The following is a 230,686-nucleotide window of genomic DNA, read 5'->3' as shown; positions in this document are numbered from 1 at the left end:
ACCTGCGGCTCAACTCCCGCACCGGATCGGTCGACGTGGACCAGCGCACCGGCCTGGTCACCCTCGACGGCGAGCCGCTGCACTCCGAGCCCGCCGAGTCGGTCTCCCTCAACCGCCTGTACTTCCTCTGAGGAGCCGCCCCATGACCACGCCCACCGCCACGGCCACACCCGCCGCCGACGGTTTCCGTATGCCGCCCGAGTGGGCTCCGCACGAGCGCACCTGGATGGCGTGGCCCGGACCGAACCCGACCTTCGAGGACCCGGCGGACCTCGCCGAGGCCCGTCGCGCCTGGGCGACGGTCGCCCGTGCCGTCCGCCGCTTCGAACCCGTGACCGTGGTGTGCGGGCCGGGGCAGTCGCGGCAGGCGCGCGCACTGCTCGGCGAGGACGTCGACACCGTCGAGCGCCCGCTGGACGACGCCTGGATGCGGGACATCGGCCCGACCTTCCTCACGAACGGCAGTGAACTCGCCGCCGTCGACTGGACGTTCAACGGCTGGGGAGCCCAGCCCTGGGCCCGCTGGGAGCACGACGCCGAGATCGCCGGGCAGGTCGCGGACCTCGCGGGCGCGCGGACGTACCCCTCGAAGCTCGTCAACGAGGGCGGGGCGATCCATGTCGACGGCGAGGGCACCGTGCTGCTCACCGAGACCGTGCAGCTCGGCCCGGAGCGCAACCCCGGCTGGACCCGCGAGGAGGCCGAGGCGGAGATCCACGCCCATCTCGGCACCAGCAGGGCGATCTGGCTGCCGCGCGGCCTCACCGGCGACTATCCCCCGGACGGCTTCGGCACGCTCGGCCATGTCGACATCGTGGCGGCCTTCGCGCGCCCCGGCGTGGTCGTCGCCCACTCCCAGCCGGACCCCGCCCACCCCGACCACGAGATCACCCGGGAGATCATCGGGCTGCTGCGGGCCGCGACCGACGCGCGCGGGCGGCGCCTGGAGGTGGTGGAGGTCCCGGCCCCGACCGTGCTGGAGGCCGACGGCCGCTGGGCGGACTACTCCTACATCAACCACTACCTCTGCAACGGCGGAGTCGTCCTGTGCGGTTTCGACGATCCGCGCGACGCGACCGCCGCCGGCATCTTCCGCCGGCTGTTCCCGGACCGGACGGTCACGCTCGTCGACGCCCGCACGCTCTTCGCGGGCGGCGGAGGCATCCACTGCGTCACCCAGCAGCAGCCGAGGACGGCCATCGGGTAGAAACGTCACGATGACCACGCCACCACCGCCCCCGCCCCGGCATCCGTCGCCGGACGCGATCCCGGAGACCGCTCCGGCCGCGTCCGAACACCCGTCACCGGACGTGCCGCAGGCTCCGCCGGACCGCCGGGGCGGCGCCCGTCGACGCGGCAGCGCCCCGCCCCGCGAGGACGTGCTCGAAGCGGCCATGGGAATGATCGCCGAGCGGGGGCTGGAGAAGCTCACCATGGCGGCGCTCGGCCGGGAGGTCGGGATGAGCAGCGGCCATCTCCTCTACTACTTCCGCTCCAAGGACGAGCTGCTGCTGCGCACCCTGGAGTGGAGCGAGGGCCGGCTCGGCGCGGAGCGCGCCCGACTGCTCACCCGTCCGGGCACCGCCCGCGAGCGGCTGGCGGCGTACGTCGACCTGTACGTGCCCGACGGCCACCGCGATCCGCACTGGACCCTCTGGCTGGAGGTCTGGAACCGCTCGCAGAACGCCGACGACGACGCCCGCGACCGCCAGGCCGCCATCGAGGGCGCCTGGCACCGCGACCTGGTGGCCCTGCTCGCGGAAGGCGTGTCGAAGGGGGAGTTCCGCGCGGTCGACCCGGACCGGTTCGCCGCCCGGCTGCGGGCCCTGCTCGACGGCTTCTCCATCCATGTGGCCATCGGACTGCGCGGGACGGACCGCGCCCGGATCCTGGCGCACGTGCGGGAGTTCCTCGACGAGTCCCTGGGCTGAGCCGGGCCCGCGCCCCGGGCGCACCCCGGGTCCGGCGCCACGGCCCGGTCCCGGCGGATGATCAGCACGCTGTTCGCATCCTGAGACGGACGGTGAGCACGGGACCGGTGTGTGCCACACTGCCCCCGTGCTCTCGTTCGCCATGATTATTGGCAGCAGGCGCGCCGGTCCGCAGTGACCGCCACGTACGACCAGGTACGGGCGGACACCGTCGTCTCGACCCGCGCGCAGACCTCTCGCACCCGCGAGAGGTTTTTCGCTTTTCTGGCCCATCTTCAGCCGGGAGCGCAGCGCGAGGGATCATTGGGGACGGTGGAGCCGGTCATTCCGGTACAGACCGAGATCCAGCGGGATCCAACAGCAGGAGCCTTGACACCATGACGGAAACCAGCGAGCTCGACGACTCGTTCCACGTCTTCGACACCACCCTGCGCGACGGCGCCCAGCGTGAGGGCATCAACCTCACGGTCGCGGACAAGCTGGCCATCGCACGGCACCTGGACGACTTCGGCGTCGGCTTCATCGAGGGCGGCTGGCCCGGTGCGAACCCGCGCGACACCGAGTTCTTCGCCCGCGCCCTGAAGGAGATCGACTTCAGGCACGCCCAGCTCGTCGCGTTCGGCGCCACCCGCCGCGCGAACGGCAAGGCGAGCGAGGACCCGCAGGTCAAGGCCCTGCTCGACTCCGGCGCCCCCGTGATCACCCTCGTCGCCAAGTCCCACGACCGTCATGTGGAACTCGCCCTGCGCACCACCCTCGACGAGAACCTGGAGATGGTCCGCGACACCGTCTCCCACCTGCGCGCGCAGGGCCGCCGGGTCTTCGTCGACTGCGAGCACTTCTTCGACGGCTACCGCGCCAACCCCGAGTACGCCAAGGCCGTCGTCCGCACCGCCTCCGAAGCCGGCGCCGACGTCGTGATCCTCTGCGACACCAACGGCGGCATGCTCCCCGCGCAGGTCCAGGCCGTCGTCGCCACTGTCCTCGCGGACACCGGCGCCCGCCTCGGCATCCACGCCCAGGACGACACCGGCTGCGCGGTCGCCAACACCCTGGCCGCCGTCGACGCGGGCGCGACGCACGTCCAGTGCACCGCCAACGGCTACGGCGAGCGGGTCGGCAACTCCAACCTCTTCCCGGTCGTCGCCGCGCTGGAGCTGAAGTACGGCAAGAAGGTCCTCCCCGAGGGCGCGCTGCGCGAGATGACCCGGATCTCCCACGCGATCGCCGAGGTCGTCAACCTCACCCCCTCCACCCACCAGCCGTACGTCGGTGTCTCCGCCTTCGCGCACAAGGCCGGCCTGCACGCCTCCGCGATCAAGGTCGACCCGGACCTGTACCAGCACATCGACCCCGAGCAGGTCGGCAACACCATGCGGATGCTCGTCTCCGACATGGCGGGCCGCGCCTCCATCGAGCTCAAGGGCAAGGAACTGGGCGTCGACCTCGGCGACGACCGCGAGCTGGTGGGCCGGGTCGTCGAGCGGGTCAAGGAACGCGAGCTCAAGGGCTACACGTACGAGGCCGCCGACGCGAGCTTCGAGATCCTGCTGCGCGACGAGGTCGCGGGCAAGCCGCAGCGGTACTTCCGCACCGAGTCCTGGCGGGCCATCGTCGAGGACCGCCCCGACGGCAGCCACGCCAACGAGGCCACCGTCAAGCTGTGGTCCAAGAGCGAGCGCATCGTCGCCACGGCCGAGGGCAACGGCCCCGTCAACGCCCTCGACCGCGCCCTGCGGGTCGCCCTGGAGAAGATCTACCCCCAGCTCGCCAAGCTGGAGCTGGTCGACTACAAGGTGCGCATCCTGGAGGGCAAGCACGGCACCAACTCCACGACCCGCGTCCTCATCTCCACGACGGACGGCACGGGCGAGTGGTCCACGGTCGGGGTCGCCGACAACGTGATCGCCGCGTCGTGGCAGGCGCTGGAGGACGCCTACACGTACGGGCTGCTGCGGGCGGGTGTGGAACCGGCGGAGTGACCGACCGGCGGCACCCCGGACGGACGCGGCGAAGGTCCGTCCGGGGTACCACCCGGGGTGCCGCCCGGGAAGGTCGCCGGGGTCGTCGCCGGGGCCGTCGCTAGGGAGCGCCAGGGTCGTCGCCGGGAAGGCGCCCGGGGCCCGGAGCCGTCAGCAGGCCCGCTCGGTGCGCTCCTCGAACTCCTTCGCGCTCATGACCCGGTCGTCGGCCCACACGCGTCCCGGCTTCAGCCTCGCGAGGTCGGAGCCGGTGAAGGTCACGGCACCGTTCACCTGGTCGTCGGTGTGGGCGTAGAACGTGAACGCGTAGGTGTGGCCCGGGAGCAGCCGCTGCTCGCCCCGGGTCTCGGCGTCCCACGCGGCCGGCGGTGAGAAGAGCGGGAAATCCGCGTCCCCCGACCACTCGCCGTCCGTTTCCCAGACCGTCGTGTCCGTCTCGTCCTCGCCGGGCTCGTCCTCCCAGGAGCCGGCCCAGCCCGTGAGCGCCGGCGCCGTGTAGCCGGCGTCCCCGCACGGCCGGACCAGGACCCGGGGCGATCCGGCGTCGTCCACCGTCACGCCGGCCAGCGGCAGGACCTCGGGTCCGCAGCCGCTCAACAGCACAGCCCCGGCCGCCGCGCCCACGACCGCGAGAACTCTCCGCAGCATTCCGCCCGCCCCCGTGCTCCGTCGTCCCGAGCGCGTACGCCGCACCCGTCTCGAACGGTTGTACAGCTGTCCGGGCACCCGCCCAAGTCGACGGACGGCTCCCATCGGGTCACGGACCGGGATCGTCCGTTTGTGCGCCGATCGAGGTAGCTTCGAAAGTATGAAAGGCGCACCGGTTCGACGTCTGTTCCGCCTCCTCATGATGCCGTTCGCCGCCATGGCGCTCGCCGCCCTCGCGGTGCTGACCGTCGCCGCGCCGGGCGCGCACGCGGCCACCGATCTCTCCACCGTGGCCGAGGCCCTGCGCGAGAGCCCCGTCTACGTCGACCCGGCCGCCTCCGGCCTGCTCTCCGAGGCGGACGCCGACGCCCTCGCCGACACGATCCAGGACGCCGACGAGCCGGTCCTCGTGGCGGTGCTCCCGGCCGGCTACCCGACCCAGGACCTCTTCCGCAACCTCCGCACCGAGACCGGCGTGACAGGTCTGTACGCCGTCCGCCTCGGCGACCGCTTCGACGCCCGCGCCGACAGCAGTGTGCTGAGCCGGCAGACCGTGGCGAACCTGGTCTCCGCGGTCCAGGGCGTCGACGAACCGAAGGCCCAGCTCGACGACTTCGTGGACGACGCCCTGCGCAGCAACCCCGGCGGCACGGCCCCGTCGAGCTGGAGCGGCGGCGACCAGGGCGTGGACACGGGCGCGCTGGTGGTGGGGGGCGTGGTCGTCGCGGCGGGCGGCGTGGGCGCGTACGCGCTGGTGCGCCGGAACCGCCGTCGCAGGGAGGAGGAACGCCGTGAGGCGCTGGCCCGGCTCGCCGTCGTGGTGGACGAGGACATCACGGCCTTCGGCGAGGAACTGGACCGCCTGGACTTCCATCCGGCCGAACGGGGCGCGGACGACGCGATGCGCGCCGACTACGAACGGGCCCTGGACGCGTACGAGCAGGCCAAGTCCCTGATGGCGGCGGCAGCCCGGCCCGAGGACGTCCGCGCCGTCACCAAGGCCCTGGAGGACGGCCGCTTCTGTCTCGCCCAGCTCGCCGCCCGCCGGGAGGGCCGCCCCCTCCCCGAACGCCGGCCCCCCTGCTTCTTCGACCCCCGCCACGGCCCGTCCGTCGCGGACGTCCCGTGGACCCCCGGCCTCGGCGCCGAACGCGAGGTCCCGGTGTGCGCCGCCGATCAGGCTCGTCTCTCCGACGGCCGGAACCCCGTGATCCGCGAGGTGGACACGGACTCCGGCGGGCGCCGCCCCTACTGGGACGCGGGCCCGGCCTACGGTCCCTGGGCGGGCGGCTACTACGGCGGCGGTCTTCTCCCCGGCCTCCTCGTCGGCACGATGCTCGGCAGCATGATGGCCACCCCGTCCTACGCGGCCATGTACGGCTCCGGCTACGGCGACTTCGGCGCGGCCTCCGGCTACGGCGGCGGCGACGTCTCGGGCGCCGACTTCGACACGAACGACTTCGGCGGCGGCTTCGGCGGCGGCGACTTCGGCGGCGGCGGGGACTTCGGGGGAGGCGGGGACTTCGGCGGCGGCTTCTGAGAACCCGCCCCCGACGGACGCGGGTCCGGACCCGTCCCAGGGCCCGGTTCCGGACCCGGACACACGGGCACGGGCCCGGCGCTGGGGAGCAGCCGGACCCGTGGACGTCGTGGATGAGCTGGTGCGGGACTCCGCTCAGAGCGTGGCCGCACCCGCCGCGATCTGGGACGCGAAGGTGGACACCTCGGTGTAGACACCGGGGGCGTTGCGCTGGGCGCAGCCGTCGCCCCAGCTGACGATGCCGACCTGGATCCAGGCACCGGCGTTGTCCCGGCGGAACATCGGGCCGCCGGAGTCGCCCTGGCAGGTGTCGACGCCGCCCGCGGCGTAACCGGCGCAGATCTCCTCGCTCGGGACGAGACCGCTGTACAGGCCGCCGAAGGCGCGGCAGGTGGAGTCACTGATGAACGGCACCGTGGCCTTCAGCATGTACCGCTGCTGGGCACCGCCCTCAACGGCCGCGCCCCAGCCGGCGACGGTGAAGTCACCGGTGTTGTACTGCGTGGTGGTCGCGATCTTCAGCGTCGGCAGGTTGATCGGCTGGGCGAGCTTGATGAGGGCCCAGTCCTTGCCCGTGCCGTTGTAGCCGGGGGCCCGGTACACCTTGGTCGAGCGGACCTGGACCCGGCCGCTGGTGCTCTGCAGGTCCACGACGCCCGCCGTGGCCGTGATGCTGGTGTTGTTGCCGGTCGCGCCCACGCAGTGCGCGGCGGTGAGCACGATCTGCTGGGTGTAGAGCGCGCCGCCACAGCCCATGGACAGGCGGACCATGAAGGGGAACTCGCCCTGCGCGGCACGCGTTCCGCCGACGACCGGCGCCGGGGCGGCGGTCGCCGCGGACACGGGCTGCAGGCTGGCGATGGCGAGCGCGGCGGCACCGACGACCGCACATCTCTTCAGGACGGTGATGAGTCGCTTCAACGTGATGCCTTCCGTGGGGGGTGACAGGCGATGACTCGTACGACTGCAAGCGCAGATATGGCGTGAGCATGCCAATAGAGCGACAGGAACGCGCCCTGACTGGCATGCCCAGGTCAATTTCTGTTGCAGGATTATGAGAACGCCGAAAGCCCTCGCACAAGAGTCGTGAACCAGTCAGTCACCACCGGCGGTTTTCCGCCGCGAGGGCGGAAAACCGCGTGCGCGTGCGCCACGGGGGCGCGCAGACTGACCCGGTGATCGACATCACCCCCCACCTCGTACGCGCCCTGATCTCGACGCAGTTCCCGGCCTGGAGCGAGCTGCCGGTCCGGCCCGTGGACCGGCAGGGCTGGGACAACCGCACCTTCAGACTGGGCGAGGAACTGACCGTCCGGCTGCCGAGCGCGCAGGGCTACGCCGCCGCCGTGGCGAAGGAGGACCGCTGCCTGCCCGAACTGGCCCGGCACGTGCCCCTGCCCGTGCCGGAACCGGTGGCCCTCGGCGCGCCGGGGGAGGGGTACCCGTACGCGTGGTCGGTGCGCCGGTGGCTCCCGGGGGACACGGTGGAGGTCGCGCCGGACGTCGACCGGACGCGTCTGGCCCGTGACCTCGGGGACTTCCTGCGCGATCTGCGCGGGGCCCCGCCGGGCCGGGGTCCGGCGGCCGGACGGCACTCGTACTTCCGCGGGTGCCACCCCGGCGTGTACGGCGACGAGGTCGAGCAGGCCCTGGACCGGCTGGCGGACACGGTCGACGTCGCCGCCTGCCGGGCCGTCTGGGCGCAGGCGCTGACGTCCGCCTGGCCGTCGGCGCCGACGTGGTTCCACGGCGACGTCGCCGTGGGGAACCTCCTCGCCCGGAACGGCACCCTCTCGGCCGTCATCGACTTCGGTTCCTCCGGCGTCGGCGACCCCGCGTGCGACCTCGTCATGGCCTGGACGTACTTCACCGGCGAGGAACGGAAGATCTTCCGTGAGGCGGCCGGTCTCCCCGACGACACCTGGCGCCGGGCCCGTGGCTGGGCGCTGTGGAAGGCCCTGGTGACCACGGCGGGCCTCTCCGGCCCCGACCCGGAGGGACGGCAGCGCCGGGTGATCGACCAGGTGCTGGACGACCCGGTCGTCTAGGTCGGTTTCTGTCCTACTGCGCACCTACCGTGCGGTGCATGACCACTCCCGCGGACACCGAAGCCCTGGCGTTCCCCGACGCCGACCGCCTCGACGCCTGGCTGACCGCCCATCCCGCCCCCGGCACGCGCCGGCTCTGGGTCAAGGTCGCGAAGAAGGGGTCCGGCATCCCTTCAGTCGGCGCGGGGGACGTCAATGACGTGGCCCTCTGCCACGGCTGGATCACCGGCGTCCGGCGCCGCGTGGACGAGGCGTACTTCCTGCAGCGGATCACCCCGCGGCGGCCGGGCGGAGACTGGTCGATGGTGAACGTCCGACGGGTGGCCGAACTGACCGCCGCCGGCCGTATGCGCGTCGGCGGCCTCGCGGAGGTCGCCGCGGCCCGGGCGGACGGGCGCTGGGCGGCGGCGTACGCGTCGCAGAAGGAGGCGACCGTCCCCGACGATCTGGCGGCCGCCCTCGCCGGGCGTCCCGCCGCCCGCGACGCCTTCGCACGCCTGGGCAGGACGGACCGGTACCTCATGGTGCTGACGCTCCTCAGGGCGCGCACTCCCCGTACCCGGGAGACCCGGTTGCGGTCGGCACTCGCCGCCCTGGAGACGCAGGGCCCGGACGGGATCTGACGGGGAGCGGGCGGGACCCGACGGGGAGCGGGCGGCGAGGACGGCGGCGGTCTCCACGGCGACGGCGTCCCGGTCCGCCGCGTCCTCACGCTTCGTCGAGCCCGAGTCCTCGACAGGTCTCAGCCCGCGGCGCGGATCGCCGAGATGTCGAAGGTCAGCTTGATCTTGTCGGACACCAGCACACCACCCGTCTCCAGGGCCGCGTTCCAGGTGAGGCCCCACTCGGAGCGCAGGATCTCCGCCTTGCCCTCGAAGCCGACGCGCTCGTTGCCGAAGGGGTCCTTGGCGGCGCCGTTGAACTCCAGGTCGATGGTGAGCGGCTTGGTCGTGCCGAGGATCGAGAGGTCACCGGTGATGCGGTAGTCGTCGCCCCCGAGAGCGACCGCCTCGGTGGAGCGGAAGGTCATCGTCGGGAACTCGTCCGTCCTGAAGAAGTCCGCGCTCTTCAGGTGACCGTCGCGGTCGGCGTTGCCGGTGTCGATGCTGTCCATCTTGACGTCGATGGAGGCGGTGGACCGGGACGGGTCCGAGCCGTCCAGGTGCAGGCTGCCGGAGAAGTCCAGGAAGCCGCCCTTGACGTTGGTGACCATGGCGTGGCGGGCCGTGAAGCCGATCGTGGTGTGCGACGCGTCGATCGTGTAGTCACCGGTCAGCGCGGCGAGGTCGGGGTTCACCGCGGAGGTGGTCGCCGTGGCGGTGGCGGTCTCGGTGGTCGTGTTGTTGCGGCCGAAGATGCCCATGACGTGACTCCTTGAGGGATGTCGTTCAATGTTCAACGAACTGAACAAGCCCCACCGTAGACCTATTCCGTTCAAGTTTCAACCTTATCGCCACGGTGATCGACTTGTCACTCACTGTTGATCCTCGCCGGGCGAGATGGTAGACGGCACGGGCATGACCCCCACGCGCCGTACCGTCCTGCTCCTCACCGCCGCCCTGGCGGCCGCGCCACCGCCCCCCGCGCACGCCGCCGGCCGGACCGCCGCGGGTGACGACGCGTACGACACCCTCCGCCGGCGCTGGCTCACGCTCGCCCTCGGCGAGGGCTACGACCCCGCCGCCGAGCCCTACGCCACCCGGCTGCGCGAGACCGGCGACCTCGCCCACGCCTTCCGCGCGGCCATGGAGCCGACCGCGGACTCCCTCTGGCCCGGCCACCGCTTCGACCCGCCCGCGGGCATCACCCAGAGCTACAGCCGCCTGTGGACGATGGCCCAGGCGTACGCACAGCCCGGCACCGGCCGCACGGGCGACCCCGGTCTCCTCGCCGACGTCCTGCGCGGTCTCGACCACCTCACCGCGACGGTGTACCACCCCGCCACCACCCGCTACGGCAACTGGTGGGAGTGGCAGATCGGCAGCCCCCGCCTCCTGATGGACATCGTGGCCGCCCTGTACGACGAACTGACCCCCGCCCGACGGGCCGCGGCCTGCGCGGCGGTCGACCACTTCGTCCCCGACGCCCTGCTCCACGACTACGGCGGCATCTCCACCGGGGCCAACCGCGTCGACCTCTGCCGCTCCGTGGCCCTGCGCGGCATCCTCGGCCGCGCCCCCGAGAAGATCGCCCTGGCCCGGGACGCCCTCTCGCCGGTCTTCCCGTACGTCACCCGCGGGGACGGGATGTACGCCGACGGTTCGTTCGTGCAGCACACCTGGGTGGCCTACTCGGGGACGTACGGACAGGTGATGCTCGACGGACTGGGCAGGCTCTTCGCCCTGCTGGCCGGGTCCGCGTGGGAGGTGACCGATCCGAACCGCCAGGTCGTCCTCGACGGCGTCGAACGGGCCTACGCGCCGCTGATCCATGACGGGCTGGTGATGGACAGCGTCAACGGCCGTGCCATCAGCCGCGGCTACCTCAAGGGCGACGACCGCCACATCCTGCGGAGCGACCACTTCCACGGTCAGGGGATCATCGCCGCCCTCGCGCTGCTCGCGCTCGGCGCCACCCCCGCCGAGCGCGAGCGGTGGCACGGGCTGATCAAGGGATGGATCGCCCGGGACACGGTCACCCCCCTCCTCACCGCGCGGCAGTTCGGCGTCGCGGACCTGTCCCGCCTGCACGCCGTCGCCGCCTCCCCGGTCGCCGCCGCGCCCGCACCCGTCGGTCACCGTCTCTTCCCCGCCATGGACCGGGCCGTCCACCGTCGTCCGGGCTTCGTGGTGAACATCGCCATGGCCTCCGACCGCATCGCCCACTACGAGTGCGGCAACGGCGAGAACCCGCGCGGCTGGCACACGGGCGCGGGAGCCACCCTCTGGTGGGCCGCCGGGCACGGCGGCCAGTACACCGACTGGTTCTGGCCCACCGTCGACTGGTACCGCCTCCCCGGCACCACCGTCTCCACCAAGCGGCTCGCCGACCGGGAGGGCGGCGAATGGGGCGCTCCGAAACCCGCCGTGCGCTGGGTCGGCGGCACCACGGACGGCGAGTACGCGGCGATCGGCCAGCACCTCAAGGGGCTCGGCTCCACGCTGGAGGCCCGCAAGTCGTGGTTCTGCCTCGCGGACGCCGTGCTCTGCCTCGGAGCGGGCATCACCTGCGCGGACGGGGTGCCCGTGGAGACGGTGGTCGACAACCGGAACCTGGGGGCGAGCGACGGCATCGCGCACCCCCCGCTCGTACGCGGCCGGCTCTGGGCGCACCTGGAGGGCCACGGCGGCTGGGTCTTCTCCGACCCCCCGGCGGGCACCCCGGGCGGCCTGTCCCCCGCGCCCGCCCTGCGCACCCTCCGCGAGGACCGCACGGGCGCCTGGTCCGACATCAACACCGGCGGCACGACCGAGCGCCGTACCCGGCGCTGGCAGACCCTCTGGCTGGACCACGGCACCGATCCGGTGAACGCCGGCTACGCCTATCTGCTCATGCCCGGAGCGTCCCGCCACGCCGTCGAGGCCCGTGCCGCCGATCGGCGCTGGTTGTCGATCCTCGCCAACGACAGCGCCTGCCAGGCCGTCCACGTCCCCTCGCTCGGGCTGCTCGGCGCGGTCTTCTGGCAGCCCGGTACGGTGGGCCCGCTGACGGCCTCCGCCGGGGCCTGTGTGCTGGTACGCCGGCGGGGGAGGGCCGCCACCCTCCGCGTGAGCGAACCGCCGCGCACGGGCGAGCCGGTGGAGATCATCTGGAACGGCCCGTTCCGCGAGGTGGTCCGGGCCGACGCGTCCGTCGAGGTGCTGGAGTCGGCGCGCGGTCGGCTACGGCTGCGGGTCACCCCCGGCACGGCGTGCGCCACCCACACCTGTGACCTGACTCTCCCCTGAGCCGCCCGACGGGCCTTTGTGTGACCCCTACAAGCCCCACACCCCCTGAGCAGTCGGTTCGCCTGCATGCCGACGACGTTCTGTTCAGGGGTACCAGGAAAACACGCCGGAGACTGTACGGAGTCGACGGACCGCTTTGCTCGCTCGGCTTCGTATGGTCGCTACATGACCGTTTTGGATGAGGCACCGGGTGAGCCGACGGACGCACGCGGGCGAGTGGCCGAACTGCACGAGATCCGTGCCCAGGCTCTGGCCGGCCCGAGCGAGAAGGCGACCGAGGCGCAGCACGCCAAGGGCAAGCTGACCTCCCGGGAGCGCATCGAGCTGCTGCTGGACCCGGGCTCCTTCAACGAGGTCGAGCAGCTGCGCCGGCACCGGGCCACCGGCTTCGGTCTGGAGGCCAAGAAGCCGTACACCGACGGTGTCGTCACCGGCTGGGGCACGGTGGAGGGCCGCACGGTCTTCGTCTACGCCCACGACTTCCGTATCTTCGGCGGCGCGCTGGGCGAGGCCCACGCCACGAAGATCCACAAGATCATGGACATGGCCATCGCGGCCGGTGCCCCGCTGGTCTCGCTCAACGACGGCGCGGGCGCCCGTATCCAGGAGGGCGTCTCCGCGCTCGCCGGCTACGGCGGCATCTTCCAGCGCAACACCCGCGCGTCGGGCGTCATCCCGCAGATCTCGGTCATGCTGGGCCCCTGCGCGGGCGGCGCGGCCTACTCGCCCGCCCTCACGGACTTCGTCTTCATGGTCCGCGAGACGTCCCAGATGTTCATCACCGGCCCGGACGTCGTCAAGGCGGTCACCGGCGAGGAGATCACCCAGAACGGCCTCGGCGGCGCGGACGTGCACGCCGAGACCTCCGGCGTGGCCCACTTCGCCTACGACGACGAGGAGACGTGCATCGCCGAGGTGCGCTACCTCCTGTCGATGCTCCCGCAGAACAACCGCGAGAACCCGCCGCGCGTCGAGCCCTCCGACCCGGTCGACCGCCGCAGCGACGTCCTGCTCGACCTGGTCCCGGCCGACGGCAACCGGCCGTACGACATGACCAAGGTCATCGAGGAGATCGTCGACGACGGCGACTACCTGGAGGTCCACGAGCGCTGGGCCCGCAACATCATCTGCGCGCTGGGCCGGCTCGACGGCCAGGTGGTCGGCATCGTCGCCAACCAGCCGCAGTCCCTCGCGGGTGTCCTGGACATCGAGGCATCGGAAAAAGCTGCGCGCTTTGTCCAGATGTGCGACGCTTTTAACATCCCGATCATCACGCTGCTGGATGTCCCCGGGTTCCTCCCGGGCGTCGACCAGGAGCACGGCGGAATCATCCGCCACGGCGCCAAGCTGTTGTACGCGTACTGCAACGCGACCGTGCCCCGGATCTCCCTGATCCTGCGCAAGGCGTACGGAGGTGCCTACATCGTCATGGACAGCCAGTCCATCGGCGCCGACCTCACGTACGCGTGGCCGACCAACGAGATCGCCGTCATGGGCGCCGAAGGTGCCGCCAACGTCATCTTCCGGCGGCAGATCGCCGAGGCCGAGGACCCCGAGGCGATGCGGGTCCGGATGGTCAAGGAGTACAAGGCCGAGCTGATGCACCCGTACTACGCGGCCGAGCGTGGCCTCGTCGACGACGTGATCGACCCCGCGGACACCCGCGCGGTCCTCATCCGCTCCCTCGCGATGCTCCACAGCAAGCACGCGGACCTGCCGTCCCGCAAGCACGGCAACCCGCCGCAGTAACCCGTCGGTTCCCTCCCGGTACCCCAGCGGAAACCTCATCCACGGAGACTGACTTCCATGAAGCTGCCTGATATTCGCGTCGAGAAGGGTCACGCCGAGCCCGAGGAAGTGGCCGCGATCACCGCGCTGCTCCTGGCCCGTGCCGCCGCCCAGCCCGCCGAGACCCTCCCGGCCCACCGAGGCCGCCTGCGCGCGGGGTGGCGCCGCCTGGAGCGCGAGCCGGGGTTCCGGGCGCCGCACAGCTGGCGCTGAGCCTTGTTCGACGAAGGGGCCCTCTCCGAATGGAGGGGGCCCCTTCGCGTGTGGGTCGGGTGCGGGTGGGTGGGGCTTCTCGCGCAGTTCCCCGCGCCCCTGAAAAGCAAGGGCTGCGCCCCGCGCTTTTCAGGCCCGCAGGGCCTGGGTTTTTAGGGGCGCGGGGAACTGCGCGAGCAACCCCCACCCACCCGCACCCGACCCATGACGAAGGGGACCCCTCCCGGAAACAGGAAGGGGTCCCCTTTCGTACTCGGCCGAGCGCCGCGGGCCTACCGCAGGCGAGCCATGAGCGCGTGCTCGACCAGCGTGATCAGCGCCGACTTCGCGTCGGACCGGTGCCGCGCGTCCGTCGTGATGATCGGCGTGTCCGGACCGATCTGCAGCGCCTCCCGGACCTCGTCCGGGTTGTACGGCTGCTGTCCGTCGAAGCCGTTGAGGGCGATGACGAAGGGGAGTCCGCTGTTCTCGAAGTAGTCGACGGCGGGGAAGCAGTCGGCGAGGCGGCGGGTGTCGACGAGGACGATGGCGCCGATGGCGCCGCGGACGAGGTCGTCCCACATGAACCAGAAGCGGTCCTGTCCGGGGGTGCCGAACAGGTACAGGATGAGGTCCTGGTCGAGGGTGATGCGGCCGAAGTCCATGGCGACCGTGGTGGTCGTCTTGTCTCCGGTGTGGGTGAGGTCGTCGATGCCCGCGGACGCGGACGTCATCACGGCCTCGGTACGCAGCGGGTTGATCTCCGAGACGGCCCCGACGAACGTGGTCTTGCCCACGCCGAAGCCACCCGCCACCACGATCTTCGCCGAGGTGGTGGAGCGGGAAGGACCGCCGCTAGAGCTTGCGAAGTCCACTGAGCACCCTTTCGAGCAGTGTCACGTCTGGCTGGCCGCCGGCGCTCTCGTCGCCGCCGGGCTGATGAATGGCGACCAGACCCGCCTCCGCCAAGTCGGCGACGAGGATTCTGGCCACGCCGAGAGGGATCGTCAGCAGGGCCGAGATCTCGGCCACCGACTTGATCTCCCGGCAGAGGTTGCAGATCCGCTGATGCTCGGGCAGCTGGCCCTGCATCTGGTGCGGCTGTGCGGTGGTGTGCACCAGCGCCTCGATGGCGAGCTGGTAGCGGGGCCTGGTGCGGCCGCCCGTCATGGCGTACGGACGCACCAGAGGGTTGGTCGCCGCCCCTGCGGGCGACGGCTCGGGGGTGCGGCGCTGCGGCTGCACGGGCTGGATACGCGGTGCCGGCGGCTGGTCGTACGGAGAAGGGCCGGGGCCCTGCGGTACGTACGGCTGCTGGCGGCTCGGTGCGGAGGGGAAGTTGTACCGGTTCTGGTCACCCTGGCCCGGCCCCTGGCCAGGGTAGGACCAGTTGCCCGACGATGAACCGCCTGGGGGTGTTGCCACGTTCTCTCCTCCTCCGACTGTGCTGGCATCCATGGCTCATTGGAAGCCGCGTCCCGAAACCTTACGGCCCCGGGACGCCAAAACGCACCGTCTGACTGTTAGTTGAGCAGGCTGCCCTGGAGCTCCGCACGCAGATCGGGCGTCAGAACCGTGCCGGCACGGTCCACCAGAAGGGCCATCTCGTACCCGATGAGACCGATGTCGGCCTCCGGATGTGCGAGAACGGCGAGGGAAGAACCGTCGGAAACGGACATGATGAAGAGGAATCCCCGCTCCATCTCCACAACCGTCTGATTGACGCTGCCACCCTCGAAGATGCGGGAGGCACCCGCGGTCAGAGAGGTCAGACCCGACGCGACGGCCGCCAGCTGGTCGGCACGGTCGCGGGGAAACCCTTCGGACATCGCCAGAAGGAGTCCGTCGGCGGAGACCACCACCGTGTGCGACACCCCGGGGGTGTTGTCCACGAAATTGGTGATCAACCAGTTCAGGTTCTGCGCCGCCTGGCTCATCGGGCTCACACTAACGCTCCTGGTTGTAGGTGCTGTCAGGACCACTGTGGTGATTCCTAGTGGCCTGGCCGTTCGTTTCACTGCTTGCGTTGCGCCCCCGCTGGACACCCCGGCGCAGGTTGCTCAGCCTGCCCCGGACGTCCTCGGGAGCGCGGGAGATCTGTGGACCTCCCTGCGGGGTCGTCTGGGCGGCGCCCTCGACCAGGTTGGCCTTGGGCACCCGCCGCGGCAGGCCGGAGGAGGTGACCCCGCCCGCCTTGGGCTTCTTCAGCTGGGAGGCCTGCTGCCAGCGCGCGTCGTTGTCCGAGCGCCAGTCGCCGTTCGGTCCCCCGGCCGTCGGCTGGTCCTGGGTCACTTCCTGCCGTCCGTTCACGGCGCCCGCGCTCGTGCCGCCCACGCTCGCGGTGGATCCGCGGCGGGGGAGGCCGGCGTCGGTCAGCGCGTGGCCGGCGGAAGGGGTGGGACCCGGACGGTCGAAGCCTACGCGTTCCGGCTCCTTCACGTCAGCGGCCTGCGAAGATTCCGGTTCCGGAGCGTACTCGGAGCGGTAGGAACTCTGGTAGTCCGGCTGCTGCGGCTGCTGCTGCGGCCAGTCGTCCTGATAGGGCTGCTCGTCGAAGCCGGCGTACGTCTCCGGGGCGCTCGCGGCGGTCGCCGTGTGCTCCTCCTGGACGGCCTCCGCGTACGCGGGCTCGGGGTAGCCGCCGGTGGCGGTGAACGTGTCGTTCCCGCCCGGCAGATGCCCGTTGCCGTTCACCACGCCGTTGGTGCCCTGACCGTAGTACGCCTCGTCGTACGACGGCTGCTGCGGCTCCTCGTACGCCGTCTGCTGGTCGAACGACTGCTGCGGGTCCACGTAGGCCGTCGCGCCGTTGTCGTAGGACGGCTCGGGCGACTGGAAGTCGTCGCCGTAGCGCGGCGTCTGGCCCGGGGGCAGCTGCGGGCTCTGGTGCGCCTGGGACTCCAGGGCCGCACGGCGCTCCTCGCGCATCAGCGAGCGGCCCACGGGGTCCAGGTCGCGGATGTCGTCCGGCACCTCGTAGCGGCTGTCGTCGAAGCCCAGCTCCGCGGCGGTCCGCATCGGGGCCAGGCCCGGCTGCTGGAACGAGTGCTGCTCCGGGATGATCTGGGAGACCGTGAACTGGTCGGCCGCCGGCTGCTGCTCGCCACCGCCACCGTGGGTGATGACGTCGGGGAGCATGACCAGCGAGGTGGTGCCGGCCTGCTCGCCCGAGGGGCGGAGCTGGACACGGATGCCGTGCCGGTCGGACAGCCGGCCGACCACGAACAGACCCATGCGCTGCGAGATCGCGGCGTCCACGGTCGGCGGGTTGGCCAGCTTGTGGTTGATGTCCGCGAAGTCCTCGGCGGTGAGGCCGATGCCCTTGTCGTGGATCTCGATCATCACGCGGCCGTCGGGCAGACGGGTGGCGGTGACGCGGACCTTGGTCTGGGGCGAGGAGAACGTGGTGGCGTTCTCCAGCAGCTCGGCCAGCAGGTGCACGAGGTCGGTCACGGCACGGCCGTGGATCTCGGCCTCCGGGACGCCGGACAGCTCGATGCGCTCGTACTGCTCCACCTCGGAGGAGGCGGCGCGCAGCACGTCGATCAGCGGGACCGGCTGGTCCCAGCGGCGGCCGGGCTCCTCGCCGGCGAGGACCAGGAGGTTCTCGCCGTTGCGGCGCATACGGGTCGCCAGGTGGTCCAGCTTGAAGAGGTTCTCCAGCTGGTCCGGGTCGGCCTCGTTGTTCTCCAGGTCGGTGATCAGGGTCAGCTGGCCCTCGATCAGCGACTGGTTGCGGCGCGAGAGGTTGGTGAAGATCGCGTTGATGTTGCCCCGCAGCAGGGCCTGCTCGGCGGCGAGCCGGACGGCCTCGCGGTGGACCTGGTCGAAGGCACGGGCGACTTCGCCGATCTCGTCCGTGGTGCTGATGGGGATCGGCGCGACCCGGGTGTCGACGCGGCCGGGGTCGGTGCGCGAGAGCTGGTCGACCAGCATCGGCAGACGCTGCTCGGCGATGCCGAAGGCGGCGTTGCGCAGCTGGCGCATCGAGCGGCTCATCTGGCGGGCCATGATCCCGGCGATGATGAAGGCGGCGAGCAGGGCCACGATGACGATCGCGCCGTTGACGTAGGCGTCGCGCTGGGCGTCGGAGGCGATCTGGCCGGCCTCGGACACCGCGCGGTTGATCAGGTCGGTCTCGACCTCGCTGTAGCCCTCGAACTTCAGCGTCGAGGCCGCCATCCAGTTCTGGTAGGTGACGCCCTGCTTGGCCAGGTCCTCGGGCGAGGCACCGCTGCCGATCGCCTGGACCATCTTGAGCATGGTGTCCGGCGGCGGGACGTAGTTCTTGTCCTTGGCCGCGGCCTCGGCGGCCTGCTTCTTGCCCTCTTCGGTCTTCTGCGTCATGACCGACTGCAGACGCGCGGCGTCGGCCTCGGTACCGCCGGAGATGTACTCCTGTACGGCGATGTTCTCCAGGTAGGCGTACGAGGTGAACGCGGTGACCTGCTGACGGAAGATCTTCGGGTCCTCGCTGGGCCTGACCAGCAGGTGGGTGCCGATCGAACGCTGCAGGGAGGCGGCGCCCTTGGCGAGCGTGACCGCGTAGACCGTGCGGCCGTAGGCGGTGATGTTGCCGGTGCCGAGGCCGAGCTCGTTGGAGAACTCCGCCAGGAGGTGCTCGACGGTGACGTAGCCCTCTTCGGTCTGCACCGGGTCGGCGGCGCGCGTGAAGGCCGTCTGCCGGAGCTTCTCCAGCTGGGGCTCGGCCTCCTCGACCAGACGCAGCCGGCGCTCCAGGCCCTGCCCGGACGGCATTCCGACGACCTCCGCGTGGAAGGCGTCGGCCTTCTCGTCGGTGAAGGCGCGGGCGTCCTTGACGACCTCGCTGTCCCGGTCGCCGTCCAGCAGCGGCTGGGCCGAGATGTCCCGCTCGTTGAGCAGCGCCTCGGCGTAGACACCGGCGGCGGATACGATCTTGGCGACCTTCTCGGCGTCCCGTGCTTCCTGCCAGGTGTCGATCGAGCTCTTCACCTGGAACCCGCCCATGATCAGGCCGACCAGCACGGGTATGAGGAGGATCGCGTTCAGGCGAGTGGGTACCCGCCAGTTACGGGGGGAGAGACGGCTTCCGCTGGGCGCGGGAGCTGCCGTCGGCTCCGGTCCGGTCACTTGTGCGGGTGCCGCTCCGCGCGGCGGCGGGGTGAAGTTGCCCCGCGCCGACGGCTCGGGACCTTTCTTGCTTCGCCTCACTCGACCAACAACCTCTCGGCGCCGGCACCTACGTCGTGCCGCGGGTGACTCCACGCCCTAGTACGTCTTTGACTAATGGGCAGTTCAGGCATTCCAGCACGTCATGTTGAGGACTTCCAAACACTGGGAGGCAACGATTCCGCGTGATGTAAGTCCCAGATAAAACGGTCATAAAGAGCGAGCCCCGCCAAAAAGCGGGGACAAAGTGAGCGCAGCGGTACTGATCGACCGCGACGCGTGGTCGTACCACCCTATTTCTCTGTCGAAACGTTATGAACACCGAGGCCGACCGTGTCAAAGGACACAGCCGGCTCCGGTGTAACTACGACAACTGGCGTATGCGGTTATGGACTTGGGTCCTGTTTTGGGCCCAGCCGTGGTGCTTCGGCTGTGCGGAACTACCGCAGCCGTGCCATGAGCGCGTGCTCGACCAGGGTGATCAGCGCCGACTTCGCGTCCGCGCGGTGGCGGGCGTCCGTGGTGATGATCGGGGTGTCGGGTCCGATCTGGAGCGCCTCGCGGACCTCGTCGGGCGTGTAGGGCTGGTGCCCCTCGAAGCCGTTGAGGGCGATGACGAAGGGGAGTCCGCTGTTCTCGAAGTAGTCGACGGCGGGGAAGCAGTCGGCGAGGCGGCGGGTGTCGACGAGGACGATGGCGCCGATGGCGCCGCGGACGAGGTCGTCCCACATGAACCAGAAGCGGTCCTGTCCGGGGGTGCCGAACAGGTACAGGATGAGGTCCTGGTCGAGGGTGATGCGGCCGAAGTCCATGGCGACCGTGGTGGTCGTCTTGTCTCCGGTGTGGGTGAGGTCGTCGATGCCCGCGGACGCGGACGTCATGACGGCCTCGGTACGCAGCGGGTTGATCTCCGAGACGGCCCCGACGAACGTGGTCTTGCCCACGCCGAAGCCACCCGCCACCACGATCTTCGCCGAGGTGGTGGCCCGCCCCGATTCAGAGCTTCCGAAGTCCACTGAGAACCCTTTCCAGCAGAGTCACGTCCGGGGCGCCACCGGCGTTCTCGTCGCCACCGGGCTGGTGGATCGCGACGAGTCCGGCCTCGGCGAGGTCCGCCACGAGGATCCGTGCCACACCGAGCGGCATGGACAGCAGGGCCGACACCTCGGCCACCGACTTCACCTCGCGGCACAGGTGGCAGATCCGCTGGTGCTCGGGGAGCAGGCCCGTCAGGTGCGCGGGGTCTGCCGTCGTGCTGATCAGCGCCTCGAGGGCGAGCTGGTAACGCGGCCGCGTCCGGCCACCGGTCATGGCGTACGGCCGAACCAGAGGCTGGTCGCCCTCGTCTCCGTACGGCTCTGCGTACGGATCGTGAGGAGCGGTGGGCGGGGTCATTGATCCTCCGAGCGGGACAGCAGGTCGGTCAGTCGTGCCGTCTGACGGGGGCCGGTGGGGGGATTGTGTCGGCCGGACGGTGATGTGGTGAGGTCTGTGGATCCGCAGGCGTCAGTGGAGCAGACTGCCTTGGAGTTCGGCGCGCAGATCGGGCGTGAGCACGGCGCCCGCGCGGTCGACCAGCAGTGCCATCTCGTAACCGACCAGGCCGATGTCGCACTCGGGGTGGGCGAGCACGGCCAGGGACGATCCGTCGGAGACGGACATCAGGAACAGGAAGCCGCGTTCCATCTCGACCACGGTCTGGGCCACGTCCCCGCCCTCGAAGATCCGGGACGCCCCGGCCGTGAGCGAGGTGAGACCGGAGGCGACGGCCGCGAGCTGATCGGCACGGTCGCGCGGAAAGCCTTCCGACATCGCCAGAAGAAGGCCGTCGGCGGACACGACGACGGTGTGGGACACCCCGGGGGTGTTGTCCACGAAGTTGGTGATCAACCAGTTGAGGTTCTGTGCCGCTTGGCTCATCTGGCTCAACTAACGCTCCTGCTGGTGAGTGGGGCTCGGGAAGCTGCCGGTCTGGCCGTTGCCGGCCTGTCGACCCTGCGCGATGCCCCGACGGAGATTGGTCAGTCGGCCGCGTACGTCGTCAGGCGAACGCGAGACCTGCGGACCGGTTTGGTGCTGTTGCTGCTGAGCCGTGCCCGGCACGAGGTTCGCGCGCGGGACCCGGCGCGGCAGGCCGGAGGTGGTGACCCCGCCCGCCGAAGGCTGCCGGGCACGTTCGGCCTGGCGGACCAGGTCGTCGTTGGGCGTGCTGCGCCACGCGGTGGACGCGGGCGCGGCGGGTGCCGCCGGACGCTGAGGAGCGGCCGGAGTCTGGGGAGCGGGCGCGGCGGCCTGCTGGGGCGCGGAACCGTTGCCCGGCCGGCCCTGCTGGTTGCCGTTCTGGCCGTTGTGCCCGCTCTGGCCACCCTGACCGTGGAACCAGTTGGTCTCCAGCGTGTCGTAGAGCGGCGTACGGCCGTCCATCGGACCCGTCGCCGGGGGCAGGGCCTCCGGCTCCTGCGGGCGCGCGGGACGCTGCGGGGGCACCGGCGGACGCTGCGGCGGAACCGGCGGACGAGGAGCGTCGTAGCCCCCGTTCACCTGCGGCCGCTCGAACTGACCGGTGTCCTGGGAGTTCTGCCGGCCCGGCGTGTCGTACCGCCCGGGACCCTGGCCGTTCTGCCCGCCGTACTGTCCCGGGTCCTGCGGACCGGGGCGGCCGGGAGCACCGTACTGACCGGCGCCCTGCTGGTTCGGCCGGCCCGGCGCCGGGAACTGGCCCGTGCCGGAGGCGTCGTAGCCGGTCGCGGCGAACTGGCCGGTGGACGAGGGGTCCTGCGAGGCGCCGCGGGACGGACCGGTGGGCGCCGGCGGAGCACCGGCCCCGCCGAACACGTCGGAGCGGACGTAGGAGCCGGTGCCGTCCTGTGCGGGCGTGCCCGCGCCGGGGCGACGGCTGTCGAAGTCGGCGCCCGGGGTGGGCGGGAAGTCCGGAGCCCGGCCGGGCTCGACGCGCGGCATGGGCGCGGTGACGTCCGGCTGCTCCTCGTGGCCGCGCGGGGCGTCCAGGGAGGCACGCGGCACCGGGGGCTGCGCGTTGTCGTCGCTCCAGCTGGGCGTCCGCGACGAGGTGTTGCCACCGGGCAGCTCGGCGCGCGGACCACCGCGGCCGGGCAGCTGCGGACGGCGCCTGCCGGAACGTTCCTTGCCCTGCTTGGGCGGGACGGCACCGGGGCCGTTGTCGGCCCCGCCGGGCCGGGACGCGCCCGCGTCACCGGGACCGCCGGCCGGGCGCAGGCCCGAGCCGGTCGGGAAGCCGCCCTGGCGACCGGAGTCGTCGAAGCTCTCGAAGCTGTTCGGGCCACCGGTCCCGGCGGCCTGCAGGCCCTGCGGGGCACCGGGCGCCTGACCGCCGCCGAACGCACCGCCGTTGCCGAACCCGCCGGCACCGGCGCCGGCCGGAGGCCGACCGCCCTGCGGGGGCACCGGCGGACCGCCCTGCGGGCCACGCGGGCCGCCGGGGTTGCCGAGACCGCCCGGACCACTGGGGTTGCCGGGCAGCGCGGCCCGCGGACCCTGGCCCGCGCCGACCTGTCCGCGCTGCGGAGGACCGCCGAGCAGACCGCCGCCGGCGGAGGGGCCGCCGAGCGGAGGAGCCGACGGGCTGCCGGTCTGGCGGCGCGCGGCGGCGGCACCGGCCGAGGCCTGCGCGGCGGCCGGACCACCGGTGGAGGGGCCGCCCTGGCCGGGCTTGCCCGGGGCGGGCTTCTTGTTGCCCTGGGCCACGTCGACGGGAAGCATGACGAGCGCGGTCGTACCGCCCGAGTCGGACGGGCGCAGCTGGATACGGATGCCGTGGCGCTGCGACAGCCGGCCGACCACGAACAGACCCATGCGGCGGGAGACCGAGACGTCCACGGTGGGCGGCGAGGCGAGCCGCTCGTTGATCGCCGCGAGGTCCTCGGGGGAGAGGCCGATACCGGTGTCGTGGATCTCGATCAGCACCCGGCCGTCGGGCAGGGCGTGACCGGTGACCTTGACCTTGGTCTGCGGCGAGGAGAAGGAGGTGGCGTTCTCCAGCAGCTCGGCGAGGAGGTGCACGAGGTCGTTGACCACGCGGCCGGCGACCTCGGTCGTCGGCACGGAGGCGAGTTCGATGCGCTCGTACTGCTCCACCTCGGACGCGGCGGCGCGGAGCACGTCGACCAGCGGGACCGGACGGGTCCAGCGGCGGCCGGGCTCCTCACCGGCGAGGACGAGGAGGTTCTCACCGTTACGGCGCATGCGGGTGGCGAGGTGGTCGAGCTTGAACAGCGAGGACAGCTGGTCCGGGTCGGCCTCGCGCGACTCCAGTTCGGAGATGAGCGACAGCTGACGCTGGATGAGGCCCTGGGAGCGGCGCGAGAGGTTGGTGAACATCGCGTTGACGTTGCCCCGCAGAAGGGCCTGCTCGGCGGCGAGGCGGACGGCCTCGCGGTGCACGTCGTCGAAGGCCGCGGCCACCTGGCCGATCTCGTCCCGGGAGTGCACACCGACCGACTCGACGGAGGTGTCGACGTCCTGCGGGTCCGACTCCGACAGCTGCTTGACCAGCTCGGGCAGCCGGTCCTGGGCGACCTTGGTCGCGGTGTCCTGCAGTCGGCGCAGCGAGCGGATCATGGACCGGGCCACGACGAACGCGCCGACGAGGGAGACACCGAGGACGAGCAGGATCAGCGCACCGGAGATGATCGCCTCTTGCTCCGCGTCGGCGCGGAGGTTGCGGGCGGTCTGTTCCATCTCCTCGAGGAGCGAGCCCTCGATCTTCTTCATCCGCTCGATCTTGGCACCGGAGTCGTCGATCCAGTCCCTGTACGAGCGCTTGTCCTGTCCGCCCAGACCGCTGGCGCTGCCGAGAACCCGGTCCGCGTAGACGTCGGAGGCCTCGACGGTGGGACTCGCGTCGTCGATCGGCTTGGTCACGTCCTCGGCACCGGCACCGTAGATGTCGGAGAAGGTGCTGCGGTCCGACTCCTCGTTCGCCAGGGCCGCGTTCGCGTACAGCCGGTCGTTCTCGGAGAGCTTGCCGGCCTTGTCGTCGGAGTCGGGCAGGGCCGCGGCGATGACCGCGCGCTGCACGGAGGCGTACTCCTTGGCGGAGGAGAACGCCGCCAGGGCACGGGTCCGCTTGATCATGTCCGGGTTGCTGGTGGCCTCGGCCATGTCCGTGGACAGCTCCAGCAGCTGGTCGATCAGGCGGTGGTACGCCTCGACCGTCTGCGTGGAGTTCTTGGGGTCCACGTAGGCGTTCTTGCGGATGCTGCTCAGGTTGTAGAGCTCGCGCACGACCCGGACGAGGCTGTCGCGCACACCGGGCATCTTCTCGGTGGTGGTCGCGGTCTCGGCGGCCTGGGTCGCGTCGGTGAACTGGGTCCGCGCCAGGTCCGTCTTCTCGCGGGCGCCCTTGATCGTGTAATCGCCGGCGTTCACGCCGTGCGCGAGGGGACCGGCGGACTCGTCGCGCTCGTTCTGGAGCGCGGTGGCCAGCTCGGTCGCCTGCTTGGTCATGTCGGTGAGCAGCCGCATGTTGTCGAGCTGCTGGATGTCGTCCACGTTGTCGCCGATGCGCAGGGCACCGAGCGAGGTCGCCGCCACCACGGGGAGCGCGAGCAGCGAGACCAGACGGGTCGAGATGCGCCAGTTGCGCAGGGCTACGCGGGAGCCGCTCGTGCCTCCGCCGGTGGTACCGCCCTTGGGCTTCCCGGGCTGCTGGGGAGCAGCTGACGCGCCGGGGCGCCCGGAGCGCTCACCGCCGTCGCCGATCTCCGCCGGACCCGGGTTCTGGGCGTGCTGGGGGGAGGAACCGTTACCGGTTCCGTTGTGTGGCTCCGGCTCCGCCGAAGCGCTGCCATCCCTCTTGAAACGTCCCTGCACTAGCGTCGCAACCTCTGGACCAGGCGCCCCACCGTGTGAACGGCGGGACGGTGTCGGCGTCTTCGGGGGCGCCCTGAATACGTCCCCAATTGGGTGGTCGTGAGTGACCGGCGCTGGCTCCCCCTCCCACCGCCGCCAGGCGCTGTTTCTTCTGCGCCTCTGCGCGCCGGCACGATCCTGCGGCGGTCCGTGGAATTCCAGCACAGTGCCGGATCTGCAACAAGGCCAACGGATAACGGTCTGTTCACTGTGACAGCATGTGAGGACGACGTCACCGGGTGTGGAAGGTGTTTCCGTTTATTACGGACATACCCGTGCGATCCCTTGGCGCGAGCCGGGTGTCCCAGTCGCCATGATCAGGAGCGGAATGGGAGGTTCAGGTGCTTTATGTCTGTTTCGTGAAGGTGCAAGGTTGGCCTGGATTGCCCGTTTTGCCCATGACTGAGTGAGCAAACTCACACGCCGATCATGCCTTCTTCACGACTTGACCCGGGAATCGGATGTTTAGCCTGACGCTTTACAGGGATGGCGAATCCGACAACCCGCGCTTGTGGGACGGCCCTTGCGGTCCGCCCGGCGCCCGCACACGACGAGGTCCAGGACAACAGTGAAGACGACGACGATGTTCCGCAACATAGCCAACCCCCGGCGCACGACGCTGGCCCACCTCGCCGACGCCGAGGACCTGCGCACGCCGGAGCAGGAGCATTCCGTCGACCTCCCCTCCCAGACCGCCAACCCCCGCCGGACGGTCCTGATGACGGTCCCGGTCCAGGCGGCGGAGTAGTTGCACGCTCAAGTACGCGCACGAGCCGCCCGGCATTCAACGTGGATCCGGTGAAGTTCCCCGAGATCCGGCGGGCTCCCGCGTAGGTGTGCGAAGGGCGCCCGGCACCTGCCGGGCGCCCTTCGCACACCTGCCCGGTTGTTCGGCATGCCTGCGCGGTTCAAATACGCGAAGCGGCCGCCCCGCCCCGCGTTAGCCTGGACCGTCAGACTCCAGCCAGCTCAGTTAAGGGGCGCAAGCATCCCGTGCGCATCGCCAGGTTCTCCATCGACGGGAACGTAGCCTTCGGCGCGGTCGAGGGCGACAAGCCGGACGAGCTCGTCCTCGACATCATCAAGGGCATCCCGTTCGCGGACTTCCAGCTCTCCGGTACGAAGGTCCCGCTCAGCAAGGTCAGGCTGCTGCCGCCGGTGCTCCCCAACAAGGTCGTGGCCTTCGGCCGCAACTACGCCGAACACGCCCGCGAGCTGGGCAACGAGGTCCCCGACACCCCGTTCGCCTTCTTCAAGCCGGCCACCTCCGTGATCGGCTCCGGCGACGACATCCAGTACCCGGCGTTCTCGCAGGAGGTGCACCACGAGGCCGAGCTGGCCGTGGTGATCGGCCGGCTGTGCCGCGAGGTCCCCCGCGAACGCGTCAAGGACGTGATCTTCGGCTACACCTGCGCCAACGACGTCACCGCCCGGGACGTCCAGAAGCGCGAGAAGCAGTGGGCCAGGGCCAAGGGCTTCGACACCTCCTGCCCGCTGGGCCCCTGGGTGGAGACCGACCTCGACCCGGCCGACCTGACCATCCAGCTCACCGTCAACGGCGGGCAGCGCCAGCTCGGCCGCACCAGCGAGATGATCCACTCCATCGAGGACCTGATCGTCAACATCACCGAGGCCATGACGCTGCTCCCCGGCGACGTGGTCCTCACGGGCACCCCGGCAGGGGTCGGCCCCCTCAACGTCGGCGACGAGGTCGCCGTCACCATCGAAGGCATCGGCACTCTCACCAACAAGGTGATCAAGCGTGGCTAACGGCTCCGTCCGCGTACGTTTCTGTCCGTCCCCGACCGGCAACCCCCATGTGGGCCTGGTCCGCACGGCCCTGTTCAACTGGGCGTTCGCCCGCCACACCGGCGGCACGTTCGTCTTCCGCATCGAGGACACCGACGCGGCCCGCGACTCCGAGGAGTCCTACGAGCAGCTCCTGGACTCCCTGCGCTGGCTGGGCTTCACCTGGGACGAGGGCCCCGAGGTCGGCGGCCCGCACGCGCCGTACCGCCAGTCGCAGCGCATGGAGACGTACCTGGAGGTGGCCGAGCGGCTCAAGGAGGCCGGCCACGCCTACTCCTGCTACTGCACCGCCTCCGAGCTGGAGGAGCGCCGCGACGCCGCCCGCGCCGCCGGCCGGCCCTCCGGCTACGACGGCAAGTGCCGCGAGGTGACGCCCGAGCAGAAGGCCCGGTACGAGGCGGAGGGCCGTGAGCCGATCGTCCGCTTCCGGATGCCGGACGAGACGATCACCTTCACGGACCTGGTCCGCGGCGAGCTGACCTTCACCCCCGAGAACGTCCCGGACTACGGCATCGTCCGCGCCAACGGCGCCCCGCTCTACACCCTCGTCAACCCCGTCGACGACGCCCTGATGGAGATCACCCACGTCCTGCGCGGCGAGGACCTGCTCTCCTCCACCCCCCGCCAGGTCGCCCTGTACAAGGCCCTGATCGAGCTGGGCATCGCCAAGGAGGTCCCGTCCTTCGGGCACCTGCCGTACGTGATGGGCGAGGGCAACAAGAAGCTCTCCAAGCGCGACCCGCAGGCGAGCCTCAACCTCTACCGGGAGCGCGGCTTCCTCCCCGAGGGCCTGCTCAACTACCTCTCCCTGCTCGGCTGGTCGCTCTCCGCCGACCAGGACATCTTCACGATCGACGAGATGGTCGCCGCCTTCGACATCGCCGACGTGAACCCCAACCCGGCCCGCTTCGACCTGAAGAAGGCCGAGGCGATCAACGCCGACCACATCCGGCTGCTGGACGTGGCGGACTTCACCGCGCGCTGCGCCCCCTGGCTGAAGGCCCCGTTCGCCCCCTGGGCGCCGGAGGACTTCGACGAGGCCAGGTGGGAGGCGATCGCCCCGCACGCGCAGACCCGCCTGAAGGTCCTGTCCGAGATCACGGAGAACGTCGACTTCCTGTTCCTGCCGGAGCCGGTGGAGGACGAGGCGAGCTGGGCGAAGGCCATGAAGGAGGGCTCCGACGACCTGCTGCGCACGGCCCGCGGGAAGCTGGAGGCGGCCGACTGGACCTCGGCCGAGTCCCTGAAGGAGGCCGTCCTGGCCGCCGGCGAGGCCCACGGTCTCAAGCTCGGCAAGGCCCAGGCCCCCGTCCGTGTCGCCGTCACCGGCCGCACGGTCGGCCTCCCGCTCTTCGAGTCCCTGGAGATCCTGGGCCGGGAGAAGACCCTGGCACGGATCGACGCGGCCCTGGCGAAGCTGGCCGCGTAACGGCGTGGGGAAGGGGCGGCACCCGGGGCCCGGGTGCCGCCCCTTCGTCGTCCCGTCCCGGGGACAGGACGGCCGGCCTCCGGCTACCGTCGGATCATGGACATCAAGGCGGTGCTCTGGGACGTCGACGACACCCTTTTCGACTACACCGCGGCCGACCGGGCCGGTATGCGGGACCATCTCGCCGCCGAGGGCCTGATGCTCGGCCACGGCTCCGTCGAGGAGGCCCTGACCCGCTGGCGCGAGCTGACCAGCCTGCACTGGCGGCGGTACGCGGCGGGCGAGGGCGACTGGGAGTCGACCCGCCGTGACCGGGTACGGGACTTCCACGGGCAGCCGCTGAGCGACGCCGAGGCCGACGCCTGGTTCGAGCGCTACATCGCCCACTACGAGCGGGCCTGGTCGCTCTTCCCGGACGTCCTGCCGGTCCTGGACGCGCTCGCCGCCAGCCACCGGCACGCGGTCCTGTCCAACTCCAGCCTCCCCGTCCAGGAGCGCAAGCTGCGCGCACTCGGGGTGTGGGACCGCTTCGAGACGGTGCTCTGCGCCGAGCAGCTGGGCGTCCACAAACCGGCCGCCGAGGCGTTCCACGTGGCCTGCGAGGCCCTGGAGCTGCCGCCGCACGAGGTCGCCTACGTCGGCGACCACCCCGAGATCGACGGCCGGGGCGCGGCCGACGCCGGTCTGCTGTCGGTCTGGATCGACCGCGGCGGTCTGTACGCGACCGTCGACCCGCCCGTCGGGCCCCACCGGATCGCCACCCTCGCCGAACTGCCCGCGATCCTCGGCTCGGATACCCGTTTTGGAGCGCCGTCCACCTTCGGGTAATGTTCTTCCTGCGCCGCCGGGGAGCGGGCCGAAAGGCCGGAACCGACGGAGCAGTACTAGAACAAGATCCCCACAGGGGCTTGCGTTCCAGTGGCCTATGGTGTAATTGGCAGCACGACTGATTCTGGTTCAGTTAGTCTTGGTTCGAGTCCAGGTAGGCCAGCTCGCAGAGCTCATCTGCGCATGCGGAGATCAGATCCGCGAAGCCCCCGTTGTGTAGCGGCCTAGCACGCTGCCCTCTCAAGGCAGTAGCGCCGGTTCGAATCCGGTCGGGGGTACAGATCCTTCCCGCGAAGGTGGTCAGGGTAGCTCCCGCCACTGTCGATGCAGGATCGCTAGGGCCCCCGTTGTGTAGCGGCCTAGCACGCCGCCCTCTCAAGGCGGTAGCGCCGGTTCGAATCCGGTCGGGGGTACGCAAAAGGTCTCAACCTTATTGGTCTATGGTGTAATTGGCAACACTACGGTTTCTGGTACCGTCATTCTTGGTTCGAGTCCAGGTAGACCAGCTCGGACCTGCGGCGTTTGTACATCAAACGCATGCAGGATCGCTAGGGCCCCCGTTGTGTAGCGGCCTAGCACGCCGCCCTCTCAAGGCGGTAGCGCCGGTTCGAATCCGGTCGGGGGTACGTTTCACGAAGGCCCTCCACCTCGGTGGGGGGCCTTCGTCATGCGCCCGGCTATTCGAAGCCGTACCGCCGGGCCGACTCCTCCTCCTGGGCGAGGCGGTGCAGGAAGCGCAGCACCGGCTCGAAGAGCACCGCCGACGACACCGCCACCTCCGCCATCTCGGTGTCGGACGCGTAGCTCTCCATGTGATCCAGGTCCCTGACGGCCGCCTGATGCATCAACTCCGCGTACGGGGCCATCTGTTCGGCGCCGCAGGGGAAGCCGAGCCGCAGCAGTGTCGCCACCAGTGCCACCAGTGAACGGTGGGCGGGGGAGAGGGAGCCGGTCTCCCGCGCCGACTCCCAGCCCAGCGTCCGCAGCAGCCGGTCCACCTCGGCCCTCGCGGCGACGGTGACCGGGTCCTCCTCGTCCGGGCCGGGGGTCTGCGGCAGCGCCCACAGGGCCGCGCCGAGACGGATCGTGCGGCCCAGCGACTCGTCGTCCACGTGCCGCAGCACCTCCCGGGCGTTGGCCACCGGCACCTTGCCCACCTGGATCAGCGCCCGCACCAGCCGCAGCCGGCGCAGATGCTCCTCGTCGTACTCCGCCGTCGTCGCGTTGACCTGGCGGCCCGGCGGCAACAGCCCCTCACGCAGGTAGTACTTGATCGTCGCCGGGGACACCCCGCTGCGCTCGCTCAGCTCCGCCAGCCGCATCTCTCTTGCGCCTCTCCTTGGGAAGTGTCACTATCCAAGCACGAGAGTTCGGATAGTGCCGCTCACCAACCAGGGGGAGTCATGTTCGGAAAGCGGGTCGTGGCCGGCCGTACCACCGCGGCGGCCGAGGGCGAGGTGGTGGTTCTGCTGATCGGCACGCGGATCAACCACCTCTGGGCCGTGCACCACTGGATGCCCGTGCTGACCGCGATGCCGCGGATGCTGCGCGAGCTGCGGAAGGACCCCGAGCGGGGGCTGCTGAACGCCGTGCTGCTGACGGCCTCGCCGCGGACGTACTACGTCGTCCAGTACTGGGAGTCCAAGGAGAAGCTCTACGCCTACGCGCACGCGCCCGACGCGTTCCACCGGGTGGCGTGGGCGGCGCTGAACCGCAAGGAGCGCAAGGGGAAGGCCCGGCAGCACGTGGGCCTGTGGCACGAGACCTACGTGGTGCCGGCGGGCTCGTACGAGTCGATCTACGCCGACATGCCCGCGTTCGGCCTGGCGGCGGCCACGGGGGTACTGCCGGTCGAGGCGCGGGGGCGGTCGGCGAAGGAGAGGTTCGCCCACCGGCGGGGAGTCAGCGCCTAGGGGCCCGGCTGCTGTCGCCCATGAGAAAAGGCCTGCCGCGGCGTTGAGGCAGGCCATTTCCCGTGGTCGGGCGGGCGGGTGGATCAGCCGGTGCGGCGCAGGGCCTCCGAGAGGCGGCCCGCGGCGTCGATCACCGCCTGGGCGTGCATACGGCCGGGGTGGCGGGTGAGGCGCTCGATGGGGCCGGAGACGGAGACGGCCGCCACCACGCGGTTCGACGGGCCCCGCACGGGCGCGGAGACCGAGGCGACGCCCGGCTCGCGCTCGCCGATGGACTGGGCCCAGCCCCGGCGCCGTACGCCCGAGAGGGCCGTGGCCGTGAAACGGGCGCCCTGCAGTCCGCGGTGCAGCCGCTCCGGCTCCTCCCAGGCCATCAGGATCTGCGCCGACGAACCGGCCTTCATCGTGAGGGTCGAGCCCACCGGGACCGTGTCCCGCAGGCCGGAGAGCCGCTCCGCGGCGGCGACACAGATCCGCATGTCGCCCTGCCGGCGGTAGAGCTGCGCGCTCTCGCCCGTGATGTCGCGCAGATGTGTGAGCACCGGGCCCGCCGTCGCGAGGAGGCGGTCCTCGCCGGCGGCCGCGGCCAGCTCGGCCAGCCGGGGGCCGAGGATGAAACGGCCCTGCATGTCGCGTGCCACCATGCGGTGGTGTTCCAGAGCCACGGCCAGGCGGTGGGCCGTGGGCCGTGCGAGTCCCGTGGCGCCGACCAGACCCGCGAGGGTGGCCGGACCGGACTCCAGAGCGCTCAGGACCAGGGCCGCCTTGTCCAGAACGCCGACGCCGCTACTGTTGTCCATGCAACGATACTCGCGTCTCACTCTGTGAAACGCAAGTTCAATTTCGCGTGGACCTTGCCACTCTGGAAGCAGAACAACAACGGCTCGCGGACCGACGAGCCCGGCGGCCGGCGCGCGCCACGAGGGGATTCGCGCGCTCGCCACCTCCGATATCTCTAGTTGGGCCGACGCGCTGCCGCGCCGGCCGGAGGGAAAGCGATGGGTAGGACACTCGCGGAGAAGGTCTGGGACGACCACGTCGTCCGGCGCGCCGAGGGCGAGCCCGACCTCCTCTTCATCGACTTGCACCTGCTGCACGAGGTGACCAGCCCCCAGGCCTTCGACGGTCTCCGCAAGAGCGGGCGGAAGGTTCGCCGGCTCGACCTGACCATCGCGACCGAGGACCACAACACCCCCACCCTCGACATCGACAAGCCCATCGCGGACCCGGTCTCCCGCGTCCAGCTGGAGACGCTGCGCGCGAACGCCGCCGAGTTCGGTGTGCGTCTGCACCCGCTGGGCGACGTCGAGCAGGGTGTCGTGCATGTCGTCGGCCCGCAGCTGGGTCTGACCCAGCCCGGCATGACCGTCGTCTGCGGCGACTCCCACACCTCCACGCACGGCGCCTTCGGCGGTCTGGCGTTCGGTATCGGCACCTCCCAGGTGGAGCACGTGCTGGCCACGCAGACGCTGCCGCTGGTCCGGCCCAGGACCATGGCGATCACGGTCGAGGGCGAGCTGGCCGAGGGCGTCACCGCCAAGGACCTCATCCTGGCGATCATCGCCAAGATCGGTACGGGCGGCGGCCAGGGCTACGTCCTGGAGTACCGGGGCCCCGCCATCGAGAAGCTCTCGATGGAGGCCCGCATGACCATCTGCAACATGTCGATCGAGGCCGGCGCCCGCGCGGGCATGATCGCCCCCGACCAGACCACCTTCGACTACCTCAAGGGCCGTCCGCACGCCCCCGAGGGCGAGGACTGGGACGCGGCCGTCGCGTACTGGAAGACGCTGAGGACGGACGAGGACGCCGAGTTCGACGCCGAGGTGATCATCGACGGCGCCTCCCTGTCGCCGTTCGTCACCTGGGGCACCAACCCCGGCCAGGGCGCGCCGCTTTCGGCGTCGGTCCCCGACCCGGCCTCGTACGAGGACGCATCGGAGCGCCTCGCCGCCGAAAAGGCCCTGGAGTACATGGGGTTGGAGGCCGGCCAGCCGCTGAAGTCCATCAACGTGGACACCGTCTTCGTAGGTTCGTGCACCAACGGCCGCATCGAGGACCTGCGCGCCGCCGCCGAGCTGATCAAGGGCCGCAAAGTCGCCGACGGCGTACGGATGCTGGTCGTCCCCGGCTCCGCGCGGGTCGGTCTGCAGGCCGTCTCCGAGGGTCTGGACGTGGTCTTCAAGGAGGCCGGCGCCGAGTGGCGGCACGCGGGCTGCTCCATGTGTCTGGGCATGAACCCCGACCAGCTGGCCCCCGGTGAGCGCTCGGCGTCCACCTCCAACCGCAACTTCGAGGGCCGGCAGGGCAAGGGCGGCCGTACGCACCTGGTGTCGCCGCAGGTCGCGGCCGCCACCGCCGTACTGGGCCACCTGGCCTCGCCCGCCGACCTGACCGACGCCCCCGCGCCCGCTGGAGTCTGAACAGCCATGGAAGCATTCACCACCCACACCGGCCGGGCCGTCCCGCTGCGCCGCAGCAACGTCGACACCGACCAGATCATCCCCGCCCACTGGCTCAAGAAGGTCACCAGGGACGGTTTCGAGGACGGACTGTTCGAGGCGTGGCGCAAGGACGAGAACTTCGTCCTCAACCGCCCCGAGCGCAAGGGGGCGACCGTCCTGGTCGCCGGCCCCGACTTCGGCACCGGCTCCTCCCGTGAGCACGCCGTCTGGGCGCTGCAGAACTACGGCTTCAAGGCCGTGATCTCCTCCCGCTTCGCCGACATCTTCCGCGGCAACTCGCTCAAGAACGGCCTGCTCACGGTGGTTCTCGACCAGAAGATCGTGGAAGCGCTGCAGGAGCTGAGCGAGAACGACCCCGAGGCCGAGATCACGGTCGACCTGGAGGCCCGCGAGGTGCGCGCCGAAGGGATCACCGCCGCCTTCGAGCTGGACGAGAACTCCCGCTGGCGGCTGCTGAACGGGCTGGACGACATCTCCATCACCCTCCAGAACGAGGCCGACATCGCCGCCTACGAGGCCAAGCGGCCGTCGTACAAGCCGAGGACGCTGAAGGTCTGATCCACCGGCGCGGGCCGCCCCCCGAGGGCGCCCGCGCACGGCTGATTCCAGCCACCGCGACACCCCCAGGTACCCCCAATCGGGCACGGTTGGGGGTACCTGCATGTCCGGGTTCGGAGACCTTCGAAGTCATGTGCAGAAAGGTTTCAACTCCCCTAGTTACAAAGGTGATTGCCGGGGTAGGCGCACCATCGTGTGGCATCGGCCGGAGGTGCTCCCTGGGCCTCCGGGAGACGGCAGTTGCCCCCTGCGCAGGCGACAACTCGCCCCAGATGGCACAATCTGTGCATGGAACACGACGGCCAACTCGAGCTCTATACGGCGGTCGCGGGCCAACTCAAGGAAGCGCACGCAAGAGTGCGCGCACTGCAAGTCCCGGAGGGCGTACGCATGGCGCTGACCCGGAAGCTGCTGGTCATTACGGCCGTGGCCAAGCACGATCTCGCCGACGCGGCAAGGCGGCTGGAGGGCTTCACGACGGACCTCGACGAGGGGCGAATGCCCGCAGAGGAACGCTGAGAGAAGTCCGTGGCTGCCGAGTTCGTTGCGGCACAAGGGTGATAAGCCCGTTTCGTGTTTGATTTGCGGTATATATCTGCCTAACGTGCGAAAAGGCTTGAACACTTTCGTTCTGGCGATGTCTCCGAAGGGGAAGACGTGAACAAGGCGCAGCTCGTAGAAGCGATTGCGGACAAGGTCGGCGGGCGTCAGCAGGCCGCCGACGCGGTCGACGCCGTTCTGGACGCCATCGTCCGCGCGGTCGTCGCCGGGGACCGGGTCTCGGTCACCGGCTTCGGTTCGTTCGAGAAGGTGGACCGGCCGGCCCGTTACGCCCGCAACCCGCAGACGGGTGAGCGGGTTCGGGTCAAGAAGACCTCCGTGCCGCGTTTCCGCGCGGGCCAGGGCTTCAAGGACCTGGTCAGCGGCTCGAAGAAGCTGCCCCGCGGTGGCGAGGTCGCGGTCAAGAAGGCGCCCAAGGGCAGCCTGAGCGGTGGGGCCTCGGCGACGGTCAAGAAGGCGGCGGCGAAGAAGACCGCGGCCAAGAAGACGACCGCCCGCAAGACCACCACGGCCGCCGCCAAGAAGACGACGGCCGCCGCGAAGAAGACCACGGCGAAGAAGACGACCGCGAAGAAGACCACCGCGAAGTCGGCCGCCGCGAAGAAGACCACGGCGTCGAAGACGACGGCCGCCAAGAAGACCGCCGCGAAGAAGGCGCCGGCGAAGAAGGCCACGGCCAAGAAGGCGCCGGCCAAGAAGTCGACGGCTCGCAAGACGACCGCCAAGAAGACCGCCGCACGCCAGGCATAGGGCGCCTGGTACTCACACGCGCCGGGCCGGGCTCCTGACCGATGGAGCCCGGCCCGCGGCGTGTTCCGGGGCGGACTCCGCGGGGGCTCAGAACGTTTGCAGGGTGATCAGGGTGATGCGCAGGGTCTCCCCCTCGCCCTCCGTCTCGATCCTGACCCGCTGCCCCGGCCGCAGCAGCCGCAGCGCGCCCGCGTCGAAGGCCGGGGCGCCGAACGGGACCGGGGTGCCGTCGTCCAGGAGCACCTGGCCGGTGCGGGTGGCGGGGTCGTAGGTGTACGCGGTGGCCTGCATGGCCGCAGCCTACTGGCCGGGGATCAGCAGCCGCGCGGCCGCCGCGGCCGTACGGGGGCCCACGCCGAGGCCGAGCGCGGCGCGCAGGTCGTCGCCGGTGTCGACGTCCTGGCGTACGGAGTCCACGGCGGTGAGGTCGAGTTCCACGGCGCCGGAGCGGCGGTGGCGCGTGCGGGAGCCCGGGCCGAAGGCGGGGGAGAGGCCGTGACCCGGAGCCGCGGCGAGCAGGGTGGTGCCGGTGCCGGCCGCGTCGGCGAGGAAGGCGCGGGGGAACGCGGCGGCCGCGTCCAGGACGCGGGTCAGCTCCCCGGGGCGCAGGGCGGGCAGATCGGCGTTCAGGGCTGCCACCGGGCTTTGCGGGCGTACATCGCGCACGAGGGCCGCTCCATGCCGCAGAGCGGCGTTCAGGCCGTCCTCGGGACCGCCGCCGGAATCCTCCGGCACAGTGCGGGCGCCGAGGGCCGTGAGTTCGCGCGCGGCGAGGGGATCGTCCGTGACCACCACCACACCGCGCACGGCCGTGGCGGCCAGGGCCGCGGCCACGGTGTCCTGGGCGAAGGCGAGGGCCAGCCCGGGGCGCACCGCGTCGGCGGCGGTGTCCGAGAGCCTGCTCTTGGCCCGTGCCAGGGGCTTCACGGGCACGACCAGGGTCCACTGCACGGGCGTTCCGTCCCTCTCTTGTCGCCGCCATTGTCACCTGGGCGCAATGGGCGGCCACAGGGCGGGGCGTACGGTGTTCTCGACAGACCGGCAGCCCGGGGCGACACTTGTGCGGCTCCGGGCCCCCGGAAGCAGGCCCTGGGAAGTCCTAGAGGAAGGTGTCCGCGTGCCCCGCCGGAGAATCGGCTTCTGGTACCGCCTCGCCGCGGTGATCGCCAAACCACCCCTGGTGGTGCTGATCAAGCGGGACTGGCGTGGAATGGAGAACATTCCGGCCGAGGGTGGATTTATCACCGCCGTGAACCACAATTCGCATGTCGATCCCTTTGCGTACGCCCATTATCAGTACAACACCGGCCGGGTTCCGCGCTTTCTCGCGAAGAGCGGCCTCTTCGGCAAGGGATTCATCGGTGCCGTGATGCGCGGCACCGGTCAGATTCCCGTGTACCGCGAGAGCACCGACGCGCTGAGCGCCTTCCGGGCCGCCATCGACGCCGTGGAGCGCGGCGAGTGCGTCGCCTTCTACCCCGAGGGCACCCTCACCCGCGACCCGGACGGCTGGCCCATGACCGGCAAGACCGGTGCCGCGCGGGTCGCGCTGCAGACGCGGTGCCCGGTGATCCCGGTCGCGCAGTGGGGGGCCAACGAACTGCTGCCGCCGTACGCGAAGAAGCCCCACATCCTGCCGCGCAAGACGCACCACGTGCTCGCGGGCCCGCCCGTCGACCTCACGCGCTTCTACGGCCGGGAGATGAGCCCGGACCTGCTGAAGGACGCCACCGCGGTCATCATGGCCGCCGTCACCCGCCAGCTGGAGGAGATCCGCGGCGAGCGGGCGCCGCAGACGCCGTACGACCCCAAGGTGGAGCGGATCGAGCAGCGGCGCAGGAGCGCCGCCGCGGTCGAGCACCGGCGGCCCGAGCAGCACAATGGGGCCTTGCGGGGACAGCAACGTCAGGAAGAGGGGCAGGGCAAGTGAGCAAGCCGGTCAAGGCGGCGGTGTTCGGCACCGGTTCGTGGGGCACGGCCTTCGGCATGGTGCTCGCCGACGCGGGATGCGACACCGTCCTGTGGGGACGGCGTCCGGACCTCGCGGAGGCGGTCAACTCCACCCGAACCAACCCGGACTACCTCCCCGGAGTGCGGCTCCCGGAGAACCTGCGGGCCACCACCGACGCCGCCGAGGCCGCCGCGGGCGCCGACTTCACCGTCCTCGCGGTCCCCTCCCAGACGCTGCGGGCCAACCTCGCCGCCTGGACCGGGCTGCTGGCGCCCGACACGGTCCTCGTCTCGCTCATGAAAGGCGTCGAACTCGGTTCCGCCATGCGGATGAGCGAGGTGATCGAGGACGTCGCCAAGGTCGGACAGAACCGCGTCGCCGTCGTCACCGGACCCAACCTGGCGCGGGAGATCGCCTCCCGGATGCCGGCCGCCTCCGTGGTCGCCTGCACCGACGAGGGCGTCGCCCAGCGGCTCCAGGCCGCCTGCCACACCCCGTACTTCCGCCCCTACACCAACACCGACGTCGTCGGCTGCGAGCTGGGCGGCGCGGTGAAGAACGTCATCGGTCTCGCCGTCGGCATCGCGGACGGCATGGGCCTCGGCGACAACGCCAAGGGTTCGCTCATCACCCGCGGTCTCGCGGAGACGACCCGGCTCGGCCTCGCCATGGGCGCCGACCCGCTCACCTTCGCCGGACTCGCGGGACTCGGCGACCTGGTGGCGACCTGTTCCTCGCCGCTCTCCCGCAACCACACCTTCGGCATCAACCTCGGCAGGGGCATGACCCTCCAGGAGACCATCGCGGTCACCAAGCAGACCGCCGAGGGCGTCAAGTCCTGCGAGTCCGTACTGGACTTGGGGCGCCGGCACGGCGTCGACATGCCCATCACGGAGACGGTCGTCGACATCGTCCACGACGGCAAGCCGCCGGTCGTCGCCCTCAAGGAGATGATGTCGCGCAGCGCCAAGCCGGAGCGGCGCTGAGCGAAAGCGGCCGTAGGGGCACTGACTGGCCCACTACCACCGGGTACTCTCGACGCGATATGAGCACCGAGAACCTCCCCCAGAGCCCTCAGCAGCCGTCCCGCAAGCCGCGCGTGGCCGTCGTCTTCGGCGGCCGCAGCTCGGAACACGGGATCTCCGTGGTCACGGCCGGCGCCGTCCTGCGGGCCATCGACCGGACCAAGTACGACGTCCTGCCGATCGGCATCACCCGGGAGGGCCGCTGGTTCCTCACCGCCGACGAGCCGGAACGCATGGCGATCGCCGACCGCCGTACGCCGAGCGTCGAGGAACTCGCCGAGTCGCGGGAGGGCGGCGTGGTGCTGTCCGTCGACCCCGCCAACCGGGAGGTCGTCTACAGCGAGCCCGGGTCGGTGCCCAAGGCGCTCGGCGAGGTCGACGTGGTCTTCCCCGTCCTGCACGGCCCCTACGGCGAGGACGGCACCCTCCAGGGCATGCTGGAGCTCTCCGGGGTCCCCTACGTCGGCTCGGGCGTGCTCGCCTCGGCGGTCGGCCAGGACAAGGAGTACATGAAGCGGGTGTTCACCTCCTTCGGGCTGAAGGTCGGCCCGTACGTGGTGATCCGGCCCCGCGAGTGGCAGCTCGACGAGGCCGCCGCCCGCAAGAAGATCATCGACCTCGCCGGTGAGCACGGTTGGCCCCTCTTCGTGAAGCCCGCCCGCGCGGGGTCCTCCATCGGCATCACCAAGGTCGACGACCTCGCCGGTCTCGACGAGGCGATCGCCGAGGCCCAGCGGCACGACCCGAAGATCCTGGTCGAGGCGGCCCTGCGCGGCCGGGAGATCGAGTGCGGCGTCCTGGAGTTCGAGGACGGCCCCCGCGCGTCCGTGCCCGCCGAGATCCCGCCGCCCGAGGCCCACGCGTACTACGACTTCGACGCCAAGTACATCGACTCCACGCCCGGCATCGTTCCGGCCCCGCTGACGCCCGAGGAGACGGCAGAGGTCCGGCGGCTCGCCGTCGACGCCTTCGACGCGGCCTCCTGCGAGGGGCTGGTCCGCGCGGACTTCTTCCTCACGGAGGACGGCGAGTTCGTCATCAACGAGATCAACACGCTGCCCGGCTTCACGCCGATCTCGATGTACCCGGCGATGTGGCAGGCGACCGGCGTCGCGTACCCGGAGCTGGTGGACCGTCTGATCCAGGCGGCGCTGCACCGCTCGACGGGTCTGAGGTAGACCCGACGGGTCCGAGGCAGAGGGGCACCCCGTGGGAGCGACCGGCCACGGTCCGGCCCTCAGCCTCACCACGGCCTCCTGAGGCACACCTCAGGAGGCGACCCCCTCGGGAACCGCCTTCTTGATGGCAGGCGCCAGCCCCACCAGGATCGGCGAGGTGTCCTCGGCGGCCCGCTCGGCCGCCACCGACACCTCCACGTACACGGAGCGATTGGCCGTGGTGAAGCGGTAGGCGCCTCCGTCCCGCTTCTCCATCAGCCAGTCCACCCCGTCGACGGCCCCGGCCACCGCGTCGTCGTCCCGCCCCTCCGCCACCGCGGGATCGGCCATCTTGGGCGGCCGCGGCACACCACAGCGCAGTATGATCACCGCGTCGCCCCAGCCCGCCGTCAGCGCGGAGGCGGGCCGAGGATCCCGGCGACCGAGACCGTCCACCGTCCGCGGCAGCACCCCGTCCAGCTTCCGGCACAGCGTCGTGGCGGCGGTCCCCGGGCTGGGAACCGCCGCCGTGCCGCCGTCGTCTGCTGAGGAGCAGCCCGCGACGGCGATCAACGACACGGCGAGGACGGGCAGCCCGAGGCGAGCGGTCGGCCGGTGACGAGGCGAGTTCACCGGCCCAGGGTAGACGGGGGCTACAGGTGCACGACCGGGCAGGTCAGGGTGCGGGTGATCCCGTCCACTTGCTGGACTTTGGCGACCACCAGCCGACCGAGGTCGTCGACGGTGTCGGCCTGGGCGCGCACGATGACGTCATAGGGACCCGTCACGTCCTCGGCCTGGACCACGCCAGGGATCTTGCTGATCGTCTCGGCGACGGTCGACGCCTTGCCGACCTCCGTCTGGATCAGGATGTACGCCTGTACCACGGAACCTCCAGGGCGGCCACGAGGATCATGTGGATCATGTCGGGAAAAGGAACGCCACGGTATCGCGTCGTCAGGCGCCGGGGGGAGACCCCTGGAGGCCGCGCCGCACGCACCGGGGGACGGGGACGACGCGAGTTGACGGTCCACTCGACCGTACCGAGGACGACAACGGCCCGCGACCGGGCGGGAGCGACACTGGAAACGGCACGAGAAGGGGCGATACGACGATGAAGGGCACCGTGGGAGAGCTGGGGGAGTTCGGGCTCATCAGGGAGCTCACCTCCCGGCTCACCACCACCCCGGCGGTCCGGGTCGGCCCCGGCGACGACGCCGCCGTGGTGGCGGCGCCGGACCGCAGGGTCGTGGCGAGCACCGACCTGCTCCTGGAGGGGCGGCACTTCCGGCGCGACTGGTCCACGGCCTACGACGTGGGGCGCAAGGCCGCCGCGCAGAACCTGGCGGACATCGCCGCCATGGGCGCGGTGCCCACCGCCCTGCTGCTCGGTCTGGTCGCGCCCGCCGATCTCCCGGTGACCTGGGCCACCGAGCTGATGGACGGCCTGCGCGACGAGTGCCAGGTAGCCGGCGCGGCCGTGGTGGGCGGGGACGTCGTCCGCGGCGACACCATCATGATCTCCATCACCGCCCTCGGTGACCTGCGCAACCACGAGCCCGTGACCAGGGGCGGAGCCCGGCCCGGCGACGTCGTCGCCGTCACCGGCTGGCTCGGCTGGTCCGCCGCCGGGCACACGGTGCTCTCCCGCGGCTTCCGTTCGCCGCGCGCCTTCGTGGAGGCCCATCGGCGCCCCGAACCGCCGTACCACGCGGGCCCGGCCGCCGCCTCGCTCGGCGCGACCGCGATGTGCGACGTCAGCGACGGGCTGATCGCGGACCTGGGGCACATCGCGGAGGCCAGCAAGTGCCGGATCGACATCCGCTCCGGCGCGATCGACATCCCGACCCAGATGCACGACATCGGCCAGGCCGTGGGCGTCGACCCCCTCCAGTGGGTGCTCACCGGCGGCGAGGACCACGCGATCGTGGCCACCTTCCCGCAGGACGTGAAGCTGCCCGCGCGCTGGAAGGTGATCGGCGAGGTCCTCAACCCCTCGGCGCTGCCCCAGGTGACCGTGGACGGGGCGCCGTGGACCAGCAAGGGCGGCTGGGACCACTTCGGGGACATCGAGTCATGACCGCCGCCCCGAGCCCCGCGCCCCCGAGGGTCCTCACCGTGGCCGGGTCCGACTCCGGCGGCGGGGCCGGGATCCAGGCCGACCTGAAGACCATGCTGGCGCTCGGGGTGCACGGGATGAGCGTCGTCACGGCCGTCACCGCGCAGAACTCCCTGGGCGTCCAGGGCGCCTGGGAGCTTCCCGTCGAGGCCGTGCGCGCCCAGTACCGCAGTGTCGTGGACGACATCGGGGTCCAGGCCGTCAAGACCGGCATGCTCGCCTCCGCCGAACTCGTCGAGGCCGTCGCCGCGTTGCTCGCGGCCACGGACGCGCCGGTCGTCGTCGACCCGGTCGGCGTCTCCAAGCACGGCGACCCGCTCCTCGCCGCCTCCGCCCTGGACTCCGTACGGACGCGGCTGCTGCCGGTGGCCACCGTCGCGACCCCGAACCTCGACGAGGTGACCCAGCTCACCGGCGTACGGGTCGGGTCGGAGGCCGGGATGCGGGAGGCGGCCGAGGCCCTGCTGGCCCACGGGCCCCGGTGGGCGCTCATCAAGGGCGGTCATCTCCCGGGGGACGCCGTCGACCTGCTGACCGACGGCGACGAGGAGCACTGGCTGCGGGCCCCCCGGTACGACAACCGGCACACGCACGGCACGGGCTGCACGCTCGCCTCCGCGATCGCCGCGCACCTCGCGCGCGGGCGGACCGTGCCGGAGGCCGTGACGGCGGCCAAGGCGTATGTGACCGGGGCGATCTCCGGCGGGTTCGCCCTCGGCGGCGGGATCGGGCCCGTGGACCACGGCTGGGCCCTCACACGGGGTGCTCCGACCGTCTGACGCCCCGCGCGGGCGGACCGTGGCGGCGTACCGGCTCGGCCGCCGTCCACGGATCCGCGTACGGGTACGGCAGAACGCCTGGCGCGTACGGGCACGGCAAAAAGCCGGCCCACCTCACGGTGGACCGGCTCTGAGCAGCGAACCAGCAGTGGCCGCGCGCTGCGTCAGCGCGAGACCTTGCCGGCCTTGATGCACGAGGTGCAGGCGTTCACGCGCTTCGGCGTCCCGCCGACCACGGTACGGACGCGCTGGATGTTCGGGTTCCAGCGACGGGACGTACGGCGGTGCGAGTGCGAGATGTTGTTGCCGAAGCTCGGCCCCTTGCCACAGACGTCGCAGTTGGCAGCCACGGGTCACTCCAAAGACTTCAGATGCACTTACGGTTGATCCCGGCATGCCGGGATCACGATCCCATCGACTGGGACCCGAGTGGCGTTGCCAGGGGGAGAGTCCGGTCTGGATCATGGATCCGAATCGGACAACCGGAGCAGCATACAACGACTGCGTCCGCACAACGAAACTACCATGGCTGGTCGGGGCCTCGTCCCGGCCCCCTTACCGGCGGTCACCACCGCGGGTCTACGCTGCCTGCGGCGTGCGGCGTCCCCCGCCCCCACGTCCAGCAGCCACGCAGCTCAAGGAGGCGCAGGTGCCGCAGGTGCCGCAGACATTCTTCGATGCTCTCGCGGTACGCACCTGGTGCGGACTCGCGCTGGCCGCGCTGGGACGCGCACGCGAGGAGATCGACGCCATCAACGTGTACCCGGTGGCCGACGGCGACACCGGCACCAACCTCTACCTGACGATGGAGTCGGCGGCGGCGGCCGTGGAGGCCGTCTTCGCGGGCCACGAGACCGGCGCCGCGGCGGGCCGGCCCACCCTCGCCGAGGCGGCGCGGGCCATGGCGCACGGGGCCCTGATCGGGGCCCGGGGCAACTCCGGGACGATCCTCGCCCAGCTCCTGCGGGGCATGGCCCAGGTGCTCTCCGGCGACAGTGACGCGGTTCACACCGACGGCCGGGGGCTGCGGCTCGCGCTGCGGCACGCCGCCGACTCCGCCCGGGACGCGGTCGCCCACCCCGTCGAGGGCACCGTTCTCACGGTCGCCTCCGCGGCGGCCGACGCGGCCACCGCCGTCGAGGGCGACTGCGGCACGGTCGCCCGCGCCGCCTACGAGGGCGCCGGGACGGCCCTGGCGGGGACGCCGGGCCAGCTGGCGGCCCTGGCCCGCGCCGGGGTCGTGGACGCGGGCGGGCGGGGCCTGGTGGCGGTGTTGGCGGCGCTGGTGGAGACGTTCACGGGTGAGGCGCCGAGGGCGGTGGCCGGCACCGGCGGGCGGACGCCCGTGGCCCGGGACGCGCGGACCGCGGAGGTGTGCGCGGACGACAAGCCCGGCGCGGGCGGCCCCGCTTTCGAGGTGATCTACCTCCTGGAGGCGCAGGACGCGGCCGTGGCCCGTCTGCGGAGCCGGCTGGACGCCCTCGGCGACTCGCTGGTGGTGGTCGGCGGCGACGGGCTGTGGAACGTGCACGTGCACGTCGACGACGCCGGAGCCGCCGTGGAGGCGGGCGTCGAGGCCGGGCGCCCGTACCGCATCCGGATCACGCACTTCGGGGCCGGGGACGCCCATGTGACCGGTGAGTCCGGGCGGCCGCCGCGCGAGCGCGCCCAGCGGGCCGTCGTGGCCGTCGTCCCCGGCGAGGGGCTGGCCGGCCTCTACGCCGAGGCGGGCGCGACCACGGTGCTGGCCCGCCCCGGGGAGCCGCCCGCCAGCGGGGAGCTGGTGGAGGCCGTACGGCGCGCGCACGCGCGGGAGGTGGTGCTGCTGCCCAACGACGCGGACCTGCGGCACACGGCGGCGGCCGCCGCCGAGCAGGCCCGCACGGAAGGCGTCCGCGTCGCCCTCATCCCCACCCGCTCGGCGGTGCAGGGCATCGCCGCCCTCGCCGTCCACGAACCCGGCCGCCGCTTCGACGAGGACGTCGTGTCCATGACGTCCGCGGCCGGCGCCACCCGCTACGCCGAGGTCGTCATCGCCGAACGCCAGTCCTGGACCATGGCCGGCATCTGCCAGGCCGGCGACGTCCTCGGCCTGATCGACGGCGATGTCGCCGTCATCGGCTCCGACGTCACCCTGACCGCGGCCGCGGTGGTCGACCGGATGCTGGCCGCGGGCGGCGAGATGGTCACCCTGGTCCTGGGCGACGAGGCCCCCGCCGAGGTCGTCGAGCACGTGGAGACCCGGGTACGGGAGTACCTGGCGGTGGACACGGTGGTGTACCGGGGCGGCCGGCAGGGCGCCCTGCTGCTGATCGGCGTCGAGTAGCCCGGCACCTTCGGGGCCGGCGGGGGCCCGGAGTCCCGGGGCACCCCGCCCGCCCCGCCCGCCCCGCTCAGTCCAGCGCCTGCGCCGACGCGGCCAACCGCTCCGCCTCCGCCCGCCGTTCGGCCGCCGTCTCGTCCGCACGGTCACCGACCGCCGCCAGGACCCTCCGCGCCCGGTCCCCGGCCGCCCCCGCCCGCCGCAGGTCGACCTCCAGCCACCCCGCGGCCAGCTCGGCCGCGGTCCGCGCGTCGAGGAACTCCTCGCCCAGGGACGCGTACACGGCCACCGCACGCTCGACGAACCCCAGCGCCTCCTCGAACACCGGCCCGCGGGAGACGGGTTCGGCGTCCTCGGCCACGGACCGGGCCAGCAGATCACCGAACTGCCCGTAGGTCTCACCCAGTTCCGCGACGATCCGCCGCCGGTTCTCCTCACCGCTCACGTCCGACAGAGCCGCCTCGCAGCCCGCCACCGCGTCGTCCATCAGCTCCCGCGCCTCGTCCGGGGCGGCGGCGCCCTCGCGGGCCTCCCGTGCCGCGTACCAGGCACGCGCGCGCAGCGCCCGCACGTACCCGTGGACGTTCCCCAGCTCGCCCCAGAGGTCGACGGCACGGGCGTACGCCCGGTCGGCCTCGGCGGACAGCCCCGCGCGGGCGAGCGCCTCCGCGGTGAGATGGGCGAGCACGGCGTGGTCGTGCTGCTCGGGCCAGTGCCGGGCGATGTCGGCGGCCCGCAGCCACCGCTCGGCGGCCTCGCGGTGCTCACCCAGCTCGGTGTGGCAGTCGCCCAGCCACCACAGGGTCTGGGCGAGGGCCCCGTCCCCGTGCGTCTCGGCGGTGAGATCGGCGAGGGCGGACTCCAGCACCTCGGCCGCCTCCGCCCACCGCCCCAGCCGCAGCAGGAACCCGCCGAGCAGGTGCCGGGCCCAGGCGCCGAGCGTCGGCCCCTCGCCCGCCTCGTCCGCCCAGTGCGCCGCCTCCAGGGCGTGCGCGAGGGCCGCCTCCACCCGGTCGCCGGCGCCGAGGAGTTCGGCCAGCTGCAGACGCAGCTGGGCGTGGCCCACCGGCTCCAGCTCCGGCCCGCCGTGCTCCAGCGCGGCCAGCGCCGCCCGCTCGGCCCTCGCCAGGTCCCCGAGGTGCTGGGCGACCCCGGCGAGCCGCGCCTCGTACTGCACGGCGAACCACGGCAGCCCGGCCGTCACGTACCGCTCGGCGGCCTCCGCGAACAGGTCGGCGGCGGCCGCCGCGTCCCCGCCCCGCGCGGCCAGCTCCCCGAGCATCGCCCGCGCCTCCGCGGCCCGCGAGGCCAGCCGTACGTCCTCCTCGCGGCGCGGCTCGACGAAGGCCGCCAGCTCGCGCACGGCGGCCTCGGCGGCCAGGACCGCGTCGGCGTCCTCGGTCTCCTGCATCCGCTGCACGAGTATCCGGGCCCGCCCCACCAGCACGGACGCCGTCTGCCGCGGACCCGTCCCGCCGTCCGCCCAGAGGGCGAGGATCCTCTCGTACGGCTCGGACACCAGGTCCAGGGCCCGGTCCGACTCGCCCGCCAGGGCATGCACGTGCGCCCCTCGCGCGCGTGCCGCCAGCGCCTCGCCCGGGTCCCCGGCCTCCTCGTACAGCTCGGCCGCCCGCTCGAAGCGCGTGCGGCCCTCCGGGCCGAGGCCGATCGCCTCGTGGTCGACCAGGTCCGCGCGGTCCCGGGCGTCCAGTTCCGCGCCCTCGGCCTCGGCGGCCCGCGCCACGGCCGCCCAGGCCGCGACGGAACCGGGACGCAGGCCCGCGGAGAGCCGCCGCGCCTCCGCCAGGAGAGCGGGCAGGCCCGCCGGCTCGGCGGGGTCCTCCGTCCGCTCCCCGGCGGCCGGCGGCCGGGGCGCCGGCACCGCGACCGCGGGCCGGGCCGCGCGCACGCCCAGCGGCAGCCGGTCCAGCAGCGGCGCCCGGTCCATCCGCTCCCGGACGAGATCGCCGACGTACGAGGTGCCGTTGCGCTCGTCGAAGCGGGCGGCCAGCGCCAGGGCCTCCTCGCGCGCGTGGGCGGCCAGTTCGCGGGCGGTCCAGGCGCGCCCGGCGGGGCCGGGGACCGTCCGGTCGGCGAACCCGCGTGCGGTGAGCCGGTCCATCAGCAGCGCCACCACGCTCAGGTAGTGCAGCTTGCTGCGCGGGTCGCCGGAGTCCGTGAAGTACGCCGGACGCTCCGCCAGCAGCTCCAGACCGCGTGCCTCGTTGCCGGTCAGGGCGCAGAACTCCAGATGGTCCGCGTACGCGCCCCGCATGCTCTCCATCGCCCGCACCAGCCGGAAACCGCGCAGATGGTGGGCCCGGGCCTCCTCGGGACGCCCCAGCCGCAGCAGCGGCAGCAGGGAGGACGCCAGGACGGTGTGCGGCTCATGGGCGCACGTGTAGGCGCCCTCCAGCACCGGCGCCCACAGCTCCAGCGCCTCGGCGTCCTCGCGCCGCAGGGCCCGCCACCAGCCCTGGCCGTGCAGCTCGCACGCGTGGCAGTCGGCCATCGCGTCCCGGTCCGCGGCCAGCCACGCGTCGTACGCCCGCTCCGCCCGCGCCAGGTCTCCCACGTGCGCGGCCACGCTGAACTCGGCGTCGCGCACGGCCCGTTCCGAGTGCCCGGCGAGCCGGTAGCGGTGCTCCATCTCGGCGAGCCACTTCTCGATGGAGGCGAGCGGGACGTGCGGCTGGTTCAGCATGCCGGCCGACACCCACTTGAACACCCAGTGCAGGGAGTGGATCTCGTACTCGTCGAAGTCCTCCGGGTGCTCGTCCCACATGCGCAGCAGGCGCGCGAAGGGGACGAACATCTTGTCCTTCTCGGAGCTGTAGTTGTAGACCTTCAGCTGGTGCCCGAGCGCCTCGATCACGGCGAGCGGCTCGTTCAGCCGCTCCGCCTCCGCGAGCAGCAGCTCCGCGCGCGCGTTGCGCGCGGGCCCCTCCGGCTGCCCGTGGTTCTCCGCCATCGCCCGGCGCAGCTCGTCGAAGTCCATGACGTCTCTCACGGGCGGCCGTCCCCCTCGGCGTGCGTGGCCCACTCCAGCAGGCCGATGAAGGCGCGGTTCAGCAGCGCCGAGTCCGCGGCTCCGAGCGGCCGCTGCGCCCTCAGCAGGGCCTGCCCGTACAGGGCCTCCGTGGCCGTGCCGATCAGCTCCCGGTCGGACAGCGAACCGATCCGCCGGACCAGCGGGTTGAGGTGGTTGAGCACGAGCTTCGCGCGCGGGGCACTGCTCCGCAGCGAGCCGAGGATGCCCGCCCACAGGTCGTCCGCCCGCTCCTCCGCCTCCGCGCGCGCCTGCTCGTGCCGGGCGGAGCGGTCGTCCAGGTGCAGCGCGGGCACCGACAGCGGATGGAAGGCCCGCAGCACCACATCGCAGCCCAGGGGTTCGAGCCCGGCCCGCGCCGCCGACAGGAAGTCCGCCAGTGCCAGTTCCTCGTTCGGGTCGAGCGTGTCCAGGTGCGCCGTCACCGTCTCGGCGTCCAGCTCGGCGACCACCGTCCCCGGCCGCACCGACGGCAGCGCCTCGACCAGCTCGCTGTCGTACGTGTAGCCGCCGTTGACGACCCCGACGCCCTGCGCGGACGCGATCGGCGCCACCTGGCGGTACTCCTCGACCGTCCGCGTGAAGTGCACCACCGGGTGCCGCCGGGCGAACTCCTCCAGGGACAGCCGCCCGTCGGTCGTCTCGAACGGGAGCCACGGCAGCATCGTGCGCAGCATCTCCCGGTCGTGCCGCGCCAGCGACTTCACGCCCAGGTGGTGCACCGACAGGAAGGCCGCCAGCCGCTCCGGATCACCGGCGGCGAGTCCCGTGAGCCAGCCGCGTATCCGCTCGCCCAGCGCCTCCCGCACGGCCGCCAGGGTCTCGTCCTCGTACAGCGACTCCCGCGACGCCGTCGGCCGCAGACTGTCCGTGTCGAGCACGCACCGCACGAAGAACGCCCAGTCGGGCAGGAGCTGTTCGGCCCGCTCGGTGAGCAGCATGCCCTTCAGGTGCACCCGGTGACCGGCCCGCTGGGCCGGGCTGACGGCGGCCGGCAGCACGTACGCCACGCCCCGGATCCCGGCCAGCGGCACGTTCAGCTCGACGGAGTCCAGCGGGGTGAACCCGAACAGGTCGTGGCAGTGCCGGGCCAGGGCCACCCGCCGGCCGGCGGGGGAGGAGTACGCGCGGTCCCAGGGGGCCGGCAGGTCGGTGACCGCCTCGTCGCCCACCCGGACGTCGTACGGCAGCAGCGACCCGAAGTCCCGCGCCAGGGTCAGCACGCGCGCGGGGGCGAGCCATTCGGCCGCTCCGGGCCGCGCGACCAGGTGCACGGTCGTGCCCGGCTCGGGCCGTGCCTCCCCGGGCAGCGTCCGTACGGTGTACGAGCCGTCGTCGGCGGCCGTCCACTCCACCGGCGGGGCGTCCGGCGTCCGGGCGCTGCGGCTGACCACGCGGATGCGCTCGGCGACCACGAAACAGGCCAGCAGCCCGATGCCGAACTGCCCCAGGAAGTCCGAGCGGACCTCCTGGATGCCGCCGTCGCCGCGTTTGGAGCTGCGCCCGATCGTGGCGAGCAGGTCGTGCACGTCGGCCTCGGTGAGCCCGATGCCCGAGTCCTCCACCCGCAGCGCGCCGCCCTCGGCGAACAGCCGCACCCGGGCGGGCGCGTCGGGCTGCTCGGCGCGGCGGGCGGTGATCGCGTCCACGGCGTTCTGCAGCAGTTCGCGCAGGTAGACCTTGGGACTGGAATAGAGGTGGTGCGAGAGCAGATCCACCAGGCCACGCAGATCGACCTGGAACGTACGAGGAGACGGGGACGCCTCGGGAGTCTGGGGTGCCTGGGATGACGGTGAGGTCATTGAATCCATCGTCGCAGCGCCGGTGGAGGGGATTCTGGCGACGGCGGCGGGGTCGGGCGGTCCCGGAGACGGTGACCGCGGACGGGAGGCGGTACGGGCCCTGACACGGCGGGGTCCAAGAGAGCGCCATCCTAGGCGCGAACGACCCGCCTGACCAGCGGATTTCAAGGACGTCTACGGGATTGTCAGTGCCGTGGTGTGCAATGGATCTCGTGCCCGCGCTCGAAGAACCGCTCAAGAACTCGCTCGGCGCCGCCACCGCCAAGGTGATGGCCGAGCACCTCGGCCTGCACACCGTCGGGGACCTGCTGCACCACTACCCCCGCAGGTACGAGGAGCGCGGCCGGCTCACCCGTCTCGCCGACCTGCCCATGGACGAGCACGTCACGGTGGTCGCCCAGGTCGCCGACGCCCGCTTGCACACCTTCGCCTCCGCCAAGGCCCCCCGGGGCAAGGGCCAGCGCCTCGAAGTGACCATCACGGACGGCAGTGGCCGCCTCCAGCTCGTCTTCTTCGGTCACGGCGTCCACAAGCCCCACAAGGACCTCCTCCCCGGCACCCGCGCGCTGTTCGCCGGCAAGGTCTCCGTCTTCAACCGCCGCCTCCAGCTCGCCCACCCGGCCTACGAGCTGCTCCGCGGGGAGGGCGACGGCGACGACACCGAGACCGTCGACACCTGGGCCGGCTCCCTCATCCCGATCTACCCGGCCACCGCCAAACTGGAGTCCTGGAAGATCGCCAAGGCCGTCCAGACGGTCCTGCCGAGCGCCCAGGAGGCCGTGGACCCGCTGCCCGGGTCCCTGCGGGAGGGCCGGGGCCTGGTCTCGCTGCCCGAGGCCCTCCTGAAGATCCACCGCCCCCAGACCAAGGCGGACCGGGACAGCGCCCGCGACCGCCTCAAGTGGGACGAGGCCTTCGTCCTCCAGGTCGCCCTCGCCCGCCGCCGCCACGCCGACTCCCAGCTCCCCGCCGTCGCCCGCCGCCCCGCCTCCGACGGCCTCCTCACCGCCTTCGACGCCCGCCTCCCCTTCACCCTCACCGACGGGCAGCAGAAGGTCTCCCGGGAGATCTTCGACGACCTGGCCACCGAGCACCCGATGCACCGGCTGCTCCAGGGCGAGGTCGGCTCCGGCAAGACGCTGGTGGCCCTGCGCGCCATGCTCGCCGTCGTCGACGCGGGCGGCCAGGCGGCCATGCTCGCGCCCACCGAGGTGCTCGCCCAGCAGCACCACCGGTCGGTGACCGAGATGATGGGCGAGCTGGCCGAGGGCGGCATGCTCGGCGGATCGGAGCACGCCACCAAGGTGGTGCTCCTCACCGGCTCGATGGGCGCCGCGGGCCGCCGGCAGGCCCTGCTGGACCTGGTCACCGGCGAGGCCGGGATCGTCATCGGCACCCACGCGCTGATCGAGGACAAGGTGCAGTTCCACGACCTGGGCCTGGTCGTCGTGGACGAGCAGCACCGCTTCGGGGTCGAACAGCGCGACGCCCTGCGCGGCAAGGGGAAACAGCCGCCCCACCTGCTGGTCATGACGGCCACCCCCATCCCGCGTACGGTCGCGATGACCGTCTTCGGCGACCTGGACACCTCGGTCCTCGACCAGCTCCCGGCCGGCCGCTCGCCCATCGCCAGCCATGTCGTCCCGGCCGCCGACAAACCACACTTCCTCGCCCGCGCCTGGGAGCGCGTGCGCGAGGAGGTGGAGAACGGCCACCAGGCGTACGTCGTCTGCCCCCGCATCGGGGACGACGTCGACGAACCCGCCGACCCGGGCAGGACCGGCGCGAAGAAGACCGGTGGGAAGTCCCCCGAGGACGAGGCCGAGAAGCGTCCGCCCCTCGCCGTCCTCGACGTCGCGGACCAGCTCGCCAAGGGCCCCCTCCGGGGTCTGCGGGTCGAGGTCCTGCACGGCAGGATGCACCCCGACGACAAGGACGCGGTCATGCGCCGCTTCGCCGCCGGCGAGACGCATGTCCTGGTCGCCACCACGGTCATCGAGGTCGGGGTGAACGTCCCGAACGCCACCGCCATGGTGATCATGGACGCCGACCGCTTCGGCGTCTCCCAGCTCCACCAGCTGCGCGGCCGGGTGGGCCGCGGATCCGCCGCCGGACTCTGTCTCCTGGTCACCGAGATGCCCGAGGCGAGCCCGGCCCGCGGGCGCCTCGGCGCCGTCGCCGCCACCCTCGACGGCTTCGAACTCTCCCGTATCGACCTCGAACAGCGCCGCGAGGGCGACGTCCTCGGCCAGGCCCAGTCCGGCGCCCGCACCAGCCTGCGCATGCTGACCGTCATCGACGACGAGGAGATCATCGCGGAGGCGAGGCAGGAGGCGGCCGCGGTGGTGGCGGCCGACCCGGACCTGGACCACCTCCCGGCGCTGCGGACGGCCCTGGACGCCCTGCTGGACGAGGAGCGGGAGCAGTACCTGGACAAGGGCTGAGGACCACCGGCCCCCGAAGGGGCGCGGGGAACCGCGTGGGCGACCACGATGGACCCGCGGTCGCCCACGTCGGCCGAGAGGCACCCCACCACGCGATCCCGCCGTCGCTCCGGGCCGCCCACGGCAGAACGCGCCCCGCACCTCCGACTGCCAGACTGGACCCACAGTCGCCTCCTCCTCCCCAAGGACCCAAGATGACCCGCGTGATCGCCGGCGCGGCCGGCGGACGCCGCCTCGCCGTCCCGCCGGGCAACGGCACCCGCCCCACCTCCGACCGCGCGCGCGAGGGCCTCTTCTCCACCTGGGAATCCCTCCTCGGCGGCCCCCTCGACGGCGAACGGGTCCTGGACCTGTACGCCGGCTCGGGCGCCGTCGGCCTGGAGGCCCTCTCCCGGGGCGCCGGCCACACCCTCCTCGTCGAGGCCGACGCGCGAGCGGCCCGCACGATCCGGGACAACGTCCGCTCGCTCGGACTCCCCGGCGCGGAGGTGAGACCGGGCAGAGCCGAGCAGATCATCCAGGCCCCGGCGCCGGACGAACCGTACGACCTCGTCTTCCTGGACCCCCCGTACGCCGTCCCGGACGACGATCTTCGCGAGATCCTGCTCACACTCCGCACGGAGGGCTGGCTAGCCGACGAAGCCCTCGTCACCGTGGAGCGCAGCACCAGAGGCGGTGCGTTCGCCTGGCCGACCGGCTTCGACGCCCTCAGGGCCCGTCGCTACGGCGAGGGAACGTTTTGGTACGGTCGCGCCGCCGCTACGTGCGAAGACGCACCATGACCGGACCGGAGAGCGAGGAATCCCAAGTGCGCCGTGCCGTCTGTCCGGGGTCGTTCGACCCCATCACCAACGGACACCTCGACATCATTGGCCGCGCCTCCAAGTTGTACGACGAGGTCTATGTCGCGGTGATGATCAACAAGTCCAAGAAGGGCCTCTTCGAGGTCGAGGAGCGGATGGAACTCATCCGCGAGGTCACCGCCGAGTACGCGAACGTCCGGGTGGAGGCCTTCCACGGCCTGCTCGTGGACTTCTGCAAGCAGCGTGACATCCCGGCCATCGTCAAGGGCCTGCGCGCGGTCAGCGACTTCGACTACGAGTTGCAGATGGCCCAGATGAACATCGGCCTGTCGGGCGTGGAGACCCTCTTCGTCCCCACCAACCCCACCTACAGCTTCCTGTCGTCCTCCCTGGTCAAGGAGGTCGCGACCTGGGGCGGCGACGTCTCCCACCTGGTCCCCCCGCTCGTCCTCGAAGCGCTCGCCGAACGCCTGAAGCGGGACTGAGCGGACGCACCTCCCCCGCTGGCCGTACAGTCGACCCGACCGTCTCCAACACAGTCGTAGAGAGTGGCGAGCACACGGTGGACCACACGGTGGACGTGCAGAAGAAGCTCGACGAGATCGTCTCGGTGGTCTCCGGCGCCCGATCCATGCCCATGTCGGCCTCGTGCGTGGTCAACCGCGCCGAACTGCTCGCCCTGCTCGACGACCTGCGCGCGGCCCTGCCCGACTCCCTCGCCCAGGCGCGCGAGCTGATCGGCGACCGTGACCACATGGTCGAGCGGGCCCGCCAGGAGGCCGAGCGGATCGTGGCGAACGCGCACGCCGAGCGCGGCTCCCTGATCTCCGACACCGAGGTCGCCCGCCGCTCCCAGAACGAGGCCGACCGCATCCTGGGCGAGGCCCGCCAGGAGGCCGAGGACGTCCGCGCCGAGGCCGACGACTACGTCGACTCCAAGCTCGCCAACTTCGAGGTCGTCCTCACCAAGACCCTCGGCTCCGTCGGCCGCGGCCGCGAGAAGCTGCTCGGCACGGGCCCCGGCCTCGACGAGCAGGGCTACGCGGACGAGGACGCCCCCGAGCGCAGCCAGGACCCCGAGACCCTGCGCAAGGACGCCGACGCCTACGTGGACGCCAAGCTCGGCGCCTTCGAGGCGGTGCTCGCCAAGACCCTGGAGGCCGTGGGCCGGGGCCGGCAGAAACTCCACGGCCGGATCGCCACCGACGACCTCGGGGCTCTCGCCCTGGGCGACGACGGCACCTCTCCGCGCCCCACCAGCGACGCCGACTACCTGGCCGAACTCGCCGCCCTCTCCGACACCCCCGCCCAGCAGTCCGCGCAGCTGCCGTACGGCAGCCCGCAGGACGCGTACCAGGCGACGGCGTACCAGCAGGATCCGTACGGCGGTTACCAGCAGCAGTACGCCGAGCCCCAGCAGGCCGCGGACCCCTACGGCTACCAGCAGGCCGACCCGTACGCGGCCGGTTACGCGCAGCAGCCCGCGTACGACCCGCACCAGGGGCACCAGGAGCCGCTGCCGCAGGACCAGCAGGGGTACGCGCCGCAGCAGGCGAACGTGCTCGACGAGACCAGCCTCTTCGACACGACCATGATCACGGCGGAGCAGTTGCGCCGGTACGAGCAGGGCCGCTGACCGCGGATTGGGCCGAGAGCGAAAGGTCCAGTATCCTGTCTCTTCGGTCGCGCGTGCGTTCATGCTGTCCGCAACTGACGCCCGCGATCGAGCGCTGCCCGGAACACCAGGGGCGGCGCCCTCCTCCGAAGTTCCCCGAAGACCGAAAGCAGAAATGGCTCTGAACGCCCGCCTCGACCACCGCAACCCCCTCGTGTTCGACACACACGAGCTGGGCCGGCGGCCCGGTGCGCAACAGCGTCTGACGCGCTCGGTCGACGCTCCCAGGGACCTCGGGATCAAGGGGGTCGTCGGAGTGCCGGAAGGCGCCCCGGTGGAGCTCGGACTCCGTCTGGAGTCGGTCATGGAAGGGGTGCTCGTCACAGGCACCGCCCGTGCCGACGCCAAGGGGGAGTGCGTAAGGTGTCTGGAGCCGGTCGAGCTGGAGCTCGAAGCGGACTTCCAGGAGATGTTCTCGTACCCCGACGCCGATGAGCGGGGCCGCGTGATCGCGGAACCCGACAGCGACGCCGAGGACGACGAGGACAGGCTCTTCCTCGAGGACGGCCTGTTCGACCTCGAACCCGTGCTGCGCGACGCGGTGGTGCTCGCACTGCCGATGCAGCCGGTGTGCCAGGACGGCTGCCCCGGCCTGTGCTCCGAGTGCGGAGCCCGGCTGGCGGACGACCCGGACCACCACCATGACGCCGTCGACATCCGTTGGGCGGCACTGCAGGGACTCGCCGGTTCACTCGAAGACGGCGAGAAGGACGAGATGAGCGGCGCCGAACCCGGTGTCGACGAGAAGCAGGAGAAGTAGCCGTGGCTGTTCCGAAGCGGAAGATGTCGCGCAGCAACACGCGCCACCGCCGGTCGCAGTGGAAGGCTGCGGTCCCCACCCTGGTTGCGTGCGAGCGCTGCCACGAGCCCAAGCTGCAGCACATCGCGTGCCCGTCTTGCGGCACCTACAACAAGCGCCAGGTCCTCGAGGTCTGAGCGGCTGGTGAGAGGCTCCATGTCTGACGCCAAGAAGCATGCTCTCCGCGCAAGCGGAGGTGGCCCGGCGGAGAACACAGCCTCGTCCCACACGCTTCTGGAAGGGCGGCTCGGCTACAAGCTCGAGTCCGCCCTTCTGGTGCGTGCGCTGACCCACCGTTCGTACGCGTACGAGAACGGCGGTCTGCCCACCAACGAGCGCCTGGAGTTCCTCGGGGACTCCGTGCTCGGCCTGGTGGTCACGGACACGCTGTACCGCACCCACCCCGACCTGCCCGAAGGCCAACTGGCCAAGCTGCGGGCCGCGGTGGTCAACTCTCGTGCGCTGGCGGAGGTGGGCCGCGGGCTCGATCTCGGCTCCTTCATCCGGCTCGGCCGCGGTGAAGAGGGCACGGGCGGCCGGGACAAGGCATCCATCCTCGCCGACACCCTCGAAGCGGTGATCGGCGCGGTCTATCTCGACCAGGGGCTCGACTCGGCGGCGGAGCTGGTGCATCGCCTGTTCGACCCGCTGATCGAGAAGTCTTCGAACCTCGGAGCCGGCCTGGACTGGAAGACCAGTCTCCAGGAGCTCACCGCGACCGAAGGGCTCGGTGTGCCCGAGTACCTGGTCACGGAGACCGGCCCCGACCACGAGAAGACCTTCACAGCTGCCGCCCGCGTCGGAGGCGTCTCGTACGGCACCGGCACCGGCCGCAGCAAGAAGGAAGCGGAGCAGCAGGCGGCCGAGTCCGCCTGGCGTGCGATCCGCTCCGCGGCGGACGAGCGGGCGAAGGCGGCGGCCGAGGCCGCGGCGCTCGTCCCCGACGACTCCGCCGAGACTCCTTCGGACGCCGCCCCGGCGTAGAGCCAGGGTTACCGCCCCTGTGCCCCCGCGAGGGGGTGCGGGGGCGGTTTCGGTGCGCTGTCGGGTGCGGGTGAGTGGGGCCCCGCGGGCCTGAAGGCGGCCGGTGTCGGGCCTGAAAAGCACGGGGCGCAGCCCCTGCTTTTCAGGGGCGCGGGGAACTGCGCGACCAGCCCCCACGCACCCGCACCCGATCCCCGACCTCACCCACCCCCACCCCCCCGCCCAACCTCCGGAGGACCCCGTGCCAGAACTCCCCGAGGTCGAGGTCGTCCGGCGCGGTCTGGAGCGATGGGTGGCCCATCGGACCGTCGCCGACGTCGAGGTCCTCCACCCCCGGGCGATCCGTCGGCACCTGGCCGGTCCGGAGGACTTCGCGCACCGGCTGAAGGGCCACCGCATCGGTGAGCCCAGCCGACGCGGCAAGTACCTGTGGCTGCCCGTCGAGGACACCGGCACCGCCGTCCTCGCGCACCTCGGCATGAGCGGCCAACTGCTCGTGCAGCCCCACGAGGCGGCCGACGAGAAGCACCTCAGGATCCGCGTCCGCTTCGCGGACGACCTGCTCACCGAACTCCGCTTCGTCGACCAACGCACCTTCGGCGGGCTGTCGTTGCACGACACCACCCCCGACGGCCTGCCGGACGTCATCGCGCACATCGCCCGCGACCCGCTCGACCCGCTGTTCGACGCGGAGGCGTTCCACCAGGCGCTGCGCAGGAAGCGGACGACCATCAAACGGGCCCTGCTGGACCAGTCGTTGATCAGCGGGGTCGGCAACATCTACGCCGACGAGGCGCTGTGGCGGTCCAGGCTGCACTACGAACGCCCCACCGCGGGCTTCACCCGCCCCCGCACCACCGAACTCCTGGGCCACGTACGGGACGTCATGAACGCGGCGCTGGCGGTGGGCGGCACCAGCTTCGACAGCCTCTACGTCAACGTGAACGGTCAGTCCGGGTACTTCGACCGGTCCCTGGACGCGTACGGCCGCGAGGGACTGCCCTGCCGGCGCTGTGCCACGCCGATGCGGCGACGGCCGTGGATGAACCGGTCCAGCTACTTCTGCCCGACGTGTCAGCGGGCCCCGCGCGTCTCGTCGTAACGCGCCCTGGCCCTGAGCACGTCCTCCATACGGCCCTCCACGAACGTGATGAGGGCCAGCAGCCGCTCGGAGACCTCACGGCCGAGCGGGGTGAGGGTGTAGTCGACGCGCGGTGGGTTGGTGGGCTGGGCCTCGCGGTGCACCAGACCGTCGCGCTCCAGGGCGTGCAGGGTCTGGGAGAGCATCTTCTCGCTGACGCCGTCGACCCGGCGCCGCAGCTCGTTGAAGCGGAGCGAGCTGTCGTGCAGGGCGCCCAGCGTGAGCCCGCCCCAGCGGCCCGTGACGTGCTCCAGGGTGCCCCGCGAGGGGCAGTTCCTGGCGAACACGTCGAAGGCCAGCTCGTCGAGGTTCCAGGCGTCCGGGCCCGCGGCGGCCTGCGCGGGCGTGGCGGCGCTCTGCGCGGCTGATTCCATACACCGAGCATACTCCGGCGCAGCGCTCACCAGAAGAATGCACTAACTCGCGGTTAGCGGATGCTGTCCGGATGGCGCTTCAGGCGTCCCGCACATCCCACACGTCTCGGACGTCCCACACATCCGGACGTCTCAGGCGTCCCGCACACCCCGGACGTCTCGGGCGTCCCGGACGGCTCAGTAGCCGAAGTCCTGGGTCCACCACGGTCCGCCGTCGCCCAGGTGGACGCCGACGCCGAGGGTCTTGAAGTCGCAGTTCAGGATGTTCGCCCGGTGACCGGGGCTGTTCATCCATGCCTCCATGACCGCCTCGGCGGTGGCCTGGCCGCGGGCGATGTTCTCGCCCCCCAGTCCGGTGATCCCGAGGGAGGCCGCACGGTCCCAGGGGTCGGCGCCGTCGGGGTCCGTGTGGTCGAAGAAGCTGCGCAGCGCCATGTCCTCGCTGAACGCCTCGGCCAGTCGGGACAGGTCGCTGTCGGCCGCGACCGGGCTGCAGCCGGCCTTGGCCCGCTCCTCGTTGACGAGCAGGAGGACCGCCGCCTCGGCCTGGGTCTCGGTGGAGATCTCCCCGGGCGAGGTCTTGTCCTTGCCGTTGTCGCCCTTGTCCTTGTCCTTCTCCTTGCCCTGCTCCTTGGTGGGCTTGCCGGACGGCTTCTCGGTCTTCTGGGAACCCGAGCCCTTGTCCGCCTCGTCGGACGGCTTCTCCTCGGAGGGGGTCGTCGAGGGCGCCGGGGCGTCGGAGGGGGAGGCATCACGCTCGGCGTCGCGGCTGGTGGACTCGTCCTCGCGCTGTCCCGACGCGGCGCCGTCCAGGCCGCCCTGCTGGGTCGCCGCGCCCGTCGGCGAACCGGCGGGCACCACGGTCGCGTTGCCGGCGCCCTCGCTGACCGCGTACTTGTCGCCACCCGGGAGCACGCCGGTGGCGACCGCGACGGTACCGATGGCCACGGCGGCGGACACACCGAGCAGGCTGGACTTCACGGGGGTCACGGTCCGCTTCTTGCGGCGGCGCGAGCCACCGGAGCGCGAGGCGGCCTGGGCGTCGGCCTCCAGGACCGCGGCGAACCCGTACAGGTTCTCCGGACCGTAGTGGGGCTCTTCGGAAGCGAAGCCCATGTCGGTGACCCCGGCGGCGCGGCCCCCCGTGGCGGCGCGGCCGGCGGCGGAGCGTCGGTGGCGTCCCATGTCTTGGCCTTCCTCGTCCTTGCTGTGTCCTGCGTCAACGTTGGGGGTGTTGTCAACGTTGTGTTCGTCGCCTTCACGAATCTCACACGAAGGAGTGAGTTTCATATGAGATTCATTGGGTGGGGACGGTACAGCATGGCGCCGGGGGAGGGAGAGACCCGTGGGACATTGGCCCGTTAGCGTGCAGGCATGAGCGAGGATGTACGGCTGGTCGCCTGGGTGCGTGGACGGGTGCAAGGGGTGGGTTTCCGCTGGTTCACGCGGGCTCGGGCGCTGGAGATCGGCGGCCTGAGTGGTTTTGCTCTCAATTTGGCCGACGGGCGGGTCCAGGTGGTCGCGGAGGGGCCCCGCGAGGCGTGCGAGGGGCTTCTGGGATGGCTTACGGGTGACGACACGCCCGGGCGCGTGGACGGCGTCACCGAGATCTGGGACACACCGCGCGGGGGCTACGACGGCTTCGCCATCCGCTGACCCTCTCGCGTGCGGCCGGTGGGGCGCGGGTGGGATGCGCGCCAACGGCATATGCCAGGAGCATGCACAAAACAGAAATGTGCAGGTGATTGCCAAGGCGACATTGTCATGGCAGTCTCCGAAGAGACGATGATCCCCTCGCTCCGCCGGCCAGGAGAGGTCCCCGAACCGCCGCAGCGTCGCCCGGTCAGGGCCGCGCGGCGCAGGGATGCCCGCCAATGCGGGGCGTGATCGTGTTGACCGTCAAACTTTTTGGTGAGACGCTAAAAGCAACCCCGCGCACCTTAGCTGTTTGGCATGAAGACGGCAGCAAAAACTCAACAGTGCCAAGCATCGCGGGTGCGATTCCCTCACGACCCACACCGCTTCGGTCGGTCACTCAGTGTGGAGGACCATCCATCATGGCAAAGGCGCTTCTCGGTTACGTCGGCGGCTCCGACCCGCGACTCCTCGCCGAGATGCGACGGCTCCAGCAGCGTGTCCAGGACCTGGAATCCGAGCTCGGACGCATCCAGGCGGAGAACGACGCGCTGACGGCTGCCGCTTCTCACGATTCGCTCATGGAGCTCGACGCACGCCAGGCGGAGCCTGCGCTCACCTGATCACTGCATCGCACCACGACAGACAGCAGTGGTTGGGCTGCCCGTATCAACCGCTAAGTTGTCAGATCTGCAAGGGACGCCTTCTTTCGAGGCGTCCCTTCTTTCTGTCCCCCGTCTCCCCGACGACGTCTCTCCGAAGTCCTCTCGACGTCTCCCCGAACCCCCGAGAACCCCCGTACTTCCTCATACTCCTTAACGTCTGATGTGCCCTGCACGTTCATGTGTGAAACCGCGCGTTCATGGAGTGGGACAAGGGCGGAAGGTAGAGTCCGGCGGCGTGCACCTCAAGGCCCTGACCCTCCGCGGGTTCAAGTCGTTCGCCTCGGCGACCACGCTCCGGTTCGAGCCGGGCATCACGTGCGTCGTCGGACCGAACGGCTCGGGCAAGTCCAACGTCGTCGACGCGCTCAGCTGGGTCATGGGCGAACAGGGCGCCAAGTCCCTGCGCGGCGGCAAGATGGAGGACGTCATCTTCGCCGGCACCACCGGGCGCCCTCCGCTCGGCCGCGCCGAGGTCTCGCTGACCATCGACAACTCCGACGGGGCCCTCCCCATCGAGTACTCCGAGGTCACGATCACGCGGATCATGTTCCGCAACGGCGGCAGCGAGTACCAGATCAACGGTGACACCTGTCGCCTCCTCGACATCCAGGACCTGCTCTCCGACTCCGGCATCGGCCGGGAGATGCACGTCATCGTCGGCCAGGGCCGGCTGGACGGTGTCCTGCATGCCGACCCCATGGGCCGCCGGGCCTTCATCGAGGAGGCCGCCGGTGTCCTCAAGCACCGCAAGCGCAAGGAGAAGGCGCTGCGGAAACTGGACGCCATGCAGGCCAACCTGGCCCGCGTCCAGGACCTCACCGACGAACTCCGCCGCCAGCTCAAGCCCCTCGGCCGCCAGGCCGCCGTCGCCCGCCGGGCCGCCGTCATCCAGGCGGACCTGCGCGACGCACGGCTGCGGCTGCTGGCCGACGACCTCGTACGGCTCCGGGCGGCGCTGCGCACCGAGGTCGCCGACGAGGCCGCGCTCAAGCAGCGCAAGGAGGCCGCCGAGACCGAGCTGAAGAAGGCGCTCCAGCGGGAGGCGCACCTGGAGGGCGAGGTGCGCCGGCTGGCCCCGCGCCTCCAACGGGCCCAGGAGACCTGGTACGAGCTGTCGCAGCTCGCCGAACGGGTGCGCGGCACGGTCTCCCTGGCCGACGCCCGGGTCAAGAGCGCCACCTCCGTGCCCGTCGAGGAGCGGCGCGGCCGCGACCCCGAGGACATGGAACGCGAGGCCGCCCGCGTCCGTGAACAGGAGGCCGAACTCGAGGCGGCCCTGGAGGCCGCCGAACGCGCCCTGGAGGACACGGTCGAGCACCGCGCAGAGCTGGAGCGTGAACTGACGGTCGAGGAACGCCGGCTGAAGGACGTCGCCCGGTCCATCGCCGACCGCCGCGAGAGCCTCGCCCGGCTCAACGGCCAGGTCAACGCGGCCCGTTCCCGCGCGGCCTCCGCCCAGGCCGAGATCGACCGGCTCGCCGCGGCCCGTGACGAGGCACAGGAGCGGGCCGTCACCGCCCAGGAGGAGTACGAGGCGTTGAAGGCCGAGGTCGACGGCCTCGACGCCGACGACTCCGAACTGGCCGGGCGGCACGAGGCCGCGAAGCGCGCCCTGGCCGAGTCCGAGTCCGCCCTCACCGCCGCCCGGGAGGCCGCCACCGCCGCCGAACGACGCCGCGCCGCCACCCAGGCCCGTCACGAGGCCCTCGCGCTCGGCCTGCGCCGCAAGGACGGCACGGGCGCGCTGCTCGCCGCGAAGGACCGGTTGACAGGGGTGCTGGGTCCGGCGGCCGAACTGCTGACGGTCGCCACCGGCCACGAGGTCGCCCTGGCGGCGGCCTTCGGCGCGGCGGCCGACGCGATCGCCGTGACCAGTCCGGCCTCGGCCGCCGAGGCGATCCGCCTGCTGCGCAAACAGGACGCGGGCCGCGCGGCCCTGCTGCTGGCGGGAGCGCCCGACGACCCGGCCGCGACGCCCCGAAGCCAGGACGCGGGGGACGACGCGACCGGCCACGACGGATCCGCGGACGAACGACGGCCCCTGCCGGTGTCCCCTCCCGCGCGCTTCGCCGCCGACCTGGTCCGCACCCCCTCCGACCTCACCCCCGCCGTCCGCCGGCTCCTCCACCGCATCGTCGTCGTGGACACCCTCGACGACGCCGAGACCCTCGTCTACGCGCGCCCGGACCTCACCGCGGTCACCGCCGAAGGCGACCTGCTCGGGGCCCACCTCGCCCACGGCGGCTCGGCCGGGGCGCCGAGCCTGCTGGAGGTGCAGGCCGCCGTCGACGAGGCGGCGGCCGAGCTGGAGGAACTGGCCGTGCGGTGCGAGGAACTGGCCGAGGTCCAGCGCGGCGCGGTCGAGGCGCGGCGGGACCGGGCCGCGCTCGTGGAGGAGTTGGGCGAGCGCCGCCGGGCCGCCGAGCGGGAGAAGTCCGCGGTCGCCCAGCAGCTCGGACGGCTGGCCGGGCAGGCGAGGGGCGCCGCCGGGGAGGCCGAGCGGTCGGCGGCCGCCGCCGCACGCGCCCAGGACGCGCTCGACCGGGCCGTGGAGGACGCGGAGGAGCTGGCCGAACGGCTCGCGGTGGCCGAGGAGATGCCCGTCGAGGAGGAGCCGGACACCTCCGTACGGGACCGGCTCGCGGCGGACGGGGCCAACGCCCGGCAGACGGAGATGGAGGCCCGGCTCCAGGTGCGTACGCACGAGGAGCGGGTCAAGGGACTCGCGGGGCGCGCGGACTCGCTGGACCGGGCCGCGCGCGCCGAGCGCGAGGCACGGGCGCGCGCCGAACAGCGCAGGGCGCGGCTGCGGCACGAGGCGGCCGTCGCCGAGGCCGTCGCGTCCGGTGCCCGCCAACTGCTGGGCCATGTCGAGGTCTCCCAGGCCCGGGCGGAGGAGGAACGCACCGCCGCCGACGCCGCCAAGGCACGCCGGGAGCAGGAGCTCGCGCAGGCCCGTGCCGAGGGGCGCGACCTCAAGGCCGAGATGGACAAGCTGACCGACTCCGTCCACCGGGGCGAGGTGCTCGGCGCCGAGAAGCGGATGCGGATCGAGCAGCTGGAGACCAAGGCGCTGGAGGAGCTGGGCGTCGAACCGGAGGGGCTGATCGCGGAGTACGGGCCCGACCAGCTCGTACCGCCGTCGCCACCCGCCGAGGGGGAGGAGCTGCCGGAGGACCCGGAGCACCCCCGCAACCAGCCGAAGACGTTCCACCGCGCCGAGCAGGAGAAGCGGCTCAGGGCGGCCGAGCGCGCGTACCAGCAGCTGGGCAAGGTCAATCCGCTGGCGCTGGAGGAGTTCGCGGCGCTGGAGGAGCGGCACAAGTTCCTCAGCGAGCAGCTGGAGGACCTCAAGAAGACCCGGGCCGATCTGCTCCAGGTGGTGAAGGACGTCGACGAACGGGTCGAGCAGGTCTTCACCGAAGCGTTCTGGGACACCGCAAGGGAGTTCGAGGGCGTGTTCTCCCGGCTCTTCCCCGGCGGGGAGGGGCGGCTGATCCTCACCGACCCGGACAACATGCTCACCACCGGGGTGGACGTCGAGGCCAGGCCGCCCGGCAAGAAGGTCAAGCGGCTGTCGCTGCTCTCCGGCGGGGAGCGGTCGCTGACCGCCGTCGCGATGCTCGTGTCGATCTTCAAGGCCCGCCCCAGCCCGTTCTACGTGATGGACGAGGTCGAGGCGGCACTCGACGACACCAATCTGCAGCGGCTGATCCGGATCATGCAGGAGCTGCAGGAGGCGTCGCAGCTGATCGTGATCACCCACCAGAAGCGGACGATGGAGGTCGCCGACGCGCTCTACGGCGTGTCGATGCAGGGCGACGGCGTCTCGAAGGTGATCAGCCAGCGGCTGCGTTAGCCGCTCCGGTCGGAGGGTAGACGAGGGCGGTCGCGAGGTTCCCCACGCCTGCGGTGACATCGGCTCCATCACCTTCAATACTTGAACTCAATCTGCCCACCCTTCGCCCAGGAGTCCAGCAAACGCTCACCCGACCTCTCTTTTGACTTAGAAACTTGAAGGCATAGTCTCTGGAACGTTGCCTTTACCTTCAAAGTGGAAGGTCCCCCCCACGTGACCAGTACAGCGCAGGCGTCCCCGTCAGGAGCGCGCGAAGGCCAGCCCGACCATCTCTCCCACGTGATCTTCATCGCGGCGGCGGCCGCGATGGGCGGTTTCCTCTTCGGCTACGACAGTGCCGTGATCAACGGCGCCGTCGAAGCCATCCGGCACCGCTACGACATCGGCTCCACGGCCCTGGCCCAGGTCATCGCCGTCGCGCTCATCGGCTGCGCCGTCGGCGCGGCCACGGCCGGCCGGATAGCCGACCGCATCGGCCGCATCCGCTGCATGCAGATAGCGGCCGCCCTCTTCACGGTCAGTGCCGTCGGCTCGGCGCTCCCCTTCGCGCTGTACGACCTCGCCTTCTGGCGGATCGTCGGCGGCTTCGCCATCGGCATGGCGTCCGTCATCGGCCCCGCCTACATCGCCGAGGTCGCCCCGCCCGCCTACCGAGGACGCCTCGGATCGTTCCAGCAGGCCGCGATCGTCGTCGGCATCGCCATCTCCCAGCTGGTCAACTGGGGCATCCTGAACGCCGCCGACGGCGACCAGCGCGGTGAGCTGCTCGGCCTGGAGGCCTGGCAGATCATGCTCGGTGTCATGGTCGTCCCGGCCGTGCTGTACGGCCTGCTCTCCTTCGCGATCCCCGAGTCTCCGCGCTTTCTGATCTCCGTCGGCAAGGACGAGCGCGCCCGCGAGGTGCTCGCCGAGGTCGAGGGCGGGGACGTCGACCTGGACGCCCGGGTCGCCCAGATCGAGACGGCCATGCGCCGCGAGCACAAGTCGACCTTCAAGGACCTGCTGGGCGGCAGCTTCCTCTTCCGGCCGATCGTCTGGATCGGCATCGGACTGTCGGTCTTCCAGCAGTTCGTCGGCATCAACGTCGCCTTCTACTACTCCGCGACCCTGTGGCAGTCCGTCGGCGTCGACCCGAGCGAGTCGTTCTTCTACTCCTTCACGACCTCGATCATCAACATCGTCGGCACCGTCATCGCGATGATCTTCGTGGACCGGATCGGCCGCAAGCCGCTCGCGCTCATCGGCTCCGTCGGCATGGTGGTCGGACTCGCGCTGGAGGCATGGGCCTTCTCCTTCGACCTCGTCGACGGAAAGCTCCCGGCCACCCAGGGCTGGGTCGCCCTGATCGCCGCCCATGTCTTCGTCCTCTTCTTCGCCCTCTCCTGGGGCGTCGTGGTCTGGGTCATGCTCGGCGAGATGTTCCCGAACCGGCTCCGCGCCGCCGCCCTGGGCGTGGCGGCCTCCGCGCAGTGGATCGCCAACTGGGCCATCACCGCCAGCTTCCCGTCCCTGGCCGACTGGAACCTCTCGGTGACCTACGTGATCTACACGGTCTTCGCCGCGCTCTCCATCCCCTTCGTCCTCAGGTTCGTGAAGGAGACGAAGGGCAAGTCGCTGGAGGAGATGGGCTGACGCCCCTCCCATGAGCCCGGGGGCGGCGGACGGTGTGCGGCTCACCGGATCAGGACACCCCCGCCGACCTCCAGGGCCTTGTGGATGCTCTCCCCGATGATCCGCAGCCGGCAGTCGATCTGGTCCCCGGCACGGGCAGGAAGCGCGCGTCGAGCGAGCGCACGAACTCCGATCCCCACACCGTCGTACGCCACGACTCGAAGCCGCCGGAGCGGTGGACGTCGTCGGGCACGTCGAGGATCCGCCGCCTGCCGTCCGGCTCCCGGACGAACACCTCCACCAGCGAACTCATGGGCTCAGTGGATCACCGCCCGGGCGGCCCCGGCGAGCGGATTCCGCCCGGCTCAGCCGCCCAGTGCCGGAAGAACCCGTTCCGCGAACAGCCGAAGACTCCGCCAGCCCTCCGCCACCGGCATCCCGCCCGCCAGGGGATGCAGGACGAGGTTGTCGAGCCCCAGGTCCACGCACTCGTCCGGCGTGACGATCCGGTACACGCCCTCCGCCCGCAGTTCCGCCACCGTCGTGGCCCCCGACCGCACCGCCGACCGGATGCCGGCCGACTGCCAGGAGGCGTAGGTGCGCGCCTCGTGCAGGAAGTGCGTGCCGTACTCGGCCCACGCCCGGTCCGGATCCTCCGCCACGTGCAGCAACGGGGTCTCGGCCGCGGGCATCATCGTCCACCCCTCGGTGCCGTACTCCACGAGCCGCTCCTTGTAGTACGCCTCCAGCTCCGGCAGGTGCGCGCTCGGGAAGAAGGGGAGCCCGAGCCGGGCCGCCCTGCGGGCCGCCGCCTGCGACGAGCCGCCCACCAGCAGCAGGGGGTGCGGCTCGGTCCCCGGACGCGGGGTGACCCGGACCGTGCGCCCCCGGTACGCGAACGGCTCACCGGTCCACGCCCGGAGCAGCGTCTCCAGCACCTCGTCCTGGAGCTTCCCCCGGTTCTTCCAGTCGACGTCGAACTGCGCGTACTCCTCCGGCCGGTACCCGATCCCCGCGACCGTCACCAGCCGTCCGCCGCTCACCAGATCCAGTACGGCGATGTCCTCGGCCAGCCGCAGCGGGTCGTGCAACGGGCCGATCATCGCCGACACCGTGACCGCGATCCGCCGGGTGGCCCCGAACACGGCTCCCGCGAAGACGAAGGGTGACGGCAGCCAGTTGTTCGCGACCCCGTGGTGCTCCTCCGTCTGCACGGTGGAGACGCCCTGCTCATCGGCGTACGCGGCCATCTCCACGGCCGCCCGGTAGCGGGCCCGCAGCGAGGCGGGCGTGGCGCCGGGCTCGACCAGATTGAAACGGACGACCGTGACGGGCATGGGAGACCCCCTTCGGGCGGCTGTGGAGGGGGACGTTAGCTGACGGTTCGTCAGGTATCCAGAGGTGGGGAAGGGCCGCATGCCCCCGTACGGCGATCGAACGCCGCGCGGGGTGGTCCCGCATACTGGTCCCGTTATGGAACTCATCCTTGCTGTAGTCATCGCCGTGGTCGTGCTCGGCGTGCTGGGCGGGCTCGTCGTAGGCGGCCGCAAGAGGAAATCGCTGCCCCCGGCACCCCCCACGACACCCGACATCACCGCCCCTCCGGCCGAGCCGCACGTCGGCGACGAGGCCGAGACACCGCGCGACGAACCGCGCCGGACGATCGAGGAGGTGGACCTCCCGGACGGCTCGGCGTCGGCGCCCGTGGCCGTCGAGGAACCGCCCGCCGCCCCCGAGATCGAGATCCCCGCACCGACCGCGGGCCGGCTGGTACGGCTGCGCGCCCGGCTCTCCCGCTCGCAGAACGCGCTCGGCAAGGGGCTGCTCACGCTGCTCTCGCGCGAGCACCTCGACGACGACACCTGGGAGGAGATCGAGGACACCCTCCTCACGGCCGACGTCGGCGTCCAGCCCACCCAGGAACTGGTCGAACGGCTGCGCGAGCGGGTCAAGGTGCTCGGTACCCGCACCCCGGCCGAGCTGCGCTCCCTGCTGCGCGAGGAACTGCTGACGATCCTCGTCCCCGAGTTCGACCGCGCGGTCAACACCGACTCGCCCCTCGACACGCCGGGCATCGTGATGGTCGTCGGCGTCAACGGCACCGGCAAGACCACCACCACCGGCAAGCTCGCGCGCGTCCTCGTCGCCGACGGCAAGAACGTCGTCCTCGGTGCCGCCGACACCTTCCGTGCCGCCGCCGCCGACCAGCTCCAGACCTGGGGCGAGCGCGTCGGCGCCCGTACCGTGCGCGGCCCCGAGGGCGGCGACCCGGCGTCCATCGCCTTCGACGCCGTCAAGGAGGGCATCGAGGAGGGCGCCGACGTCGTCCTCATCGACACCGCCGGTCGGCTGCACACCAAGACCGGGCTCATGGACGAGCTGGGCAAGGTCAAGCGCGTCGTCGAGAAGCACGCGCCGCTGGACGAGATCCTGCTCGTCCTCGACGCCACCACCGGTCAGAACGGTCTCGTCCAGGCCCGCGTCTTCGCCGAGGTCGTCGACATCACCGGCATCGTCCTCACCAAGCTCGACGGCACCGCCAAGGGCGGCATCGTGATCGCGGTCCAGCGCGAGCTGGGCGTGCCCGTCAAGCTCATCGGTCTGGGAGAGGGCGCGGACGACCTGGCGCCGTTCGAGCCGGAGGCGTTCGTGGACGCGCTCATCGGCGAATGAGCCCGTGGACCACTTACGGCATCGCGTAGGTGCGCGAAGAAGCGCCCGCCCCCCGAGCTGCGGCCGGGGACGGGCGCTTCGCCGTGTGGGCGGGGCCGGTCGGGGTCAGGCCCGCGACCGGTGGGCCACGTACGCCAGGGTCCCCAGCAGCAGGCGCGCGGCCGGCGGCCTGGTCGCCGAGTCGAGGTCGGGGGAGCGGAGCCAGCTGACCGGGCCCAGTCCGCCGCGGTCGGAGGGCGGGGCCGTGACATGGCTGCCGGGGCCGAGGCCGCGCAGATCCAGGGCGGACGGGTCGTCCCAGCCCATGCGGTAGAGCAGGGTGGGCAGCTCGGCGGCGCCCCCCGGGGCGACGAGGAAGTGGGCGCGGCCCTCGGGGGTGACGATCACGGGGCCGACCGGGAGGCCCATGCGTTCGAGTCGGACGAGCGCGTGCCGCCCCGCCGTCTCGGCGACCTCGATCACGTCGAAGGAGCGGCCCACCGGCAGCATCACGGCGGCGCCGGGGAACTCGGCCCAGGTCTCCGTGACCTCGTCGAGCGTCGCTCCGGCGCGCACGGGAGGCGCGAAGTCGAGGGGATGCGCGCCCGGCGCGGAACAGGTGGTCCTGCCGCACGAGCACGCGCCGGAAGCCGTCCGCGCGCCGGGGACGACGTCCCACCCCCAGAGGCCGGTGAACTCGGCCACCGCCGTGCAGTCCGAGGAACGGCCGCGCCGACGTGTGCCGGATCGCATCTCCCGAATGCCGCCGATCGTGAAGCCCATGCCCCCTCCAACGGGTCCAGCGCGCCGGTGGTTACGCGACGGAGTCGGAAGGCGACGCTCTGCTTCCGGTTGGGTGGCGCACTTCGGCGCTCCCGGTGGCGCGTCCGACGACACGCGCCCCTGAATGCTTCGCTCCGCCCACTCCTGGCCGTCTGATGTCAAGTCAATCGCGTGCGGCCGACCGTAGGTTCATTCGAAGGGGTGGCGAATGGTGGCGTTTCCGGAATCGCCGTGGCCGGACGCGTGATCGTAGGATTACTTTGAGTGCACGACGACCGAGGGCATCTGCGCTCGTGGGTATGCCGGAGGCAAGTCGTCTTTCCGTTCGATGGGTGACGGGGGTCGGACGTACGGCGTGGTAACCGGCATTCTGGTAGGGCTTGGCGCACACAGCGCACAAGTGGTTTCAGGGATGGGGGCGTTCCAGTGGGCGGCAACGGCGGAAGCGGCACGAACGCTGAGAAGCGCCCGAACGAACTCCTGGGCTCGTGGTTCGTACGCAGCGGCTGGTCCAAGGGCGAGCTGGCCCGACAGGTGAACCGCCGGGCGCGTCAGCTCGGCGCCAACCACATCTCCACCGACACCTCGCGCGTACGGCGCTGGCTCGACGGGGAGAACCCCCGCGAGCCGATCCCGCGGATCCTGTCCGAGCTGTTCTCCGAGCGGTTCGGCTGCGTGGTCGCCGTGGAGGACCTGGGACTGCGCGCGGCGCACCAGTCCCCTTCCGTCTCCGGGGTCGACCTGCCCTGGACGGGCCCGCAGACCGTGGCGCTGATCAGCGAGTTCTCGCGCAGCGACCTGATGCTGGCGCGGCGCGGCTTCCTCGGCAGCTCGCTCGCCCTCTCCGCGGGCCCGGCCCTCATCGAGCCGATGCAGCGCTGGCTCGTCCCCGCCCCCGCCGCCCCGCGCGCCGAACCCGAGCCGTCGTCCGCCGCGCGCCGCGCCGGCCGGCTCTCCCAGCCGGAGCTGGACCTCCTCGAATCCACCACCGTGATGTTCCGCCAGTGGGACGCCCAGTGCGGTGGCGGTCTGCGCCGCAAGGCGGTCGTCGGCCAGCTGCACGAGGTGACCGACCTCCTCCAGGAGCCCCAGCCCGAGGCCACCACCCGGCGGCTGTTCAAGGTCGCCGCCGAGCTGGCCGAGCTGGCCGGCTGGATGAGCTACGACATCGGCCTCCAGCCCACCGCGCAGAAGTACTTCGTCCTCGCCCTCCACGCGGCCAAGGAGGCGGGCGACAAGCCGCTGGGCTCGTACATCCTGTCCAGCATGAGCCGGCAGATGATCCACCTCGGCCGCCCCGACGACGCCCTCGAACTGATCCACCTCGCCCAGTACGGCAGCCGGGACTGCGCGAGCCCGCGGACCCAGTCGATGCTGTATGCGATGGAGGCCCGCGCCTACGCCAACATGGGCCAGCCCGGCAAGTGCAAGCGGGCCGTGCGGATGGCCGAGGACGTCTTCGCCGACGCCGAGGAGTGGGACGACCCGGACCCCGACTGGATCCGCTTCTTCAACGAGGCCGAACTGCACGGCGAGAACTCCCACTCCTACCGGGACCTCGCCTATGTCGCCGGCCGCAGCCCCGCCTACGCCTCCCTCGCCGAGCCCGTGATGCGCCGGGCCGTCGAGCTGTTCGCCGTGGACAGCGAGCACCAGCGTTCGTACGCGCTGAACCTCATCGGCATGGCCACGGTGCATCTGCTGCAGCGCGAGCCCGAGCAGGGCGCGGACCTGGCCAAGCAGGCCATGGAGACGGCGAAGAAGGTGCGCTCCGAGCGCGTCAACACCCGTATCCGCAAGACCGTGGACACGGCCGTCCGCGATTTCGGCGGTCTCGCCGAGGTCGTCGACCTCACCGATCAGCTCGCCGTCCACCTCCCCGAGACCGCCGAGGCGGTCTGACCGGCCCGTCCTCCGCGGGCCCACGTGTACTCCGGCCGCGGCCGGCCATCCCTACTGCCCGACTCGGCTCCCCCATGCCAGGTCATCGGATGGTCTGCCGTGGCCGGTCCGTTCGGGGCGGGTCCGCCCGGAGTTCCATCGGATACGAAACCGTTATCCACCGAGGGGCCCGCAGAGGCTGGGCCCCGGACGGGATGCATCCTCCGGAATTCACGTTTCACCTGTCTGTAACGTGATGGGTGCCTTCGTCACCTCCGGGAAACATTTCCAAACTCCCGGCGAAACGGTGCTGCGTCAGTCTCCTCAGCACAGTCGGCCCTCCCCGATAGCTCCCCAGCTTCCGCATCCGCACGGGCCGTTCCGACCACGAGGAGATACCGGCATTGAACGGCACAGATACCGGATTCGTATTGATCAGTGCGGCGCTCGTCATGGTGATGACGCCGGGCCTGGCGCTCTTCTACGGCGGCATGGTCCGTGCCAAGAGCGTGCTGAACATGCTGATGATGTCCTTCATTTCGCTGGGTATCGTCAGCATCCTGTGGGTGCTGTACGGCTACTCGCTCGCCTTCAGCGGTGACGTCGGCCACTTCATCGGCAACCTCGACGCCATCGGTCTCAAGGGCATCGACGTCACCAGCACGGTGGACAGCTTCGTCACCAACGCCAAGGGCGAGCCGCACCAGATCGCCGCGTTCTCGTTCATCCTGTTCCAGATGCTGTTCGCGGTCATCACCCCGGCCCTGATGAGCGGCGCGCTCGCCGACCGCGTCAAGTTCAGCGCCTGGATGATCTTCGTCGCCCTCTGGGTCACCCTCGCGTACTTCCCGGTCGCGCACTGGGTCTGGGCGCCGGGCGGCTGGCTCTTCGACATGGGCGTCATCGACTTCGCCGGTGGTACCGCGGTCCACATCAACGCCGGTATCGGCGCGCTCGCCGCGGTCCTCGTCGTCGGCAAGCGGATCGGCTTCAAGAAGGACCCGATGCGGCCGCACAGCCTGCCGCTGGTCCTGATCGGCACCGCCCTGCTGTGGTTCGGCTGGTTCGGCTTCAACGCCGGCTCCTGGCTCGGTGTCGACGGCACCACCGCCCGCATGGCCATCAACACGCAGATCGCGACCGCCGCGGCCATCATCGGCTGGCTGATCTACGAGCGCATCCGCCACGGCGCGTTCACCACCCTCGGTGCCTGCTCCGGCGCCGTCGCCGGCCTCGTCGCGATCACCCCCTCCGGTGGTCACGTCAACGCCTTCGGCGCCATCCTGATCGGCATCGTCGCCGGCGCGGTCTGCTCCTGGGCCGTCAGCCTCAAGTACAAGCTCGGCTACGACGACTCCCTCGACGTCGTCGGTGTCCACCTGGTCGGCGGTGTCCTCGGCACCCTGATGGTCGGCTTCCTCGCCACCGACGGGATCGGCGGCCTCGACCAGTTCGGCAAGCAGGCCACGGGTGCCTTCTCGGTCATGGGCTACACCTTCGTGGTGACCTGGCTCATCGCCTTCGCCATCCAGAAGACGATCGGCTTCCGGGCGTCCGAGGAGGACGAGATCACCGGTGTCGACCAGGCCCTGCACGCCGAGACCGCGTACGACTTCTCCTCGGCCGCCGGTTCGCACATCTCCGCCAGCACCACGAGCAGCGTCGCTGCCCCTCAGAGCAAGAAGGTCGAGGCATGAAGCTGATCACCGCCGTCGTCAAGCCGCACCGGCTCGACGAGATCAAGGAAGCCCTGCAGGCCTTCGGGGTGCACGGCCTTACGGTGACCGAGGCCAGTGGGTACGGTCGGCAGCGGGGACACACCGAGGTCTACCGCGGCGCCGAGTACACGGTGGATCTGGTTCCCAAGATCCGTATCGAGGTGCTCGCCGAGGACGACGACGCCGAGCAGCTGATCGACGTCATCGTCAAGGCCGCCCGCACCGGCAAGATCGGTGACGGCAAGGTCTGGTCCCTCCCGGTCGAGACGGCCGTTCGGGTCCGGACCGGCGAGCGCGGCCCGGACGCGCTCTGACCGAAGAGAAGAACAGGAGTCGCTGGGTGACGAGTACGGACGTACGTACGGATGCAGAGGACTCGGGACCCAGCGGCTACGCGGCGGCCCGGCTGCGCCTCCTCCAGGAGGGGGCGCAGTCCGGGCCGCCGCGCCGTTCGGCGCTCGCCGAGCTGACCGACGAATGGCTCGCGGGCCTCTTCGGAGCGGGCGCCGCCGAGTCGCGCGGGGTCTCCCTCGTGGCCGTCGGCGGATACGGGCGCGGTGAGCTGTCGCCCCGCAGCGATCTCGATCTGCTGCTCCTGCACGACGGGACCGACGAACGGGCGGTGGCCGCGCTGGCCGACCGCATCTGGTATCCCGTCTGGGACCTGGGGCTGGCCCTCGACCACTCCGTGCGCACCCCCGCCGAGGCCCGCAGGACCGCCGGCGAGGACCTTAAGGTGCAGCTCGGGCTGCTGGACGCCCGCCACATCGCCGGTGACCTGGGCCTGACCGCCGGGCTGCGGACCACCGTCCTGGCCGACTGGCGCAACCAGGCCCCCAAACGCCTCCCGGAACTCCAGGAGCTGTGCGTCGAGCGGGCCGAGCGGCAGGGGGAGCTGCAGTACCTGCTGGAACCCGACCTCAAGGAGGCGCGCGGCGGGTTGCGCGACGCCACCGCCCTGCGCGCCGTCGCCGCCTCCTGGCTCGCCGACGCCCCGCGCGAGGGGCTCGCGGACGCCCGTCGCCGCCTCCTCGACGTGCGGGACGCGCTGCACCTCACCACCGGGCGCGCGACCGACCGGCTCGCGCTCCAGGAGCAGGACCAGGTCGCCGCCGAGCTGGGACTGCTGGACGCCGACACCCTGCTGCGCCAGGTCTACGAGGCCGCCCGTGTGATCTCGTACGCCAGTGATGTGACCTGGCGTGAAGTGGGGCGCGTGCTGCGGTCGCGCGCCGTGCGGCCCCGGCTGCGCGCCATGCTGGGCGGCGGGAAGCCCGCCCCCGAGCGGTCGCCGCTGGCCGAGGGCGTCGTCGAGCAGGACGGCGAGGTCGTCCTCGCCCGGGCCGCCAAGCCCGACCGGGACCCCGTGCTGCCCCTGCGCGCGGCCGCCGCGGCCGCCCAGGCCGGACTGCCGCTCTCCCTGCACGCCGTACGACGCCTGGCGGCCGCCGCCAAGCCGCTGCCGACGCCCTGGCCCGCCGAGGCACGCGAGCAGCTCGTCACCCTGCTGGGTTCCGGGCGCCCGACCGTCGACGTCTGGGAGGCGCTGGAGGCCGAGGGCCTCATCACGCACCTGCTGCCCGACTGGGAGCGGGTGCGCTGCCGGCCGCAGCGCAACGCCGTGCACATCTGGACCGTCGACCGGCACCTCATCGAGACCGCGGTCCAGGCGTCCGAGATGACCCGCCGGGTCCACCGGCCCGACCTCCTGCTCGTCGCCGCGCTGCTGCACGACATCGGCAAGGGCTGGCCCGGCGACCACTCCGTCGCCGGCGAGATCATCGCCAAGGACGTGGCGGCCAGGATCGGCTTCGACCGGGAGGACGTGGCGGTGCTCGCCACCCTCGTCCGCCACCATCTGCTGCTCGTCGACACCGCCACGCGGCGCGACCTGGAGGATCCGGCCACCGTCCGGTCCGTGGCCGACGCCGTCGGATCGCCCGGAACGCTCGAACTGCTGCACGCGCTGACCGAGTCGGACGCGCTGGCCACCGGGCCCGCCGCCTGGTCGTCGTGGCGTGCCTCGCTCGTGTCCGAGCTGGTGCAGCGGGTCGACGCGCTGTTCGCCGGGGACGCCCCGCAGGAGCCGGAGCCCGGCGAGACCAGCGCCGAGCAGGAGCGGCTCGCCATCGAGGCGTTCCGCACCGGCGGGCCGGTGCTGTCGCTGCGCGCCCAGACGGAGGCCCCCACCGGGGACAAGGACGAGAAGGCCGACCCCGAGCCGCTCGGCGTGGAACTCCTCATCGCCGTCCCCGACCAGGCGGGCGTCCTGCCCGCGGTCGCCGGCGTGCTCGCCATGCACCGGCTGACCGTACGCACGGCCGAACTCGGGACCTTCGACCTCCCCGACGGTGTCGAGGGCTCGGTGCTGCTGCTGAACTGGCGGGTGGCCGCCGAGTACGGCTCGCTGCCCCAGGCCGCCCGGCTCCGCGCGGACCTCGTGCGCGCTCTGGACGGGTCGCTGGACATCGCCGGGCGGCTCGCCGAGCGGGACGCGGCCTATCCCCGGCGGCGGGGCGTGGTCGCACCGCCGCCGCGCGTCACGGTGGCCGCGGCGGCCTCCCGGCACGCCACGGTCATCGAGGTCCGCGCCCAGGACGCCCCCGGACTGCTGCACCGGATCGGGCGCGCCCTGGAGGACGCGCACCTGCGGGTGCGCAGCGCGCACGTCAGCACGCTGGGCGCCAACGCCGTGGACGCCTTCTACGTGACCGGGACGGACGGGGCGCCGCTGCCGGGTGACGAGGCGGCTTCGGTGGCCCGCAAACTGGAGGAGACGCTGCGCGGCTGACAGCGACGGGTACGGGGCCCCGCGGCCTCGTACCCGTGCCGGGCCCGCCGCGCCCACGACTGCCCCGATCTGTCCACAGGGGTGGAGACCCGACCACACCCGGCCGGATACCCTGGAGGGCAGCCCACCCGCCCCCGACTCCGAGGACCGACACCGCCGTGTTCGATACGCTCTCCGATCGCCTCTCAGCGACGTTCAAGAACCTGCGCGGCAAGGGGCGCCTGTCCGAGGCGGACATCGACGCCACGGCCCGCGAAATCCGTATCGCGCTCCTCGAAGCGGACGTCGCGCTGCCCGTCGTCCGGGCGTTCATCAAGAACGTCAAGGAGAGGGCACTCGGTTCCGACGTCTCCAAGGCGCTCAACCCGGCCCAGCAGGTCCTCAAGATCGTCAACGAGGAACTGGTCGGGATCCTCGGCGGCGAGACCCGCCGTCTGCGGTTCGCCAAGAACCCGCCGACCGTGATCATGCTCGCGGGTCTCCAGGGTGCGGGTAAGACGACTCTCGCGGGCAAGCTGGGCCGCTGGCTGAAGGAGCAGGGCCACTCGCCGCTGCTCGTCGCCTGCGACCTCCAGCGCCCGAACGCGGTGAACCAGCTCAGTGTCGTCGCCGAGCGCGCCGGGGTGGCGGTCTACGCCCCCGAGCCGGGCAACGGCGTGGGCGACCCGGTCAAGGTCGCCAAGGACTCCATCGAGTTCGCGAAGTCGAAGGTCCACGACATCGTGGTCGTCGACACCGCGGGCCGCCTGGGCATCGACCAGGAGATGATGCAGCAGGCCGCCGACATCCGGGACGCGGTCTCCCCGGACGAGATCCTCTTCGTCGTCGACGCGATGATCGGCCAGGACGCCGTCAACACGGCGGAGGCGTTCCGGGACGGCGTCGGCTTCGACGGCGTGGTCCTCTCCAAGCTCGACGGTGACGCCCGCGGTGGTGCCGCCCTGTCGATCGCCTCGGTCACCGGCAAGCCGATCATGTTCGCGTCGAACGGCGAGAAGCTCGACGAGTTCGACGCGTTCCACCCCGACCGGATGGCCTCCCGCATCCTCGACATGGGTGACCTGCTCACCCTGATCGAGCAGGCGGAGAAGACCTTCAGCCAGGAAGAGGCCGCCAAAATGGCCTCCAAGCTGGCGTCCAAGAAGGGGCAGGACTTCACGCTCGACGACTTCCTGGCCCAGATGGAGCAGGTCAGGAAGATGGGCAGCATCAGCAAGCTGCTCGGCATGCTGCCCGGCATGGGGCAGATCAAGGACCAGATCAACAACATCGACGAGCGCGACGTCGACCGCACGGCCGCGATCATCAAGTCGATGACCCCGGCCGAGCGCCAGGAGCCGACGATCATCAACGGCTCGCGCCGCGCCCGTATCGCCAAGGGTTCCGGCGTCGAGGTCAGCGCGGTGAAGAACCTCGTGGAGCGGTTCTTCGAGGCCCGCAAGATGATGTCCCGCATGGCCCAGGGCGGCGGCATGCCCGGGATGCCGGGCATGCCGGGCATGGGTGGCGGCCCCGGCCGGACCAAGAAGCAGCCCAAGCAGGCCAAGGGCAAGCAGCGCTCCGGCAACCCGATGAAGCGCAAGCAGCAGGAGCAGGAGGAGGCCGCCCGCCGGGCCGCCGCCGCGCAGGGCGGCGCCCTCGGGCTGCCGGGCCAGCAGGCTCCTCAGGACTTCGAGCTGCCGGACGAGTTCAAGAAGTTCATGGGCTGACAGCCCCACATGGCGGACGCCGCGTGCCGGCCGGGGGGTGTGGCCGGGCGCGCGGCGCCGGATGCCGTGCGTGAACGGCGTGGTGTGGTGTCGCTCGTGGTGCTTCTCGGTGGCAACCCCCGTACGCGGATGTGTTGTTCCCCTGGACGATGCGCCAGGCTATGGGTGCGGTGCGGCACTTGGCCAAGGCCGATGCGCTACCGACCCGCTTTCTTCACACCCCTCACACCCAAGTCGGACGATGCCTCGAAGACCTTCCCAGGTCTTCCCCCTGGCTCAGGGCGTCCGCGCGATCAGGTAGCGGAACACGTTCGGCATCCACACCGTGCCGTCCCGGCGGCGGTGCGGGTGCAGGGCCTCGGTGAGTTCCTTGTCCACCTGCACCTGATCGGTGGCCCGGATCGCCGCGTCGAACAGTCCGGTCGACAGCAGCCCCCGGACCGCGTTGTCCACGTTGGCGTACCCGAAGGGGCAGGCCACGCGTCCGGAGCCGTCCGGCCGGAGCCCGGCGCTCTGGGCCACGTCCTCCAGGTCGTCCCTGAGCGACGGGCGCCAGCTGCCCGCGCCGCGCAGGGGGTCGGCCAGCTTCGCGGCCACGCGGAGCACGGCGGACGTGGCGCAGCGCTCGGGCGGGCCCCAGCCGACGAGGACCACGGGGGTGCCGCGTTCCGCGAGCGGGGTGGCCGCGGCGAGCAGGTCGCCGAGGCCCTCGGAGTCCCCGTCCAGACAGCCGATCGGCTCGAAGGCGGTCACCAGGTTGTACAGCGGGTCGCCGGGGGCGCGCGCGTCCGCGGGAGCCCCTTCGACGATTCGGGCGCGGGCGCGCGTGGGCGTGCCCCACGCCTCCGGCCGCAGCCGCTCCCGCGCCAGTGCCGTTCTCTCGGGCTCCCCCGGGTCCACGCCGGTGACCGTGGCGCCCCGCGAGGCCGCCATCAGCAGCGCGAGCCCCGAGCCGCAGCCGAGCCCGAGCAGTCGCGTGCCGGTGCCCACGTCGAGCCGCCGGTGGACGGCCTCGTACAGCGGTACCAGCATCCGTTCCTGGATCTCGGCCCAGTCACGCGCGCGTGCACACCGGTCCACGCGGGATAAGGCCCCCGCGCGAGGCAGTTGCTGCCGCACGAGCGTAGGTGTCATATCGAAAGCGCCCCAATCCGCCGTGAGTTGCCGTTGCCGGATTTCCTGGCCCCCGTGGCAGTGCGCGCGCCGGCACACCCCCGTATGCCAGGTAACTCCGCGTCCGGCGCGTCGTCCAGGGGTCTCGGACATCGGTTTCGCGGACTGTCACGCCCGGCGAAAAGAATTCACATCGCCGCAATATGCCCCCGTACTATCGCGCCATGGCCAAGGCACCCGTACTCACCCCCAGAGCGGACGACTTCCCCCGCTGGTACCAGGATCTGATCACCAAGGCCGAGCTGGCCGACAACGGCCCGGTGCGCGGCACCATGGTGATCCGACCGTACGGGTACGGACTGTGGGAGCGGATGCAGCAGGAGATGGACGCCCGGATCAAGGAGACGGGTACGCAGAACGCGTACTTCCCCCTCCTGATCCCGCAGTCCTACCTGGCACGCGAAGCGGAGCACGTCGAGGGCTTCGCGCCCGAGCTGGCCGTGGTGACGCACGGTGGCGGCAAGGATCTGGAGGAGCCCGCCGTCGTCCGCCCCACCTCCGAGATGATCATCAACGCCTCCTTCTCGAAGTGGGTGCAGAGCTACCGCGATCTGCCGCTGCTGATCAACCAGTGGGCGAACGTGGTCCGCTGGGAACTGCGCCCCCGGCTGTTCCTGCGCACCTCCGAGTTCCTGTGGCAGGAGGGCCACACGGCGCACGCCACCTACGAGGAGGCGCGCGACTTCGCCGCGCACATCCACCGGCAGGTCTACGAGGACTTCATGGTGAACGTCCTCGCGATGGACGTCGTCCCCGGCCGCAAGACCGTGAAGGAGCGCTTCGCGGGCGCCCTCAACACCCTCACCCTCGAAGGCATGATGGGCGACGGCAAGGCCCTCCAGATGGCCACCAGCCACGAACTGGGGCAGAACTTCGCGAGGGCCTTCAACACCCGGTACCTGTCGAAGGACGGCAGTCAGGAACTCGTCTGGCAGACCTCCTGGGGCTCCACCACCCGCATGATCGGGGCCCTGGTGATGATGCACGGCGACGACCACGGGCTGAGGGTCCCGCCCCGGCTGGCCCAGATCCAGGTGGTGGTCGTCGCGATCAAGGACGACGAGGCGGTTCTGGCCAAGGTCCGCGAACTGGGCGACCGGCTGAAGGCCGCGGGCGTCCGGGTCCGGGTCGACGACCGCACGGACGTCCCGTTCGGCCGCCGGGCCGTCGACTGGGAACTCAAGGGCGTCCCCGTACGTGTCGAGGTCGGCCCCCGTGACCTGGAGAACGGCACCGCGATGCTGGTCCGCCGCATCCCCGGCGGCAAGGAACCCGTCGCGCTCGACGCCCTCGTGGCCCGGCTGCCCGCGCTGCTGGAGGAGGACCAGGCGCTCCTGCTGAGGCAGTCCCGCGAGCGCCGCGAGTCCCGGACGAGCGAGGTGTCGACGGCCGAGGAGGCGATCGAGGCCGCCGCGGCCGGCGGCTGGGCGCGTATCCCCTGGTCGACGCTGGGGGAGGAGGGCGAGGCCCGGCTCGGCGAGCACGCGGTGACCGTACGGTGTCTGGTCGGCGAGGACGGGTCGGTGCCCGACTCCTACGACGCACCCGGTAACGTCGCGGTCGTGGCGCGCGCTTACTAGAGCACCCCGTTCCGCCGGGAGCGCGACCGAAAGGTCCCTTGCGCATCCGAGGATCACAGTCGCCCCGGCGCGCGGACCTTGTCTACGCGCCGGGGCGTACGTGTTACTACGTACCGCCTTGTGGCGGGCTGCGAGGCTTCTCCGCAGATCAGCGCACCCGCCCTCGTCAGGACGCACTAGCGGCAACTGACGGGTACGTGCAAATTATTTGGGATGGCCCGGAATCGGAACACACGGGCACTCAGGCTCGTTCTCATTACGTGAGCACGACACAGACACCACCCGTTCTCGCCGCAGAACTGGCGCAGGCGTGGGCCGACATCCAACGGCACCACCCCGAGCTGCCGGATCTTGCCGCTCCCGAGTCCCTGATCGGGGAGTCGTCGTCCGCCTGCGGGCACGAACTCTCCTTCGAGCGACTGCTCCATGAGGCAGTCCATGGCATCGCCGCCGCCCGCGGAGTCCGCGACACCTCCCGGGCCGGTCGCTACCACAACCGCAGATTCCTCGCGATCGCCGAGGAACTCGGCCTCGACCACCCGGAGGAACCTCACCCCAGCAGCGGTTTCTCGCTGGTCACGCTCAATCCCGAGGCCAAGCGTCGCTACCGCCCGACCATCGAGAGACTGCAGCGCGCTCTCAAGGCGCACACCGCGGCGACCTCCGCGGACACGGCCCGCAGCTTCCGGGGCCCGGCGGCCCGGCACGGCTCCTCCGGCGGCGGCGTCCGCGTCAAGGCCGTCTGCGACTGCGGCCGCAACGTCCGGGTCGTCCCGTCCGTCCTCGCCCAGGCCCCCATCGTCTGCGGCGGCTGCGGCAAGCCCTTCCGGATCCCGGAGGTCATGGGCGCGGCGTGAGGCGGGGGCGAGCCGAGAAGACGGCGAGCCGGCACGCACGGCTGCTCGTGGCAGCCGTAACCGGTTCGTGGTCGACGGGTTCGCCCTCGCCGAGGGCAGTCGTGCCGCCGGGGCGACGGGGAACGGCGGACGCGGGCGGCACCCGGTGAGCAGCGGTGGGCGAAAGCCCCCGGGTGCCGGGTGCCGCTTCGGCATGGGTTCACGCAGGCCGGGTCGGAGGCGAGCCGCAGCGTGTGGCACAATGGCTAGCTGTACTCGACAGTCGCACAGGACCCCTCTCTCCTCCGGCTGACGCGTCCATCGGGCACTCGGGTACCGCAACCCCACGCGGCTTTTCTCGCCGTGCCCAATTCACGTCAAATCCAGGAGAACCCACTCCCGTGGCAGTCAAGATCAAGCTGAAGCGTCTGGGCAAGATCCGTTCGCCTCACTACCGCATCGTCGTCGCCGACTCCCGCACGCGCCGTGACGGCCGTGCGATCGAGGAGATCGGCAAGTACCACCCGACGTACAACCCGTCGGTCATCGAGGTGGACGCCGAGCGCGCCGCGTACTGGCTGGGTGTCGGCGCGCAGCCGACCGAGCCCGTGCTCGCCATCCTGAAGAAGACCGGCGACTGGCAGAAGTTCAAGGGCGAGCCCGCTCCGGCGCCGCTCCTCGTGGCTCAGCCGAAGTCCGCGCGCCCGTCGTTCGAGGCCCTGGGCGGCGACGACGAGGGCAAGGGTGAGGCGATCACCCAGAAGAAGAAGGCCGAGAAGAAGGACGAGGCCGCGGCCGAGTCCGAGTCGACCGAGGCCTGAGCATGCTCGAGGAGGCTCTCGAGCACCTCGTCAAGGGCATCGTCGACTACCCCGACGACGTGCAGGTCGCTTCCCGCAACCTGCGCCGCGGGCGCGTACTCGAGGTCCGGGTCCACCCCGACGACCTCGGCAAGGTGATCGGCCGTAACGGCCGTACCGCCCGCGCCCTGCGTACCGTCGTGGGTGCCATCGGCGGCCGCGGTGTCCGTGTCGACCTGGTCGACGTGGATCACGTCCGCTGACGTCATTCGCAGCACCGGCTCGGGCCGGGGAAGGCCACTGGGCCGTCCCCGGCCCGTAGTCGTATGAGTCGTATGACAGGAGATCAAGCACAGTGCAGCTCGTAGTCGCACGGATCGGCCGCGCCCACGGCATCAAGGGCGAGGTCACCGTCGAGGTCCGCACCGACGAGCCGGAACTCCGGCTCGGCCCCGGCGCCGTCCTGCTCACGGACCCCGCCTCGACGGGCCCGCTCACCATCGAGACCGGCCGGGTCCACAGCGGCCGGCTGCTTCTGCGCTTCGAGGGCGTCCGCGACCGCAACGCCGCCGAGGCCCTCCGCAACACCCTGCTGATCGCGGAGGTGGACCCGGAGGAGCTGCCCGAGGAAGAGGACGAGTACTACGACCACCAGCTGATGGACCTGGACGTGGTCACCCGGGACGGGGTCCAGGTCGGCCGGATCACGGAGATCTCGCACCTGCCCTCCCAGGACCTCTTCATCGTCGAACGGCCGGACGGCAGCGAGGTCATGATCCCCTTCGTGGAGAGCATCGTCACCGAGATCGACCTGACCGAACAGCGGGCGGTCATCGACCCGCCGCCGGGACTGATCGACGACCGGGCGGAGATCGCGTCGGCCCGGGACGCCGCCGAGGAGTCCACCACGGACGCCGCCGGACCGGCCGGGGACGAGGTCTGATGCGCCTCGACGTCGTCACGATCTTCCCCGGGTACCTCGACCCCCTGAACGTCTCCCTCGTCGGCAAGGCACGCGCGCGCGGACAGCTCGATGTGCACGTCCACGACCTGCGGGAATGGACGTACGACCGGCACAACACGGTCGACGACACCCCCTACGGCGGCGGCCCCGGCATGGTCATGAAGACCGACCCCTGGGGCGAGGCGCTGGACGCGGTCCTCGCCGACGGCTACGAGGCCGGGGCCCGTCGGCCCGCGCTCATCGTCCCCACCCCGAGCGGACGCCCGTTCGATCAGACGCTCGCCGTCGAACTCTCCGAGCGCCCCTGGCTGGTCTTCACGCCGGCGCGCTACGAGGGCATCGACCGGCGTGTGATCGACGAGTACGCGACCCGGATGCCCGTGTACGAGGTGTCCATCGGCGACTACGTGCTCGCCGGCGGCGAAGCGGCCGTGCTGGTCGTCACCGAGGCCGTGGCACGGCTGCTGCCCGGTGTCCTCGGCAACGCCGAGTCCCACCGGGACGACTCCTTCGCGCCCGGCGCCATGGCCAACCTCCTGGAGGGCCCGGTCTACACCAAGCCCCCCGAGTGGCGCGGCCGCGACATCCCCGAGGTGCTGCTCAGCGGCCACCACGGCAAGATCGCGCGCTGGCGGCGCGACGAGGCCCTGAAGCGCACGGCGGCCAACCGGCCCGACCTGATCGAGCGTTGCGACCCCAAGGCCTTCGACAAGAAGGACCGCGAGATGCTCTCCATCCTGGGCTGGGCCCCGGATCCGGCGGGGGAGCCGCACGGCCGATTTTGGCGGCGGCCCGACGACGTGGAAGAATAGGCCGCTGTTGTGCGTCGTCCGGCGCGCGCCCCTGCCGCAGGGGGACACGACGCCCGCCCCGACACGGACAGCATCCTCACGAAAACCTAGCTCCCGCCTATGACCTGTGGCATGGGCGAAGAAAGCAGACGAAATGTCTCACCTGCTCGACTCCGTCGACTCCGCGTCGCTGCGCAGCGACATCCCGGCCTTCCGCCCGGGTGACACCGTCAACGTCCACGTGCGCGTCATCGAGGGCAACCGCTCCCGTGTGCAGCAGTTCAAGGGCGTGGTGATCCGTCGCCAGGGCGCCGGTGTCCGCGAGACCTTCACGGTCCGCAAGGTCTCGTTCTCCGTCGGCGTCGAGCGCACCTTCCCGGTGCACACCCCGATCGTCGAGAAGATCGAGCTCGTCACCCGCGGTGACGTGCGTCGCGCGAAGCTGTACTACCTGCGCGAGCTGCGCGGCAAGGCCGCGAAGATCAAGGAGAAGCGCGACAACTGATCGCGCGCACGAGTCACACAAGGTCGTCACAGCGGGGCCGGATACGATCTGGCCCCGATGGACACCGAAGCACGGCAGCACATGGAGCGCGACCGTTCCCCTCGCCCTTCCGGCGACGAGGTCTCCGAGGAGATCTCCGGCACAGGAGGGCGTGCGGAGCGGTCGCGTTTCGCGTGGGTGGACCGGGCCACCGCGTGGGTACCCGGTGGTGGATACACCCTGACCGTGCTGATCTGCCTGCTTTTTCTGGCGCTGTTCAGCAACTTCGTGATGCAGCCGTTCCAGATTCCCAGCAGCTCCATGGCCGACTCATTGAGGATCGGGGACCGCGTTCTCGTAAATAAGTTGGCGTACCGTTTCGGATCTGATCCGCAGCGCGGTGACGTCGTCGTGTTCGACGGCACCGGCTATTTCGGGAACGCCGACTACGTCAAGCGCGTTGTCGGCGTGGGGGGAGACCGGGTGGTCTGCTGCGACCAGGAGGGGAGGCTTGAGGTGAACGGCCGGTGGGTCGACGAGTCGTCGTTTCTGTACCCGGGCGACAGTCCGTCGAACGTGCCCTTCGACGTGGTCGTCCCCGAGGGCAGACTGTTCCTCCTCGGCGACCACCGCAGTGACTCCAGTGACTCCCGCGACCGTCTGGGGGCGCCCGGCGGCGGCATGGTCCCCCTCGGCTCCGTGATCGGCAGGGCCGACTGGATCGCCTGGCCCGCGGGCCACTGGGCGCGTCTGGACCGTCCGGACGCCTACGCCCGGGTCCCGGCCGCCGGCGGTGCGCATGGGTAACCGCGGCAGGCCGCGCGGTGCCGCTCCCACCACCGCCGCCGAGAACCTGCTGCCCACCGGTCTGCGGCGGTCCGGCGGGGCCGCCCGGCCGAGCCGGGTCGAACGGCGCAGACTCGCCCGCCGGATCAAGCGGCGCAGGCGCCGTTCCGCGGTCAAGGAGATCCCGCTCCTCGTCGGAGTCGCCGTCCTCATAGCCCTGGTCCTCAAGACCTTCCTCGTCCAGGCGTTCGTGATCCCGTCGGGCTCCATGGAGCAGACGATCCAGATCGGCGACCGCGTCCTGGTCGACAAGCTCACGCCCTGGTTCGGCTCCGAGCCCACCCGCGGAGACGTCGTCGTCTTCAAGGACCCGGGCGGCTGGCTGGAGGGCGAGCAGACGACGGCCGCCGGCGAGGACCCCGTCGTCATCAAACAGATAAAGGAGGGCCTGCAGTTCATCGGCCTCCTTCCGTCCGACGACGAACAGGACCTGATCAAGCGGGTCGTCGCGGTCGGCGGCGACACCGTCAAGTGCTGCGACACCCAGGGGCGCGTCACCGTCAACGGCATGCCGCTGGACGAGACGGCGTACATCCACCCCGGCAACCAGCCCTCGACGCAGCAGTTCCAGGTCACCGTGCCCCAGGGCCGCCTGTGGGTGATGGGCGACCACCGGGAGAACTCCGCGGACTCGCGCGCCCATCAGAACGACAATTCGAAAACGGCGCAGTTCGGCGGTACGGTCCCCCAGGACGCCGTCGTGGGCCGTGCCGTGGTCATCGCCTGGCCGGTGGGCCACTGGGGCCAGTTGGAGGAGCCGGACACGTTCTCGGCCGTGCCGGGCGCGTCGACCACCGCCCTCGGCCCTTCGCATAGGGTGGCGTCCGCGGATCGAAACGGATCGATCCCTCTCCCGACCCCTGCGGAACTCCCGCTCGTTATGGGAGTGGTGGGCCTGCACCGGCTGTGGCGCGGGCGGCGGTACGGAGTGAGGAGTGGATGTGGGGGATTTGGCGGTCGGCGCACGGTCCGGACACGGTGGTTCCGAAGATCGGCCGGAGCGATCCGACGAGGCGGCTTCCCCGGCCGCGGAGAACGTGGAGGGCACCGTGAATTCCGAGGGTTCCGCCGATTCCGGGAATGACTCCCCGGGCGCGGCGGACGGCGGCGAGGACGCCCGCACCTCGGCCGACGACGGGGACCAGCAGACGAGGCCCAGGAAGAAGCAGCGTTCCTTCTGGAAGGAGCTGCCGATCCTGGTCGGCATCGCCCTGGTGCTCGCCCTGCTGATCAAGACCTTCCTGGTGCAGGCGTTCTCCATCCCGTCCGACTCGATGCAGAACACGCTGCAGGAGGGCGACCGGGTCCTGGTCGACAAGCTCACCCCGTGGTTCGGCTCCGAGCCCGAGCGGGGCGAGGTCGTCGTCTTCCACGACCCGGACGGCTGGCTGAACGGCGAGCCCACCCTGGAGCCCAACGCCGTGCAGCGCGTCCTCGGCTGGATCGGCCTGATGCCGTCCGCCGAGGAGAAGGACCTCATCAAGCGGGTCATCGGCGTCGCCGGCGACACGGTCGAGTGCAACGGCACGGGCCCGCTCAAGGTCAACGGCAAGGCGCTCAACGAGCCGTACGTGTACCCGGGCAACACCCCGTGCACGGTCGACGACACCGGCGGCCAGTTCAAGGTGAAGGTACCCGAGGGCAAAATCTGGGTCATGGGTGACCACCGGCAGAACTCGCTGGACTCCCGTTACCACCAGAACGACAGCAACAAGGGCATGGTCCCCGTGAGCCAGGTCGTGGGCCGCGCCATCGTGGTCGCGTGGCCGCCCACCCGCTGGTCCACGCTGCCGATCCCCGACACGTTCGACCAGAACCTGAGCGCCGCCGCTCCCGGCGCGCTCGGCCTCGCGGGCGCGGTGCCGCTGGTGCTGTGGCGTCGGCGCCGCCTGTCGGCCGCCGAAAGCCCGAGGGTTACCGGCAGGGGTACCGCCGGGTAGGGTGCCGTCCCAGATCGCCGATCTTCCACGGCCCGCGAGGGGCCAGGACGGTCGATTCTCCGACCTGGGAGCACTGGGATGAGCGGGACGGCACATCGTACGGACGAGGGCCACGGACGGCTCGGCAGCAAGCTGTCGGGACTGGCCGTGGCCCTCGGCTGTGTGCTCTTCATGGGCGGCTTCGTCTGGGGAGCGATCCTCTACGCGCCCTACACCGTGCCCACCGACTCCATGTCCCCCACCATCACCTCCGGGGACCGGATCCTCGCCGAGCGCGTCGACGGCGCCGAGATCAAGCGCGGTGACGTGGTCGTCTTCCGGCAGGAGACCTGGGGCAACAGCCCCATGGTCAAGCGGGTCGTCGCGGTCGGCGGGGACACGGTCGCCTGCTGCACCGAGGGCAAGCTGACCGTCAACGGCAAGAAGATCGACGAGGGCTATCTGCCCCCGGGCGAGGACGCCGAGCTGACCGGCATCCCCGAGATCACCGTCCCCAAGGGCCGGCTGTTCCTCCTCGGGGACGAGCGCAGCGGCTCCCTGGACTCCACCGCCCACCTCACGGAGGCCGGCAACGGCACCGTGCCGCGCACTCATGTGGACGCGCGCGTGGACGCCGTCGTGTGGCCCATGGACGGCATGCTGGCCCGCCCCACGGGCTTCGAGAAGCTCGGTGCGCTCTCGTCCCCCGGCCCGCTGCGGCTGATCACCGCCGCGCTGGTGGTGGGCATGGTGCTGGTCCTGGGCGGCGGGGCCTACGGGCCCGTCGCCAAGCGGCTCGGCGGCCGCCGCCGCGGGGCGCAGTCGGAGCCGGCCGTTGTCGGCTGAGGACACCTACGAGGGCGGGCTGCGCCGGGTGGCCAGGGTGATCCTGCTGGACCCCCGGGAGCGCATCCTGCTGCTGCACGGGCACGAACCGGACGATCCTGCCGACGACTGGTGGTTCACACCCGGCGGCGGCGTGGAGGGCACGGAGACCCGCGAGGAGGCCGCCCTGCGGGAACTCGTGGAGGAGACCGGGATCACGGACGTGGAACTGGGACCCGTGCTCTGGAGGCGCCGGTGCTCCTTCCCCTTCGCCGGACGGCGCTGGGACCAGGACGAGTGGTACTACCTGGCCAGGACCACCGATACGCGCCCGGTGGTGCCCCTCGACGCGGGCCTCACGGAGCTGGAACGACGCAGTGTCGCGGGAGCGCGCTGGTGGACGTGCGGGGAACTGGCCCGGGCGCATGAGACGGTGTACCCGACCAGACTCGCCGAACTGCTTCGCACGCTGCTCGACGAGGGTCCCCCGGCCAGACCCGTGGTCCTCGACACCGAAATCGTCTAGGGGCTCGCGGGACTGGCGCACAATGGTGGGATCGCACGGCTGAAGGGGAACATGCCATGAGCGCCGAGGACCTCGAGAAGTACGAGACCGAGATGGAGCTGAAGCTCTACCGGGAGTACCGCGACGTCGTCGGTCTGTTCAAATACGTGATCGAGACCGAGCGGCGTTTCTACCTGACCAACGACTACGAGATGCAGGTGCACTCGGTCCAGGGTGAGGTGTTCTTCGAGGTGTCGATGGCGGACGCCTGGGTGTGGGACATGTACCGGCCGGCCCGGTTCGTGAAGCAGGTACGCGTGCTCACGTTCAAGGACGTGAACATCGAGGAGCTGAACAAGAGCGATCTGGAGCTGCCGGGCAGCTGAGTGCTCGGCCGACGGGTGCGCGCGGCGCGATGTGAGGGGCGGCGGGGGCCGGAGGCGTCATTCGTGTGGGTGACGGAGTTATCCACAATCGGCCGTCTGTCCACCAAGATCAACTAGCGGGCTGAGCTGCCCTCAGTGTTGGCGCCGGAGGTGGTGCCGACATGAACAGGGCACGAGGTGCACTCGGCAGGTACGGCGAGGAGCTGGCCGCGCGGCGGCTGGCCGAGGCCGGGATGACGGTCCTGGAGCGCAACTGGCGCTGCGGCAGGACCGGTGAGATCGACATCGTGGCCCGCGACGGGGACGCGCTGGTCGTCTGCGAGGTGAAGACCCGCAGGGCCGGCTCCTTCGAACATCCGATGGCGGCCGTCACGGCCACCAAGGCGCGGCGGCTGCGCGGCCTCGCCGAACGCTGGCTCCAGGAGCACGGAGGGAGCCCACCGGGCGGCGTCCGCATCGACGTCGTCGGCGTCGTCCTCCCCGACCGCGGTGCCGCCGTCGTGGACCATGTGCGGGGGGTGGCGTGATGGGATTCGCCCGCACGTGCTCCGTGGCCCTCGTGGGGGTCGAGGGCGTCGTCGTCGAGGTGCAGGCCGACCTGGAACCGGGCGTGGCGGCCTTCACCCTGGTGGGGCTGCCGGACAAGAGCCTCACCGAGAGCAGGGACCGGGTCAGGGCCGCGGTGGTCAACTCGGGCGCCGAGTGGCCGCAGAAGAAGCTGACGGTGGGACTCAGCCCCGCCTCGGTCCCGAAGGCCGGCAGCGGGTTCGACCTGGCCGTCGCCTGTGCGGTCCTCGGCGCCTCCGAGCGGATCGACCCGAGGGTGCTCTCCGACATCGTGATGATCGGGGAGCTGGGACTCGACGGCCGGGTCCGGCCGGTCCGGGGCATCCTGCCCGCCGTGCTGGCCGCCGCCGAGGCCGGATACGAGCAGGTGGTGGTGCCCGAGTGCGCCGCACCGGAAGCCTCGCTCGTGCCCGGCGTCTCGGTCCTGGGCGTGCGCACCCTGCGGCAGCTGATCGCCGTGCTGGCGGACGAACCGGTGCCGGACGAGGAACCCGACGAGGGCCGCCCGGACCCCCTCCTGGCGGGCCTCCGGCTGCCCGGCACGGGGGCCGCCACCGGGATGCACACCACGGGAGCGGCGCAGCAGGACCTGGGCCACGACCTCGCCGACGTCGTCGGCCAGCTCGCCGCGCGGACCGCCGTGGAGGTGGCGGCGGCGGGCGGCCACCATCTCTTCCTGGAGGGCCCGCCCGGCGCGGGCAAGACGATGCTCGCCGAGCGCCTGCCGGCGATCCTGCCCACGCTGACCCGGGCGGAGTCGCTGGAGGTCACGGCCGTCCACTCGATCGCCGGTCTGCTGCCCGTGGGGAAGCCGCTGGTGGACGTGGCGCCCTACTGCGCCCCTCACCACTCGGCCACGATGCAGGCCCTCGTGGGCGGCGGTCAGGGCGTCGCCCGGCCGGGTGCGGTCTCCCTGGCACACCGCGGGGTCCTTTTCCTCGACGAGACCCCCGAGTTCGGCAGCCAGGCCCTGGACGCCCTGCGCCAGCCGCTGGAGGCGGGGCACGTCGTGATCGCGCGCAGTGCCGGAGTGGTCCGCTTCCCGGCGAAGTTCCTGATGGTGCTGGCCGCCAACCCCTGCCCCTGCGGTCGTTTCTCGCGGACGGACGACCTGTGCGAGTGTCCGCCCGCGGCGGTCCGCCGGTACCAGGCACGGCTGTCCGGTCCGCTGCTGGACCGGGTCGACCTGCGGGTCGAGATCGACCGGGTCACCCGGTCCGAACTGTCCCGGAGCGGGGCCCGGGGCGAGTCGACGGCGACCGTGGCCGATCGCGTGCGCACGGCCAGGGAACGGGCGGCCGCACGTCTGCTCGGGACGCCCTGGCGCACGAACAGCGAGGTGCCGGGGCGCGAACTGCGCAGCCGGTGGCACGCGATGCCGGGCGCGATGGACGAGGCCGAGCGCTGCCTGGAGCGGGGGGTGCTGACCGCTCGGGGCCTGGACCGGGTGCTCCGTGTCGCCTGGACCGTCGCCGACCTCGTCGGCCACGACCGCCCGGACGCGACGGATGTCAACCTGGCCCTGCAACTGCGCACCGGCGTCTCGCGCGGTGTGCCGATGACCATCGGGGCCCTGGTATGAGGGCCGCGCACCGGGCCTCGTGGACGGGGGAGTCATGAGCGCCGCCGCGTCGCACACCGAGCGGCGCGACCGGGCCTTCCTGGCCCGTGTCCTGGAACCCGGGGACGAACTCGGTGGGCGGTGGCTGCGGGAGTTCGGCGCGAGTGAGGTGGCCCGCAGGATCTCGTCCGGCCGACGGCCGCTGCCGCACGCCTCGGAGAAGCGGTGGGCGGGACTGTGCGCCCGCGCCGGCCGCGCCGACCCCGAGGGGGACCTGGTCACCGCGCGGGAGTGCGGAGTCCGGTTCCTCGTGCCCGGGGACGCCGAGTGGCCCGGCCCGCTCGACGACCTCGGGGACGGGCGGCCCGTGGGGCTCTGGGTGCGGGGCAGGGCCCATGTGCGGATGTGGGCGCTGCGGTCCGTGGCCGTGGTCGGGGCGCGGGCCTGCACGGAGTACGGGGCCCATATGGCGGCCGCGCTGGGGGCCGGGCTGGCCGAACGCGGATGGGTGGTGGTGTCCGGCGGCGCCTACGGCGTGGACGGGGCCGCGCAGCGGGGCGCGCTCGGGGCCGGCGGGGCGACGGTCGCCGTGCTGGCCTGCGGGGTGGACCGGCCCTACCCCAGGGGGCATGCGCAGTTGATCGGCCGGATCGCGGAACAGGGCCTGGTGGTGGGGGAGTTGCCGCCGGGGGCGCATCCGACGCCGAGCCGGTTCATCCTGCGCAACCGCGTCATCGCCGCTCTCACCAGGGGGACCGTGGTGGTGGAGGCGGCCCACCGCAGCGGCGCCCTGGTCACGGCGCGGGCGGCGCAGCGGTTGGGCCGGTTCACGATGGGGGTGCCCGGTCCTCTTCCCGGGGGTACCGCTCTGGCTCCGATCCGGTTCCGGGTGGCCATCGCCGCGTAGGCCACGGACGGCCACGGGAGCGCACGGAGACGCCCTGCCGGTACTCGCCGCCCGGCAGGGCGTCTCTATGTCCATAGAGAGCGACGGAGACCCCACGACGGCCTATGCCGTGGCCCTGAGGCTGAGCAGATGGGAAATTCTGGTGCGCACGGGGCGCAGCGTGCGGGACGATTTACACATGACCGTAAATATCGCAGAGCTCAACAGGCTGGCAGTGCTTGGCCTGGAGGCTCTGACCAACTTGCTGGCCAGCGGCACTGCTGACCAGCATGCTCCTGCCACCGAGGACAGCCGACCCTTCCAGATCGGCTGGGGCATGGTGGCAGCTCTTCACCGCCAGGCCGCAGCAGTGGTCGTCCTGCATAGCCAGGGACTTGGCCACGAGGCCGCACCCAACCGGCGTCTGATGGTTGAGTACGTTGCTCATCTTCAGTGGCTCGTCAGAGACGGCGAGAACGCCGTGGACTCCATGAACAAGGCGCACCAGTTCAAGCACACCGGCCTTCGCAAGGCTGCGGACGATGGCGGGTACCAGTACGACGCAGAGGCAGCCGACGCCGTACGAGACGCGGTGATCCCGAGCAACCCGGCCAACACGTACAACGGCACCAGCAACCTCCTTGGCAGCCTCGGCGGTGGGCTGCTTGAGTCTTGGCTTGGTGAGACGCAGCTGTCGCACGCCACCCTCACGGCGGCCGGGAGCTTCTACGAGGAGACGGATGACGCGTTCAGGCTGTTCCTCGCCCCGACGTACGGCAGCATCGAAGGCGACCCCATGGAGAAGTCGCCGTACGTCGCCTTCTTCTTCCTGTTCTTCGGGATGATCGCGTTCAACAACCTGATGGTCGGCTCGCCGTGGACGAATGACCTCAAGGCCATCGGTGACGCGGCCGGTCTCGCCGGAGCGATCTGACCCAGTTGCCGCCTTCCGCAGCACGAGGCCACGGGCGGTGCCTCCCGTGGCCTCTCGTGTGCCTGCCGGGCCCGGTGCCCCAGGGCGGGGTCTCGTGCGCTCCGAGACCCCACGGAAGCCCGGGACGACCTATGCGGCGGCAGGCGGCTCCTCGCTGGTGGCCGGAGGGATCGCCGGGGGCGGCTGCTCCTCGGTCTCCTCGGGCTGCGGGGCCTCGTCGTTCTTCTTGGTCAGCCGATCCCACGCATCGCGTGCGCGTCCGGCGGAGTCGAAGACGTCCGGGAGCTGGTCGAGCACACCCTTCAGGACGTACAGCGTGATGGTCACCACGCCAGCGATGGCGAGAATGATGATGGTGATGGCGGTGCCGTCCACCGATCCTTACCTTCCCTGTCATGGGTCGGATCGGGTGCGCAGGCAGCCTCGATCCGAACCCTACGGTTCGGACCGAGACACCCGCGCTGGACGCACTACACGCAAAAGTGTTCTCGGGTGGGCCATCTGCTGGCCCGGGTTGTGCAAGTCATACGTCTTTGGGAAGTCGGCCCCGTCTTCACAGCTTGGTGCGTCCAAGCCCCCTTCCATCCAGAGGGGGGCTCACCAGCTCCAACGGGGCGGTGTCCTAGTTCCCGGTATCCACCAGGTCGCCTAGGTGCGGAGGCCGCGTAGCGGTTCCTCAAGGCAAGATGGTAGCGCAGTTGCAGATAAGTAGCGTGTCAGCGCATAACTGAGCCCCACCCCGGTCGAGTTGGGGTGGGGCTGATGGTCGGTCAGGTCAGTGCCGGTCGGGGGTGCCGTTGCCCTGGCAGCGGTGGCATTCGCAGAGCGGCCACCGGTCGTCGAGCAACGGCAGGTTCGGCATGGAGTCGACCGACCACTCGCGCGCGCTGACCTCGCGCATCTCCTTGGTCGCGGCGTCGTACGTGTACACCCGAATGCTTAACCCTGCCATGGGGCCCCCTCGTCGTCCTGACCAGCAGGTATCGCGATATCGCAGAGTACCGCGAGATTGCGATATCGCCTAACACTGCGGTAGCGAGGGTTACCGCGTGATCGTACGGTCAAAGGGTGAGTGTCGATCTTGACCGTTCTCGTCCGGTCTGGCGTCAGGTAGCCGAGGTCATCAGTAAGCGGATCGCCGACGGGACCTATCCGCCGGGCAGCCGCGTGCCGGGCATCGTCGAGCTGAGCGCAGAGTTCGGCATCGCCGCCAGCACCGCTCAGAAGGCCCTCGCGCATCTGCGCGACACTGGTCAGGTGCGTACCGAGTTGGGCTTGGGCACGTTCGTCGCTGACTCGTAGAAGTCCGACTCGACCTCAAGGTGCCTGGCCGTGTTTCCCGTCAGTCAGCATCGGGGGAGTCTGTTCGCCATGCGGCTCTTACACATTGAGGTCTGGATCGGCAACGGGTGGCAGCGCGTCACGCGGCTCGACGGCAAATCGCAGTACCTTCCGCCCGAGGACGGCAGTTGGGACGATGATCTGCGGACTGAGTTGGACGCGTTCCTGAAGGCTGACCCCGGCGTGTTCTGGGTCGAGACCACCGGCAGCCCGGAGGGCGTGCTGTTCGGCCCCGGGGTCCCTCGGCTGTTCCGGCTGGCGCCCGCCCACTAGCGCGTCGGAGCCCCGGAGTGGTGATCTCCGGGGCTCCCTCGCGTTCACAGCACGCCGAGCGATGTCAGCGTGAACAGGCACAGCGTCAGCGACCCGGTGAAGGCGCCGCCGCCGTACAGGAAAGCGGGGCCCTTGGGGGTGTTCGGCTTGTGCATGATGAGCGCCGCCACGATGGCGACGATGATGGAGAACAGGAAGCAGATCAGGAAGATCAGCACCTTGACGCCGAGAGAGAGGTTCAACGGTCCGAGTACCTTTCCGGTGATCGGACCGGGTATCAGACCTCAGCCCGACCACCACGTGACATACGTGTGGTCTTGCTGAGGCCCACCGACGTTTAGGCTCTCGTGCCCTGCCAGGGCTGTTGTGGACGGCTCCACCCTCTTCAAACTAGTTCTCCAGCAGCAGCCCCTTACGGAACCGCCCCCTCACGACACGGCCCGGGGTCCCTTTCATAAGGGGACCTCACTAAGACAGCCGATCTACCCGGAACGTCGGCACCGGGCTCATGAGTTCATGTACGGCGTCAACTGTAGCCGAAGCAGAAGGTGTTACTGACCCTCGCGCCGTGCGAAGCCCGGGACGGTATCTCCGGGGGCCTCGTGCTGGCGGGTACGGCCGGACGCCCCGGGCGGGGGTCTCGTGCGCTCCCGTACCCCACGGGAGGCCGCCGCTGGGTATGCCCACACCCGCAGGCCAGGCCGCCGGACGCCCGGCGTCATGTTGAGACCCCAGGTATGCGCCGGCCGTCACCTCCCGTGTTGAAAATCGTCACGTCTCGTAGGTGCAGACAGAGGGTTCCCGACCTGCAAGGAACTTGCTCCACACGCAAATTGCACGGGCCTGAAATCCCGTGCTCTCCTGGGAGTAGGCCGGGCGGTACGCCAGGGTCCCGCTACGGCGGTTGAGACCCAAGTCCCCGGTGTGTTCAGCACCCTTCCTTGCCCACACCCCGACGGGACTTTGCCATGCCTGCTTTCGAGTTCGACCCCGCTGCGGTCCGGGAAGTCCGGCGCGAGCGTGGAGTGACCCAGGTCGAGCTGGCTGACGCCATCAAGCGCAGCAACACCGCCGTGTCGATGTACGAGAACGGCCGGTCGACGCCTCCGGTCGAGACCCTGGCCATGATCGCCAGCGTCCTTGGCGCACCGATGGAGCGCTTCATCAAGGCGGCTGCGTGATGGACCTCAAGGACGCGCGCCCCATGACGGAGTCCGAGCGTAAGCGGCTCCTCCGTCTGCTCTTCGGCAAGCAGCAGCCGAAGTAGCCCATCCCCGAACACAGCTCAGCCCCCGGTCCTGGCGACCAAACCGATCCGGGGGCTGTGTGGAGAGGTACCACGATGAGCAGCACCACCACGAAAGCACGGGATTTGGCGGCCACGCAATCCGCGCTTGAAGTGCCTCAGCACGACACTGACCGGGCCGCGTTCTTCGCCGCTCTCGGGTTCGGCGTCTTCCCCATGGTCAACAACCACAGCAAGCGGGCTTACCCGCTGGACTGGCCGAACATCGCCATGACCGACCCCGAAGAGGTCGAGGAGTTCTGGCGGTCGTTCGCACCGTCCGGGTGCACCAACATGGGCCTCACGCTGGCCGGGTTCACGGTCGTCGACGTGGACCCTCGGAACGGCGGCACAGCATCGCTGGCCAAGCTCGAACCCGAATACGAGCCGCTCCCCACCACCCGCACGCATCACACGGCGTCGGGGCCGGACAGCCTCCACTTCATCTACCGCGCCGACCCGGACCGCCCGCTCAAGAGTGACGAGCTGGACGCCGGGCGGTTCCCCGGTATCGACATCAAGACCGGCCGAGGTGCGCTCATCATCGCGCCCGGTTCCGTGATCAATGGCCACCGGTATCAGGTGGTCAACCCGCGCGAGGCCGCCCCCGCCCCTCCGTGGCTCTACGAGATCCAGCAGGGCACCCGGCACCCGGCGGCCACCTCCGTGCGCTCCCGTACCCCGTCCCGGGCCTCCGCTGGCCACTCCCGGGCGGCCACGCTGGCGGAACTGCGCGCACTGCCGCCGGACGACCCAGGCCGGGGGAACGGCTGGCTGACGAAGGTCGCCGGACACCTCGCCCGCAAGCACACCGACTACCCCGCCTACCTTGATGAGCTGCGCGAGATCGACGGCGAATCCGAGGTGCCTCACGACAAGGACAACTTCATGAAGACCGCCGAATCGATCTGGGACCGCGAGCAGGCCAAGCCCGCTCCGAAGACCGACGAGCCGCCGACTTCCGGCCGGTTCGAGCCGACCCACCTTGGCGAGGCCCGGCGGCTGCGCGACTGGTTCGGCGAGGACCTTCGTTTCGTCGCCGGTCGGGGCTGGCTCGGGTGGGACGGTCGGCGGTGGGTCCAGAGCCCTTCACAGGTCTACCGCGCGGTTCACGAAATGTCCGACCGGATGTTGATCGAGGCGCGAGCCCTGCCGGACGACGACGAGAAGAGGGGCGACCGCATCGAGTACGTGCGGAAGCTCCAGAAGTCCTCCAACATCCGGGGCGTCATCGAGCAGGCGAGCCACCTGGCCGACCTCCAGGCGTCCGGCCGGACCTTCGACGCCGACCCCTACAAGCTGCTCGTCGGCAATGGTGTGGTGGACCTTAAGACGGGTGAGCTGCTGCCGAACCGGCGCGATTTCATGATCACCAAGGGCACGACCATGGACTACGACCCCAAGGGCGAGTGCCCGAAGTGGGACGCGTTCTTGAAGTGGGCGTTCAAGGGTGACGCCGAACTCGTCGACTACGTACAGCGGATGGTCGGCGAGATCCTGATCGGCCACAACGACGGCCAGCGTGCCTACTTCCTGTACGGACCCGGCGGCAACGGCAAATCGCAGCTAATCGACGTCATCGGTGGCGTGGTCGGCGACTACTACACCCAAGCCCTTCCCGACCTCCTGACGGCCCAGGCTGCGGCCACCCACACCGAGGCGGAAGCCAACCTTGCCGGATCGCGCATGGTGTCGATCTCGGAGACCCGCAAGGGCCAGATCCTGGACGAGTCCCGGTTCAACCGACTGTCCGGCGACAAGATCCAGCGCGCGTCACACAAGGGCGAGAAGTCGTTCGAGTTCCCGACCACCTTCACCATGGTCATGTACGGCAACATCCGGCCGACGATCCCCTTCACGGAGGGCGTGCGCCGACGGGTCAAGGTGATCCACATGGACGCCAAGGTCAACCCGGCTGAGCGCGTGGACAACCTGTCCGGCCTGCTGCTCGCCCAGGAGGGTCCGGCCATCCTGGCTTGGGCGGTCCGAGGCGCGGTCCGGGTGGCGTCCGGCGAGCGTGCCGACGACCCGCCGACCGTGGCCAAGGCGGTCAAGGACTGGCAGAGCGAGAACAACCCGTTCGGCGACCTCGTGACGGACGGGTACCTCCGGGTGAACCCCGAGGGCCGGATCTCGTACTCCGACCTTTGGGCCGCCTACGAGATCTACCGGGCGCATGGTGGACGTGAGTTCGCCAAGAACCGAACCCAGCTCGGTGACCGGCTGATCGAGTGGGCCAACGTCGAGCAGATCGAGGGCATCGAGCGACCCGCCAACGCCATGAAGTTCAGCGGTAAGCGCGAGCGCGGGTTCAAGGGCATCGAAACCACCCTGCACGCGGCCTGACCAGCGGCGGAGAAGGTACACAGTACACAGCCGGTACACAGTCTCTCCCGGGGAGTCCGCACGGAAGATCTCCGGAGATCTACCCCCGGAGGGGTGTGTACCGGCTGTGTACTGTGCACCCCCTCTTGGCCTTGTGACGAGTCGTGATCGATCTCAATACGGGAAGTAAGGCCGGCGGTGACCTTGCGGCCAACATGAGTGAGCCCCGGCCGGTACATCATCCCGACCGGGGCTGCTCCCTCGGGCGAAGAGGCAGGCGGCCAGCACCTACATCACGCACCACCCAGAAAAGCACCCCGGAAAAGGCCCGTCTATCTTGCGTTGAACGCAAGGCCGGATGGGTATTTCAGAGGCCCATATGTGGGGGCTTTAATTGGGGTATGGACAGGGCGAAAACGAGCCCGGTGTTCTCAGCTCAGAAGCTGCGTCAAGTTCGCCACGCCCGAGGGTTGAGTCAGGGGCAGGTGGCCGCACGAATGGGCACCAGCGGCCTCTACATCAGCTACTGGGAAAACGGCCGGTACGCGCCGAACGGCGTGAACATGGTGCTTCTGCTGAGGGCTCTCGGATGCGAACTGGAGGAGGTGACCGAATGAACCGCACGGTCATCGCTGAGGAATGGCGCAAGATCCCGGGCTATGACGCCCAATACGAGGTGTCGAACTTCGGGGAAGTGCGGAGCTGGGGACCGAAGGCCAAGGGGCGAAAGCTGGCACTCAGGGGCAGCCGTGACGGATTTCCTCGGGTCAGGGTGTTTTGCCCGGACGGCAAGATGCGACCGCGCATGGTTCACCTGCTCGTGGCGCTGGCTTTCCCGGAGGAGGAGAAGTGACGGCGGTACCGGTGGGCGAACAGACGTGGCTGATCGGTCGCGTCGGCAACGAGGAATTGGCCAGCGAAGTGGTCGGCTGGTGGATGGACGAAGAGGGCGTGACCCCGCTGACGGCCGGGAAATGGAGCGGCTGTCGAGAGGGCGAGGTCTTCAAGGGAACGGCGCTGGATGCGGCGAAGGTGGCCGTCCTGCGCAAGCTGGAAGAGGTGGCCGAGCGGTGCACGACGCCGGAAGCGCTGGCGGACCTGGCCAAGATCGCCGACTGGGTCACCGACTGGCAGCCGGGAGGCCCGGGGCTGAGCCTGGGGGGCGGTAATGGCGGCTGAGCTGATCCCATTTCAACCCGAACCCGAACGCAGAATGGGCAATGGGGGGTCCGGCGAACTACCGGATGGCCTCACGTACGAGGAAAGTCAGATCCTCGAATATTGTCGCGAGGGCAAGGGGCGAAATGAAATCGCCAACCTGACGGGCTTGTCCACCTGGAAAGTCAGCACGGTTGCCGCAAGGCATGGCCACTACTTCGGCAAGGCGGCTCAATTCGAGTTGGCGGCACAGAAGCGAGTGGCCGAGATGCGTGAACGCAAACACCGGCTGGCTTTGCAGCTTCTCGACAACGCCGAGCTTTACGCCGACGCGTTGTCCGGGGTCGGCACGCCTAAGGACGGTCAGCTCGTGGCCAAGGCGTTGCGAGACATCCTCGAATCACACGACCTGCTTGCCGGTGGGGTGGACGAGGGCGAATCCGTTGAGGACGCCAAGGACGCCTTGATGGACCTGCGCGAGCAGGTACGCAAGGTGCGCGACGGATTCGAAGCGCAATACGGCGTTCCATTCGACAGCCCCGAGGCTGCCGAAATCATCAAGCGGAAAACACAGCAGGAGGAACAGCAAAATGACTGACGACCTGATGATCCGTGCCCGGCAGGCTCTCGCCGACGAGGAGTCCGCGCGGCTCCTGGCCAAGGCCGAGGAGCTGGCCAGCGGCGACGAGCGCGCCCGGCTGGAGGACGCGCAGAAGGCCAAGCAGGCGCACGCCCGCGAGACGGCGGCCGTGGCCCTCAACACCAAGGGCATCACGCTGCCGGATCTGGCCCGGCAGTTCGACGCCGCCGTGACGGCCCTGGTCGAGCTGGCCCAGGCCGCCGACCGCCGTAACCGCACGATCGAGCAGCAGGCCGTGTTGATGGCTGCTGCCGACGCGCCCGAGGCACAAGGTCGGGGTGGCGGGTCGGTGGTGCTGGGCGACGAGATCCACTCGATCCGGGACGCGAAGCCGACCGAGCTTCTGGCCCGAGCGCTGGCCGTGGCCGCGAGCGAGGTCGGCACCCGGGACAACGGCGGATCGAGCCTCGTGACGTCCCTGCTGGCCTACTCCGGCCCGCTGGCCCGGCTCACCGCCGTGGAGCGCGCCCAGCGCTAGGCCCGTCGTGGGGCGGGACGGGGGTACGGACGGCCTCCCGTCCCGCCGGGGGCCCACGGGCCCGGCTGGCGCACGAGAGATCCAGGGAGAGCAGCCGGGAGCCGCAGCCAGAACGGTGCGCGGAACGGGTCTCAGCCCGCCTCTTCCGGGTGACCCTTCTCGGTCCGCTCGGATCTCGCCGGATCGGCTGGCCGGGTCGCCGGATCTTGCCGACCGAGCAACACCGAGACCCGGACCAGACGTTGAGGTCCGGCCCGGGTCTCGACCAGATCGGCCGGACGTTGCCGACCAGGCAAGCCGGGTCCGGCCCGACCGGCGGACCCCACTTGCCGACCACGCAAGGAGCTGGCCCAGATCCAGCACGCACGACACAGATGAACCCCGGACCTCACCGCCAAGCGAATTCCGGGGCTCACCTTCCGACCCGAATGAACCTCACCGTCTGAGGCCACCGTGTCCCCTCCAGGAAAGCACGCGGAGGCGGTGGCCGGAAGGGACTACCAATGGCCACCGCCAAGGCGTTTCGCCCCGAATTCAAGACGCGCAACGGAAAGCACGTCAGCTTCGGCGCGAACTACACCCACAACACCGCCGCAAAGCGTCGAGCGGGACTCACCAAGGCAGGCCGCCCCAAGGTCGAAACAGTGGGGGCGGGCACGGTCGTCCGGCGTCCTCGCCGCTGGATTCCCTGGGCCGTTTTCGGCGTGAATTCGGTCGTGATCGGCGGTGCCTGGATCGTGGCCGAGTTGGGCCCGGTGGTGGGTGGCCTGGTCGTCGGCGGCACGCTTTGGGTCGGCTACCGGGTCGTGCGCTGGACGGCGGGCGAGGTGGCCTACTTCGCCACCAAGGCACGCCAGATCAGCGGTGGTCAGCGCGCCGACGCCAGCGAGGTCTACGACCTGCCGCCGGGCGTCCGCGTGCCGGGCGACAAGGTCAGCCGACCGGACGACAAGAAGTAACCACCCGTAACTGGAACTGGAACTTGAACACCGGCCGGGCCCCCCTCCCACCGGCCCTGTGCCCAGGCACGGGGTATGGCGGGGGTGTTCCAGTTCCAGTTCAAGTTCCAGTTCAAGTCACGACGAGTGACAATTACGGTTCGTTATTGATGGTGCGGAAAGAGGTCTTGTCACTCCTATTCTGTGCACCTTTTTAGATTCGGCTAAATTTCAGGAATTGTGCGCGGCGCAAATCCCATGATTTTATTTTCTCAGCAATTCCGGACAGGCCGGAATTCGGGAATTCGGGAGACGAAATGGCCGCCAACACCACCGCAGCGAAGACCACCGCCGAGCCGGTCGCCTGCACCTGCTCGCAGTTCGCCACCGCCGACGGCCAGACGACCGGCTGCACGGCGGAGACCAAGCGGCTTTTCGCTCCGGGTCACGACGCCAAGCTGAAGTCGTTCCTGATCAAGGTGGGGGCCGAGGGCACCGAGGTCATCCGGACCGTGGACGGCATCGCCAGCAGCGCCGACGCCAGCACCCACGCGGCCAAGTTCGCGTTCGGCCACATGGTCGCCGCCGGGATCACCCGCGCCGAGGGCAAGGCCGCCGAGAAGGCCGAGCGCGCCGCAGCCCGCGCCGCCCGCAAGGCCGCCCCGAAGGCCCCGAAGAAGGTCACGGCCAAGGTCGGCCGAGCGACGTTCACCGGCCACATGGACGGCGACCACTTCGTCTACGAGGTGAAGGGCAAGGAGCGCCGCACCCTGAAGTTCACGGCCGTCTGACCGACCCGCCCCCGCCGGGCGGTCGGCACAGGCCGCCCGGCTCCCCTGAGGAGCCCCAGTGTTCAAAGTTCAGTACCGCAACCCGCAGGGCCGCATGGTCACCGTCCGGCACCACGACCGCGACGAGATCCAGCGGCTGGCGAACAAAGCCGTGGCCGCCTGTCCGGAGACGCACGAGCTGAGGGTGCGCGAGCTGGCCGCCGACGAGGCCAGCGGTGACTTCGTCTGGGCCGACTGCACGGCCTATTTCGCCCCCGCCAGCGACGAGGACGGCACCTGCCCCGACTGCGGCGAGTCGCTCGACGAGGACGAGAACGGCCAGAGCTGCCCGAACCGCTGCGACCAGGTCTGACGAACGAGCCCGGTCGGGGATGCACCCCCGACCGGGCCGCAGTGCTGAGAGATTGAGGAACCCCAGCTGTGACCCAGCAAAGCACGGGCGGCAAGCGCGCCGCCATCTACGTCCGCGTATCCACCCAGGAGCAGAAGCGCGGGTTCGGCATCGCCGTGCAGGAGCAGGCGTGCCGGGAATACGTCGAGCGCAAGGGCTGGTCCGTCGCCGACGTATATAAGGACGAGGGCGTCAGCGGCTCGCTGACCAGCCGTCCCCAACTGAACCGGTTGATGCAGGACGCCAAGGCCGGACGCATCGACGTTGTTGTCGTCCACCGGTACAGCCGCATCGGCCGGACGGGTCGCGCGTTCTGGCGGTGGATCTGGCAGCTCCAGGACCTTGAAGTGGGGTTCGTGTCGGTGACACAGGAGATCGTCGACACGACCACGCCGACCGGCCTGGCTCAGCTCCAGATGTACGCGATGTTTGCCGAGATGGACTACAACACCATCCGCGATCAGCTCCAAGACGGCCTCCAGGCCAAGGCCGCGCAAGGCGGGTGGCCGGGTGGCGCACCGCCGTACGGCTACCGGATCGAGGGCAAGGGCAAGCGCGGGTCGTACCTCGTCCAGGAGCCGCGCGAGGTGCGCGTGCTCAAGCGCATGTGGACGATGGCCGTTGAGGAGCAGCTGAACACGAACCAGATGGCTGCGCGGCTCAATGCCGAAGGGCTCTACACCAGGTCGGGCGTGCCCTGGTCGAACTCGAACGTACGCGGCAAGCTCGTGTCTGACGCGACGCTGAAGTCCGTCACGACGTTCCGCAACCCCGACCGGGCGCACGCCGGACACGGTGCCAAGCTCGCCAAGGACGGCACGGCCAAGCATGGCGAGACGGTCACGATCCAGCTTGACCCGATCTTCACGCCCGAGGAGGCCGCCGACCTCGCGAGGGCGATGGGGCGACTCGGCAACGGCAAGCCCAAGCCGAAGCCGCACGGCTACCCGCTGTCGGGCCGACTGTTCAACGAGCACACCGGCTGCGGCGTGCATCACGTCGGCATGAAGAAGTCCAACCGCGACGGCCGGTGGTACCGCTGTCAGGGCAAGCAGCAGAAGTACCCCGGCGACCCGCAGTGCACGTGCGACGTGGTGGACGCCAACGCCGTTGAGGGTGCCGTGTGGGCCGAGGTCGTGAAGCTGCTCGGTGACCCCGACCGCCTGAAGGCCATGGCCGCTGAATGGGTCGGCCTGGCTCAGGGCGAGGAGGCCACGCACGGCGACCGCATCGCCGAGCTTGACCGTCAGATCGCCGAGCACGAGCAGGCCATCACCACCACGGTCACGCAGTACGCCAAGCTCAACCTGCCGCCGGTCGCCTTGGAGGCAGCCACCCGCGCGATGACCGATGAGCTGTCGCAGCTCCGGGTGATGCGCGACGAGGCCGCCGCGTGGCTTGAGGAGACCGAGGCCGCCGAGCAGCGAGCGCGTGACCTTGAGGGGCTGGCCCTGGTCGCCCGTGACCGGATGGCCGATATGACCTCGGCGGAGCAGGCGGAGGTGTTGGCGCTGCTTGACGTGCGGGTGTTCATCACGGGCGACGTGCCACCCCCGCGCGTCGGCCAGGCCGATTCGCTGGCGGAGTGGTTCAAGGACACCGGGCGGCTCGTGCCCGACGCGCTGACCGACGAGGCATGGGCCAAGGTCGAGCCCATCGTGAAGGCGTGGGAACCGCCGAACCACCGATGCCGCGACGGTCGCGTGATCCTTGACGCGATCTTCCACAAGGCGCGCACCGGGTGCCTGTGGTCGGACCTGCCCGCCGACCGCTTCGGCAAGTGGGGTGGGGTCCACAGCCGCTACAAGACGTGGGTTGCGTGCGGCGTGTGGGACGAGCTGATGGCCGCGTTGCCCGCCACCGGTCAGCCGGTGTGGGTGCCCAACCTGGTGCCACCGCTGCGCGTCGAAGGGCGCGTGGACCCCCGGACGTTTGCCGATGTCCCAGCTGAGACGGATACCCCGGAAATGGGTGTGCCGGGCCCCGCGACCTCGGCCCTGTCGGCGGGAGTGCACGAACTGCTGCGGAGCGACGCGGTGCTCGTGTCCGACGCCGCCGAAGTCGTCGAGCTGGTCGGTGACATGGGGGAGCTGGCGCCCGACCGGCGGGGGCCCGTGCTCCCCCGAGACCTGCTGGAACCCGGCGCGCGGCAGGTGCTCGCCGCGCTGCCGGGGCGGGGGCCCGCGGCCGCCGAGGAGATCGCCCGGGAGGCGGGCACGGCCCTGGACGACGCGGTCGGGAGACTGTACGAACTGCGCGCACTCGGATACGTCGAACGACACGGCGACGGCTGGAAGTTGACACGCCAGGCGATGATCTCGGTCTCACCGGATCGGAGGCGGAGCTGACGGAGCGGGTTCGGCCGTCCGGGGGAACGCCGAAAGCCTTGCGGTGCCCGGCAGTTGACGGGCCGCTCCGGTCACGCAGCGCGATCGCCGGGGCCTGGCGCGCCGTCCAGCAAAACGTATCTGCGCACCGGTGAACAGCCGACCTTCGCGCACTGCGACTCCCCAGTCACGCTACGCTCACGAGGATTCCCCTCAGGACAGGCAATCTCGACATCGGACCGACAGCTCACCCAGACATCCCCAGTTCACGGCAGAACGGCACAAGGCGACGAATGCCCCAGCACACCTCCGGGTCTGACCGGGCGGCGGTACCCGCCGCCGCTCGCGGCACCGTGCGCCCGCCCGCCCCCTCGACACTCGACGAGCTGTGGCGGACGTACAAGACGAGCGGCGACGAGCGGCTGCGCGAGCAGCTCATCCTGCACTACTCGCCGCTGGTGAAGTACGTCGCGGGACGGGTGAGCGTCGGACTGCCGGCCAACGTCGAGCAGGCCGACTTCGTCTCCTCCGGGGTCTTCGGGCTGATCGACGCGATCGAGAAGTTCGACATCGACCGGGAGATCAAATTCGAGACGTACGCGATCACCCGGATCCGGGGCGCCATGATCGACGAGCTGCGTGCGCTGGACTGGATCCCCCGGTCGGTGCGGCAGAAGGCGCGCAACGTCGAGCGGGCCTACGCCACGCTGGAGTCCCGGCTCAGACGCACCCCGAGCGAGGGCGAGGTCGCAGCCGAGATGGGGATCGCGGTCGACGAACTGCACGCGGTGTTCAGCCAGTTGTCCCTGGCCAACGTGGTGGCGCTGGAGGAGCTGCTGCATGCCGGGGGCGAGGGCGGTGACCGGCTGAGCCTGATGGACACGCTGGAGGACACCGCCGCGGACGACCCGGTCGAGGTCGCCGAGGACCGCGAGCTGCGCCGCTTCCTGGCACGGGCCATCAACACGCTGCCGGAGCGGGAGAAGACCGTCGTCACGCTGTACTACTACGAGGGCCTCACCCTCGCCGAGATCGGCAACGTACTGGGGGTCACCGAGAGCCGGGTGAGCCAGATCCACACGAAGTCGGTGCTGCAGCTGAGGGCGAAGCTGGCCAGTTTCGGCCGTTGAGGCGGCCGGGCCGGGCGGGGGAAGGCACTCCCGTGGGCGGCGGTCCGTCCGTAGAGTGGTCGATGTGCCAAGGATTCGAGCGGCCTCCGTGGCCGAGCACCGGTCGATGCAGCGAGCCGCCCTGCTGGACGCGGCGCGCAGCCTGCTGTCCGAGGGCGGGACGGAGGCGCTGACGTTCCCCGCGCTCGCCGAGCGCACGGGGCTGGCGCGGTCCTCCGTGTACGAGTACTTCCGGTCACGGGCCGCCGTCGTCGAGGAACTGTGCGAGGCCGACTTTCCCGTCTGGGCGGCGGAGGTCGAGGCGGCGATGGCCGCGGTCGAGCGGCCCGAGGGCAAGGTCGAGGCGTACGTCCGCAAGCAGTTGGAGCTGGTCGGGGACCGGCGGCACCGCGCGGTGGTGGCGATCTCGGCGAGCGAGCTGGACGCCGGGGCACGGGAGAAGATCCGGGCCGCGCACGGCGGGCTCGTCGCGATGATCGTGGAGGCGCTCGCGGCGCTCGGGCAGCAGGAGCCCCGGCTGGCCGCGATGCTGTTGCAGGGGGTCGTGGACGCGGCTGTGCGGCGTATCGAACTGGGGGCCGCCGAGGACCCGTCCGCGATCACCGAGGCGGCCGTGGGGATGGCTCTGCGGGGTGTGCGGGGCTGAACCCCGCGGTGCGCGCGCATGGCTGCCCACGGCCGAGGGCGGTCGGCGGACAGCCCTATCGGGGCACCGGCAGGAGGCGGGACGGGCCCCTGCGCAGCAGCCACGGGGGCAGCAGCGACAAAGGGTCCAGGTAGGCGTCACCTCTGCGCAGGCCCCAGTGGAGGCAGGCCGTCGGGCAGTGGGAGGGAGACGGTTCCAGGGTCCCGAGGAGGGCGCCCGCGCTCACCTCGGCGCCCTTCCTCACCGAGGTCCGGACCGGTTCGTAGGTCGTGCGCAGAGGCAGGTCGCCGGTACCGGTCAGCTCGACCGTGACGACCCCCCGGCCCGCCACCCGCCCCGCGAAGGCGACCCGGCCCGCCGCCACCGCCCGCACCGGGGAGCCCGCCGGTGCGGACAGATCGACGCCTCGGTGGCCCCGCGCGTAGGGGGTGGGCGGCGGCTCCCAGGCCCGGACCACCGGGGGGCGCAGGCCCACCGGCCAGGCGCGGCCGACCACGGGCACGGGCTCCATGGGAACCGGCGGTGCCGGGGCGGCACGCGGGGGCGGGGCGGCACGGGGCGTCGGGGCGGTACGGGGCGTCGGGGCGGTGCGCGGCGCCGTCGTCCAGGCCGTGGCCAGGAGGGCCGTCGTCAGGCACAGCAGCAGGACTGTCCATGCACCCCTGGGCCGGCGGGCCGTGGGCGTGCGTGCCGTCTCGTGCGTCATCTCGTCGGACATGAGGGAAGGGTCCCGTGCGACGGGCGATCATGGCCGGGATCTGTGGAGTACCGGCCGGTTGTGGATATCGGCGTCACCCGGGGCCTCGCGGGTCCCGTACACTTCTGGTGGCGATCCGGGTCACCGGGTCGACTTCGCACGCCCCGGTACGAGGCCCGTCTGTGGTCCGTATCAGCGCCCCTCGGTCCTTCGTGGCAACGGCGCAACGCGGGCGTCAGGCGCGGGAGCCGTCCGGTTCCCGCGGCACAACCGAGCAAATCAAGGAGAACGGCCATGGCCGTCGTCACGATGCGGGAGCTGCTGGAGAGCGGCGTCCACTTCGGTCACCAGACCCGTCGCTGGAACCCGAAGATGAAGCGCTTCATCTTCACCGAGCGCAACGGCATCTACATCATCGACCTGCTCCAGTCGCTGTCGTACATCGACCGCGCCTACGAGTTCGTCAAGGAGACCGTCGCCCACGGCGGCACGGTCATGTTCGTCGGCACGAAGAAGCAGGCGCAGGAGGCGATCGCCGAGCAGGCGACCCGCGTCGGCATGCCCTACGTCAACCAGCGCTGGCTGGGCGGCATGCTCACCAACTTCTCGACCGTCTACAAGCGTCTGCAGCGCCTCAAGGAGCTCGAGCAGATCGACTTCGAGGACGTCGCCGCGTCGGGTCTCACCAAGAAGGAGCTTCTCGTGCTCTCGCGCGAGAAGGCCAAGCTGGAGAAGACCCTCGGTGGTATCCGCGAGATGCAGAAGGTGCCCAGCGCCGTCTGGATCGTGGACACCAAGAAGGAGCACATCGCGGTCGGCGAGGCCCGGAAGCTCAACATCCCGGTCGTCGCCATCCTCGACACCAACTGCGACCCCGACGAGGTCGACTACAAGATCCCCGGCAACGACGACGCGATCCGCTCCGTCACGCTGCTCACCCGTGTGATCGCCGACGCGGTCGCCGAGGGCCTCATCTCCCGCTCCCGCGTCGCCACCGAGGGCAAGGGCGACAAGGCCGCCGGCGAGCCGCTGGCCGCGTGGGAGCGCGACCTGCTCGAGGGCGAGAAGAAGGCCGACGAGGCTCCCGCCGCCGCTGAGGCTCCGGCTGCCGCCGAGGCCCCCGCCGCCGAGGAGGCCCCGGCCGCGGCCGAGGCTCCCGCCGCGGACGCCGAGCAGGCCTGACCTTCACGGTCGTAGCGCTGTAGGGACGACGGCGGGTGGCGCCGAGCGCGCCACCCGCCGTTCACCCACAGCCCGTAGATCTTCGGCGGGCGCCCGCCCTACGAGCGGCGGCGGACGCCGACTTCGAGACTTCGAACTCCGAGAAGAGATTCACAGATCATGGCGAACTACACCGCCGCCGACGTCAAGAAGCTCCGTGAGCTCACCGGCGCCGGCATGATGGACTGCAAGAAGGCCCTGGACGAGGCCGAGGGCAGCGTCGACAAGGCCGTCGAGGCCCTGCGCATCAAGGGCCAGAAGGGCGTCGCCAAGCGCGAGGGCCGCTCCGCCGAGAACGGCGCCGTGGTCTCCCTCATCGCCGACGACAACACCTCCGGTGTCCTGGTCGAGCTGAAGTGCGAGACGGACTTCGTCGCCAAGGGCGAGAAGTTCCAGGCCGCCGCCGCCGCGATCGCCGAGCACGTCGCCAAGACCTCCCCGGCCGACCTGGAGACGCTGCTCGCCTCCGAGATCGAGGCCGGCAAGACCGTCCAGGCGTACGTCGACGAGGCCAACGCCAACCTCGGCGAGAAGATCGTCCTCGACCGCTTCGCGCAGTACGCCGACGGTTTCGTCTTCGCCTACATGCACCGCACCATGCCCGACCTGCCCCCGCAGATCGGTGTCCTGGTCGAGCTGGACAAGGCCGACGCCGCCGTCGCCAAGGGCGTCGCCCAGCACATCGCCGCCTTCGCGCCGAAGTACCTCTCCAAGGAGGACGTGCCGGCCGAGGTCGTCGAGTCCGAGCGCCGCGTCGCCGAGGAGACCACCCGCGCCGAGGGCAAGCCCGAGGCCGCCCTGCCGAAGATCGTCGAGGGTCGCCTCAACGGCTTCTTCAAGGACGCCACGCTGCTCGGCCAGCCGTACGCGCTGGACAACAAGAAGTCGGTCCAGAAGGTCCTGGACGAGGCCGGTGTCACCCTGAAGCGCTTCACGCGCATCAAGGTCGGCATCTGAGTCCGTTGCGCGACGGGCACCCGGCCCCGATAGGGTCGAGTGCAGTCGTTCGCGTACGCCGCCCCGTGCGCGCGTGACGCGATACGGACGACAGCAGATCTGACGAGGAGGCCATTGCCGAGCATGGGATGCGAACACCACCCCACCGGCAGTGGCCTTCTTCGTATGTGCGACACGTGAAGAGGCGAGATCTCCATGACCACCAAGCCCGAGAAGAGCGACGTACGCAAAGCGGACCGCGGACGGTTCATGCTGAAACTGTCCGGAGAGGCGTTCTCCGGGGGCGGTGGCCTCGGCGTCGACCCCGACGTGGTGCACGCGATCGCCCGTGAGATCGCGGCCGTCGTCCGTGACGGCGCGGAGATCGCGGTCGTCATCGGCGGCGGAAACTTCTTCCGCGGCGCCGAACTGCAGCAGCGCGGCATGGACCGGGCCCGCTCCGACTACATGGGCATGCTCGGCACGGTCATGAACTGCCTCGCCCTCCAGGACTTCCTGGAGAAGGAGGGCATCGACAGCCGCGTCCAGACCGCCATCACCATGGGCCAGGTCGCCGAGCCGTACATCCCGCTGCGCGCCGTGCGCCACCTGGAGAAGGGCCGTGTGGTTATCTTCGGCGCCGGTATGGGCATGCCCTACTTCTCCACCGACACCACCGCCGCCCAGCGCGCCCTGGAGATCGACGCCGAGGCGCTGCTGATGGGCAAGAACGGCGTGGACGGGGTCTACGACTCCGACCCCAAGACCAACCCGGACGCGGTCAAGTTCGACTCCCTCGGCTACGGCGAGGTCATCACCCGCGAACTGAAGGTCGCCGACGCCACCGCGATCACGCTCTGCCGGGACAACAAGCTCCCGATCCTCGTGTTCGAGCTTCTCAAGGAGGGCAATATCGCGCGGGCCGTCAAGGGTGAGAAGATCGGCACTCTCGTGGGTGATCAGGGAAGCCGGGCCTGACCGGGTCCTTCCCCTGCCCGGGGGACGGAGCCTGACCGGGGGATGGACAATGTCCTGCCGGTCGGGAACCGTGCAGGAACAAGACGCGACGCAGCCGGCCGCCGACCAGACCGAGTACGGCTGCCGGGCCTACTCAAGACACGCAGGAGCAAGTGGTGATCGAAGAGACCCTCCTCGAGGCCGAGGAGAAGATGGAGAAGGCCGTCGTCGTCGCCAAGGACGACTTCGCCGCGATCCGCACCGGTCGTGCGCACCCGGCGATGTTCAACAAGATCGTGGCCGACTACTACGGTGCGCTGACGCCGATCAACCAGCTGGCCTCGTTCTCGGTGCCGGAGCCGCGCATGGCCGTGGTGACCCCGTTCGACAAGACCGCTCTGCGCAACATCGAACAGGCGATCCGCGACTCCGACCTCGGCGTCAACCCGAGCAACGACGGCAACATCATCCGGGTGGTGTTCCCCGAGCTGACCGAGGAGCGCCGCCGCGACTACATCAAGGTCGCCAAGAGCAAGGCGGAGGACTCCAAGGTGTCCATCCGCTCGGTCCGCCGCAAGGCCAAGGACGCGATCGACAAGCTCGTCAAGGACGGCGAGGTCGGCGAGGACGAGGGCCGTCGTGCGGAGAAGGAGCTCGACGACACCACGGCGAAGTACGTCGCCCAGGTGGACGAGCTGCTCAAGCACAAGGAAGCGGAGCTCCTCGAGGTCTGATGAACGACTCTTCCTGGGGAGCGCCGCCACAAGCCGGGTACTGGGCGCCGACCGACCGGGGACCTGTCCAGGGGCATGCCCCGGCGGGTCCCCCGTACGATGCGGCCGAGAGCCGGCATCCGATGCAGACTCAGCCCATGCCCATCGTGCCCGACGTACCCGCGCAGGGCGGGAACCAGGACGACGACCGGGGGACGGCTCGGCAGGCCGGCCCCCTGTTCCGTGACGAGACGCCGTCGGCGCACCCCTACGGGGAGGCGCCGCAGAAGCCGGAGCCCATGCCCGACGCCCCGCAGCCCGCCCCGCCGAAGAAGAGCGCGGGCCGAGACCTGGGCGCCGCCATAGGAGTCGGCGTCGGCCTCGGCGTGGTCATCGTCGCGTCGCTGTTCATCGTCAAGGCGGCGTTCGTCGGCGTGATAGCGGTCGCCGTCGTGGTGGGGCTGTGGGAGCTCACCTCACGCCTGCAGGAACGCAAGGGCATCAAGGCGCCCCTCGTCCCGCTCGCGGTCGGCGGGGCCGCCATGGTCGTCGCCGGGTACGTCCGCGGGCCCGAGGGCGCCTGGGTGGCCATGGCGCTCACCGCGCTCGCCGTCCTCGTCTGGCGGATGACGGAACCGCCGGAGAACTACCTCAAGGACGTCACGGCGGGGGTCTTCGCGGCCTTCTACGTGCCGTTCCTGGCCACGTTCGTCGCGCTCATGCTCACCGCCGACGACGGGGCGCTGCGGGTCATGGTGTTCCTGCTGCTGACCGTCGTCAGCGACACGGGCGCGTACGCCGTCGGCTGGCGCTTCGGCACGCACAAACTGGCGCCGCGCATCAGCCCCGGCAAGACCCGCGAGGGCCTGCTCGGCGCCATCGCCTTCGCCATGGTGGCGGGCGCGCTGCTCATGGAGTTCGTCATCGACGGCGGAGCCTGGTGGCAGGGCCTGCTGCTCGGCCTCGCCGTTGCGGCCAGCGCCACGCTGGGCGACCTCGGCGAGTCCATGATCAAGCGGGACCTCGGCATCAAGGACATGGGCACGCTGCTGCCGGGCCACGGCGGCATCATGGACCGCCTGGACTCCCTCCTGCCGACGGCTCCGGTGGTTTGGCTGCTGCTGGTGCTGTTCGTGGGGTCCGGCTGACCCTGCCGTGCGCGACTCGTACGTCGCCGAGGTGCCGTCACCCGACGAGGCCCGCTGTCCGAGGACGGCGGGCCTCGTCCGTGTCCGGACGCTTCTCGCCTCAGGTGGCAGAAAATGCCCGCAAAGTTCTGGCCTGAACATTGCAGGATGTGTGAGTCCAAGATCAAGTGCGGCAGGGCCAACGGAAGAGCACAGATGAGGACACGTATGCAGGCCAGGGCGGAGCGTTCGCGGGAGCGCCGGCCGTGGTGGCCACCACGATGGTGGCGGGGGCGGGCCCGGCGGCCGCCGAGGACAGCTTCGGCTTCGGCTACGCCGACATCACCGGTTCCAAGGCGGGGGCTCCACCGGTGACACGCTGATCACCGACGACATCCTGCCGGACGGGTACGGCATCGAGGCCCACCTCAGCGACGGCCGCATCGCGACCACGCGCGGGCACAGCGCCAACTCCTCCGACGAGACGTCCGGCAACCTCACCGAGAACACCACCTGGCAGATGTGGGTGTGCGTGGTGAAGGGCTCCTTCTCGACGTGCTCCTCGAAGATCGGCGTCAAGGCCTGATCGTGAGCACCTCTACGAAGGCGCGGATCGGCGCGCTCGCCGCGACGCCGGCCGTCGCGACCGCGACCGCGACGGTGGTCGGCGGGGCGGGCACGGCGACGGCCGCCGACAGCTTCGGCTTCGGCTACTCGACGAACTCCTCGGGCGATGCCGTCATCTCGGTCAGGAACAACACCTGGGGCGAGTCGGCGGGGAACGCCACCCGGCAGAAGGACCCCCGTGGCGGTGAGCCGGGCGACGCCCTGAGCGCCTACGACGTCCTCGCGGACGGCTACGGCGTCGAGGCCCACCTCGGCACCGGCCGCGCCGCGGCCACGCCTCCCCCTACGCGGTGACCGTCACGGGCGACCGGCCCGAGGACACCGGGTACATGATGTGGGTGTGCGTGGTGACGGGCGACTTCTCGAAGTGCTCGGAGAAGTACGCGGTCCGCTCCTGACCGCACCCTCGTGCCTGCGGCCCGCCCCGGGCCGCAGGCACGCCCGCCGCCGGACGCCACGGGTCCCTCTCCTGCGGACCGAAACCCGGCGCGCCGGGTCACTCCCGTGGATCTGCGACACTGGGAGGGTTATGCCGAAGCCCGGAGAACTCACATTCGTCGCCCCCCGCGGAGCCAAGAAGCCGCCGCGGCATCTTGCCGATCTTTCGCCTGCCGAGCGGAAGGAGGCTGTCGCCGCGATCGGGGAGAAGCCGTTTCGCGCCAAGCAGCTCTCGCAGCACTACTTCGCGCGGTACGCGCACGACCCGGAGCAGTGGACCGACATCCCCGCGGGCGCGCGCGGGAAGCTGCGGGAGGCGCTGCTTCCGGAGCTGATGACGGTCGTGCGGCATCTGTCGACCGACCAGGACACCACACGCAAGACGCTGTGGCGGCTGTTCGACGGGACGCTCGTCGAGTCGGTCCTGATGCGGTACCCGGACCGGGTGACGATGTGCATCAGCTCGCAGGCCGGGTGCGGGATGAACTGCCCGTTCTGCGCGACCGGACAGGCCGGGCTCGACCGGAATCTGTCCACCGCCGAGATCGTCCACCAGATCGTGGACGGGATGAGGGCGCTCAGGGACGGCGAGATCCCCGGAGGGCCCGCCCGGCTGTCCAACATCGTCTTCATGGGGATGGGCGAGCCGCTCGCCAACTACAACCGGGTCGTCGGCGCCATCCGCCGGCTCACCGATCCGGAGCCGGACGGGCTGGGGCTGTCGCAGCGCGGGATCACCGTGTCGACCGTGGGGCTGGTGCCCGCCATCCACCGGTTCGCCGACGAGGGGTTCAAGTGCCGGCTCGCCATCTCCCTGCACGCGCCGGACGACGAACTGCGCGACACCCTCGTCCCCGTGAACACGCGGTGGAAGGTGCGTGAGGTCCTCGACGCCGGGTGGGAGTACACGGCCAGGTCCGGACGCCGGCTGTCGATCGAGTACGCGCTGATCCGGGACATCAACGACCAGGCGTGGCGCGGTGACCGGCTGGGCCGGCTGCTCAAGGGCAAGCCGGTGCACGTGAACCTGATCCCGCTGAACCCCACTCCGGGGTCCAAGTGGACCGCCTCCCGGCCCGAGGACGAGAAGGCGTTCGTCGAGGCCATCGCCGCCCACGGGGTGCCGGTGACCGTCCGGGACACCCGGGGGCAGGAGATCGACGGCGCGTGCGGGCAGCTGGCGGCCACCGAGCGGTAGACCGCTGAGGGGGGCCGGGGCCAGAGGGCGGTTCGTGGCCACCGGCAGGAGTCGTGAACCGGCCACGGGGTAGTCTGACCCCGTACACATCTTCATATTCCGACAGGGGAGCGCCACAGCGCTGAGAGTGCGGCAAACGGGCCGCAGACCCTCTGAACCTCGCCCAGGTCATTCTGGGTAGGAAGTTCGGTCTTCACTCGAGCTGTTGCGCCCTGCCCGGGATCCGCCGAGGGTCCCGGGCAGGGCCGCGTCTCTTCCTGGTCACTTCCAGGAGGACTTCAGTGCACATCAGAACAGCCGTCGCCGCGGCCGTCGGCCTCGGGCTCGTCACGCTGTCCGCGTGCGGGTCGTCGTCCTCCGACGACGCCGGGTCGGGGGCCGGCTCCAAGACCGTCACGCTCGTCAGCCACGGCTCCTTCACCTACTCCAAGGACGTGCTGAAGGCGTTCGAGAAGGAGTCCGGCTACAAGGTCAAGGTCCTCAAGAGCGGGGACGCGGGCCAGGCCGTCAACCAGGCCATCCTGACCAAGGACAACCCGCAGGGCGACGTCTTCTTCGGCGTCGACAACACCCTGCTGTCCCGCGCGCTCGACAACGGCCTCTTCCAGCCGTACGAGGCCAAGGGGCTCGGCAAGGTCGGTGCCGAGTACCAGCTGGACAAGGCCGAGCACCGGGTCACGCCCGTCGACACCGGTGACATCTGCGTCAACTACGACAAGGCGTACTTCAGCAAGAAGAAGATCGAGCCGCCGCAGACGTTCGACGACCTGGTCAAGCCCGAGTACAAGAACCTCCTCGTCACCGAGAACGCCTCCACCTCCTCGCCGGGCCTCGGGTTCGTCCTCGGCACGGCCGCGAAGTACGGCGACGGGGGGTGGGAGGGCTACTGGAAGAAGCTCAAGGCCAACGGCGTCAAGGTGGTGGACGGCTGGGAGCAGGCGTACTACCAGGAGTTCTCCGGGTCGACGGACGGCAGGAAGGCGGGCGGCGACCGGCCCCTCGTGGTGTCCTACGCCTCCTCCCCGCCCGCCGAGGTCATCTACGCCGAGCCGCGTCCCGAGACCGCGCCCACCGGGGTCGCCACCGGCACCTGCTTCCGGCAGACCGAGTTCGCGGGACTGCTGAGCAACGCGCGCAACGCCGAGGGCGGCAAGGCGCTCATCGACTTCCTGATCTCGAAGAGGTTCCAGGAGGACATGCCGCTCAACATGTTCGTGTACCCGGTCGTCGAGGGCGCCTCCGTGCCCGCCGAGTTCACCGAGTACGGACCGGCCGCGAAGGACCCGGAGACCATGGCGCCGGCGAAGATCGCCGAGAAGCGTGACGAATGGGTCAAGTCATGGACCTCGCTCGTACTGAAGTAGCGAAGGAGCCTCCCGGGCCGACGGCGGCCGAGCCCCGGCGGGAGGCGCGCGGGGGGAGCGCGAGGAGTGGGGGGAGCGCGGCGCGGCTCGGGCTGATGGCCCTGCCCGTCGCGTTCTTCGGACTGTTCTTCGCCTACCCCGTCGCCGCGATCGTCGTCCGGGGGCTGAAGACCGGCGGCAGCTGGGACCTCGGGCGGGTCGGGGAGGTGCTGGGGGACTCCGGGATCCGGCACGTGCTGTGGTTCACCACCTGGCAGGCGCTGGTGTCGACCGCGCTCACCCTGCTGATCGCGCTCCCCGGCGCGTATGTGTTCGCGCGCTTCGACTTCCGGGGCAAGGACGTGCTGCGGGCGGTCGTGACCGTGCCCTTCGTGCTGCCGACCGTGGTCGTCGGCACGGCGTTCCTGGCCCTGGTCGGACGGGGCGGCCTGCTCGACCAGCTGTGGGGCGTACGGCTGGACACCACGGTCTGGGCGATCCTGCTCGCGCACGTCTTCTTCAACTACGCGGTCGTCGTCAGGACCGTGGGCGGTCTGTGGTCGCAGCTGGACCCGCGGCAGGAGGAGGCCGCGCGGATGCTCGGAGCGTCCCCCCTGGCGGCCTGGCGCAGGGTGACGCTCTCGGCGCTCGCGCCCGCCGTGGCCGCCGCCGCGCTGATGGTCTTCCTCTTCACGTTCACCTCCTTCGGGGTGGTGCAGATCCTCGGCGGGCCGACCTTCTCGACGCTCGAAGTGGAGATCTACCGGCAGACCTCGGAGATCTTCGACCTGCCGGCGGCCGCCGTGCTGACGCTGGTGCAGTTCGTCGCCGTGGCGCTGATCCTCGCCGTGCACGCGTGGACCGTACGGCGGCGGGAGAGCGCGCTGCGTCTGGTCGACCCCTCGCTCACGGCCCGGCGGCCCCGCGGGGCAGGGCAGTGGGCGCTGCTCGGCGGGGTGCTCGGCACCGTCGTCGTGCTGATCCTGCTGCCGCTGGGCGTGCTGGTGGCAAGGTCCCTCGACGCGCCCGGATTCGGCTACTACAAGGCCCTGACCAGGGACGACAGCGGGATCTTCCTGGTGGCCCCGATCGAGGCGATCGGCAACTCGCTCCAGTACGCGCTCGCCGCGACCGGAATCGCCCTGCTGGTCGGCGGCCTCGCCGCCGCCGCGCTCACCAGGCGGGCGGGCCGCCTCGTCCGGGGCTTCGACGCGCTGCTCATGCTGCCGCTCGGGGTGTCCGCGGTGACCGTCGGCTTCGGGTTCCTGATCGCGCTGGACGAGCCGCCGCTGGACCTGAGGTCGTCCTGGATCCTGGTGCCGCTGGCCCAGGCCCTCGTGGGCGTTCCGTTCGTCGTACGGATCATGCTGCCCGTGCTGCGGGCGGTGGACGAACGGCTGCGGGAGGCGGCGGCCGTGCTCGGGGCCTCGCCGTGGCGGGTGTGGCGCGAGGTCGACCTGCCGATGGTGCGGCGGGCCCTGCTGATCGCGGCCGGGTTCGCCTTCGCCGTCTCGCTCGGGGAGTTCGGGGCGACCGTGTTCATCGCCCGCGCCGACAACCCCACGCTCCCGGTCGCCGTGGCCCGGCTGCTCGGCCGCCCCGGTGACCTCAACTACGGCCAGGCGATGGCCCTTTCGACGATTCTGATGGTGGTGTGCGCGGTGGCCCTGCTGGTGCTGGAACGTCTGCGCACCGATCGCACGGGGGAGTTCTGATGCTGCTCGGGCTGGAGAAGGCGACCGTACGGTTCGACGGGCGGCCCGTGCTCGACGCGGTCGATCTGGAGGTCGCCGAGCACGAGATCGTGTGCGTGCTCGGGCCCAGCGGCAGCGGCAAGTCGACGCTGCTGCGGGTGGTCGCCGGTCTCCAGCCGCTCGACGGCGGGCGCGTGCTGCTCGCCGGGAACGACCAGGCGGGCGTGCCCGCGCACAAGCGCGGTGTCGGTCTGATGTTCCAGGACCATCAGCTCTTCCCGCAGCGGGACGTGGCGGGCAACGTCGCCTTCGGCCCCCGGATGCATGGCGCGGCCAAGGCCGAACGGGCGGAACGGGTAAAGGAGTTGCTGGAGCTGGTCGGACTGCCCGGAGCGGCCCGGCGGCCGGTCGGGGAGCTGTCCGGCGGCGAGCAGCAGCGCGTCGCGCTGGCCCGGGCCCTCGCCCCGCGCCCCCGGCTGCTGATGCTCGACGAGCCCCTCGGCCAGCTGGACCGGTCGTTGCGTGAACGGCTGGTCGTCGAACTGCGGGAGCTGTTCGCGGAGTTGGGGACGACCGTGCTGGCGGTCACCCATGACCAGGGTGAGGCGTTCGCGCTGGCCGACCGGGTCGTGGTGATGCGGGACGGACGGATCGCCCAGTCCGGGACGCCGCTCGACGTGTGGCAGCGGCCGGCGGACGAGTTCGTGGCCCGGTTCCTCGGCTTCGACAACGTGGTCGAGGCCGCCGTGACCGGGGCGGCCGCCGACACGGCGTGGGGCAAGGTGCCGGTGCCGGAGGGATCGCCGCAGGGGGCGTGCGCGCTGCTCGTGCGTCCCGCGGGGGTGCGCCTGGTCGACGCGGCCGACGGCTTGCCCTGCACGGTCGCCGCGCGCACCTTCCGGGGCACCCATGTCACCGTGCACCTCCAGCCCGAGGGCGCGCCGCGCCTGGAGGCGGCGTGCGCGCTGCGGGACGCGCCGGAGCCCGGGGCCCGGGTGGGTGTGGGCTTCGACGCGGCCGAGATCGTCGTGCTGGGAGCCGGTCCGGCCGCGTAGGTTCGCGAGCCGGGAGTGGCCCCGGACGAGCGTGTGGCCCGTGCCCCTCGCGGAGAGGCGCGGGCCACGGCCCTGACGAGCGGTGATCAGCGTGTGGAGGCCCCACGCCGCCGCATGCTGTAGTACACGGCACCGGCGCCGAGGGCGACCAGGGCCGCCGCGGCACCGGCGATCGGGCCGGTGTTCGAGTCGGCCCCGGTCTCGGCGAGGTTGGAGCCGCCGCCGGTCTCGGTGAGGCTGGAGTCGCCCTCCGGGGAGGGGGCGTTGTTGTCGCTCGACCCGGCGGGGGTGATGCCCTCGGACGCGGACGGCGTGGGGGACGTCCTGGTCTCGGAGGGCTCTTCCTCGTCCCCGTTCTTGCCGTTGCCGTTGCCGTTGCCGTTGCCCTTGCTCTTGCCGTTGCCCTTGTTCTCGCCCTTGTCCTCCGAGGGCTTGCCCCTGCCCTTCGCGTCGGACGGCGGCGCGTCCGCCCCGGTCCCGCAGGACTTGGCGGGGGCGATCAGGTTCGGCTTGATGTCCGCGTCGACGTAGTTCTCCGCCGTGACGTGGATGCGGTACTCGGCCTTGGGCTCCCAGTCCTCCTCGAAGGTGACGGTGACACCGTCGGCGGTGGAGTCCTCGATCGTCCTGCTGCCCACCTGGCGCAGGTCGGCCCCGTTGTTCTCCAGATAGACGGTGACCTCGGCATCGACGCCCAGGGGGTCCACGTCGGTCACGCGGATGACGCCCTTGTCACCGTCGCACTCGGCGACGGCGGAGAAGTCCTTGATGCTGCAGGCCATGGCGTTGCCCGCGGCGCCGAACACCAGCGCGGCGGACGCGAAAGCAACACCGACATAGCGCGAAGTCCGCGCGGTACGGAGAGATATGGACACGTTTGCCCTTCACGGGAAGCACAGGGGAGTGGGGGTGACGGAGGGCCGCCGGACGGGCGGCTTCCCCATGTGCCTCACAGGTTTATAAGCGCGCGATAAGTACTGTCAATCCGAAGAACTGTTTGAGCGGTCCGGTTCGGCCGGTCCCGGCCTCATGCCCCCAGACGCGCCAGCGCGTCCGGGGCCTCCTCGATCGTGTCCACCAGCGCGATCCGGTCCTCCATCGAGCGCCCCCGGGCCAGTGACCGGAGCAACGGCCAGGCCGGCAGCCGCTCCGTCCAGTGAGCGCGGTCGACGAGGACCATGGGGGTCGGTTCGCCGCGCGACTCGTAGTAGTTGGGGGTCGCGTTGTCGAAGACCTCCTGTACGGTCCCGGCGGCGCCGGGCAGGAAGACTATGCCGGCGGTGGAGCGGGCGAGGAGGCCGTCCTCGCGGGTGGCGTTGGCGAAGTACTTGGCGATGTGCGAGGCGAAGGGGTTCGGCGGCTCGTGGCCGTAGAACCAGGTGGGGATGCCGACGGAGGTGCCGCCCCTCGGCCAGTGGGCGCGTACCTCGAACGCGGCGCTCGCCCACGCGGTGACGGAGGGCGTGAACTTCGGTGCCTTCGCCAGGAGTCGCAGGGACTCGGCGAGCATCTCGTCGTCGTACGGGGCCGCGTAGGCGCCCAGGTTCGCGGCCTCCATCGCGCCCGGACCGCCGCCGGTGGCGACGGTGAGACCCGAACGTGCCAGGGTGCGGCCGAGCCGGGCGGCGCCCTCGTACGCCTCCGTGCCGCGCGCCATCGCGTGGCCGCCCATCACGCCCACCACCCGGGCGCCGGTCAGGAGTTCGTCGAGGGCGTCCGAGACGGAGTCGTCGTGGACGGCGCGCAGCAGGGAGGCGTAGACGTCCCGGTCCGCCTTGGTGCGCTGGAACCAGGCGTACGCGAGGGCGTCGGGCGTGGCCTCGTAGCCGTCGTCCGCCAGGGAGGCGAACAACTCGTCGGGGGAGTAGAGCAGGCCGCGGTACGGGTCGAACGGCAGGCCGGGGACGGGCGGGAAGACCAGGGCACCGTCCGTGCGGACCTTCGCCGCGGCCTCCGCGCGCATCGGGCAGCCGAGGAAGACGGCTCCGGCCGTGCCGGTGTGGAGCAGCTCCCGCGTACGGTCCGTCAGGTCGACGGCCTGGACGCGGAATCCGGAGAGGGTGCCACGTGCCGAGACGATCGCGTCGAACTCCTCGATCGTCTCGATCTCGTGGTCGTCGTGGTGGGCCGCATGGGCGGGCATCGTCTGCACGCGCCCATGCTAGGCCGCCGCGCCGGGGCGGGCCCGGGCCTGTGGACAGGGGCGCGGCCGTCCGGGACGGTGGCGAGGCGTGGTCAGCCCTCGATCGCCGCCGGGTCCATCCAGACGACCTCCCAGGTGTGGCCGTCGAGGTCGTCGAAGGCGCGGCCGTACATGAAGTCCATCTCCTGGACCTTCTCCGACACGGTGCCGCCGGCGGCGGCCGCCTTCTCGACCAGCTCGTCCACCTTCTCGCGGCTCTCGGCGCTCAGACAGAGCATCACCTCGCTGGTGCGGGTGGCGTCCGCGATCTCCTTCTTGGTGAAGGACGAGTAGAACGGCTTGGTGAGCAGCATCGCCACGATCGTGTCGCTGATCACGACGGAGGCCGCGTTCTCGTCGCTGAACTGGGGGTTGAGCGTGTACCCCAGCTCCGTGAAGAACTTCTTCGAGACGTCGAGGTCGTTCACGGGCAGGTTGATGAAGATCATCTGCTGGTACATGGCGCGTTCTCTTCCGTTCCGTCGTGTCGGTCCGTTCGCAGGGGTAGACCGGGGGCCCCCGCGGAATTCATCGGCGCGCGGAGACTTTTCTCGTACGAGTTTTCAGGCGGCCAGCGGGAGCGCGGCCAGCTGGGCGACCGTCCAGGTCAGGGGGCCGAACACGGCGAGCAGGGCTCCCGCGCGGAGCAGGGCCGCCTGCCGGGGCAGGGCGCTCGGCGCCCCCAGCCGGACCAGGGCTGCCGTGGTGTCCGCGTGCGCCCTCCGGGCCTCCACGGCGGCCGTCGCGAGGGTGAGCACGGCACAGCCGGCCACCACGAGCGCGCCCAGCGTGGTGAGCGGTCCGACCGCTGGGGGCACGCCGGAGGACAGCGTCACCATGGCGTACGCCCCGGATGCCACCGCGCACACCACTCCGAGCGGACGCCCGATGCGGCGCGCCTCTTCCTGGAGCACGCGCCCGGACAGGAGGCGCAGTGCGCCGGGGCGGACGGACTGGAGGAGGCGCCCGGTGAGATGGGTGAGCCCGGGCCCGGTGAGGACCAGCCCCACGGCGGTGAGCAGCCAGCCCCCGAGCACACCGGCGGGGCTGTCCGCGAAGCCGCCGGGCAGGGAGAGGCCGGAGCCGTCGCCGGACCGCCCCGCGTACGTCTCGACGGCGAGGCCGACGGCGAGCACGGTGACGCCCCAGGGGAGGCCGCCGGGGGCGGGGCGCGGGGCGGTCGGTTCGGCCGGTCGGTGGGGGGCCGCGGGCGCGTCCTCCGCGTCGCCGGGCTCCTCCTCGTACCGGGTGGCGCCCGCCGGGGAGGCGGCGCGCCGGCCGATGGCGAAGGTGTCGTACGCCATGAAACGCGTCCGGAGGCCGGAGGGGCGGGCGCCGGTGTGCGCCGGGCGCAGGACGAGGGCGGTCGCGACGGACGCGGCGGCCGGTACCAGGGCGAGGAGGGTGAGGGCAGCCGGGAGGGGCAGCGGGTGCCCGGCGGCGAGGACGTCGGCGGCGGCGCCGTCGAAGGGCATGCCGGTGAGGTCGCCGCGCAGGTGGAGGAAGACCAGCAGGGCGAGGAGCGAGCCGAGCACGGTGGACAGGGCCGTGGTGACCGCCGAGACGGCCATCAGCCGGCCCGGGCCGAGGCCGATCGCGGACAGCCCCGGGCGGGGCCGGGTGCCGGGGTCGGTGCGGGCCACCGTCACGGCGAAGTACACGGTCGCCGCGGCGGGGGCGAGGCACCAGGCCAGCCTCAGCACCGAACCGGCCGGGGCGTGCGGGTGGGTCATGGCGTGCCCGAGGGCGCAGAGCAGCAGAAATCCCGTACCGCCGGCGGCCGCGGCGACCAGGAGCCGACGGAGCTGGACGACGGGGTGGGCCCGGCGGGCTAGGCGGAGAGCGAGCACGCGGCCCGGCCTTCCCCGTCGGCCGAGGCCCGCTCCTCCGCGTCCGGACCACCTGGCGGGTCCCCTTCGGCCGAGACCCCGCCTGCCCGCCGTCCGCCGGCCTCGCCCGCCCGCTGTCCGATGGCCTCGCGCGCTTGTCGGGTGACGGCTTCGCTTCCCTGTCGGGCCGCTGTTTCGTCCGCTTGCCGGGCCACGGCTTCGCCGGCCGGTCGGGTTGTGGCTTCGCCCGCTTGTCGGCTGCTGGCCTCGCGCGCTTGTCGGGTGACGGCTTCGCTTCCCTGTCGGGCCGCTGTTTCGTCCGCTTGCCGGGCCACGGCTTCGCCGGCCGGTCGGGTCATGGCCTCGCCCGCTTGTCGGCTGTCGGCCTTGCCCGCCTGCCGTCCGTCGGCCTCGCGTGCTTGTCGGGTGACGGGCTCGCTTCCCTGTCGGGCCGTGGCCGTGCCTGTCTGTGGAGTCCCCGTCACCCCTCCCTCCTGGGCCGCTGCCTCGCCTGCCCCCTCGGCGGCGGGCCGGTTGCTCCCCTCGGCGGAGTGGGCTGTCCGTCGGGTGGGGCGGCGGTGGCTGTCCTCGGCCTTCGGGGTCGGGGGCAGGTGGACGGTGTTCACCCGGCGGCCGTCCAGCAGGGTCAGCGTGCGGTCCGCGAGGGAGGCCGTCTCGGGGTCGTGGGTGGCCAGGACGACCGTGATGTCGTGCGAGCGGGCGGCCGTGGTGAGGGTGCGCAGGACGTGGCCGTGTTCGGCGCGGTGCAGCGCGGCGGTCGGCTCGTCCGCGAAGAGCACCGTGGGGCCGGAGACCAGGGCCCGGGCCACGACCACCCGCTGACGCTCGGACTGGAGGAGCGCGTGCGGCCGCTTGCGGGCCGCGTCGCGGATGTCGAGGCGCTCCAGCCACTCCAGGGCGGCGGCCTTGGCGGCCCGGCGGCCGGTGCCGCGCAGCATCAGCGGCAGGGCGGTGTTCTCCCAGGCGTTCAGCTCGGGGACCAGGACCGGCTCGGGGTCGATCCAGGCGAAGCGGTCCAGACGCAGCCGCTCCCGGGCGAGCGGACCCATGGTGTGCACGGGGACGCTGTTGAACCAGACCTCCCCGCGCTGCACCCGCAGCTGGCCGGACAGGCACCGCAGGAGCGTGGTCTTCCCGCTGCCGCGCGGGCCGGTGACGGCGAGGATCTCGCCCTCCCGGACACCCAGCGACACGCCTTGCAGGGCGGGCGAGCCGTCGTGCGCGTGGGTCAGACCACGTGCCCAGAGCACGTCGTTGTCCGGCGGGGCCACCATGGGCGTACACCTCGGTTCGGATCAGGATTGCCGGGGGAGCCCCCCGTCCGGGGAACGAAGGCAGGGCCGATCGGTTACAGGGGCACGCTAGGGAGTCGGGGCGGCACAGGCCGGACAGCACACGGCCCGGGACACCCCCATCTCACTCGTACGGGGGTGTCCCGGGCCGTTCGGCGGGCGCGTGACGCCGGTGGGCCGTGCGCCCGTCGGCGCCGGCCCGCCGGGGGCCTACAGCAGCGTCCACGCCTCCGTGAGCGTCGCGCGCAGGATCTGCTCGATCTCGTCGAAGGTCGACTGGTCGGAGATCAGCGGCGGGGCGAGCTGGACGACCGGGTCGCCCCGGTCGTCGGCGCGGCAGTACAGACCGTTCTCGAACAGCTTCTTCGACAGGAAGCCGTAGAGGATCCGCTCGGTCTCGGCCTCGTCGAAGCTCTCCTTCGTCGCCTTGTCCTTGACCAGCTCGATCCCGTAGAAGAAGCCGTTGCCGCGGACGTCGCCGACGATCGGCAGGTCGTGGAGCTTCTCCAGCGTGGAGCGGAACGCCCCCTCGTTGTCGAGGACGTGCTGGTTGAGGCCCTCGCGCTCGAACAGGTCGAGGTTGGCGACGCCGACGGCCGCGGAGACCGGGTGGCCGCCGAAGGTGTAGCCGTGCAGGAAGGTGTTGTCACCCTTGTAGAAGGGCTCGGCTATGCGGTCCGAGACGACACAGGCGCCGATCGGCGAGTAGCCCGAGGTCATGCCCTTGGCGCAGGTGATCATGTCCGGGACGTAGCCGAACTTGTCGCAGGCGAACATCGTGCCGAGCCGGCCGAAGGCGCAGATGACCTCGTCCGACACCAGCAGCACGTCGTACTGGTCGCAGATCTCGCGGACCCGCTGGAAGTAGCCGGGCGGCGGCGGGAAACAGCCGCCCGCGTTCTGCACCGGCTCCAGGAAGACGGCCGCGACCGTCTCGGGGCCCTCGAAGAGGATCTGCTGCTCGATCTGGTCGGCGGCCCAGCGGCCGAAGGCCTCGGGGTCGTCGCCGAAGATCGGGGCGCGGTAGATGTTGGTGTTGGGGACCTTGTGCGCGCCCGGCACCAGCGGCTCGAAGGGGGCCTTCAGGGCCGGCAGGCCGGTGATGGACAGGGCGCCCTGCGGGGTGCCGTGGTAGGCGACCGCGCGGGAGATGACCTTGTACTTGGTCGGCTTGCCCTGGAGCTTGAAGTACTGCTTGGCGAGCTTCCAGGCGGTCTCGACCGCCTCGCCGCCGCCGGTGGTGAAGAAGACCTTGTTCAGGTCGCCGGGGGCGTAGGAGGCGATGCGTTCCGCCAGCTCGACGGCCTTCGGGTGGGCGTAGGACCACACCGGGAAGAACGCCAGCTCCTGCGCCTGCTTGAACGCGGTCTCCGCCAGCTCGGTGCGGCCGTGGCCCGCCTGGACGACGAAGAGACCGGCGAGACCGTCGAGGTAGCGCCTGCCCTTGTCGTCGTAGATGTACGTGCCCTCGCCCCGGACGATGGTGGGTACCGGGGCGTTCTCGTACGAGGACATGCGGGTGAAGTGCATCCACAGGTGGTCGTACGCGGTCTGGCTGAGATCCTTGGGGCTCACGGGTATCGCGTCCTCACGGTTATCGGGTTCCCCACATATAGGTCTGCTTCTTGAGCTTGAGGTAGACGAAGCTCTCGGTGGAACGGACGCCGGGCAGTGTCCGGATGCGCTTGTTGATGACCTCCAGGAGGTGGTCGTCGTCCTCGCAGACGACTTCCGCCATCAGGTCGAAGGAGCCGGCGGTGATCACGATGTACTCGACCTCCGGCATGGCCGTCAGCGCGTCCGCCACGGGGTCCAGGTCGCCGTCGACGTTGATGCCGAGCATCGCCTGCCGCCGGAAGCCCACGGTGAGCGGGTCCGTGACGGCGACGATCTGCATCACGCCCTGGTCGAGCAGCTTCTGGACGCGCTGGCGCACGGCCGCCTCGGACAGGCCGACGGCCTTGCCGATCGCGGCGTACGGCCGTCTGCCGTCCTCCTGCAGCTGTTCGACGATGGCGAGGGAGACGGCGTCCAGTTGCGGAGTGCCGTTCCTGGGCTCCCTGGAGTCCTTCTGGTCTGAGCTTCGACTGGCCACGGGGTCACTGTGCACGACGTCTCGACAGTTCCGCAAGGCTGGATCGATGAAATTCGTTGTTTACGGGGTCGTAGCTTGCGGATTTCGCAGCAGGCGGCGGGTTGGGGGTGTTGAAAACGTGGGTCAGCCGATTAGGGTGGTGTCTCAAGGAATGGACACCCACATCTGGAGGGCCCGGCAGTGAGCACCGAGCTGCGTCGTCTGCGTAACTACATCGACGGGGAATTCCGTGACGCCGTCGACGGACGGACCACCGAGGTGGTCAACCCCGCGACGGGCGAGGCCTACGCGACCGCGCCCCTGTCCGGCCAGGCCGATGTCGACGCGGCGATGGCCGCCGCCGAGGCCGCGTTCCCGGCCTGGCGCGACACCACCCCGGCCGAGCGCCAGAAGGCCCTGCTGAAGATCGCCGACGCGTTCGAGGAGCGGGCCGAGGAACTCATCGCGACGGAGGTCGAGAACACGGGCAAGCCGATCGGGCTGACCCGCTCCGAGGAGATCCCGCCGATGGTGGACCAGATCCGGTTCTTCGCGGGCGCCGCGCGGATGCTGGAAGGCCGGTCGGCCGGCGAGTACATGGAGGGGATGACCTCGATCGTCCGCCGTGAGCCGGTCGGCGTCTGCGCCCAGGTCGCGCCGTGGAACTACCCGATGATGATGGCGGTGTGGAAGTTCGCGCCGGCGATCGCCGCCGGCAACACGGTCGTGCTGAAGCCGTCGGACACCACGCCGGCCTCGACCGTCCTCATGGCGGAGATCATCGGGGCGATCCTGCCGAAGGGCGTCTTCAACGTGATCACGGGTGACCGTGACACCGGGCGCCTGATGGTCGAGCACCCGGTCCCGGCGATGGCGTCCATCACCGGGTCCGTGCGGGCGGGCATGTCCGTCGCCGAGTCCGCCGCCAAGGACGTCAAGCGCGTCCACCTGGAGCTGGGCGGCAAGGCACCGGTCGTCGTCTTCTCCGACACCGACATCGCCAAGGCCGTCGAGGACATCTCCGTGGCCGGCTTCTTCAACGCCGGGCAGGACTGTACGGCCGCCACCCGCGTGCTGGTGCAGGAGTCGATCCACGACGAGTTCGTGGCCGCGCTGGCGAAGGCCGCCGCCGAGACGAAGACCGGGCAGCCGGACGACGAGGACGTGCTGTTCGGCCCGCTCAACAACCCCAACCAGCTCAAGCAGGTCTCCGGTTTCATCGAGCGGCTGCCGGCCCACGCCAAGGTCGAGGCCGGCGGTCAGCGGGTCGGCGACAAGGGGTACTTCTACGCGCCGACCGTCGTCTCCGGGCTCCGGCAGGACGACGAGATCATCCAGAACGAGGTCTTCGGACCGGTCATCACGGTGCAGTCGTTCTCGGACGAGGCGCAGGCCGTGACCTGGGCGAACGGCGTCGAGTACGCGCTGGCGTCGTCGGTGTGGACGAAGGACCACGCGCGCGCGATGCGGATGTCCAAGGCGCTGGACTTCGGCTGCGTGTGGATCAACACGCACATCCCGCTGGTCGCGGAGATGCCGCACGGCGGGTTCAAGAAGTCCGGGTACGGCAAGGACCTCTCGGGCTACGGGTTCGACGACTACACGCGGATCAAGCACGTCATGACGTCGCTGGGCTGAGGTCGCCGGGCTGACGTCGCTGGGCTGAGGTCGCTGGGCTGACGTCGCCGGGCCGAGGCTCCGGCCGCCGGGCCGCGCGTACGACGCGCGGCCCGGCGGGCCGTTTGCCCTGATGCCGGGGGAGTCCGGTGCCGGGGGAGTCCGGCGTAGCCCGGGACGGCCGTCCGTATCGGCGCCGACTCCGGTCACGGGGGCGACTCGCGGCGGTCGGCGCCGGGTGCGGTCGCCGCGAGCGCCCGCCTTCGGCCCTCGGCCGAGGGCCTCACGCCGTTGCCCTCGGCGACGACTCCCTGAGTCTCCCGACAACTCCCTGAGCTTCCACGGTGATGTTCCGCGTGCCCGACTCGCCGTCGCGTGGTCCGGCACGTCCGCCCGAGGCCGGGAGTTCGCGCGATCGTGAAGGGAATTGTGCGGCTTGAGGGTCCTTCCGCCGTATCCGCGCCCATACTCGGGTGCGCGGCCGGCGAAAATGATGCCGACGTCCCATTTCGGTCACCGCGAGGCCGGCGGAGCCGCGCGCAATGCGTGACGATGATGTGGAGATCGTGCGACCGTCCGTCGTGCGGTGGCGTTTTATCGGCCTTTCGACGCCGATTCGGACGCGACGGATCGACTGCCGAAGGGTTGCGGCGTATTCCGTCGTGCCGTAGTTACGTGAACCATGAACCTGTTCACCCGTGCTGCGTCCCTGCGCCGCCCGGCATCCCCCACGGCCTCGCAACTCCCCCACGAGTCGCGGGCATTCCCTTCCACCGGCCCGTCCGACCCCGGCCTGGCCATGCTGACCGGCGAATGGATGATCGACGCGGCGCACAGCCGTATCGGCTTCTCCGTCCGGCACGCCCTGGTGACGACCGTGCGCGGGGCGTTCACCGAATACCAGAGCCGGCTCTACTTCGACGGTCGTGATCCGGCGCGTTCACGGGCCGAGATCATTCTGTCCACCGCCTCCGTCGACACCGGAGTGCAACAACGCGACGCCCATCTCACGGGCCGCGACTTCCTGGACGCGGCGGCTTATCCGCGCATGCGTTTCGTGAGTACCGCGGTCCGTCCGGTGGGCAACGATGTCTACCGCATGGCCGGAGAACTCACGATCAAGAATGTCACCCGTCCCGTGGATCTCGAACTCACCTATATAGGGCACGTGCTGGACCCGTTCGGATATGAGCGGGTCGGTTTCGACGGGACGACCACCATCAACCGGTCCGAATGGGGCCTCACGTACAACCAGCGGCTGGCGGAGGGCGGAGCCATGGTGAGCGAGAAGGTGCGCCTGCAGTTCGACCTCGCCGTGATCCGCTCGATCCCCGGCGGCTGACGCCCGGTCGTGTTCCCGAGGGGCCCGGCAGTCACTGCCGGGCCCCCGCTTTTGAACACGTTCAAGGAGGGGCGTACGCTCCCCGGCATGAGCGACAGAGCCGCCCTGTTGAAGGGCATCCGTGCGTGGCTGGTCTTCTTCGTCGTCTGTCTGGTGCTGAGCGGCGCCACCGCGTTCCCGTTGGTCCACGAGCTGCGGTGGACGGAGGAGTTGCTGCGTTCGCTGTCCGTCGGGGACCGGCTGCCGGCACTCATGGAATGGATCGAGCGCGTACGGGCGGGACTCGACGAGGCCGACGCCGCGTACCCGTTCCTCCTGTACGGCACCGACTGGCTGGCCTTCGCGCACCTGGTGATCGCGGTGGCCTTCTACGGCCCCTACCGCGACCCGGTCCGCAACGTCTGGGTCGTCGAGTTCGGCATGATCGCCTGCGCGGGGATCGTCCCGCTGGCCCTGATCTGCGGGCCGATCCGGGGCATCCCCTTCTGGTGGACGGTGATCGACATGTCGTTCGGCGTGTTCGGGGTGATCCCGCTGTACGTCGTCCGGCAGCGGATCAAGCGGCTGGAGGCGCTCACCGGCGGCTGGGACGGCCGCGGGGCGGCAGACACGGAAGTTGGCGGGGCGGCAGGCACGGACGTTGGCGGTGGGGCGACGGCAGTCCCGGCCGCCTTCAGACCGTCTCCGTAGGGACCCCTGTCTCCGCCCGTGCAGGCCCGGCCCCGGCGGGGTGCGCAGGCGGGGGACCGTGGCAGGCCCTCGACGAGCGCGAGCAGGTCGGGGGCCGGCTGCCGCTCGTCCACCCCCTCGTCGGCCGGGCCCTGCACGGTCACGCCGACGTCGACGGCGTCGTGCGGGAGACCGCGCCGCGCGGTCGGCGGCCTCGGCACCCCGCGCGATCCGCACAGCTTCCGCTGCCGGCTGATCGCGATGGCGATGGCGATGGCGATCGGGATGGCGACGCGGCAGACACGGGACCGCGCGCCGCCGCACCACCGACCGGCTCGGACGCCCCCGACGCCCGTCGCGCCACCGAAGCGCTCGACGCCCTCCGACCGCCGCGCCCCCCCCGCTACGGCCTGGTCCGCGACGGGGGCGAGGTCTCGGCCCCCGTACCGCAGTGCGTCAGATGCCGCCGCAGCGCGCACAGCGCGTCCACCCTGTTGGTGGTGATCGAGTCGACGCCCAGCTCCATCAGGCGGCGCATCGAGCGCCGGGTGTCCGGGGTCCAGACCGACAGCAGGTGGCCGTCCCGGTGGACGCGGTCCACCAGGGCGCCGGTGACGAGACCGAAGCGGTAGTTGAGCCACCGGGGGCGGATCGCGTCGAGGAGGGCGGGGCGGGGTGGGGCGAGGGTCTTCCAGGTGAGGGCCAGCTCGGCGGTCGGGGCGGCGGCCCGGACCGCCAGCAGGGTGGGCGGGTCGGCGCTGTAGTAGACCCGCTCCTCGGCCCGGTGCTCCCGGACGACGTCCAGGACCCGGCGCACCGCCCGCCGGTTCACCGCGCCCGGCAGGTCCACCATCACCCGGCTGTCCCCGGTGGCGAGCAGCGCGTCGGCCAGCGTCGGCACCCCGCCGGCCGTCAGCCCGCTCAGTTCCGCGGCGGAGAGGGCGGACAGCGGCCGTTCCACCTTCCACAGCCGGTCCAGCGTGGAGTCGTGGAGCAGGACGGGCACGCCGTCGCGGGTCGTGCGGACGTCGAACTCGACGGCGTCCGCACCCAGTCCGAGTCCGGCCCGCAGGGAGTCGAGCGTGTTCTCACGGTGGCGGTAGGGGGCGCCGCGGTGGGCGACGGCTGTCACGGTGCGCATGGGGGTGATGGTGGTCCCGATCGGGTCAGGGGGTCAGCCAGGCCGAGGTGTAGGTGTCGATCTCGGCGGACAGCCGGGCCTTGCCGGGCGCGTCGAGGAAGGACGCCTCCACGGCGTTCCTCGCGAGCGCGGCGAGTCCCCGCTCGTCGAGGTCCAGCAGGCGGGCGGCCACCGCGTACTCGGTGTTGAGGTCGGTGCCGAACATCGGCGGGTCGTCGGAGTTGATGGTGACCTGCACCCCGGCGCGCACGAACTCCTTGACGGGGTGTTCGTCCAGGGTGCGGACCGCGCGCGTGGCGATGTTCGAGGTCGGGCAGACCTCCAGGGCGATCCGGTGCTCGGCGAGGTGGGCGAGCAGCTTCGGATCGGCCGCCGCGCTGGTGCCGTGCCCGATGCGTTCCGCGCGGAGCTCGATCAGCGCGTCCCAGATGGTCTCGGGGCCGGTCGTCTCGCCGGCGTGCGGCACGGAGTGCAGGCCGGCCGCGATCGCCCGGTCGAAGTACGGCTTGAACTGCGGTCGCGGTACGCCGATCTCGGGCCCGCCGAGCCCGAACGACACCAGCCCCTCGGGGCGCACCCGGTCCTCGGTCGCGAGCCGTGCCGTCTCCTCGGCGGCTTCGAGCCCGGCCTCGCCGGGGATGTCGAAGCACCACCGCAGTACGGTCCCGAACTCGGCCTCCGCCGCCTTGCGCGCGTCCTCGATCGCCGCCATGAAGGCCAGCTCGTCGATCCCGCGCCGCGTGGAGGAGAACGGTGTGATGGTCAGCTCGGCGTACCGGACCTGTTGCCGGGCGAGGTCCCGCGCCACCTCGAACGTCAGCAGCCGGACGTCCTCCGGGGTGCGGATGAGGTCGACGACGGAGAGGTACACCTGGATGAAGTGCGCGAAGTCCGTGAACGAGAAGTAGTCCGCGAGCGCCTCGGGGTCCGTCGGCACCTTGGAGTCGGGGTGGCGGGCGGCCAGTTCCGAGACGATACGGGGGGAGGCGGAGCCGACGTGGTGCACGTGCAGTTCGGCCTTGGGCAGACCGGCGATGAAGGCGGTCAGGTCGCGGCTGCGGGAAGCGCCGGGAACGGCGGGGTTCACGGGCACGCCCTGGGCGGTGCGGTGGTCGGTCAAGGTTCCTCCCCGGAACGGCGTCCGCCCCGGGCCGTGGGTCTGCGCCGGGGGACGCGGGTGATCGGCTGATCGATGACTCGGGATCATCGTAGGCGGCGATTCCCCACGCTGACCCCGGGCTTTAGCATGACCGAACGTACAGCCGATCGCGTGCGAGGGAGAAGCGACGCGGATCGGCGCGAACGTGACACCAGGGGGAACCGCTCATGCCGTCCGACGAGGCACCGATCCCGAAGACACCGGCCGACGCGCAGCCGGACCCGTGGGCGCCCCCACCGGACCACCTTCCGGCGCCTCCACCGGACCGCCTTCCGGCGCCTCCACCGGACCGCCTTCCGGCGCCTCCGCAGGACCGCCTTCCGGCGCCCCCACCGGACCACCTTCCGGCATCGCCACAGGACCGGATTCCGGCGCCTCCACCGGACCGCCTTCCGGCGCCCCCACCGGACCACCTTCCGGCATCGCCACAGGACCGGATTCCGGAATCGCCACCGGATCGGACCGAGGACGCGAGGCCGACGCCGACGCCGGCGCCCGCGGTCGTGCTGGACAAGCCGGACACGAGGCCCGCGCCCGCCACGCGTCCCGTGTCTCCTCCGGCCCAGGTGCACGACGGGATGACGGTGGCGTCCGCGCCCGGCGCGCAGCCGGGCGGCATCGGTCCGCAGGCCGGTACCGGTGCCGGTGGGCCGACGCCCGCCGGGGTTCCCGCGGCGCCGGCGCCCTCGGCGGGTCCGGGCCCGTTCGCGCCACCGGGCGGGCCGTGGGCCGCCCCGTCCCCCGACCCGTTCGCCCCGCCCGCGCCCCCCATGCCCTACCCGCCGCTCGCGGCGGGCGTGCCCTACGCCCCCGTACCGCCCCCGCCGCTCGCTCCGGACGGGCCCGGGCAGCTCCCGTACGGCCATCCGCAGTACCCGGCGGCGTACCCGGGCGGCCACACCCACCCCGGGTTCGGCCATCCGGCTCCCGGCGCGGGCTACCCGTGGCCCGTGATGGCGCCCCCGCCGAGCAACGGGATGGGCATCGCGGCGATGGTGCTCGGTATCTGCGCCGCCGCGCTGTTCTGTCTGTGGCCGCTGGCGATCCTGCTCGGGATCATGGCCGTGATCTTCGGGTCCATCGGCCGGGTCAAGGCCCGCAGGGGTGAGGCGACGAACCCCGGGCACGCCCTCGCCGGGATCATCTGCGGAGTGGTCGGCATCCTGCTCGGCATCGGCATCATCGTCCTGCTCGTCGTGGCTCCCGGCGGCGACTTCGACCCGGGCCCCGCCCCGGTCGACGACGGCTACTCCACGTCGCTCTCCCAGGCACAGCCGACCTGAACGCGGCCGGCCGCCGCCCCGGGCACCCCCTCCACCGTCGGCGGTGACCTCGCACCACCCGCACCAGGACGCCGTCACGCGCCCGCGCCCCGCACCCGCCCGGCGCGGGGCCCGGCAGCGCTCAGACGTCGGCCCCGCTCAGCAGGCGCTCACGGGCCGCCATCAGTGCGAAGCCCAACAGATTGGGGCCCCGCCACCGCGCGGGGTCCATGGCGCGTTCGTCGTCCGCCGCGAGGCCGATGCCCCAGACACGGTCCAGGGGGCTGGCCTCGACGAGGACGCGGTTGCCCGTGCCGAGCAGGAACGCCTGCAGTTCGGGGTGGGCGGCGAACTTGTGGAAGCTGCCCTCGGCGACGATCGCGAAGCGCTCCTGCTCCCACAGCGCCTCGTCGAAGCCCCGTACGAGCCGCCCGATCTTCTTGGCCTGCGCGGGGCCCGCCGCCGCCACGGCCCTGCGCTCGGCCTCCGCGTCCCCGAACAGCCGGGCCTTCGACGCCATCATCCAGTGCTCGGCCGTCGCGTACTCCACCCCGTCCACCGTGAACGGCGAGGGCCACCACTGACTCAGACAGCTCGCGCCGACCCGGCCGTCGGGCCGTGGCCGGTGCCCCCAGAAGTGCAGGTACCTGATCCTCGCCCCCGCGCGGACCGCTTCCTTCAGCGTGTCCCAGGAATCGATCTTCTCCATGGCGTCGAGTCTGGCAGCCGCCACTGACATTCCGTCCTCGATTTTCCGTGCTGACTCGACACCTGGTCGACAGATTCCGTCGCGTAACCAAAAGGCAACAACGGAATCCCTTGTTGGTGCCGCATGGCTCTGTCAGGATCGGCACTCAAATCGAGCTGGAGCTACGCCACCCACCCCCGTGGACAGAGGGGGCACAGGCGGAGGAGAGCGACATGCAGAAACCGGGCACCGCGACCCCGGACCGGTTCCCCGCACAGGACCGCTTCGCGGTCGGCGCGCAGTACGTCGCCGGCCGCCTGACGAAGGGCACATCGGGCCACACCCAGGCGGTCGTCGACCCCGCGACCGGCGACGAGATCCTCACCTACGAGGCGGCGGGCACCCACGACGTGGACGCGGCCGTGGCCGCCGCCCGTGCCGCCTTTCCGGGCTGGGCCGCCACCACGCCCGGGGAACGCTCGGACGCGCTGCACCGCTTCGCCGCGGTGGTGGCCGACCGGGCGGAGGAGTTCGCGCGGGCCGAGTCCCTGCAGTGCGGGAAGCCGCTCAAGCTGACGCGTGAGTTCGACGTGCCCGGCACCATCGACAACATCGCGTTCTTCGCGGGCGCCGCCCGGCACCTCCAGGGCCAGTCGGCCGGCGAGTACTCGGGCGACCACACCTCGTACGTACGCCGTGAGCCCATCGGGGTGGTGGGTTCCATCGCACCGTGGAACTATCCCCTCCAGATGGCCGCCTGGAAGATCCTCCCGGCGGTCGCGGCGGGCAACACGATCGTCCTCAAGCCCGCCGAGACCACCCCGCTCACCTCCCTGCTGTTCGCGCAGGCCGCCACGGACGCCGGCATCCCCGACGGTGTGATCAACATCGTCTGCGGGACCGGCAGGGAGGCCGGGGAGCACCTCGTCGGCCACCCCGACGTGGTCATGACCTCCTTCACCGGGTCCACGGCCGTCGGCAGGCGCGTCGCCGAGATCGCCACGGCCACCGTCAAGCGGCTGCACCTGGAACTGGGCGGCAAGGCCCCGTTCGTCGTCTTCGACGACGCCGACCTGGAGGCCGCCGCCAACGGCGCGGTCGCGGGCGCCCTCATCAACACCGGGCAGGACTGCACGGCCGCCACGCGCGCGTACGTGCAGCGGCCGCTGTACGAGACGTTCGTGGAGCGGACCGCCGCGCTCATGGAGACCGTCCGGCTCGGTGACCCGTTCGCCCCGGGGACCGATCTCGGGCCGCTGGTCTCGCACGTCCAGCGGGACCGGGTGGCCGCCTTCGTCGAGCGGGCGCGCGGGTACGCGCGCGTGGTCACCGGGGGCGAGGCGCCCGGGGGAGAGCTGGAGAGTGGCGCGTACTATCGGCCCACGCTCGTGGTCGACGCCGCCCAGGACAGCGAGATCGTCCAGTCCGAGGTCTTCGGACCGGTGCTCGTGGTCCTGCCCTTCGACAGCGACGACGAGGGCATCCGGCTCGCGAACGACACCCCGTACGGCCTCGCCGCCTCCGCCTGGAGCCGGGACGTGTACCGGGCCGGCCGCGCGACCCGGGAGATCAGGGCCGGGTGCGTGTGGGTCAACGACCACATCCCGATCATCAGCGAGATGCCGCACGGCGGCTACAAGGCATCCGGCTTCGGCAAGGACATGTCCGCGTACTCGTTCGAGGAGTACACCCAGCTCAAGCACGTCATGTTCGACAATACGGCGATCGCCAGGAAGGACTGGCACCGCACGATCTTCGGGGACCGCTAGCCGATCTCAGGCCGCCCGACCCGCGGCCGCCCACCTTCCCGAAAGGGCATCAGCGCATGGAGCAGTACGAGCCCGACCGCCTGTCGCCGGCCCAAGTGGCCGCCATGCGGCGCAGCTTCCGAAGCGGCCGGGCCGCCATGACCCGGCGGTCCCTGCTGCGTGCCTCCGCGGGCGGCGCGCTCGCGGTCGGCGGTCTCGGGGCGCTGAGCGCCTGCGGTATCCCCGCGGCCGGCAACACTCAGGGCGGGGTCTCCGCGGAGGACCACTCGGCGAAGGAGAAGACCGTCAACTTCTCCAACTGGACCGAGTACATCGACGTGGACGACAGCGAGAAGCGCCACCCCACGCTCGACCAGTTCAAGAAGCAGACCGGCATATCGGTCAAGTACACCGAGGACATCAACGACAACGTCGAGTTCTTCGGCAAGATCAAGCCGCAGCTGGCCGCGGGCCAGGACACCGGGCGGGACATCATCGTCCTCACCGACTGGCTGGCCGCCCGGCTCATCCGCCTCGGATGGGTACAGAAACTGGATGCCTCCAACCTGCCGCACGCCTACGCCAACCTGTCCGCGCAGTTCCGCGACCCGGACTGGGATCCGGGGCGGGCCCACTCCTACGTCTGGCAGGGCATCTCGACCGTCATCGCCTACAACAAGAAGGCCCTCGACGGCCAGGAGGTGAAGTCGATCTCCGACCTGCTCGACAACGACAAGCTCAAGGGCCGGGTCGGCTTCCTGTCGGAGATGCGCGACAGCGTCGGCATGACCCTGCTCGACATGGGCAAGGACCCGGCGAACTTCACCGCCGACGACTACGACGCGGCGATCGCGCGGCTCCAGAAGGCCGTCGACAAGGGACAGATCCGCCGCTTCACGGGCAACGACTACACCTCCGACCTGACCAGCGGCGACTTCGCGGCCTGTGTCGCCTGGGCCGGTGACGTCGTCCAGCTGAAGGCGGACAGCCCGGACATCGACTTCATCATCCCCGAGAGCGGATACATGACGTCGACCGACAACATGCTGATCCCCAACAAGGCCCGTCACAAGACGAACGCCGAGCGCTTGATCGACTTCTATTACCAGCCCAAGCCGGCCGCCGAGCTCGCCGCGTACATCAACTACGTGTCGCCCGTCGACGGCGTGAAGGCCGAGCTGGAGAAGCTCGACCCGGATGCGGCGAACAACCCGCTGATCATCCCCGACAAGGCCATGGCCGCGAAGTCGCACGCCTTCCGCTCGCTGAGCGCGAAGGAAGAGACGGAATTTGAACAGAAGTTCGCGAAGCTGACGGGGGCGTGATCACCGTGACGAACAAGACCACCGACCACGGCGGGGACGTCCGCCTCTCCGGCATCAGCAAGACCTACGACAACGGCTTCACCGCCGTGCACCCGCTGGACCTGACCGTGCCCCAGGGCTCCTTCTTCGCCCTGCTCGGCGCCTCCGGCTGCGGCAAGACCACCACCCTGCGCATGATCGCCGGCCTGGAGGAGCCCACCACGGGCACCGTGCACCTCGGCGACCAGGAGGTCACCCGGCTGCCCCCCTACAAGCGGCCGGTGAACACCGTCTTCCAGTCCTACGCCCTCTTCCCGCACCTCGACATCTTCGAGAACGTCGCCTTCGGACTGCGCCGGCGCGGCATCAAGTCGGTGAAGAAGCAGGTCGAGGACATGCTGGAGCTCGTCCAGCTGGGGGAGCAGGCGCGCAAGAAGCCGCACCAGCTCTCCGGCGGCCAGCAGCAGCGCGTCGCCGTCGCCCGGGCGCTGATCAACACGCCCAAGGTGCTGCTCCTGGACGAGCCGCTCGGCGCCCTCGACCTCAAGCTGCGCCGCCAGATGCAGCTGGAGCTCAAGCGCATCCAGACCGAGGTCGGCATCACCTTCGTGCACGTCACGCACGACCAGGAGGAGGCCATGACCATGGCCGACACGGTCGCCGTGATGAACGGCGGCAGGGTCGAACAGCTCGGCTCGCCGACCGACCTGTACGAGAACCCGCAGACCACCTTCGTCGCCAACTTCCTCGGCACCTCCAACCTCATCGAGGCCGAGGTCGACTCCCGCAGCGGCGGCGAGATCGTGCTGAAGGCCGGCGGCGGCAAGCTGGTGCTGCCCGAGGCGCGGTACTCCGGACCGTCCGCGACCGGGGGCAGGGTGCTGGTCGGCGTCCGTCCCGAGAAGATCTCCCTGACCCACGCCGACCAGGCGGGGGAGATCCCCGTGGGCCGCAACCGGATCACCGGGAGGATCGCCGACTCCTCCTTCATCGGCGTCTCCACGCAGTACGTCATCGACAGCCCCGTCTGCCCCGAGTTCGAGGTCTACGCCCAGAACATCGACCGCGACGACCGGCTGGTGCCCGGCGCCGAGGTCGTCCTGCACTGGAACCCGGCGCACACCTTCGGTCTGGACGCCGCCCAGTCCCTGCTTGCCGGGACGACGGGCTCCGCCGGCATCCAGGAAGAGGCGACGGCCTGATGGCGACCCTCACCGAGGCGCCGCCGCCTCTCACCCCGACCGCGCCCGAGAAGAAGCCGCCCCGCAGAAGAGGCCGCCTCACGCCGTACTGGCTGCTGCTGCCCGGCATCCTCTGGCTGGTCGTCTTCTTCGCGCTGCCGATGATCTACCAGGCCTCCACGTCCGTGCAGACGGGCTCCCTGGAGGAGGGCTACAAGGTCACCTGGCACTTCGCCACCTACTGGGACGCGCTGTCCGAGTACTGGCCGCAGTTCCTGCGCTCGATCCTGTACGCCGGTGCCGCGACGGTCCTCTGCCTGGTGCTGGGGTATCCGCTGGCGTATCTGATCGCGTTCCGCGCGGGACGCTGGCGGAACCTGATCATGATCCTGGTGATCGCGCCCTTCTTCACCAGCTTCCTGATCCGCACGCTCGCCTGGAAGACGATCCTCGCGGACAGCGGCCCGGTCGTCGGCGCCCTCAACACCCTGCACGTCCTGGACGTCACCAACTGGCTCGGCTGGACGGCCGGCGACCGTGTGCTGGCCACACCGCTCGCGGTCGTCTGCGGTCTGACGTACAACTTCCTGCCGTTCATGATCCTTCCGCTCTACACCTCGCTGGAGCGCATCGACGGACGGCTGCACGAGGCCGCGGGCGACCTGTACGCGAGGCCGGTCACCACCTTCCGCAAGGTGACCTTCCCGCTGTCGATGCCGGGCGTGGTCTCCGGCACGCTGCTGACCTTCATCCCGGCGGCCGGTGACTACGTCAACGCGGACCTGCTCGGATCCACCGACACCCGTATGGTCGGAAACGTGATCCAGACGCAGTTCCTGCGCATTCTCGACTACCCGACGGCCGCGGCCCTCTCCTTCATCCTGATGGCCGCGATCCTCTTCATGGTCACGCTCTACATCCGCAGGTCCGGGACGGAGGATCTGGTTTAAATGGCCTTCGTCAACTGGCTCAAGCGCCATCTCGTCGTCATCGCGGGACTGTGCACGCTCGGTTATCTGCTGCTGCCGAACGTCGTCGTCACGGTGTTCTCCTTCAACAAACCGAAGGGCCGCTTCAATTACGAGTGGCAGCATTTCTCCACGGACGCCTGGCAGGACCCCTGCGGGGTCGCCGGTATGTGCGGCTCGCTCTCCCTCAGCCTGCAGATCGCTCTCTGGGCGACGATCGGCGCGACCGTCCTCGGCACGATGATCGCCTTCGCGCTGGTCCGCTACCGCTTCCGGGCGCGCGGCGCGGTGAACTCGCTGATCTTCCTGCCGATGGCGATGCCCGAGGTCGTCATGGCGGCCTCGCTGCTCACCCTGTTCCTCAACATGGGCGCCCAGCTGGGCTTCTGGACCGTCCTCATCGCGCACATCATGTTCTGCCTGAGCTTCGTCGTCACGGCGGTCAAGGCGCGTGTGATGTCGATGGACCCGCGCCTGGAGCAGGCCGCCCAGGATCTCTACGCCGGGCCCTTCCAGACCTTCATCAGGGTCACCCTGCCGATCGCGGCCCCCGGAATCGCCGCGGGCGCGATGCTCGCCTTCGCGCTCTCCTTCGACGATTTCATCATCACCAATTTCAACGCGGGCTCGACCGTCACCTTCCCCATGTTCGTCTGGGGTTCGGCACAGCGCGGCACGCCCGTCCAGATCAACGTCATCGGTACGGCCATGTTCCTGGTCGCCGTGCTGCTGGTGCTGGTCTCCATGGTCATCGGCAATCGCCGCAACAAGCAGAAGGCATAAGCCTTTCGCGCACCTTCCGTAGGGAGTTGAAATCATGGCCCCGAGCGCCATGAGCCGTTGGACGAAGTCACTCTCCGAAGCCCGGCCGGTCCCGTACTGGCTCGAAGACCCGGGCAAACCCCGCCCCGAGCCCGCGCTCACCGGCGCCGAGACCTGCGACCTGCTGGTCGTCGGCGGTGGCTACAGCGGGCTGTGGACCGCGCTGAACGCCAAGGAGCGCGACCCGGGGCGGGACGTGGTCCTGCTGGAAGGCCGTGAGGTGGGCTGGGCCGCCTCCGGCCGCAACGGCGGCTTCTGCGCCGCCTCGCTCACCCACGGCCTGGCCAACGGTCTCGCCCGCTGGCCCGACGAGATCCACACACTGGAGGAGCTGGGCGCCCGCAACCTCGACGAGATCGAGGCGGCGGTCGCCCGCCACGGCCTGGACTGCGACTTCGAACGCACCGGCGAGATCGACGTCGCCACCGAGCCCTACCAGGCCCGGGAACTGCGCGACTGGTACGACGAGATCACCGGCCGGGGCCTCGCCGACGGCATCGAGTTCCTGGACGCCGACGCCGTACGCGACCAGGTCGCCTCACCGACCTTCCGCGCCGGCCTGCACGACCGCCGGGGCGTCGCCATGCTGCATCCGGCCAAGCTCGCCTGGAACCTCAAGCGGGCGTGCCTGAACCTGGGCGTCCGCGTCTACGAGCACACCCCCGCGCTCGCCCTCAAGGCGTACGGCGCCGGCATGGCCGTCCGCACCCCCTACGGCCAGGTCCGTAGCCGGCAGGTGGCGCTCGGCACGAACATCTTCCCCAGCCTGGTCCGGCGCGTCCGCGCGTACACCGTGCCCGTCTACGACTACGCCCTGATGACCGAGCCGCTCACCGCCGAGCAGCTGGCGTCGGTCGGCTGGAAGAACCGGCAGGGGCTCGGGGACTCCGCCAACCAGTTCCACTACTTCCGGCTCAGCGCCGACAACCGCATCCTCTGGGGCGGCTACGACGCGGTGTACCCCTACGGCGGCCGGGTGCGCGCCGAGTACGACGACCGGCCGGAGACGTACGCCAAACTCGCCGGGCACTTCTTCACCTGCTTCCCGCAGCTGGAGGGCCTGCGGTTCACCCACGCCTGGGGCGGCGCGATCGACACCTGCTCCCGCTTCTCGGCGTTCTACGGCACCGCCCACCAGGGCAGAGTCGCCTACGCGGCCGGTTATACGGGGCTGGGGGTGGGCGCCACCCGGTTCGGCGCGGACGTCATGCTCGACCTGCTCGCGGGCGAACGCACGGAGCGCACCGCGCTGGAGATGGTCCGCAGGAAGCCGCTGCCGTTCCCGCCGGAGCCGTTCGCCTGGACCGGTATCGCCCTCACCAAGTGGTCCCTGGCCCGCGCCGACTCCCATGCCGGGCGCCGCAACCTGTGGCTGAGGGCCATGGACCGGCTGGGACTGGGCTTCGACAGCTGAGACACCGGAACCGGAATCCGGCCGTCTGCGGGGCGTGAAGGCGTGCGCGTGATCAACGGGCGTACGCCCTGCTGGGCCGTGTTACTCCATTCACCACCAAGAAGTGGTCGGAACCCGCGTAATGCCCGGCCGCAACCTCTGTCTGTGCTCCTGACGCGAAAACCGCGTCCGACGGAGCTCTAGAGAGAGGAAGGTCCCTGTCATGACTGGGGCCAAGACGGCGGCCGAGTGGCTGGCATCCGTGTCACCGGATCCCGAGGCCTGCCGCTGGGAGTGGGAGCGCAACCCCCTGGGGGTCGCCCTGCTTCCGGCGGGCAGGGCGTGGGACGTGCTGATCCTGCCGGGCCTGCTCGGCTATCCCACCCTCGATGTCCTCACCCGCATCATCGACCGGCCCGGACCCGTGCTCGCCGACTTCGGCGACGACCGCATGGGGTTCTTCGTCCCGCCGGGCACGGCGTCGCGGTGGCTCGGCACGGGGGTGCGCAGCGCGGGCGGCGGCACCTGGATCGTGGTGCCGTACCCGGGACGGCAGACCGGCGGGGTCCGCTGGCTGATCCCGCCGGACGGCAGCGGCACCCTCACCGATCCGGCGCTGCTCGAACTGGCGATGCACGAGGCGGCGGCGAGCCTGGCCAGGGACGAGGACCGGCAGCCGGGGAGCTGAGGACCACGTCCGACGGCGGCCGTCCCCCGGCCGCCCGGACGGGGTGACGGCGGTTCTTCCCGGCCGCTTCGCGCTCTCGTCGGCCGCCCGTGCGGCCGACGCGGACGTCACCCGCGAGGACCCCCGGGTCCCCGGAACCACAGCGAGGAGAGCAGCGGCACGCACACGCACCAGCTCGCCACCACGTCGAGCGGCCAGTGGTACCCCTGGCGCACCAGACCGAAGCCGACCCCGAGGTTCAGCACGACCGCGAGGACCACGACCGCGCGGCGCGCGGGGGCGCCGCGCAGCAGGGGCAGCAGGAGCAGGACGGCGGCGCCGTACGCGACGGAGGCGGTCGCGGTGTGGCCGGAGGGGTAGAAACCCGTGCCCGGTCCCATGACCGGCGGACCCGGCCGGGCGATGAGCTCCTTCAGCGGGATCACCCAGAGCGGTACGGCGGCCAGGAGGAGCGCCGCCGCGGCGGACGGCCGCCACGCGTCCCGCCGGCCGTCGGCCCGTGCGCGCCACGCGACGTACAGCAGCACGAGGGCGAGGACCGGGACGGCGACCGAGACGTTGCCGAGGTCGGCGAGGAACTGGGTGGGCGCTCCCCGGTGGACGAGCAGGTCGCTGAGGCGTGCGTCCGCGCGGGCCAGCGGGCCGTGCGCGAGGACCTGCCAGGTGATCAGCGAGAAGAGCAGGGCCGGGGCGCCGAGAAGGAGGAGGGCGGCGGGCCGGCGGGAGGGGCCGGAGAAGATGGTCGGCCGCCCTCGAACAGGGGGGGTGGTTCGAGGACGGCCGTCCGGATCGGTGTGCCGCTCGCCCCGGGGGGTTTGGGGCGGGCGGCCGTCCGATCCGTGAGGAGATCCGGAGCCGGAAGCTCCGTGTGTGTGCGCGAGGGCACGACCAGGGCGAAGCTGGGGAGGCCCCGACCCGGTGTCGCCCACAGTCCCCTGTGGGCGGGGTGTATCTCTCATCTGCATCAGAACCTACGGCAGGGAACGCGGCCGGGACAGCCGGAATCGCGACCCCTCATGCACTTTGCACACCTTCTTCACGCGCTCCGACGCCCGTGCGCGCGGGCCGGAATCCGGATCGGACCCCAGGTCGGATTCCGGTTCCGGGGAGCGTGGGACGTCGGAGGCGGGTGGGGGATTCCGTATGCGGGCGCCCCGCATACAGGGGCGCCCGGGCGCGGTGCGGGGGTGCGTCAGACGCCGGCGAACGCCTGCTCGATGATGTCGAGGCCCTCGTTCAGCAGGTCCTCGCCGATGACGAGCGGCGGCAGGAAGCGCAGCACGTTGCCGTAGGTGCCGCAGGTCAGGACGAGCAGGCCCTCCTGGTGGCAGGCCTTCGCCAGCGCGGCGGTCGCCTCCGGGTTCGGCTCCTTCGTCGTACGGTCCTTGACCAGCTCGATGGCGATCATGGCCCCCCGGCCGCGGATGTCGCCGATGAGGTCGAACTTCTCGGCCATGGCGCCGAGGCGGGCCTTCATCGTCGCCTCGATGCTCTTCGCCCGGGCGTTGAGGTCGAGCTCCTTCATCGTCTCGATCGAGCCGAGCGCGCCCGCGCAGGCGACGGGATTGCCGCCGTAGGTGCCGCCCAGGCCGCCCGCGTGCGCCGCGTCCATGATCTCCGCGCGGCCGGTGACGGCGGCGAGCGGGAGACCGCCGGCGATGCCCTTGGCGGTGGTGATCAGGTCCGGGACGATGCCCTCGTCCTCGCAGGCGAACCACTGGCCGGTGCGGCAGAAGCCCGACTGGATCTCGTCGGCGACGAAGACGATGCCGTGGTCGGCGGCGAACTTCCGGATCGCGGGCAGGAAGCCCTTGGCCGGCTCGATGAAGCCGCCCTCGCCGAGCACCGGCTCGATGATGATCGCGGCCACGTTCTCCGCGCCGACCTGCTTGGCGATCTGGTCGATCGCCTGCGCGGCGGCCTCGGGGCCGGCGTTCTCCGGGCCGGTCGGCCAGCGGTAGCCGTACGCGACGGGGACGCGGTACACCTCGGGCGCGAAGGGTCCGAAGCCGTGCTTGTACGGCATGTTCTTCGCGGTCAGCGCCATCGTGAGGTTGGTGCGGCCGTGGTAGCCGTGGTCGAACACGACCACGGCCTGCCGCTTGGTGTACGACCGGGCGATCTTCACCGCGTTCTCGACGGCCTCGGCGCCGCTGTTGAACAGCGCGGACTTCTTGGCGTGGTCGCCCGGGGTCAGCTCGGCGAGGGCCTCGGCGACGGCGACGTAGCCCTCGTACGGCGTGACCATGAAACAGGTGTGCGTGAAGTCCTGGAGCTGGGCCGTGGCCCGGCGGACGACGGCCTCGGCGCTGGCGCCGACGCTGGTGACGGCGATGCCCGACCCGAAGTCGATCAGCCGGTTGCCGTCGACGTCCTCGATGATGCCGCCGCCCGCGCGCGCGGTGAACACGGGCAGCACGGACCCCACGCCCGCCGCGACGGCGGCGACACGACGAGCCTGCAGTTCCTGGGACTTCGGTCCGGGGATGGCGGTGACTACGCGGCGCTCCTGAGGAAGTGCGCTCATGTGGGGCTCCTGGGGCTCTTGCGGACGCTTGTCTTCTTTTACTCGCAGGCTAGGACCGGGAAGGAACACTGGGCATGCTCCATGTGGGCGTTGTTGACGGCACCGCTTGTCCTTGATGGACATGGCGCGCCGCCGGAGACGAATCCTCGATCGAGGGGCACGGAAGGACCGCTTCACGGCCCGCCCGGCCGCGTAAGCGGTGAACTCCCCTTGCGAGGGCGTTAGATTGGCTCGCTGATGGTGGACGGAACGGCTGGTCAGGGGGCAAGCGCGATGGACAGCGACGGGACGCGGGACGTGCGGGGCACCCAGGCGAATCCTGTGCCGCGCCCGGCGGGGCCGGCCGAGGGGCCCTTGACGCCCCCGCGCCCGGCGCACGCACCAGGGGTTCCGCCGATGCCGGACGGGTCCTCCTTCCTCGCGTGGCTGCGGGCGCCGCGGCCGGACGCGGCACCGGGGGTGTGGCGGTTCGGGCACGAGTCCCGGCCGGAGGAGGAACCGGAGACCGTCCCCGCCCGGCAGCTGCTCGGCGGCGCCCTCATCGCCTTCCTCGTCGGCTGGCTGATCTGGTCGCTGCTCTGGAACGGCTACCTCGGTGGCTGGTGGCTGGTGCCGCTCTTCGCGATGATCCCGGACTCCTGGGCGCCGGCCCACTCCTACTCCGCCGTGGTCATCAGCTACGTCTGGTACACGGTCGTCGCCCTGGCGATCCTGGTCGGCGTCGGGCGGCTCGGCCGCTGGGGCGAGGTCTGGCGCCGGTACGGCGCCCCGCGCCTGCGGCAGCCCCAGGCTCGGCAGGTGGTACCGCCGCCCCAGGACGACCCCGCCCGGTGGAACCCGCTCCGCGAGGTCGGCGCCGGGGAGGCCGCCGAGCGGCTCGCGGCGGAGGCCGCGTCCGGGCTCATGCGGGACGTGGACCACGCGCGGATCATGCGGGCGTGGCAGGGCGTGCGCAGCGGCCGGCACAGTCTGGCCACCTTCACCGGCGCGGTGCTGAAGGACGGCGCGGCGGCGTGTCTGCACCCCTCCGGGGAGCGGGACCTGCCCGGCCGGCTCGCCCGGCACGACCTGGTCACCGGCCAGGTCCGCCTGGGCGGCACCGTCGACGACCCGCGCAACCCCTACGCCTACCGGGGCACGGGCCTCGCCCTCGGTCCCGATCTGCTCGGCACCTCCCTGCTGGCCGTCGGACCCGCCGGGTCGGGCAAGACCGGCAGCGTGGTCTGGCCCGTCGCCGAGTCGCTGTGCCTGCACGCGCTCGCCGGGCGGGCCGCGGTGGTGGTCGTGGGGGCGGCCGGGGCGGGGCTCGGACCCGCCGACGCCTATGACGTCGTCGTCCGCATCGGGAACCCCGAGTCCGTCTACGACCTCGACCTCTACGGCGGGACCACGGACCCCGACGAGGCCGCCGCCGTCCTCGCGGAGGCGCTCGTCGGCGACCTGGCCGACCCGCACCCCGGCGGCGACAGCCGGCGCTCCACCACCGTCCTCGCCCAGCTCCTCGGCCCGTACCGGGCGGTGCACGGGCGGTTCCCGTCGGTGCCGCAGCTGCGCCAGCTGCTGGACGGCTCGCCCGGTCCGCTGGGCGAGCTGCGCCGGGCCCTCCAGGACGCCGGGCAGGAGTCCCTGCTGCGGGAACTGGACGCGCGTGAGCGCCAGCTCGGGCACCCCGGCGACGTCGGCGGGGTCCTCGCCGACCGGGTCGCCCTCCTCGACCGGCCCGCCTTCGCCACGTTCTTCGACACCTCGGGCCAGTCCCGGCCCTTCTCCCTGCGCGCCCTCGACCACCCGGTACGGGTCCGAATCGACCTCCCCGAACGCGGCCACGCCGATGCCTCGCGCATCCTGGCGCGGCTGGTGCTCGCGCAGTTCACGGCGAGCGTCGCCGTGCGCGAGGACCGGTCGCTGTTCGCCTGCCTCGTGCTGGACGACGCGACCGGGGTCGTCACCCCGGAGGCCGTCCGCGGGATCCAGCGACTGCGCTCGACCAACGCGGGCGCCGTCCTCACCCTGCGCACCCTCGACGACGTGCCCCGGCCGCTGCGCGGGCCGCTGCTCGGTGCCACCGGCTGCCGCATGGCGCTGTCCGGACTCACCCCGTGGGACGGGCAGGACTTCGCCGAGGTCTGGGGCAAGGAGTGGACCGAGGCGCGGGACGTCACCGACCGGCAGATCATCGCCGACTCCCCGGCCGGAAAGGCCTGGCACGCGCTGCGCCGGATGATCACCGGCCACGCGCCCACCGCACGGGCCGTGACCGTGCGCCAGGTCGAACGGGAACGCTGGTCCGCCTCCGAGCTCGCGCACGGCGTGCCGCCGGGTCACGCGGTGCTGTCGCTGACGACCGTGCGGGGCGAGCACGCGCCCCCGCTGCTGGTGGATCTTCGCGGCTGAGTGGCGGGGCGGCTGGGCGGTTGAGGGACTGTCCGTTGAGGGGCTGCCGGTTGGTGGCTGGGCGGCGGGGCCCGGTGCCGGTCGGTTCGAGCCATTCGATGGGTGATGTGGGGGGCCTGTGACCGTACGGTGAGGCAGAATCGGGACAGGTCGTTCATACGCGGCGGCCAAAAGGCCACCCCGACAGTCCCCCCGGCGCCCGCGAAGCCCACGTCGACCTGAAGGTCTCATGCCCCCCACGCTCGCCTCGCTCGTCCACCACTCCACGCTCAAGCTGACCGTGCGGGCGGGCGAGGACAGCCTGGACGTGCCGGTGCGCTGGGCGCACGCCAGCGAGCTGGCCGATCCCGTGCCCTACATGGAGGGCGGGGAGCTGCTGCTGATCACCGCGCTGAAACTGGACGCCGAGGATCCGGAGGCGATGCGGCGCTACGTACGGCGCCTGGTGGGCGCCGGGGTCGTCGGGCTCGGCTTCGCCGTCGGGGTGCACTACGAGGACGTCCCCGAGGCCCTCGTCGCCGCGGCCCGGGGGGAGGGGCTGCCCCTGCTGGAGGTGCCCCGGCGCACGCCCTTCCTCGCCATCAGCAAGGCGGTGTCGGCCGCCATCGCCGCCGAGCAGTACCGGGCGGTGACGGCGGGGTTCGCCGCCCAGCGGGAACTCACCCGGCAGGCGCTGACCGACGGTCCCGAGGGGCTGCTCGGCGCGCTCGCCGGGCAGGTCGACGGGTGGGCCGCCCTGTACGACGCCTCCGGCGCGGTCGTCGCGGTGGCACCCGAGTGGGCGGAGCGGCGGGCCGGCCGGATCACCGTCGACGTCGAACGGCTGCGCGACCGGCCCGCGCCGGCCAGCGCGGTCGTCGGCGGCGATGACCGCGTCGAACTGCACTCCCTCGGCACCGGACGCCGGGCCCGTGCCGCCCTCGCCGTCGGCACGGCGGCGGCCCTCGGCACGGCCGAGCGGTACGCCGTCCACTCCGCGATCGCCCTGCTGACGCTCACCACGGAACGCTCGCGTTCGCTGCACGCCGCCGAGCAGCGGATCGGCGCGGCGGTGCTGCGGATGCTGCTGGCCGGGGAGTGCGACCACGCGCGCGCCGTCGCCGGGGACCTGTACGGAGGGCTGCTGGACGCCCCGTTCCGGCTGATCCTCGCGGAGTCCGCCTCGGGGCCCGCGGGTGCCGTCGGGCCGGGCGGTGATCTGCTCGGGCAGCTCGTGGAGGTGGTCGAGGCGGCCGCCGCGCGGGCCGGGGAAGCCGTGCTCGTCGTGCCGGACGGGGAACGGCTGGTGGTGCTGGCCGTGGACGGGGGTGCGGCGGTCGGCGCGTGCGGGGCGTTCGCGGGGGCGTTGGAGACGGCTCGGGCGGAGGGGCGGGATCCGGGGGCCGCGGCCGGCGGCTCCGGCCCCGCGGGTGTCCCCGCCTCCGTCGAGGAGGAGGAGCTCGTCGTCGGGCTTTCCGCGCCCGCCGGGCCGATCGCGGCCGCCTCCGCGTACAAGCAGGCCGAGCAGGCGCTGTCCGTGGCCCGGCGGCGGGGGCGGTGTCTCGTCGAGCACGAGGAGCTGGCCGCGGGGTCCGTGCTGCCGCTGCTCGGTGACGACGCGGTGCGGGCGTTCGCGGACAGTCTGCTGCGGCCGCTGCGGGAGCACGACGCGACCGGGCGGGGGGATCTCGTGGCCTCGTTGCGGGCGTGGTTGTCCCGGCACGGGCAGTGGGATGCGGCTGCCGCCGATCTGGGAGTACATCGGCATACGTTGCGGTACCGGATGCGGCGGGTGGAGGAGATCGTGGGGCGGTCGCTGGACGATCCCGATGTGCGGATGGAGTTGTGGCTGGCGTTGAAGGCGACGGCTGCCGCGGGGGAGTAGGGGGTCTTTTCTCGCCCCCGCCGCCCCTACCCATCCCATCCTCCAGGGGCTGCGCCCCTTCGACCCTCACACGTCCGCCCGGTGGGGCTTCTCGCGCAGTTCCCCGCGCCCCCAAAGACGCAGGCCCTGCGGGCCTGAGAAGCACGGGGCGCAGCCCCGGCTTTTCAGGGGCGCCGGGAACTGCGCGACAAGCCCCCACCGGACCCGCAGCCGACCCACCCCACCCCTCCATTCCGGCACACCTCCCCGCCGTACTCATACGTGCCGGACAAGCGATCCGCCGCCCTCGCGGGCCTACCGTGGTTGCCGGAAGACGACATGTGTACCCACCGAAGGGCCGGGATCGACTATGACCGCCACTCACGCCTTCTGGCTCGCCGGCCGTCGGGCCACCGGTGCGACCACGTTCGATGTGACGTCGCCTTGGGACGGCCGTCTGGTCGGCACGGTGAGCGTGCCGACGGACGAGCAGGTCGAAGAGGCCGTGGCCGCTGCCCACGCCGTACGGGACGAGTTCGCGGCGACGCCCGCGCACGTGCGGGCGGCCGTGCTCGACCACGTCAGCAGGAGCCTCGTCGAGCGGACCGAGGAGATCGCGCAGCTGATCTCCGCCGAGAACGGCAAGCCGATCAAGTGGGCGCGCGGCGAGGTCGGCCGGGCGGTCTCGGTGTTCCGGTTCGCCGCCGAGGAGGCCCGGCGGTTCAACGGCGGTGAGGCGCAGCGGCTCGACACCGACCTGGGCGGACAGGGCCGGCTCGCCCTCACGCGCCGCTTCCCCAAGGGCGTCGTCCTCGGGATCGCGCCCTTCAACTTCCCGCTCAACCTCTGCGCCCACAAGATCGCCCCGGCGATCGCGGCCGGTGTGCCGATCATCCTGAAGCCGGCCCCGGCCACCCCCCTGTCCGGGCTGATCATCGGTGAGCTGCTCGCGGACGCGGCTACCGCGCTCCCCGCCGGGTCCTGGAGCATCCTGCCGGTCGCGAACGACCGTATGCCCGCCCTCGTCCAGGACGAGCGGCTGCCCGTGATCTCCTTCACCGGGTCCGAGAAGGTCGGCTACGCGATCATGGACTCGGCGCCGCGCAAGCACTGCACCCTGGAGCTGGGCGGCAACGGCGCGGCCGTCGTGCTCGCAGACTACGCGAGCGACGAGGACCTCGACTGGGCCGCCGGCCGCATCGCGACCTTCTCGAACTACCAGGGCGGCCAGTCCTGCATCTCCGTGCAGCGGGTGATCGCGGACGCCTCCGTGTACGACCGGCTGCTGCCGCGCATCGTCGCCGCGGTCGAGGCGCAGGTCACCGGCGACCCGTCCGACGGCGCGACCGATGTGGGACCGCTGGTCAGCGAGGACGCCGCCCAGCGGGTCGAGGCATGGGTCCAGGAGGCGGTCGACGCCGGCGCCACGCTGCTCACCGGCGGCAAGCGCGACGGCGCCTCGTACGCGCCGACGGTCCTCGCCGACGTGCCCGCCGACGTGAGTGTCTCCTGCGAGGAGGTCTTCGGACCCGTCCTCACGGTGCGCAAGGTGGAGGGGGAGGCCGCGGCCTTCGCCGCCGTCAATGACTCCAAGTACGGCCTGCAGGCGGGTGTCTTCACCCACGACCTGCAGACCGCCTTCCGGGCCCACCGCACGCTGGAGGTGGGCGGCGTGGTCATCGGTGACGTGCCGTCCTACCGCGCCGACCAGATGCCGTACGGCGGGGTGAAGCAGTCCGGCGTCGGCCGGGAAGGTGTCCGCTTCGCCATGGACGACTACACCTACGAGCGGGTGATGGTGCTGACGGGACTCCAGCTCTGAGCGTCGCCGGAACCGGCGGATCGCCGGAACCGGCGGATCGCCGGAACCGGCGGATCGCCGGCAGTTCCCGGCCACCCCTAGCTTGTGACAATCATTTTCATGTAGTCTCGGGTCAGATCCCGGGACGAAGGGGCCCGGCACCGATGCCTTCCGGTGCCGGGCCCCTTCTGTGTGCCGGCTCGCTCCGGACCCTCAACCGGAGAAGCCGACGCGCGCCAGCCGCAGCGGGCCGCGCAGCACCAGCCGGACGTCGTGCGTCCCGGCCGCCGAGACGGCGGCCCGCAGGGTCGTGTACGCGTACGGGCCCGCGGTGGGCCGGTCGAGTGTCAGGGTGACCGGCGCCGGGCCGTCGACGAGCGCCAGCTCGACGCTCCCCGCACCCGCCACCTCGACCGTCACCTCGGTGACCCCGTTCCCGAAGTCGCAGGCGCGGTACAGCAGTTCACCGGGGCCGTCGCCCGCCGGAGTCACCGCGTCGCCGGACACCTTGGTGCGGTCGACGATCTCCGTGTCGCGCTGTTCGTCGAAGTCCGCCGCGTCCAGGCCCCGGGCCAGGACCGGGCGCGGGGCGAGGGGTTCGCCGTCGACGGTGACGGTCGTGCGCAGGCGGATGTCCTCGCTGGACGCGCCGGCCAGCAGTTCGTAGGCGCCCGGCTCCCGGTGCCAGGCGCCGTGCGCCACGTCCCAGAACTCCAGTACGGAGAGGGGGAGCCGGAACGTCAGCTCCGAGGAGGCGCCGGGGGCGAGGGTGACGCGGCGGTGGCCCGCCAGCTCGCGGCGCGGGCGCGGGACCGACGGGTCCTCGGCGCGGACGTAGAGCTGGGCGACCTCGTCGGCGGTCACTGCGCCCGTGTTGGTGACGGTGAAGGAGACCGTCAGATCGTCGTCACCCACGCGGGCGGTCAGGTTCCCGTAGGCGAACTCCGCGTAGGACAGGCCGTGCCCGAACGGGAACAGCGGGGTGCCCTCGAAATAGAGGTACGTCTGGCGGGAGCCGATCACGTCGTAGTCGAGGAGGCCGGGGAGGTCGGCGTCGGACGCGTACCAGGTCTGCGGGAGGCGGCCCGCGGGGGAGACGTCGCCGGCGACGACCCGGGCCAGGGCGGTGCCGGCGGCCTGGCCGCCGTGCGCGGTCCACAGGACGGCGGGCAGACCGGTGACGTCGACGGCGTAGGGATAGGCCGAGACCAGGACCAGGGCCGTGTTCGGGTTGGCCGTGCGGGCCGCGCGCAGCAGCCGTTCCTGGTGGGCGGGGAGGGCGAGGGTCGTACGGTCCTCGGTCTCGCGGCCGTTGATGTGCGGGTCGTTGCCCCCGACCACGAGGACGACGTCGGCCTCGGCGGCCGCCCGCGCGACGGCGGCCTCCCCGCGTTCGGTCACGACCACGTCGAAGGTTTCCGGATCACCGTCGGCAACCTTCACTCCGTCGGCGCCGACAGTCACGTACCGGCCTGTTCCCAGGTGCTTGAGGAGGTGGCCCGTTCCGTGGGGTGCGCAGGGCTCCAGGCGGAACGTCTCCTGGACGAACCAGCCCCCCGGCTGGTCGGCGGAGGCGCGCAGGAATCCGTCGTCGGCGACCGAGAGATAGCGGCCGTCCGGCGCGCGGAGGGTGAGCACGCCCTCGCCCCAGTCGACGAGGGCCAGCTCGCTGCCCTCCGGGTCGGTGGTGAGCGGCGAGAGGTCGGTGCGGCCGGCCAGCAGCGCCGGGTCGAGCGCCCCCTGCGCGCCGCGCACCTCGTCGGCGGCCTCCGGGGCCTCGGGGACGGACACGAACGCGCCGGTGGAGTGCGCCCGCAGACGGACGCGGTCCACGCCCTCCGCGAACGTCACGCGCTCCGCGCCGAAGCGGTCGTACAGACCTTCGAGCGGGGTCGAGCGGTGCAGCAGGGTGCCGCTGTACCAGTCGAGCTTGCACTCGTCGGCGAGCGGGCCGACGACGGCGACGCGGGTGTCGGCGGCGAGCGGCAGCAGGCCGCCCTCGTTCCTGAGCAGGACGACCGCCTGTTCCGCGGCCTCCTGGGCGAGGGCGCGGTGGGCGGGGGTGTCGAAGTCCTTGACGTCGGCGTACGGGTCGCTGCCGGGGTCGAACTCACCGAGGCGGAAGCGGACGGAGAGCTGGCGGCGGACCGCCTCGTCGATGTCGTCCATGGTCAGCAGGGACCGGGCCAGGGCGTCCCGGAGGCGTCCGGTGATCGTCGAGCCGTCGGTGCCGTGGTCGGTGAAGCTGTCGACGCCGGCGCGCAGCGAGGCGGCGGTCGCCTCCGCGTGGGTGTCGAAGTAGTGCTCGGAGTCGACCAGGTTCGACGGCGCGCCCGCGTCCGAGCAGACCAGCAGGGGCTCGTCGGTCCAGGTCCGCAGCTGCTCGGCCAGGAGGGGCGAGACGTGGTTGGGGCGGCCGTTGACCAGGTTGTAGGCGGGCATCACGCCGGTCACCGCGCCCGCCTCGACGGTCTCGCGGAAGGCGCGCAGGTCGTACTCGTGCAGCACCCGGGGACGGACCGAGGAGGAGGTGGTGGAGCGGTCGGTCTCGTTGTTGTGCGCCAGCCAGTGCTTGAGGACCGGGGCCGTGCGCCAGTACACGGGGTGGTCGCCGCGCAGGCCGCGGGTGTACGCGGTCGCGATCGCCGAGGTCAGCCTCGGGTCCTCGGAGTAGCCCTCCTCGTTGCGCCCCCACAGCGGGTGGCGCAGCAGGTTGACCGTCGGGGACCAGACGTTGAGGCCGACCCGGTCGTCGCGGGCCCGCATCGCCCGGACCTCGCCGGACACGGCCTCGCCGACCCGGCGCACGAGGTCCTCGTTCCAGGTCGCGCCGAGGCCGACGGCCTGCGGGAACACCGTCGCCGGCCCCATCCAGGCCACCCCGTGCAGCGCCTCCTGACCGGTACGGAACGCGGCCACCCCGAGGCGGTCGACGGCGGGCACGAACTGGTGCAGGAACGCGATTTTCTCGTCCGGGGTGAGCCGCTGGAGCAGATCGTCGATGCGCTTCGCGACCGGCAACTGCGGATCGCGGAAAGGTGGCGGGGGAGTCGTCTCTACGGTCACGTGGGGATCCCTTTGCGATGGAGCGACGAGGCGCTTTCGAAGCGCTTCGATGCTGGTTCGACGGTGGGGTGGGTGTCAAGGGACCGCGACGCGACAGATCCGCACCCCCACCGTCATTCGGGCTCTGGAGAGCGAAGATCGGAAGCGGGTGCTCCAGTCCCCGGCACCCGGGAGGAATCTGCGGATCGACCCTTGTGCGCCCCCGGTCGTTCACTTAACCTCGCAGCAACATCGAAGCGCTTCGACTGTGGAGGGCACCGCTTCGCGTGCTCCCCCTCCCTCCGACGCGCATCGCTTCTGCACAGCCAGTTCTGTCGAAGACACCGCAGCCGACGGCCACCGCCGGGTGTCCTGGTGTGCGCCATGAAGGGTTGACGCAATGACGCCGAACTCCGCCACCTCCTCCCCCAGCCGGAGAAGCTTCCTGGCTTCCACGGCGGTCGCCACCGCAGCGGTGGCCGGGGGCCTGCCGCTGCTGTCCGCCTGCGGCGGCTCGGACGGCGGCTCGCGTGAGGGCACCACCTCGGGCAAGGACGCCAAGAAGATCCTTCCGGCGCACGTGGCCAGCAACGTGGTGAAGCCGGACATCCCGGCGAAGTACGGCTCGTCGATGGGCTTCACCGCCCCGCTCGACGGCTCCGCGCTCAAGACCTCGGTCGCCAAGAAGCTCGGCAAGGGCGGCAAGGTCACCATCATGTCGCCGTTCTGGGGCTCACCGCCCAAGAGCGACAACGCCTACTACACCTCGATGAACGACCTGATCGGCGTCGACGTCCGGTGGCGCAACCAGGACGGCAACACCTACGACCAGAAACTCGGCGCGGTCCTCGCCTCCAGCGACGTCCCGGACATGGTCGTCATCCCCGGCTGGAACATGATGGGCAAGATACCCAGCGCCATCATCGGCAAGTTCGCCGACCTCGGCCCGTACCTCTCCGGCGACAAGGTCGAGGAGTACCCCAACCTCGCGGCGATCCCCAGCGACGCCTGGCAGCGCTCCATCTTCGGCGGCAAGCTGATGGGCCTGCCGATGCCCTCCCCGTCCGTCCCGACCATCGTGCCCCTCTACCGCCAGGACATCTTCGACGAGGAGGGCTACGAAGTCCCGCGGTCCGCCGAGGAGTTCATGGCCCTGTGCAAGGACATCACCAACGCCCGGGCCAAGCGGTGGGCCTGCGGCGACATGAAGTGGACCGCGATGAACAACTTCGGGGTGATCGGGGGCGGTGAGAAACCGCTCTGGTGGAACATGGTCGACGGCAAGCTGATCAACCGCGTCGAGACCCCGGAGTACCTGGAAGCCATCGAGTGGACGCGGAAGCTGTTCGCCGCCGGGGTCGTCCACCCCAACTTCAAGCTGGGCAAGAGCCAGATCGCCGACCCGGCACCCAAGTTCGCCGCCGGCGAGTTCCTGATCTGGAACAACAACATCGTCAACTGGTACGGCCAGCAGGCCTCCCAGATCACCCAGAACCCCGACTTCAAGGTCTGGGGCATGGACATCTGGGGGCATGACGGCGGTGATCCGGTGCTGCACGCCGGGAACCCGGCCGGCATCTTCTCCTTCGTCAGCAAGAAGGCGTCCGAGTCCGTCATCCGGGACGCGCTGGCGATCGCCAACGTCACCGCGGCGCCGTACGGCACCAAGGAGTGGATGATGACCAACTACGGCGTCGAGGGCACGCACTACACGATCAAGGACGGCATCCCCGTCAAGAACGACAAGGGCAACAACGAGGTCCTCAACGCCTACGTCATGGTGGCGAGCCCGGCCGCGACCACCGCCCACCCGGACATGCCGGACTACACCAAGGCCATGGTCGAGTGGGAGCAGCGGATGGGCGCCTTCACCACGAAGACACCCTTCTGGGGCCTCCAGATCACCGAGCCCTCCCGCTACACCAACCTCGCCAACGACTTCGAGCAGCTCGAGGACGACATCATCCGCGGGCACAAGAAGATCGGCGACATGCAGCAGGCCGTGTCCGACTGGAAGAGCAAGGGTGGCGACAAGCTGCGCGACTGGTACAAGAAGCTCCTCGACGAGAACGGCTCGGCGGCGAGCTGACCAGGCCCTGAGGCAAGGAGAGCGGCTGTGTCCCACAGCACGGTGCCTCGCAGCAGAGCCGAGGCCAGCACGCCGGAGAAGACCCGGGTGGCGTCCGGCGGCCCCACCGGCTCCCCCGGGAGACGCCCCCCGGAACAGCTGGGCCGGCGGCACAGGTTCCGACGCGACCGCGTCCTGCTCCTGATGACACTTCCGGCCGTCGTGCTGGTCCTGGTCTTCAACTACCTGCCGGTCCTCGGCAACGTCGTCGCCTTCCAGGACTACGACCCCTACATCAGCGACAACGGCATCGTGTCCATGCTGAACAGCCCCTTCACGGGCCTGGAGAACTTCCAGCGGATCTTCGAGGACTCGGCCTTCTGGAATGCCGTCCAGAACACCCTGGTGCTGTTCGTCGTCCAGCTCGTGCTGTTCTTCCCGATCCCGATCCTGCTCGCGCTGCTCATCAACAGTGTGGTCCGGCCCCGGGTCCGGGCCGTCGCCCAGGCCGTGCTGTACCTGCCGCACTTCTTCTCCTGGGTGCTCGTCATCGCCGTCTTCCAGCAGATGTTCGGCGGCGCGGGCATGCTGTCCCAGCTGTTGCGCCAGAACGGGTACGACGGCCTCGACATCATGACCAACCCGGACACCTTCCCGTTCCTCATCACCGCGCAGAGCGTCTGGAAGGACGCCGGTTGGGGGATCATCGTCTTCCTCGCCGCACTGGCCTCGGTGCCCTCGGACCACTACGAGGCCGCCGCGATGGACGGGGCCGGACGATGGCGGCGCATGTGGCACGTCACGCTGCCCGCTCTGCGGCCGGTGATCGCCCTGCTGCTCGTGCTGCGCGTCGGCGACGCCCTGACCGTCGGGTTCGAACAGATCCTGCTGCAACGCGACGGCGTGGGACCGGGCGCGGGGGAGGTCCTCGACACCTTCGTGTGGTGGAACGGCGTCCGCAACCAGGACTTCGGATACGCGGCCGCCGCCGGCCTCGTCAAGGGCGTGGTCAGCATCGGCCTGGTCCTCGCCGCGAACAAGGTGGCCCACCTCATGGGCGAAGCGGGGGTGTACAGGAAATGACGTCCGTGACGGCTCAGCCGCGACAGGACACCGGGCCGGACCTGCGGGAGAGGGCGCCCCGCCGGTGGCAGGCCCCGCCCCGGCCCTCCTGGGAGGAGGCACCCTCGAAGGCCGGCCTGGCGGGCAAGGGGATCGCCCTGTCGTTCGCCTGTCTGGCGGTCCTCTTCCCGCTGTGGATCGTGATCGTCACCAGTCTGTCGTCGCGGAAGACCATCGACGAGGCGGGCGGCCTGGTGATCGTGCCCAAGGGCATCACCTTCATCGCCTACGCGGAACTGCTCAGCGGCGGCCAGGTCACCCGCGCCGCGGTCATCAGCGTCCTCATCACCCTGGTCGGCACGCTGTTCTCCATGGCGGTGTCCGTGCTGTGCGCCTACGGCCTGTCGCGCACCGGCTCCTTCGGCCACCGCTGGATCCTGATGACCCTGCTGGCGACCATGTTCTTCAGCGCCGGGCTCATCCCCACCTATCTGCTGGTGCAGTCCCTCGGCCTGATGGACAGCTACCTCGCGCTGATCCTGCCGAGCGCCGTGAGCATCTTCAACATCCTGGTGCTGCGCGGCTTCTTCATGGGTATCTCGCAGGAACTCATCGACAGCGCCCGCATCGACGGCGCCGGCGACGTCCGGATCCTCTGGCAGATCGTCATGCCGCTGTCCCGGGCGGTCCTCGCCGTGATCACGCTGTTCTACGCCGTCGGGTACTGGAGTGCCTGGTTCAACGCGTCGATCTACCTGAACGACCAGGACATGATGCCGCTGCAGAACGTCATGATCCAGCTCGTGCAGAAGCAGGAAGCCCCGGTCGGACTGAGCCAGGCCATCAGGACCGGCCAGCTGTCGGGGCTGGCCGTCCAGATGGCGGTCATGGTGATGGCGCTGCTCCCCGTCGCCGTCCTGTCCCCCTTCGTCCAGAAGCACTTCAAGAAGGGCATGCTCACCGGCGCGATCAAGGGCTGACCGGGGCGCCCGCCCTTCCATGGGGTGCGGGTTCGTGGGCGAGTGCGAGCAGTGGGGGCTGGTCGCGCAGTTCCCCGCGCCCCTGAGAAGCAGGGGCTGCGCCCCGTGCTTTTCGGGCCCACAGGGCCGTTCGCTTTCAGGCCCGCGAAGCCGTTGGCATTCAGGCCCGCAGGGGCCTGGTGCTTTCAGGGGCGCGGGGAACTGCGCGAGCAACCACACACCACCCGCGGTCGCCGACGAACCCGCACCCCCGAGTCCCCACGCGCCCACCCCTACCCCTCCCCGCAAAACGAGGTATGTCATGCGCACCCCACAGCCGAGCCGCCGCACCGTACTCGCCGGGACGGCAGCCGCCGCGGCCCTCACCACCTTCCCCGCACCGACAGCCCAGGCTCACACCACCGGGGTCCACAACGGCCCCGCCGCCGGAGGCTACCGCTGGCGCACCGCCGTCATCGGCGGCACCGGCTTCGTCACCGGCGTTCTCTTCCACCCGGCGAGGCGCGGACTCGCCTACGCCCGCACCGACATCGGCGGCGCCTACCGCTGGGACGACCGCAAGGCCCGCTGGACCCCCCTGACCGACCACCTCGGCTGGGACGACTGGAACCTCCTCGGCGTGGAGGCCCTCGCCGTCGACCCGGCCCATCCGGACCGCCTCTACGTCGCCCTCGGCACCTACACCCAGCCCTGGGCCGGCAACGGCGCGATCCTCCGCTCCGAGGACCGCGGCGCCACCTGGACCCGTACCGACCTCACCGTCAGGCTCGGCGCCAACGAGGACGGCCGGGGCACCGGCGAGCGCCTGCTCGTCGACCCGCGCGACAGCGACACCCTGTGGCTGGGCACCCGGCACGACGGTCTGCTCAGATCGACCGACCGGGGCGCCACCTGGGCGCCGGCGACCGGCTTCCCGGCGACTCCCAGTGCCTCGGGCCAGGGCGTCACCCTGCTCGTCGCCGCCGGACGCACCGTCTACGCCGGCTGGGGCGACGGCGACGGCACCACCGCCAACCTCTACCGGACCGGCGACGGCACCACCTGGGAAGCCGTCCCCGGCCGCCCCACCGGCACTTCCGCCAAGGTCCCGATCCGCGCCGCCTACGACCGGCACTCCCGCGAGCTGTACGTGACGTACGCCGACGCGCCCGGCCCCAACGGACAGTCCGACGGCAGTGTGCACAAGCTCCGCACCACCACCGGCACCTGGACCGATGTGACCCCGGTCGAGCCGGGCGGCACCACGGGCGACGGCGGCACCGACTCCTTCGCCTACGGCGGGGTCGCCGTCGACGCCCGGCGCCCCGGCACGGTGGTCGTGTCCACCAACAACCGCTGGGCCGAGATCGACACCGTGTTCCGGTCCACCGACGGCGGCCGCAGCTGGACGTCGCTGAAGGACTCCGCCGTCCTCGACGTGTCCGAGACGCCGTATCTCAAGTGGGGCGCCGACAAACCGAAGTTCGGCTGGTGGATCCAGGCCCTCGCCCTCGACCCGTACGACTCGAAGCACGTCGTGTACGGCACCGGCGCGACTCTCTACGGCACCCGCGACCTGAAGCACTGGGCGCCGCAGATCCGTGGCCTGGAGGAGACGTCGGTGCGCCAGCTGATCTCCCCGCCGACCGGCGAGGCGCACCTGATCAGCGGCAGCGGGGACATCGGCACGATGTACCACGAGCGGCTCACGGCGTCCCCGTCGCGCGGCATGGCGTCCAACCCCGTGTTCTCGACGGCGACGGGACTCGCGCAGGCCGCGGCGAAGCCGGCGTACGTGGTCCGCACCGGCTGGGGCGACCACGGCAACGGCGCCTTCTCCCAGGACGGCGGGCGTACCTGGGCGCCCTTCGCGGCCCAGCCCGGGATCGCCAAGGACGCGCCGGGGCCGATCGCCGTCACCACCGACGGCACCGCGCTGCTGTGGTCCTTCGTGCACTGGGACGGCACGAAGTACGCCGCCCACCGCTCCTCCGACAACGGCGCCACCTGGACCGAGGTCCCCTCCTTCCCCCGGGGCGCCACACCGGTCGCCGACCCGGCCGACCCCGCCCTCTTCTACGCGTACGACACCGACAGGGGAACGCTGTACGCCAGCACCGACGGCGGCCGGTCGTTCGTGGCGCGCGCGAGCGGACTGCCGCAGGGGGACAGCCAGTTCGAGCTGGTCGCGGCCCCCGGACGCACCGGCGACCTGTGGCTGAGCCTGAAGGGGAACGGGCTGTACCGCTCCACCGACGGCGGAGCCACCTTCGCGAAGCTCGACAGCTGCCGGGCCGCGTACGCCCTCGGCTTCGGCAAGGCGGCCAAGGGCGCCCGCTACCCGGCGGTCTACCTGGTCGGCACGACGGACACCGGCACCGCCGTCCACCGCTCCGACGACGGCGCGAAGACCTGGACCCGCATCAACGACGACGCCCACCAGTGGGGCTGGACCGGCGAGGCCGTCACCGGCGACCCACGCGTGTACGGACGGGTGTACCTGGCCACGAACGGGCGCGGCATCCAGTACGGGGACCCGGTCTGATGCCGGGGGAGTCACGGCCGTCCCTGGCCGGGGTCACCCGCGGACGGGTCCTGTTCGGCGGCGACTACAACCCCGAGCAGTGGCCCGAGGAGGTGTGGCACGAGGACGTCCGCCTCATGCGGGAGGCGGGCGTCACCACCGTCACCCTCGGTGTCTTCTCCTGGGCGAAGCTCGAACCCCGGCCAGGAGCACGGGAGTTCGGCTGGCTGGACACGCTGATGGACCTGATGCACGCGAACGGCATCGGCGTCGTCCTGGCCACCCCCACCTCCTCCCCGCCGCCGTGGATGGGCCGTCTCCACCCCGAGACCCTCCCGCGCGACGAGAACGGTCAGGTCGAGTGGTGGGGCTCCCGCCAGCACTTCTCCCACTCCTCCGCCACCTACCGCCGCTACGCCGCCGCCATCACCGAGGACCTGGCCGCCCGCTACGGCGACCACCCGGCCCTCACCCTGTGGCACATCAACAACGAGTACTGCACCTACGACTGGGGCGACGAGGCGGCGGTCGCCTTCCGCGACTGGCTCCGGCGCAGGTACGGCACCCTCGACGCGCTCAACCGGGCCTGGGGCACGGCCTTCTGGAGCCAGTCCTACGACGGCTGGCACGAGATCATCCCCCCGCGCCGCGCCCACTACCTGCGCAACCCCACGCACATGCTCGACTTCAAGCGCTTCACGAGCGACATGCTCCTGGAGTGTTACGCCGTCGAGCGCGACATCGTCCGCCGGCACACCCCGCACATCCCGGTCACCACCAATTTCATGCCGATGTGGGCGGGCCAGGACGCCTGGCGGTGGGCCGAGGAGGAGGACGTCGTCTCGGTCGACATCTACCCGGACCCGCGGGACCCGCTCGGCGCGCAGCACGGGGCGCTGGTGCAGGACATGACGCGCTCCCAGGCGGGCGGCGGGCCGTGGATGCTCATGGAACAGGCGGCCGGTCCGGTCAACTGGCGCGGCGTCAACCATCCCAAGCCCCACGGCCTCAACCGTCTGTGGTCCCTCCAGGCCGTCGCCCGGGGCGCGGACGCCGTCTGCTACTTCCAGTGGCGGCAGTCGCGGCAGGGCGCGGAGAAGTTCCACTCCGGCATGGTCTCCCACGCGGGCGAGCAGGGGCGCACGTACCGGGAGGTCAAGCGGATCGGGGCCGAGCTGGCGGTGGTGGGACCGGCTGTGGCGGGCCAATCCCTCCACGCCGAGGTGGCGCTGCTGTTCGACTGGCACTCCTGGTGGGCCGGCGCCCACGACGGCCGGCTGTCGTCCGAGGTCGACCTCGCCGAGGTCGTCCGGTCCTGGCACCGCGCCCTGTGGGAGTCGAACGTCACGACCGCCTTCGCCCACCCCGGGCACGACCTCTCCGCGTACCGGATGGTCGTCGTGCCGCAGCTCTACCTGCTCACCGACGCGGCCGTCGAGAACCTCCTCGCGTACGTACGGGGCGGCGGCACCCTCGTCAGCGGCTTCCTGACCGGTGTCGCCGACGAGGACGACCGGGTACGCCCCGGCGGCATGGACGCGCGGCTCCGCGCCCTCTTCGGCATCCGCACCCTGCACGAGTGGTGGCCGCTGGACGCCGGGGAGGAGGTCGGGTGCGAGGGCCCCCGGGGGGTGTTCCGGGGGACGCTGTGGTCCGAGGAGATCGAGGCGGCGGACGCGGACGAGACCTTCGCCTACAAGGGCGGCGAACTCGACGGCCACCCGGCGGTGTTGCGCAGGGGCCGGGCCTGGTACGTCTCCACGCTGCCCGAACCGGCCGCGCTGCGGGACCTGTTGGCGGGCGTCGCGGCCGACGCCGGGGTGCGCCCCGTGCTGGACGGCCTTCCCGACGGGGTGGAGGCGGTCCGCCGCGGCGATGTGCTCTTCGTGCTCAACCACGGCCGCGACGCGGTCACCGTCGAGGTGCCGGGCACCCGTCACGACCTGCTCACGGGGGCGGTCGTCACCGGCACGCTGTCCCTCGGCCGCTACGGCGTGGCGGTGCTGAGGTAAAACCCGGACTTCCTCCGGCGCCGGACCGTGCGTGGCGATCGACCCCGTCGCCGGAGAAGACCGCGTCCTCACCCCGGGGGCGCGGTGGCTCCCCGCTCCATCCCCCCACCCATGGAAGGAACGACACCCATGGCAACACGCACCCGCACCCGTACCCGCTCGCGCACCCTGGGTCGCATCGGCAGGGGCCTGCTGGCCCCCGCCCTCGCCCTCGGTGCCACCGTCGGACTCGCCTCCGCCCCCGCCTCGGCCGCCGTCTGGAACACCTGCGACCAGTGGGGCAACACGAGCCTCAACGGCTACACCCTCTACAACAACATCTGGGGCTCCGGCGCCGGCAGCCAGTGCGTCTGGGCCAACTCCGGTACCAACTGGGGGGTCTGGGCCAACCACCCCAACACCGGCGGCATCAAGTCGTACCCCAACTCCAAGAAGGTGATCAACAAGTCGATCACCTCGCTCGGCTCGCTCAACAGCAGCTACAACGTCACGGTCCCGTCCTCGGGCGCGTACAACACCTCGTACGACGTCTGGGACACGGACCACGACTACGAGATCATGCTCTGGGTCAACCGCACCGGCGCCGTCGGTGCCCTCGGCAGCTTCCAGCAGAGCGTGTCGGTCGGCGGCCACAGCTGGAACGTGTACAAGGGCCGGGCCTACCGGTCCGACGGGACGTACTGGGACGTGATCTCGTTCCTGCGCACCTCGAACTCGACCTCCGGCACGGTCCAGATCCTCCCGGTCCTGAAGTGGATCAAGGACACCAAGGGCTGGATGGGCAATGAGACCATCGGTGACGTGCAGTTCGGCTTCGAGGTCACCTCGTCCTCCGGCGGTCTGAACTTCACGGCCAACAATCTGACGGTCAGCAGCAGCTGACGCACCGTCGTCACTGCTCCGCGGACCCTTTGCCGCGCTGTCTTGACGACTCCCGTGTGACCGGTCACAATTCACGCATGAATGTGGCCGGTCACACCAGGCGCCCGGCGAGTATCCGGGACGTCGCGACAGCTGCCGGGGTCTCGTACCAGACCGTCTCCCGGGTGATCAACAACCACCCCAGCGTCAAGCACACGACGCGGGAGCGGGTGCAGGCGGCGATCGACGAGCTGGGCTTCCGGCGGAACGCCACCGCACACGCGCTGGCCAGCGGGCGCACCCGGTCCGTGACCGTGCTGACCGCCAACACCACGCACTACGGCTACGCCTCGATCCTCCAGGGCATCGAGGAGGCGGCGCGGGCGGCGTCCTACACGGTCGGGATCGGTGTCCTGGAGTCGGCGGACGAGGCCGCGGTCGCCGCCGAGGTGCGGCGGGCGGCGGACGCCGGTGGCGGCCTCATCGTGATCGCCTACGACCCGCCCGGCGTGGCGGCCCTCGGCGCGGTCCCCGCCGCGCTGCCGGTCGTCGGCGTCGTCGAGACCCCCGCGACCCCGCCCCGCGGCGACCGTCCCTGGGTGTGGACCGACGACCGCGAGGCCGCCCACGAGGCCACCCGCCATCTGCTCTCCCTCGGCCACGAGACCGTGCACTACGTCGCCATCCCGTCCAGCACCCGGCGGGCCGGCGCCGCCCGCACCGCCGGCTGGCGCCAGGCGCTCAAGGAGGCCGGCGCGCCGGTGCCCCGGCCGCTGCAGGGGAACTGGGGCCCGGCGGGCGGTCACGCGGCCGGGCTCAAACTGGCGGCGGACCCGTCGGTCACCGCGGTCCTCTGCGGCAACGACGACCTCGCGCTCGGTGTGCTGCGCGCGCTGCACGAGGCCGGGCGTGCCGTGCCCGGGGACGTGAGCGTCGCCGGGTTCGACGACGCCCCGCACTCCGCCTATCTGACCCCGTCGCTGACGACCGTGCGCCTGGACTTCACCGGCCTCGGGCGGGCCGCGTTCGCCCTGCTGCACGGGGTCGTGGAGGAGTCCGAGCCGATCGCCCCGCACGGCGTCTCCGTGCCCGAACTGGTGCTGCGGGAGAGCGCCGGCCCACCGCCCGACAGGCGCTGAACCCCTCGCCCGCCCGGACGCGCACCGCTGCTCCGGTTCCGGGCCGGGAAAAGCGTCGGAGCGTCGTGCCGACGAGCCCGCCGAGGGCCGCCGTCGTCCTCGTCGCCCGGCGGGAGATCGTGCCCGGTATCACCCGCGGAGCCGTCACACGACCGGAGGTCCGGCAGCGTGAGCCCCCACACCGGTACGCGCACCCCCGAGCGATCCCGCACCAGAACCGCGCTGGTCACAGCAGTGCTAGGAGTCACCGCCATGACAGGCAGCATCCTTCCCGCCACCGGAACGGCCACGGCCGCGGCGGCCGCCCCGCAGCGTCTCTCCGTCGACCTCTCCGCCTCCGAGGGCCCGGTGATGCGTGGCGCCAACGGCGCGCTCTACGGGCTCAGCGACGACGGGGTGCCCAGCGACGCGGTCCTCGCCCCCCTGAAGATCACCAGCATCTCGCAGAAGCCGGAGGGCGGCGCCCAGCACCCCAACGGCGACGCGCTCACCGTCTCCAGGTCGTTCTTCCGCAACGGCGGCGGCGAGATCAACGTGATGATGCAGGACGTCTACGCCAAGTGGCCCTACGAGGATCTCGGCATCGACGACTACCTCCCCAAGGTCGACAAGATCGTCAAGGAGGTCTCGGCCGACCCGAACGGCGACCGCTTCGTCTACATCCCGTTCAACGAGCCCGACCAGATCTGGTACAAGCTCGACGTCGCCGACCAGGCCCAGTACGAGATCAACCGCGACCGCTTCTTCCGCGACTGGAAGACCGTCCACGAGCGCATCCGCGCCATCGACCCCGACGCGCGGATCGCCGGCCCCAACGAGGCCGCGTACCACCCCCGTCTGCTCAGGGACTTCCTCGCCTTCGCCCGGCGCGAGAACGTCCTGCCCCAGGTGATGACCTGGCACGAACTGGGCTCCGGCTCCCTCCGGGACTTCCAGGCGCACCACGACGACTACCGCGCCCTGGAGCGCGCGGCCGGCATAGCTCCGCTGAAGATCAACATCGATGAGTACGCCAACCGCCGCGACCTCTCCGTCCCCGGACAACTCGTCCAGTGGGTCTCGATGTTCGAGAGGAACAAGGTGTACGCCAACCAGGCGTACTGGGACGCGGCCGGCAACATGGACGGCAACGTCGTCCGCTCCAACATCCCCAACGGCGGCTGGTGGTTCTTCCGCTGGTACGCGGGCCTGACCGGGGACACCGTCGAGGTCACCCCGCCGCAGGCGAACACCGTCGACACCCTCCAGGGCCTCGCCTCCCTCGACACCTCGCGCCGCCAGGCCCAGGTACTGCTCGGCGGCTCCGACGGCGACACCGACGTCGTGGTCCGGAAGGTCCCCCGCTCCCTCTTCGGGCGCACGGTCACCGCCACGGTCGCCGAGGCCGCCTGGTCCGGCTACGAGGGCCGGCACGCCGCCCCGCGCGTCCTGTCCCGGACGAAGACCCGTGTCGCGGACGACGGCACGGTGACCGTCCCGCTGCGCGGCCTGCACCGGATGTCGGCCTACCGCGTCGTCCTCACCCCCGGCGGCGACGGCACCCCCGCCACCCCGTCCGTCCCCTGGACCGCCTCCTACGAGGCCGAGGACGCCGCGATCACCGACGGCACGGTGTACACCCAGGGCACGGTGGACAACGCCAACGGCTACGCCGCCTCCGGCACCAAGGACGTCGGCTCCCTCGACCGGCCGGGCAGCAAGGTCGACTTCACGGTCTCGGTCCCGCAGGACGGCACCTACGACCTGGCGATCCTCTACGGAAACCAGTCCGGGACCCCGGCCACCCAGAGGCTGACGGTCGACGACGGCGACCCGGTCACCGTCACCTACCCGTCCACCGAGAACTGGGCCCACCGCGCCAAGAAGGACCTCACCCTCCGGCTCACGGCCGGAACCCACCGGCTGACCCTGGCCAAGGGGGACGCCGAGGTCACCCTCGACCGGATCGACCTCACCGCCCGCACCGGCGAGCCCGCCGCCTCCTACGAGGCCACCCTCGCCGACATCGGCGGCCGGCCGTCGTACGACTACTCCTCCTCGAAGGGCGTCGGCACCGGCGAACTGGTCCTGCGCACCGGGGACCGGGCCGTCTTCGACGTGTACGCGCCCCGCGACGGCTACTACCGGGTCGTGCCCCGGGCGTCGGCGCCGGTGACCCTCGCCCTGCACGGCCAGTCGGTGGCCGCGGTGCCCGACCGGCCGCTGCGGCTGTACCTGGTGGAGGGCAACAACCGGATCACCGCGACCGCCCGGCGCACCGGCCTGCGCTCCCTCGACGTCACCGGCGCCGGCTCCGCCACCGGCACCCTCGCCCACGACGCCGCCGCGGCCACGCTCAGCGGCGGAGCCAGGCTCGTCGACTCCGCGCACGCCCCGTCGGGTTCTTACATCGGGTGGCTCGGCAACAGCCCGGACAGCACCGCCGAGTTCACGGTGCACGCCCCCACCGCGGGCCGCCACATCCTGGTCGTCCACTACGCCCACGACGACCGCCGCGACAACGGCCATGCCTACAACACCGACATCATGTCCCGGACGGCGGACATCACCGTCGGGACGGCCGGGCCGCGCACGGTCACCTTCAAGAACACCTGGGGCTGGGACGACTACTGGACCGTGGGCGTCCCGGTCGACCTGCGCAAGGGCCCCAACAAGGTGACCATCGGCAACGCCGCTGCCTGGGCGCCGAACATCGGCCGGATCGAGGTCGGCCGGGTCGTCGGCTAGGCCCTGCCGGACCCCGAAACCCCGGCCCCGTCAGGCCCGGTCCACCTCGGCGCGCAGGGCGTTGTAGTCGGCGAACGCGGACTCGACGTCCGCCGGGGTCAGCCCGTAGCGGGCCAGGTCGTAGCGGTGGGGCCGGCCGCCCCGGGCGTGGGCGGCGGCCCGGGGGAGCCGGGCGGCGTCGGCCTCGGTCCAGCGGGCGCCGACGGCCTCGTACAGCTTCGGGGCGCCGGCGGCCGGGTCGGCGCCGAGCGAGGAGTAGGGCACGTCCACCAGCGCCCCGGAGGCGATGCCGGTGCGGGCCGCGAGACCGCGCCGGACCGACCGGCTGAGCAGGTCGAGCCAGGTGGCGCCCAGCTCACGCGGATCGAAGCGGCGCAGTGAGGTGACCATGCCGACCTCGACCAGGCTGCAGAAGGACGCGACGGCGGCGGCCGGGTCGCGGTGGGTCCACACGAGCGTGGCGTCGGGGAAGACCTTGACCAGCGCGTCCAGGTTCCCGGTGTGGAAGGGCGACTTCAGGACCCAGCGGCGGCGCGGCCGGCCGTACTGCAGCACCTGCAGGGCCTGCCGGAGGTGACGGTAGTCGGGGGTGAAGTCGTGCTCGAAGTGCCAGGCGTGGTAGGCGGGTATGCGGGCCTGGGCGAGCGGCACCAGCGCGTGCGGCAGGAGGAACGTGCACTCCTCGGGGCCCTCGGCGGTCATGGGGTGGATGTCGCGGAAGCGCGGGCTGAGCAGATGGCTGCCGTTCAGGACGCGGCGCGCGGCCGTGATCCGCTTCCGCCGTTCCCCGGGTGACGGTTCCAGATCGGGAGCCAGCAGTTCCCACAGCAGCGGGCAGCGGTGGTCGTCCGAGACGGAGAGCACCCCGTGGGTGAGCGTGCTCGCGGTGCGCGGCAGGCCGACCACGAACACCGGTTTCTCGACGGGCTCCTGACCGATGGCCGGGTTCTCGGCGATCAGCCGCCTGATCCGGGCCCGGTTGGTGAGGTGCCGGCGGACGTGCGCCTGCGCGGACTGCCAGCCGACCGGCCCGAGGTTCTCGTCCTTCGCCCACTCCCGCAGCAGGAACCGGAAGTTCTCGGTGAACTCCTCGTCGCCGTCGGTCCCTCCGGCGCCGGCGGCGATCCGGTCGAAGACCCGGTCCGGGTCGTGTCGGGAGCCGAGCGTGGGCCGGAGTAACAGGTTGGCCAGGGTGAGGGGCAGGGGAGTGGACGCCATCGGGGACTTCCCTTCGGTGCGGACGGAGGGGCGCGGCCCAGGGTGCGGGCGCGGGCGCTCCGGCGGCCGCCCGGGTGGGGCGGCCGCCGCCGATCATCCTGCCGCGCGGGTGACGTCGCGCGCCGCCGGGGTCCCGGTCGTGCCCGCCCCGTCCCCGTAGCGCGACCGCAGCTCCGACAGCACGCCCGAGACCGCCGCGGTCAGCGGCACCGCGAGGAGCATGCCGAGGATGCCGGCGAGGGAGGCGCCCGCCGTGAGGGCCAGCAGGATCGCCGCCGGATGCATCTGCACGGTCCGGCTGTGGATCATCGGCTGGAGCACGTTGCCTTCGAGGAGCTGCACCGCGAAGACGACGCCGACCGCCCACAGCGCGGTCACCAGCCCGCGGTCCGCGAAGGCGACGAGGATCGCCACCGCACCCGAGAGGAACGCGCCCAGGTACGGGATGTACGCACCGACGAAGACGAGCGCGCCGAGGCCGACCGCCCCCGGCACCTGGAGTATCAGCAGACCCACGGCGATACAGGCGCCGTCGATGAAGGCGATGAGCGTCGTCCCCCGCATATAGCCCTCGATCGCCCGGAACGCGCGCCGGGCCATCACCTCCAGGGTGTCGCCGCTGCCGCGCGGCGCGAGCGAGTGCAGGGAGGCGACCGCCCGGTCGGAGTCGCGCAGGAAGAAGAACATCAGCAGCATCGCCAGCACGGCCGCCGCCAGGAACTCGCTGACCGCGCTGACGCCGGTGAGCACCCCGGAGGCCGCCGTGCCGCCGAACTTCGACAGCAGCTCCCTGGCGTTCTTCGCGAGGTCGTCCAGCGAGGTCCCGGCCGGCCCGAACTCGTCGCTGAGCGACTGCGCCGCCTGCCGGAGCGAGGAGATGATCTGGTCACCGGTGTCGATCAGCGCGGCCACCACGATGTACGCGGCCCCGCCCATCACCACCACCACGGCGGCACAGGTCAGTCCGGCGGCCAGGGACCTGTTGAACCTCATCGCCACCAGCCGCCGGTAGAACGGGCCGAGCAGCGCCGTACCCAGCAGGGCGATCAGTATGGGCGTGACCGCCGTCTGGAACGTCACGCAGATCCACACGCCCACGTAGACGACACCCGTCACCAGCAGCGTGAGCGCGCTCCACACGGCGATGTGCCGCGCGGGCCCCGGCAGGAACCCCCGGGGAACGTCCTCGCCCGACGGCACGGCCGCCCTCGGCACCACCGTGTACCCGCCGGTGGTGCGTATCGTCGTACGCGTCCGGTGGACAGGTCTGCGCGCGGCCCCGCCGCCCCGGCCCCGCCGTCCCCCGCGCACTGCGCGGGAGTCTCCCGTACGGCTGTTCATCCCCTGTCATCTCCACTCGCTCGGAGGTCGCGCACACCCCTGAGGATCATGGGATGGCCGTGGCGCCACAGCGTAGACCCGGCCGGCGGGCGGGCGACGGCCGCCTACCCGGCGATCGGCACCGAGGCCCCGTCCCGCAGGAACACCGGAATCCGCTCCAGCGGCGCGTCCACCGTCACCGGCCCGCCTCCCGCGTACGTCTCGCCGGTCCACGCGTCGGTCCACCGCGCCCCCGCCGGCAGATAGGTGCTCCAGCGCGTCACCCCCGCCTCCAGCACCGGCGCCACCAGCACGTCCCGCCCGAACAGGTACGCGTCGTCCACCGACCAGGCCCGCTCGTCGTCCGGGAACTCCAGGAACAGCGGCCGCATCACCGGCAGCCCCTCCTCATGGGCCTCCCGCATCACCCGCAGCACATAGGGCTTCAACCGCTCCCGCAGCCGCAGGCAGTCCTCCAGGATCGCCCCGGCCTCCTCCCCGTACGACCACACCTCGTTGGGCCCGCCGGTCATGGCCGGCCCCAGCGGCATCCCGGGCTCACGGAACCCGTGCAGCCGCATCAGCGGCGAGAACGTCCCGAACTGGAACCAGCGCACCATCACCTCGCGGTAGGCCGGATCGTCCGGGTCGCCGCCGTGGAAGCCGCCGATGTCGGTGTTCCACCAGGGGATGCCGGACAGCGCGGTGTTCAGGCCCGCCGCGATCTGCCGCCGCAGGGTCGGGAAGTCGGTCCCGATGTCACCGGACCACAGCGCGGCCCCCCAGCGCTGACTGCCCGCCCACGCCGAACGGTTGAGGGAGACGATCTCCTCCTCGCCCGCCGCCCGCAGCCCCTCGTAGAAGGTGCGGGCGACCTCGGCCGGGTACATGTTGCCGACCTCCAGGCCGGGCCCCGCCCAGTAGCGCAGGTTCTCCTGGAAGCCGGGCTTGATCTCCGGCTCGCAGGCGTCCAGCCAGAACGCCGTGATGCCGTACGGCTCCAGGTAGTTCTCCCGCACCCGCGACCACACGAACTCGCGGGCCTCCGGGTTCGTGGCGTCGTAGAAGGCGACCTGGACCGTCGAGGCGACCTCCTTGTCCGGCCAGTCGGCGTGCGCCATCGGGCCGTACTGGGTGCCGATGAAGTAGCCGCGCTGTTCCATCAGGTGGTGGTTCTCGCTCAGCGGCGACACCGACGGCCACACGGACACCACCAGCCGGATGCCCAGCTCCTCCAGCTCGCGCACCATCGCCGCCGGGTCGGGCCACTCGGCCGGGTCGAACTTCCACTCGCCGAGGTGCGTCCAGTGGAAGAAGTCGCACACGATGACGTCGATGGGCAGGCCCCGCCGCTTGTACTCCCGTGCCACGGCCAGGAGTTCGTCCTGCGTGCGGTAGCGCAGCTTGCACTGCCAGAACCCGGCCGCCCACGCGGGCAGCATCGGCACACGCCCCGTGACCGCGCTGTAGCGGCGCTGCGCGTCGGCCGGGGCACCGGCGGTGATCCAGTAGTCGATCTGCCGGGCCGAGTCCGCGACCCAGCGCGTGCCGTTGCCCGCCAGCTCGACGCGGCCGATCGCCGGGTTGTTCCACAGCAGGGTGTAGCCGCGGCTGGAGGTGAGCACCGGGATGCCGACCTCCGCGTTGCGCTGCACCAGGTCGAGCACCAGCCCCTTCTGGTCGAGCCGCCCGTGCTGGTGCTGCCCGAGGCCGTACAGCTTCTCGTCGTCGTACGGGGCGAAGCGCTGTTCCAGGCGGTGGTGGCCGTTGCCGACGGCCGTGTAGAGGCGCGAGCCGGGCCACCAGAAGTGGGCGCGGGCCTCCGACAGCAGTTCGGAGCCGTCGGCGGTGCGCGTGTAGCGGACCAGGCCCTCGGCGTCGACCTCGACGGTGAGCGCGCCGACGATCAGCCGCCCCAGCCCGTCCTCGATCTTGACCGTGCTCCCGGTGCTCTCCGCCTCGTCGAGCAGGGCGCCGGGCAGCCCGTCGAGGACCGGTCCGCCCAGGCGGGCGCGGACCCGGACGGCGTCCGGTCCCCAGGGTTCGATCCGCAGGGTCTCCTGGCGTCCGCTCCACTCCAGGGCACCGTCCCGCTCACGGAACGTGCCGACGGTGGGGGAGGACTGGGCGAGGCTGACCGCGCCCGTCGGGGTCGGGTTCTCGGCAGACAGATTCACGGGATCTCCTGGAAGGGAGGAGTGACGGCACACCCGGCTCGGCTCGGCTCCGGCGGGCACGGGCGGTGGGGAGGAGGGGCCGTACGGGGTTCTCCGTACGGCACGGCGATCGGTGCGGTCGGGGGTGGGTGCGGTGCGGGTGCGGGTGCAGGTGCGGGGGCGGGTGAGTCGACCGTCTCAGCCGCTCGTGGACAGCGGTCCCGTGCTCGCGCGGACCGTCAACTCGGGGGCGAGGAGCACCACTTCGTCGGTGTCCCGGCCCTCCAGCTTGGCGATCAGCTGCTCCACCGCCCGGCGGCCCATCTCCTGGGCCGGGATGGCGACGGACGTCAGCCGTACCGAGGCCTGCACGGCGACCTGGTCCGGGCAGATCGCGATCACCGAGACGTCCTCGGGGACCGCGCGCCCCTGCTGGCGCAGCAGCGCGAGCAGCGGCTCCACCGCCGACTCGTTCTGCACGACGATCCCCGTGGTGCCCGGCCGCTCGTCGAAGATCCGGGCCAGGGTCGCGGCCATCGCGTCGTAGCCGCCCTCACAGGGGCGGTGCAGCACACGCAGTCCCAACTCCCGTGCCCGGTCGCGGAGTCCGTCGAGGGTGCGCTCGGCGAAACCGGTGTGCCGTTCGTACACCGCGGGTGCCTCGCCGACGACCGCGATGTCACGGTGCCCGAGCATCGCCAGATGCTCCACGCACAGCGCCCCCGTGGCCCCGAAGTCGAGGTCGACGCAGGTCAGGCCGCTGGTGTCGGCCGGCAGCCCGATGAGCACCGAGGGCTGGTCGGTACCGCGCAGCAGCGGCAGCCGCTCGTCGTCCAGCTCCACGTCCATCAGGATCATCGCGTCGGCGAGCCCGCTGCCGGTGACCCGGCGCACCGCGTCCGGACCCTCCTCGCCGGTGAGCAGCAGGACGTCGTACCCGTAGGTGCGGGCCGTGGTGGCCACGGCGATGGCGATCTCCATCATCACCGGGACGTACATGTCGGTGCGCAGCGGCACCATCAGGGCGACGATGTTCGACCTGCTGCTCGCCAGGGCACGGGCCCCCGCGTTCGGGTGGTAGCCGAGCTCCTGGATGCTCCGCTCCACCCGCTGCCGGGTGCCCGCGGAGATGGACCGCTTGCCGCTGAGGACATAGCTCACCGTGCTCGCCGAGACTCCGGCGTGCTGGGCGACCTCGGCGAGGGTGACCATCCGGCTCTCCCAGCGTGTTCAAGCGCTTCGACAGCGCACTGTTGCGGAACAAAGGCGTGTGAGGGTGGCTCGACAGTAGCCGGGCGCCGGATGGGTGTCCATAGGTTGTCGAAGCGCTTCGATCGATCGGCGGGCGCCCGGGGAGTCGTGGGGGAGTGTGGGGGTGAGGCCGCGGGTGCGTGGGGCTTCTCGCGCCTCCCCGCGCCCTCGGAACCCTCCTGATGGGCCCTGGGGTCGGACACAGTCTAGAACCGGCCGGTCTTCGACGGTCCCGCCCCGCACGACCCGGCCGAAGCGGCCGGCCGCGGACGCGAGGGGTGGCGGGGTCATTCCGAATCGGGTACCAACGATCGAGTAGCACCCATCGGTAACCATTCAGGTACCCATCCGGTACGAGATCCCGATTCGCGGCGAGGTGAGCCTCATGTCCGCCCCACCCCTCAAGAAGCCCGTCGTCACAGAACGTGAGGCCCGCCAGGTGGCGGAGGCCGCCCGGGAGCAGTCCTGGCGCAAGCCCAGCTTCGCCAAGGAACTGTTCCTCGGCCGGTTCCGCCTCGACCTCATCCACCCCCACCCGCTGCCCACGGACGAGGCCGTCCGGCGCGGCGAGCAGTTCCTGACCAAGCTCCGCGCCTTCTGCGAGGCGAAGGTCGACGGGGCCCTGATCGAACGCGAGGCCCGCATCCCCGACGAGGTCATCGACGGCCTCAAGGAACTCGGCGCTCTCGGCATGAAGATCGACCCCAGGTACGGCGGTCTCGGCCTCACCCAGGTGTACTACAACAAGGCGCTGGCCCTGGTCGGCTCCGCCAGCCCGGCCATCGGCGTCCTGCTCTCGGCGCATCAGTCGATCGGCGTACCGCAGCCGCTCAAGCTGTTCGGCACCCCCGAGCAGAAGGAGAAGTTCCTGCCGCGCTGCGCCCGCACCGACATCAGCGCCTTCCTCCTCACCGAGCCCGACGTCGGCTCCGACCCGGCCCGCCTGGCCACCACCGCGGTGCCCGACGGGGACGACTACCTCCTCGACGGCGTGAAGCTCTGGACGACGAACGGCGTGGTCGCCGACCTCCTCGTCGTCATGGCGCGGGTGCCGAAGTCCGAGGGGCACAAGGGCGGCATCACCGCCTTCGTCGTGGAGACCGACTCGCCCGGTGTCACCGTCGAGAACCGCAACGCCTTCATGGGCCTGCGCGGCATCGAGAACGGCGTCACCCGCCTCCACCAGGTCCGCGTCCCCGCCGCGAACCGCATCGGCCCCGAGGGCGCGGGCCTGAAGATCGCGCTCACCACCCTCAACACCGGCCGTCTCTCGCTCCCGGCGTCCTGCGTGGCCGCCGGCAAGTGGTGTCTGAAGATCGCCCGCGAGTGGTCGGCCGCGCGCGAGCAGTGGGGCAAGCCGGTCGCCCACCACGAGGCGGTGGGCCAGAAGATCTCCTTCATCGCGGCCACCACCTTCGCCCTCGAAGCGGTGCTCGACCTGTCCTCGCAGATGGCCGACGAGGACCGCAACGACATCCGTATCGAAGGCGCCCTCGCGAAACTCTTCGCCTCCGAGATGGGCTGGAGGATCGCCGACGAGCTGGTCCAGATCCGCGGCGGCCGCGGCTTCGAGACCGCGGACTCGCTCCGGGCGCGCGGCGAACGGGCCGTGCCCGCCGAGCAGATGCTGCGCGACCTGCGCATCAACCGGATCTTCGAGGGCTCCACGGAGATCATGCACCTGCTGATCGCCCGCGAGGCCGTCGACGCCCACCTCACGGTGGCCGGCGACCTCATCGACCCGGAGAAGTCCCTCTCCGACAAGGCGAAGGCGGGCGCGAACGCGGGCGTCTTCTACGCCAAGTGGCTGCCCAAGCTGGTCGCGGGACCGGGCCAGCTCCCGCGCACCTACGGCGACTTCCACCCCGCCGGGCACCCGGACCTGGCCACCCACCTGCGCTATGTCGAGCGCAACGCCCGCAAGCTGGCCCGCTCCACCTTCTACGCCATGTCCCGCTGGCAGGGCCGGATGGAGACCAAGCAGGGGTTCCTGGGCCGTGTCGTCGACATCGGCGCCGAACTCTTCGCCATGAGCGCGGCCGTCGTCCGCGCGGAACTGCTCCGCACCCAGGGCGATCACGGCCGCGAGGCGTACCAGCTCGCCGACGTCTTCTGCCGCCAGTCCCGCATCCGGGTCGAGGAACTCTTCGGCCGCCTGTGGAACAACACCGACGACCTCGACCGCAAGGTGGTCAAGGGCGTACTCGGCGGCGCCTACGAGTGGCTGGAGCACGGTGTGATCGACCCGTCCGGCGAAGGCCCCTGGATCGCGGACGCGACCCCGGGCCCGAGCGAGAAGGAGAACGTCCACCGGCGCATCCAGTGATCTGACGCCTCCCCGCGCCCCGGATTCTCAGGGGCGCGGGGAACTGCGCGACCAGCCGCAGTGGACCGCGGCCGAAAGCGGCGCCCGTGCGGCGTCAGCAGTACTTGTCGCTGGCGTCCCGCGTGGTCCAGGAGCAGGAATCCACCTTCGAACCGTTCGCCTTCGTCAGCTTGGCCGTGTCGCTGGTGTTGTTCCAGACGTACGCCCTGCGGTTCTGGTACTTGGTCGCGGTGGTGTCCGTGCCCGACCCCGTACGGACCTTGATGTACTTCTTCGCCCCGATCCTGACGTCCGGGAACGTGTACTTGTGGTTGTCGAGGTCCTTCAGCACCCAGCCCTTCAGCGAGATCGCCGACGAGCTCGTGTTCTTGATCTGCACCCACTCCGCGTTGTACTGCGCGTTCGTCCGCGTGTCCTTGCCGGGGCTGTCGAAGTACACGCGGTAGATCACCACGCCCCCCGCGGCCTCGGCCGGGCTGCTCAGCAGGGTGCCGGTCAGGGCAACCGCTCCGGCGAGCGCGGGCACGGCGGCGCGTATGCGCTTGCGCATGAATCCCCCCAGGATCCTCGTTCATGATCGACTGATACGACAATCGGATCAGCAGGGGAGAAGTCATATCACTCCCGCCTTCACGTGTGCTTCACAAACGGAGAAATGCGCTCGTCAACCGCACACGGCACGAAGTGGGTCAACCAGGGGGCGCGCGGTCCTGCCGGACACCCGATGCGGCCACAATGGGGGGATGAGCGACAGTCCAGCCCCTCTCGCCGATCCGCATCTCGTCTTCGACCCGGTCGACGGCGCACGGGACGTAGTGATCCTCGGATCGACCGGCTCGATCGGCACCCAGGCCATCGACCTCGTCCTGCGCAACCCGGACCGCTTCCGCGTCACCGGGCTCTCCGCCGCCGGAGGGCGGGTGCAGCTCTTGGCCGAGCAGGCGCACCGGCTGCGCGTGCGGACCGTCGCCGTCGCCCGCGAGGACGTCGTACCGGCCCTGCGCGAGGCCCTGGCCGCCACCTACGGCGCCGGGGAGCCGCTTCCCGAGATCCTGGCCGGCCCCGACGCGGCCACGGCCCTGGCCGCCTCCGACTGCCACACCGTGCTGAACGGCATCACCGGCTCCATCGGCCTCGCCCCCACCCTCGCCGCCCTGGAGGCGGGCCGCACCCTCGCGCTCGCCAACAAGGAGTCGCTCATCGTCGGCGGCCCGCTGGTCAAGGCGGTGGCCAAGCCCGGCCAGATCATCCCGGTCGACTCCGAGCACGCCGCCCTCTTCCAGGCCCTCGCCTCCGGCACCCGGGCCGACGTGCGCAAGCTCGTCGTCACCGCCTCCGGCGGCCCGTTCCGCGGCCGCAGCAAGGCGGAGCTGGCGGACGTGACGCCCGCCGACGCCCTCGCGCACCCCACCTGGGCCATGGGCCCGGTCATCACCGTGAACTCCGCGACCCTGGTCAACAAGGGCCTGGAGGTCATCGAGGCGCACCTGCTCTACGACATTCCCTTCGACCGCATTGAGGTCGTCGTGCACCCCCAGTCGTATGTCCACTCGATGGTTGAGTTCACGGACGGATCGACGATGGCCCAGGCGACGCCCCCCGACATGCGCGGGCCCATCGCCATCGGCCTCGGCTGGCCGCAGCGCGTCCCGGACGCCGCGCCCGCCTTCGACTGGACCAAGGCGTCCAGCTGGGAGTTCTTCCCCCTCGACGACGACGCGTTCCCCTCCGTCGGGCTCGCCCGGCACGTGGGACAGCTCGCGGGCACCGCCCCGGCGGTGTTCAATGCGGCGAACGAGGAGTGCGTCGACGCGTTCCTGTACGGGGGTCTCCGGTTCGACGCGATCATGGAGACCGTCACACAGGTGGTCGAGGAGCACGGCACCCCCGCCTCGGGAACTTCCCTGACCGTGGCGGACGTCCTCGAAGCGGAGACCTGGGCACGCGCCAGGGCCCGTGAACTGACCACCTCGACCACCTCGACCGGCAAACCCACCGAGCGGACGACCGCGGAGGCCCGTGCATGACGACCCTGATGTTCATCCTCGGCATAGTGGTCTTCGTGATCGGTCTCGCGTTCTCGATCGCGTGGCACGAGCTGGGCCACTTCTCGACCGCCAAGCTCTTCGGCGTCCGCGTCCCCCAGTTCATGGTGGGCTTCGGCCCCACCATCTGGTCGAAGCGGAAGGGCGAGACCGAGTACGGCGTCAAGGCGATCCCGCTCGGCGGCTACATCCGCATGATCGGCATGATCCCGCCCGGTCCGGACGGCCGGATCGAGAGCCGTTCGACCTCCCCGTGGCGCGTCATGATCGAGGACGCCCGCGCGGCCTCCTTCGAGGAGCTGCAGCCCGGCGACGAGGACCGTCTCTTCTACACGCGCAAGCCGTGGAAGCGCGTCATCGTGATGTTCGCCGGGCCCTTCATGAACCTGATCCTGGCCTTCGTGATCTTCCTCGGCGTGATGATGACCTTCGGCGCCCAGACCTCGACGACCACGGTCAGTAAGGTCTCGGACTGCGTCATCTCCGCCAGCGAGAACCGCTCGAAGTGCAAGGACAGCGACAAGGAGGCCCCCGCCAAGGCGGCGGGCCTGAAGCCCGGCGACAGGATCGTCGCCTTCGACGGCACCCCCGTCGAGGACTGGTCCGCCCTGCAGGCCGACATCCGCGACAACCCCGGCAAGCAGGTCACGCTCACCGTGGACCGCAAGGGCGAGAAGGTCGACCTGACCCCCACCCTCATCAAGAACAAGGTCAGCCAGACCGACGGCCAGGGCGGCTACGTCAAGGACAAGTACGTGTACGCCGGCTGGCTCGGCTTCACCCCCGCCTCCGACATCCTCCCGCTCTCCTTCGGCCAGTCCGTGGACCGCATGGGCGACATGATGGAGAACGGCGTCGAGTCCCTGCTCTCCCTGCCCGCCAAGGTCCCCGCCCTGTGGGACGCCACCTTCGGCGACGGCGAGCGCGCGGCCGACTCGCCCATGGGCGTCGTCGGCGCGGCCCGGGTCGGCGGCGAGATCTTCACCATGGACATCCCCGCCACCCAGCAGCTCGCCAGCTTCCTGATCCTGCTGGCCGGCTTCAACCTCTCCCTGTTCCTGTTCAACATGCTCCCGCTGCTCCCGCTCGACGGCGGGCACATCGCGGGCGCCCTGTGGGAGTCGCTGCGCCGGAACGCGGCCAAGCTGCTGCGCCGGCCCGACCCCGGCCCGTTCGACGTCGCCAAGCTGATGCCCGTCGCGTACGTGGTGGCAGGCATCTTCGTCTGCTTCACGCTCCTGGTGCTGATCGCGGACCTCGTGAACCCGGTACGCATCTCCTAGTCACCCGCGGTTCACGGCGGCCGGGCACACTCCCCGAGTGGGGGCGGCCCGGCCGCCGTCGTTCGCGCACGCACCGGTCACCCGGCCCCGGACACCACGGCCGGCATCCCCAACGGGTGGGTTCACGGATGGTGATGTGCTCGGGTGCCTGCCCGTGCCGTAATCTCGAAGCCTGGAGCCCGCGCGTACCGGGACCCGATCCTGATCCACAACTTGGGGTTGCACAGCAGATGACTACTGCGATTTCTCTCGGCATGCCGTCCGTTCCGACCAAGCTCGCCGAGCGCCGGAAGAGCCGGCAGATCCAGGTCGGGTCCGTGGCGGTCGGCGGAGACGCCCCGGTGTCGGTCCAGTCGATGACCACGACGCGTACGTCGGACATCGGCGCCACCCTGCAGCAGATCGCCGAGCTGACGGCGTCCGGCTGCCAGATCGTCCGCGTCGCCTGCCCCACGCAGGACGACGCCGACGCCCTGTCGACGATCGCCCGCAAGTCGCAGATCCCGGTCATCGCCGACATCCACTTCCAGCCGAAGTACGTCTTCGCCGCGATCGAGGCCGGCTGCGCCGCCGTCCGCGTCAACCCGGGCAACATCAAGCAGTTCGACGACAAGGTCAAGGAGATCGCCCAGGCGGCGAACGACCACGGCACCCCGATCCGCATCGGCGTCAACGCCGGCTCCCTGGACCGCCGCCTTCTGCAGAAGTACGGCAAGGCCACCCCCGAGGCGCTGGTCGAGTCCGCGCTGTGGGAGGCGTCCCTCTTCGAGGAGCACGGCTTCCGGGACATCAAGATCTCGGTCAAGCACAACGACCCGGTCGTCATGGTCAACGCCTACCGGCAGCTCGCCGCCCAGTGCGACTACCCCCTCCACCTCGGCGTCACCGAGGCCGGCCCCGCCTTCCAGGGCACCATCAAGTCCGCGGTCGCCTTCGGCGCGCTGCTCTCCGAGGGCATCGGCGACACGATCCGCGTCTCCCTCTCGGCCCCGCCGGTCGAGGAGATCAAGGTCGGCAACCAGATCCTGGAGTCGCTGAACCTCAAGCCGCGCCGCCTCGAGATCGTCTCCTGCCCCTCCTGCGGCCGCGCCCAGGTCGACGTCTACAAGCTCGCCGAGGAAGTCACCGCCGGCCTCACCGGCATGGAGGTCCCTCTCCGCGTCGCCGTCATGGGCTGCGTCGTCAACGGCCCCGGCGAGGCCCGCGAGGCCGACCTCGGCGTCGCCTCCGGCAACGGCAAGGGCCAGATCTTCGTCAAGGGCGAGGTCATCAAGACCGTCCCCGAATCCAAGATCGTCGAGACCCTCATCGAGGAGGCGATGAAGATCGCCGAACAGATGGAGGCGGACGGCATCACCTCGGGCGAGCCGACGGTGGCGGTGGCGGGCTGAGTCCCGCTCTTCCGGAAGGGGCCGCAGGCCCCCTTCCAGGGGCGCGGGGCTGTTTCGATGTGCGGCTCCGCCGCGTGGGCGCGACAAGCCACGACGCACCCGCACCCGCCAAGACACAGGGCCCCGAGCCAGGCGCCCCCGGCCGCGGCGCAGCCGCAGGGCGCCCCGCCACAGCCCGGCAGGGTATCGTGCCAAGACCAGCGCAGACCCCAGGGTGAGGCCCCCGCACGTGTTGACCCAGACCACCACCAGGGTCCTCGAACCGAGTGACCTGGACGCCGCACTCGCCGTCCTGGACCGAGACCCCGTCGCGAACGCCTTCGTGACGTCCCGCGTCCAGGTCGCCGGGCTGGACCCGTGGCGGCTCGGCGGCGAGATGTGGGGCTGGTACGAGGACGGCGCCCTGACCTCCCTCTGCTACGCCGGCGCCAACCTCGTCCCCATCTGCGCCACCCCCCGCGCCGTGCGGGCCTTCGCCGACCGCGCCCGCCGGGCCGGCCGCCGCTGCTCCTCGGTCGTCGGCCCCGCCGAACCCACCGCCCAGCTGTGGCGGCTGCTCGAACCCAGCTGGGGCCCGGCCCGCGAGGTCCGGGCCCACCAGCCCCTCATGGTCACCGACCGGCTCCCCGACCCCGCCGACGTCGTCCCCGACCCGTACGTCCGCCGCATCCGCAAGGACGAGATGGACACGATCATGCCGGCGTGCGTGGCGATGTTCACCGAGGAGGTCGGCGTCTCCCCGCTGGCCGGCGACGGCGGCCTCCTCTACCAGGCCCGGGTCGCCGAACTCGTGGGCTCCGGCCGCTCCTTCGCCCGCCTCGCCCCCGACGGCCGCGTCCAGTTCAAGGCCGAGATCGGCGCGGCGACCGCCCGGGCCTGCCAGATCCAGGGTGTCTGGGTGGCCCCCGAGTTCCGCGGCCAGGGCCTGGCCGCCCCCGGCATGGCAGCGGTCCTGCGCTACGCCCTGGCGGACGTGGCCCCCGTCGTCAGCCTCTACGTCAACGACTTCAACACGGCGGCGAGGCGCACGTACCGACGCGTGGGCTTCCAGGAGGTCGGCGCCTTCATGAGCGTCCTGTTCTGAGCGGCCACCGGACCCGGCGCGGGCACGACCGGCCACATCCGGCCCGCACCCCGCGGGCACCCCGAACCCCCCTGTAGCATCCGCAACATGGACCTCGTCATCGGCCCCTTGGACCTCTCCGCCCATGTGGACGAGGCCCTGGCCGTACAAGCCGTCGCCTTCGGACTGGGCCCCGACGAGGTCGCGGTCCGCCGCCAGATCGTCCTGCGCCACATGACGTACCCGGGGGCGAGGGCCCTGGGCGCCACCACCGCCGGACGGCTCGTGGGATTCGTCTACGGCATGCCCAACGACCGCTCCCACTGGTGGTCCACCGTCGTCGAGCCCTACCTGCGCGCCCTGCACCACGAGCACTGGCTCGACGACTCCTTCGTGATCACCGAGCTGCACGTCCACCCCGACCACCAGAACCACGGCGTCGGCCGCGCCCTCATCACCGCCATCACCGACACCGCGGCCGAACCCCGCTCGATCCTCTCCGCGATCGACGTCGACAGTCCGGCCCGGGGTCTGTACCACTCCCTCGGCTACACCGACCTCGCCCGCCGGGTCGTCTTCCCCAGCGCCCCCAGGCCGTACGCGGTCATGGGCGCCCCCCTGCCCCTGCGCCGCAGGTAGCGCCCCGCCCCCGCCGCCGGATTTCCACGGGCCCGTGTACCCCCGCTAACCTCCTGGCATCACCCGATCCGCAGCAGGAGTACGAGAATCATGGCGAACCCACCGGTCCAGCGCATGTCCCAGTTGATGGCGAAGACGCTGCGCGACGACCCGGCGGACGCCGAGGTGCTCAGCCACAAGCTCCTCGTCCGCGCCGGGTACGTCCGCCGCACCGCCGCCGGCGTGTGGACCTGGCTGCCGCTCGGCAAGAAGGTCCTCGCCAACGTGGAGCGCATCGTCCGCGAGGAGATGGACGCGATCGGCGCCCAGGAGGTGCTGCTCCCCGCCCTGCTGCCGAAGGAGCCGTACGAGGCGACCGGCCGCTGGGACGAGTACGGCCCCGAGCTGTTCCGGCTGAAGGACCGCAAGGGCGGCGACTACCTCCTCGGCCCCACCCACGAGGAGATCTTCACGCTGATCGTGAAGGACCAGGCGTCCTCCTACAAGGACCTGCCCGTGATCCTCTACCAGATCCAGACGAAGTTCCGCGACGAGGCCCGCCCCCGCGCCGGCATCCTGCGCGGCCGCGAGTTCCTGATGAAGGACTCGTACTCCTTCGACACCGAGGACGAGGGCCTCGCCCGGTCGTACGCCCTGCACCGCGCGGCGTACCAGAAGGTGTTCGAGCGTCTGGGCCTCGACTACCGCATCTGCGCCGCCACGGCGGGCGCGATGGGCGGCTCCAAGTCGGAGGAGTTCCTGGCCCCGGCGGGCGCCGGCGAGGACACCTTCGCGGACTGCCCCGCCTGCGACTTCGCGGCGAACACCGAGGCGATCACGTTCGAGCTGAAGCCGGTGGACGCGGGCGACACCCCCGCCCTCGAAGAGATCCCGACCCCGGACACCCCGACGATCGAGACCCTCGCCGCCTACCTCGGCGTCGAGCCCTCCGCCACCCTGAAGAACCTCCTCGTCAAGGTAGACGGCGAGATCGTCGCCATCGGTGTCCCCGGCGACCGCGAGGTCGACATGGGCAAGGTCGAGGCGCACTTCGCCCCGGCCGTCGTCGAGATGGTCACCGAGGCGGACTTCGCGGGCCGCCCCGACCTGGTCCGCGGCTACGTCGGCCCGCAGGGCCTCGGCGAGAAGGTCACCTACGTCGCCGACCCGCGCGTCGCTCCCGGCACCGCCTGGATCACCGGCGCCAACAAGCCGGGCACCCACGCGAAGCACGTCGTCGCGGGCCGTGACTTCGAGGTCGGCGCCTACGTCGACGTCGTGGTCGTCCAGGAGGGCGACCCCTGCCCGAACTGCGGCACCGGCCTCAAGCTGGACCGGGCCATCGAGATCGGCCACATCTTCCAGCTCGGCCGGAAGTACGCCGACGCCCTCAAGCTCGACGTCCTGGGACAGCACGGCAAGCCCGTCCGCGTGACCATGGGCTCCTACGGCATCGGCGTCTCCCGCGCGGTGGCCGCCCTCGCCGAGCAGAGCGCCGACGACAAGGGCCTGTGCTGGCCCGCCGAGGTCGCCCCGGCCGACGTGCACGTCGTCGCCGCCGGCAAGGCCCTGCAGACCGAACTGGCCCTCGACGTCTCCGAGAAGCTGCGGGCCGCCGGTCTGCGCGTCCTGGTCGACGACCGCGCGGGCGTCTCCCCGGGCGTGAAGTTCACCGACTCCGAGCTGATCGGCGTGCCCAAGATCCTGGTCGCCGGCCGCCGCTCCGCCGAGGGCGTCCTGGAGCTGAAGGACCGCCGTACCGGTGAGCGCGAGGAACTGACGGTCGACGAGGCGATCGCCCGCCTGACCGCCTGACCCGCACCCCGGCCGTATCCGACCGTTCCCCGACCGCACGGCGTGACCGAACGCCACCGCGGCGGGGAGCGGTCGGGGATCGCGCGTCGCGCGCGTGCCTCGTCCTGCCGTGCCGGCCGATCCCGACCGGTCAGAGCCAGCCTGCGAACTCGAGCAGCAGCTCCGCGTCCCTCGGCCGGCCCACGCGCAGCGCCCGCACCCCCGATTCCACGGCCCGGAACAGCGTCCACCCCCGCAGCCGCTCCTGATCCACGTCCAGCGACTCGGCCAGCTTCCTGATCCGCCGCCGGGTGATCGCCGCCCCCGACGGCGAGGCGATCAGATCCTCCACCCGGTCCCGCACCAGCCGGGCCAGGTCGAACGCGCACTCACCCACCACCGGGTCCGGCCCCACCGCCAGCCACGGCAACCGCTCCCCGGCCAGCACCTTGCTCTGCCGGAACGTCCCGTGCAGCAACCGCTCCTCGGGCGCGTCCGCCAGCAGCTCCTCCCGCACGGCGAGAGCGGCGTCCACCAGCGCCCCGGTCTCCCCGTCGGCGGAGCCGGAGCGCATCAGCCCGGCCTGCCGTTCGGTCCGCCCCGCCACGGTCTCGAAGACATGGGCCCCGGGCGGTTCGACCCACAGCCGCCGCAAGGTCGCCGCGGCCTCCAGCAACGCCTTCGCCTCGGGCAGCGACCGCACCGAGAGATCGGGTCTCAGCCGCTCCAGCAGCAGCACTCCGTGCCCCGCCCCGGGGTCGAGCAGCTGCACCGCGCCCCGTCCGTCCCAGTGCGCGAGGGCCGCCCGCTCGCTCTCCGGCCGGGCCCGCTCGGGCGCCACCTTGAGCACGGCGGGCGTGTCGTCGATCAGCCGGACGAGGACCACCACACTGCTGCGGCCGCCGGGAGCCTGCACCCGCTCGACGGTCAACTCGCGTAGATCCACGGCCTGTTGAAGCAGCTCGGGGAGGCTTTCCAGCCATGCGCCGGTCCCGTCACCGTCGTCCGGCCGCCGGGTCTCGGCGAGCGCTCGCACCAGCCGCCGCGGCGGTTCGAAGTCCTCGAAAACCCTGCGCGCCATGTGCGAGTCGTTCCCTTCCGGACCGTGATCAGGTGTGCGGTGTCGCCGACGGGCCGGCGGCGGCCGTCCGCTCGGCGAGACCAGGGAAGGCTACGCTTTCGCCCCGCCACCGCACCGCCCGCACCGCCGCTTCCCGCAACGCCTCGGCCGCCGCGCCGCGCCGGTCACCCTCGGATGCCCGGACGAGGTCGGAGTACACGCCGGCCACCCGCTCCTCCAGCTCGGCCGCGAGCCGTTCGGCGGAGCCGGAATCGGTCACCTGGAAGGGCAGCGCGTATCCGGCCGCCGCCGCGGTGGGCTCACCGCCCAGGTCGAGCACGGTCCGGACGAGCCGGTCCCGGCGGGCCCGGTGCGCGTCGTACGCCGAGCGTGCCTCGCCCTGCCGTGCCCGGCCGATCTTCCCGCCGACGACGCCGTACCCGTACACGGCGGCGTGCTCGGCCGCCAGGGCCGCCTGGACCGCCTTCAGCTCACCGCTGCTCACTTCGCGCCCTCCGTCAGCATGTACGCGTGCCCGGCCCCCGCCGCCGCCACCGAGGCCATCAGCCGTGCCACCTCGCCCGGCACCTCCAGCAGCGCCTTGGCCCGCCGGTCGGCGAGCCTCCGCTCGGCGGCGGCCAGCTCGGCGAGGGCGGCCCCGGGGCTGTCCGGCACGGGCGAGGGGGACGCCGACGCGGAGGGCGAGCCCGAAGGGGAGGCGGACGGCGACGCGGAGGCGCTGTTCGCGCCCTTCTTCCCGGCGCGCGCCGCCTTTCCGCCCCCGAACGCCTCGGCGTGCCGGACGACCTCCGCCCGCAGCGGGGTCAGCAGCCCGGCCAGACCGGGATGCGCGGCGACGACGGCCTCGTACCGCTCGGCGAGCGCCTCGCTGTCCCGGGCGGCACGCGCGCGTGCCCGCTCCACGGCCGACGGGCCGCTCCCGGCGACGTCCGCACGCTCACCCCCGGACGAGCACCCCGCGAGCAGGCCCGCGCCGGCGGCCCCGACGAGCAAACTCCTTCTGCGCGGCCCCGACAGGGCACGCGCCGGCAGGCTGAACGACACAGCAGACGTCCTAGGGAGGTCGTACGAACAAAGAAGCGGTGCGATCACCGTACCCGCGCAGGTGATCCAAGGTCGCCACCACCGCGCCCCGACGCGGCGCGGGGAACCGCGCGGTGTGCCGCGCACCACCCGTGTCCGCCGTCCCGCGACGGCCGTCCGGGCCCGGAGGCGGACGGCAACACCCCAGCGGAGCGGCTACCCTTTGACCTGACACGCGCCCTACCCACAACAGCACACGCGGCCGAGGAGTCACCCGGATGAGCACCACCCAGAGCGAGAGGCTGCGAGAACTGCTGGAACCGCTCGTACGCTCCCAGGGCCTCGATCTCGAAGAGATCGCAGTGGACTCGGTCGGACGCAGGCGAGTGCTGCGCGTGGTGGTCGACTCGGACGAGGGCGCGGATCTGGACGCGGTCGCCGACGTCAGCCGCGCGCTCTCGGCCAAGCTGGACGAGACGGACGCGATGGGCCAGTCGGAGTACACCCTGGAGGTCGGGACGCCGGGCGCCGAGCGCGCGCTCACCGAGCACCGCCACTACCGCCGCGCCGTCGACCGTCTGGTGAAGTTCCAGCTCCGCGAGGACGGGGAACTGATCGCCAGAATCCTGACCGTGGACGACGAGGGCCTCGACCTCGAAGTGCCCGGCGTGAAGGGCCGCAGGGCCACCTCCCGCCGGCTCGCCTTCGACGAGATCGACAAGGCCCGTGTCCAGGTCGAGTTCAACCGCAAGGACAAGAAGGACATGACGGAAGAAGAGGAGGCGTAGCCGTGGACATCGACATGAGTGCCCTGCGGGGTCTGGTCCGGGAGAAGGAGATCTCCTTCGACCTGCTGGTCGAGGCGATCGAGGCGGCCCTCCTCATCGCCTACCACCGCACCGAGGGAAGCCGCCGCCACGCGCGCGTGGAGCTCAACCGGGAGACCGGCCATGTGACCGTGTGGGCGAAGGAGGACCCCGAGGACCTGGAGGAGGGGCAGGAGGCACGCGCGTTCGACGACACCCCGTCGGACTTCGGGCGCATCGCCGCCACCACCGCCAAACAGGTGATCCTGCAGCGCCTGCGGGACGCGGAGGACGACGCGACGCTCGGCGAGTACGCGGGGCGCGAGGGCGACATCGTCACCGGCGTCGTCCAGCAGGGCCGCGACCCGAAGAACGTCCTCGTCGACATCGGCAAGCTGGAGGCCATCCTGCCCGTGCAGGAACAGGTCCCGGGGGAGACCTACCAGCACGGCATGCGGCTGCGCTCGTACGTCGTCCGGGTGGCCAAGGGGGTGCGCGGTCCCTCCGTGACGCTCTCGCGGACCCACCCCAGCCTCGTGAAGAAGCTCTTCGCGCTGGAGGTGCCGGAGATCGCCGACGGGTCCGTCGAGATCGCCGCCATCGCCCGTGAGGCCGGTCACCGCACGAAGATCGCCGTCCGTTCCACCCGCAGCGGCCTGAACGCCAAGGGCGCCTGCATCGGCCCGATGGGCGGCCGGGTGCGCAACGTCATGGGTGAGCTGAACGGCGAGAAGATCGACATCGTCGACTGGTCGGACGACCCGGCGGAGATGGTGGCGAACGCGCTCTCCCCGGCCCGGGTCTCCAAGGTCGAGGTGGTGGACCTCGCGGCCCGCTCCGCCCGGGTGACGGTGCCCGACTACCAGCTGTCGCTGGCCATCGGCAAGGAGGGCCAGAACGCCCGCCTCGCGGCCCGCCTCACCGGCTGGCGGATCGACATCCGTCCGGACACCGAGCAGCCGTCGGAGTGACGTCGGAGTGATCACCCGATCGGACGTCCGAACGGGGCGTCCGGACGGGGTGTCCGGGCCCTTTCCGGGGGCCGGGGAATAGATCCAAGCCGCACGTCGGTTGGATCACGTCAGTTATATGCGCGGCAACTGTTCGATTCTTGCCCCAAAGGGGTGAGGTCGGTGCGGGGAGGTAGACTTAGCAGTGTCTGGCCGGACGCGTGCCCGCGCATGCCCTGAACGCACCTGTGTGGGGTGCAGGCAGCGAGCGGCCAAGACCGAACTGCTGCGGGTCGTGGCGATCGAGGACGAATGCGTCCCCGATCATCGCGGTACGCTGCCCGGCCGGGGTGCGTACCTGCACCCCGCCCAGGTCTGTCTCGACCTGGCGGTACGCCGCCGGGCGTTCACGCGGGCGCTGCGTGCCCCGGGAGCGCTCGACACAAAGGCGTTGCGCCGATACGTGGAGCAGACAACAGTTGCCGAACAGGCAACACCGTAAGAAGCGTCGTACGGAACCCTCCGTACGGCCCTGGTACCCCGCGAGTTGGAAGTAGGTCGAGATTGCGATGAGCACTCGATGAGCACGCGATGAGTACGCCCATGAAGTAGCGACGGTCCGGACGCACCCGGACCTAAAAAGGAGCGAAGTGGCTAAGGTCCGGGTATACGAACTCGCCAAGGAGTTCGGGGTTGAGAGCAAGGTCGTCATGGCCAAGCTCCAAGAGCTCGGTGAATTCGTCCGTTCGGCGTCCTCGACGATCGAGGCGCCCGTTGTACGCAAACTGACAGACGCCCTCCAGCAGGGCAGCGGCGGCGGCAAGCCCGCCCCGCGCAAGGCCGCCCCGGCACGTCCGGCGGCCCCCTCTCCCGCGCAGGCCGCACGTCCGGCCGCGCCCCGTCCCGGCCCGGCCGCGCCGAAGCCGCCCGTCGCCGAGCGGCCCGCCGCCCCGGCCCCGGGTCCGCGCCCGATGCCCGGCCCCAAGCCGCCGACGCCGAAGCCCGCTCCGGCCTCCCCGGCCCCGAGCGTGCCCGAGTTCCAGGCGCCCCCGTCGGCCCCGGCCGCCTCCTCCGCCCCGTCCGCACCGCGTCCGGGCGCCCGTCCCGGCCCGGCCGCGCCGCGTCCCGGCGGTCAGCGTCCCGGTGGTCCCGGTCAGGACCGGCAGGACCGTCCCGACCGCGGCCAGGGTCCGCGTCCCGGTGGTCAGCGTTCCGAGCGTCCCGGTGGCGCCGGCGCGCCCAAGCCGGGCGGTGCCCGTCCGGCCGGTCCGCGTCCGGGCAACAACCCCTTCACCTCCGGCGGCTCCACCGGCATGGGACGCCCGCAGGCGCCCCGTCCGGGCGGCGGCGCGCCGCGTCCCGGCGGCCCCGGCGGCGCCCAGGGCGGCGGTCCGCGTCCGCAGGCTCCCGGCCAGGCTCCCCGTCCGCAGGGCGGTCCCGGTGGCGCTCCGCGTCCCCAGGGCGGTCCGGGCGGTGCCCGTCCCACTCCGGGCGGCATGCCCCGTCCGCAGGCGCCCCGTCCCGGCGGCGGCCCCGGCGGCAACCGTCCGAACCCCGGCATGATGCCGCAGCGTCCGGCTGCCGGCCCGCGTCCCGGCGGCGGCCCCGGTGGCCGTGGTCCGGGTGGCGGCGGTCGTCCGGGCGGTCCCGGTGGCGGCGGCGGTCGTCCCGGCGGCGGCTTCGCGGGTCGTCCCGGTGGCGGCGGCGGTGGCTTCGCCGGCCGTCCGGGCGGTCCCGGTGGTGCCGGTGGCGGCGGCGGCTTCGCCGGTCGTCCCGGTGGTCCCGGTGGCGGCGGCGGTCGTCCCGGCTTCGGTGGCCGTCCCGGCGGTCCCGGTGCCCGTGGTGGCACGCAGGGCGCGTTCGGCCGTCCCGGCGGTCCCGCGCGTCGTGGTCGCAAGTCGAAGCGGCAGAGGCGCCAGGAGTACGAGGCCATGCAGGCCCCGTCGGTCGGCGGCGTGATGCTGCCTCGCGGCAACGGACAGTCCGTCCGCCTGTCGCGCGGTGCGTCGCTCACCGACTTCGCCGAGAAGATCGGCGCCAACCCGGCGTCGCTCGTCGCGGTGATGATGAACCTCGGCGAGATGGTGACCGCCACGCAGTCCGTCTCCGACGAGACCCTCCAGCTGCTCGCCGGCGAGATGAACTACGTCGTCGAGATCGTCAGCCCGGAGGAGGAGGACCGCGAGCTGCTCGAGTCCTTCGACATCGAGTTCGGCGAGGACGAGGGCGGCGAGGAGTTCCTCGTCGCGCGTCCGCCGGTCGTGACCGTCATGGGTCACGTCGACCACGGCAAGACCCGCCTGCTCGACACCATCCGCAAGACGAACGTCGTCGCGGGCGAGGCCGGCGGCATCACGCAGCACATCGGTGCGTACCAGGTCGCGACCCAGGTCAACGACGAAGAGCGCAGGATCACCTTCATCGACACCCCGGGTCACGAGGCGTTCACCGCCATGCGTGCCCGTGGTGCGAAGTCGACCGACATCGCGATCCTCGTGGTGGCGGCCAACGACGGTGTGATGCCCCAGACGATCGAGGCGCTCAACCACGCCAAGGCGGCCGACGTGCCGATCGTGGTCGCGGTCAACAAGATCGACGTCGAGGGTGCCGACCCGACCAAGGTGCGCGGTCAGCTCACCGAGTTCGGTCTGGTGGCCGAGGAGTACGGCGGCGACACGATGTTCGTCGACATCTCCGCCAAGCAGGGTCTGAACATCGACTCCCTGCTGGAGGCCGTGGTCCTGACCGCGGACGCCTCGCTCGACCTGCGGGCCAACCCCCAGCAGGACGCGCAGGGCATCGCGATCGAGTCCCACCTCGACCGCGGTCGCGGTGCGGTCTCGACCGTCCTGGTCCAGCGCGGCACGCTGCGCATCGGCGACACGATGGTGGTCGGCGACGCGTACGGCCGTGTCCGGGCGATGCTCGACGACAACGGCAACAACGTCGAGGAAGCGGGTCCCTCGACCCCCGTCCTGGTCCTGGGTCTCACCAACGTCCCCGGCGCCGGCGACAACTTCCTCGTCGTCGACGAGGACCGTACGGCCCGTCAGATCGCCGAGAAGCGTGCCGCCCGCGAGCGGAACGCCAACTTCGCCCGCCGGGGCGTCCGGTTCTCCCTGGAGAACCTGGACGAGGCCCTCAAGGCCGGTCTGGTGCAGGAACTCAACCTCATCATCAAGGGCGACGCGTCCGGTTCGGTGGAGGCCCTCGAGTCCTCGCTGCTCCAGCTCGACGTCGGCGAAGAGGTCGACATCCGCGTCCTGCACCGCGGCGTGGGTGCGGTCACCGAGTCGGACATCGACCTGGCGACCGGCTCCGACGCGATCGTCATCGGCTTCAACGTCCGCGCCGCGGGCCGCGCACAGCAGATGGCGGAGCGCGAGGGCGTCGACGTCCGGTACTACTCGGTGATCTACCAGGCCATCGAGGAGATCGAGGCGGCCCTCAAGGGCATGCTCAAGCCGGAGTACGAGGAGGTCGAGCTCGGCACGGCGGAGATCCGCGAGGTCTTCAAGTCGTCCAAGCTGGGCAACATCGCCGGTGTCCTGGTCCGCTCGGGCGAGGTCAAGCGCAACACCAAGGCTCGACTCGTCCGCGACGGCAAGGTCATCGCGGAGAACCTCACCATCTCCGGTCTGCGTCGCTTCAAGGACGACGTCACCGAGATCCGCGAAGGGTTCGAGGGCGGTATCAACCTCGGCAACTTCAACGACATCAAGGTCGACGACGTCATCGCGACGTACGAGATGCGCGAGAAGCCGCGGTCGTAACCAGCGGTGGTCCATGCCGGCCGGGGGTGACCTGTTCACCCCCGGCCGGTGTGGCCGTTCCCGGGGGCTTCGCCCCCGGGCCCCGGCCCCGCTCCCGGCCCCCGGCGAACAATCCCGTCGAGGGTGTCCGCCTTTCGATGTACGGTTCTGATGTTCCTGCCCGATACAGGGGCAGGTCGTCTATCCCGTACCGGCGGGTGAACCGGACACACACATGTACGTGGGGACTCTGTCCTTCGATCTCCTGCTCGGCGACGTACGGTCGCTGAAGGAGAAGCGCTCCGTCGTCCGTCCGATCGTGGCCGAGCTGCACCGCAAGTTCGCGGTGAGCGTGGCGGAGGTCGACCATATGGATCTGCACCGCCGGGCCGTGATCGGGCTGGCGGTGGTGTCGGGTGACACGGGGCACCTGACCGACGTACTGGACCGGTGCGAGCGGCTGGTCGCGGGGCGTCCCGAGGTCGAACTGCTCTCGGTCAGACGGCGGTTGCACGGTGACGACGACTGAACGGTCGCGCTCGCACAGACAATTCGACAACCAGCAGCAACGCAGAACGAGCTAGGAGACGGACCAGTGGCCGACAACGCGCGTGCCAAGAGGCTGGCGGACCTCATCCGAGAGGTGGTGGCCCAGAAGCTGCTGCGCGGGATCAAGGACCCGCGGCTCGGCTCCCACGTCACCATCACGGACACCCGGGTGACCGGGGACCTGCGGGAGGCGACCGTCTTCTACACGGTGTACGGGGACGACGAGGAGCGGGCGGCCGCCGCCGCGGGGCTGGAGAGCGCCAAGGGCATCCTCCGCTCCGAGGTCGGCCGTGCCGCCGGGGTGAAGTTCACGCCGACCCTCACCTTCGTGGCCGACGCCCTCCCGGACACCGCCAGGACCATCGACGACCTCCTCGACAAGGCGCGGGCCTCGGACGCCCAGGTCCGGGAGACCGCGTCCGGCGCGAAGTACGCCGGTGAGGCCGACCCGTACCGCAAGCCGGACGAGGACGCCGACGACGCCGACGAGGACGACGCCACCGCATGACCCAGCAGCGCCAGAAGAACACCACGCCCGACGGCCTTGTCATCGTCGACAAGCCGTCGGGCTTCACTTCGCACGACGTCGTCGCGAAGATGCGCGGCATCGCCCGGACCCGCCGGGTCGGGCACGCGGGGACGCTCGACCCCATGGCCACCGGAGTGCTCGTCCTGGGGGTGGAGAAGGCGACCAAGCTGCTCGGTCACCTCGCGCTCACCGAGAAGGAGTACCTCGGGACCGTCCGGCTCGGGCAGACCACGCTCACCGACGACGCCGAGGGCGAGATCACGGCGTCGGTCGACGCGTCGAAGGTCACCCGGGACGCGGTCGACGCCGGTGTGGCCGCGCTGACCGGCCGGATCATGCAGGTGCCGTCCAAGGTCAGCGCCATCAAGATCGACGGCGTGCGGTCGTACAAGCGGGCCCGGGACGGCGAGGACTTCGAGATTCCCGCCCGGCCCGTCACCATCTCCTCCTTCGCCGTGTACGACGTCCGAGAGGCCGTCGCCGAGGACGGCACGCCCGTCCTCGACCTGGTGGTGTCGGTGGTGTGCTCCTCCGGCACGTACATCCGCGCCCTCGCCCGCGACCTGGGCGCCGGACTCGGCGTCGGCGGCCACCTCACCGCGCTGCGCCGGACCCGTGTGGGGCCGTACAAGCTGGACTCCGCGCGGACCCTGGACCAGCTCCAGCAGGAGCTGACCGTGATGCCGGTGGCCGAGGCCGCCGACGCCGCGTTCCCCCGTTGGGACGTGGACGACAAGCGGGCGCGGCTGCTGCTGAACGGGGTGCGGCTGGAGATGCCCGAGGAGTACGCCGAGCGCGGGGCCGTCGCCGTCTTCGACCCCACCGGCCGCTTCCTGGCCCTGGTGGAGAGCCAGAAGGGCAAGGCCAAGAGCCTGGCCGTCTTCGGCTGAGGCTCGCCTCCCGAGGGGGTGGGCGAACTGCCGGCGAACTGTGGAGCGGCGGTCACGGGCACTGCCGTTCCCGCCGCTCCACGGTTCCCCCCTCGGTTCCCCCACCCAGAGGTGTATCCATCCGCCCGGTGCTATTCACCCCTTCGTGCAGGCGCTCGGAGTGAACCGAGGGGGCGGAAGGGGGCGCGTTCGCCGCGCGATCTGTTCCGCTGATCTTCACGTGCCTACCGTCGGAACACAGGTACGACGGGGAGGTCAGGACATGGCGGTACGGGGCCGTCGGGCGACCGACGACGGCCGCCGGGCGGCGCGGGACGAAGTCCTCGTGCGGGTCGGCGATCTGGCGGGACGACCGCGCGGCACGGGATTCGTGGCCGATCACCAGGGCACGGTCGTCACCAGCCACGAGGCGGTGGACGGACTGGCCCGCATCGTGGTGCGCGCCACCGGCGACCGCGTCTGCGTGGTGAGCTCCGACGCGGTGACCGCGCTGCCCGCCCTCGATCTCGCGCTCATCCGCACCGAGGGGCTGTGCGTGGACCCGCTGCCCTTCGCCCTGCGGGACGAGGTCGCGACGGGCGCGTACGTCCGCATCGCGGCCGGCGGCTGGCGCGAGGCACGGGTGCTGGGCACGGCGGACGTCACGTACACGGCGACCGACGGTTTCCATCTGCTGCGCGACGCCCTGGAGCTGGCGATCGGCACGGCCGGCAGCGAGGCGCTGCGGCTGGGCGGGGGCGCCGCCGGCGGACCGGTCCTCGACGCGGCCACCGGCACGGTGGTGGGCGTGCTCGGCACGGCACTGGAGGCGGCGCACCGGACCACCGGCTTCGCCGTGCCCCTGCGCGACTGGCGCTCCGAGGGGCCCCTGGCCGCACTGCTCGCACGCAACGCGGCGACCGTGGCCGCCTACGGCACCGATCTGAACCTGGCCGGGGTGCTGGAGCTGACGGCCACCACCGTGGGGTCGGACGGGCCCGGTGCGAGTGCCGGGGCCGTCGCGGCGGCCGGCGCAGAACCCGTCGAACGCGCCGATGTCGTACGGGAGTTCACCGCCTTCGCCGACGGCCCGGCCACGGTCCTCGGCCTCGTCGGCGCCCCCGGCAGCGGCCGTACGACCGAGCTGGCCGCCCTCGCCGCCCGGCGCGGCCGGGGCCCCGAGCCCGCGCCCACGCTCTGGCTCCGCGGCGCCGATCTCCTCTCCGAGGACGACTCCGTGGCGGACGCGGCACGCCGCTCGCTGGAACGGGCGGGACGGATCGTGGCGGCATCGGCATCGGAGTCGGCGTCGGAGTCGGCATCGGCGACGGCCTCGGGGTCGGCTGCGAGGTCGGACGGGGCCGGGGCCCGGGTGCCGTCGGGGACGCCCGGGACGGCGGATGCCTCAGCGGCTCCGGATGACCTCTCCGCCGAGGCGGAGCGCCCTCCCTCCGGCCGGTACGGCGGTGAGCTGGGGGACATCCGGCCCGAGCGGCTCGCCCGGCTCGCCGCGGAGCGCGGGCGGCCCCTGCTGCTGCTCCTCGACGGCCCCGAGGAGATGCCGCCGACGCTTGCGCACCGGCTCGCCGAGTGGACCGACGGGACGGCCCGGTGGCTGCGGGAGAACGGGGCCCGGCTCGTGGTGGCCTGCCGTGCCGAGTACTGGGAGCGGGCCGGGGCGCACTTCCCGGCGGAGCTGCTGCACGGCGAGGCGTCCGGAGCCCAGGGGCAGCCGCTGCCCGCCTGCGTACGGCTGGGTGACCTGACGGAGGGCGAGGCCCGGCGGGCCCGGCTCCGCTACGGGCTCCCCGAGGACGCGCCGGCCGGACCCGACGCCCGGCATCCGCTCACCCTGCGGCTCCTGGCCGAGGTACGGGCGGCGCTGCCGGACACCCCGGCCGGGCGGCCCGGCGAGGATGGCGCCTCCGCCGGACCGCCCGGCCGGGACGAGGTGCTGGGTGCCTACCTGGATCTGATGTGCCTGCGCGTCGCCGTGCGGCTCGCGGCGGTGAACGGTGTCCGGGGGACGGCCGTACGGCGGCTCGCGGCACAGGTCTCCGGCCAGGTGCACGAGGCGGCCCGACGGTGCCTCGGCCCCGGGCAGGGAGAGCTGGACCGGGCGGCGTTCGAGGCGCTGTTCCCCTGGGGGCCGGTGCCGGGCGGCCGGCTCGGCGGCACCACCGGCTGGGCCTCCGCCGTGCTCACCGAGGGGCTGCTCGTCCCGGCGGGCGAGGGCTACCGCTTCGCCCACGAGGAGCTGGCCGACTGGATCCAGGGCGCCCACCTGGACCTCGACGCGGCCCTGCACGCGCTGGTGCACCGGGGCTGGACCGCACAGGACGAGGCCCGGCGCGGCTGGGGCACGATGCCGTCCCAGGCCCGGGCCCGCCGCCACGCCCGCCGGGCCACCCGCAATCTGCCCGTGCCCCGCCACCGCGTGGGCCCCGTCGTGCACGCCCTCCTCCTTCTCGGTCGGCAGCAGGGACCCACCGAACTCGCCGGACGCCTGGAGGAGTTGCTCGACGCCCTGGACGCGCTGCTGCCGCCGGGTTCCGCCGCACCCGACGACCCCACCTGGTGGGCCGCCCGCCTCCTGGCCCAGGTGCTGCTCCGGGCGCCCGACGCGACCCCCTACAGCCGGGTGCTGCGTTTCCTGACCGAGCGGATCGGGGCCTGGCGCGCCCAGGGCCGGGGCGTACCGGGGGAGTTCGGGCCCGACTTCTGGGCGGAGCTGCCGCTGCCCGAGGCGGAACGGTTCGACCTGCTGCGCCGCCTGGTCGTCGCCGACCCGGCCACCGGTGAGGGACCCCGCTACCTCGATGTGGTCTCCCGCCTCCTCGCGGCCCGCCCCGCCGCCGTACAGCCGTTGCTCACCCGCTGGTTCCTCGACGACACCCCCCTGGTCGCGACGCCCGACGCCACCGTGGCGACGGCCGCGCAGGCGCTGCTGCACACCCATCGGCGGTGCGCGCTGGACGACCTGACCGAGGCACTGGTCGACAGCGCGCACCGGCGCGGCGACGAACTGCTCGCCGTGCTGTCCGAGGAGGAGCCCTCGGCGGTCTGCCGGGCCGTCGACCGATGGGCGCACGACGACCGCCCGGCCCGCCGGGTCGCCGGGCTCACGTACGGGCTGCGGACCGCCGCGCACGTGAGCACCGAGGCCGACCGCGGACTGCTGCGCTACGCGGCGCTCGCCCTGCTGGGCCGCCCCGCCGACGTCACCCTGCACAGTGGCGCCCTCGCCCTGCTCGTCCAGGATCCGCTGACCAGGCCGCGATATCTGCCGCAGGCGCTGGAGCGCTTCGCGGCCGGGGACCCGCACCTGCCCGCGAGCGCCCTGGCCGGCGCGCTCGCCACCCACCCGGACCCGGTGCTCGACGCCTTCCGCACCCGGCTGCGGACTCCCGGTGCCGAGGGCTCGGACGGCGAGGCCCTGCGCACCCTCGCCGAGGTCACCACACCCGGCCTCGCGCGCCGCGTCACCGTCCTGGTGCGTGAGGTCGTCGCACTGCGTCCGGAGATCGCCGGACACGTGGCCGCGTACGTCGACCGGAGGCTGGAGCACGGTCCGGGCACGCGCGCCGTACTGTTCCCGCTGGTGAGCGGTCTGATCGTCGAGGGGCCCGTGCAGGTCCGCGCGGCCCTCGCGGCGGTCGTCGCCGAGCCGGGCACCCCTGCCTCCGGCCCGTTGCGCCGCGAACTGCTCGACCTGGTGATGGCGACCGAGCGGGACCCGTCCGTCCTCGACGCCCTCCTGCGGGCGGCCGCCTCGCGCGGTGTGACCACGGACGCGCGGGGCACGAGGCCGGCCGCGGACGTCGCGGCCACACGCGCGCTGGTCCACCAGGTGGGGATGCTGCTCGTCCGCACCCCGGAAGGGGCCACCCGGTTCGACTGGGCGCTCGTCGACCTGGCCCGTCATGTGCCGGGTTTCGCGGGGCTCGTGGCCGGCTGGCTCAACGGCACCCCTCAGGAGTGGGCGGCGGTGGTCGGGCCGAGCACCCGGCGGATGATCGAGAACCTGGCGGGGGTGCGGGGGGTGCGGGTGCCCGCGTGAACCGGCCCGTCCGCCTGCGGTCCGGGCCACGGCCGCCCGTGCTCCGGGTCACAGCCAGGATGCCGATGCGGGGCGAGGGCACCGGGCATGGCACCCTTAGTCCTGCGTAAGGGATAGGCGTCAATACGGACACGGGTTCGACGAGGAGCGGTCACAGTGCAGCGCTGGCGTGGCTTGGAGGACATCCCCGAGGACTGGGGGCGCAGCGTCGTCACCATCGGTTCCTACGACGGGGTGCACCGTGGGCACCAGCTGATCCTCCGGCACGCCGTGGAACGCGCCCGGGAACGAGGCGTTCCCGCCGTCGCCGTGACCTTCGACCCGCACCCCAGCGAGGTCGTGCGCCCCGGCTCCCACCCTCCGCTGCTCGCCCCGCACCACCGCCGTGCCGAACTCATGGCCGACCTGGGCGTGGACGCGGTGCTGGTCCTGCCGTTCACGGCCGAGTTCTCGCGGCTGTCCCCGGCCGACTTCGTCGTCAAGGTCCTGGTCGACAAGCTGCACGCCAAGGCCGTCGTCGAGGGCCCCAACTTCCGCTTCGGCCACAAGGCCGCCGGAGACGTGGCGTACCTGGCCGAGCTGGGCAAGACGTACGACTTCGAGGTCGAGGTCGTCGACCTGTTCGTCACGGGCGAGGCGGGCGGCGGACAGCCGTTCTCCTCGACCCTGACCCGCAAGCTGGTCACCGAGGGCGACGTGGAGGGCGCGCGCGAGATCCTCGGCCGCCCCCACCGTGTCGAGGGCGTCGTCGTCCGTGGGGCGCAGCGCGGGCGTGAACTGGGCTTCCCCACGGCCAATGTGGAGACGCTCCCGCACACCGCGATCCCGGCCGACGGCGTGTACGCGGGCTGGCTGCACGTCGACGGCGAGGCCATGCCCGCCGCGATCTCCGTCGGCACGAACCCGCAGTTCGACGGCACCGAGCGCACGGTCGAGGCGTACGCCATCGACCGTGTCGGACTCGACCTCTACGGCCTCCACGCCGCCGTCGACTTCCTCTCCTTCGTGCGCGGCCAGGCGAAGTTCGACTCGCTGGACGCGCTGCTCGTGGCGATGGGCGAGGACGTGAAGCGGTGCCGGGAGCTGATCGGCTCGTACCGGCCGGAACAGCCGGAATAACCGGAGCAGCCGGAGCGACCGGACCTGTCGGTCGGAGCCGTACCCGGAGCCCGCAGACGAGAGGGCCCGTACCGTTCGTGATCCATGAACGGTACGGGCCCTCCGGCTTGCCCGGCTGCTGCGGCTGCTCCTGCCGTTACTGCGGCGGAGCAGGCGGGTAGGGCTGGCTCGGCTGCTGCGGCTGCTGCGGCTGCTGCGGGTGTTGGGGCGGGTACGGGTGGCCGTAGGGCTGCGGGGCCTGGCCGGGAGCCGGCTGGCCCGGGTAGGGCTGACCGGCGTACGGCTGGCCCTGCTGCTGCGGCGGGTACGGCTGCTGACCCGGGATCTGCTGACCGGGCAGCGGCGGCGCCACCACCGGCGGCGGGTTGCCGTCCGAGGTCCACAGGCCGTGCGACTGCTGGTGCCTGGCGATGTCCTCGGCGACCATCGCGGCGAGCGTGAAGTACGCCTCCCGCACCTTCGGCCGCATCATGTCGAGGTCCAACTCGGCACCGGCCGACAGGTGTTCGTCGAAGGGCACGACCACCACACCGCGGCAGCGCGTCTCGAAGTGGGAGACGATGTCGTCCACCTTGATCATCTTTCCGGTCTCACGCACCCCCGAGATGACCGTCAGGGAACGCGCCACCAGATCCTGGTAGCCGTGCGCGGACAGCCAGTCCAGCGTCGTACTGGCGCTGCTCGCCCCGTCCACGGACGGCGTCGAGATGATGATGAGCTGGTCCGCGAGGTCGAGCACCCCGCGCATGGCGCTGTAGAGCAGACCGGTACCGGAGTCGGTGAGGATGATCGGGTACTGCTTGCCGAGGATGTCGATCGCGCGCCGGTAGTCCTCGTCGTTGAACGTCGTGGACACGGCGGGGTCGACGTCGTTGGCGATGATCTCCAGTCCGGAGGCCGCCTGCGAGGTGAACCGCCGGATGTCCATGTACGAGTTGAGGTACGGGATCGCCTGGACGAGGTCACGGATGGTGGCGCCGGTCTCGCGCCGCACACGACGGCCGAGCGTTCCGGCGTCCGGGTTGGCGTCGATCGCGAGGATCTTGTCCTGCCGCTCGGTGGCGAGTGTCGAGCCGAGGGCGGTGGTGGTGGTCGTCTTGCCGACGCCGCCCTTGAGGCTGATGACCGCGATGCGGTAGCAGGACAGCACCGGCGTCCTGATCAGCTCCAGCTTCCGCTGCCGCTCGGCCTCCTCCTTCTTCCCGCCCAGCCTGAACCGCCCGCCCCCGGACGCCGGGCGGGTGCTCTTCGTCTTCTGCTTCTTGCTGTTCAGCAACCGGTCGGACGACAGCTCCACCGCGGCCGTGTAACCGAGGGGCGCCACACCGGGGTTGGTGGGCTGCCGCTGATCGTGCTGCACGGGCTGCGGCCAGGCCGTGCCCGTACGGGGGTCCACGGGAGCGGCGGGGTACCCCGCCGCACCGGGCTGTCCGGGGTGTCCCGGGTGCTCCGGCTGACCGGGCTGACCCGGCTGGGGGAAGCCGTACCCGCTCGGGGGAGTGGGGGCGCCGGGCGGACCCTGGGGGGCCGGGGCCCCAGGCGGGAAGCCGTAACCGGGTTGAGGCGCGTGCTGTTCGGCCGGCGGCCCCGGCTGCCCCGGCTGCTGGGGGAAGCCGTAGCCGGCCTGCTGCGGGACGGGTGCCTGTGGGGGTACGGGTGCCTGCGGTGGTACGGCCGCGCCGGGCTGCGGGAAGCCGTAACCGGGGGCGGGCTGGGCCGGAGCCGGGGTGGGCGCGGGGGCGCCGGGCTGCTGAGCCGAGGGCGCCACCTGCTGGGGGAAGCCGTAACCGGCCGGGGCGGGAGGGAGGTTGGGGGCCGGGGGAGCCGGCTGCTGCTGGTCGGGAACGGGCGCGGGCGCCGGGACCGGCGGCTGGTGGTGGGCGGCGGGTGCCGGGGCCGGGGGCACCGGAGAGGGAGCCACCGGCGCGACGGAGGGGCCCGGGGTGCCGGGTGTCGCAGGTGCGCCGGGGGTGACCGGTGGGCCGAAGCCATGGGGGGCGCCGGGGGGCACGGGTGCGCCGGGCGCCGCAGGGATACCGGGCTCACCGGAGGCCAAGGGGACCTCGGGAGGAGCGGGCGTACCGGACCCGTCGGCGGCACCGGACGAGGCGGCCACCGGGGCGCCCCAGGCCGCGGGCGGCGCACCCTGCGGTACCTGAGGGGGGAACGGCTGCTGCGGCTGCACGGGCGGCTCGCCCTGCGCTGCCGCGGGCTGCGGACCGGGAGCCTCGGGCTGCTCCGGCGCCGTCGGCGCGACCGGCGGCCACTGTGCTCCTGCGTCGGGCGTCGCCGGTGAGGCCGGCTGATACGCGGGCGGCAACGGCGGAAGCGCCCCCTGCGGCGCCGGAGGCGTCCAGGAGGGAGGGGTCTGCGGTACGCCACCAGGGGCGGGCGCGGCGGCCTCGGGCGCAGCCGGCTGAGGCGCGGCGGCCTGGGGCTCGACGGGGGCGGCGCCGTGCGAACCGGCGTTCTGCGGATCGAGATCCTGCGGAGCGAGATCCTGCGGAGCGAGATCCTTCGGAGCGGCTGACTGTGGAGCGGCTGCCGCGGGAACCGCGCCCTGCGCGGGAGCATCCTGCGGGGCGGAACCCGGCGACACGGCACCGTGCTCGACGACATCAGCCGCCTCGGCCCCGCCGGTTACGGCATCGGGGCGCCCGGTTCCATCGGGCTGCTCGCCCCCGCCGTCAACGGCACCGGCGTCAACGGCACCGGCCGCAGTGCCCGCACCGGCCTCCGCCTGCACGGCACCACCCTCTACGGCGACGGCCTCGACGGCCTCGGCGGCCTCGGCCTCGCCGGACGCACCCGTGGCGGCCGAACCCTCGACGGCCTGCACGGCACCGGAGTCACCAGCACCACCGGCGTCACCGGCCGCAACCGCACCCTCCGCAACGGCAGCGGTTCCCTCTGTCACCTCCGCCACCTCAGTCACCTGCGGCCCCGTCGGCGAGACCGCGCCCTCGCCGTCGCCCGGGACCACCCCGGCGTCGGCGGACGCGGCACTCTCCGGTTCTCCGGCAGCGGCCTGCGGCGCGTGCAGCGGGAAGTCACCGGTACCCGCGGCACCGGGGGCGGTGCCCGCGTCAGGCCCGGCCCCGGTCTCACGCTTCATCGCGGCGGCGGAGATCCGCATGGTCGCCCCGCTCTCGATGTCGCCCTCGCCCCCGTCCTCGACGTCAGCCGTGGGCGCGAGCGTCGACGGAGGCCGAGGAGGCGGGTAGGAGCCGGGCACGCCGGACATGTCGAGAGGAGCACCGACGGGCGGCGCGAACGGCAGCCCGGGCGGCGGTGTCACGGACCCGGCGGCCGGAGGACTGCTCCCCGCGGCACCGCCAGGACCGGCACCCGCGTCCGTGCCCGCGTTCGGCACCCACCCGGCCCCCGAGGTGGCGTTCTGCGTATACCAGGCAGGCGGCGCGTAGTCGATGGTGAACTCGCCCGTCATCTCGATGGCGGACTCCGCGTCGGGCTGGTCATCGTCGGGTGTGGCCCAGCCCCCGCGCGTCCCGTCCCGATCGCTGCTCACAGTTCCTCCTGGTGTGGTCGAGCACCCTCATGGCGTGCTGGGGCGACCGTTGCTGTCGTCCGATGTCGCCGGGCCGGTCCCCCCTCGGGCCCCGGGCCGCGTCACACAGCCCGTACCACCCGCGTGCGGGCAACTCGCGACGTGCTGCACCCCAGCCTAATCATCACCACCCCGGGCCCGGCAGGCCCGTCTCTCCCGACCGGCGCGGACGAAGCGCCCAACCGGCCTGAAAAGGAAGAAACTTGGGCATGATCCCCAGAATGGATCTTCGGCGCCGGCCTCCCCACGCCCCGTCCGCCCCGCACCCGACCCGCCCCTGTGCCCTGCCGCCCCACCGGCGACCGGGGGCGCCCGGCCCGCGAAGCACGAGGGGCAGGCAACCGCACCCCGGCTGCCTGCCCCTCACGCCGCCGCCGCGGCGACGCGCCCGTCTACGCGCCCGGGCTCGTCCACACGCCCGGCCCACTACGCACCCGGCCCGCGACCCCCCGGAGCCGGCTCCAGATCGAACTCCCCGTCGCGCGCCCCCAGCACGAAGGCCCGCCATTCCCCCTCCGTGTACCGCAGCACGGTGTCGTGGTCGAGCGAGGACCTCATGGCGACGGCGCCCCCGGGGAGGTAGGCGATCTCGACCCGCTCCTCCTGGTCCTCGGTCCCCGGCGCGCTGTGCCACTCGACGCCGGAGATGTCGAGGGCGTACAGCTCGTCCTTCTCCCGCTCCTTGCGCGCCTTGAGTTCCTTGTCCTCGGCCTCGGCCATCGCGGCTGGGTCCCTTCGTCCGTGCCGACGGGCCTCGTCATGTCGACGAGCGTCGTGTCAACAAGCTGTCAGGTCACCCTACTTGTCCTTGTTCGCCCTGGTCAGGGGTTTGCCGATGTCCGTACACCGCGGTGCCCGCCCTCGCGCGGCCCGGCCGTCGGCCGACGCCCGCCCGCCCCTTCGGGATGAAGGTTTCTCCTGCTGCGGGGACGCACCCGACAGGGCCCGGTCGGGCGCATCCCCGCAGGCTGGTACTCTGTCCCGTGGCCGTTTGTGTGCGCACCCCCGGACTCCGGAGGTAGCCCCCAGCGGACCCCGCCACCCGAGTCACAGAAGTCCCCCTGAGACGCAGACCAGGGGCACTCGGTGGCATCAACGAGACTCATGAGGAGTATCGCGTGTCGCTCGACGCCGCTACGAAGAAGCAGATCATCACCGAGTTCGGTACCAAGGAGGGCGACACCGGCTCCCCCGAGGTCCAGGTCGCGATGCTCTCCCGCCGCATCTCGGACCTGACCGAGCACCTCAAGACCCACAAGCACGACCACCACTCCCGCCGTGGTCTGCTGATCCTGGTCGGTCAGCGTCGCCGCCTGCTGCAGTACCTCGCCAAGAAGGACATCCAGCGCTTCCGTGCGCTGGTCGACCGCCTCGGCATCCGCCGCGGTGCGGCGGGCGCCAAGTAGGACACGGTGAGGGGAGCGGTTCCCGGGAGATCGGGGGACCGCTCCCTTTGCTGTACGCACCCGCACGGCCGCGCACCGGAACGCCGCAGGCCCCCGGGAGGGGGCGCGCGGCCCCGACGCACGCGGGACGTACGGGTGGAAACGTGCGGAGTGTCACCACCCCTTTGTAGTGTGGTAGCACAACGCAAGAGGCACGACATGGCGTGAGGCGCCCGGAGGGCACCGCACGCACACGTACGAGGAGAAGCGCACCTCGCCGCCGCCGGTCCTCGGTAGTGGCCCCCGGGGGATTGCGAACCCCGTGGGCTTCGATCGAAGACCGGCCCGCACCAGACGGCGCGCTTCTCCGCCACCGTCCCCCTGCCACACGGGCAGGCCCAGGGACGAAAGACGAAAAGTATCGGAGAATTCGCTAGTGGAGAACGAGACCCACTACGCCGAGGCCGTCATCGACAACGGCTCCTTCGGCACCCGCACCATCCGTTTCGAGACGGGCCGTCTGGCCCGCCAGGCCGCCGGCTCCGCCGTGGCCTACCTGGACGACGACACCATGGTGCTGTCGGCCACCACCGCGTCCAAGAACCCCAAGGACCAGCTCGACTTCTTCCCCCTCACGGTGGACGTCGAGGAGCGGATGTACGCCGCCGGCAAGATCCCCGGCAGCTTCTTCCGCCGTGAGGGCCGTCCCTCCGAGGACGCCATCCTCACCTGCCGCCTGATCGACCGCCCGCTGCGCCCCTCCTTCAAGAAGGGCCTGCGCAACGAGATCCAGGTCGTCGCCACGATCATGGCGCTCAACCCCGACCACCTGTACGACGTCGTCGCGATCAACGCCGCGTCCGCGTCCACGCAGCTGGCCGGCCTGCCCTTCTCCGGCCCGATCGGCGGCGTCCGCGTCGCGCTGATCAACAACCAGTGGGTGGCGTTCCCGACGCACACCGAGCTGGAGGACGCCGTCTTCGACATGGTCGTCGCCGGCCGTGTGCTGGAGGACGGCGACATCGCGATCATGATGGTCGAGGCCGAGGCCACCGAGAAGACGATCCAGCTGGTCCAGGGCGGCGCCGAGGCGCCGACCGAGGAGGTCGTCGCCGCCGGTCTGGACGCCGCGAAGCCCTTCATCAAGGTCCTCTGCAAGGCCCAGGCCGACCTCGCGTCGAAGGCCGCCAAGCCGACCGGCGAGTTCCCGGTCTTCCTCGACTACCAGGACGACGTCCTGGAGGCGCTCACCGCCGCGGTCAAGGACGAGCTGACGCAGGCTCTCACCATCGCGGGCAAGCAGGAGCGCGAGGCCGAGCTGGACCGTGTCAAGGGTCTGGCGGCCGAGAAGCTGCTCCCGCAGTTCGAGGGCCGCGAGAAGGAGATCTCCGCCGCGTACCGCTCGCTGACCAAGTCCCTGGTCCGTGAGCGCGTCATCAAGGACAAGGTCCGCATCGACGGCCGCGGCGTCACGGACATCCGTACGCTGGCGGCCGAGGTCGAGGCCATCCCGCGCGTGCACGGCTCGGCGCTGTTCGAGCGTGGCGAGACCCAGATCCTGGGCGTCACCACCCTCAACATGCTCCGGATGGAGCAGCAGCTGGACACCCTCTCCCCGGTGACCCGCAAGCGCTACATGCACAACTACAACTTCCCGCCGTACTCCGTCGGCGAGACCGGCCGCGTCGGCTCCCCCAAGCGTCGCGAGATCGGCCACGGCGCGCTCGCCGAGCGCGCGATCGTGCCGGTCCTGCCGACGCGCGAGGAGTTCCCCTACGCGATCCGCCAGGTGTCCGAGGCCCTCGGCTCCAACGGCTCGACGTCCATGGGCTCGGTCTGCGCCTCCACCATGTCGCTGCTGAACGCCGGTGTGCCGCTGAAGGCCCCCGTCGCCGGTATCGCCATGGGCCTGATCTCCCAGGAGATCAACGGCGAGACGCACTACGTCGCCCTCACCGACATCCTCGGTGCGGAGGACGCCTTCGGCGACATGGACTTCAAGGTCGCCGGCACCAAGGAGTTCGTCACCGCCCTCCAGCTCGACACCAAGCTGGACGGCATCCCCGCCTCCGTCCTGGCCGCCGCCCTCAAGCAGGCCCGTGACGCCCGCCTCCACATCCTCGACGTGATGATGGAAGCGATCGACACGCCGGACGAGATGTCCCCCAACGCCCCGCGGATCATCACCGTCAAGATCCCCGTGGACAAGATCGGTGAGGTCATCGGCCCCAAGGGCAAGATGATCAACCAGATCCAGGAGGACACCGGCGCCGAGATCACGATCGAGGACGACGGCACCATCTACATCGGTGCCCAGCAGGGCTCGCAGGCCGAGGCCGCCCGCGCCACGATCAACGGCATCGCCAACCCGACCATGCCGGAGGTCGGCGAGCGCTACCTGGGCACCGTCGTGAAGACGACGACCTTCGGCGCGTTCGTGTCGCTGCTCCCGGGCAAGGACGGTCTGCTGCACATCTCGCAGATCCGCAAGCTCGCCGGCGGCAAGCGCGTGGAGAACGTCGAGGACGTCGTCGGCGTGGGCTCCAAGGTCCAGGTCGAGATCGCCGAGATCGACTCCCGCGGGAAGCTCTCCCTCATCCCCGTGATCGAGGGCGAGGACGGTTCCGAGGACAAGAAGGACGACGGCGACAAGTGACGTCCCGTAGCTCCAAGGCGACGGCCCGCACCTCCACGGAGGCGCGGGCCGTCGCCCGTACCCAAACCCTGATCAAGGGCAGAGACGGCATCGGCACGGTCCGCAAGACCACCCTCCCGGGCGGGCTGCGCATCGTCACCGAGACCCTGCCGTCCGTGCGCTCCGCCACCTTCGGCATCTGGGCGCACGTCGGCTCCCGCGACGAGACGCCCGCGCTCAACGGTGCCACCCACTACCTGGAGCACCTGCTCTTCAAGGGCACCGGACGCCGCAGCGCGCTCGACATCTCCTCCGCGATCGACGCGGTCGGCGGCGAGATGAACGCGTTCACGGCGAAGGAGTACACGTGCTACTACGCGCGCGTGCTCGACACCGACCTGCCGCTCGCCATCGACACGGTCTGCGACATGCTCACCGGCTCCCTGATCCGTGAGGAGGACGTCGACGTCGAGCGCGGCGCCATCCTCGAAGAGATCGCGATGACCGAGGACGACCCGGGCGACTGCGTGCACGACCTGTTCGCGCACACCATGTTCGGCGACACCCCGCTCGGCCGGCCGGTCCTCGGCACGGTCGACACCGTCAACGCGCTCACCGCCGACCGCATCCGCCGCTTCTACCGGAAGCACTACGACCCGACCCACCTCGTGGTCGCCTGCGCGGGCAACGTCGACCACAACAAGGTCGTACGCCAGGTCCGCGCGGCCTTCGAGAGCGCCGGCGCCCTCACCCGCGCCGACGCCACCCCGATCGCCCCGCGCGACGGCCGCCGTGCCCTGCGGACGGCCGGCCGGGTCGAGCTGGTCGGCCGCAGGACCGAGCAGGCCCACGTCGTACTCGGCATGCCCGGCCTCGCCCGCACCGACGAGCGCCGCTGGGCCCTCGGCGTGCTCAACACCGCGCTCGGCGGCGGCATGTCCTCCCGCCTCTTCCAGGAGGTCCGCGAGAAGCGCGGCCTCGCCTACAGCGTGTACTCGTACACGTCCGGCTTCGCCGACTGCGGCCTGTTCGGTGTGTACGCCGGCTGCCGTCCGTCCCAGGTGCACGACGTGCTGAAGATCTGCCGCGACGAACTCGACCAGGTCGCCGAGCACGGACTGCCGGACGACGAGATCGAGCGCGCCATCGGTCAGCTCCGGGGCTCGACGGTCCTCGGTCTGGAGGACACCGGCGCGATCATGAACCGCATCGGCAAGAGCGAGCTGTGCTGGGGCGAGCAGATGTCCGTCGACGAGATGCTGGCCCGGATGGCGGCGGTGACCCCCGACGAGGTCCGTGAGGTGGCCCGTGAGGTGCTGGGCCGACGGCCCTCCCTGTCGGTGATAGGCCCGCTGAAGGACAAACAGGCGTCCCGTCTCCACGAAGCCGTCGCCTGACACCCAGTTAAGGAACCAAGCAATGAGCAAGCTGCGCGTGGCGGTCATCGGTGCCCGGGGCCGTATCGGCTCCGAGGCCGTACGGGCCGTCGAGGCCGCCGAGGACATGGAGCTGGTCGCCGCCCTGAGCCGGGGCGACCAGCTGGACACCCTGGCCGGGACGGGCGCCCAGGTCGCCGTCGAACTGACCACCCCCGCCTCGGTCATGGACAACCTGGAGTACTGCGTCGGCCACGGCATCCACGCCGTCGTCGGCACCACGGGCTGGACCGACGAACGCCTCGCGCAGCTGAACGGCTGGCTGGCGAAGTCCCCGGAGACGGGCGTCCTCATCGCGCCCAACTTCTCCATCGGGGCCGTCCTGAACATGAAGTTCGCGCAGATCGCCGCGCCGTACTTCGAGTCGGTGGAGGTCGTCGAGCTGCACCACCCGAAGAAGGTCGACGCCCCCTCCGGCACCGCCACGCGCACGGCCCAGCTCATCGCCGAGGCACGGCGCGCGGCAGGCACGGCCCAGGCCCCGGACGCCACGGAGACGGCCCTGGACGGCGCGCGCGGCGCGGACGTCGACGGCGTCCCCGTCCACTCCGTCCGTCTGCGCGGCCTGCTGGCCCACCAGGAGGTCCTGCTCGGCGGCGAGGGCGAGACCCTCACCATCCGCCACGACTCCCTCCACCACAGCAGCTTCATGCCGGGCATCCTGCTCGGGGCCCGACGGGTGGTGACGACGCCGGGTTTCACCTTCGGCCTCGAACACTTCCTCGACCTGGGCTGATCGGGCCGGGAGACGTCATGCGCGCGAAGCTCACCTACGCCGTCACGGCAGCCGTCCTGGTCGTCTACTTCGTCCTGGTCGGCAGCCGCGGAGTCCTGCTCATAGAGACCGGCACACCGATCACGATCGCCTTCGGTGTCGCCGTGCTCGTGCTGCCCGCGATCGGCCTGTGGTTCCTCTGGAAGAACACCCAGTTCGTCCGCAGGGCCAACCAGCTCGCCGCCGAACTCGACGCCGAAGGGGGCCTCCCCGTCGACGAGTTGAAGCGGACCCCGAGCGGACGCATCGACCGTGACTCGGCCGACGAGGTCTTCGCGCGGCGCAAGGAGGAGACCGAGGACGCCCCCGACGACTGGCGCACCTGGTTCCGCCTCGCCGTCGCCTATCACGACGCCCGCGACACCCCCCGGGCCCGCAAGGCCATGCAGCGCGCGATCGCCCTGCACGACGGCAGACCGGCACCGACCGCCTGACCTCCCGCCGCCGGCACCCGCACACGAGCGAGGGGTCGGTCCGCACCCGCGGACCGACCCCTCGCTCGTATGTTCGCTACGCGGTGCGCCGGTGCTCCGCCGCCCACGCCTCGATCTTGTCGGCCGCCCGGTCGAAGGCCTCCGTACGCGCCAGGAAATCGGCGTTGTGCGTGGTCATCAGCGGTGTCACGTACTCCTGCACACGGTCCGTGCGGACGAGGAGCAGCGCCTGTCCCTGGACGGACCGGGGCAGCCCGAGCCACCGCACCGGCTGCTGCACGGTGCGCACCGAGACGCTGGGCTCCCAGGACGCCGTACGGGTGCGGAAGAACCCCACCTGGCGTACGCCCCGCGCACTCACCCAGATGCCGACCCGCAGCAGCCGCAGGGCGCAGGCGATGATCAGCAGGGCCGCCCCGAAGCAGATCGCACCGGCCCGCGGTGTCCCGGCCACCGTGATGATGACCGCCGCCACCAGCATGTACGAGGTGAGCAGCAGCAGGAGCGCGGCCGCGCCGACCCGCCAGGGGCCGGGCCGGTAGGGGCGCCGCCAGCGGTCGCGGTCCTCGAACGGCAGCGCTTCGTCCACCGCCTGGTCGAAGGCGCGGTCGGCGGTCAGGAAGGGCAGGGGCACGGCTGGTCCTCACTCGATCCACGCACTGGTTTCGCCGGGTGAGGCTACCGAGCCGGGCCCCCGCCCACCACTTCCGGGGGTCCAACAGGGGCACAAGGGGGCGCAACTCGGGCATCCGGCGTCCCGCCGATGTCCTTCGGTGTGTCGTCGTAGCCGGGCCGTAGAGTGGGCGCCGCCCGAGAGCAGCCATGGGAAGGACCCTCCGAGCCGTGTCAGAAACCCCCGCCGACGATCTCAAGCCCAGCTTCCGCAGTGATGTCACCGTCGATCTGGTGAAGCACAGCGCGGCCGACTCGGACGTGCTGTGGGCCGCCCGGGTCTCCACCGCCGGCGAGCAGTCCCTGGAGGAGCTGCAGAAGGACCCCGAGCGCTCCAAGGGCCTCATCAACTACCTGATGCGGGACCGGCACGGCAGCCCCTTCGAGCACAACTCGATGACCTTCTTCATCAGCGCCCCGATCTTCGTCTTCCGCGAGTTCATGCGGCACCGGGTCGGCTGGAGCTACAACGAGGAGTCCGGGAGGTACCGGGAGCTCCAGCCCGTCTTCTACGTCCCCGACGAGGCCCGCAAGCTCGTCCAGGAGGGCCGGCCCGGCAAGTACGTGTTCGTGGAGGGCACCCAGGCGCAGCAGGAGCTGGTCGGGCGGGTCATGGAGGACTCGTACGTCCACGCGTACGAGGCGTACCAGGAGATGCTCGCCGCCGGAGTGGCCCGGGAGGTCGCGCGCGCGGTACTGCCGGTCGGTCTCTTCTCCTCGATGTACGCCACCTGCAACGCCCGCTCGCTGATGCACTTCCTCGGTCTGCGCACCCAGCACGAACTCGCGAAGGTGCCGTCCTTCCCCCAGCGGGAGATCGAGATGGTCGGTGAGCGCATGGAGGCGGAGTGGGCGAAGCTCATGCCGCTCACGCACGCGGCCTTCAACGCGAACGGCCGTGTCGCGCCCTAGCGGACCGTCGACTTTCGGCCAGGCACAGATGTACGGGTCAGCCGAGCGAAGTGTCCGTATTGCGGCATTTCGAGAAGTTCATCTAGCCTGATCAAACGGACCCGGCACTGCTTGAACCCCCGAGCAGGCAGTGCCGGGCTCCGCATTTGTCCTGACTTTTCCCGCCCCCCGAGGGCAGACCGTGCCCTGAGCAGCGAGTAGCGTGTTACCCATGGCTCCGACCTCGACTCCGCAGACCCCCTTCGGGCGGGTCCTCACCGCCATGGTCACGCCCTTCACGGCGGACGGCGCACTCGACCTCGACGGCGCGCAGCGGCTCGCCACCCACCTGGTGGACGCAGGCAACGACGGCCTGGTCATCAACGGCACCACCGGCGAGTCCCCCACCACCGGTGACGCGGAGAAATCGGACCTGGTACGAGCCGTCCTCGAAGCCGTCGGCGACCGCGCCCACGTCATCGCCGGCGTCGGCACGAACGACACCCGCCACAGCATGGAACTGGCCCGCGCCGCGGAGAAGACCGGCGCGCACGGCCTCCTCGTCGTCACGCCGTACTACAACAAGCCCCCCCAGGAGGGCCTGTACCGCCACTTCAAGGCGATCGCCGACTCCTCCGGGCTGCCGGTGATGCTGTACGACATCCCGGGCCGCAGCGGCGTCCCGATCGACACCGAGACGATCGTCCGGCTCGCCGAGCACCCCCGCATCGTCGCCAACAAGGACGCCAAGGGCGACCTCGGCCGCGCCAGCTGGGCCATCGCCCGTTCCGGCCTCGCCTGGTACTCCGGCGACGACATGCTGAACCTCCCGCTGCTCTCGGTCGGCGCGGTCGGCTTCGTCTCGGTCGTCGGCCACGTCGTCACCCCCGAGTTGCGCGCCCTCGTCGACGCGTACGTCTCCGGTGACGTCCAGAAGGCCACCGAGATCCACCAGAAGCTGCTCCCCGTCTTCACCGGCATGTTCCGCACCCAGGGCGTGATGACCACCAAGGCGGCGCTCGCCCTCCAGGGCCTGCCCGCCGGACCCCTGCGCGCGCCCATGGTCGAGCTCTCGCCCGAGGAGACGGCCCAGCTCAAGCTCGATCTCGGCGCCGGCGGGGTACAGCTCTAACACCGGGGCTCGCACGGCGTCACCACCAGACTTCACAACTGAATAGGCAGGACGAAAAGCGCCTGCGTTCCCATCCACAACTGCTTCTGCACGAACGTCATGCGCGCCACGTGCCCCAGGTACGTGGCGCGCATGGTGAGGAGAGTCTTTTGAGTCATCCGCATCCTGAACTCGGCCCGCCGCCACCGCTCCCGGAGGGTGGCCTGCGGGTCACCCCGCTGGGCGGCCTCGGTGAGATCGGCCGGAACATGACCGTCTTCGAGTACGGCGGCCGACTGCTCATCGTGGACTGCGGGGTGCTCTTCCCCGAGGAGGAGCAGCCCGGAATCGACCTGATCCTGCCGGACTTCTCGTCCATCAGGGACCGCCTCGACGACATCGAGGGCATCGTCCTCACGCACGGCCACGAGGACCACATCGGCGCGGTCCCGTACCTGCTGCGCGAGAAGCCCGACATCCCGCTGATCGGCTCCAAGCTGACCCTCGCGCTCATCGAGGCCAAGCTCCAGGAGCACCGCATCCGCCCGTACACCCTTGAGGTGGCCGAGGGGAACCGTGAGCGCATCGGCCCCTTCGACTGCGAGTTCGTCGCGGTCAACCACTCCATCCCGGACGCCCTGGCCGTGGCCATCCGCACGCCCGCGGGCATGGTCGTCCACACGGGCGACTTCAAGATGGACCAGCTTCCGCTGGACAACCGCCTCACGGATCTACACGCGTTCGCACGGCTGAGCGAGGAAGGCATCGACCTCCTCCTCTCCGACTCCACGAACGCGGAGGTGCCGGGATTCGTTCCGCCCGAGCGCGACATCTCCAACGTGCTGCGCCAGGTCTTCGCCGGCGCCAGCAAGCGGATCATCGTGGCAAGCTTCGCCAGCCACATCCACCGCATCCAGCAGATCCTCGACGCGGCCCACGAGTACGGCCGCCGGGTCGCCTTCGTCGGGCGCTCGATGGTCCGGAACATGGGCATCGCGAGGGACCTGGGCTATCTCAAGGTCCCGCCGGGTCTGGTCGTGGACGTCAAGACGCTCGACGACCTGCCGCAGCACGAGATCGTCCTCGTCTGCACCGGATCGCAGGGTGAACCGATGGCCGCCCTGTCCCGCATGGCCAACCGGGACCACCAGATCCGCATCGTCCAGGGCGACACGGTGATCCTGGCCTCGTCCCTGATCCCCGGCAACGAGAACGCGGTCTACCGCGTCATCAACGGCCTGACCCGCTGGGGCGCCAACGTCGTCCACAAGGGCAACGCCAAGGTCCATGTCTCCGGGCACGCCTCGGCCGGCGAGCTGCTGTACTTCTACAACATCTGCCGCCCGAAGAACCTGATGCCGGTGCACGGTGAATGGCGGCACCTGCGCGCCAACGCCGAACTGGGCGCCCTCACCGGCGTACCGCACGACCGCATCGTCATCGCGGAGGACGGCGTGGTCGTCGACCTCATCGAGGGCAAGGCCAAGATCTCCGGCAAGGTCCAGGCCGGTTACGTCTACGTGGACGGCCTCTCGGTCGGCGACGTGGGCGAGCCCGCCCTGAAGGACCGGAAGATCCTGGGCGACGAGGGCATCATCTCGGTCTTCCTCGTCGTGGACTCCTCCACCGGCAAGATCACCGGGGGCCCGCACATCCAGGCCCGCGGCTCCGGCATCGAGGACTCCGCGTTCGGCGCGGTCGTCCCGCGGATCACCGAGGTCCTGGAGCGGTCCGCCCAGGACGGGGTCGTCGAGCCGCACCAGCTGCAACAGCTCATCCGTCGGACCCTCGGCAAGTGGGTCTCCGACACCTACCGACGCAGGCCGATGATCCTGCCTGTGGTGGTTGAGGTCTGACCCTCCGTCAGTGCTCGACCGGGGCGGGGCCCCTCGATTTGCATCGGGGCGCCCCGCTCCAGTACGTTTACGGCTCCGCCCAGGGGGGAACCCGACACAACTGCGTGTCAGGAGCCGCCCGGACCGGGTGGAAATTCCGACTCAGAACTTCTGATAAAGTCGGACTCGCCGGAAAGGGAAACGCGAAAGCGGAAACCTGGAAAGCAACGAGGAAATCGGAACCGGAAACGGTCTGATAGAGTCGGAAACGCAAGACAGCAAGACCGAAGGGAAAAGCCCGGAGGAAAGCCCGAGAGGGTGAGTACAAAGGAAGCGTCCGTTCCTTGAGAACTCAACAGCGTGCCAAAAATCAACGCCAGATATGTTGATACCCCGTCTCCAGCATTCGCTGGGACGAGGTTCCTTTCAAATAAACACAGCGAGGACGCTGTGAACCATCGGACTATTCCTCCGGTGGTTCCGCTCTCGTGGTGTCGACCCGATCACGGGTAAACATTCACGGAGAGTTTGATCCTGGCTCAGGACGAACGCTGGCGGCGTGCTTAACACATGCAAGTCGAACGATGAACCACTTCGGTGGGGATTAGTGGCGAACGGGTGAGTAACACGTGGGCAATCTGCCCTTCACTCTGGGACAAGCCCTGGAAACGGGGTCTAATACCGGATACGACACTCTCGGGCATCCGATGAGTGTGGAAAGCTCCGGCGGTGAAGGATGAGCCCGCGGCCTATCAGCTTGTTGGTGAGGTAACGGCTCACCAAGGCGACGACGGGTAGCCGGCCTGAGAGGGCGACCGGCCACACTGGGACTGAGACACGGCCCAGACTCCTACGGGAGGCAGCAGTGGGGAATATTGCACAATGGGCGAAAGCCTGATGCAGCGACGCCGCGTGAGGGATGACGGCCTTCGGGTTGTAAACCTCTTTCAGCAGGGAAGAAGCGAAAGTGACGGTACCTGCAGAAGAAGCGCCGGCTAACTACGTGCCAGCAGCCGCGGTAATACGTAGGGCGCGAGCGTTGTCCGGAATTATTGGGCGTAAAGAGCTCGTAGGCGGTCTGTCGCGTCGGATGTGAAAGCCCGGGGCTTAACCCCGGGTCTGCATTCGATACGGGCAGACTAGAGTGTGGTAGGGGAGATCGGAATTCCTGGTGTAGCGGTGAAATGCGCAGATATCAGGAGGAACACCGGTGGCGAAGGCGGATCTCTGGGCCATTACTGACGCTGAGGAGCGAAAGCGTGGGGAGCGAACAGGATTAGATACCCTGGTAGTCCACGCCGTAAACGGTGGGAACTAGGTGTTGGCGACATTCCACGTCGTCGGTGCCGCAGCTAACGCATTAAGTTCCCCGCCTGGGGAGTACGGCCGCAAGGCTAAAACTCAAAGGAATTGACGGGGGCCCGCACAAGCAGCGGAGCATGTGGCTTAATTCGACGCAACGCGAAGAACCTTACCAAGGCTTGACATACACCGGAAACGGCCAGAGATGGTCGCCCCCTTGTGGTCGGTGTACAGGTGGTGCATGGCTGTCGTCAGCTCGTGTCGTGAGATGTTGGGTTAAGTCCCGCAACGAGCGCAACCCTTGTTCTGTGTTGCCAGCATGCCCTTCGGGGTGATGGGGACTCACAGGAGACTGCCGGGGTCAACTCGGAGGAAGGTGGGGACGACGTCAAGTCATCATGCCCCTTATGTCTTGGGCTGCACACGTGCTACAATGGCAGGTACAATGAGCTGCGAAGCCGTGAGGCGGAGCGAATCTCAAAAAGCCTGTCTCAGTTCGGATTGGGGTCTGCAACTCGACCCCATGAAGTCGGAGTTGCTAGTAATCGCAGATCAGCATTGCTGCGGTGAATACGTTCCCGGGCCTTGTACACACCGCCCGTCACGTCACGAAAGTCGGTAACACCCGAAGCCGGTGGCCCAACCCGCAAGGGAGGGAGCTGTCGAAGGTGGGACTGGCGATTGGGACGAAGTCGTAACAAGGTAGCCGTACCGGAAGGTGCGGCTGGATCACCTCCTTTCTAAGGAGCATCTAGCTGCCGCAAGGCAGCCAGGGCCACAACGTCGGCGAACGTCCGACGGTGGTTGCTCATGGGTGGAACGTTGATTATTCGGCCGGTTCGTCGGGCCGGAGGCTGTGAGTACTGCCCCTTGCGGGTGTGGAAAGCATGATCTCCGGGCGAGAGACTGGTCGGGCACGCTGTTGGGTGTCTGAGGGTATGGCCGTACGGCTGCCTTCAGTGCCGGCCCCAGTGAACTCCGGTGATTGTCCGGGGGTGATGGGTGGTTGGTCGTTGTTTGAGAACTGCACAGTGGACGCGAGCATCTGTGGCCAAGTTTTTAAGGGCGCACGGTGGATGCCTTGGCACCAGGAACCGATGAAGGACGTGGGAGGCCACGATAGTCCCCGGGGAGTCGTCAACCAGGCTTTGATCCGGGGGTTTCCGAATGGGGAAACCCGGCAGTCGTCATGGGCTGTCACCCTTGCCTGAACACATAGGGCAAGTGGAGGGAACGCGGGGAAGTGAAACATCTCAGTACCCGCAGGAAGAGAAAACAACCGTGATTCCGGGAGTAGTGGCGAGCGAAACTGGATGAGGCCAAACCGTATGCGTGTGAGACCCGGCAGGGGTTGCGTATACGGGGTTGTGGGATCTCTCTTTCACAGTCTGCCGGCTGTGAGGCGAGTCAGAAACCGTTGATGTAGGCGAAGGACATGCGAAAGGTCCGGCGTAGAGGGTAAGACCCCCGTAGCTGAAACATCAGCGGCTCGTTTGAGAGACACCCAAGTAGCACGGGGCCCGAGAAATCCCGTGTGAATCTGGCGGGACCACCCGCTAAGCCTAAATATTCCCTGGTGACCGATAGCGGATAGTACCGTGAGGGAATGGTGAAAAGTACCGCGGGAGCGGAGTGAAATAGTACCTGAAACCGTGTGCCTACAAGCCGTGGGAGCGTCGGATATGTGCTTGCACATATCTCGTGACTGCGTGCCTTTTGAAGAATGAGCCTGCGAGTTTGCGGTGTGTTGCGAGGTTAACCCGGGTGGGGTAGCCGTAGCGAAAGCGAGTCCGAACAGGGCGATTCAGTAGCACGCTCAAGACCCGAAGCGGAGTGATCTAGCCATGGGCAGGTTGAAGCGGAGGTAAGACTTCGTGGAGGACCGAACCCACCAGGGTTGAAAACCTGGGGGATGACCTGTGGTTAGGGGTGAAAGGCCAATCAAACTCCGTGATAGCTGGTTCTCCCCGAAATGCATTTAGGTGCAGCGTCGTGTGTTTCTTGCCGGAGGTAGAGCACTGGATAGGCGATGGGCCCTACCGGGTTACTGACCTTAGCCAAACTCCGAATGCCGGTAAGTGAGAGCGCGGCAGTGAGACTGTGGGGGATAAGCTCCATGGTCGAGAGGGAAACAGCCCAGAGCATCGACTAAGGCCCCTAAGCGTACGCTAAGTGGGAAAGGATGTGGAGTCGCAGAGACAACCAGGAGGTTGGCTTAGAAGCAGCCACCCTTGAAAGAGTGCGTAATAGCTCACTGGTCTAGTGATTCCGCGCCGACAATGTAGCGGGGCTCAAGCGTACCGCCGAAGTCGTGTCATTCCAGCAGATACCCCCAACGGGGGCTGGGATGGGTAGGGGAGCGTCGTGTGCCGGGTGAAGCCGCGCCGGAAGGCAGTGGTGGACGGTTCACGAGTGAGAATGCAGGCATGAGTAGCGATACAAACGTGAGAAACGTTTGCGCCGATTGACCAAGGGTTCCTGGGTCAAGCTGATCTGCCCAGGGTAAGTCGGGACCTAAGGCGAGGCCGACAGGCGTAGTCGATGGATAACCGGTTGATATTCCGGTACCCGCTGTGAAGCGTCAAACATCGAACCAGGCGATGCTAAGTCCGTGAAGCCGCCCCGGAGCCTTCGGGCAAAGGGGAGTGGTGGAGCCGACGAACCAGACTTGCAGTAGGTGAGTGATGGGGTGACGCAGGAAGGTAGTCCATCCCGGGCGGTGGTTGTCCCGGGGTAAGGGTGTAGGACGTCAGGTAGGTAAATCCGCCTGGCAATAGTCTGAGACCTGATGCCGAGCCGATTGTGGTGAAGTGGATGATCCTATGCTGTCGAGAAAAGCCTCTAGCGAGTTTCATGGCGGCCCGTACCCTAAACCGACTCAGGTGGTCTGGTAGAGAATACCGAGGCGTTCGGGTGAACTATGGTTAAGGAACTCGGCAAAATGCCCCCGTAACCTCGGGAGAAGGGGGGCCATCACTGGTGATCCGATTTACTCGGTGAGCTGGGGGTGGCCGCAGAGACCAGCGAGAAGCGACTGTTTACTAAAAACACAGGTCCGTGCGAAGCCGTAAGGCGATGTATACGGACTGACGCCTGCCCGGTGCTGGAACGTTAAGGGGACCGGTTAGTCAGGATTCGTCTTGGCGAAGCTGAGAACTTAAGCGCCAGTAAACGGCGGTGGTAACTATAACCATCCTAAGGTAGCGAAATTCCTTGTCGGGTAAGTTCCGACCTGCACGAATGGCGTAACGACTTCTCGACTGTCTCAACCATAGGCCCGGTGAAATTGCACTACGAGTAAAGATGCTCGTTTCGCGCAGCAGGACGGAAAGACCCCGGGACCTTTACTACAGTTTGATATTGGTGTTCGGTTCGGCTTGTGTAGGATAGCTGGGAGACTGTGAAGCTCGGACGCCAGTTCGGGTGGAGTCGTCGTTGAAATACCAGTCTGGTCGTGCTGGATGTCTAACCCGGGTCCGTGATCCGGATCGGGGACAGTGTCTGATGGGTAGTTTAACTGGGGCGGTTGCCTCCCAAAGGGTAACGGAGGCGCCCAAAGGTTCCCTCAGCCTGGTTGGCAATCAGGTGGTGAGTGTAAGTGCACAAGGGAGCTTGACTGTGAGACCGACGGGTCGAGCAGGGACGAAAGTCGGGACTAGTGATCCGGCGGTGGCTTGTGGAAGCGCCGTCGCTCAACGGATAAAAGGTACCCCGGGGATAACAGGCTGATCTTCCCCAAGAGTCCATATCGACGGGATGGTTTGGCACCTCGATGTCGGCTCGTCGCATCCTGGGGCTGGAGTCGGTCCCAAGGGTTGGGCTGTTCGCCCATTAAAGCGGTACGCGAGCTGGGTTTAGAACGTCGTGAGACAGTTCGGTCCCTATCCGCTGCGCGCGTAGGAATATTGAGAAGGGCTGTCCCTAGTACGAGAGGACCGGGACGGACGAACCTCTGGTGTGCCAGTTGTTCTGCCAAGGGCATGGCTGGTTGGCTACGTTCGGGAGGGATAACCGCTGAAAGCATCTAAGCGGGAAGCCTGCTTCGAGATGAGTATTCCCACCCACTTGATGGGGTAAGGCTCCCAGTAGACGACTGGGTTGATAGGCCAGATATGGAAGCCCAGTAATGGGTGGAGTTGACTGGTACTAATAGGCCGAGGGCTTGTCCTCAGTTGCTCGCGTCCACTGTGTTGGTTCTGAAACCACGAACAACCCCACGTTTCACAGAGCGTGGTGCGGTTGAGTGTTTCATAGTGTTTCGGTGGTCATAGCGTGAGGGAAACGCCCGGTTACATTCCGAACCCGGAAGCTAAGCCTTACAGCGCCGATGGTACTGCAGGGGGGACCCTGTGGGAGAGTAGGACGCCGCCGAACAAATATTGAGAGCTGGTCCCCGAATTTCGGTTCGGGGACCAGCTCTTTTTTGTTGTGCGTCACTTGAAGTTCACGTTGCCCCAGCAGGATCCGCAGCATGGGTACCGTTGGAATGCTCAGGGCCGCGGGTGTCGGCGCCGGTGACGAGGTCGTAGTGCCGGCGTTCGGCAATCCGGAGGTCGCTCAGGCGGTGAGTCTGGCGGGTGCCGTGCCGGTCTTCGCCGACATAGACCCGGCGACGTACTGCCTGGACGCGGCGGCCGTCGAGGCCGCGGTCACCTCGCGGACGGTCGCGGCGGTCGTCGTCCATCGCTTCGGCAGGTCGGCCGACATCGCGGCGCTGCGTCAGGTCGGGCAGCGGCACGGGCTGTTGGTGCTGGAGCAGGGGGAGTCGGAGACGCCGTACAGCGAAGTGGGGGAGCGTCGGCGGCGGGCCGCGTACCTCAGTGCGAAGTTGAAGGGCGTTCGGACGCCCGAAGGCTGTGACGGGCACACCTTCCAGCAGTACGTCGTGCGGGTTCCCGGTAACGGGCGGCCCGACCGGGACGCGTTCGCGCGGGCCGTACGGGCCAAGGGAGTTGCGTGCGGAGTGCCGGTGAAGACACCCGTGCACCGGATGCCCGGATTCCGGCGGGACGTGTGCCTGCCCGAGACCGAGAGGGCCGCCGACGAGACGCTGGCGCTGCCGATCGGTGGCGAGATGTCGCGGCGCGAGCTGCAGCGGCTGGTGTCCGTGTGCAACGCCCTCGGCGGGCTGCTGCAGCCGGCCTTCTAGTGCCGATCGGCAGCGCGCTGGGTGGTTCGAGACGGGCGCCGGTTCGGGGTATGATCTATCTCGTTGCCGCGAGGGAAACCTCGAACAGGTGACAGGCCCCTATAGCTCAGTCGGCAGAGCGTCTCCATGGTAAGGAGAAGGTCAACGGTTCGATTCCGTTTGGGGGCTCATACGAAAGGCCCCGCCCGATCGGGCGGGGCCTTTGTCGTACCCGGGGTCAGTCCGTCTGGAGGCCCGGGACCCGCATCGCCAGGATGGCCATGTCGTCGGAGGGCGCGTCGGAGGCGAAGCGTTCGACCGCGCGCATGACACGGGCCGCGACCGCGCCCGCGGTGAGGCCGGTGCAGGTGGTGAGGACATCGGCCAGGCCGTCGTCGCCCAACATGCGGGTGCCTTCGCGGCGTTCGGTGACGCCGTCCGTCACGCACAGGAGCACGTCACCGGGGTCGAGGGTGACCGTCTGCTCGTACAGTTCCAGGTCCTCCATCACGCCGAGGAGGGCCTGTGGTTCGGCGGCGGGCTCGACCGTGCCGTCCTGGCGCAGGCGCAGCGGGAGCGGATGCCCGGCGCAGACCACCTTCAGGACGGCGCTGCCGTCCTCCTGGGGCCACAGCTCGCCGTACAGGAGTGTCAGGAAGCGGCTGCGGGCACCCTCGTCGATGATGGCGGAGTTGAGGCGCTCCAGGACCGCCGGGCCCGCGTAGCCCTCACGGGCCAGCAGGCGCAGGGCGTGGCGGGCCAGGCCCGTGACGGCGGCGGCCTCGGGGCCGGTGCCGCAGACGTCGCCGATGGCGAAGCCGTACGCGCCGTCGCGGATGGGGAAGAGGTCGTAGAAGTCACCGCCGACCTCGTTGCCCTCGCCGGCCGCGCGGTAGATGACCTCGACCTCGACGCCGTCGATCTGCGGGAGCTCGGGCGGGAGGAGGCTGCGCTGGAGGGACTGGCTGATGGCCACGCGCTCCGAGTACAGGCGGGCGTTGTCCAGGGCCAGGGCCGCCCGGCGGGAGAGATCCTCGGCCAGCTCCAGGATCTCCTGGCGGAAGTGCTCGTCGGTGGGCTTGCCGAGGGTCAGCATGCCGATGACGCGGTTGCGGGCCACGAGGGGCAGGACGACCGTCTCGCCGCCGACCGCCGAGGCGGTCGCCAGTGTCGTGCCGATGCCGGAGCTGACCGTGGCGGGCTCGCCGAGGCCGAGGCTGCGCATGGAGGTGCGCAGAGCCGCCTGGTGGGCCGCCTCGGCGGGGGCCGTCCAGACACGGGCGCCCGGGGTCGGGATGGGCTCGGGCGGGCGGATCTTGGACAGGAGGGCCTTGAGGCCGTCGATGAGGTCCTCGTCCTCGTGCAGGACGTAGCTGAGGTACGGGTCCGAGGCCTGGTCGGCGATCGTGTAGACGGCGCACCAGGTGGCGAGGGTCGGGATCGTCATCTGGGCCATGAGGGCCAGGGTCTGGTCGCGGTCGAGGGTGCCCGCGAGGAGGTCGGATGCCTCGACCAGGAAGCTCAGCGAGCCGCGGCGCAGGCGTTCCAGCTCGCCGAGCCGGGCGGACTCGACGGCCAGCGCGATGCGGTCGGCGGCGAACTGCAGGCGCAGGGCCTCCTCGTTGGAGTACCGGCCGTGGGACTCCGCGGCGACGCCCAGGGAGCCCGTGAGGCGGCCCTCGACCTTGAGGGGGACCGTGACGACGGAGCGCATGCCGGTGCCGTTGAGCAGGGGGACGGCTCCGGGGACGGCCGTGAGGTCGTCGTGGACGGCGGGCATCCGGGCGGAGCCGTAGCGGCCGGGGCCGGCGTCGACGGGGACGCGGGCGAAGCGCTGGCGGGCGGAGGGGAGGCCGGTGGAGGCCCGGACCTCCAGCTCCGTCTCGTCGTCGGTCGCGAGGAGGAGGAAGGCCGAGTCGCCGTCGAGCATGTCGCGGGCGCGTTCGACCGTGCGCTGGAGGAGGCCGTCGAGGTCGTCGGGGGCGGGGGAGCCGATGAAGACCTCGAAGGGGTCCGTGGCCTGGCCCTCGCCGGAGGCGGAGCCGTCGCCGGCGGACATGCGCAGCGGGGTCTGCAGGACGGCGCGCTCGTGGTCGCGGACGAGGAGGCAGACCGTCGAGGGGTCGCCGGCGGTGTCACGGACCCGGAGGTGGGAGGCGTAGACCGGAGTCACACGGCCGTTGGCGCCGCGGATGCCGTAACTGCCTTCCCAGCGGGAGAGTTGGAGGGCCTCGGCGACGCCGGTGCTGGTGCCGGGGGTGTGCGGCCAGGCCGCGAGGTCGGTGAGGGGCTTGCCGATGACGTGGTCCGGGGCGTATCCGAAGAGTTCCTCGGCGTCCTCGTTCCAGGCGCCGATCGCGCCCGCGCGGTCGATCTGGACGACCGCGACGCGGACCCGGCCGTCGGCGAGCGGGAGCAGGTCGGGGGGCAGGGCCGGGCCGGCCGAGCGGGTGCCCACCGGGCGGTCGGGGAGGTCGAGTTGGAACCAGACCTGCTTGTGGGTGGAGGTGTACTCCACGCCCCAGCGGGAGGCCATCGCCGCGCACAGCTGCAGACCGCGGCCGCCCTCGCGGTCGGGGCTGCCCATGTTGACGTGGCTGCCCTGGAGGGGGATCTCCCGCTCGGGATATCTGTCCGCGACCTCGATGCGTACGCCGTCGTCGGCCCGCAGGCACAGGACGTCGGCGGAGGTTCCCGCGTGGACGACCGCGTTGGTGACGAGTTCGCTGGTGAGGACGACCGCGTCGTCGACGATGTCGGCGAAGCCCCAGCCCTGGAGGGTGTCGCGGACGAACGAGCGGGCGGTCGCGACGGATCGTGAGACGGCAGCGAAGCTGGCGGCCGCGCGCGCGGTGATCACAGCACTCCTTGTCCGGTTCTCGACGTGGGGGGATCCTGGGACGGCCTCCTGCCGGGGCAGGGGCTGGTTCTCCGTCGGCCTGGGGTCCTGGGGGGTCTCCCCGGGATGCAGTCCGGTGGTCATGGTGCGGCCGCCCCTCCGATGCCTGCCCGCTCGTGCTCGTGCGCCACCGCCCAGGCCGGACGGGACCGGCATGGCTGGACAGCCGCATGCAAGGTTACTTACCTTCGCCGTCCATGCGGATGCCGGTCGTCTGTGTTTCCGTCCTGAGGTGTGCGGACCGTGTGCGAAGCTGCCGAACTGTTATGGCCTGGTTCGGCCATGGTGAAACACTGGGCAGGCTCCCAGGAGCAGGCCGGGCGGGCCCGAGGGCCTTTCCGGTGCGGCGGAGGGCGGCAGCCGATCCGCCGGGCATGAGTACCCGCGTACGAAGCGGTACGAGTGGTACGAGTGGTGTCAGCAGTATGCAGCGTATGAAGCGTTCGAATGCGGCGTAGTACGTCCAGTAGGACCGGTCGACCCTTGCGGGAGGGACACAGTGGAGTCTGGCGCAGCGACGCGAGGCACGAAGGCGCGCGCGAAAGGCGGACCGTCCCTGAGTGAGCAGCGCAAAGCACGTAAATCGCGCAATGGGACCACCACTGTGGACACCGCTGCCCTGAACCGGCTGCTCACGGCGTTGGAGGCGATGCGGGACGGCAACTTCCGCAAGCGGCTGACGGTGTCGGGCGACGGGGTGATGTCCGAGATCGCCGCCGTGTACAACGAGGTGGCGGACCGGAACCTGCACCTGACGGGCGAGCTGTCGCGGGTGCGGCGCGTGGTGGGGCGTGAGGGCAAGCTCACCGAGCGGCTGGAGACGGGCGCCACCGAGGGGTCCTGGGCGGCCGCGATCGACGCGTCCAACGCGCTGGTCGACGACCTCGTACGGCCTGTCTCCGAGGTCAGCCGGGTGCTGTCGGCGGTCGCGGAGGGTGATCTGTCGCCCCGTATGGAGCTGCGGTCGCAGGGGCCGGACGGGACGGGGCACCCGCTGCGCGGGGAGTTCCTGAAGGTCGGGCGCACGGTCAACAACCTGGTCGACCAGCTGTCGACGTTCACGGACGAGGTCACGCGCGTGGCCAGCGAGGTGGGCACCGAGGGCAAGCTGGGCGGGCAGGCCAAGGTGCGGGGGATGTCCGGTTCGTGGAAGGACCTGACGGAGTCCGTCAACACCATGGCGCACCGGCTCACCGCGCAGGTGAGGGACATCGCGCTGGTGACGACCGCGGTCGCGAAGGGCGATCTGTCCCGCAAGGTCACCGTGCACGTGGCCGGCGAGATGCTGGAGCTGAAGGAGACCGTCAACACGATGGTCGACCAGCTCTCGGCGTTCTCCTCCGAGGTGACCCGGGTGGCCCGGGAGGTGGGCACCGACGGGCAGCTCGGCGGGCAGGCCGAGGTGCCGGGTGTGGCGGGTGTGTGGAAGGAACTCACCGATTCGGTGAACACCATGGCCGGCAATCTGACCGCGCAGGTGCGGGGGATCGCCCAGGTCACGACGGCGGTCGCCAACGGTGATCTGTCGCAGAAGGTCACCGTGCCCGCACGCGGTGAGGTCGCCAAGCTCGCCGAGACCATCAACCAGATGACCGAGACGCTGCGGATCTTCGCCGACGAGGTCACGCGGGTGGCGAACGAGGTGGGTGCCGAGGGCCGGCTGGGCGGTCAGGCGCAGGTGCCGGGCGCGGCGGGGACGTGGAAGGACCTCACCGATTCGGTGAACACGGTCTTCCGGAACCTCACGATCCAGGTGCGGGACATCGCGGCGGTGACCACGGCGGTCGCCGACGGTGATCTCTCGCAGAAGGTCACCGTGGACGTGGCCGGGGAGATGCTGGAGCTGAAGAACACCGTCAACGGGATGGTCGACCAGCTCTCCTCCTTCGGTGACGAGGTCACGCGGGTGGCGAACGAGGTGGGTGCCGAGGGCCGGCTGGGCGGTCAGGCGCAGGTGCCGGGCGCGGCGGGGACGTGGAAGGACCTCACCGACTCCGTCAACACGGCGTTCCGGAACCTCACCGGACAGGTGAGGAACATCGCGGCGGTGACCACGGCCGTGGCCAACGGCGACCTCTCGCAGAAGGTCACCGTCGATGTCGCGGGCGAGATGCTCGAACTGAAGAACACCGTGAACACGATGGTGGACCAGCTGTCGTCGTTCGCGGACCAGGTGACGCGGATGGCCCGGGACGTGGGCACCGAGGGCCGGCTCGGCGGGCAGGCGCGGGTGGACGGGGTGTCGGGGACGTGGAAGGAACTCACGGACTCCGTCAACTCGATGGCCGGCAACCTCACCTCGCAGGTGCGCAACATCGCGCAGGTGACGACGGCGGTGGCGCGGGGCGACCTGTCGCAGAAGATCGACGTCGACGCGCGCGGTGAGATCCTGGAGCTGAAGAACACCATCAACACGATGGTCGACCAGCTCTCCTCCTTCGCCGACCAGGTGACCCGGGTGGCCCGGGACGTGGGTACGGAGGGACGGCTCGGCGGACAGGCGCAGGTGCCCGGGGTCGCCGGTGTGTGGCGGGACCTGACCGAGTCGGTGAACGGCATGGCCGGCAACCTGACCGGCCAGGTCCGCAACATCGCGCAGGTCGCCACGGCGGTGGCCCGCGGCGACCTGTCCCAGAAGATCACCGTGGACGCGCGCGGTGAGATCCTGGAGCTGAAGAACACGCTGAACACGATGGTGGACCAGCTGTCGTCGTTCGCGGAGGAGGTCACCCGGGTCGCCCGTGAGGTGGGTACGGAGGGCCAACTCGGCGGTCAGGCCGAGGTGCAGGGCGTCTCCGGCACCTGGAAGGACCTCACGCAGTCGGTGAACTTCATGGCGAACAACCTGACGATCCAGGTGCGCCAGATCGCCGAGGTCACGACCGCCGTCGCCAAGGGCGACCTGTCGAAGAAGATCACCGTCGACGCCAAGGGCGAGATCCTCGAACTCGTCACCACCGTGAACACGATGGTGGACCAGCTGTCGTCCTTCGCCGAGCAGGTGACCCGGGTGGCCCGTGAGGTGGGCACCGAGGGCATCCTGGGCGGCCAGGCCCACGTGCCGGGCATCACCGGCATCTGGAAGGACCTCAGCGGCAATGTGAACCTGATGGCCAAGAACCTCACCATGCAGGTGCGGAACATCTCCCAGGTGGCGGCCGCGGTCGCCAACGGCGACCTGACCCGTACGGTGACGATCGAGGCGGCCGGTGAGGTCGCGGAGCTGGCCGACACCTTCAACAGCATGGTGAAGACGCTGAGTTCGTTCGCCGACCAGGTCACCAAGGTGGCCCGCGAGGTGGGCACGGACGGCATCCTGGGCGGCCAGGCGCACGTGCCCGGTGTGGCGGGCACGTGGAAGGACCTCACCGAGTCCGTGAACTCGATGGCCTCCAACCTCACCGGACAGGTCCGCAACATCGCGATGGTGACGACCGCCATCGCCAAGGGCGACCTGACCAAGAAGATCGACATCGATGCCCGTGGCGAGATCCTGGAGCTGAAGACCACCATCAACACGATGGTCGACCAGCTGTCGTCCTTCGCCGAGGAGGTCACCCGGGTGGCCCGCGAGGTGGGCACCGAGGGGCAGCTCGGCGGCCTCGCGCGCGTGCGGGACGTCGACGGCACCTGGCGGGACCTCACCGAGTCGGTGAACGAGATGGCCGGGAACCTGACCCGGCAGGTGCGCGCCATCGCGCGCGTGGCCACGGCGGTGACCCGGGGCGACCTGAACCTCAAGATCGACGTCGACGCGTCCGGGGAGATCAAGGAGCTGCAGGACTACATCAACAAGATGATCGCCAACCTGCGGGACACCACGATCGCCAACCAGGAGCAGGACTGGCTCAAGGGCAACCTCGCCCGGATCTCCGCGCTGATGCAGGGCCGCCGGGACCTGGACGACGTGGCCTCGCTGATCATGAGCGAGCTGACGCCGGTGGTGTCCGCGCAGCACGGAGCGTTCTTCCTGGCGCTGCCGTTCCTCGACGGCAAGGACCTGGCCCCGGACAACGACGACCAGTACGAGCTGCGGATGCTGGGCTCGTACGGCTACTCCATGGGGTCCATGCCGGCGTCGTTCCGGCCGGGTGAGGCGCTGGTGGGGACGGCGGCGAAGGAGAAGCGCACGATCCTGGTGGAGAACGCCCCGAGCGGTTATCTGAAGATCTCCTCCGGGCTGGGCGAGGCGCCCCCGGCGCAGGTGATCGTGTTGCCGGTGCTCTTCGAGGGGACCGTGCTCGGTGTGATCGAGCTGGCGTCGTTCACGCCGTTCACACAGATCCAGAAGGACTTCCTGAACCAGATCGCGGAGATGATCGCGACCAGCGTCAACACCATCTCCGTCAACACCAAGACCGAGGTGCTGCTGAAGCAGTCGCAGGAGCTGACCGAGCAACTGCGGGAGCGGTCGGACGAGTTGGAGAACCGGCAGGAGGCCCTCCAGGCGTCCAACGCCGAGCTGGAGGAGAAGGCCGAGCTGCTGGCCCGGCAGAACCGTGACATCGAGGTCAAGAACACCGAGATCGAGGAGGCGCGGCAGGTCCTGGAGGAGCGTGCCGAGCAGCTCGCGGTCTCCATGCGCTACAAGAGCGAGTTCCTGGCGAACATGTCGCACGAGCTGCGCACCCCGCTCAACTCGCTGCTGATCCTCGCCAAGCTGCTCGCGGACAACGCCGAGTCGAACCTGACGCCCAAGCAGGTCGAGTTCGCCGAGACGATCCACGGGGCGGGCTCGGACCTGCTCCAGCTGATCAACGACATCCTGGACCTGTCGAAGGTCGAGGCGGGCAAGATGGACGTCTCGCCGACCCGTATCGCCCTCGTCCAGCTCGTCGACTACGTGGAGGCCACCTTCCGGCCGCTGACGGCGGAGAAGGGCCTCGACTTCTCCGTACGGGTCTCGCCGGAGCTGCCCGCCACGCTGCACACGGACGAACAGCGCCTGCTGCAGGTGCTGCGGAACCTGCTGTCCAACGCGGTGAAGTTCACCGACTCCGGGGCCGTGGAGCTGGTCATTCGGCCGGCCGGCGCGGACGTGCCGGTGGCCATCAAGGAACAGCTGCTGGAGGCGGGTTCGCTGCGGGACGCGGACGCCGACATGATCGCGTTCTCGGTGACGGACACCGGCATCGGGATCGCGGCCAGCAAGATGCGGGTCATCTTCGAGGCGTTCAAGCAGGCGGACGGCACCACGAGCCGCAAGTACGGCGGTACGGGCCTCGGACTGTCCATCTCGCGGGAGATCGCCCGGCTGCTGGGCGGTGAGATCCACGCACAGAGCGAGCCGGGACGCGGGTCCACCTTCACCCTGTACCTGCCGCTGCACCCGAGCGAACTGCCCCCGCAGGGCTACGCCCACAACGCTCCCGCCGCGCTGGAGGCGGGGGAGCTGCTGGCCTCCGAGAACGAGCTGGCCGAGCGCACCGAGACACCGGCGGAGGTGAAGTCGTACCGCGAGACCCAGAACGGGGCCGCGGCGCTCTTCCGCCGGCGCCGCAGGTCCGTGCCGGCGAGCTCCGGCTCCGACCTGGTCCAGCAGGGCAACGGGCAGCCGCAGGAGCACTGGGCGCAGGAGGCGGCGGCGCAGCCGCGCCGGACGGTCCGCTTCGACGGCGAGAAGGTGCTCATCGTCGACGACGACATCCGTAACGTCTTCGCGCTCACCAGCGTCCTGGAGCAGCACGGCCTGTCGGTGCTGTACGCCGAGAACGGCCGTGAGGGCATCGAGGTCCTGGAGCAGCACGACGATGTGACGGTCGTCCTGATGGACATCATGATGCCGGAGATGGACGGTTATGCGACGACGACGGCGATCCGTCGGATGCCGCAGTTCGCCGGGCTGCCGATCATCGCGCTGACGGCCAAGGCGATGAAGGGCGACCGGGAGAAGGCGATCGACTCGGGAGCCTCGGACTATGTGACGAAGCCCGTCGATCCGGATCATCTTCTGGGGGTCATGGAGCAGTGGATGCGGAGTGAGTGACGGGTGGTGCGGCCCGCGGTCACAATCCGTCGAAGGGCGGGCGGAGTTGCTGACTGAGTGTGGCCGAAGCCGTGTAGGAGCCCGCGATTCGGGGAACCTTCTGGTCCCCGCTTGCGTTTCTGCTACGAGCACAGTGACATCACGGTGACAGGGTGTGGCGACGGGCGGGGTGCGGCTACGATGACCGGCACAAGGACGGGTGGCGCGAGGGAGTCGTCCCCTGGGGTGACGCCGACCGGTGTCGCGCCGAGTCCTGCGGACAGGGGAGGCCCCAAGCCGGGGCGAGGAGGGCGGGCCATGGTGCAGAAGGCCAAGATCCTCCTGGTCGATGACCGGCCGGAGAATCTGTTGGCGCTGGAGGCCATCCTCTCCGCGCTCGATCAGACACTGGTGCGGGCATCGTCCGGGGAGGAAGCGCTCAAGGCGCTGTTGACGGACGACTTCGCGGTCATCCTGCTGGACGTCCAGATGCCGGGAATGGACGGCTTCGAGACGGCCGCGCACATCAAGCGGCGGGAACGGACCCGGGACATCCCGATCATCTTCCTGACCGCCATCAACCACGGACCGCACCACACGTTCCGCGGGTATGCGGCGGGTGCGGTCGACTACATCTCGAAACCGTTCGATCCCTGGGTGCTGCGCGCCAAGGTCTCGGTGTTCGTCGAGCTGTACATGAAGAACTGCCAGCTCAGGGAGCAGGCGGCGCTGCTGCGGCTGCAGTTGGAGGGCGGCGGCAAGGGCGCCGCGGGTGGTTCGAAGGAGCCTTCCGGCGGCATTCTCGCCGAGCTGTCCGCGCGGCTCGCGGCCGTCGAGGAGCAGGCGGAGGCGCTGTCCAAACAGCTCGACGACGACTCGGCGGACGCCGCGGCGGTCGCCACCGCGGCCCATCTCGAACGCAAACTCACCGGCCTGCGCCGGGCGCTGGACGCGTTGGAGCCGGGCACGGGCGGTCCGCCGTCGCTGCCGTCGCAGAACTGAGCGGTTTTTCGGGCACGTTCCGCAGGGGAATCCGGGGTGCCTTGCCGGGCGTGTGACCGGGTGCGTCGCCGGGCGCGTGACCGGGTGCGTCGTCGGGCGCGGGCGGGGTCGGACAAGTGACCTCGGGCCGCGCCCGTTTGCGTGCGGTCCCCGTGCGGTGTACGTCCGGTGTCCGTGCGGGCCGAGGCCCCGTCACCTCGCGTCAGCTTCGGGCCCCGGAGTTCGCGACACGAACGGGTGAAGCAGTGGGCACACGTGTCGGCTGTGGTCTCCACCGGTAACCTCACACCCATGGCCTCACGTCAGTCCGCAGCGAAGAAGCCGCCCGCGAAGAAGGCGGCCGCTCCGACGAAGGCTCCGGCGAAGAAGGCCCCCGCGAAGAAAGCCGCCGCCAGGAAGGCACCCGCCAAGCGGGCGACGGCGAAGAAGACGGCCCCTCCGAAGCCGGCGCCCAGTCCCACCGGAGGCGTGTACCGACTCGTACGCGCCGTCTGGCTCGGTGCCGCGCACGCCGTCGGCGCCGTCTTCCGCGGCATAGGGCAGGGCGCGAAGGGACTCGACCCGGCGCACCGCAAGGACGGCGTCGCGCTCCTGCTGCTCGCCCTCAGCCTGATCGTCGCCGCCGGTACCTGGTCCAACCTGCGCGGCCCGGTCGGCGATCTAGTCGAGATGCTCGTGACCGGCGCCTTCGGACGCCTCGACCTGCTCGTGCCGATACTGCTCGCGGTCATCGCCGTGCGGTTCATCCGGCATCCCGAGAAGCCCGACGCCAACGGCCGCATCGTCATCGGGCTGTCCGCGCTCGTCATCGGCATCCTCGGCCAGGTCCACCTCGCGTGCGGCTCGCCCGCGCGCAGCGCCGGGATGCAGGCGATAAGGGACGCCGGGGGACTCATCGGCTGGGGCACGGCCACCCCGCTGACCTACACCATGGGCGAGGCCCTGGCCGTCGCGATGCTCGTGCTGCTCACGGTCTTCGGACTGCTCGTCGTCACCGCGACACCGGTCAACGCGATCCCGCAGCGGTTGCGGCTGCTCGGGCAGAAGCTGGGCATCGTCGCCGACGACGAGGACGAGTCCGCCGAGTACGGCGAGGACGACGCCCGCTACGACGAGCAGTGGCGTGACGCGCTGCCCGCACGCTCCCGCGGGCGCGGCTCCGCCCCCGAGCCGTACGACCCCGACAGCGCCGAGCAGGAGGCCCTCACCCGGCGCCGCCCGAGGCGTTCCGCGGTACGGCAGCCGGACCCGAACCGGCCGATGGACGCCGTGGACGTCGCGGCGGCGGCCGCCGCCGCGCTCGACGGGGCGGTCCTGCACGGAATGCCGCCCTCGCCGGTCGTCGCCGACCTCACCCAGGGCGTGAGCGTCGGCGACCGGGAGGAGACCACGCCCGTCCCGGCCGCGCGCAGCAAGCCGGCCAAGGAGGCGCCCCCCGCCACCAGGCCGCCCAAGGGCGCCCGGCAGGACGCCCTGGTGCCGGATCTGACCAAGAAGGCCCCGGACGAGCCCCGCGAGCTGCCGGCGCGCGCCGAGCAGTTGCAGCTCTCCGGCGACATCACCTACTCCCTGCCCTCGCTCGACCTCCTGGAGCGCGGCGGCCCCGGCAAGACCCGCAGCGCCGCCAACGACGCCATAGTGGCTTCCCTGTCGAACGTGTTCTCGGAGTTCAAGGTCGACGCGGCCGTCACCGGCTTCACCCGCGGTCCGACGGTCACCCGGTACGAGGTCGAGCTGGGCCCCGCGGTGAAGGTCGAGCGGATCACCGCGCTGACCAAGAACATCGCCTACGCCGTCGCCAGCCCGGACGTGCGGATCATCAGCCCGATCCCCGGCAAGTCGGCCGTCGGCATCGAGATCCCCAACACCGACCGCGAGATGGTCAACCTGGGCGACGTCCTGCGTCTCGCGGACGCGGCCGAGGACGACCACCCGATGCTGGTCGCGCTCGGCAAGGACGTCGAGGGCGGCTATGTGATGGCCAACCTGGCGAAGATGCCGCACGTGCTCGTCGCGGGCGCGACCGGCTCCGGCAAGTCGTCGTGCATCAACTGCCTGATCACCTCGGTCATGGTCCGCGCGACCCCCGAGGACGTCCGCATGGTCCTCGTCGACCCCAAGCGCGTGGAGCTGACGGCGTACGAGGGGATCCCGCACCTCATCACGCCGATCATCACCAACCCCAAGCGGGCCGCCGAGGCACTGCAGTGGGTCGT

Annotated in this window: 187 protein-coding genes, 6 tRNA genes, 3 rRNA genes, 5 pseudogenes and 1 riboswitch (2 of these 202 running past the window's edge); of the genes and pseudogenes, 145 read left to right on the top strand and 56 right to left on the bottom strand. The window is 70.9% G+C overall.

The window, feature by feature from the left end; translation table 11 throughout:
• From PYR72_RS15810 to cimA, 4 genes are all read left to right on the top strand, one after another.
• Positions 1 to 131, top strand: the 3' portion of a protein-coding gene (locus PYR72_RS15810; protein ID WP_275455939.1) for an urease subunit alpha. The gene continues 1,549 nt to the left of window position 1, outside the view; only the last 131 of its 1,680 coding nucleotides appear in the window; the start codon falls outside the window, past its left edge; its stop codon occupies positions 129 to 131.
• A gap of 11 nt (positions 132 to 142) precedes the next feature.
• Positions 143 to 1,207, top strand: a complete 1,065-nt coding sequence (locus PYR72_RS15805) for an agmatine deiminase family protein (RefSeq protein ID WP_275455938.1) — start codon at positions 143 to 145, stop codon at positions 1,205 to 1,207.
• Positions 1,208 to 1,394: 187 nt separating this feature from the next.
• Positions 1,395 to 1,931 (top strand): TetR/AcrR family transcriptional regulator, encoded by a 537-nt coding sequence (locus PYR72_RS15800; RefSeq protein ID WP_275460422.1) that lies wholly within the window; start codon positions 1,395 to 1,397, stop codon positions 1,929 to 1,931.
• 377 nt (positions 1,932 to 2,308) lie between these two features.
• Positions 2,309 to 3,913 carry a citramalate synthase gene (gene cimA / locus PYR72_RS15795; RefSeq protein ID WP_275455937.1) on the top strand — a complete coding sequence of 535 codons (1,605 nt, stop codon included), beginning with the start codon at positions 2,309 to 2,311 and terminating at the stop codon, positions 3,911 to 3,913.
• Between the two features lie 150 nt (positions 3,914 to 4,063).
• Here the strand turns inward: cimA and PYR72_RS15790 are convergent, their stop codons facing one another.
• A complete protein-coding gene (locus PYR72_RS15790) occupies positions 4,064 to 4,561 on the bottom strand; it encodes a hypothetical protein (protein WP_275455936.1) in 498 nt (165 codons plus the stop codon).
• A 160-nt stretch (positions 4,562 to 4,721) separates the two neighbouring features.
• Here PYR72_RS15790 and PYR72_RS15785 point away from each other — a divergent pair, with 160 nt between their 5' ends.
• The gene (locus PYR72_RS15785) at positions 4,722 to 6,101 is read left to right on the top strand and encodes a hypothetical protein (protein WP_275455935.1); all 1,380 of its coding nucleotides are present in this window, start codon (positions 4,722 to 4,724) and stop codon (positions 6,099 to 6,101) included.
• A 135-nt stretch (positions 6,102 to 6,236) separates the two neighbouring features.
• Here PYR72_RS15785 and PYR72_RS15780 read toward each other — a convergent pair whose 3' ends face one another.
• Positions 6,237 to 7,022, bottom strand: coding sequence for a serine protease (locus tag PYR72_RS15780; RefSeq protein WP_275455934.1), 786 nt, complete (start codon positions 7,020 to 7,022; stop codon positions 6,237 to 6,239).
• Positions 7,023 to 7,276: 254 nt separating this feature from the next.
• Between PYR72_RS15780 and PYR72_RS15775 the strand changes: the two genes are divergently transcribed.
• Entirely contained in the window at positions 7,277 to 8,149 is an 873-nt protein-coding gene (locus PYR72_RS15775) for an aminoglycoside phosphotransferase family protein (RefSeq protein ID WP_275455933.1), read from the top strand.
• Between the two features lie 38 nt (positions 8,150 to 8,187).
• The gene (locus tag PYR72_RS15770) at positions 8,188 to 8,772 is read left to right on the top strand and encodes a YdeI/OmpD-associated family protein (RefSeq protein WP_275455932.1); all 585 of its coding nucleotides are present in this window, start codon (positions 8,188 to 8,190) and stop codon (positions 8,770 to 8,772) included.
• 119 nt (positions 8,773 to 8,891) lie between these two features.
• Here the strand turns inward: PYR72_RS15770 and PYR72_RS15765 are convergent, their stop codons facing one another.
• The gene (locus PYR72_RS15765; protein WP_275455931.1) at positions 8,892 to 9,512 is read right to left on the bottom strand and encodes a YceI family protein; all 621 of its coding nucleotides are present in this window, start codon (positions 9,510 to 9,512) and stop codon (positions 8,892 to 8,894) included.
• A gap of 154 nt (positions 9,513 to 9,666) precedes the next feature.
• On the opposite strand from PYR72_RS15765, the gene PYR72_RS15760 reads away from it, so the two are divergent.
• The 3 genes from PYR72_RS15760 (at position 9,667) to PYR72_RS15750 (ending at position 14,037) form a co-directional block, all read left to right on the top strand.
• On the top strand, positions 9,667 to 12,036 hold the full coding sequence (locus tag PYR72_RS15760) for a polysaccharide lyase 8 family protein (RefSeq protein ID WP_275455930.1): 2,370 nt from the start codon (positions 9,667 to 9,669) through the stop codon (positions 12,034 to 12,036).
• A gap of 165 nt (positions 12,037 to 12,201) precedes the next feature.
• On the top strand, positions 12,202 to 13,785 hold the full coding sequence (locus PYR72_RS15755) for an acyl-CoA carboxylase subunit beta (protein WP_059084072.1): 1,584 nt from the start codon (positions 12,202 to 12,204) through the stop codon (positions 13,783 to 13,785).
• A gap of 57 nt (positions 13,786 to 13,842) precedes the next feature.
• Positions 13,843 to 14,037, top strand: coding sequence for an acyl-CoA carboxylase epsilon subunit (locus PYR72_RS15750; protein WP_013000464.1), 195 nt, complete (start codon positions 13,843 to 13,845; stop codon positions 14,035 to 14,037).
• 272 nt (positions 14,038 to 14,309) lie between these two features.
• Here the strand turns inward: PYR72_RS15750 and PYR72_RS15745 are convergent, their stop codons facing one another.
• The 8 genes from PYR72_RS15745 to PYR72_RS15710 all read right to left on the bottom strand — a co-directional run bounded on the left by PYR72_RS15745 (position 14,310) and on the right by PYR72_RS15710 (position 25,020).
• A complete protein-coding gene (locus PYR72_RS15745; protein WP_013000463.1) occupies positions 14,310 to 14,891 on the bottom strand; it encodes an ATP/GTP-binding protein in 582 nt (193 codons plus the stop codon).
• The gene (locus tag PYR72_RS15740; RefSeq protein WP_013000462.1) at positions 14,872 to 15,441 is read right to left on the bottom strand and encodes a DUF742 domain-containing protein; all 570 of its coding nucleotides are present in this window, start codon (positions 15,439 to 15,441) and stop codon (positions 14,872 to 14,874) included. The genes PYR72_RS15745 and PYR72_RS15740 overlap by 20 nt, the downstream gene beginning before the upstream one ends.
• Positions 15,442 to 15,539: 98 nt before the next feature.
• Complete coding sequence (locus tag PYR72_RS15735) at positions 15,540 to 15,953, bottom strand: roadblock/LC7 domain-containing protein (RefSeq protein ID WP_005479603.1); 414 nt, start codon at positions 15,951 to 15,953, stop codon at positions 15,540 to 15,542.
• 10 nt (positions 15,954 to 15,963) lie between these two features.
• Entirely contained in the window at positions 15,964 to 19,209 is a 3,246-nt protein-coding gene (locus PYR72_RS15730; protein ID WP_275455929.1) for a nitrate- and nitrite sensing domain-containing protein, read from the bottom strand.
• Between the two features lie 398 nt (positions 19,210 to 19,607).
• A complete protein-coding gene (locus tag PYR72_RS15725) occupies positions 19,608 to 20,183 on the bottom strand; it encodes an ATP/GTP-binding protein (protein ID WP_013000460.1) in 576 nt (191 codons plus the stop codon).
• Entirely contained in the window at positions 20,164 to 20,562 is a 399-nt protein-coding gene (locus tag PYR72_RS15720; protein WP_037695902.1) for a DUF742 domain-containing protein, read from the bottom strand. Before PYR72_RS15720 ends, PYR72_RS15725 begins: the two co-directional genes overlap by 20 nt.
• A 111-nt stretch (positions 20,563 to 20,673) precedes the next feature.
• On the bottom strand, positions 20,674 to 21,087 hold the full coding sequence (locus PYR72_RS15715) for a roadblock/LC7 domain-containing protein (RefSeq protein WP_005479910.1): 414 nt from the start codon (positions 21,085 to 21,087) through the stop codon (positions 20,674 to 20,676).
• Positions 21,088 to 21,096: 9 nt separating this feature from the next.
• A complete protein-coding gene (locus PYR72_RS15710; protein ID WP_275455928.1) occupies positions 21,097 to 25,020 on the bottom strand; it encodes a nitrate- and nitrite sensing domain-containing protein in 3,924 nt (1,307 codons plus the stop codon).
• A gap of 607 nt (positions 25,021 to 25,627) precedes the next feature.
• Between PYR72_RS15710 and PYR72_RS15705 the strand changes: the two genes are divergently transcribed.
• From PYR72_RS15705 to PYR72_RS15665, 9 genes are all read left to right on the top strand, one after another.
• Complete coding sequence (locus PYR72_RS15705) at positions 25,628 to 25,807, top strand: hypothetical protein (protein ID WP_005479907.1); 180 nt, start codon at positions 25,628 to 25,630, stop codon at positions 25,805 to 25,807.
• A 245-nt stretch (positions 25,808 to 26,052) separates the two neighbouring features.
• Positions 26,053 to 26,829, top strand: coding sequence for a fumarylacetoacetate hydrolase family protein (locus PYR72_RS15700; protein WP_275455927.1), 777 nt, complete (start codon positions 26,053 to 26,055; stop codon positions 26,827 to 26,829).
• Complete coding sequence (gene gltX / locus PYR72_RS15695) at positions 26,822 to 28,297, top strand: glutamate--tRNA ligase (RefSeq protein WP_275455926.1); 1,476 nt, start codon at positions 26,822 to 26,824, stop codon at positions 28,295 to 28,297. Before PYR72_RS15700 ends, gltX begins: the two co-directional genes overlap by 8 nt.
• Positions 28,298 to 28,393: 96 nt before the next feature.
• Complete coding sequence (locus tag PYR72_RS15690; RefSeq protein ID WP_275455925.1) at positions 28,394 to 29,125, top strand: HAD family hydrolase; 732 nt, start codon at positions 28,394 to 28,396, stop codon at positions 29,123 to 29,125.
• Between the two features lie 91 nt (positions 29,126 to 29,216).
• Positions 29,217 to 29,288, top strand: a tRNA-Gln gene (locus PYR72_RS15685).
• Between the two features lie 42 nt (positions 29,289 to 29,330).
• Positions 29,331 to 29,403, top strand: a tRNA-Glu gene (locus tag PYR72_RS15680).
• Between the two features lie 62 nt (positions 29,404 to 29,465).
• A tRNA-Glu gene (locus tag PYR72_RS15675) sits at positions 29,466 to 29,538 on the top strand.
• A 21-nt stretch (positions 29,539 to 29,559) separates the two neighbouring features.
• Positions 29,560 to 29,631: transfer RNA gene (locus PYR72_RS15670), tRNA-Gln, on the top strand.
• Between the two features lie 47 nt (positions 29,632 to 29,678).
• Positions 29,679 to 29,751 (top strand) — tRNA-Glu (locus tag PYR72_RS15665).
• Between the two features lie 51 nt (positions 29,752 to 29,802).
• Here PYR72_RS15665 and PYR72_RS15660 read toward each other — a convergent pair.
• Positions 29,803 to 30,447 carry a MerR family transcriptional regulator gene (locus PYR72_RS15660; protein ID WP_275455924.1) on the bottom strand — a complete coding sequence of 215 codons (645 nt, stop codon included), beginning with the start codon at positions 30,445 to 30,447 and terminating at the stop codon, positions 29,803 to 29,805.
• A gap of 81 nt (positions 30,448 to 30,528) precedes the next feature.
• Between PYR72_RS15660 and PYR72_RS15655 the strand changes: the two genes are divergently transcribed.
• Positions 30,529 to 31,038, top strand: a complete 510-nt coding sequence (locus PYR72_RS15655) for a DUF4188 domain-containing protein (protein ID WP_275455923.1) — start codon at positions 30,529 to 30,531, stop codon at positions 31,036 to 31,038.
• Between the two features lie 83 nt (positions 31,039 to 31,121).
• Here PYR72_RS15655 and ndgR read toward each other — a convergent pair whose 3' ends face one another.
• Entirely contained in the window at positions 31,122 to 31,838 is a 717-nt protein-coding gene (gene ndgR / locus PYR72_RS15650) for an IclR family transcriptional regulator NdgR (protein ID WP_003993203.1), read from the bottom strand.
• A 198-nt stretch (positions 31,839 to 32,036) separates the two neighbouring features.
• On the opposite strand from ndgR, the gene leuC reads away from it, so the two are divergent.
• From leuC to PYR72_RS15630, 4 genes are all read left to right on the top strand, one after another.
• On the top strand, positions 32,037 to 33,461 hold the full coding sequence (leuC, locus tag PYR72_RS15645; RefSeq protein WP_275455922.1) for a 3-isopropylmalate dehydratase large subunit: 1,425 nt from the start codon (positions 32,037 to 32,039) through the stop codon (positions 33,459 to 33,461).
• A 6-nt stretch (positions 33,462 to 33,467) separates the two neighbouring features.
• Complete coding sequence (leuD, locus tag PYR72_RS15640) at positions 33,468 to 34,061, top strand: 3-isopropylmalate dehydratase small subunit (RefSeq protein ID WP_275455921.1); 594 nt, start codon at positions 33,468 to 33,470, stop codon at positions 34,059 to 34,061.
• 288 nt (positions 34,062 to 34,349) lie between these two features.
• Positions 34,350 to 34,580 carry a hypothetical protein gene (locus PYR72_RS15635; RefSeq protein WP_037724724.1) on the top strand — a complete coding sequence of 77 codons (231 nt, stop codon included), beginning with the start codon at positions 34,350 to 34,352 and terminating at the stop codon, positions 34,578 to 34,580.
• A gap of 138 nt (positions 34,581 to 34,718) precedes the next feature.
• Complete coding sequence (locus tag PYR72_RS15630; RefSeq protein ID WP_275455920.1) at positions 34,719 to 35,372, top strand: HU family DNA-binding protein; 654 nt, start codon at positions 34,719 to 34,721, stop codon at positions 35,370 to 35,372.
• An 87-nt stretch (positions 35,373 to 35,459) separates the two neighbouring features.
• On the opposite strand, the gene PYR72_RS15625 is transcribed toward PYR72_RS15630, so the two are convergent.
• Together PYR72_RS15625 and cofC are read right to left on the bottom strand one after the other, a co-directional pair.
• A complete protein-coding gene (locus tag PYR72_RS15625) occupies positions 35,460 to 35,663 on the bottom strand; it encodes a hypothetical protein (protein ID WP_005479889.1) in 204 nt (67 codons plus the stop codon).
• 9 nt (positions 35,664 to 35,672) lie between these two features.
• A complete protein-coding gene (cofC, locus tag PYR72_RS15620) occupies positions 35,673 to 36,323 on the bottom strand; it encodes a 2-phospho-L-lactate guanylyltransferase (protein ID WP_275455919.1) in 651 nt (216 codons plus the stop codon).
• A gap of 166 nt (positions 36,324 to 36,489) precedes the next feature.
• Between cofC and PYR72_RS15615 the strand changes: the two genes are divergently transcribed.
• From PYR72_RS15615 to PYR72_RS15605, 3 genes are read left to right on the top strand one after another with little or no spacing between them, the layout of a single operon-like run.
• A complete protein-coding gene (locus PYR72_RS15615) occupies positions 36,490 to 37,302 on the top strand; it encodes a lysophospholipid acyltransferase family protein (protein ID WP_275455918.1) in 813 nt (270 codons plus the stop codon).
• Positions 37,299 to 38,309, top strand: a complete 1,011-nt coding sequence (locus PYR72_RS15610) for an NAD(P)H-dependent glycerol-3-phosphate dehydrogenase (RefSeq protein ID WP_275455917.1) — start codon at positions 37,299 to 37,301, stop codon at positions 38,307 to 38,309. Before PYR72_RS15615 ends, PYR72_RS15610 begins: the two co-directional genes overlap by 4 nt.
• Before the next feature lie 59 nt (positions 38,310 to 38,368).
• Complete coding sequence (locus tag PYR72_RS15605) at positions 38,369 to 39,526, top strand: D-alanine--D-alanine ligase family protein (RefSeq protein WP_275455916.1); 1,158 nt, start codon at positions 38,369 to 38,371, stop codon at positions 39,524 to 39,526.
• Between the two features lie 90 nt (positions 39,527 to 39,616).
• Here PYR72_RS15605 and PYR72_RS15600 read toward each other — a convergent pair whose 3' ends face one another.
• A complete protein-coding gene (locus tag PYR72_RS15600) occupies positions 39,617 to 40,138 on the bottom strand; it encodes a DUF3515 domain-containing protein (RefSeq protein ID WP_275455915.1) in 522 nt (173 codons plus the stop codon).
• Positions 40,139 to 40,158: 20 nt separating this feature from the next.
• Positions 40,159 to 40,392, bottom strand: coding sequence for an Lrp/AsnC ligand binding domain-containing protein (locus PYR72_RS15595; RefSeq protein WP_013000441.1), 234 nt, complete (start codon positions 40,390 to 40,392; stop codon positions 40,159 to 40,161).
• A gap of 227 nt (positions 40,393 to 40,619) precedes the next feature.
• On the opposite strand from PYR72_RS15595, the gene PYR72_RS15590 reads away from it, so the two are divergent.
• Positions 40,620 to 41,585 carry a thiamine-phosphate kinase gene (locus tag PYR72_RS15590; protein WP_013000440.1) on the top strand — a complete coding sequence of 322 codons (966 nt, stop codon included), beginning with the start codon at positions 40,620 to 40,622 and terminating at the stop codon, positions 41,583 to 41,585.
• On the top strand, positions 41,582 to 42,403 hold the full coding sequence (gene thiD, locus PYR72_RS15585; RefSeq protein ID WP_275455914.1) for a bifunctional hydroxymethylpyrimidine kinase/phosphomethylpyrimidine kinase: 822 nt from the start codon (positions 41,582 to 41,584) through the stop codon (positions 42,401 to 42,403). Before PYR72_RS15590 ends, thiD begins: the two co-directional genes overlap by 4 nt.
• A gap of 164 nt (positions 42,404 to 42,567) precedes the next feature.
• On the opposite strand, the gene rpmB is transcribed toward thiD, so the two are convergent.
• Positions 42,568 to 42,753: a 50S ribosomal protein L28 gene (gene rpmB, locus PYR72_RS15580; RefSeq protein ID WP_013000438.1), complete on the bottom strand. Its 186-nt coding sequence runs from the start codon at positions 42,751 to 42,753 to the stop codon at positions 42,568 to 42,570.
• A 299-nt stretch (positions 42,754 to 43,052) separates the two neighbouring features.
• On the opposite strand from rpmB, the gene PYR72_RS15575 reads away from it, so the two are divergent.
• Positions 43,053 to 44,729, top strand: a complete 1,677-nt coding sequence (locus PYR72_RS15575) for a DAK2 domain-containing protein (protein ID WP_275455913.1) — start codon at positions 43,053 to 43,055, stop codon at positions 44,727 to 44,729.
• Between the two features lie 67 nt (positions 44,730 to 44,796).
• On the opposite strand, the gene PYR72_RS15570 is transcribed toward PYR72_RS15575, so the two are convergent.
• Positions 44,797 to 47,724 (bottom strand): tetratricopeptide repeat protein, encoded by a 2,928-nt coding sequence (locus tag PYR72_RS15570; RefSeq protein WP_275460421.1) that lies wholly within the window; start codon positions 47,722 to 47,724, stop codon positions 44,797 to 44,799.
• An 8-nt stretch (positions 47,725 to 47,732) separates the two neighbouring features.
• Complete coding sequence (locus PYR72_RS15565; RefSeq protein WP_275455912.1) at positions 47,733 to 49,586, bottom strand: HSP90 family protein; 1,854 nt, start codon at positions 49,584 to 49,586, stop codon at positions 47,733 to 47,735.
• Positions 49,587 to 49,780: 194 nt separating this feature from the next.
• Here PYR72_RS15565 and recG point away from each other — a divergent pair, with 194 nt between their 5' ends.
• The 8 genes from recG to mutM all read left to right on the top strand — a co-directional run bounded on the left by recG (position 49,781) and on the right by mutM (position 57,384).
• The gene (gene recG / locus PYR72_RS15560; RefSeq protein ID WP_275455911.1) at positions 49,781 to 52,021 is read left to right on the top strand and encodes an ATP-dependent DNA helicase RecG; all 2,241 of its coding nucleotides are present in this window, start codon (positions 49,781 to 49,783) and stop codon (positions 52,019 to 52,021) included.
• A gap of 194 nt (positions 52,022 to 52,215) precedes the next feature.
• Entirely contained in the window at positions 52,216 to 52,803 is a 588-nt protein-coding gene (gene rsmD / locus PYR72_RS15555; RefSeq protein WP_275455910.1) for a 16S rRNA (guanine(966)-N(2))-methyltransferase RsmD, read from the top strand.
• A gap of 26 nt (positions 52,804 to 52,829) precedes the next feature.
• Entirely contained in the window at positions 52,830 to 53,309 is a 480-nt protein-coding gene (coaD, locus tag PYR72_RS15550; protein WP_275460420.1) for a pantetheine-phosphate adenylyltransferase, read from the top strand.
• Positions 53,310 to 53,398: 89 nt separating this feature from the next.
• A complete protein-coding gene (locus PYR72_RS15545; protein ID WP_275460419.1) occupies positions 53,399 to 54,460 on the top strand; it encodes a cell division initiation protein in 1,062 nt (353 codons plus the stop codon).
• A 154-nt stretch (positions 54,461 to 54,614) separates the two neighbouring features.
• Positions 54,615 to 55,259 (top strand): DUF177 domain-containing protein, encoded by a 645-nt coding sequence (locus PYR72_RS15540; protein ID WP_275455909.1) that lies wholly within the window; start codon positions 54,615 to 54,617, stop codon positions 55,257 to 55,259.
• A 2-nt stretch (positions 55,260 to 55,261) separates the two neighbouring features.
• Entirely contained in the window at positions 55,262 to 55,435 is a 174-nt protein-coding gene (rpmF, locus tag PYR72_RS15535; protein ID WP_007493396.1) for a 50S ribosomal protein L32, read from the top strand.
• A 19-nt stretch (positions 55,436 to 55,454) separates the two neighbouring features.
• Complete coding sequence (gene rnc / locus PYR72_RS15530; RefSeq protein ID WP_275455908.1) at positions 55,455 to 56,282, top strand: ribonuclease III; 828 nt, start codon at positions 55,455 to 55,457, stop codon at positions 56,280 to 56,282.
• Positions 56,283 to 56,523: 241 nt separating this feature from the next.
• Positions 56,524 to 57,384, top strand: a complete 861-nt coding sequence (gene mutM, locus PYR72_RS15525) for a bifunctional DNA-formamidopyrimidine glycosylase/DNA-(apurinic or apyrimidinic site) lyase (protein WP_275455907.1) — start codon at positions 56,524 to 56,526, stop codon at positions 57,382 to 57,384.
• Here mutM and PYR72_RS15520 read toward each other — a convergent pair.
• Positions 57,357 to 57,797, bottom strand: a complete 441-nt coding sequence (locus tag PYR72_RS15520) for a helix-turn-helix domain-containing protein (protein WP_275455906.1) — start codon at positions 57,795 to 57,797, stop codon at positions 57,357 to 57,359. The two genes, mutM and PYR72_RS15520, sit on opposite strands and share 28 nt — an antisense overlap.
• A 177-nt stretch (positions 57,798 to 57,974) precedes the next feature.
• Positions 57,975 to 58,982 (bottom strand): CAP domain-containing protein, encoded by a 1,008-nt coding sequence (locus PYR72_RS15515; protein ID WP_275455905.1) that lies wholly within the window; start codon positions 58,980 to 58,982, stop codon positions 57,975 to 57,977.
• A gap of 189 nt (positions 58,983 to 59,171) precedes the next feature.
• Between PYR72_RS15515 and PYR72_RS15510 the strand changes: the two genes are divergently transcribed.
• The 4 genes from PYR72_RS15510 (at position 59,172) to PYR72_RS15495 (ending at position 65,588) form a co-directional block, all read left to right on the top strand.
• Positions 59,172 to 59,453 (top strand): acylphosphatase, encoded by a 282-nt coding sequence (locus PYR72_RS15510; protein WP_275455904.1) that lies wholly within the window; start codon positions 59,172 to 59,174, stop codon positions 59,451 to 59,453.
• Positions 59,454 to 59,854: 401 nt separating this feature from the next.
• Positions 59,855 to 60,055, top strand: a complete 201-nt coding sequence (locus PYR72_RS15505; protein ID WP_005479841.1) for a hypothetical protein — start codon at positions 59,855 to 59,857, stop codon at positions 60,053 to 60,055.
• 277 nt (positions 60,056 to 60,332) lie between these two features.
• The gene (smc, locus tag PYR72_RS15500; protein ID WP_275455903.1) at positions 60,333 to 63,956 is read left to right on the top strand and encodes a chromosome segregation protein SMC; all 3,624 of its coding nucleotides are present in this window, start codon (positions 60,333 to 60,335) and stop codon (positions 63,954 to 63,956) included.
• Between the two features lie 213 nt (positions 63,957 to 64,169).
• The gene (locus tag PYR72_RS15495; RefSeq protein ID WP_275455902.1) at positions 64,170 to 65,588 is read left to right on the top strand and encodes a sugar porter family MFS transporter; all 1,419 of its coding nucleotides are present in this window, start codon (positions 64,170 to 64,172) and stop codon (positions 65,586 to 65,588) included.
• A gap of 49 nt (positions 65,589 to 65,637) precedes the next feature.
• On the opposite strand, the gene PYR72_RS15490 is transcribed toward PYR72_RS15495, so the two are convergent.
• Positions 65,638 to 65,880, bottom strand: a complete 243-nt coding sequence (locus PYR72_RS15490) for a hypothetical protein (RefSeq protein WP_275455901.1) — start codon at positions 65,878 to 65,880, stop codon at positions 65,638 to 65,640.
• 52 nt (positions 65,881 to 65,932) lie between these two features.
• The gene (locus PYR72_RS15485) at positions 65,933 to 66,904 is read right to left on the bottom strand and encodes an LLM class flavin-dependent oxidoreductase (RefSeq protein WP_275455900.1); all 972 of its coding nucleotides are present in this window, start codon (positions 66,902 to 66,904) and stop codon (positions 65,933 to 65,935) included.
• 136 nt (positions 66,905 to 67,040) lie between these two features.
• On the opposite strand from PYR72_RS15485, the gene ftsY reads away from it, so the two are divergent.
• Positions 67,041 to 68,240: a signal recognition particle-docking protein FtsY gene (gene ftsY, locus PYR72_RS15480; protein ID WP_037724707.1), complete on the top strand. Its 1,200-nt coding sequence runs from the start codon at positions 67,041 to 67,043 to the stop codon at positions 68,238 to 68,240.
• A gap of 105 nt (positions 68,241 to 68,345) precedes the next feature.
• Here ftsY and PYR72_RS15475 read toward each other — a convergent pair whose 3' ends face one another.
• On the bottom strand, positions 68,346 to 69,002 hold the full coding sequence (locus tag PYR72_RS15475; RefSeq protein ID WP_275455899.1) for a bifunctional DNA primase/polymerase: 657 nt from the start codon (positions 69,000 to 69,002) through the stop codon (positions 68,346 to 68,348).
• Positions 69,003 to 69,428: 426 nt separating this feature from the next.
• On the opposite strand from PYR72_RS15475, the gene PYR72_RS15470 reads away from it, so the two are divergent.
• The 5 genes from PYR72_RS15470 to ffh all read left to right on the top strand — a co-directional run bounded on the left by PYR72_RS15470 (position 69,429) and on the right by ffh (position 77,101).
• Positions 69,429 to 70,904: a hypothetical protein gene (locus tag PYR72_RS15470; RefSeq protein ID WP_275455898.1), complete on the top strand. Its 1,476-nt coding sequence runs from the start codon at positions 69,429 to 69,431 to the stop codon at positions 70,902 to 70,904.
• 383 nt (positions 70,905 to 71,287) lie between these two features.
• Positions 71,288 to 72,580, top strand: a complete 1,293-nt coding sequence (locus PYR72_RS15465; protein WP_275455897.1) for an ammonium transporter — start codon at positions 71,288 to 71,290, stop codon at positions 72,578 to 72,580.
• A complete protein-coding gene (locus PYR72_RS15460; RefSeq protein WP_003997576.1) occupies positions 72,577 to 72,915 on the top strand; it encodes a P-II family nitrogen regulator in 339 nt (112 codons plus the stop codon). The genes PYR72_RS15465 and PYR72_RS15460 overlap by 4 nt, the downstream gene beginning before the upstream one ends.
• A gap of 26 nt (positions 72,916 to 72,941) precedes the next feature.
• Complete coding sequence (locus tag PYR72_RS15455) at positions 72,942 to 75,392, top strand: [protein-PII] uridylyltransferase (RefSeq protein WP_275455896.1); 2,451 nt, start codon at positions 72,942 to 72,944, stop codon at positions 75,390 to 75,392.
• A gap of 158 nt (positions 75,393 to 75,550) precedes the next feature.
• Positions 75,551 to 77,101, top strand: coding sequence for a signal recognition particle protein (gene ffh / locus PYR72_RS15450; protein ID WP_059082598.1), 1,551 nt, complete (start codon positions 75,551 to 75,553; stop codon positions 77,099 to 77,101).
• A gap of 276 nt (positions 77,102 to 77,377) precedes the next feature.
• Here the strand turns inward: ffh and PYR72_RS15445 are convergent, their stop codons facing one another.
• Positions 77,378 to 78,133, bottom strand: a complete 756-nt coding sequence (locus tag PYR72_RS15445; protein WP_275455895.1) for an SAM-dependent methyltransferase — start codon at positions 78,131 to 78,133, stop codon at positions 77,378 to 77,380.
• Between the two features lie 305 nt (positions 78,134 to 78,438).
• Here PYR72_RS15445 and proS point away from each other — a divergent pair, with 305 nt between their 5' ends.
• The 17 genes and pseudogenes from proS (at position 78,439) to PYR72_RS15360 (ending at position 92,158) form a co-directional block, all read left to right on the top strand.
• The gene (gene proS / locus PYR72_RS15440) at positions 78,439 to 79,854 is read left to right on the top strand and encodes a proline--tRNA ligase (protein WP_275455894.1); all 1,416 of its coding nucleotides are present in this window, start codon (positions 78,439 to 78,441) and stop codon (positions 79,852 to 79,854) included.
• Between the two features lie 260 nt (positions 79,855 to 80,114).
• Positions 80,115 to 80,711, top strand: coding sequence for a hypothetical protein (locus tag PYR72_RS15435; protein ID WP_013000412.1), 597 nt, complete (start codon positions 80,115 to 80,117; stop codon positions 80,709 to 80,711).
• A 380-nt stretch (positions 80,712 to 81,091) separates the two neighbouring features.
• The gene (gene rpsP, locus PYR72_RS15430) at positions 81,092 to 81,511 is read left to right on the top strand and encodes a 30S ribosomal protein S16 (protein WP_275455893.1); all 420 of its coding nucleotides are present in this window, start codon (positions 81,092 to 81,094) and stop codon (positions 81,509 to 81,511) included.
• Positions 81,512 to 81,513: 2 nt separating this feature from the next.
• Positions 81,514 to 81,753: an RNA-binding protein gene (locus PYR72_RS15425; RefSeq protein WP_033526925.1), complete on the top strand. Its 240-nt coding sequence runs from the start codon at positions 81,514 to 81,516 to the stop codon at positions 81,751 to 81,753.
• A gap of 92 nt (positions 81,754 to 81,845) precedes the next feature.
• Positions 81,846 to 82,433 (top strand): ribosome maturation factor RimM, encoded by a 588-nt coding sequence (rimM, locus tag PYR72_RS15420; protein WP_275455892.1) that lies wholly within the window; start codon positions 81,846 to 81,848, stop codon positions 82,431 to 82,433.
• A complete protein-coding gene (gene trmD / locus PYR72_RS15415) occupies positions 82,433 to 83,266 on the top strand; it encodes a tRNA (guanosine(37)-N1)-methyltransferase TrmD (protein WP_275455891.1) in 834 nt (277 codons plus the stop codon). Before rimM ends, trmD begins: the two co-directional genes overlap by 1 nt.
• Positions 83,267 to 83,399: 133 nt before the next feature.
• Complete coding sequence (gene rplS, locus PYR72_RS15410) at positions 83,400 to 83,750, top strand: 50S ribosomal protein L19 (RefSeq protein WP_013000407.1); 351 nt, start codon at positions 83,400 to 83,402, stop codon at positions 83,748 to 83,750.
• 57 nt (positions 83,751 to 83,807) lie between these two features.
• Positions 83,808 to 84,536, top strand: coding sequence for a signal peptidase I (lepB, locus tag PYR72_RS15405; RefSeq protein ID WP_275455890.1), 729 nt, complete (start codon positions 83,808 to 83,810; stop codon positions 84,534 to 84,536).
• Positions 84,529 to 85,659 (top strand): signal peptidase I, encoded by a 1,131-nt coding sequence (gene lepB / locus PYR72_RS15400; protein WP_275455889.1) that lies wholly within the window; start codon positions 84,529 to 84,531, stop codon positions 85,657 to 85,659. Before lepB (PYR72_RS15405) ends, lepB (PYR72_RS15400) begins: the two co-directional genes overlap by 8 nt.
• Positions 85,625 to 86,515 (top strand): signal peptidase I, encoded by an 891-nt coding sequence (gene lepB, locus PYR72_RS15395; RefSeq protein ID WP_275455888.1) that lies wholly within the window; start codon positions 85,625 to 85,627, stop codon positions 86,513 to 86,515. Before lepB (PYR72_RS15400) ends, lepB (PYR72_RS15395) begins: the two co-directional genes overlap by 35 nt.
• 78 nt (positions 86,516 to 86,593) lie before the next feature.
• Positions 86,594 to 87,340 (top strand): signal peptidase I, encoded by a 747-nt coding sequence (lepB, locus tag PYR72_RS15390; RefSeq protein ID WP_275455887.1) that lies wholly within the window; start codon positions 86,594 to 86,596, stop codon positions 87,338 to 87,340.
• Positions 87,330 to 87,845, top strand: coding sequence for an NUDIX hydrolase (locus tag PYR72_RS15385; RefSeq protein WP_275455886.1), 516 nt, complete (start codon positions 87,330 to 87,332; stop codon positions 87,843 to 87,845). Before lepB (PYR72_RS15390) ends, PYR72_RS15385 begins: the two co-directional genes overlap by 11 nt.
• 56 nt (positions 87,846 to 87,901) lie before the next feature.
• A complete protein-coding gene (locus PYR72_RS15380; RefSeq protein ID WP_005311352.1) occupies positions 87,902 to 88,210 on the top strand; it encodes a DUF2469 domain-containing protein in 309 nt (102 codons plus the stop codon).
• A 161-nt stretch (positions 88,211 to 88,371) separates the two neighbouring features.
• The gene (locus PYR72_RS15375; RefSeq protein WP_013000400.1) at positions 88,372 to 88,737 is read left to right on the top strand and encodes a YraN family protein; all 366 of its coding nucleotides are present in this window, start codon (positions 88,372 to 88,374) and stop codon (positions 88,735 to 88,737) included.
• Positions 88,737 to 90,359, top strand: coding sequence for a YifB family Mg chelatase-like AAA ATPase (locus PYR72_RS15370; protein WP_275455885.1), 1,623 nt, complete (start codon positions 88,737 to 88,739; stop codon positions 90,357 to 90,359). The genes PYR72_RS15375 and PYR72_RS15370 overlap by 1 nt, the downstream gene beginning before the upstream one ends.
• Before the next feature lie 34 nt (positions 90,360 to 90,393).
• Positions 90,394 to 91,188 (top strand): annotated as a pseudogene (locus PYR72_RS15365) (DNA-processing protein DprA); the annotation flags it as partial.
• Positions 91,189 to 91,312: 124 nt separating this feature from the next.
• The gene (locus PYR72_RS15360) at positions 91,313 to 92,158 is read left to right on the top strand and encodes a hypothetical protein (protein ID WP_275455884.1); all 846 of its coding nucleotides are present in this window, start codon (positions 91,313 to 91,315) and stop codon (positions 92,156 to 92,158) included.
• A gap of 129 nt (positions 92,159 to 92,287) precedes the next feature.
• Here PYR72_RS15360 and PYR72_RS15355 read toward each other — a convergent pair whose 3' ends face one another.
• Both PYR72_RS15355 and PYR72_RS15350 read right to left on the bottom strand, forming a co-directional pair.
• Complete coding sequence (locus PYR72_RS15355) at positions 92,288 to 92,533, bottom strand: hypothetical protein (protein WP_275455883.1); 246 nt, start codon at positions 92,531 to 92,533, stop codon at positions 92,288 to 92,290.
• Positions 92,534 to 92,933: 400 nt separating this feature from the next.
• A complete protein-coding gene (locus PYR72_RS15350) occupies positions 92,934 to 93,110 on the bottom strand; it encodes a hypothetical protein (protein WP_275455882.1) in 177 nt (58 codons plus the stop codon).
• Between the two features lie 116 nt (positions 93,111 to 93,226).
• On the opposite strand from PYR72_RS15350, the gene PYR72_RS15345 reads away from it, so the two are divergent.
• Positions 93,227 to 93,460: a GntR family transcriptional regulator gene (locus PYR72_RS15345; protein ID WP_275455881.1), complete on the top strand. Its 234-nt coding sequence runs from the start codon at positions 93,227 to 93,229 to the stop codon at positions 93,458 to 93,460.
• Between the two features lie 69 nt (positions 93,461 to 93,529).
• Complete coding sequence (locus tag PYR72_RS15340) at positions 93,530 to 93,772, top strand: hypothetical protein (RefSeq protein ID WP_275455880.1); 243 nt, start codon at positions 93,530 to 93,532, stop codon at positions 93,770 to 93,772.
• Positions 93,773 to 93,816: 44 nt separating this feature from the next.
• Here the strand turns inward: PYR72_RS15340 and PYR72_RS15335 are convergent, their stop codons facing one another.
• Positions 93,817 to 94,014, bottom strand: coding sequence for a hypothetical protein (locus PYR72_RS15335; protein WP_275455879.1), 198 nt, complete (start codon positions 94,012 to 94,014; stop codon positions 93,817 to 93,819).
• Positions 94,015 to 94,740: 726 nt separating this feature from the next.
• Here PYR72_RS15335 and PYR72_RS15330 point away from each other — a divergent pair.
• The 14 genes and pseudogenes from PYR72_RS15330 to PYR72_RS15265 all read left to right on the top strand — a co-directional run bounded on the left by PYR72_RS15330 (position 94,741) and on the right by PYR72_RS15265 (position 105,881).
• Positions 94,741 to 94,953, top strand: coding sequence for a helix-turn-helix transcriptional regulator (locus PYR72_RS15330; RefSeq protein ID WP_275455878.1), 213 nt, complete (start codon positions 94,741 to 94,743; stop codon positions 94,951 to 94,953).
• A gap of 161 nt (positions 94,954 to 95,114) precedes the next feature.
• A complete protein-coding gene (locus PYR72_RS15325) occupies positions 95,115 to 97,403 on the top strand; it encodes a phage/plasmid primase, P4 family (protein ID WP_275455877.1) in 2,289 nt (762 codons plus the stop codon).
• Positions 97,404 to 97,597: 194 nt separating this feature from the next.
• Complete coding sequence (locus tag PYR72_RS42960) at positions 97,598 to 97,999, top strand: helix-turn-helix transcriptional regulator (protein ID WP_343245561.1); 402 nt, start codon at positions 97,598 to 97,600, stop codon at positions 97,997 to 97,999.
• Entirely contained in the window at positions 97,996 to 98,235 is a 240-nt protein-coding gene (locus tag PYR72_RS15315; protein WP_275455875.1) for an NUMOD4 domain-containing protein, read from the top strand. Before PYR72_RS42960 ends, PYR72_RS15315 begins: the two co-directional genes overlap by 4 nt.
• A complete protein-coding gene (locus tag PYR72_RS15310) occupies positions 98,232 to 98,561 on the top strand; it encodes a hypothetical protein (protein WP_275455874.1) in 330 nt (109 codons plus the stop codon). Before PYR72_RS15315 ends, PYR72_RS15310 begins: the two co-directional genes overlap by 4 nt.
• On the top strand, positions 98,551 to 99,138 hold the full coding sequence (locus tag PYR72_RS15305; RefSeq protein ID WP_275455873.1) for a hypothetical protein: 588 nt from the start codon (positions 98,551 to 98,553) through the stop codon (positions 99,136 to 99,138). The genes PYR72_RS15310 and PYR72_RS15305 overlap by 11 nt, the downstream gene beginning before the upstream one ends.
• Positions 99,131 to 99,658 carry a hypothetical protein gene (locus PYR72_RS15300; protein WP_275455872.1) on the top strand — a complete coding sequence of 176 codons (528 nt, stop codon included), beginning with the start codon at positions 99,131 to 99,133 and terminating at the stop codon, positions 99,656 to 99,658. Before PYR72_RS15305 ends, PYR72_RS15300 begins: the two co-directional genes overlap by 8 nt.
• A gap of 503 nt (positions 99,659 to 100,161) precedes the next feature.
• Positions 100,162 to 100,617, top strand: coding sequence for a hypothetical protein (locus PYR72_RS15295; protein ID WP_275455871.1), 456 nt, complete (start codon positions 100,162 to 100,164; stop codon positions 100,615 to 100,617).
• A 296-nt stretch (positions 100,618 to 100,913) separates the two neighbouring features.
• Complete coding sequence (locus PYR72_RS15290; RefSeq protein WP_275455870.1) at positions 100,914 to 101,387, top strand: hypothetical protein; 474 nt, start codon at positions 100,914 to 100,916, stop codon at positions 101,385 to 101,387.
• 58 nt (positions 101,388 to 101,445) lie between these two features.
• Positions 101,446 to 101,739, top strand: a complete 294-nt coding sequence (locus tag PYR72_RS15285) for a hypothetical protein (RefSeq protein ID WP_275455869.1) — start codon at positions 101,446 to 101,448, stop codon at positions 101,737 to 101,739.
• Between the two features lie 68 nt (positions 101,740 to 101,807).
• Positions 101,808 to 103,610 (top strand): annotated as a pseudogene (locus tag PYR72_RS15280) (recombinase family protein); the annotation flags it as partial.
• A 135-nt stretch (positions 103,611 to 103,745) separates the two neighbouring features.
• A pseudogene (locus tag PYR72_RS15275) lies at positions 103,746 to 104,126 on the top strand (DNA-protecting protein DprA); the annotation flags it as partial.
• Between the two features lie 272 nt (positions 104,127 to 104,398).
• Complete coding sequence (gene whiG, locus PYR72_RS15270) at positions 104,399 to 105,235, top strand: RNA polymerase sigma factor WhiG (RefSeq protein WP_037724696.1); 837 nt, start codon at positions 104,399 to 104,401, stop codon at positions 105,233 to 105,235.
• 88 nt (positions 105,236 to 105,323) lie between these two features.
• Positions 105,324 to 105,881, top strand: coding sequence for a TetR/AcrR family transcriptional regulator (locus tag PYR72_RS15265; RefSeq protein ID WP_275460418.1), 558 nt, complete (start codon positions 105,324 to 105,326; stop codon positions 105,879 to 105,881).
• 55 nt (positions 105,882 to 105,936) lie between these two features.
• Here the strand turns inward: PYR72_RS15265 and PYR72_RS15260 are convergent, their stop codons facing one another.
• On the bottom strand, positions 105,937 to 106,599 hold the full coding sequence (locus PYR72_RS15260; protein ID WP_275455868.1) for a M23 family metallopeptidase: 663 nt from the start codon (positions 106,597 to 106,599) through the stop codon (positions 105,937 to 105,939).
• Positions 106,600 to 106,872: 273 nt separating this feature from the next.
• Between PYR72_RS15260 and rpsB the strand changes: the two genes are divergently transcribed.
• From rpsB to PYR72_RS15235, 5 genes are all read left to right on the top strand, one after another.
• Positions 106,873 to 107,760, top strand: a complete 888-nt coding sequence (gene rpsB / locus PYR72_RS15255; protein ID WP_275455867.1) for a 30S ribosomal protein S2 — start codon at positions 106,873 to 106,875, stop codon at positions 107,758 to 107,760.
• Positions 107,761 to 107,919: 159 nt separating this feature from the next.
• Positions 107,920 to 108,756 (top strand): translation elongation factor Ts, encoded by an 837-nt coding sequence (gene tsf, locus PYR72_RS15250; RefSeq protein ID WP_275455866.1) that lies wholly within the window; start codon positions 107,920 to 107,922, stop codon positions 108,754 to 108,756.
• A gap of 195 nt (positions 108,757 to 108,951) precedes the next feature.
• Entirely contained in the window at positions 108,952 to 109,713 is a 762-nt protein-coding gene (gene pyrH, locus PYR72_RS15245) for a UMP kinase (RefSeq protein ID WP_013000392.1), read from the top strand.
• A 155-nt stretch (positions 109,714 to 109,868) separates the two neighbouring features.
• Positions 109,869 to 110,426 carry a ribosome recycling factor gene (frr, locus tag PYR72_RS15240; RefSeq protein WP_045561444.1) on the top strand — a complete coding sequence of 186 codons (558 nt, stop codon included), beginning with the start codon at positions 109,869 to 109,871 and terminating at the stop codon, positions 110,424 to 110,426.
• The gene (locus PYR72_RS15235; RefSeq protein ID WP_275455865.1) at positions 110,426 to 111,553 is read left to right on the top strand and encodes a phosphatidate cytidylyltransferase; all 1,128 of its coding nucleotides are present in this window, start codon (positions 110,426 to 110,428) and stop codon (positions 111,551 to 111,553) included. Before frr ends, PYR72_RS15235 begins: the two co-directional genes overlap by 1 nt.
• A gap of 321 nt (positions 111,554 to 111,874) precedes the next feature.
• On the opposite strand, the gene PYR72_RS15230 is transcribed toward PYR72_RS15235, so the two are convergent.
• A complete protein-coding gene (locus tag PYR72_RS15230; RefSeq protein ID WP_275455864.1) occupies positions 111,875 to 112,111 on the bottom strand; it encodes a hypothetical protein in 237 nt (78 codons plus the stop codon).
• 9 nt (positions 112,112 to 112,120) lie between these two features.
• On the opposite strand from PYR72_RS15230, the gene PYR72_RS15225 reads away from it, so the two are divergent.
• The 5 genes from PYR72_RS15225 to PYR72_RS15205 all read left to right on the top strand — a co-directional run bounded on the left by PYR72_RS15225 (position 112,121) and on the right by PYR72_RS15205 (position 117,887).
• Positions 112,121 to 112,453, top strand: a complete 333-nt coding sequence (locus tag PYR72_RS15225; protein ID WP_275455863.1) for a hypothetical protein — start codon at positions 112,121 to 112,123, stop codon at positions 112,451 to 112,453.
• Between the two features lie 235 nt (positions 112,454 to 112,688).
• Complete coding sequence (gene rlmN / locus PYR72_RS15220) at positions 112,689 to 113,795, top strand: 23S rRNA (adenine(2503)-C(2))-methyltransferase RlmN (RefSeq protein ID WP_275455862.1); 1,107 nt, start codon at positions 112,689 to 112,691, stop codon at positions 113,793 to 113,795.
• Between the two features lie 94 nt (positions 113,796 to 113,889).
• Positions 113,890 to 113,997, top strand: a riboswitch (TPP riboswitch).
• Positions 113,998 to 114,076: 79 nt separating this feature from the next.
• The gene (locus PYR72_RS15215) at positions 114,077 to 115,159 is read left to right on the top strand and encodes a thiamine ABC transporter substrate-binding protein (protein ID WP_275455861.1); all 1,083 of its coding nucleotides are present in this window, start codon (positions 114,077 to 114,079) and stop codon (positions 115,157 to 115,159) included.
• A gap of 95 nt (positions 115,160 to 115,254) precedes the next feature.
• A complete protein-coding gene (locus tag PYR72_RS15210) occupies positions 115,255 to 116,853 on the top strand; it encodes an iron ABC transporter permease (RefSeq protein WP_275455860.1) in 1,599 nt (532 codons plus the stop codon).
• Entirely contained in the window at positions 116,853 to 117,887 is a 1,035-nt protein-coding gene (locus PYR72_RS15205; protein WP_275455859.1) for an ABC transporter ATP-binding protein, read from the top strand. The genes PYR72_RS15210 and PYR72_RS15205 overlap by 1 nt, the downstream gene beginning before the upstream one ends.
• 86 nt (positions 117,888 to 117,973) lie before the next feature.
• Here PYR72_RS15205 and PYR72_RS15200 read toward each other — a convergent pair whose 3' ends face one another.
• The 7 genes and pseudogenes from PYR72_RS15200 to PYR72_RS15170 all read right to left on the bottom strand — a co-directional run bounded on the left by PYR72_RS15200 (position 117,974) and on the right by PYR72_RS15170 (position 125,321).
• Complete coding sequence (locus PYR72_RS15200; RefSeq protein WP_275455858.1) at positions 117,974 to 118,762, bottom strand: LAETG motif-containing sortase-dependent surface protein; 789 nt, start codon at positions 118,760 to 118,762, stop codon at positions 117,974 to 117,976.
• A gap of 152 nt (positions 118,763 to 118,914) precedes the next feature.
• Positions 118,915 to 120,039 carry an LOG family protein gene (locus PYR72_RS15195; protein WP_275455857.1) on the bottom strand — a complete coding sequence of 375 codons (1,125 nt, stop codon included), beginning with the start codon at positions 120,037 to 120,039 and terminating at the stop codon, positions 118,915 to 118,917.
• A gap of 83 nt (positions 120,040 to 120,122) precedes the next feature.
• Positions 120,123 to 120,530 (bottom strand): VOC family protein, encoded by a 408-nt coding sequence (locus PYR72_RS15190; RefSeq protein ID WP_275455856.1) that lies wholly within the window; start codon positions 120,528 to 120,530, stop codon positions 120,123 to 120,125.
• Positions 120,531 to 120,632: 102 nt separating this feature from the next.
• Positions 120,633 to 121,919 carry a hypothetical protein gene (locus PYR72_RS15185; RefSeq protein ID WP_275455855.1) on the bottom strand — a complete coding sequence of 429 codons (1,287 nt, stop codon included), beginning with the start codon at positions 121,917 to 121,919 and terminating at the stop codon, positions 120,633 to 120,635.
• Positions 121,920 to 122,500: 581 nt separating this feature from the next.
• Positions 122,501 to 123,193: pseudogene (locus tag PYR72_RS15180) on the bottom strand (ATP-binding cassette domain-containing protein); the annotation flags it as partial.
• Between the two features lie 228 nt (positions 123,194 to 123,421).
• Positions 123,422 to 124,786: an aspartate aminotransferase family protein gene (locus PYR72_RS15175; protein WP_275455854.1), complete on the bottom strand. Its 1,365-nt coding sequence runs from the start codon at positions 124,784 to 124,786 to the stop codon at positions 123,422 to 123,424.
• A gap of 19 nt (positions 124,787 to 124,805) precedes the next feature.
• A complete protein-coding gene (locus tag PYR72_RS15170) occupies positions 124,806 to 125,321 on the bottom strand; it encodes an Lrp/AsnC family transcriptional regulator (RefSeq protein ID WP_013000377.1) in 516 nt (171 codons plus the stop codon).
• A gap of 165 nt (positions 125,322 to 125,486) precedes the next feature.
• Between PYR72_RS15170 and PYR72_RS15165 the strand changes: the two genes are divergently transcribed.
• From PYR72_RS15165 to PYR72_RS15155, 3 genes are all read left to right on the top strand, one after another.
• Positions 125,487 to 126,923: a gamma-aminobutyraldehyde dehydrogenase gene (locus PYR72_RS15165; protein ID WP_275455853.1), complete on the top strand. Its 1,437-nt coding sequence runs from the start codon at positions 125,487 to 125,489 to the stop codon at positions 126,921 to 126,923.
• A 661-nt stretch (positions 126,924 to 127,584) separates the two neighbouring features.
• Positions 127,585 to 128,244 (top strand): YceI family protein, encoded by a 660-nt coding sequence (locus PYR72_RS15160; RefSeq protein WP_275455852.1) that lies wholly within the window; start codon positions 127,585 to 127,587, stop codon positions 128,242 to 128,244.
• Between the two features lie 87 nt (positions 128,245 to 128,331).
• Positions 128,332 to 128,934, top strand: coding sequence for a hypothetical protein (locus tag PYR72_RS15155; protein WP_275455851.1), 603 nt, complete (start codon positions 128,332 to 128,334; stop codon positions 128,932 to 128,934).
• Between the two features lie 382 nt (positions 128,935 to 129,316).
• Here PYR72_RS15155 and PYR72_RS15150 read toward each other — a convergent pair whose 3' ends face one another.
• Positions 129,317 to 130,054 (bottom strand): glycerophosphodiester phosphodiesterase, encoded by a 738-nt coding sequence (locus PYR72_RS15150; RefSeq protein ID WP_275455850.1) that lies wholly within the window; start codon positions 130,052 to 130,054, stop codon positions 129,317 to 129,319.
• Positions 130,055 to 130,079: 25 nt separating this feature from the next.
• A pseudogene (locus PYR72_RS15145) lies at positions 130,080 to 131,248 on the bottom strand (adenosine deaminase).
• A 543-nt stretch (positions 131,249 to 131,791) separates the two neighbouring features.
• Here PYR72_RS15145 and PYR72_RS15140 point away from each other — a divergent pair.
• On the top strand, positions 131,792 to 132,496 hold the full coding sequence (locus PYR72_RS15140; RefSeq protein ID WP_275455848.1) for a DUF4190 domain-containing protein: 705 nt from the start codon (positions 131,792 to 131,794) through the stop codon (positions 132,494 to 132,496).
• A gap of 121 nt (positions 132,497 to 132,617) precedes the next feature.
• Here PYR72_RS15140 and PYR72_RS15135 read toward each other — a convergent pair whose 3' ends face one another.
• Positions 132,618 to 133,214: an NADAR family protein gene (locus tag PYR72_RS15135; protein WP_275455847.1), complete on the bottom strand. Its 597-nt coding sequence runs from the start codon at positions 133,212 to 133,214 to the stop codon at positions 132,618 to 132,620.
• Between the two features lie 182 nt (positions 133,215 to 133,396).
• Between PYR72_RS15135 and PYR72_RS15130 the strand changes: the two genes are divergently transcribed.
• The 7 genes from PYR72_RS15130 (at position 133,397) to PYR72_RS15100 (ending at position 141,267) form a co-directional block, all read left to right on the top strand.
• Positions 133,397 to 134,932 (top strand): gamma-aminobutyraldehyde dehydrogenase, encoded by a 1,536-nt coding sequence (locus tag PYR72_RS15130; protein WP_275455846.1) that lies wholly within the window; start codon positions 133,397 to 133,399, stop codon positions 134,930 to 134,932.
• A 56-nt stretch (positions 134,933 to 134,988) separates the two neighbouring features.
• Positions 134,989 to 136,236, top strand: a complete 1,248-nt coding sequence (locus tag PYR72_RS15125) for a spermidine/putrescine ABC transporter substrate-binding protein (protein ID WP_275455845.1) — start codon at positions 134,989 to 134,991, stop codon at positions 136,234 to 136,236.
• Positions 136,233 to 137,417 (top strand): ABC transporter ATP-binding protein, encoded by a 1,185-nt coding sequence (locus tag PYR72_RS15120; RefSeq protein ID WP_275455844.1) that lies wholly within the window; start codon positions 136,233 to 136,235, stop codon positions 137,415 to 137,417. The genes PYR72_RS15125 and PYR72_RS15120 overlap by 4 nt, the downstream gene beginning before the upstream one ends.
• A complete protein-coding gene (locus tag PYR72_RS15115; protein ID WP_275455843.1) occupies positions 137,417 to 138,346 on the top strand; it encodes an ABC transporter permease in 930 nt (309 codons plus the stop codon). Before PYR72_RS15120 ends, PYR72_RS15115 begins: the two co-directional genes overlap by 1 nt.
• A complete protein-coding gene (locus PYR72_RS15110) occupies positions 138,347 to 139,147 on the top strand; it encodes an ABC transporter permease (RefSeq protein WP_275455842.1) in 801 nt (266 codons plus the stop codon).
• Positions 139,148 to 139,181: 34 nt separating this feature from the next.
• Entirely contained in the window at positions 139,182 to 140,600 is a 1,419-nt protein-coding gene (locus PYR72_RS15105) for an FAD-dependent oxidoreductase (RefSeq protein WP_275455841.1), read from the top strand.
• A 202-nt stretch (positions 140,601 to 140,802) separates the two neighbouring features.
• The gene (locus tag PYR72_RS15100) at positions 140,803 to 141,267 is read left to right on the top strand and encodes a hypothetical protein (protein ID WP_059082561.1); all 465 of its coding nucleotides are present in this window, start codon (positions 140,803 to 140,805) and stop codon (positions 141,265 to 141,267) included.
• 107 nt (positions 141,268 to 141,374) lie between these two features.
• Here the strand turns inward: PYR72_RS15100 and PYR72_RS15095 are convergent, their stop codons facing one another.
• Together PYR72_RS15095 and gabT are read right to left on the bottom strand one after the other, a co-directional pair.
• Positions 141,375 to 142,196, bottom strand: coding sequence for a phosphatase PAP2 family protein (locus tag PYR72_RS15095; RefSeq protein WP_275455840.1), 822 nt, complete (start codon positions 142,194 to 142,196; stop codon positions 141,375 to 141,377).
• Positions 142,197 to 142,459: 263 nt separating this feature from the next.
• Complete coding sequence (gene gabT / locus PYR72_RS15090; protein WP_275455839.1) at positions 142,460 to 143,794, bottom strand: 4-aminobutyrate--2-oxoglutarate transaminase; 1,335 nt, start codon at positions 143,792 to 143,794, stop codon at positions 142,460 to 142,462.
• 273 nt (positions 143,795 to 144,067) lie between these two features.
• Between gabT and PYR72_RS15085 the strand changes: the two genes are divergently transcribed.
• From PYR72_RS15085 to PYR72_RS15075, 3 genes are all read left to right on the top strand, one after another.
• Positions 144,068 to 146,188, top strand: a complete 2,121-nt coding sequence (locus tag PYR72_RS15085; RefSeq protein ID WP_275455838.1) for an ATP-binding protein — start codon at positions 144,068 to 144,070, stop codon at positions 146,186 to 146,188.
• 229 nt (positions 146,189 to 146,417) lie between these two features.
• Positions 146,418 to 148,052, top strand: coding sequence for a PucR family transcriptional regulator (locus tag PYR72_RS15080; RefSeq protein WP_275455837.1), 1,635 nt, complete (start codon positions 146,418 to 146,420; stop codon positions 148,050 to 148,052).
• A 349-nt stretch (positions 148,053 to 148,401) separates the two neighbouring features.
• Entirely contained in the window at positions 148,402 to 149,853 is a 1,452-nt protein-coding gene (locus tag PYR72_RS15075; RefSeq protein ID WP_275455836.1) for an aldehyde dehydrogenase family protein, read from the top strand.
• A gap of 192 nt (positions 149,854 to 150,045) precedes the next feature.
• Here the strand turns inward: PYR72_RS15075 and PYR72_RS15070 are convergent, their stop codons facing one another.
• Positions 150,046 to 152,898 (bottom strand): glycoside hydrolase family 3 C-terminal domain-containing protein, encoded by a 2,853-nt coding sequence (locus PYR72_RS15070; RefSeq protein WP_275455835.1) that lies wholly within the window; start codon positions 152,896 to 152,898, stop codon positions 150,046 to 150,048.
• Between the two features lie 379 nt (positions 152,899 to 153,277).
• Here PYR72_RS15070 and PYR72_RS15065 point away from each other — a divergent pair, with 379 nt between their 5' ends.
• The 8 genes from PYR72_RS15065 to PYR72_RS15030 all read left to right on the top strand — a co-directional run bounded on the left by PYR72_RS15065 (position 153,278) and on the right by PYR72_RS15030 (position 166,229).
• Complete coding sequence (locus PYR72_RS15065) at positions 153,278 to 154,966, top strand: extracellular solute-binding protein (RefSeq protein ID WP_275455834.1); 1,689 nt, start codon at positions 153,278 to 153,280, stop codon at positions 154,964 to 154,966.
• Positions 154,967 to 154,993: 27 nt separating this feature from the next.
• Positions 154,994 to 156,028, top strand: coding sequence for an ABC transporter permease subunit (locus tag PYR72_RS15060; RefSeq protein ID WP_275455833.1), 1,035 nt, complete (start codon positions 154,994 to 154,996; stop codon positions 156,026 to 156,028).
• Positions 156,025 to 156,987: a carbohydrate ABC transporter permease gene (locus PYR72_RS15055; protein WP_275455832.1), complete on the top strand. Its 963-nt coding sequence runs from the start codon at positions 156,025 to 156,027 to the stop codon at positions 156,985 to 156,987. Before PYR72_RS15060 ends, PYR72_RS15055 begins: the two co-directional genes overlap by 4 nt.
• Before the next feature lie 301 nt (positions 156,988 to 157,288).
• Entirely contained in the window at positions 157,289 to 159,511 is a 2,223-nt protein-coding gene (locus PYR72_RS15050; RefSeq protein WP_275455831.1) for a 1,4-beta-glucanase, read from the top strand.
• Positions 159,511 to 161,502, top strand: a complete 1,992-nt coding sequence (locus tag PYR72_RS15045) for a beta-galactosidase (protein WP_275455830.1) — start codon at positions 159,511 to 159,513, stop codon at positions 161,500 to 161,502. Before PYR72_RS15050 ends, PYR72_RS15045 begins: the two co-directional genes overlap by 1 nt.
• A gap of 129 nt (positions 161,503 to 161,631) precedes the next feature.
• Entirely contained in the window at positions 161,632 to 162,384 is a 753-nt protein-coding gene (locus PYR72_RS15040) for a hypothetical protein (RefSeq protein ID WP_275455829.1), read from the top strand.
• Between the two features lie 77 nt (positions 162,385 to 162,461).
• Positions 162,462 to 163,502, top strand: a complete 1,041-nt coding sequence (locus tag PYR72_RS15035) for a LacI family DNA-binding transcriptional regulator (RefSeq protein ID WP_275455828.1) — start codon at positions 162,462 to 162,464, stop codon at positions 163,500 to 163,502.
• A gap of 252 nt (positions 163,503 to 163,754) precedes the next feature.
• The gene (locus PYR72_RS15030; protein ID WP_275455827.1) at positions 163,755 to 166,229 is read left to right on the top strand and encodes a cellulosome protein; all 2,475 of its coding nucleotides are present in this window, start codon (positions 163,755 to 163,757) and stop codon (positions 166,227 to 166,229) included.
• 30 nt (positions 166,230 to 166,259) lie between these two features.
• Here the strand turns inward: PYR72_RS15030 and PYR72_RS15025 are convergent, their stop codons facing one another.
• The 4 genes from PYR72_RS15025 to PYR72_RS15010 form a co-directional block, all read right to left on the bottom strand.
• Positions 166,260 to 167,447 (bottom strand): sulfotransferase, encoded by a 1,188-nt coding sequence (locus PYR72_RS15025; protein WP_275455826.1) that lies wholly within the window; start codon positions 167,445 to 167,447, stop codon positions 166,260 to 166,262.
• Positions 167,448 to 167,540: 93 nt separating this feature from the next.
• The gene (locus PYR72_RS15020; protein WP_343245560.1) at positions 167,541 to 168,587 is read right to left on the bottom strand and encodes an AI-2E family transporter; all 1,047 of its coding nucleotides are present in this window, start codon (positions 168,585 to 168,587) and stop codon (positions 167,541 to 167,543) included.
• Positions 168,588 to 168,892: 305 nt separating this feature from the next.
• A complete protein-coding gene (locus PYR72_RS15015) occupies positions 168,893 to 170,944 on the bottom strand; it encodes a glycoside hydrolase family 31 protein (protein ID WP_275455824.1) in 2,052 nt (683 codons plus the stop codon).
• A gap of 177 nt (positions 170,945 to 171,121) precedes the next feature.
• Positions 171,122 to 172,135, bottom strand: a complete 1,014-nt coding sequence (locus PYR72_RS15010; protein WP_275455823.1) for a LacI family DNA-binding transcriptional regulator — start codon at positions 172,133 to 172,135, stop codon at positions 171,122 to 171,124.
• Positions 172,136 to 172,559: 424 nt separating this feature from the next.
• On the opposite strand from PYR72_RS15010, the gene PYR72_RS15005 reads away from it, so the two are divergent.
• Positions 172,560 to 174,500 (top strand): acyl-CoA dehydrogenase family protein, encoded by a 1,941-nt coding sequence (locus PYR72_RS15005; protein ID WP_275455822.1) that lies wholly within the window; start codon positions 172,560 to 172,562, stop codon positions 174,498 to 174,500.
• A 94-nt stretch (positions 174,501 to 174,594) separates the two neighbouring features.
• On the opposite strand, the gene PYR72_RS15000 is transcribed toward PYR72_RS15005, so the two are convergent.
• Positions 174,595 to 175,050 carry a lamin tail domain-containing protein gene (locus PYR72_RS15000; protein WP_275455821.1) on the bottom strand — a complete coding sequence of 152 codons (456 nt, stop codon included), beginning with the start codon at positions 175,048 to 175,050 and terminating at the stop codon, positions 174,595 to 174,597.
• A 193-nt stretch (positions 175,051 to 175,243) separates the two neighbouring features.
• On the opposite strand from PYR72_RS15000, the gene dxr reads away from it, so the two are divergent.
• The 6 genes from dxr (at position 175,244) to PYR72_RS14970 (ending at position 182,715) form a co-directional block, all read left to right on the top strand.
• Positions 175,244 to 176,527, top strand: coding sequence for a 1-deoxy-D-xylulose-5-phosphate reductoisomerase (dxr, locus tag PYR72_RS14995; RefSeq protein ID WP_275455820.1), 1,284 nt, complete (start codon positions 175,244 to 175,246; stop codon positions 176,525 to 176,527).
• Positions 176,524 to 177,828 (top strand): site-2 protease family protein, encoded by a 1,305-nt coding sequence (locus PYR72_RS14990; RefSeq protein ID WP_275455819.1) that lies wholly within the window; start codon positions 176,524 to 176,526, stop codon positions 177,826 to 177,828. Before dxr ends, PYR72_RS14990 begins: the two co-directional genes overlap by 4 nt.
• Positions 177,829 to 178,082: 254 nt before the next feature.
• The gene (ispG, locus tag PYR72_RS14985; RefSeq protein WP_275455818.1) at positions 178,083 to 179,219 is read left to right on the top strand and encodes a flavodoxin-dependent (E)-4-hydroxy-3-methylbut-2-enyl-diphosphate synthase; all 1,137 of its coding nucleotides are present in this window, start codon (positions 178,083 to 178,085) and stop codon (positions 179,217 to 179,219) included.
• A gap of 229 nt (positions 179,220 to 179,448) precedes the next feature.
• Entirely contained in the window at positions 179,449 to 180,303 is an 855-nt protein-coding gene (locus PYR72_RS14980; RefSeq protein ID WP_059082538.1) for a GNAT family N-acetyltransferase, read from the top strand.
• Between the two features lie 87 nt (positions 180,304 to 180,390).
• Positions 180,391 to 180,921 carry a GNAT family N-acetyltransferase gene (locus PYR72_RS14975; protein ID WP_275455817.1) on the top strand — a complete coding sequence of 177 codons (531 nt, stop codon included), beginning with the start codon at positions 180,391 to 180,393 and terminating at the stop codon, positions 180,919 to 180,921.
• Between the two features lie 90 nt (positions 180,922 to 181,011).
• Complete coding sequence (locus PYR72_RS14970) at positions 181,012 to 182,715, top strand: proline--tRNA ligase (protein ID WP_275455816.1); 1,704 nt, start codon at positions 181,012 to 181,014, stop codon at positions 182,713 to 182,715.
• A gap of 130 nt (positions 182,716 to 182,845) precedes the next feature.
• Here the strand turns inward: PYR72_RS14970 and PYR72_RS14965 are convergent, their stop codons facing one another.
• Genes PYR72_RS14965 through PYR72_RS14955 form a run of 3 tightly spaced genes read right to left on the bottom strand, consistent with a single transcriptional unit; the run spans position 182,846 to position 184,819 of the window.
• Complete coding sequence (locus tag PYR72_RS14965) at positions 182,846 to 183,775, bottom strand: aminoglycoside phosphotransferase family protein (RefSeq protein WP_275455815.1); 930 nt, start codon at positions 183,773 to 183,775, stop codon at positions 182,846 to 182,848.
• Between the two features lie 28 nt (positions 183,776 to 183,803).
• A complete protein-coding gene (locus PYR72_RS14960) occupies positions 183,804 to 184,259 on the bottom strand; it encodes a ferritin-like domain-containing protein (protein WP_275455814.1) in 456 nt (151 codons plus the stop codon).
• Positions 184,256 to 184,819: a hypothetical protein gene (locus tag PYR72_RS14955; RefSeq protein ID WP_275455813.1), complete on the bottom strand. Its 564-nt coding sequence runs from the start codon at positions 184,817 to 184,819 to the stop codon at positions 184,256 to 184,258. The genes PYR72_RS14960 and PYR72_RS14955 overlap by 4 nt, the downstream gene beginning before the upstream one ends.
• 257 nt (positions 184,820 to 185,076) lie before the next feature.
• Here PYR72_RS14955 and rimP point away from each other — a divergent pair, with 257 nt between their 5' ends.
• From rimP to PYR72_RS14910, 9 genes are all read left to right on the top strand, one after another.
• Positions 185,077 to 185,586, top strand: a complete 510-nt coding sequence (rimP, locus tag PYR72_RS14950) for a ribosome maturation factor RimP (protein ID WP_275455812.1) — start codon at positions 185,077 to 185,079, stop codon at positions 185,584 to 185,586.
• A 2-nt stretch (positions 185,587 to 185,588) separates the two neighbouring features.
• Complete coding sequence (nusA, locus tag PYR72_RS14945; RefSeq protein WP_013000332.1) at positions 185,589 to 186,575, top strand: transcription termination factor NusA; 987 nt, start codon at positions 185,589 to 185,591, stop codon at positions 186,573 to 186,575.
• Positions 186,576 to 186,759: 184 nt separating this feature from the next.
• Entirely contained in the window at positions 186,760 to 187,056 is a 297-nt protein-coding gene (locus PYR72_RS14940; protein WP_162934779.1) for a YlxR family protein, read from the top strand.
• A 148-nt stretch (positions 187,057 to 187,204) separates the two neighbouring features.
• Positions 187,205 to 190,327 carry a translation initiation factor IF-2 gene (infB, locus tag PYR72_RS14935; RefSeq protein ID WP_275455811.1) on the top strand — a complete coding sequence of 1,041 codons (3,123 nt, stop codon included), beginning with the start codon at positions 187,205 to 187,207 and terminating at the stop codon, positions 190,325 to 190,327.
• A 214-nt stretch (positions 190,328 to 190,541) separates the two neighbouring features.
• Entirely contained in the window at positions 190,542 to 190,835 is a 294-nt protein-coding gene (locus PYR72_RS14930; protein ID WP_013000329.1) for a DUF503 domain-containing protein, read from the top strand.
• 66 nt (positions 190,836 to 190,901) lie between these two features.
• Complete coding sequence (gene rbfA / locus PYR72_RS14925; protein WP_275455810.1) at positions 190,902 to 191,363, top strand: 30S ribosome-binding factor RbfA; 462 nt, start codon at positions 190,902 to 190,904, stop codon at positions 191,361 to 191,363.
• A complete protein-coding gene (truB, locus tag PYR72_RS14920; RefSeq protein WP_275455809.1) occupies positions 191,360 to 192,274 on the top strand; it encodes a tRNA pseudouridine(55) synthase TruB in 915 nt (304 codons plus the stop codon). The genes rbfA and truB overlap by 4 nt, the downstream gene beginning before the upstream one ends.
• A 262-nt stretch (positions 192,275 to 192,536) precedes the next feature.
• The gene (locus PYR72_RS14915; RefSeq protein ID WP_275455808.1) at positions 192,537 to 196,313 is read left to right on the top strand and encodes a trypsin-like peptidase domain-containing protein; all 3,777 of its coding nucleotides are present in this window, start codon (positions 192,537 to 192,539) and stop codon (positions 196,311 to 196,313) included.
• Between the two features lie 156 nt (positions 196,314 to 196,469).
• Complete coding sequence (locus PYR72_RS14910) at positions 196,470 to 197,432, top strand: bifunctional riboflavin kinase/FAD synthetase (protein ID WP_275455807.1); 963 nt, start codon at positions 196,470 to 196,472, stop codon at positions 197,430 to 197,432.
• Positions 197,433 to 197,568: 136 nt separating this feature from the next.
• Here PYR72_RS14910 and PYR72_RS14905 read toward each other — a convergent pair whose 3' ends face one another.
• Entirely contained in the window at positions 197,569 to 200,961 is a 3,393-nt protein-coding gene (locus PYR72_RS14905; RefSeq protein WP_275455806.1) for an SCO5717 family growth-regulating ATPase, read from the bottom strand.
• Positions 200,962 to 201,426: 465 nt separating this feature from the next.
• A complete protein-coding gene (locus PYR72_RS14900) occupies positions 201,427 to 201,720 on the bottom strand; it encodes a DUF397 domain-containing protein (RefSeq protein WP_013000322.1) in 294 nt (97 codons plus the stop codon).
• 398 nt (positions 201,721 to 202,118) lie between these two features.
• Between PYR72_RS14900 and rpsO the strand changes: the two genes are divergently transcribed.
• The 5 genes from rpsO to PYR72_RS14875 all read left to right on the top strand — a co-directional run bounded on the left by rpsO (position 202,119) and on the right by PYR72_RS14875 (position 207,665).
• Positions 202,119 to 202,406: a 30S ribosomal protein S15 gene (rpsO, locus tag PYR72_RS14895; protein WP_005479656.1), complete on the top strand. Its 288-nt coding sequence runs from the start codon at positions 202,119 to 202,121 to the stop codon at positions 202,404 to 202,406.
• A 415-nt stretch (positions 202,407 to 202,821) separates the two neighbouring features.
• Positions 202,822 to 205,041, top strand: a complete 2,220-nt coding sequence (locus PYR72_RS14890) for a polyribonucleotide nucleotidyltransferase (protein ID WP_275455805.1) — start codon at positions 202,822 to 202,824, stop codon at positions 205,039 to 205,041.
• Positions 205,038 to 206,417: a pitrilysin family protein gene (locus PYR72_RS14885; protein ID WP_275455804.1), complete on the top strand. Its 1,380-nt coding sequence runs from the start codon at positions 205,038 to 205,040 to the stop codon at positions 206,415 to 206,417. The genes PYR72_RS14890 and PYR72_RS14885 overlap by 4 nt, the downstream gene beginning before the upstream one ends.
• A gap of 22 nt (positions 206,418 to 206,439) precedes the next feature.
• Positions 206,440 to 207,192 (top strand): 4-hydroxy-tetrahydrodipicolinate reductase, encoded by a 753-nt coding sequence (dapB, locus tag PYR72_RS14880; RefSeq protein ID WP_275455803.1) that lies wholly within the window; start codon positions 206,440 to 206,442, stop codon positions 207,190 to 207,192.
• Between the two features lie 17 nt (positions 207,193 to 207,209).
• On the top strand, positions 207,210 to 207,665 hold the full coding sequence (locus PYR72_RS14875; RefSeq protein ID WP_275455802.1) for a hypothetical protein: 456 nt from the start codon (positions 207,210 to 207,212) through the stop codon (positions 207,663 to 207,665).
• 76 nt (positions 207,666 to 207,741) lie between these two features.
• Here PYR72_RS14875 and PYR72_RS14870 read toward each other — a convergent pair whose 3' ends face one another.
• Positions 207,742 to 208,299, bottom strand: coding sequence for a hypothetical protein (locus PYR72_RS14870; RefSeq protein ID WP_275455801.1), 558 nt, complete (start codon positions 208,297 to 208,299; stop codon positions 207,742 to 207,744).
• Between the two features lie 209 nt (positions 208,300 to 208,508).
• Between PYR72_RS14870 and thyX the strand changes: the two genes are divergently transcribed.
• The 8 genes from thyX (at position 208,509) to PYR72_RS14830 (ending at position 218,793) form a co-directional block, all read left to right on the top strand.
• Positions 208,509 to 209,249 carry an FAD-dependent thymidylate synthase gene (gene thyX / locus PYR72_RS14865; RefSeq protein ID WP_275455800.1) on the top strand — a complete coding sequence of 247 codons (741 nt, stop codon included), beginning with the start codon at positions 208,509 to 208,511 and terminating at the stop codon, positions 209,247 to 209,249.
• Positions 209,250 to 209,460: 211 nt separating this feature from the next.
• Positions 209,461 to 210,360 carry a 4-hydroxy-tetrahydrodipicolinate synthase gene (gene dapA / locus PYR72_RS14860; protein ID WP_275455799.1) on the top strand — a complete coding sequence of 300 codons (900 nt, stop codon included), beginning with the start codon at positions 209,461 to 209,463 and terminating at the stop codon, positions 210,358 to 210,360.
• A gap of 149 nt (positions 210,361 to 210,509) precedes the next feature.
• The gene (locus tag PYR72_RS14855; protein WP_275455798.1) at positions 210,510 to 212,195 is read left to right on the top strand and encodes a ribonuclease J; all 1,686 of its coding nucleotides are present in this window, start codon (positions 210,510 to 210,512) and stop codon (positions 212,193 to 212,195) included.
• Between the two features lie 495 nt (positions 212,196 to 212,690).
• Positions 212,691 to 214,216, top strand: a 16S ribosomal RNA gene (locus PYR72_RS14850).
• Positions 214,217 to 214,525: 309 nt separating this feature from the next.
• Positions 214,526 to 217,646, top strand: a 23S ribosomal RNA gene (locus PYR72_RS14845).
• A gap of 87 nt (positions 217,647 to 217,733) precedes the next feature.
• Positions 217,734 to 217,850, top strand: a 5S ribosomal RNA gene (gene rrf / locus PYR72_RS14840).
• The 16S, 23S and 5S rRNA genes sit together here, the layout of an rRNA operon.
• Before the next feature lie 112 nt (positions 217,851 to 217,962).
• Positions 217,963 to 218,625, top strand: coding sequence for a DegT/DnrJ/EryC1/StrS family aminotransferase (locus PYR72_RS14835; RefSeq protein ID WP_275460417.1), 663 nt, complete (start codon positions 217,963 to 217,965; stop codon positions 218,623 to 218,625).
• A gap of 95 nt (positions 218,626 to 218,720) precedes the next feature.
• Positions 218,721 to 218,793 (top strand) — tRNA-Thr (locus tag PYR72_RS14830).
• Positions 218,794 to 218,842: 49 nt separating this feature from the next.
• Here PYR72_RS14830 and PYR72_RS14825 read toward each other — a convergent pair.
• Positions 218,843 to 221,587, bottom strand: coding sequence for a SpoIIE family protein phosphatase (locus PYR72_RS14825; protein WP_275455797.1), 2,745 nt, complete (start codon positions 221,585 to 221,587; stop codon positions 218,843 to 218,845).
• A 415-nt stretch (positions 221,588 to 222,002) separates the two neighbouring features.
• Between PYR72_RS14825 and PYR72_RS14820 the strand changes: the two genes are divergently transcribed.
• The 3 genes from PYR72_RS14820 to PYR72_RS14810 all read left to right on the top strand — a co-directional run.
• Positions 222,003 to 227,489, top strand: a complete 5,487-nt coding sequence (locus tag PYR72_RS14820) for a HAMP domain-containing protein (protein ID WP_275455796.1) — start codon at positions 222,003 to 222,005, stop codon at positions 227,487 to 227,489.
• A 297-nt stretch (positions 227,490 to 227,786) separates the two neighbouring features.
• Complete coding sequence (locus PYR72_RS14815) at positions 227,787 to 228,470, top strand: response regulator (protein ID WP_037723958.1); 684 nt, start codon at positions 227,787 to 227,789, stop codon at positions 228,468 to 228,470.
• 291 nt (positions 228,471 to 228,761) lie between these two features.
• Positions 228,762 to 230,686: the 5' portion of a DNA translocase FtsK gene (locus tag PYR72_RS14810; RefSeq protein ID WP_275455795.1), read on the top strand. It continues 814 nt past the right edge of the window; only the first 1,925 of its 2,739 coding nucleotides appear in the window; its start codon is at positions 228,762 to 228,764; its stop codon lies beyond the right edge, outside the window.

The organism is Streptomyces sp. VNUA24 (assembly GCF_029167005.1).
GTDB classification, from domain to species: Bacteria; Actinomycetota; Actinomycetes; order Streptomycetales; family Streptomycetaceae; genus Streptomyces; species Streptomyces scabiei.
The sequence above is the reverse complement of the archived record's forward strand: the minus strand, read 5'-3'. Positions and strand labels throughout refer to the sequence as shown.

Coding starts and splice junctions, on each gene's coding strand:
- PYR72_RS14825 (WP_275455797.1), bottom strand. CDS start 221,587: ATGACCACCGGACTGCATCCCGGGGAGACCCCCCAGGACCCCAGGCCG.
- PYR72_RS15590 (WP_013000440.1), top strand. CDS start 40,620: ATGAAGGGCACCGTGGGAGAGCTGGGGGAGTTCGGGCTCATCAGGGAG.
- trmD (WP_275455891.1), top strand. CDS start 82,433: ATGCGCCTCGACGTCGTCACGATCTTCCCCGGGTACCTCGACCCCCTG.
- PYR72_RS15330 (WP_275455878.1), top strand. CDS start 94,741: ATGCCTGCTTTCGAGTTCGACCCCGCTGCGGTCCGGGAAGTCCGGCGC.
- PYR72_RS15370 (WP_275455885.1), top strand. CDS start 88,737: ATGGGATTCGCCCGCACGTGCTCCGTGGCCCTCGTGGGGGTCGAGGGC.
- PYR72_RS14900 (WP_013000322.1), bottom strand. CDS start 201,720: ATGGCCGAGGCCGAGGACAAGGAACTCAAGGCGCGCAAGGAGCGGGAG.
- truB (WP_275455809.1), top strand. CDS start 191,360: ATGACCCAGCAGCGCCAGAAGAACACCACGCCCGACGGCCTTGTCATC.
- PYR72_RS15690 (WP_275455925.1), top strand. CDS start 28,394: ATGGACATCAAGGCGGTGCTCTGGGACGTCGACGACACCCTTTTCGAC.
- pyrH (WP_013000392.1), top strand. CDS start 108,952: ATGACCACCAAGCCCGAGAAGAGCGACGTACGCAAAGCGGACCGCGGA.
- PYR72_RS15660 (WP_275455924.1), bottom strand. CDS start 30,447: ATGCGGCTGGCGGAGCTGAGCGAGCGCAGCGGGGTGTCCCCGGCGACG.
- PYR72_RS15785 (WP_275455935.1), top strand. CDS start 4,722: ATGAAAGGCGCACCGGTTCGACGTCTGTTCCGCCTCCTCATGATGCCG.
- PYR72_RS15520 (WP_275455906.1), bottom strand. CDS start 57,797: ATGGAATCAGCCGCGCAGAGCGCCGCCACGCCCGCGCAGGCCGCCGCG.
- rnc (WP_275455908.1), top strand. CDS start 55,455: ATGTCTGACGCCAAGAAGCATGCTCTCCGCGCAAGCGGAGGTGGCCCG.
- thiD (WP_275455914.1), top strand. CDS start 41,582: ATGACCGCCGCCCCGAGCCCCGCGCCCCCGAGGGTCCTCACCGTGGCC.
- PYR72_RS15010 (WP_275455823.1), bottom strand. CDS start 172,135: ATGGTCACCCTCGCCGAGGTCGCCCAGCACGCCGGAGTCTCGGCGAGC.
- PYR72_RS15295 (WP_275455871.1), top strand. CDS start 100,162: ATGGCCACCGCCAAGGCGTTTCGCCCCGAATTCAAGACGCGCAACGGA.
- cimA (WP_275455937.1), top strand. CDS start 2,309: ATGACGGAAACCAGCGAGCTCGACGACTCGTTCCACGTCTTCGACACC.
- PYR72_RS15360 (WP_275455884.1), top strand. CDS start 91,313: ATGTCCATAGAGAGCGACGGAGACCCCACGACGGCCTATGCCGTGGCC.
- PYR72_RS15485 (WP_275455900.1), bottom strand. CDS start 66,904: ATGCCCGTCACGGTCGTCCGTTTCAATCTGGTCGAGCCCGGCGCCACG.
- rlmN (WP_275455862.1), top strand. CDS start 112,689: ATGCCGAAGCCCGGAGAACTCACATTCGTCGCCCCCCGCGGAGCCAAG.
- PYR72_RS15105 (WP_275455841.1), top strand. CDS start 139,182: ATGGCCCCGAGCGCCATGAGCCGTTGGACGAAGTCACTCTCCGAAGCC.
- PYR72_RS15425 (WP_033526925.1), top strand. CDS start 81,514: ATGCTCGAGGAGGCTCTCGAGCACCTCGTCAAGGGCATCGTCGACTAC.
- PYR72_RS15065 (WP_275455834.1), top strand. CDS start 153,278: ATGACGCCGAACTCCGCCACCTCCTCCCCCAGCCGGAGAAGCTTCCTG.
- PYR72_RS15750 (WP_013000464.1), top strand. CDS start 13,843: ATGAAGCTGCCTGATATTCGCGTCGAGAAGGGTCACGCCGAGCCCGAG.
- PYR72_RS15765 (WP_275455931.1), bottom strand. CDS start 9,512: ATGGGCATCTTCGGCCGCAACAACACGACCACCGAGACCGCCACCGCC.
- leuC (WP_275455922.1), top strand. CDS start 32,037: ATGGGTAGGACACTCGCGGAGAAGGTCTGGGACGACCACGTCGTCCGG.
- ftsY (WP_037724707.1), top strand. CDS start 67,041: ATGGAACTCATCCTTGCTGTAGTCATCGCCGTGGTCGTGCTCGGCGTG.
- PYR72_RS14875 (WP_275455802.1), top strand. CDS start 207,210: ATGCGCGCGAAGCTCACCTACGCCGTCACGGCAGCCGTCCTGGTCGTC.
- PYR72_RS15150 (WP_275455850.1), bottom strand. CDS start 130,054: ATGCGCACCGTGACAGCCGTCGCCCACCGCGGCGCCCCCTACCGCCAC.
- PYR72_RS15130 (WP_275455846.1), top strand. CDS start 133,397: ATGCAGAAACCGGGCACCGCGACCCCGGACCGGTTCCCCGCACAGGAC.
- PYR72_RS15155 (WP_275455851.1), top strand. CDS start 128,332: ATGAGCGACAGAGCCGCCCTGTTGAAGGGCATCCGTGCGTGGCTGGTC.
- leuD (WP_275455921.1), top strand. CDS start 33,468: ATGGAAGCATTCACCACCCACACCGGCCGGGCCGTCCCGCTGCGCCGC.
- PYR72_RS15380 (WP_005311352.1), top strand. CDS start 87,902: ATGAGCGCCGAGGACCTCGAGAAGTACGAGACCGAGATGGAGCTGAAG.
- PYR72_RS15040 (WP_275455829.1), top strand. CDS start 161,632: ATGGCAACACGCACCCGCACCCGTACCCGCTCGCGCACCCTGGGTCGC.
- PYR72_RS14835 (WP_275460417.1), top strand. CDS start 217,963: ATGCTCAGGGCCGCGGGTGTCGGCGCCGGTGACGAGGTCGTAGTGCCG.
- gabT (WP_275455839.1), bottom strand. CDS start 143,794: ATGAGCGCACTTCCTCAGGAGCGCCGCGTAGTCACCGCCATCCCCGGA.
- ispG (WP_275455818.1), top strand. CDS start 178,083: ATGCCGTCCGTTCCGACCAAGCTCGCCGAGCGCCGGAAGAGCCGGCAG.
- PYR72_RS15075 (WP_275455836.1), top strand. CDS start 148,402: ATGACCGCCACTCACGCCTTCTGGCTCGCCGGCCGTCGGGCCACCGGT.
- PYR72_RS15540 (WP_275455909.1), top strand. CDS start 54,615: ATGGCTCTGAACGCCCGCCTCGACCACCGCAACCCCCTCGTGTTCGAC.
- PYR72_RS14965 (WP_275455815.1), bottom strand. CDS start 183,775: ATGGCGCGCAGGGTTTTCGAGGACTTCGAACCGCCGCGGCGGCTGGTG.
- PYR72_RS15235 (WP_275455865.1), top strand. CDS start 110,426: ATGAACGACTCTTCCTGGGGAGCGCCGCCACAAGCCGGGTACTGGGCG.
- PYR72_RS15790 (WP_275455936.1), bottom strand. CDS start 4,561: ATGCTGCGGAGAGTTCTCGCGGTCGTGGGCGCGGCGGCCGGGGCTGTG.
- lepB (WP_275455889.1), top strand. CDS start 84,529: ATGGGTAACCGCGGCAGGCCGCGCGGTGCCGCTCCCACCACCGCCGCC.
- PYR72_RS15760 (WP_275455930.1), top strand. CDS start 9,667: ATGACCCCCACGCGCCGTACCGTCCTGCTCCTCACCGCCGCCCTGGCG.
- PYR72_RS15050 (WP_275455831.1), top strand. CDS start 157,289: ATGCGCACCCCACAGCCGAGCCGCCGCACCGTACTCGCCGGGACGGCA.
- lepB (WP_275455887.1), top strand. CDS start 86,594: ATGAGCGGGACGGCACATCGTACGGACGAGGGCCACGGACGGCTCGGC.
- PYR72_RS15290 (WP_275455870.1), top strand. CDS start 100,914: ATGGCCGCCAACACCACCGCAGCGAAGACCACCGCCGAGCCGGTCGCC.
- PYR72_RS15490 (WP_275455901.1), bottom strand. CDS start 65,880: ATGAGTTCGCTGGTGGAGGTGTTCGTCCGGGAGCCGGACGGCAGGCGG.
- PYR72_RS15805 (WP_275455938.1), top strand. CDS start 143: ATGACCACGCCCACCGCCACGGCCACACCCGCCGCCGACGGTTTCCGT.
- ndgR (WP_003993203.1), bottom strand. CDS start 31,838: ATGGACAACAGTAGCGGCGTCGGCGTTCTGGACAAGGCGGCCCTGGTC.
- PYR72_RS15755 (WP_059084072.1), top strand. CDS start 12,202: ATGACCGTTTTGGATGAGGCACCGGGTGAGCCGACGGACGCACGCGGG.
- PYR72_RS15135 (WP_275455847.1), bottom strand. CDS start 133,214: ATGTCAGTGGCGGCTGCCAGACTCGACGCCATGGAGAAGATCGATTCC.
- rpsB (WP_275455867.1), top strand. CDS start 106,873: ATGGCCGTCGTCACGATGCGGGAGCTGCTGGAGAGCGGCGTCCACTTC.
- rplS (WP_013000407.1), top strand. CDS start 83,400: ATGTCTCACCTGCTCGACTCCGTCGACTCCGCGTCGCTGCGCAGCGAC.
- PYR72_RS15045 (WP_275455830.1), top strand. CDS start 159,511: ATGCCGGGGGAGTCACGGCCGTCCCTGGCCGGGGTCACCCGCGGACGG.
- PYR72_RS15800 (WP_275460422.1), top strand. CDS start 1,395: ATGGGAATGATCGCCGAGCGGGGGCTGGAGAAGCTCACCATGGCGGCG.
- PYR72_RS15635 (WP_037724724.1), top strand. CDS start 34,350: ATGGAACACGACGGCCAACTCGAGCTCTATACGGCGGTCGCGGGCCAA.
- dapA (WP_275455799.1), top strand. CDS start 209,461: ATGGCTCCGACCTCGACTCCGCAGACCCCCTTCGGGCGGGTCCTCACC.
- PYR72_RS15735 (WP_005479603.1), bottom strand. CDS start 15,953: ATGAGCCAGGCGGCGCAGAACCTGAACTGGTTGATCACCAATTTCGTG.
- PYR72_RS15505 (WP_005479841.1), top strand. CDS start 59,855: ATGGCAAAGGCGCTTCTCGGTTACGTCGGCGGCTCCGACCCGCGACTC.
- dxr (WP_275455820.1), top strand. CDS start 175,244: ATGAGCGACAGTCCAGCCCCTCTCGCCGATCCGCATCTCGTCTTCGAC.
- rsmD (WP_275455910.1), top strand. CDS start 52,216: ATGACCCGCGTGATCGCCGGCGCGGCCGGCGGACGCCGCCTCGCCGTC.
- PYR72_RS15720 (WP_037695902.1), bottom strand. CDS start 20,562: ATGACCCCGCCCACCGCTCCTCACGATCCGTACGCAGAGCCGTACGGA.
- PYR72_RS15315 (WP_275455875.1), top strand. CDS start 97,996: ATGAACCGCACGGTCATCGCTGAGGAATGGCGCAAGATCCCGGGCTAT.
- PYR72_RS15625 (WP_005479889.1), bottom strand. CDS start 35,663: ATGCAGGCCACCGCGTACACCTACGACCCCGCCACCCGCACCGGCCAG.
- PYR72_RS15655 (WP_275455923.1), top strand. CDS start 30,529: ATGTTCGGAAAGCGGGTCGTGGCCGGCCGTACCACCGCGGCGGCCGAG.
- PYR72_RS15085 (WP_275455838.1), top strand. CDS start 144,068: ATGGACAGCGACGGGACGCGGGACGTGCGGGGCACCCAGGCGAATCCT.
- PYR72_RS42960 (WP_343245561.1), top strand. CDS start 97,598: ATGAGTGAGCCCCGGCCGGTACATCATCCCGACCGGGGCTGCTCCCTC.
- PYR72_RS15460 (WP_003997576.1), top strand. CDS start 72,577: ATGAAGCTGATCACCGCCGTCGTCAAGCCGCACCGGCTCGACGAGATC.
- PYR72_RS15055 (WP_275455832.1), top strand. CDS start 156,025: ATGACGTCCGTGACGGCTCAGCCGCGACAGGACACCGGGCCGGACCTG.
- PYR72_RS15000 (WP_275455821.1), bottom strand. CDS start 175,050: ATGCGCAAGCGCATACGCGCCGCCGTGCCCGCGCTCGCCGGAGCGGTT.
- PYR72_RS14815 (WP_037723958.1), top strand. CDS start 227,787: ATGGTGCAGAAGGCCAAGATCCTCCTGGTCGATGACCGGCCGGAGAAT.
- PYR72_RS15210 (WP_275455860.1), top strand. CDS start 115,255: ATGGCCCTGCCCGTCGCGTTCTTCGGACTGTTCTTCGCCTACCCCGTC.
- PYR72_RS15515 (WP_275455905.1), bottom strand. CDS start 58,982: ATGGGACGCCACCGACGCTCCGCCGCCGGCCGCGCCGCCACGGGGGGC.
- PYR72_RS15190 (WP_275455856.1), bottom strand. CDS start 120,530: ATGTACCAGCAGATGATCTTCATCAACCTGCCCGTGAACGACCTCGAC.
- tsf (WP_275455866.1), top strand. CDS start 107,920: ATGGCGAACTACACCGCCGCCGACGTCAAGAAGCTCCGTGAGCTCACC.
- PYR72_RS15160 (WP_275455852.1), top strand. CDS start 127,585: ATGAACCTGTTCACCCGTGCTGCGTCCCTGCGCCGCCCGGCATCCCCC.
- PYR72_RS14930 (WP_013000329.1), top strand. CDS start 190,542: ATGTACGTGGGGACTCTGTCCTTCGATCTCCTGCTCGGCGACGTACGG.
- PYR72_RS15125 (WP_275455845.1), top strand. CDS start 134,989: ATGGAGCAGTACGAGCCCGACCGCCTGTCGCCGGCCCAAGTGGCCGCC.
- PYR72_RS15205 (WP_275455859.1), top strand. CDS start 116,853: ATGCTGCTCGGGCTGGAGAAGGCGACCGTACGGTTCGACGGGCGGCCC.
- PYR72_RS15475 (WP_275455899.1), bottom strand. CDS start 69,002: ATGGGCTTCACGATCGGCGGCATTCGGGAGATGCGATCCGGCACACGT.
- PYR72_RS15110 (WP_275455842.1), top strand. CDS start 138,347: ATGGCCTTCGTCAACTGGCTCAAGCGCCATCTCGTCGTCATCGCGGGA.
- PYR72_RS14990 (WP_275455819.1), top strand. CDS start 176,524: ATGACGACCCTGATGTTCATCCTCGGCATAGTGGTCTTCGTGATCGGT.
- PYR72_RS15035 (WP_275455828.1), top strand. CDS start 162,462: ATGAATGTGGCCGGTCACACCAGGCGCCCGGCGAGTATCCGGGACGTC.
- recG (WP_275455911.1), top strand. CDS start 49,781: ATGGATCTCGTGCCCGCGCTCGAAGAACCGCTCAAGAACTCGCTCGGC.
- PYR72_RS15030 (WP_275455827.1), top strand. CDS start 163,755: ATGACAGGCAGCATCCTTCCCGCCACCGGAACGGCCACGGCCGCGGCG.
- PYR72_RS15080 (WP_275455837.1), top strand. CDS start 146,418: ATGCCCCCCACGCTCGCCTCGCTCGTCCACCACTCCACGCTCAAGCTG.
- PYR72_RS15340 (WP_275455880.1), top strand. CDS start 93,530: ATGCGGCTCTTACACATTGAGGTCTGGATCGGCAACGGGTGGCAGCGC.
- PYR72_RS15260 (WP_275455868.1), bottom strand. CDS start 106,599: ATGTCCGACGAGATGACGCACGAGACGGCACGCACGCCCACGGCCCGC.
- PYR72_RS15570 (WP_275460421.1), bottom strand. CDS start 47,724: ATGGACTTCGACGAGCTGCGCCGGGCGATGGCGGAGAACCACGGGCAG.
- PYR72_RS14975 (WP_275455817.1), top strand. CDS start 180,391: ATGGACCTCGTCATCGGCCCCTTGGACCTCTCCGCCCATGTGGACGAG.
- PYR72_RS15305 (WP_275455873.1), top strand. CDS start 98,551: ATGGCGGCTGAGCTGATCCCATTTCAACCCGAACCCGAACGCAGAATG.
- dapB (WP_275455803.1), top strand. CDS start 206,440: ATGAGCAAGCTGCGCGTGGCGGTCATCGGTGCCCGGGGCCGTATCGGC.
- rimP (WP_275455812.1), top strand. CDS start 185,077: ATGAGCACCACCCAGAGCGAGAGGCTGCGAGAACTGCTGGAACCGCTC.
- PYR72_RS15350 (WP_275455882.1), bottom strand. CDS start 93,110: ATGGCAGGGTTAAGCATTCGGGTGTACACGTACGACGCCGCGACCAAG.
- PYR72_RS15715 (WP_005479910.1), bottom strand. CDS start 21,087: ATGAGCCAAGCGGCACAGAACCTCAACTGGTTGATCACCAACTTCGTG.
- proS (WP_275455894.1), top strand. CDS start 78,439: ATGGCCAAGGCACCCGTACTCACCCCCAGAGCGGACGACTTCCCCCGC.
- PYR72_RS15005 (WP_275455822.1), top strand. CDS start 172,560: ATGTCCGCCCCACCCCTCAAGAAGCCCGTCGTCACAGAACGTGAGGCC.
- PYR72_RS15100 (WP_059082561.1), top strand. CDS start 140,803: ATGACTGGGGCCAAGACGGCGGCCGAGTGGCTGGCATCCGTGTCACCG.
- PYR72_RS15510 (WP_275455904.1), top strand. CDS start 59,172: ATGAGCGAGGATGTACGGCTGGTCGCCTGGGTGCGTGGACGGGTGCAA.
- PYR72_RS15445 (WP_275455895.1), bottom strand. CDS start 78,133: ATGCTGGTACCGCTGTACGAGGCCGTCCACCGGCGGCTCGACGTGGGC.
- PYR72_RS15140 (WP_275455848.1), top strand. CDS start 131,792: ATGACGGTGGCGTCCGCGCCCGGCGCGCAGCCGGGCGGCATCGGTCCG.
- PYR72_RS15300 (WP_275455872.1), top strand. CDS start 99,131: ATGACTGACGACCTGATGATCCGTGCCCGGCAGGCTCTCGCCGACGAG.
- PYR72_RS15115 (WP_275455843.1), top strand. CDS start 137,417: ATGGCGACCCTCACCGAGGCGCCGCCGCCTCTCACCCCGACCGCGCCC.
- whiG (WP_037724696.1), top strand. CDS start 104,399: ATGCCCCAGCACACCTCCGGGTCTGACCGGGCGGCGGTACCCGCCGCC.
- PYR72_RS15375 (WP_013000400.1), top strand. CDS start 88,372: ATGAACAGGGCACGAGGTGCACTCGGCAGGTACGGCGAGGAGCTGGCC.
- PYR72_RS15605 (WP_275455916.1), top strand. CDS start 38,369: ATGAGCACCGAGAACCTCCCCCAGAGCCCTCAGCAGCCGTCCCGCAAG.
- lepB (WP_275455890.1), top strand. CDS start 83,808: ATGGACACCGAAGCACGGCAGCACATGGAGCGCGACCGTTCCCCTCGC.
- PYR72_RS15770 (WP_275455932.1), top strand. CDS start 8,188: ATGACCACTCCCGCGGACACCGAAGCCCTGGCGTTCCCCGACGCCGAC.
- PYR72_RS15025 (WP_275455826.1), bottom strand. CDS start 167,447: ATGGCGTCCACTCCCCTGCCCCTCACCCTGGCCAACCTGTTACTCCGG.
- PYR72_RS14915 (WP_275455808.1), top strand. CDS start 192,537: ATGGCGGTACGGGGCCGTCGGGCGACCGACGACGGCCGCCGGGCGGCG.
- PYR72_RS15565 (WP_275455912.1), bottom strand. CDS start 49,586: ATGGATTCAATGACCTCACCGTCATCCCAGGCACCCCAGACTCCCGAG.
- PYR72_RS14970 (WP_275455816.1), top strand. CDS start 181,012: ATGGCGAACCCACCGGTCCAGCGCATGTCCCAGTTGATGGCGAAGACG.
- PYR72_RS15325 (WP_275455877.1), top strand. CDS start 95,115: ATGAGCAGCACCACCACGAAAGCACGGGATTTGGCGGCCACGCAATCC.